Raw genomic sequence first — 226,541 nt, 5'->3', positions numbered from 1 at the left:
GCCGGACTGGGCCAGCAGATCCGGCCCGATTTCAACATCATACGAGCGTTCGCCCAGCTCTACATGTACGGTTTGGTGCATCTATTTCTGTTCCAATACGTCGGGACGCGTCAGCAAGGCTGCAACAACCCGGTCCACCATATTCTCGATCGAGGTTTCGCCATCGGACTGCGCCGTCAGGTCCGCTTGGGCGTAAACCGGGACGCGGTCCTCGTACAGGGCGCGCAAGGTCGCATAGGGATCAGCCGTACGCAGCAGCGGCCGCGTATCTTTGTGCTTAACCCTGTTCCACAGAACATTCAGGTCCGCGCGCAACCAGACCGAAGCGCCGCGGTCCGAGATCATCTGGCGGTTCTGTTCGGCTAGAAAGGCACCTCCGCCCGTGGACAAGATGCCTTTTTCCTCGTCCAGAAGACGCCCGATGACCTGGCTTTCCTTGCTGCGGAAGAACGGCTCGCCATCCCGCTCGAAAATCTCGGGGATGGTCATGTTTGCGGCCGATTCGATCTCTGCGTCGCTGTCCAGAAAAGGAACCCCTAGCCGCGCGGCCAAAGCTCGGCCCACAGCGGTCTTTCCGGCCCCCATCATCCCCACCAAAACAACCGTTTTGTGCAGTTCAAAGACCGCATCCGTACCTTCGGTGTGGGTGTTATGCTTAATTTCGCTCATTTCACTGTGAATGACGTGATCTTAAGAAAAATGCCAGCTATAACTATGGCAAAAGACAAAATTGGGGCAGCGTTGAGCAATGGGCCGTCTGATCAAGTTCCTGGTATATCTTGTTTGCCTGTGTTTTCTGGGGCTGGTGGGCTATGCCTATCTGGGTCCGATATTCGGGGTGGATTTTTCCGCCCCGAAAGGCGAAATTCGAGAGCCGGTAATCCTGAATGTGGAATAAAGCCGCCCTGGCTGCACTGTTGCTGGCCGGTTCGGCACATGCGCAACAGTCCCCCTTGTCCGTGATCGACTGGTTGGCGGACCCGCCCGAGAACCTACCGGGTACTGTGCTGCTGGAACCCCCGGTGACGCAGACGGGTATTCAGCCGGATATCGAGGTCACGCCGCTTGAAGCCCTGTCGCAACCGCTGGGGCTGGTGTCCTCGTCGGTGACCGGGCTACCGGTAAATCTTTGGCAGAACAGCGACGCAGATCGTTTGGCGGAACTGATCGCCCGTGTACCCGTGCGCTACAATCCCGCGATGCAGCGTCTCCTGTTCACTCTGATCCTGTCCGAGGCCCGCGCGCCCGCAGGGTCGGATGCTGAAGAGACACTGTTACTCGCCCGACTGGACCGCTTGATGCAACTCGGAGCTGCCGACCCGGCGCAATCCCTGGTTCAACTGGCTGGCCCGACCAACTCGCGCGATCGGTTCAAGCGCTGGTTTGATGCCACGCTGTTGACCGGGGATGAGGATCGCAGTTGCACCTCTCTGATTGCAAAGCCACACCTGTCGCAGGACTACGCCGCGCAGATTTTCTGCAAGGCGCGGCGCGGCGACTGGGCCTCGGCCGCACTGACGCTCGAGGCTGCGCATGCGTTGCAGATTCTGCCGCCAGATGAGTTGGACGTGCTGGACCGTTTCCTAAGCCCCGAGTTGTTCGAAGATGCGGAGTACCTACCGCAACCTGACGATCCCAGCCCGTTGACTTTCCGACTTTTCGAAGCGATTGGTGAGCGTCTGCCGTCGGCCCCACTGCCCCGCGCCTTTGCCAATGCCGACCTGCGGGACGTGGCTGGCTGGAAAGCGCAGATTGAAGCTGCAGAGAGATTGACCCGGATTGGTGCGCTGACACCGAACCAGTTGCTGGGTCTGTATACCGAGCGCTCTCCGGCCGCGTCCGGCGCGGTGTGGGACAGGGTTTCGGCCGTGCAACGGTTCGAGGCCGCGCTGAACTCAGGCGATCCCCAAAAAATCGCAAAGACGTTGACGTCGGTCTGGTCGCAAATGCGTTCGGTCGGTTTGGAAGTGCCGTTTGCCGAACTGTTTGCAGGACGTCTGTCTCAGGTGGAACTACCGGACCCGGCTGCCGAAAAACTGCGCTGGCGCGTTCTTTTGTTGTCCGAGCTTTATGAAACCGCAGCTCTCTCGGTTCCGGATGAATCGGACGAAAGCCAGTTCCTTGCCGCCCTTGCGCAGGGCGATCCGGGGCGCGCACGCTCGCCCTCGCCTCTGGCGGATGCGGTGGCGCAAGGGTTTGCCTGGGCAGCGCCTGTCCCGTCGAATATTGAGGCAATGCTGAACAATGACCAACTGGGCGAAGCGATATTGGAAACGATGGAGCGGTTTGCCCACGGATCACGAGGAAACCTTGTCGATCTGACAGCCGCAATCGCGACACTGCGCCGCGTTGGCCTTGAAGACACGGCTCGCCGCGCGGCGCTGAATGTTCTGATCCTACAGGACACATAGCCATGGCAGCCCCCGCAACCCAAGAGCTGTGGATCTCCACCTTTTTGCAGGCGCAGGCTGCCGAGTTGGGCGCGGCGACCAACACGCAGCTGGCCTATGGGCGCGATCTGAAAGAGTTTTCGGCCTGGCTGGACCGTCGCAAAACAAGATTTTCCGACACGCAACGGGACCAGATTGAAGAGTACCTGATCGACTGCGACGCACAGGGATTGTCCCGCTCGACCCGCGCGCGCCGATTGTCCGCGATCAAGCAACTGTACCGGTTCGCGTTCGAGGAAGGCTGGCGGGAAACCAACCCCGCCATTCAGATCAAGGGACCAGGCCGGCAAAAACGCCTTCCCAAAACACTGGATGTTGTCGAAGTGGACCGCCTGCTGGACGCCGCGCGCCGCACCGGCCGCAAAGAGGCGGACCGGGTGCGCAATACCTGCCTGATGGAGGTTCTCTACGCCACCGGGATGCGTGTGACCGAACTGGTGTCGTTGCCGGTATCCTCGGCCCGTGGTGACCCTCGGATGCTGATGGTGCTTGGAAAAGGCGGCAAAGAACGAATGGTGCCCCTATCGCCGCCCGCGCGCGATGCGTTGGCAGCGTGGCTGATGATCCGGGATGAGGCCGAAGACAAACAGGTCGCCGATGGTGGGCAACGCTCAAAATTTCTGTTCCCGTCGCGTGGAAAATCTGGGCACCTGACCCGCCACAGGTTTTTTCTGCTGGTTAAGGAACTGGCGGTTGAGGGCGGCGTATCGCCCGAAAAAGTGACCCCGCACACCCTGCGACATGCTTTTGCAACGCATCTGCTGGCCAATGGCGCTGATTTACGGTCTATCCAAACTCTATTGGGCCATGCAGATGTCGCAACCACGGAAATCTACACGCATGTTCTGGACGAACGCCTGTCAGAGCTTGTCTTGCAGCATCATCCGCTAGCGAAAGAAGGCGATGACGTGGGCTAACCCCTTGATCCGCTGCGGTCGCGACCCCATAACGGTTGCAGTTACACGAACAACTAAGGACCGATGGAACCCTCTTCTGCTTCTTTGATCGACGGCGCATTCTGGTTTACCTCAGGCGCCATTCTGCTTTTGCTTGTCCTGTCGGGCTTTTTCTCGGGTTCTGAAACGGCTTTGACCGCCTCATCACGCGGAAAACTGCGGGCGCAGGCCGACAAAGGCTCGCGCGGGGCGCAGATCGCGCTGGACATCACCGATGACAACGAACGGCTGATCGGCTCGGTCCTGTTGGGCAACAACCTCGTCAACATCCTTGCAGCGTCGCTGGCAACCGCCCTTTTCACGCGGCTGTTCGGGGAAAGCGGTGTTGCATTGGCGACGCTTGTGATGACCCTGCTGGTTCTGATCTTCGCAGAGGTTCTGCCCAAGACCTACGCAATCACCAATTCTGAAAAGGCGGCCTCGGCCGTTGCGCCGATCATCCGCGTTGTAGTGACGGTGTTCTCGCCCATCGTGGCGGCGGTGCGCGTGCTTGTACGAGGCGTTCTACGTCTGTTTGGCGTTCGGATCGACCCGGACAGCAATATTCTGGCCGTACGCGAGGAAATTGCCGGTGCGCTGCAACTGGGCCATTCCGAAGGCGTGGTCGAAAAGGAAGACCGCGACCGTATTTTGGGCGCGCTGGATCTGGGTGATCGCGCTGTTGAAGAGATCATGCTGCACCGCTCGAACATTGAGATGATCGATGCGGATGCCCCGCCCGAGGCCATCCTTCAGCAGTGTCTGAAAAGCAGCCATACCCGACTGCCAGTTTTCCGCGACGAACAGGAGAACATCGTTGGCGTCGTTCATGCCAAGGACCTTTTCCGCGCGATGTACGCCCATGCTGGCGGTAGCGAAGGCACTGAAAACCGTCTGAAAGAGTTCGACATCCTCAAGGTCGCCAACGACCCGTACTTCGTGCCCGAGACGACCACGCTGGACGATCAGATGCGGGAATTCCTGCGTATGCACAGCCACTTTGCGCTGGTCGTGGATGAATACGGATCGCTGCGCGGGTTGATCACGCTCGAAGATATCCTCGAGGAAATCGTCGGTGAGATCGCGGATGAGTTCGACATTGACGAAGAGGTCGCGGTGACCCGCACCGAAGACGGGCAGTTCCTGGTCGAAGGCGCCACAACGATCCGCGACGCGAACCGCGCGATGGACTGGTCCCTGCCCGACGAAGAGGCCAACACCGTTGCCGGTCTGGTCATTCACGAGGCGCAGATGATCCCGATTGTCGGTCAGGTCTTTTCGTTCCATGGCTTCCGCTTTGAGGTGACGAAACGCGAAGGCAACCGGATTACCGAACTCAAGATCCGCCCGCTTTAACTAGGCTTAAAACAGTCGATAAACCGGTGCTTTAGCGAAAGCGCCGGTTTCTTGCGTCTTTCGATTTGCTCTTCGCTCGGATCGCCCCGTGCGACACTTTCTGTCGCTGCTGGTATTGCAATGACCGACCCGCTGTTGAGACTGGCGTCAAAACTATCAGGAGTCGTTCATGAAACTCACCACCCAAGTTGCAGTCATTGGCGGCGGAGTCGTTGGATGTTCGGTTCTCTATCATCTGACCAAACTGGGGTGGTCGGATGTGATGCTGCTTGAGCGGTCGGAACTGACCAGCGGCTCGACCTGGCATGCGGCGGGCGGGTTTCACACACTGAACGGCGACACCAACATGGCGGCGCTGCAGGGCTATACGATCCGCCTGTACAAAGAGCTGGAAGAGATCACCGGCATGTCCTGTGGTCTGCACCACGTGGGCGGCGTGACTCTGGCCGACAATCAGGACCGCTTCGATATGCTGCTGGCCGAACGCGCCAAACATAGGTTCATGGGGCTTGAGACCGAGATCGTCGGGCCGGAAGAGATCAAGAAGATCGCGCCCATCACCAACACAGACGGCATCATTGGTGCGCTGTATGATCCGCTGGACGGGCATCTTGACCCGTCTGGCACCACCCACGCCTATGCCAAGGCGGCCCGGATGGGCGGCGCCACCATTGAAACGCATTGTATGGTGCGCGAAACAATCCAGCGCCCCGATGGCACCTGGGATGTGGTGACTGACAAGGGCACCGTTCATGCCGAACATGTGGTCAACGCGGGCGGCTTGTGGGCGCGCGAGGTGGGCGCGATGGCCGGTGTCTACTTCCCTCTCCACCCGATGGAGCACCAGTATCTGGTGACGGACTCGATCCCTCAGATCGAGGCGATCATCGACGCGGGCGGCGAGCATCCGCATGTGATGGACCCTGCCGGCGAAAGCTATTTACGACAGGAAGGACGCGGACTGTGCATCGGGTTCTACGAACAGCCCTGCAAACCTTGGGCGGTCGATGGCACCCCGTGGGAGTTCGGGCATGAATTGCTGCCCGACGATTACGATAAGATCACCGACAGTATCGAGTTCGCCTACAGACGCTTCCCCGTTCTGGCTGAGGCTGGCGTTAAATCGGTGATCCACGGGCCGTTCACTTTTGCGCCCGACGGAAACCCTCTGGTCGGCCCAGTGCCGGGCATGCGCAACTATTGGTCTGCCTGCGGTGTGATGGCCGGGTTCAGTCAGGGTGGCGGCGTTGGCCTAACGCTGGCGCAGTGGATGATCGAAGGTGAGCCCGAACGGGACGTGTTCGCCATGGACGTCGCCCGTTTCGGCGACTGGATCAGCCCCGGATACACGCGCCCGAAGGTGATTGAGAACTACCAAAAACGGTTCAGCGTCGCCTACCCCAACGAAGAACTGCCCGCCGCGCGTCCCAACCGTACCACCCCGATGTACGACATCTTCAGCGATCTCGGCGCGGTCTGGGGGCAGCAATACGGGCTTGAGGTGCCGAACTATTTTGCCCAAGGGGATGAGCCGGGTTATGAGACGCCCTCGTTCCGCCGCTCGGACGCTTTTGACGCAACCGGTCGTGAGGTCCGCGCCGTCCGCAACGGCGTTGGCATCAACGAAGTCCACAATTTCGGCAAGTACCGCATCACCGGCCCCGGCGCGCGCGACTGGCTGGATCGGATCATGGCCGGGCGCATCCCAAAACCGGGACGGCTGTCTTTGACACCCATGTTGTCACCCAAGGGCAAGTTGATCGGGGATTTCACCGTATCTTGCCTGAGCGAGACCGAGTTCCAGCTGACCGCCTCCTACGGCAGTCAAGCGTTCCACATGCGTTGGTTTCTGCAAAATCAGGACGAAGGCGTTGGGATCGAAAACATCAGTGACCGCTTGAACGGCTTTCAGATCGCTGGCCCCAAGGCTGCTCAGGTGCTGGCAGCCTGCACACGTGCCGATATCTCGGACCTCAAATTCCTGGACGTGCGGCGCATGACCATCGGGATGACCGACTGCATCGTTCAGCGGGTCAGCTATACCGGCGATTTGGGGTACGAGATCTACTGTGACCCGATGGCCCAGCGACAGTTGTGGTGGACCCTGTGGCAGGCCGGGCAGCCCCACGGCATGGTGCCGTTTGGCATGCGCACCATGATGAGCCTGCGTCTGGACAAGTTCTTTGGCTCGTGGATGCGGGAGTTTTCGCCCGACTATACCGCCGCCGAAACCGGGCTGGACCGCTTCATCGCCTACTCCAAGAACGTGGACTTCATCGGGCGGGCTGCCGCCGAATTGGAGCGATCCGAGGGCACGACACGCACTCTGGTTTCCTTCGAAGTGGACGCAGAGGACGCCGACGTGAACGCCTATGAACCGATCTGGCTGGATGGTCAGGTCGTCGGGTTCTGCACTTCGGGCGGCTATTCTCATTTCGCCGAAAAATCCGTCGCCATGGGGTTCTTACCGTCAGATCGCGCGACAGACGGGCTAGAGGTTGAGATCGAGATACTGGGCCAGATGCGCCCGGCGCGCGTGATCTCGACGCCACTGTTCGATGCGGACGGTGCGCGCATGCGGGGATGACAAAAGACGGTCGCGGTGGCTATGTGACGGTATGAGCGATATACCGATTATCCTTCTGGCTGCAGGGCAATCGCGCCGTATGGCCGGGTCCGACAAGCTGATGCAGAGTGTTGATGGCATGCCTCTGCTGCGTCGCTCGGCGCAGACGGCGTTGCAAGCCGGGCCCGTCATCGTTGCGTTGCCGCCTGCGCCGCATCCGCGTGATGCGGCCTTGAAGGGATTGGACGTGGTGACCGCGCGTATCGCGAATGCAGAGGAAGGGATGAACGCCAGCCTTCGAGGCGCTTTGAGGCATCTGCCCTCCAACGCGCGGGCCGTTATGGTCTTGCTGGCAGATTTGCCCGAGATCACTGCGGATGATTTGAACCGCGTCCTTGCGGCAGTCGATGATCACCCCGACAACCTGATCTGGCGCGGTGCGACTGAAACCGGCAAGCCCGGCCATCCCGTTGTTTTCGCGCGACAGCTGTTTGGCGACCTCAACCGCCTTACCGGTGATGCCGGGGCGCAATCAGTGGTGCGGTCGCATCAGGACAAGGTGTTTCTTCAGCCTCTGCCCGGCCGGAATGCACTGCTGGATTTGGATACTCCCGATGACTGGGCCCGGTGGCGCGCAGGCAAGACCGTCTGATTTCCATCCCCCAAACAAGAAGCGACCCGATCGTTTCCGACCAGGTCGCTTGCCCAAAACAGGACTACCACTTTTCACCAATCCTGAAAACGCGGCCAAAAATACCTTAAGGCACTCTGGCTATTCCGCCGCCGAACCTAAACAAGACCCCCTCGTTAACATGCCGCTCAGCGTTTCCAGTGACTGTGACAAGCCGTCAGCACCCCCTAGTGCCTCTGGCTCCCCCTCGCTTGGGCAAGATCATCGTCACCCATCCAGTGAGTCCAAACAACGTAAAATTGGAGATAACGGTTAATTTTTGACGTATCACGATGGTATTTGCGCAACATCTCGCCTAAGGCAACTCTACCTATAGGCGACTACGAAAAACTCCAGCAAGGTCCAATCAAGGATTATGCATAAACTTTATGGAGCATAGAATATTTCTATTACTGATATATGTTTAAACTATGTGCAGGGTGAAAATCACACCTCACAACCAAAGGACGAGCATCGATTTAGCCGGTCATTCCGGAGACCCTTTGTTACCAAAACTGATTCAATCTCGGCAATTTCAGGGTTTGACTTTCGAATCGTCAACAATTGGCCGAATCGGTCAACGTGATTCGAGGTTCCGGAACGCATGGGATAGAACGACCTGTTTGTGGCGAAATTAAGATTTCTTAATCCTTGGCTCAGGAAACGCTCAGACTGATGCCTCATCTCCTCTTTCAACGCGCGGCCGCAACTGCGCGATATAAACAGGAGACAAAAATGAGCATCCGTAAATCCTCTCTGCTTTTGCCACGTGCCACTGGCCTGGTTGGCGCATCCGCGCTCAGCGCAGCACTGCTGGCCACCACCGCCCTGCCCTCGATGGCGGATGAGGCCCTGGCCGATCTGGTTGAGAGTGTGTCCCCCTCGGTCGTGACCATCATCGCCGAACAGGACGTCGTGCCCGCGCAGGCACAGGGACAGAACTTTGATTTTGAAGACCACCCCTTCGGTGAGTTATTCAAGCGCTTTGGCGCGCCCGAAGGCTTTCAGGCACCTCAGCGTGGGCCAGCCCAAGGGCTGGGCTCCGGCTTCGTTCTGGACGAAGCGGGCTATATCATCACCAACCACCATGTGGTGGACAACGCCACAACGATCACCGTTCGCCTGAGTGACGACCGTAGCTATGAAGCCGAAATCGTTGGCACCGACCCGCTGACCGATATCGCCGTTCTGAAAATCGACGCGGACGAAGCACTGCAAGCCGTTGAGCTGGGCGACAGCGACGTGATCCGCGTTGGCGAAGACGTTGTGGCCATTGGTAACCCGTTTGGTCTGCATTCGACCGTGACCACCGGTATCGTATCGGCCAAAGGTCGCAACATTTCGGCCGGACCCTACGCTGAGTTCATTCAGACTGACGCCGCCATCAACAAGGGCAACTCGGGCGGTCCGCTGTTCAACATGGAAGGTGAAGTGATCGGCGTGAACTCGGCCATCTATTCGCCGACCGGTGGTTCAGTTGGCTTGGGCTTTGCTGTGACCTCGAACATTGTCGAGCATATCGCCGCAGACCTGCGTGATGACGGCCAGGTCAGCCGTGGCTGGCTGGGTGTTTCGATCCAGAATGTCAGCCCTGAAATCGCGGCGGCCATGGGAATCGACGCGTCCACAGGTGCGCTGGTCTCGGACATCGTCGCAGGCAGCCCGGCTGAGGGCGTTCTGGAACAGGGTGATGTGATCCTGACGTTCAATGACGAGGCCGTCGACTCTAGCAGCGATCTGCCGATCCTTGTGGGCACGACCAAAGTGGGTACCGAAAGCACCCTCACGGTTCTGCGCAACGGCAAGGAAGAAACCGTTGAACTGACAATCGGTCAGCATCAAAGCGCCTCAGCCGAGATCGACAAGTCCGTGGACGAAGGCATTTCGGGCACAACGCTTGGCGTGACCGTAGCGCCGCTGACCGACAGCAACCGCGCTCAGATGGGTGTGGGTGAAAATGTCGACGGGGTTGTCGTCACCGATCTGCAGCCTGACAGCCCTGCCGCCAGGGCTGGTCTGCAACGCGGCGACGTGATCGTCAAACTGGGCAGCCAGGAAACCGTCACCCCGGACGCGCTGAAGGCTGCACTGGACAGCGAAAAGACGGACCCCGCGCTGGTTTTGATCAATCGCGGTGGAAACCAAATCTTCGTGGCGGTCGAAATCGCCTGATCCGAAGTCCGCGCGCGCCATTTGATGGGGAATTCTGGCGTGCGCCTCCCCGGCGGATTGAATTGTCCGCTCTCCGCCGGGACTGCCGGGTGCGCTGCAACGCACCCGGCACGTAGTTTCAGCAAATCATGTGATTTACCCGAGTTTTATGTTTAACTCCCCAAAGAAAGGAATGCAGACTATGAGCCGTCGCCTGCTGATCGTCGAAGATGACGAAGACACCCGTGAATTCATCGCCAAGGGCTTTGGCGAGGAAGGCTATGTGGTCGAGCAGGCTGCAGACGGGCGCGAAGGTCTGTACCACGCGACGGATGGCGGGTTTGACGCGATTGTTCTGGACCGGATGCTGCCGGGCCTTGATGGTCTTTCGATGATCCGTTCCCTGCGGGCCGCGGGGGTCAAAACCCCTACCCTGATGCTGACCGCGATGAGCGCGGTTGACGAGCGGGTTAAAGGTCTGCGCTCGGGTGCGGATGACTATTTGGTCAAACCGTTTTCCTTCCAGGAATTGCATGCCCGGATCGAGGCCCTATTGCGGCGTCCTCAGGAGTCCGAAGAAAGCGTGACACTGACCTGTCGCGATCTCGAGATGGATCTGCTGACCCGCAAAGTCACGCGCGACGGGCACGAGATTTCCCTGACCCCGCGCGAGTTTCAGATCCTGGAGTTCTTCCTGCGTCGCAAGAACCGCGTGGTGTCGCGGACCATGTTGCTGGAAGGCGTGTGGGATTACCATTTCGATCCCAATACCAATGTCGTGGACGTCCATATCTCGAAACTGCGGCGCCAGTTGGATGAAGGTGGCAGACCACCATTGATTGAAACGGTTCGGGGTGCGGGTTACATGATATCCGATGGATAACCTGCGACTTTCGTTCAACAATTCTCGCACCCGCCTCGTTCTGGCCAGCATGGTTCTCAGCACTTTGCTGACGGCAATTGTGCTGGGTCTTGTCTATTTCACCGCCAATCGCAGTATTGAGGGCGAGACACGCTCGGTCGTGTCCGCCGAACTCACTGGCCTTGCCGATGAATACGAACGACGCGGCCTGTTTGGCCTGCTGCAGGCGATCGAGAGGCGTCTTCCATCTGCATCAGAACGCGACGCCCTGTATCTGTTGACTGACCGGTTTGGGGTTAAGCTGGCAGGCAACCTGAAACAGTGGCCGTCAGACGTGACCGCCGGCAGCGGTTGGGTCGATCTGGAACTACGGCGGGCGGACAACGATCAGTTGGTGCCAATCTCAGCCGCTTCGATCCGTCTACCCGGTGGAGAGCGGCTGCTGGTCGGGCGCGATGCACTGGCCCGGCAGCAGTTTGACCGTGCGTTGCTGCGCGCCGTCGGGTTGGCCCTTGCGATAGCACTGGCGCTCAGCTTTTTGACCGGCTGGATGTTCACGCGGCTGGTGTTTTCTCGGCTTTCGGACATCGCCAGCACGGCGGAGAACATTGTGTCGGGCGACCTGTCACGCCGGATGCAGTTGCGCGGCACCGGGGATGAGTTCGACCAGGTCGCGGGCACGCTGAACACCATGTTGGACCGCATCGAGGAATTGATCAGCAACCTGCGCACGACCTCGAATTCCATTGCCCACGACTTGCGCTCCCCCTTGTCCCGCCTGCGCCAGAGGGTCGAGACGCTGTCTGACCCAACCAAAAGCGATCTGGACCGTGAGGTCGACGTGGCCCGAGCAACGGCCGAGATCGACCACGTTCTACGCGTTCTGGGGCAACTGACCGAAATCTCGCGCGCCGAGGCCGGTGTCGGGCGCGAACAATTCGAGCCGGTGGACCTGCAGCAACTGGTCGGCGATGTTGTCGAGCTTTATGAGCCTGTTGCGGCCGATCAGGGCGTCTCACTTGAGGTTCACGGCAGCGCGCAAGCCGTACAGGGGCACCGTCCGTTGCTGTCGCAGGCGCTGTCGAACCTGTTGGAAAACGCCATGCGCTATGCACCAGAGGGAACTGCCATCACCATCACCTTGTCGGAAGATGGCCCTTTTACCAGCCTGAGTGTGCGCGACCGCGGCCCCGGCGTGCCCGAGGAAGAACTGCCACGCCTGCAGGTGCCCTTTGTCACGCTTGATCCCGCACGGACCGAGCGCAATGCCGGGTTGGGCCTCGCGCTGGTGGCGGCGATTTCGCATATGCATCAGGGCGCTTTCGAGGCGCACAATCGCGATCCGGGCCTCGAAGCGACGATCAAGTTGGCGCGCAAGCTTTAATCTGGCACGCCATTGATCGCCATCATCTTGTTTTTGTACCGTTTATCAGTCGTTACATCCGGACCGAACCATGCTGGTGGCGTGTAAGCCTGCGCCTCGGCCTCGGACGTAAACTCAACCTCGACCAAACGCAGCGGCGCCAAATCCCCCGAAAAAACATCCAACTCGAACAAGCGCCCGTCGGGAAGTTCGCCGGTAAAGCGTTCTTTTTCGACCCGCCGACCTTCGGTTTCCGGCCAGAAGGTTTCGAACTGCTCCGCCGTAATTTCGGCCTCCCGCTCGACACGAACCAGGGCACCAGCCCCCTTGAGCGTCAGATAGTAGGTTTCGTTCTTTTGCCGCAGTCGCAGCTCGGTCGAGTCGTCCGGCGCGGTCAGGTATCCCTGACGCACTACTGCCCGTTTTGCGCTGCTTAGATCAGGCAGATCTGCCACCAGAAACTTGCGTTCAATTTCGGTGCTCATGTGTTTGAAACCACTCCGCTTTCGATCTCATCATACAAGTCTTGATAGGCTGAACTGGCCGCGCTGCGGGGCGCATACACGCTGACCGGCGCGCGGTTCTGCCCCATTCGTTCAATGTCCGCCGCAAACGGGATTGAGCTGTTAAGGAACCGTTTGCGGTAGAGCTTTTTCATCACGTCCATTGTGTCCTGATGCAATGTCTTGCGGCGTTGCACCATCGAAAAGAATGCCTTCAGTTTCTTCTTGGGCAGTTTCTTGGCGTCGAAAAAGCTGACCAGCTGGTCGAAAGTGCGTTCCGACAGGGTCGTCGGAATCACCGGGACCACGATCTGATCGGCCGCTTTAAAGATATTCTCGGACAGGGTCGAAAAGTTGGGCGGGCAATCCAGGATGATCACGTCGTAGTCACTGCCGGCTGCGACCAGCGCCTTTTTCAAACGAGACCGTTTGTTCCGCATCCGTGACAGAAACACATCGAAATCCCGAAAGGTCATGTTCGCGGGCAGAACGTCCAGCCCCTCAAAATCGCTGGCGCGGATGGACTTTGTAAATCGTTCCACATCCTCGAAAAACCGCGCATCCGTCAGCTTTTTGGACGGCTTGACCCTAAGGTAGAACCCCGAGGCACCCTGCGGATCCAAATCACACAGCAGCACCGTGAAACCGGCATTTGCGTAGAGATAGGCCAGGTTGACCGAGGTCGCGGTTTTTCCCACACCGCCCTTGTTGCTGTAGCAGGCAATGATTTTCAATCCTCAGTCTCCTTTATGGTGAAACAGGCTGCGGAACAGGTGCCGGATATCCGGGCTGTCAAAAAGCTGAAAGTTTGCAATCACGCGATCGCGCTCGGCGTTTTGGCGCTGATCCAGCACAGCAATCAGCCCGCCGACGGACAAGGCCAGTTGCGCATCTGCACGTCCCTGCGTGTTACTGTGCTGCTGAACAAAACCAAGCAGCGCCTCTTGCTGAACCGAAAAGTCGTTGAACAAACCAAGATTATCTTGGAGCTTTTTCAAAGGCTTGATGATCGTTTTGAAAGCTTTTGCATCAAACAGAGGTGCAAAGAACTCCATCAGGTAACGCAGTTTTTTGCAGTCGATCCGCAATTCGTGGACGTCCTCATCTGGTGTGTCCGGCGTGATGCTGCGCGCCAGTTTGCAAGTCTTGCGGTAGCGTTTCCAGATCAGGGCACAGGCGTATTCATAAGCCGTGCGGTCCGCATTCGGTCCGGGTTGCAGGTTGGCGGGGTCAGCGAACACCTCGGCCAGTCTGGTCATCTGTTGGTCATAGGCCTGCGAGCGAAAGCGGCGAGACAGACGGCCAAGGGCCTGAGAGCGTTCCTTTTCAAACTGCTTGAACATGGCCCGCGCCCCGTCATGTAGCTGTGGCGGGATCAGGCGAAAGTAGTCATCTTTTTCCAGCAGATACACATCCAGGTCCCGCACACGCCCGGTTGGCGCCATCAAGTCGGAGAACTCGCGCTTTAAATCTGCGGTTTGTTCTGGTGAGAAAACCCCTTTGAACAGACTGATGACTGACCGCACACGACGCAGCGACACGCGGTAATCGTGCAAGAATTCGGTATCGATGTCCGCAATCACACCCGCCTCGTTCTGTCGGGCGACCGAGATGTAGGTGCGAACGATGTCCGTGGCGACTTCAATCGAAGGCTCTTGGGTGCCAATGCGGATCTCGGGCTTGGCCTTGTAGACGGTCAGGTCCGGGAACAAGCCTTTGAACAAAGGTTCGACCCCAGTTGCGCCCGGCGCTGTTGTTTTGAGGTACTCACACACGGTGTTGAACGCCCGGTCATACCCGCGCAGCGGTTGGACTGCTACAAGCGACACCTGTCCGCGATCCGAAGACAGTGTCATCACCGTCCCGCGCACCTGGGTTTTCTGAAGATCATCCAGAATGGCAAACGCACGATTTACGATCCGCCCTGCCCCAACGCTCATCAGTGCGCGCAGTTCGGGAAAATCGGCAAGGGCGTCCCGGACGGGTCCAGCGGGCAGGTTTTGTACGAACTTTCCTTTTCCCTTGCACCTTTGCGAAGTCGTTTGCCCATCTTTCAGCAAGTGCAGCGATCCGCCCGTTTCGATCAGGACTTTGCCCGACGCCCTCAGCGATTGGTCATGGCAATCCAAAAGCTCGAAACTTTGCGCCGGTTTGGCGTCATCCAACTTAGCGACCAAACCCCTCAGAGATTTGGAGAATCTCGCCTCATCCAATGCCCCTGGAATAACGAAGAAGCTGCTGTCTCCGGCCATCAGGATTGTCCCTTTCGAGACGCATCCAAATAGTCGTTTACAAGGGTCTCCACGATTTTCTGAACGCTGGTCCCCTCTTCAATCGCCCTGATCTTGAGCGCTTTCAGGGTTTTTCCGTCCAACCGCAAAGACGTGTTCGTCTTGCCCTTGTCGGGCTTTTCCGTGGCGTCCTTGTTCTTCGGCATCGACGACCTCATGACAGCATGACGTCATGAGGTCACATTCCAGAAAGCATATCAATGACTATTTTGCCTGTGCTGGCGCAGGGTCGAATTTCAACCGACCAGCGAAACAACCCGATGACTCTTTTTGGTCACCCGGCTAAGACGAAGCATGTCTGATCCTGTCTCGTCGATCCGCAATCTGGGCCCGGCCTTTGAACAATCCTGTGCCCGCGCAGGCATCCACTCGGCACAAGAGCTACGCACCTTGGGGGCCGACGCCGCCTATGCCCGGTTGCTGCAGGCAGGCACCAGGCCGCATTTCATTGGTTACTATGTGCTGGTGATGGGGCTGCAGGGACGTCCATGGAACGATTGCAAGGGCGAGGAAAAGAAAGCGCTGCGACAAAAGTTTGATGCGATCAAATCCAGCGTCAGCACTGCGCCGGAAAGCCGGATGATCGCTGATCTGGACGCAATCGGCGTCCGCGTGGCACCGAAAGACCTAAAACAGGTCTGAAAACAAAAAAAGGCCGCACCCAATTGAATGCGGCCCTTAGACGTGTCTGGCGACAGATTAGCCGACCAGCTCGATGCCCGAGAAGAAGTAGGCGATCTCAACTGCTGCGGTTTCCGGAGCGTCCGAACCGTGGACCGAGTTTTCACCAACCGATTCAGCGAACTCGGCACGGATGGTGCCGGCTGCTGCGTCTGCGGGGTTGGTTGCGCCCATGACTTCACGGTTCTTTGCAATGGCGCCTTCGCCTTCCAGAACCTGAACAACGACCGGAGCCGACGACATGAATTCGCACAGTTCGTCATAGAACGGACGCTCGGCATGCACTTCGTAGAACTTGCCAGCTTGTTCTTTGGTCATGTGGATGCGCTTTTGCGCAACGATGCGCAGGCCCGCTTCTTCGAACTTGGCGTTGATTTTGCCAGTCAGGTTGCGGCGGGTTGCATCGGGTTTGATGATCGAGAATGTGCGTTCCAGTGCCATGTCGGCCTCTCCTTACAATGTGGCGCGAGACTATGCGCCGAAATCCATCGCGCGCCGCGTAACACGGTATCCGCCTCATGAAAAGTGGAATGATTGCGCCTTTGACGTTTGCGGGTCAGATTGTGTCCGGCAAGGGCTGCGTTGCGTCGACCCAGCGGACGTAGAGAACAGAGAGCAGGCCGATAAAGCTGCTGACAAACATCATGCCAAGAACCAGAAACGGCCCGTTCTCAGGGCTGACAAATGCGCCTGTAAGCGTGGTTAGAATTGCGCCCAAGGCAACGATCATTGCACCGGAAAGCCCCGCCGCACTGCCTGCCAGTTTCGGACGCACCGACATGACCCCGGCGGATGCATTGGCGTTGGTCAGGCCGTTGCCGAGTCCGACGCAGATCGCGGATCCAAAAAACACCCATACCGACCCCAATCCTGCGCTGAACAACACCAGCCCGCCCAGCGGCCCGACCGACGCGATAATCCGTCCGATCAGGATCATCGTGGTCAGTTTTGTGCGCGCGGCGAAACGGCCAGTGATGAAGTTGCCCACCATGAAACCGCCAGTGATGATCCCGATGCCGAGCCCCAGCATCGCCGGGCTCAGATCAAACCACGCGGCTGCAACCAGCGGCGCGCCGGTGATGAAGCTAAAAAACGCCCCTATGGAAAATGCAGCACATAGCGCATAGCCCCAGAACCGGCGCGCTCGGAATAGGTGCGGGTACTCTTTAAGTTGGGCCGAGAAGGTTGCGGATCGGTTCGTATTCGTCTCACCCATATCAGCCCACAACAGCACCAGCATCCCTGCCCCCAAAGCCGAGTACAGGATGAACCCCGCCCGCCAGCCGAACATCATATCAAGTGCTCCGCCCAACATCGGGCCAAGCATCGGAGCCAGGGCCATCGCCATCGCAACATAGCCCAGCTTGCTGGCCGCTTCGTTTGGCTCGTACAGGTCCCTGATCGACGCGCTGGACAGCACGGGTCCGGCCACGACTGCGGCTTGTAACAGGCGGAAGCCTAGAAACACCCAGATCGACTCAGCCAAAACGCAACCGACCGAAGCCACCGCGAAAATCGCCATCGAGATCAATAGGATCGGCCTGCGACCATATCGGTCGGACAACGGACCCAGGATCAGTTGCAGCACGCCAGAAACGGCCAGATAGCCCGCCACTGACAGGTTGATCAGACCATAGTCGACCTGAAAATCACCGGCCATTCGCGCCAGCGAAGGCAGGAACATATTCAGCGACAGCACCGACAGCGCCGTGGCAAAGATCAATGTGACCAGTGAAGGGGGCGTCTGAGCCGCGCGCATGATGCAGACCGTTTCACAAAAGCAAACGACACAGCGCTAACACATCGACCGCGGTTTGAACATGCCAAGCCGCTGGCGGCTGCATAAAGGCTCTGCTAAGAGCGCGTCATGCTACGGATCGAAGACATAACCTATGCGGTTGAAGGCCGCCCCCTGTTCGATGGGGCCAGCGCAACTATCCCGGATGGACACAAGGTGGGCCTTGTGGGGCGCAACGGGACCGGCAAGACCACTCTGTTCCGGCTGATCCGCGGGGAACTGGCGCTGGAGTCGGGCAACATCGTCCTGCCGAAACGGGCCCGTATTGGTGGGGTGGCGCAAGAGGTGCCCTCGTCCGATGTTTCGCTGATCAACACTGTGCTTGCCGCTGACACCGAACGCAGCGCCCTAATGGCCGAGGCTGAAAGCGCCGAAGACCCCGCCCGCATTGCCGAGATCCAGACCCGCCTTGCCGACATCGACGCCTGGTCAGCCGAGGCGCGCGCTGCCTCGATCCTCAAAGGTTTGGGCTTTGACGACGAAGACCAGCTGCGCCCTTGCTCGGATTTCTCGGGTGGCTGGCGGATGCGTGTGGCGCTGGCGGCGGTGCTGTTCTCTCAGCCCGATCTGTTGTTGCTGGACGAACCGACCAACTATTTGGACCTTGAGGGCGCCTTGTGGCTGGAAAGCTATCTGGCCAAGTACCCGCACACAGTCATTATCATCAGCCACGACCGCGGGTTGCTGAATCGCGCTGTTGGTTCGATCCTGCATCTGGAAGACCGCAAGCTGACCTACTACGCGGTGCCTTACGACAAGTTCGCCGAACGCCGCGCCGAGCGTCTTGCACAGGCGGAATCCGAAAACGCCAAGGCCAAGGCCCGCATCGCCCACCTACAGAGTTTTGTGGACCGGTTTCGCGCGAAAGCGTCCAAAGCCGTCCAAGCGCAATCGCGCCTAAAGATGATCGAGCGCATCCAACTGGTCTCGACCCCGCAAGAAGCCGCTTTGAGGGCTTTCAGCTTCCCCGAGCCTGAGGAACTATCGCCGCCTATCATCAATCTTGAGGGCGGTGTCACGGGTTATGGTGACGTCGAGGTCCTGCGCCGCCTGAACCTGCGCATCGATCAGGACGACCGCATCGCGTTGCTGGGTAAAAACGGTCAGGGTAAATCGACCCTGTCCAAGCTGCTGTCCAACCGCCTACCCCTGATGGCCGGCAAAATGACCCGCAGCAACAAGTTGCGCATAGGTTACTTCGCACAGCATCAGGTGGATGAGCTGTATGTGGACGAAACGCCTTTGGGCCATATGCGCCGCCTTCGCCCGGATGAGGCTCCGGGCAAATGGCGCTCGCGGCTGGCCGGGTTCGGGTTGAACGCGGATCAGGCTGAAACCAAGGTCGGGCGCTTGTCCGGCGGGCAAAAAGCGCGCCTGTCGCTGCTCATCGCCACCATCGACGCGCCCCATATGCTGATCCTTGACGAACCGACCAACCACCTGGATATCGAAAGCCGTGAGGCGCTTGTTGAAGCGCTGACCGCCTATTCCGGCGCGGTCGTGCTGGTCAGTCACGACATGCACCTGCTGTCGCTGGTCGCAGACCGGTTATGGCTGGTCTCGGATGGCACCGTCAAACCGTATGACGGCGACCTTGAATCCTATCGCACCATGCTGTTGGCGCGCGACAAGCCGGTGAAAGAGAAACCGCAAACAGCAAAGGCAAAACGCCCCTCGCGCGAGGCGATGCTGGCCCTGCGTGCAGACTTGCGCAAATGCGAGGATCGGATCGAAAAGCTGACGGACATGCATGACAAGCTGTCGGCCAAGCTGGCTGATCCGGCTCTGTATGAGGATGAAAAGATCAACGATCTGGAAACCTGGAACCGCAAGTTTGCCGAGGTGGTCGAAGCGATGCAAAAAGCCGAGGCGCTATGGGTCGCCGCCGCTGAACGTTTGGAACAAGCAGAGAGTGCGGCATGATCGAACTGGCTTTCTTCATAACGGCCTTCACCACCATGTTCGTGGTGATCGATCCGTTCGGCACCACGCCGATCTTCGTCGCTCTGACCCAAGATATGGATCCGGCGACCCGGCGGAAAACCGCGATCCGCAGTTGCCTGACCGCTGTCTGCATTCTGGTCGCTTTTGCCGCTTTTGGTGAAGCCGTTCTGGGATTTGTCGGCATTTCCATGGAGGCCTTCCGCGTGGCCGGTGGCGCGCTGCTGTTTCTGACAGCTTTGGACATGCTGTTCGACCGTCGCACCAAACGCCGCGAGGACCGGGCCGAGGAAGAGGAACACCCTGACCCGTCAGTCTTTCCATTGGCGATCCCTCTGATCGCAGGACCCGGATCAATTGCCACAATCATCCTACTGGCGGGCCAAAACCCCGGCATTCAAGGCATCGCCGCCGCCTGCGCTGTCATGCTGGCGGTCATGGCCGTAGTCTTCATCTTCTTTCTGGCTGGCGGGATAATCGCTCGGATTCTGGGCAAAACCGGGCTGAACGTATTGACGCGACTGCTGGGCATGTTGCTGGCGGCCCTGTCGGTGCAATTCATCTTGGACGGCCTCAAGGCCTTTGGATTCGCGTCGTAAATCCCCATATACAGTTCAGGAAATCTGTTTGGGGGTACGTCATGGACGGCGACAACATTGCACGGATTGCGTATCTGGGACTGCTGGGTGCGGCGGTGGTGGCTTGGTTCATCTCGCAAAACCGGCAGTCGCTGGGCAAAACGATGCAACAGGCCATGGCTTGGGTCTTTATTTTTATCGGCGTGATTGCCGTAGTTGGACTGTGGGAAGACATTCGCACAACCGTTTCCCCTGCCCCGCAAATGACGGTTACCGGTCAAAGCATCGAAGTGCCGCGCGCGCCCGACGGGCATTACTATCTGCCGGTTGAGGTGAACGGCCAGCCGATCACCTTTCTGGTCGACACCGGCGCAAGCCAGATTGTCCTCAGCTCGCAAGATGCCGAGCGCATCGGCATCGACCCCGATCAGCTGAACTATTTCGGCCGGGCCAACACGGCCAATGGTCAGGTTCGGACAGCGCCGGTAAGCCTGGATACGCTGACCCTTGGGCCAATCACGGACCGCAATATCTCGGCCTGGGTGAACGAGGGTGAGTTGAACAAGTCCCTGCTGGGCATGGATTACCTGCACCGTTTTTCGAATATCCAGTTCGCAAATGGCCGCCTGCTGCTGTCGCGTTAAGGCGCCATCACTGTTTTTCACAATTGAGAACAAAATATGAACATGTTACCCTGACAGCATGTCTACACATCTTCTTGGCCGCAAACCCGCGCGCGAAGTGCCGGGGATTGACCTTCATCCGCAGATCAGGCTGCAACTGGCCCGTGTGCACGAGGCTTGCGGCCCCGCCCGGCGCAGTTTTGCCATGTGGCTGGCAGGTCAGGCGCAGGGACCGGTGCTGTGGATTTCGCCCGCGTGGGAACCTGGCCAGTTGAACCCCGACGGGATGATGGCCTTTGCCGATCCGGCCCGCTTTATCTTTGTCCGCCCAACCCGATCCGAGGACCTGCTGTGGTGCATGGAAGAAGCGTTACGCAGCGGAGCGATCCCGCTTATCATCGGTGACCTGCCGGGTGCGCCGGGGCTGACGCCGATACGGCGGATGCATCTGGCCGCTGAACAGGGCGGCGCGTTGGGGCGGGCTCCGCTTGGGTTGCTGCTGACACCCGGCGACGGCGGCGCGCAAGGGGTTGAGACACGCTGGCATATGGCTGGCGATCATCGGGAAGAAGCCCGGCGCTGGACCCTGACCCGCCGCCGCGCCCGTGCCCTGCCCCCGGTCAGTTGGCACGCCACCCAGACCAAACCGCGCGCCGGCTTGCACCTGCAGCAGATCGCCACGGAAGACACACCCTTGTGAACATACGCACTTCACGCCAGTTGTGACTGGCCAAGGCACAGGGCCCGCCCTAGCGTTTCGGTATGCGCAATCTGACAAGACGCTCATTGATCGCCGGGCTTGCCGCCCTGCCACTGGCCGGCAAAGCCCGGGCTGCGCTGGTGCCGTACACACTGTCACGGTCAGGAACCTCCGTCGGTTTTTCCTTCGTACTGTCAGGGATCGCGCAATCCGGGACGATGCCGATCCAGTCCGCAAACATCCAGATCGACACCGAGCAGTTACAAAACAGCAAGGTCACCGTCGTGATGAACGTGGCCGCCGCACGTACTCGATTGCCCTTTGCCCGCGGCCCGATGCTAAGCGAGAGCGTCCTGAACGCGCAGCAGTTCCCCGCCATCACCTTTCAATCCACCCGAATACAGCTGGGCCCGACCGGTCGCATCTCGGAAGGTGCGACCATCACCGGAGACCTGACCTTGCGCGGGGTCACACGCCCGGTGACGCTGCAGGCCAACCTGTACCGCAAACCCGGCACAGAGGCTGACGACCTGAGCACCCTCTCGATTCTTCTGTCCGGCGCACTGGACAGGCACGCGTTTGGCGCATCCGGCTATCCCGATCTGGTCGCAGATACGGTCTCGTTGAACATCCGCGCGGAACTGATGCGCAACACCTGACCGCCCGAGGGCAAAAAACGACGCGCGGAGGTCGAATAAACACGCGCAGCGCTGGCGGATACGGTAATGCTGGGCCCACTATGCGCACGATCATTTCCTTTGCCGCCCTATTTCTTTCCGTCATTCTGCTGCAGCTCTCAACGGGCGGCGTAGGTCCATTGGATGCAATCTCGGGCATCACGCTCAATTTTACCACCGAACAGATCGGTTTGCTGGGTTCGGCGCATTTCGTGGGCTTTTTCGTAGGATGCTGGTGGGCGCCCCGGCTGATGGGCAGCGTCGGCCATTCGCGCGCCTTTGCGGTCTGTACCGCGCTGGGTGCGATGGGCTTGATCGGGCACACCCTGACCGAAAACCCATACATCTGGGCCGCACTTCGCGTTGCATCCGGGACGTGCGTTGCAGGTGCTTACACAGTGATCGAGGCGTGGCTGAACGCCAAAGTCACGAATGAAACGCGCGGACGCGCAATGGGCACCTACCGCATCGCGGATATGGGCGCGTCGCTTTGCGCGCAGTTGATTATCGCGGTCCTGCCGCCTGCATCCTATGTCTCGTACAATCTGTTGGCGATCCTATGTTGCGCTTCGCTGCTGCCGCTGACGCTAACCAAGGCGAGCCAACCCAAAACGCCTGACGCGCCCCGCCTCAGACCCAAGCTGGCGTGGCGCAGCTCACCACTGGCTGTTGCCGGCGTGATCGTCGCCGCGCTGAGCTCTGCGTCGTTTCGCATGGTTGGTCCGGTTTACGGTCAGGAAGTTGGTCTGGACATCGATCAGATCGCGTTCTTTCTGGCTTCATTCGTTTTGGGTGGCGCTTTGGCGCAGTATCCGGTCGGATGGCTCGCCGACAAATATGACCGGCGATGGGTTTTGATCTGGCTTTCGGCGGCTGCGGTGTTCAGTTGTGGCGTCACCATGGCGGCCAGCGGCACGGGCACGTTAGGAGTTATGTCTGCCGCTGTTTTCTTTGGCCTGACAACCTTCCCGATCTTCTCGGTCTCGTCGGCTCATGCAAACGACTTTGCAACGACCGAAGAACGGGTCGAGCTTTCGGCGGCGCTGATGTTCTGGTTCGCTCTGGGGGCAATCGCCTCGCCCTATATCTCATCCACACTGATTCAACAGTTCGGCCCCGGTGCCCTGTTTGCCTTTGTCGCTTTGGGCCATGTGTTCCTGATCATCTTCGGTCTGGCGCGCATGCGTTCCCGCCCGACGCCCGAGGAACGCACCAACTACGTCTACGCGCCGCGCACATCGTTCACGATTGGCCGCCTGCTCAAACGGTCGCGTGAAGGGCGTTAGAACGACGTCGTTGCACGGGCGAAGACGCGTGGCTGGAAATACGAAAATTAGCCGCCCCTACTCTGCAGGCGGTGGGGATGGGATCAGCTCATCCAGAAGAGAACCCGCTTCGTAGCCAAGCAAGTCGACCTCCATGCGACCCGGATCCCCAAAGGCCCAAGCGCCCACAAGACGCTGCATTTTCTCATAGCCCACAAAGTCGGCCATTGCCTTGTTGCCATGCGCATGTTCGGCGAACATGACCTGACCCGCCTCAACTTTCTGAGGCATCACGCGTTCCAGATACAGCTCAACGACATTGATCCCCGTCACGTTCGAACCGCCGTGATGGACGACATATATTTCGTCCCAGACGTCGTCGCTGACCGAGGCGCGCGCGTCGGACACAGCCTTATGTAACGAGTTCAGCTCGGCCCTTGCCGCTTTGCGCATATTGGCCGCCCAGACCGGGCGCATTTCATTGATCGCGTTGGAAACGTCCTGCCGCGTGAGCGTCCCGCGTTCGACTGACCCCTTCACAAAGCTTCGAGCAGCCTCAAGCATCTGCCGCTGCTGGGCAATCTCTTCCTTTGGCAGGTCAAGGCCGCCAATCGTGGCCAGCAGCGTATCGATTTCTTGTGAGATGGAAGCAAAATCCTGCTGCCAGCGCGGGTTTTCATCGTCTTCGTCTGGCCAAGGCGTGACCGCGCCGATAATTCCAAGAAGAACGTGGGACGTGGATTTGAAGATGAGGTAGTTTGGCGCGTCTCTCGGAAACGACGTCTCGCCTGTGTCGGTCATGACGGTCACGTCCTTGGCGATAACCATGACCGGACGGCTTTCCGCCGTCAGAGCATCCTGCCCACGGTGAAAGATTGACAGCATTGCTTTGTCAAAGGTTCCTATTGCGTCCATGGCCTTGCTCTGATCGGCCTGAACACCTGCCGGGGCCAGAAATACTCCTAAACAGGTCAAAACGAACAATTGGATCAAACGATCAACTAAAAACGGCTTCATTTTACCCCCCGTAAATTACGCAATCACTATTATACACGCGCCGTGGAAATTTCGCGAAATCCACGCCGCGCGCTCGGTTACCTTCGATTTCGGGCACCTATCAGTGAAAGCGGGGTTTTGCTGGTCGATTACATAAGGTAGACGGGCGCGCAGACAGTTACGCGGATACGGAACATGGCTCGGATTCTCATCACCTCGGCGATCCCCTACATCAACGGGATCAAACACCTCGGCAACCTGATCGGCTCGCAATTGCCTGCCGATCTGTACGCACGTTACCAGCGTGGCCGGGGGAATGAGGTCATGTTCCTGTGCGCCACAGATGAACACGGCACACCTGCCGAGTTGGCCGCTGCAAAAGCTGGCAAGCCAGTGGCCGAGTATTGTGCCGAGATGCATGAGGTTCAGTCCGACATCGCAAACCGCTTTGGGCTGAGCTTTGATCACTTTGGCCGCTCGTCCAGCGAACAGAACAAGCGTCTGACCCAGCATTTCGCTGGCAAGCTGGATGAAGCTGGCTTGATCCGAGAAGTGAGCGAGAAACAGGTCTATTCCAACGCCGATGGCCGTTTTCTGCCCGACCGTTATATCGAGGGTACCTGCCCCAACTGTGGATACGAACGCGCGCGCGGTGACCAGTGTGAAAACTGCACCAAGCAGCTGGACCCAACCGACCTGATCAACCCACGTTCGGCCATTTCGGGATCGACCGACCTGGAAGTGCGTGAGACCAAGCACCTCTATCTGCGTCAGTCGGCCATGAAAGATCAGCTGGACGCTTGGATCGACAGCAAGACCGACTGGCCCATCCTGACGACCTCGATTGCCAAGAAATGGCTGCATGACGGTGACGGTTTGCAGGATCGCGGCATCACCCGCGATCTGGACTGGGGTGTTCCCGTCAAGAAAGGCGAACAGGACTGGCCGGGTATGGAGGGCAAGGTCTTCTATGTCTGGTTCGACGCGCCGATCGAATACATCGCCTGCGCCAAGGAATGGGCAGATGCCAATGGCAAGACCGATGCGGATTGGGAGCGGTGGTGGCGCACCGATAAGGGTGCCGATGACGTGCGCTATGTTCAGTTCATGGGCAAGGACAATGTGCCGTTCCATACGCTCAGCTTCCCGGCCACCATTCTGGGATCGGGCGAGCCGTGGAAGATGGTCGACCACCTGAAATCCTTCAATTACCTGAACTATGACGGCGGCCAGTTCTCGACCAGCCAAGGTCGCGGCGTGTTCATGGATCAGGCGCTGGAGATTCTACCCGCCGATTACTGGCGCTGGTGGCTTCTGAGCCATGCGCCCGAAAGCAGCGACAGTGAGTTTACCTGGGAGAACTTCCAGCAATCGGTGAACAAAGACCTCGCCGACGTTCTGGGCAACTTTGTCAGCCGGATCACCAAGTTCTGCCGCTCGAAATTCTCGGAAGCCGTGCCAGAAGGCGGTTCCTATGGAGAGCGTGAGCAAGCGCTGATCGAAGAACTGACCAAACGCGTCCGCGCCTATGAAGGGCACATGGAGGCGATGGACGTTCGCAAATCCGCACAGGAATTGCGGGCAATCTGGGTCGCCGGCAACGAATATCTGCAGGCCGCCGCGCCCTGGTCGACCTTCAAGGAAGACCCCGAGCAAGCCGCTGCGCAAGTGCGATTGGGCCTGAACCTGATCCGTCTTTACGCCGTGCTCAGCGCGCCGTTCATCCCCGAGACGACAGCCAAGATGCTGAGCGCGATGAACACGCTGGACACAAGCTGGCCCGAGGATGTGGCAGCCGCGCTGGACGCCCTGCCCGCGGGTCACGAGTTCTCGGTGCCGGATGTGCTGTTCGCCAAGATCACCGACGATCAGCGCGAAGACTGGCAGACCCGCTTTGCCGGAACCCGCGACTGAGCAACCGTTCCGATCAGGATCAAGGACGGAGGCCACACGGCCTCCGTTTTTTTGTGCCGCGAGGAAATATCCGGCTTTGTTCCCAAACGCCGCCCAGATTTGACGTAAGCCTCACTGCAAGATGGAAAATTCCCGCCTGCTGCGACCGCGACACGCATTCAAGAAGCTTGAGCTATAACGTCAAAACGGCCATCCTGCCTGAGAATTAAAACGACTCGTCGGGCCATTCCGGTGGCCTAGACGCAAAATCCTTGAGTTTAATGAGGCGCGTGCCATGTCCCTTGCAATCACTAACTCCTTTTTCCGACACAGAGGTCCGGCGCTGGCAATTGCAGCGTTTGCCAGCCTAAGTGTCAGCTATGCAGCGCTTGCGCAGGACCAAAGCGATGCGCCACCGCCGAAAGTGTCGATTGCAGCCGCCTATACTCAAGAGATCACCGATGAGGCCGTGTTCATCGGGCGCGCCGAAGCGATCGACAAAGTCGACATCGTTGCGCGCGTAAACGGATTTCTGGAAACTCAGGACGTAGAAGACGGCGCGCTGGTCAACAAAGACGATCTTCTGTTTACGATTGAGCCTGATCTTTACGAGGCGACGCTTGAAGCCCGCAAGGCGGATCTGGATCGGGCCGAAGCCAATCTGGAGCTGGCCAAAGTCGACCTTGCCCGTAAGGAAGAACTGTACAGACGTGACGCCACCCCTGAATCCGAACGCGACATTGCTCGGGCGAACGAACTGGTCGCCGAAGCCGAGGTAAAAGCCGCGCACGCAGCGATTCAGCAAGCCGAATTGGACCTCAGCTACACCAAGATTCACGCGCCCTTCGCCGGTCGAATTGGCCGGGTTGAAACAAGTGTCGGCGATGTGGTTGGGCCAACAAATCCTCCGCTGGTCAATCTGGTCAGCGAAGCCCCGATCTATGTGAATTTTTCGTTGAACGAAAAGCAGTTCACGTCGGTTCTTGAACAATACGGCGAAAGTGCCGCTTCGCTGGCCGAAAGCAACAAGAGCCCGAACGTTCATCTGACCCTGCCCAATGGTACCGCATTGGATGAAACCGGTGAGATCGTCTTTGTGGACAACCGTATTGACCCTCTAACAGGCGCGATCACGGTACGGGCGGAGTTTCCAAACGCCGAACGGTTGATCATCGACGGTCAGTTCCTGAGCGTTCAGATCGAAGCTTTGGAGCCCACCCTTCAGGTCTTGGTCCCGCAAGCTGCGTTGCAACGGGATCAGCGCGGTGAATTCGTTCTGGTGGTCAACGACAAGCAGATGGTCGAACAGCGCTATATCACGACAGGTGACGTCGTCGGCACGGCAATCATCGTGACAGACGGTCTGCGCGAAGGTGAAAGCGTGATCGTCGAAGGCCTGCAGCGGGTTCGTCCCGGTGTCGCGGTGGATGCTGTCGTAGCATCTGAACAGCCGGGAGAATAACGGATGTTCTCAGCCCTGTTCATCAGCCGGCCAAAGCTGGCGCTTGTCATTTCGCTTGTCCTAACGATCATGGGCGGCATCGGCTATTTGGTTCTGCCGGTCGCCCAGTTCCCTGACATCACCCCACCCGTAGTCAGTGTGACGACCACCTATACCGGCGCAAATGCCGAAACCGTGGAAAACACCGTCGCCGCCCCGATCGAGGCGCAGGTCAACGGTGTGGACGACATGATCTATATGACGTCCACCTCATCGGATAACGGCTCGTATTCGCTGAACATCACGTTCGAGGTCGGCACTGACCCAGATATCGCGTCGGTCAACGTGCAGAACCGGGTGGCGCAGGCGATGTCATCGCTGCCGTCCGAGGTGACTTCGTCCGGTGTGGTCACGCAAAAAGCGTCGACCAACATGCTGTTGCTGGTCACTTTGACTTCACCGAACGAGACATATGACAGTGTGTTTCTGTCAAACTATGCCTCAATCAACCTGAAAGACGCGCTGGCCCGTGTTCAGGGCGTGGGTAAGGCCGACGTTCTGACCAACCTGGAATACGCAATGCGTATCTGGATGGACCCGGACCAGATGGCGGCTCTGTCCATCACTCCGGGTGACGTGATTAGTGCCATCCGTGAACAAAACGTGGAAGTTTCGGCCGGTTCTATCGGTGCGCCTCCGGTGCCCGAGGGGCAGACCTTTCAATACACGATCAAAACCAAAGGCCGCCTGACATCCGCTGCCGAATTTGGAGACATCGTCATTCGTACCGGCGATGCGGGTTCGATCGTGCGGGTCAAGGACATTGCGCGGGTCGAACTGGGCGCGCAATACTACGCGGCGTCGGGATATTTCGACAGTGTTCCCGCGACTGTCATCGGTATCTATCAGGCCCCCGGCGCGAATGCGCTGGCGGTGTCCGAGCGTGTCGAGGCCGAGCTTGAGCGTTTGTCGCGCACTTTCCCGACGGATGTAGAGTACTCTGTCCCCTTCAACACCACGGACTTTGTGGAACAGTCCCTGAATGACGTGGTCTCGACCTTGATCCTGACGTTCATTCTGGTGATCTCGGTCGTGTTCGTCTTCCTTGGAAGCTGGCGCGCCACGATCATTCCAGCGGTTGCGATCCCGGTCTCACTGATCGGGACATTCGCCTTCCTGCTGCTGTTCGGCATGTCTCTGAACACGATCTCGCTGTTCGCCTTGGTTCTGGCGATCGGGATCGTGGTGGACGACGCCATCGTTGTGGTGGAAAACGTCGAACGGATTATCGCAGACGAAGGGCTTCCCCCTGCGGAGGCCACGCGCAAAGCCATGGGGCAGATCACCGGTCCGGTGATTGCAACCACGCTGGTTCTGCTGGCGGTGTTCGTGCCTGTGACCTTCATGCCCGGCATCTCGGGGCGGTTGTACTCACAGTTCGCTGTGACGATCTCGACCGCGGTTGTGATCTCGTCCATCAACGCGTTGACCCTGTCGCCTGCGTTGTGTGGATTGGTTCTGAAGGCACGTTCCGGCCCGCCCAAAGGGCTGCTGGCCGTGTTCGAGAACTTTATCGGCACCATCCGCAGCGGTTACGTCGCCATCGTACGCAAACTTCTGATCCTGCCGATTGTCGGGCTGGGTATGATCGCAGCCTTCGCCGTGGGCACCGGTACGATCATGTCCAACACCTCTAGCGGTTTCCTTCCGCTTGAGGACAACGGCTATCTGTTTGTGGACATCCAGCTGCCCGATGCGGCGACCCTGGAACGGACCGAGGCTGTGTCGGCCCGCGTCGACGAACAGATTCAACAGATCCCGGGCGTGTCCAGTACCGTTCTGATCAACGGCTTCTCGTTGCTGAACGGCACAATCACCAACGGCGCTGCGATCTTCGTCAACCTCGACAACTGGGATCTGCGGCAGGAAGACGACCTGAGTGCAAACGCCATCCTCGCCAAGGTTCTGGCCATCGCCAACGGTGAATCCGCGGCCTCGATCGTGGCCTTCAACCCGCCGCCCATTCAGGGTCTGGGTATGTCGGCCGGTGTTGAGATGGAGGTTCAGCAGACGGGTGGTGGCTCGCCCCAGGACCTCGCCTCGGCGGTCGGTTCCTTTGTGTATTCGGCCAATCAGCGGGCAGAAATTGGCCAAGCGTACACGACCTTCCGGGCCAACGTTCCGCAGCTTTTCGTGGATCTGGACCGGGAAAAAGCCAAGACGCTACAAGTCTCGGTCGCCGAGGTGTTCCAGACCATGCAGGCACAGCTGGGTTCATATTACGTGAACGACTTCAACCTGTTCGGTCGGGTCTATCGCGTGATGATCCAGGCGGATGGTTCGTATCGCGACAATGTCGAGGATATCTCGAACCTTTATGTCCGTTCGACCAAGGGTGAGATGGTGCCTCTGGGTACTCTGATCGACGTCGAGAACGTGCTTGGGCCGGTTTTGCTGAAACGACACAACCTGTTCCGTTCGGCAACTGTAACGGCAGTTCCGGCCCCCGGGTTGTCCACCGGTGACGCGATCACGGTGATGACCGAGGAGTCTTCGACCGCCCTGCCACCCGGCTACGCCTTCGAGTGGACCGGGACAGCGCAGCAGCAATTGGCATCCGGCGGGCTGGTGATCGTGATCCTCGGGCTTGCGATCCTCTTCGGTTATCTGTTCCTCGTGGGCCAATACGAAAGCTGGACCTTGCCGGTGTCGATCCTGCTTTCGGTGATCGTCGCATTGTTCGGAGCGGTAGCCGCAGTGGCGATCGTGGGCAGTGATATCAACCTTTATACGCAGATCGGGATGATCATGCTTGTGGGCCTGGCGTCCAAGAACGGTATTCTGATCGTGGAATTCGCGATGGAGCAAAGAGCCAAGGGGCTGTCTGTCAAGGATGCCGCGGCCGAGGCTGCTTATCAGCGTTTCCGTGCGGTGATGATGACCGCCCTGTCCTTCCTTTTGGGTGTTGTTCCACTGTTGGCCGCAAGTGGCGCTGGTGCTGCCAGCCAAAAGGCCATCGGTGTTGCCGTGTTTGGCGGGATGCTGGCGGCCACCTTGGTCGGCGTTATCCTGGTGCCCGTTCTTTACGCCCTGCTGCAAGGGCTGCGGGAATGGATCAAAGGCACCAAGGACGATCCAGGACCAACCGAGGAAGCAGCGTAATCAGATAAAAGCCCCGCCAAATCGGCGGGGCTTTTTTATTGGAAAGGTTCAGGTTCTAATCGCGCCCTGTCGCAAGGACCGCTTTCAAAGCGTCAGTCAGCATCGGTCGAATGATTTCACTTTCGTCACCCGCCAAGGCGTCGGCCCCAATGGAAACGCGACCGACGAACATGCCTGAGATAATGCTTAGAACTACTCCGGCCTTTTGCTTCGCATCGTCGCCGCCAATCAACGATGCAAGTTCTTCGACCATTGGATTTCCCAATTTGTCGCGAACCACATCTTGCGCGGCGGCGGACCCGGATGACTTGATGGCAACAACCACCGGATCAAAATCGCCCTGCGACCCGGCTTTGCCCAATGCGATGTCGACTAAGGCTGCGACCATCTGATCCTGTGACAGGCCGACAAGCGGGCTCAGATCAATGCAGGCTTCCATCACTGTTTCGAACAGACCGATTTTTGATCCGAAATAGCGGTTGATCAGGGCGACATTGCACCCCGCATCCGAGGCGATCTTTCGCGTACTGGCGCTTTCGTACCCGGCTCTTTGGAACTCGACGCGGGCGGCAGCCACAATTGCATCCTTTGTCGCATCCGAATTGCGCTTTCTGGCACTGCTCTCGATCTGTTGTTTTGCTTCGGCACTCAAGTAATCACCTGTTGACTTACGGTCTCACCCCGATGTAATCACATGCTTACACAATGGGTCACCAAAACGCAAAGAGCCAGAAACATGACCGACGAAATCAAAATTACTGATCATAGTGACTGGGTCGAACGTCTGTTTGAGCCCTATCGCGAGGCACTGGGCGATGACTATCTGGCCTATCGCGGCCACGTTTATCGGGTGATCACCTTTGCGATGCATTTTCTGGACGGCGATGAAGAGGCGCGCCCGATGGTCGAAACCGCGCTTGTCTACCACGATATCGGGCTGTGGACGGAACACGACCTTGCATATCTTGAGCCATCAGAAGCGCACGCACTGGCTGACAACGAAAAGTACGATTGGGGTCTTGATCCCCAATTGCTCAAGGATGCCATCCATTGGCACCACAAGGTGTTTCCTTATCGCGGGCCGAACCAGCGCATCGTCGAAGCTATCCGCAAAGCGGATTGGATCGACGCCACCGAAGGAAAAATACGCAAGGGGTTGACCAAGGCTCAGGTCAAAGCAGTTCAGGATGCAATCCCCAGCTATGGCTTTGCGGATGTCCTGCAAAGGCTTGCCGGCGACCTTGGCGGTAACAAGTTCAGCGGCAACCTTCGCGTATTGCGCCGCGTGTTCAAGTGGTAGCCCCGGTCCTTTAGCCAAGACTTAAATCCAACCTTTAACTCAGGTCTTCAGAAGGTATCATGCCCTCGCCGCGACGGGCGCGCTGTAGGTATCCATCCAGGCCTGAATGCGCGCGATCTGCTCGTCGCTGAGCCGCAGGCCCATTTTGTTCCGGCGCCAGACCACATCCTCAGCCGTACGGGCGAATTCCTTGTCGATCAACCATGCAAGCTCCCGCGCGGTCAACGTCGCACCGAAATCTTCACCCAGATCTGCCGCTGCCTGTGCGTCCCCAAGCATCGCCTTTGCTTCGGTCCCATAAGCACGGACCAACCGTTCTGCCCAAGAGCGGTCGAGGAACGGATAGGCTGACAAAAGGTCCTCAACCAAGCCCTGCACCCCATCAACCGGGAAGTCCCCACCGGGCAACGCGACGCCCGCAGTCCAGGGACCGGGCAGATTGGGGAAGTGCTCCGCCACCTTGTCCAATGCGCTTTCAGCCAGCCGCCGGTAGGTAGTGATCTTGCCGCCAAAGACGTTCAATACCGGAGCCCCACCCTGTGCATCGACTTTAAGCGTGTAGTCCCGTGTCGCAGCTGTCGCGCTGCTGGCACCGTCATCGTACAGAGGGCGCACGCCGGAGTAGGTCCAGACGATATCATCGCGCGTGATCGGGTTTTCGAAATACTTCGAGGCGAAGGCGCACAAGTAATCTTGCTCGGCCTCGGTACAAACTGGCGGCTCCTCCGGGTTCGGATGGTCCTGATCTGTCGTGCCGATCAGGGTGAAATCACGTTCGTAGGGAATGGCGAAAATGATGCGCCCGTCCTCACCTTGGAAGAAATAGCATTTGTCGTGGTCATAAAGTTTGCGGGTCACGATATGGCTGCCGCGCACCAGGCGAACGCCCTCGCGGGAGTTGATCCGGATTTTCGTTTGGATGATGTCTCCAACCCATGGACCACCTGCGTTTATCAGCATCCTCGCCTGCACAACGCGCGACTCGCCGCTTTGGCGATCCCGGATCGTGATCTGCCACAGATCATCGACGCGCTCGGCGGAAAGAACCTCGGTCTGTACCAGGATTTCGGCGCCCCGCGCCTCGGCATCACGGGCATTCAGCACGACCAACCGCGAGTCTTCGATCCAGCAATCGGAATACTCATAGGCCGTTTGAAACTTGTCCTGCAGTGGCCCACCCTCGCGTGCGCTGCGCAGGTTCAGCGCGCTTGTTCCCGGCAGGATCTTTCGCCCGCCCAGATGGTCATACATGAACAGTCCCAAACGGATCAGCCACGCTGGACGCCGACCGCGCATCCAAGGCATCATAGTGCTGAGCAACCGCGACGTCGGCGTTTCGGAATCGAACCGCATATCCTTGTGATACGGCAGCACAAAGCGCATCGGCCAACTGATATGAGGCATCGCGCGCAGCAGCGTTTCGCGTTCGATCAACGCCTCGCGCACAAGGCGGAACTCGAAATACTCAAGATACCTCAGTCCGCCATGAAACAGCTTGGTCGAGGCCGATGACGTCGCCGAGGCCAGATCGTTCATCTCGGCCAGTGTCACCGACAACCCGCGCCCGACAGCATCGCGCGCGATGCCACAACCGTTGATCCCACCGCCAATGATGAACAGGTCCGTGACCGTATCGCTGTGCCGTTCCATATCCGGATGATTCTCTGTGCTGAAAATATCGTGGGCATTAACCCGGCATTGGTGCGTTTCGTCAATGTTTGCTTTCGCTTTTTTTCGCATTTTACCCCAAGTTTGCCCGAAGATCGCCTCTTTAGCCGTGCAGGCCCTTGCCAAAATCGCAAAATAGAACAAAAACGAACACAACCAACGCTCGGAGCCCTCAATGTCCCTCTCCTTTCGCCAGTCAGATATCCTGAACATCGCCCAGCAGGACGGTCGCGTTATGGTCGAGGATTTGGCCGCCCAGTTCGGAGTGACTGTGCAAACCATTCGCCGCGATCTGTCTGAACTGGCGGATATGGGAAAGCTTGACCGCGTGCATGGCGGAGCCGTCATAAGGTCGGGCGTCTCGAACATCGGGTACGAGGATCGACGTGCCCTGAACGAGGACGCCAAAGCACGGATCGCCGCGGCCTGCGCCCGCGACATCCCGGACGGGGCTTCAGTTTTCATGAATATCGGCACTTCGACCGAAGCCGTCGCACGTCAGTTGTTAGGTCATAAAGACCTGATGGTGGTCACCAACAACATGAACGTCGCCAATATTCTGGTGGACAACACCGATTGCGAAATCGTTGTTGCAGGCGGTGTGCTGCGCCGCTCGGACGGTGGGCTTGTGGGCAATCTGACGGTCTCAACCATACGGCAGTTCAAGTTTGACTATGCAGTCATCGGATGCTCTGCGCTCGACACGGATGGCGACCTTTTGGATTTCGATTTTCAAGAGGTCCTGGTCAGCCAAACCATACTTGCGCAAACCCGGCGCACCTTTTTGGTTGCCGATCATTCGAAATTCCAACGCGCGGCCCCTGCCCGCATCACCTCGTTGGCTGAGATCGACACGTTTTACACCGACACCCCCGTTGCCGCAGACCTGAACGACCGCTGCCGCGATTGGAACACGGCCTTGCGTATCTGCGGCTGATCAACCCCCGGAATCACCGCTTTCGTCACGGCACAACCAACAGTTGGCCACAAATAGATTGACGAACCGCCCACCGGCATTTGAGGATAAGGTAACCTTCCCAATCGGAGGCAGGAAGATGGGGTTACTTGGGCAGCCGCTGGGCTATTACGACTATCTGACTTTTGTTGCATTGATTTTGCTGCTGGCCGCCGTCATGGCGCTGTTTTTGTTTGTCATGGGATTGCCGGGCCGCATCGCGATCAAGCGCAACCACCCGCACGCCGAAGCGATCAAAATCATGGGATGGATGGGATTCCTGGCAATCGTGCCCTGGGTCCATGCATTCATCTGGGCGTTCCATGACGGCACGGTCGTCGATATTCGCCGCATGCCTGATGATGAACGAGAAGCCGTTCGCAAAGAAATCAAACGGTTGGGCGGCGAGTTGACGGAGGAATACCGCGACCCGCTTGACCCGGACGAGACGCAGAAAAGCTAAGGCCAAAGGAACCACAGACTATGTTCGTCGCCCTCGGCATTACGCTGTTCTACATCATTTTCGTCTGGTTCATCTTCTTCAAGATGCAATGGCTGAAGTTCAACATCATGTGGGGCATTGTGTCCTTCTGGGTTGGCGCGCATCTACTGCTGATCTTTCTGGTCGCCCTGCGGTTCTTTCAGCCTTTTTCCATCGACAGTCATGTGGTTCGGTCCACGATCCAGATCGTCCCCCGCCTGACCGAACCGACTATCCTGTCCGAGGTTCTGGTCGAACCCAACACCGAAGTCAAAAAAGGCGACCCGCTTTACCGGTTCGATGACACCGTCTTCAAGCTTGAGGTCGCAGAAGCCACAGCGCAGCTGGTCGCGGCCGAACAGAACGCTAAGATTCTGGAACAGGACGTCATCGCTGCATCCGAGGCGATTGAACGCGCCAACGCTCAGCTGGCCTATGCCCTGACCCAACAGGCGCGGTATGAAAACCTGGTGCCTGCAGGCGGCGCGCGTCAGGACGAACTGGATCGTTGGAACGAACAGGTCACCGAAGATCAGGCGCAGGTCAAAGAGGCTGGGGCCAATCTGGAAAAGGCGCAACTGGCGCTGGATTCCCAGATTGACGGTGTGAATACCGGCATACTTCAAGCGCAGGCGCAGTTGGACAAGGCCCAATATTTCTTAGACAACACCACCATTTACGCCCCCGAAGACGGCATGATTGTCTCTCAGCAGGCCCGCCCGGGTCTGGTTGTGGGCGATATCCGCTTGGGCGCGATTGCCAGTTTCGTGACAAAAGACAACCCCTATATTCTCGCTACTTACCGGCAGCAGAACCTAAAATTTGTCGAGGTCGGCCAGCCTGTCGAAGTGGCGCTTGATTTGTATCCCGGCGAGATTCTGACCGGCAAGGTCGAGGCGATCTGGTGGGCCACCCGTCAGGGCCAATACCTGCCCTCGGGCCGCCTGCCCGGGTTCGAACTGCCCAAGCTGCCGGGGCGTATTGCCGTGCAAATCTCGGTAGATATTCCCGACGGGCACACGTTCCCCGCCGGTGGCCACGCGGCTGTGGCGATCTATACCGGGCAAGGCAAAAGCTTTGAGTTCCTGCGGCGCATCAACATCCGGCTTTATTCTTTCGCCAACTTCATTCGACCATTGGATATTTGAGGACGCAAATCATGATCCGGGCCAGACTTCATCGCCAACTGCTGGGCACGGCCCTAAGCGCCGCCTTGCTGGTGGGCTGTACGCCCGTTGGCCCGGATTTTGTGCGCCCGAACTCTCCGGTCGTAAAACAGTGGATCGAGGTGAACAGCCCCAGCGCGGGTCAAAGCGGGCTGACATCCCGCAGCGCGCCGGTGGTCAAGTGGTGGGAGACCTTCAACGATCCAACCCTCAACAAGCTGATCGCCGAAGCCTATGCTCAGAACCTTGACCTTCAAGTCGCAGGCGCACGCGTCTTGCAGGCGCGCGCGCAGTTGGGCATCGCGTTCGGCGAGCTTTATCCGCAGTCGCAGGCCATTGGTGCCTCGATCGAGCGGCGCCAGATCAGTGACAATCTTGGCCCAATTTCCGATGTACGTCGGATTATCCCGCTGGATACAGAATTCTCGACCTCGCAGGTCGGGTTCGACGCACAGTGGGAGCTGGACGTCTGGGGCCAACAGCGCCGTGGGGTTCAGGCCGCACGGTCCAACCTGGCGCTGCAGGTGGCGAACTATGACGACGCTCTGGTCACTCTGACGGGCGATGTCGCAGCGCTCTATGTCAACATCCGCGCCTTGCAGGAGTCGCTGGCCGTTGCGCGCGAGAACATCCAGTTGCAGCAGGAATCCGCTGATCTGACCCAGCTGCGTTTCGACAATGGGGTCACAACCGAGCTGGACGTGCAGGAATCCACTGCACTGCTGAACAACACCAAAGCATTGGTACCCGAGATCGAAAGTGACCTGCAGCAGGCCAAGAACGCGCTGGCGGTGTTGCTGGGCACCACCCCGTCGCGCATGACCGGCCTGCTGGGCAATTCCGGGCGCATTCCGTCGGCGCGCAGCAATGTCTCGGTCGGTGTCCCGGCCGAGCTTCTGCGTCGTCGTCCCGATGTGCGCGCGGCCGAGCTGGCTGCTGCCACGCAATCGGCACAGGTCGGGATCGCTCTGGCCGATCTGTATCCGCAATTCATCCTGTCTGGCGCGATTGGCCTGCAGGCCTCGGGCGGGCGGGATCTATTCTCGTCGTCCAGTACGACCGGGCTGGCCAATGCCGGAGTGGTCTGGAATGTGCTGAACTATGGCCGGATCAAGAACAACGTCCGTGCTCAGGATGCGGCTTATCAGGCGCTGATTGCCAACTACCAAAACACTGTTCTGACGGCCTATTCCGAAGTGGAAAGCGCAATGGTGGCCTATGCCCAATCGCGCAAGCAGGTCGGGTTCTACGAAAACAGCGTGGCTGCATCGCGCAAAGCCGCCGAGATCGCCATCGACCAATACCGGGACGGCATCGCCAGCTATTCGCGCATCCTGAATACGCAAACCGCCTTGCTGCGATCACAGGCCAATCTGATTCAGGCGCGCCAGCAGGTCTCCAGCAATCTGGTCGCAGTATACAAGGGCTTGGGCGGCGGCTGGCAGATCCGGCAGAACCAGGAATTCCTGCCCGAAACCGTTCTGGCCGAGATGGCCTATCGCACCGATTGGGGTGATCTGCTGGAAAAAGACCCGACCCGCGCCAGCCTGAACTAACGCTTATTTGGTCAGCCCTCGCAGACCGCCGGAAATCAGGATGTTTACTTCGTACAGGATACGTGGGGCCGCCAAACCACCCGGGCTTGCGAGGTAGTTCGGGCTCCATTCCGGGTCGAACTTTTGCTTGAACGACCGCAGCCCTTCGAAGTGATAGAACTGCTCGCCATGCTCATAGACAAACCCACCAACACGGTTCCAGAATGACGCCAGTTGCCGGTTCTCGATCCCTGAAAACGGTGCGGCCCCCAAAGAGAACCAGTGGAACCCCTGCTCTGCCCCCCAGCTCATCATTTCGGCGAACAGAGCGTCCATGACAAAGCTGGGACTGTCGGGCTCATAGCGCATCAAGTCCAATGACAGCTCGGATTTGTGACCGCCCTGAAACAGGTTGGCGAAGGCCACAATCTGACCACCTTCCTCTTTGCGCAGTACTGCATGGTCAAAGTAGGACAGGTATTCGTCATCGAACCCACCCAGAGCAAATCCCTTTTCCGCCCCTGCTTTGTGCTGCAACCAGTCGTCCGAGATCTTACGCAGCTGCGGCAGTACCGGGGCCAGGTTTTCCTTGGGAATGATCTCAAACACATAGCCTTCGCGCTCGGCTCTGTTCTTGGCCTGACGGAACCTTTTGCGGGATTTTCCGTCCAACGAGAAATCCTTGAGAGGCACCCGCGCAACCTCACCAATCTTGAGGATGGACAGGCCCAGATCCAGGAAGGTCGGCAAGTATTTGGTCGAGACACTGTAGAAGGCGCATAGTTTGCCTTCGCGATCCGCCATCTCGCGCAGCTGCCAGATAAGCTGTTGCCCGGCCGTTTCGTCGCCCACCGGTTCGCCCTTGCTGATCAGCGCGTTGCCGGTATCGGCATAGGCCAGAAAGGCGTCCTCGCCCGGTGAAATCAGGAATTGCTTGTCCCCGGTCAGGGATATCTGCGCCTCGGTATCCTCACTTTCCAACGCCAACCGTTCGACGACCTCTGGAATCTCAGTCCGAACCTGCTCAGGCACATCGCGCCCAAACAATGAGTTCACGGCGACTACACCAAGGATGACCGCAACAACCAAGCTCGATCGTAAAAAGCGCGAGGCATCACCATTCCAAGCGAACTCCCACCAAAGGGCGTTCTGGTATTCGACATGGGAATAGGCAAAAAGTCCGATCCAGAAGATGACCAAAAGCAAGGCGATGACGCTGACCAGCCATGGGATGTTCAGGCGGAAAATCGACGCGCCGCTAACCCGGTAGAACGCCCCTCGGAACATCGCCAATAAAGCGATGGTGCACAGCATGCCGATGGCCTCGTGCGTGTGCAGCCCTTTGGTGATCGAGGCCACGAACCCCGCGACCATCAAAAGCATCGCAACAACCCACGCGCGATAGAGCTTGCGGAACAATCCACGCGATACCAACAACAGCAGAACACCCACTGCACTGCCCGCCAGATGCGAAGCCTCGACAAAGGACAAGGGCAGGAAATCGCGCAGCACGCCAAGGCTTTGACTGCTGGCGGGCAAAGCTCCAGAAACCAGCAGGATCACTCCAGCCACCGCGGCCACACCCGCCGCAACCATTGGGACAATTGGACGGATCACGCGATAGACCCAAGTGGCGGCTCCGCTGATATGGTGGCGGTGCGTCAAAGCGGATGCGACGGCGATTGACAACGAAGCGATTGCGAACGGCAAAAAGGTATAGACCACCCGATACAGCAACAAGGCGGCGATAACGTCGGAACGACCCGAAGCCCCCAAACCTGCAATCAGCGTCGCCTCAAACGCGCCGATCCCACCCGGCGCATGGCTCAGGATACCGACCGCAATCGCACCGATGTAGATTGTAAAAAAGAACGGAAATCCGACGCCCAGATCATCGGGCATCAGAATATAAAGGGTCATGGACGCGCCAAAGAGGTCTCCGATCGCGGCCAGCGTCAGCAACCCTGCCAGCTTGCCTCCAGGCAAGTTGAACCCCATACCACCCGCCGCCAATCTGCGCCCGCCCCGGGATAGCCAAATGAACACCGCAACCAGCGCCGCCAACAGGCACAATCCGATCACGGTTTCGGCGGTATCGCTGATCGGCAGAACTTTGGACACGCCGTCGGGGTGCAACGTCAGCAATCCCCCCAGCAGCAGCACAAAACCTGACCAAAACGCAATCCAAGAGGTCGCGATTACCCCCGCCACGCGGCCCAGATCCAAACCCAACGAGGCATAAATCCTGTACCGGATTGCTGTGCCTGTGATGTAGGAAAAGCCCAGACAATTGGACACCGCATACCCACACGCCCCGGCCATGCCTGCCACGGGCAAAGGAACCTCGCCTTTCGCCACGCTTTGCACGGCGAACACGTCATAAAGAGACAGGGACAGGAAGCTGAGCGCGGTAAAGCAAAGGGCGAAGAACATCAGTTTCCACGACGTGCCTGCGACGTCCGTTTTCACGTCGGCCCATTTCACATGCGCAGATAATTCGCGCAGGACAATCAGCGCGACCAGTGTGACCAGGATCGGAATCGCGATCCTGATCGCGGGTTTTTCAAGAAACCCCGAGACCCGTTCTGCCAATCGAACGGCCCAAAGGTCTTCCACGTTCTCGCCAGATGCCATGCTGTGTCCCTGCTCTCAGGCGCACTTGGAATACGCACTGCGACTGTGACACAATTTCGTTCAAGCTCAAAGCACTACGGGGTCAGAGCCGCCCTTTGCGTGTCGATAGAAGTAGGTTGGTTTCGGATCGGGTAATCCCCTCCATCCGTCGGATCTGAAACAGAACCTCGTCCAGCTCAGCCAGTGTTTCGGTCCAAATTTCAGCGATCAGATCCCAACCGCCGTTCGTGGAGTGGACAGCGCGCACCTGCCGCATCGCTGCGATCCGGGCCATCGTACGCTCGGTCCCGCGGCCCTCGATCTCCAACATCATCAAACCGCGCACCGGGCTTTGCGCTACGTCCTGACGGGTGAGGACGGTGAAGCCCACAATCTCGCCCGATTGCTTAAGCCGCTGAAGGCGGCTGCGTACAGTGGTGCGGGTGACACCGAGCGTTTCAGCCAGTTCAGACAGCGACGCCCGCGCGTCCCGATGCAATGCGCTAAGCAACCTACTATCCAAATCGTCCATGAATACTTCTCATTTCGTTTGTCTGAATGACAATTTGAACATTTTGCTGTCTTTTCGCAAGCCACCGCGCATGTCTAGATACTCATATGGATAAAAAAGACATCATATTGGTCGGAGCACCGATGGACGCTGGCAAACGGCGTCAGGGCTGCCGCATGGGCCCAGACGCCTATAGGGTGGCAGGTCTGCAAGAGGCCTTGGCCGATCTCGGTCACCACGTGACGGATATCGGCAATGTTAGTGCCGATCCGTCGGATGTCCCCGAGCACCCGCATCTGGTCACGCTACCCGAATGTGTCGGTTGGACTAGTGCTCTTGCCCGAGCTGCACAGGACACTGCGCCCAACGGCCTGCCGATCTTCATGGGGGGCGACCACGCGCTTTCGATGGGAACGGTTGCGGGCATGGCCGCTCACGCGGACCGAATTGGACGACCGCTATTTGTGCTTTGGCTGGACGCCCACAGCGATTTCCACACGCCCGACAGCACCGGCAGCGGCAATCTGCACGGCACCCCGGTCGCATACTTCACCGGACAGCCCGGATTTGACGCATTTCCCCCTTTACCTGTTCGCGTGCCCACAGACCGCGTTGGCATGATCGGTCTGCGCTCTGTCGACCCGGCCGAGCGCGCCCGGCTGGAACAGGATCAGGCCATGTTGGCCGACATGCGCAGCATTGACGAACACGGCATCAAGGCCCCCCTGATCGCGTTTCTTGACCGCGTGCGCGCAGCGAATGGTATTCTGCACGTCTCGCTGGATGTCGATTTCCTTGACCCCTCCATCGCCCCGGCTGTTGGCACGACCGTACCCGGCGGCGCGACCGAGCGTGAAGCGCATCTTGTGATGGAGCTGCTGCATGAAAGCGGACTGGTCTGCTCGCTGGACCTGGTCGAACTGAACCCGTTCCTCGATGAGCGCGGACGTACTGCAAAATTGATGGTCGATCTGGCCGCGTCCCTGCTGGGTCGCCGCATCTTCGACCGCCCGACCCGGAGTTTCTGATGACCCAACCTTCCGACAAGGCGCTTGTGCCCTTTGTATCCGTCGACAACATGATGCGACTGGTGCATCACATCGGGCTCGAGCGGATGATCACCCAGATCGCCGCCCAGATTGAGGCGGATTTCAAACGCTGGGAAAGCTTCGACAAAACGCCCCGCATCCCTGCCCACTCACCCCATGGCGTGATCGAGCTAATGCCCACCTCGGATGGCGAAGCCTATGGGTTCAAATACGTCAACGGTCACCCCAAGAACACGTCCGAAGGCCTGCAAACCGTGACCGCATTCGGCCTGCTGGCCGATGTCTACACCGGCTATCCGACCCTTTTGACAGAGATGACAATGCTGACCGCACTGCGTACCGCGGCGACGTCAGCTTTGGTAGGCAGCTATCTGGCCCCAAAGTCTTCGCGCGTGATGGCGATGATCGGCAATGGCGCGCAATCGGAGTTCCAGTGCCTCGCGTTCAAGGCCATGTGTGGGATTGATACCGTCCGTCTGTATGACACCGATCCCGCCGCAACCGAGAAATGCGCGGGCAATCTAAAGAATTCGGGCCTGACTGTGGTGCTGTGCAAAACGCCAGAAGACGCCATCGAGGGTGCGCAGATCATCACCACCTGCACGGCGGACAAAAAATACGCCACGATCCTGACTGACAACATGGTCGGACCGGGCGTGCACATCAACGCCATCGGCGGCGATTGTCCCGGCAAAACCGAGTTGCACCGTGATATCCTTCTGCGTTCGGACATCTTCGTCGAATATCCCGAACAAACCCGCATCGAAGGCGAGATTCAGGCGCTGGACGACGATCATCCCGTGACCGAGATGTGGAAGGTCATGACAGGCCAGGCCGAAGGTCGCCGCGACGATCGCCAGATCACTCTGTTCGACAGTGTTGGATTCGCGATCGAGGATTTCTCGGCCCTGCGCTACATCCAAACCGCCATCGAAGACACTGATTTCTTTGAACCTCTCGACATGCTGGCCGACCCAGATGATCCACGGGATCTGTACGGGATGCTGATGCGGGCGGGTTGAACGGGGGCTCTGCCCCCGCCGCCCTTCGGGCGACTCCCCCGAGGTATTTTCGGCCAGATGAAGTTTCGGATCCCCTGCTTCATCTGGCTACAAATACCTCGGAGCGCGAGGCAGAGCCTCGTAAATGGCCTAACCTGCCAGTGAAGGCAGGTAGAGAACAATTGCCGGGAAGGCCACAAGCAGCGCGATTGTGACCGCATCGGCGATAAAGAATGGTGTCACGCCTTTGAACACGTCCTGGACACTCAGGTCCGGGCGGACTCCTGCGACTACGAAACAGTTCAAACCGATGGGGGGCGTGATCAGACAGAACTCGGCCATCTTCACCACCAAAATGCCAAACCAAATGGCGCACATCGGACCGGACATGCCAAAGGCACTGTCGGCGGCGCTGACGGTCTCACCGCCATTTAGCGCCATCACGGCTGGGTAGACAACCGGCAAGGTCAGCAGCAACATCCCGATCGCATCCATGAACATACCAAGCACCGCATAGGCCAGAAGGATGCAGATCAGAATCAGCATCGGCGACATTTCCAGCGAGGTAATCCAGTCGGAAAATGCACCCGGCAAGTCGGCAAATCCAAGGAACCGCACGTAGATCAGAACGCCCCAGATGATCGAGAAGATCATGGCGGTCAGTTTGGCGGTTTCCAGCAACGCCGATTTGAACTCGGGCCAGCGCATGCCGTGGAACAAGGCAAAGCAAAAGACGATGAACGCCCCAATAGCCCCGCCCTCGGTCGGGGTGCCCCAGGCCTTGTCACCAAACGGGTTATAGACAAAGCAGATGATGATCAGGATCACCGCCACAATCGGGATCGCGCCCGGCAACGCAGAGAACCGTTCTTTCCAGGTAAAACCGGTCACCGGCGGACCGACGTTTTTGAAAATCACCGCGATGCCCACGATCAACAGACCGTAGACAACAGCGGAAAACGCTCCGGGGATGAAACCGGCCAACAGCAGCTTGCCAACATCCTGCTCGACGATGATGGCATAGATCACAAGGATGGCAGAGGGCGGGATCAGCGAGGCCAGCGTACCGCCAGCGGCCACCACTCCGGCGGCGAATTGCTTGTTGTAGCCGACCTTCAGCATTTCAGGGATCGCAATCCGGGCGAAAACGGCCGAAGTCGCCACCGATGCGCCGGACACGGCGGCGAAACCTGCTGTGGCAAAGACGGTTGAGACTGCCAGCCCGCCAGGCACCCAGGCGACCCAGCGCTTTGCGGCCTCGAATAGGGCTCGGGTAAGGCCCGCGTAGTACGCCAGATAACCGATCAGGATAAAGGTGGGAATCAGGCTGAGTGTATGCGCCGCCACCTTGGAATGGGGCACCTGCCCCGCGGTTTTAACGGCAACCGTCAGCGCCTTGCCAAAGCGGTCGGGGTCATACCCAAATTTCGCCCAGAAAATCCAGACCAACCCGACCAGCCCCGCAAGGCCAGCCGCAAAGGCCACGCGCATTCCGGTTACGACCAGAACCAGCAGGCCACCTGTGACCCACAGGCCAATGTCAATCGTGTCCATGCGCTAGTCCTGCCCTTCGAATTGCTCGGCCTCGGCAGCGGCCTGGGCTGCTGCGTCCTGTATCAAGGGCACCGCCACCGGGTGTTCAGCCCCGACAATCAGCGCACGACCGTATCCCCAAATCTGTAAAACCAGCCGTAGGCACAGCACCGAAAAGGCGACCGGCGCCAACAGCTTTGCGGGCCAGAGTGGGATGCCGACATCGATGGAACTGTCGCGGCTCCAGAGCGGCGCGCCAAAGTCGAATGACCGATCAAAATGTGACCAGCTGCCCCAGACCAACGCCAACATCAGGACGAGGATCAGAAGGACCGAAATCAGTTCGAACAACCACAGAGCGCGCCCGTGCAGGCGCGAGATGACGATGTCCATTCGGATGTGACCACCATCACGCTGGACGTAAGAAATGCCCAGAAAGGCGATCAGCGGCATCGCTTGTTCAATCCAATCGACATATCCCGGCAGAGGCGCGTTGATCGCGTTGCGTCCGCTCACCGAGATTACCGCCAAAACCATAAGGCCAAACACCGCTATACCGCTGATCAGAGCCAGAAATCGCTCCAGTTTCAGCAACTTACGATCCAATGAACTTAGAAGGCTGTCGTCCTCAAGCACCGTGGCCTGTCCTGCCATTGCGGTGTTCCCCTGTTCTTATAAGTGTCCGGGCGCCCGTATGGGCACCCGGATTTTGCTATCAGTTACCGCTGCGCTGTTGTTCCAGCGTCGACATAACCAGATCATAGAGGTCCTGCGCGGGCAGGCCCTGAGCAGACATATCTGCGATCCACTGCTCGCGGATCGGATCAGCGGCCTTGGTGCGGAATTCGGCGATCACTGCGTCGTCGATCTCGACCTTCTGGACGCCTTTTTCTTCCAGGACGCTGTCCCACTGTTCCAGCAGCGTTCCGTAGTTGGCCAGATAGTGATCAATCGCCTCATCGATTGAGCTGTCCAGCGCTTCGCGATGCTCGGCCGGAAGTGCGTCGTAGGCGTCGATATTCACAACGACCGGGCAGTTCACCGTGCCGGGGTTCAGGTTGGCTGTCCACCAATCGGCCTCGTTGATGGTGCCAAACGAAAGATGTGCGTGCTGAGCAAACGCAACCGTGTCAACGACGCCGGATTCCATCGCGTTGAAGGCTTCGGTTGCAGGGACCGACGTCGGGACGCCGCCAACGGCCTCGAATGCTTGCCCCAGACCGCCTGTGGCGCGCACGCGCATGCCTTCGAATTCAGCCAGTTCGTCGCGCGGATCACCGGTGCCGACCAGATTATACTGCGGCATGGGCGAGGTCATAAGCAGGCGTGCGTTCCACTGCGCCATCTCTTCCTGAACCGCGGGGTGATCGTAGACTGCGTGGCTGACAGCCACTTCTTCGTCCAGATTGCTCACCCCAAGAAACGGAAGCTCAAGCACCGTAATTGCGCGGTTCTTATCGCGATGATACCCGGCGCAGAACTGCGCCATTTCAAAGGCACCGATCTCGATCCCATCCAGGTTTTCGCGGGGTTTGGACAGGCCGCCATAGCTGACGTTGATGGTAAAATCGCCGTTGGTCTTTTCGCTGACCAGTTCCGCCAGTTTCTCGACATGCTCAGTGAACGCGCGACGCTTGCCCCACACGGATGCATTCCACTCGGTCGCGGCAGCCTCAGACACGAATGCAACGCACAAAGCGGCAACGGCAGAGCCGCCCAACATCTTTTTCATAATGATCTCTCCCTTTTCCGCACCGCCTTGGCTGGGTGCTTGGCGTAAAAGCTAGCGCCAACATCGGCACGTGCCAACCCCTGGCCTGTCATCGCGCCTGACCGAAAATCGAACCGTCATACGCTAACAACCAAAAGGTGAATCGAAGATGCGTTAAAATTGATTGCGCCTAGGTGCAAAACGCAAAACCGGACATAACATTTATATATTTGTTATTTATTGTTTTTTTTGATCTTTACACAAAATATTTACAAACGCGGCGCCAAGTGATTAAGAAATTTACAAACTAACCGTGAAAAATCGGTAATTTATTTCTTTGTTTTCAGCCCTCCGTATTATTGCGTACAGGGAGGAAACGGATCGACAACGCCCGTTCAGCAGGCAAAATCGGTCCGATTCAATATGGTCCAGAGGGAGGAGCCTCAGAATGACAACCGCTGCCCAGGCAGAAGCCAATACCTTTCCGCCGTCCGCCGAAACCGTTTCCCGCGCGCATGTGAATGCTGAAAAATACGGTCAGATGTACGCAGCCTCAATCAACGATCCCGAAGCGTTCTGGGATGAGCAAGGCATGCGGGTCGACTGGATCAAGCCCTATACGCAGGTCAAAGACGTCAACTATGATTTTGGTTCGGTTGGGATCAAATGGTACGCCGACGGCACGCTGAACGTCTCGGCCAACTGCCTGGACCGTCACCTTAAGACCCGTGGCGACCAGACCGCAATCATCTGGGAGCCGGATGATCCAGCTGATCCCGCACAGCACATCACGTATGCGGAACTGCACCGCCGCACTTGCCGGATGGCGAACATTCTGGAATCGCTTGGCGTGCGCAAGGGCGACCGCGTTGTGATCTACCTGCCGATGATCCCCGAAGCTGCGTATGCCATGCTCGCTTGCGCTCGCATCGGTGCTATCCACTCGATCGTTTTCGCGGGCTTCTCGCCTGACGCACTGGCCGCACGGGTCAATGGTTGCGATGCCAAAGTCATCATCACCGCTGACGAAGCACCCCGGGGTGGCCGCAAAACGCCTCTGAAATCCAACGCGGACGCCGCCCTGCTGCACTGCAAGGACACAGTGAAGTGTCTGGTGGTCAAGCGCACCGGTGGTCAGACCACATGGATCGCCGACCGCGACTATGATTACAACGAAATGGCGCTTGAAGCGGACGACTACTGCGCGCCCGCGGAAATGAATGCCGAAGACCCGCTGTTCATTCTTTATACCTCTGGCTCGACCGGTCAGCCCAAAGGCGTTGTGCATACCACTGGCGGTTACTTGGTCTATGCCGCGATGACCCATGAGATCACGTTCGATTATCACGATGGTGACATTTACTGGTGTACCGCAGACGTGGGCTGGGTCACGGGTCACAGCTATATCGTCTATGGCCCGTTGGCCAATGGTGCGACCACGGTGATGTTCGAGGGCGTACCCACCTACCCCGATGCAGGACGTTTCTGGGAAGTCTGCGCCAAGCACAAGGTGAACCAATTCTACACCGCTCCGACCGCGATCCGCGCCCTGATGGGCCAAGGCAATGAGTGGGTCGAAAAGCATGACCTGAGCGACCTGAAAACTCTGGGCACCGTGGGTGAACCGATCAACCCCGAAGCATGGAACTGGTACAACGACGTCATTGGCAAAGGGAATTGCCCCATCGTTGACACTTGGTGGCAGACCGAGACCGGCGGCCACCTGATGACCCCCCTGCCCGGTGCCCACGCGATGAAACCCGGTGCCGCGATGAAGCCATTCTTTGGTATCCAACCTGTCGTTCTTGACCCGCAGTCCGGTGTTGAGATCAACGGCAATGGTGTCGAAGGTGTTCTGTGCATAAAGGACAGCTGGCCTGGACAGATGCGCACCGTCTGGGGCGATCATGAACGGTTCGAAAAGACCTATTTCTCGGACTACAAAGGTTACTATTTCACCGGCGACGGTTGCCGCCGCGACGAGGATGGCGATTACTGGATCACCGGACGTGTCGACGACGTGATCAACGTCTCGGGTCACCGAATGGGTACTGCCGAGGTCGAAAGCGCCTTGGTCGCACATGCCGCTGTGGCCGAGGCTGCTGTGGTTGGCTATCCGCATGAAATTAAAGGGCAAGGCATCTATTGCTATGTCACTTTGATGAATGATCGCGAGCCTTCGGATGAACTGCTGAAAGAGCTACGCACCTGGGTCCGGACCGAGATCGGCCCGATTGCCAGCCCTGATGTGATCCAGTGGGCTCCGGGCCTGCCCAAGACCCGTTCGGGCAAGATCATGCGCCGTATCCTGCGCAAGATCGCCGAGAATGACTTTGGCAGCCTGGGTGACACCTCGACATTGGCCGATCCGTCGGTGGTCGAGGACCTTATCGAAAACCGCGCAAACAAGTGAGGATGTGATGGACGCTGCCACGATCACCACACCCACAGTTCTGATCCTTCTCGGCCCTCCGGGCGCCGGGAAGGGAACACAGGCCCGTATGCTTGAGGAAAAGTTCGGGCTGGTTCAACTCAGCACCGGCGACCTGCTGCGCGCCGCAGTTGCCGCCGGGACCGAGGCCGGCAAAGCCGCAAAAGCGGTGATGGAGGCCGGTGATCTGGTCAGCGACGAGATCGTAATTGCCATTCTGCGCGACCGGATGGCCGAGCCAGACTGTGCCAAGGGCGTCATTCTGGACGGTTTCCCGCGCACAACGGTTCAGGCCGAGGCGCTGGACGAGCTGCTTGCGGAAAACAACCAAAAGATCAGCGCGGCGATCAGCCTTGAGGTTGAAGACGCGGAAATGGTCATCCGTATCTCGGGCCGCTACACCTGCGCGATGTGCGGCGAAGGCTACCACGACCGGTTCAAAACACCCGCAGTTGAGGGCAAATGCGACAATTGCGGCAGCACCGAGTTCAAACGGCGTGCTGACGATAACGCGGAAACGGTGGCCTCGCGCCTGACCGCCTATCACGCACAGACTGCGCCGCTGATCACATACTACGACGGCCATGGCGTGCTGAAACGCACCAATGCCATGGGCAAGATCGAAGACATCGCCCGCGATCTGGAGGAGATCGCCGGCGACGCGATGAGTTAAGGGGAGGAGATAAGCCGCAAGGCTTTGATCCCAAAACAGAATACTTCAATGAACCGCCTAGGCGGAACAGGGGAGTTATGCCGAACGTCACGGGGCGTTTGGTACAACCAAGAAGCGGCCGAGGCACTGGAGGACTTGGGCACGAGCCGCCAATGGAGGAAGCGAAGGAGGAACCCGCAATGGCGGATCAATCAACAAACTCCGCGCAGGCTGCCGAAGCCGATAAGGGCTATTGGCAGGCCAACCTGCGCCTCATCTACATCAGCCTCGCAATATGGGCGCTGGTGTCTTTTGGATTCGGCATCCTGCTGCGTCCGCTGCTGTCTGGTATCGAAGTCGGCGGCACCGATCTGGGCTTTTGGTTTGCCCAGCAGGGCTCAATCCTGGTCTTTCTGGTGCTGATCTTCAACTACGCCTGGCGCATGAACAAGCTGGACGCCGAATTCGGCGTGGATGAGGAGTAAGCGGAATGGACCAGTTTACCATCAACCTGCTGTTTGTTGGCGCGTCCTTTGCGCTTTACATCGGCATCGCGATCTGGGCCCGTGCGGGTTCCACATCCGAATTCTACGCCGCCGGTCGCGGCGTTCACCCGGTCACCAACGGTATGGCGACAGCGGCGGACTGGATGTCCGCGGCCTCGTTCATCTCGATGGCGGGCCTGATTGCCTTTACCGGATATGACAACTCGACCTTCCTGATGGGTTGGACCGGTGGCTACGTGCTGCTGGCTCTGCTGCTTGCGCCCTACCTGCGCAAGTTCGGCAAGTACACCGTCTCGGAATTCATCGGCGACCGTTTCTACAGCCAGACCGCACGTGTTGTTGCGGTAATCTGTCTGATCGTTGCATCGGTGACCTACGTGATTGGTCAGATGACCGGCGTCGGCGTGGCCTTTGGCCGCTTCCTTGAGGTGTCGAACACATCCGGTCTGCTGATCGGTGCCTGTGTGGTGTTTGCCTACGCGGTGTTCGGTGGGATGAAGGGCGTGACCTACACTCAGGTCGCTCAGTACTGCGTGCTGATCACCGCCTACACTATCCCGGCGATCTTCATCTCGCTGCAGCTGACCGGTACGCCGGTTCCGGCACTGGGTCTGTTCAGCGACACTGCAAGCGGTGAGCCGCTGCTGACCAAGCTGGACGCGATCGTGACCGAGCTGGGCTTTGCCGAGTACACGGCACACCACTCGAACACGCTGAACATGGTGCTGTTCACACTGTCGCTGATGATCGGTACTGCCGGTCTGCCGCACGTGATCATGCGCTTCTTCACCGTGCCTAAAGTGTCGGACGCCCGCTGGTCCGCTGGCTGGACGCTGGTCTTCATCGCTCTGCTGTATCTGACCGCCCCCGCGGTTGGCGCAATGGCGCGTCTGAACATCACCGACATGATGTGGCCCAATGGTGGCATCGAGGGCGGCGCTGTTTCGGTCGAAGCGATCGACACCGATCCGCGTTATGACTGGATGCAGACGTGGCAGAAAACCGGTCTGTTGGACTGGGAAGACAAGAACGGCGACGGCAAAATCCAGTACTACAATGACAAGAATGCCGACATGCAGGCAATCGCGGAAGAAAAAGGCTGGGTCGGTAACGAGCTGACCAAGTTCAACCGCGACATCCTGGTTCTGGCCAACCCCGAGATCGCCAACCTGCCCGGTTGGGTGATCGGTCTGGTCGCTGCCGGTGGTCTTGCGGCCGCCCTGTCGACCGCTGCGGGTCTGTTGCTGGCGATCTCGTCGGCGGTGTCCCACGACCTTGTCAAAGGCGCAATCAATCCGCAAATCTCTGAAAAGGGAGAGCTTCTGGCGGCGCGGATCGCAATGGCCGTGGCCATTCTGGTTGCAACCTATCTGGGTCTGAACCCACCGGGCTTTGCGGCGCAAACCGTGGCCTTGGCCTTCGGTCTGGCGGCTGCCTCGATCTTCCCGGCGCTAATGATGGGGATCTTCTCGACCCGCATCAACAACACCGGCGCGGTCGCGGGTATGCTGGCTGGTCTGGTCGTAACCCTGGTCTACATCTTCCTGCACAAGGGCTGGCTGTTCATTCCGGGCACCAACTCGTTCACCGATGCTGACCCGCTTCTGGGTCCGATCAAGTCGACCTCGTTCGGCGCAATCGGTGCGATGATCAACTTTGCTGTCGCATATGTTGTAGCCGGTATGACCAAAGAGACTCCGCAGGAGATCAAAGATCTGGTCGAAAGCGTTCGTATTCCCCGTGGCGCGGGCGCAGCTCAGAATAAATGAGCATGATGCGGCATATGGTTAGTTTCCATGTGCCGCGTTTTTCGATCTACTGTTCCCGCCCGGCACTCCACCGGGCGGGATTTTTCAACCGGAAGCCCAGGATGTTATGATGCCCCTGTCCCATGACGAAATCACCCGGTTTCTGAAATCCGTGCACCCCTATGACGCCCTGCCCCCAGACGCGCTGGAGCAGGTGGCAAACCAGATAGAAGTCTGGGAGGTTGAAGAGGACGGCTCGGTTTACGAACTTGGGCACACCCTGCCCGGCGTTTTCGTAATTTATGAGGGGCAAGTTGAGATCACCGATGAGAACGACGCCGTCGTATCTCATCTTGGTTTGCGCAATTCCTTTGGCGAGCGCGGGCTTCTGAAAGACGGCAAGGCCGCCACCAAGGCCCGGGCGCATACGCCATCGGTGCTGCTGGTCCTGCCGCCTGATCTGGTGCGCCAACTGATTGACGGGCACGATGTGGTGTCCAAATTCTTCAACAGAACGCGATCCACCCGGTCGGGCCCTCAGAGCCTGGCCACAAGTGCAATTGACGTTCTGATGGCCCATAACCCTGCGACCTGCCCGCCAGAAACACCGGTTCAGGACGCAGCCAGAATGATGCGTGACAAGCACATCTCATCCCTGTGTGTCACACAGGCAGACGACCTGCTTGGCATCGCCACGCTGCGGGATATCTCGGGCAAATTCGTAGCAGACGGCATGCCAGCAGAGACGCCCGTCTCTGCGATCATGACGACGAACCCAGTTACACTTTCGCCATCCGATATCGGCTCGGACGTTTTGCACGTGATGATGGAGCGTGGAATCGGCCACATCCCGATCTGTCAGGGCGGACGTCTGGTCGGGATCGTGACCCAGACGGACCTGACGCATTATCAGGCGGTGAACTCGGCCGAACTTGTTCGCCGGATCGCGCAGGCGGACTCGGCGGAGCAAATGGCGGCGGTAACCGCTGAAATCCCTCAGCTGTTGGTGCAACTGGTGGCATCCGGAAACCGGCATGAGATCGTCACGCGCCTGATCACCGATATCGCGGACACCGCGACCCGCCGGCTTTTGGCTTTGGCCGAGGAAAAGCTGGGGCCGCCGCCTGTTCCCTACTTATGGCTGGCCTGCGGTTCGCAAGGGCGGCAGGAACAGACTGGTGTCTCCGATCAGGACAACTGCCTGATGCTGGATGACGGCGTGACCGACGCGGACATGAAGTACTTTGCTGAGCTGGCAAAATATGTCTCGGACGGGCTGGATGTCTGCGGCTACTTCTACTGCCCCGGCGACATGATGGCGACCAATCCGCGTTGGTGTCAGCCTGTTCGCGTGTGGCGTGATTACTTCAAGGGCTGGATCGCAAAACCCAACCCCGAGGCGCAGATGCTGGCCTCGGTCATGTTCGACTTACGACCCATCGGCGGCGCTTTTCACCTTTTTGACGATCTGCAGGCCGAAACTCTGGCCGCAGCCAATGCGAACTCGATCTTTGTGGCGCATATGATCTCGAACTCGTTGAAGCACACCCCGCCGCTGGGTCTGTTGCGAGGCTTCGCTACCATTAGGTCAGGAGAGCACCGTAACACCTTGGACCTCAAGCATAATGGCGTTGTGCCCGTTGTCGATCTGGCGCGTATCTACAGCCTTCAGGGCCAACTGACCGAGGCCAACACCCGCGCGCGGCTAAAAGCGGCCGCATCCGGTGGCGTCCTCAGCCCATCGGGCGCACGGGATCTGCTGGATGCCTATGACCTGATCGCAGAAACACGGCTGGAACATCAGGTCCGGCTGGTGAAAGGCGACCAAAAGCCGGACAATTTCCTGCCGCCATCGGCCCTGTCCGACTTTGAGCGAAGTCATCTACGGGATGCCTTCGTTGTGGTAAAAACGATGCAATCGGCTGTGGGCCACGGCAAGGGAATGCTGGGCTAAAGCCGCAAGACAAATAGCAGGCGACCACGTCTGAACTACGGAGAGATAGATGTTTCTGGAACTGATCGGCACGATTTTTGCAGGCTTTGCCTTTGCCGGTATCGTGATGGTGCTGAACAAGCTAACCGGTGGCCGCCTGCCCCGTTGGATGACCCCGGTTGCTGCTGGTCTGGGCATGATCGGCGTCACGATAGCCAGCGAGTATTCGTGGTACGATCGCACGCGCGATACCCTGCCCGAAGGAATGGCCGTGATCCAAGAGGTCGAAAGCCGCGCCTTCTATCGCCCGTGGACCTATGCCGTTCCCTTCGTCGACCGCTTTGCCGCTATTGATGCAAGCTCGGTGCGCAAGAACGATCAGGTTCCTGAACAAAGGCTGGTGGACCTGTACCTCTTTGGCCGCTGGGCCCCGGTTTCGAAACTGCCGGTTGCGGTCAACTGCGAAAGTTTCAGCCGCGCCAATCTTATTGACGGGGCCGAGTTTGCCGATGACGGTCGCCTACTGAACGCCGATTGGATCGACGTGACCGCCAACGACCCCATCGTCGAGGCAACTTGCGGAGTGTAACATGCTGACCCGGTTAAGCCTGCGTCTGCGAATTTTCCTGTTCTTTTGCCTGCTGGCCGTGGGCGCATTGGCCGTCAGCTCTCTGGCGCTATGGATCAGTTACCGCCGAGTTGCGGACCCTGATTTGGTTGACGCCTTCATATTTGCCGAAATCGTCATGGCCTTTGGTTTTTTGGCTTTGACCGCAGCCGTTTGGCTGTTGTTCGACGACAACGTTGCCAAGCCGATCGAACGGATTTCTGCGCAGCTGCGCGCGCGGGCTCATGCAGGGGTCAACACCGAGGTCGATACCCAGGCCGCTCGCTATCTGGGCGATCTGGCCCCAGCTGCAGCCGGGCTGGCGGACCAGTTGTCGGATAAAACCATGGATGTTGCGCAGGCCGTTGCAGAAGAAACGGCACATCTGGCGGCGGAAAAACAGCGGCTGACCGCACTTCTGACCGACATCCCCGTCGCCATGTTGTTGGCCAGCCCCACGCACAAAATCGTTCTGTATGACGGTCAGGCAGCCGAAGTTCTGGCCCAGATTGCGCATCCTCGGCTGAACGCTTCTTTGTTCGAATACCTCGCCCCTGAAATGCTGGAACAGGCCCACGCGAAGCTGATGAAAACCGGGCTCGAAGTCGCCTGCACGCTGTCCAGCATCGATGGCGCGCAAAGCTATCGCGCGCGCATGAAGCCATTGGGAAGCGCACCGGGTTACATGCTGATTTTTGACGAGAGCGCCGCAAACATCGCACCCGATGCCGCGCGCCCTTTGGTCTACGACTTCAACCTGCTGAACGCGCGCACCGATGATGCATTCGAAAATCTGGCCCTTCCGGATCTGTGCTTTGTCGTCTTTGACACCGAGACAACCGGGCTGCTGCCGCACAAGGACGAGATCGTTCAGATCGGTGCCGTGCGGGTTGTCAACGGTAGGATCGTAGACGGAGAGCGACTGGATATGCTGGTTGATCCCGGGATCCCGATCCCTCCGGCTTCAACCAAAGTCCACAAGATCAGCGACCGCATGGTTCAGGGGGCCCCCGATATTGCTCAGGCCGGTCGCGTGCTGCACCAGTTTGCGCGCAACGCTGTCATTGTGGCCCACAATGCGCCTTTCGACATGGCGTTTTTGCGGCGACACGCCAAACGCATGGATGTCGAGTGGGACCACCCCATTCTGGATACAGTCCTGTTGTCCGCAGTGCTGTTCGGAGCCAGTGATAAACATACACTGGACGCGCTGTGCGACCGGCTGGACATCACCATCCCGCCCGAGCTGCGCCACACCGCCTTGGGCGACGCTGTTGCCACCGCCGAAGCTTTGGTGCGAATGCTGCCGATGTTGCAGGCGCGCGGCATGACGACATTTGGCCTGGTGATTGAGGCGACGCGTCAACATGGCCGACTGCTGGAAGACCTGAACTAGTCCGGAAAACTCACAAGCTAAACGCAGCTTTTCATGGACAAACCCGGCGCGCCGTGGCACCTGAGGCGCGGCTACGGGATGAACGCGACATGACGGAAAAACACTTTACCCCTACCCCCGATCAAAGCACTGCTTTTCGCGAGGCGTTAGGGTGTTTTGGAACCGGCGTGACGGTTATCACCACCGATTCCGCGCAAGGGCCGCGGGCGATCACGGTCAACTCGTTCACATCCGTCTCGCTGGACCCACCGCTTGTCCTGTGGTGCTTGGCCAAAGACTCGAACCGGTTCGACGATTTCAGCGCCAGCCAGCACTATTCGATCCACGTCATGGCCGAAGATCAACAGGATCAGGCCCTGCGCTTTGCACGCGACGGCAAGGATTTTTCCCATGCTGAATGGTCGCAGGATGACACAGGCCGACCACAACTATCCGGGTGTTTGGCCCGGTTCGACTGTCAATTGCACGCGCGTCACGACGCAGGCGACCATCTGATCCTCGTGGGCCACGTTCAGCACGCGATGTACCGCACTGGCAAGGGCCTGATCTTCAAGCGCGGCCAGTTTGGTGGTTTTGCAGATCTGATCTGACGGTTACTCGTCCAGCGACCCGTGAACGGCCAGAGCCTCTAGCTGGGTTTCTTGCGGAGTAATAACGCGAAACGCCTCGCGCACACCGGCATCTGACAATTCGCGCGATACGGTCAGCAAAGTGTTCGGGCCATGCTCGTCACACAGTTCGGACATATGAGCGATTTCGGCGCGGGCGACATCCATTGCGGCCTCAACCGATGGCGCGCCGTAAAGCTGCACAAAATGTTCGGCCAGGTTTTGAGCGATCTGATCCACCTCGGCCGGCTCCACCTGAGTGACCGCAACAAAGGTAACGCGCCCAAAGGTTTCGACGCCCAGCCAACCGTTGGCAAAGGCTTGTCGCGCCTTGCCCTCAAGATCGCCTTCGCCCCAGTTCGAAAACTCAAAACCGCCGGAAATGCACCACTCACCGGTTCGGGCCGGTGAGTGGAAGACGTTCATGTCGCTTTCGTCGAAATGGATTGCCCGGGCCAGTTTCATTTTCCGTTCTCCAACAATTCCGTCAGCGGGCGCAGTTGCGTGTCCGAACCTTGACGGATCAGCATCCCGAAACGTTCATCCGTGCCCAGAAACACGCCCGTTTCGCCATAAGGTTCTCCGACCCCGCGCAACAGACCCATCCATTCGCCATGCACGGGGGCGTTACCCTCTTCCTGCCAGCGATTGAGCCACGTCAGCATATGCCGAGACCAGCTTTCCACAAGCTGGGTCGCCGAAACATCGGCGCAGCCTTCGTCATACAGCGCAGTGACATCCGGATTTTCTCCCGGCGCATCGCTGGTCTGCAACAGCGCCAGTTCCCACCCGACAATCAGCCAGTCCGGCTCTGCCTGTGGGTCGGTACCCGAAGCAGCGACGCGGAAAACCCCGCATTTCGCTCCGTTTACACAGATCAAACCGTCCCAACCCAGATGAACCGCAACCTCGGGCGGAGCTAACGCACCCAGTGCGTTCTGGAACCCGACCGCGCAAAGTGGCAGCATGGCCATCGCATCCTGCAACGCAACTTCCGGAGCAAAGACAATCGCCGCGCGCACCCGGTCGGCCTGAATGCTGTAGGCCACAGTCCCCGCATCACAGCCTAGCGCGGCCATGGCCTGAGCGCGGTCGAACGGGTCTTCCCCACCCTGCACCGGATGGCCCGTCAGCAAAGGGGGAAAGACTGGCTCGCTCATGCGTTGCCCTGTGCGATCAGGTCGCGCGCGATCTTGCGGAACGACTCGGCCTGCGCACTGTCAGGCTTGCTGACCACGATCGGTGCGCCACCGTCCGCGGCAACCCGGATATCCAGGTGCAGCGGGATTTCACCCAACAGCGGAACACCCAGCGCCTGCGCCTCAGAAGCAACGCCACCATGGCCGAAGACATGTTCTTCGTGGCCACAGTTCGAACAGATATGCGTCGACATGTTTTCGATCATCCCAAGAATTGGCGTCTTGAGCTGGTTGAACATGTCGATCCCTTTGCGGGCATCGATCAAGGCCACGTCTTGCGGCGTGGATACGACAATTGCGCCGTCCACCTGGAACTTCTGGCTCAGCGTCAGCTGTACGTCACCGGTGCCGGGCGGCAGGTCAACGATCAGCACGTCCAGCGCGCCCCATTGTACCTGCCCCATCATCTGTTGCAGCGCACCCATCAGCATCGGTCCACGCCAGACAACGGCCTGCCCTTCATTGGTCATCAACCCCATCGACATCATCGTGACGCCGTGATTGCGCAAAGGCAGAATGGTCTTGCCATCGGGGCTGGCAGGGCGACCCGAGACGCCCAACATCCGAGGCTGTGAGGGGCCATAGACGTCAGCATCCAGCAGACCAACCCGGCGGCCTTCAGCGGCCAGAGCGCAGGCCAGGTTTGCAGACACGGTCGACTTACCAACGCCGCCCTTGCCCGAGGCAACGGCAATGATCCGGTCCACACCCGGCACTGCCTGCGGGCCGGTTTGCGACGGCTTGGGTTTGGGTTTCAAATCTGGCGGAGCCTTGTCGGAATGCGCGGTCAGCATGGCCGACACGTTCGATACACCATCCACCAGTTGCGCGGCCTTCTCGGCAGCGGCACGGACGGGTTCCATCCGCTCAGCCTGTTTCGGGTCGATCTCCAGCACAAAGCGTACGGTATCGCCTTCAACATTTAGCGCACGGACAACACCGGCGCTGACAATGTCTTGTCCGGAAACCGGATCAGTGATCTTTCTCAGGTTCGCAAGAACCGCGTCACGAACACTCATGCGTCATTCTCCTGTTGGAACCCGGCTGTCAGGGTTCTGCGTATCGACAAACTGTGGTTGCCGTTCATTGCATGTGTCTCCGTCTCTTTTCGTTCATTTGACGCATTTGGTGCCGTGCCGTTAGGTTGGGCTATGCGCTTTGTCCTTTTGTGCCTGAGCCTGACGCTCACTGCCACCCCCTCTTGGTCACAAGAGGCAATTGGTCTGGCCGCGCCTGAAGAAGTTGCCGACTCCGGTCTGTTGCAACATATTCTTCCACGCTTTTCTCTCAAGACCGGGATACGGGTTATTGCAGAAGATGGCGGCGTTTTGGTTCTGGAAACTGCTCCTCCGGGTGATCCGGTTTTTGCGCGGGATGGTGTGATCTATCACCTACGGATCGGCGAGGACGCCAAACATGAACGGTTCCGCGACTGGCTGTTGTCCGATATCGGCAAACGGACAATTGAGAGTTTCGCGCCAGACCAGGGCACACCCTTCTCGGCCAGTTTCGAAGTCGCCGCCGTAGAAACCGAAACGGTGATCGACGGGGATGCCAAGCGCGGCGAAGAATTGTCGATGACTCATTGCGGTCGGTGCCATGTGATCGGACCCAAGAACCGGTTGAACGGTCTGGGCTCGACCCCCTCTTTCGCGGTCCTGCGCGCGATGCCGGACTGGTCGGAACGGTTCGAGGCTTTCTTTGCACTCAACCCCCACCCCTCTTTTACGCAGATTGACGGATTGACCCCACCGTTCGATCCCCAGCGCCCATCGCCGATTGTGCCGGTTGAGATGACGTTGGACGACCTTGAGGCCATTTTGGCTTTCGTCTCGGTCATCAGCGCCGCAGATCTTGGGGACCCGCTCCAGCTTCAGTGATCCTTTCGTTTTGAGAAATAGTCGTCGGTGGTCACGACGCGCGGTTTCGGGTTGGATTGGAACGGATTGTCCTGTTGCTGGAACTGCGCGTTCACACGGCAATTGTCGCACATCTGGATCATCCGCGCCTTGTCCGAGGTCGCAAACATCGGATGCGTACCCGCAAGTTTCTCCATGATCCGTTCCACGGTGGATTTCACACCAAACAGAGCGCCGCATTCGATGCAGGCAAAGGGTTCTTCCTCGTTCAACACCTGCTGCGACAGGGCCGCATCGCTTAGGTCAAGCTGCGGCACCAATTTGATCGCATCTTCGGGACAGATGCCCTTACACAATCCGCATTGCAGGCAGGCATCCTGCTGGAAGTTCAATTGCGGTTTGTCCGGGTTATCGATCAACGCGCCCGAGGGACACAGCGACACGCAGCTGTGGCACAAAGTACAGGCATCCGTATCCACGGCGACCGCCCCGTAGGGTGCATTCTCTGGCAGGGGTAGAGGCGCGTCGGCCTGTGGGTTCAACGCTTGCGCAGCAAGCCGCGCGATCTGGCGGCGGTTGCCCAAGGGCAGAACCGGATCGGTCAAGGGCGGCGGAACCTGTTGGCCGTAAAGGATATCGGACAGAGCGTCAGGGTCTGCCTCATCCAAGACGCACAACGCATCCGACCCTGCAATTGCTTGGGCCAAGGCCAGCTCGCGATCCAGCGCGTCCCGTTCGGTGGTCGGGGCCAACAGGACGTCCACCCGCGCAAAACCATGCGCCAAACCGGCCAACATCTCGGCATGGCCAAAGCCGGAAATCACGCTCAACTCCAACGGGATCACATCCGCGGGCAAGCCCCGGCCAAACCGAGCGGCCAGACGGATCATCTCGGCCCCGTGTGCGTCATGAACCAACAACCGCGGCGCGGTACCACCGGCACGCCTAAAGGTGCGTGCCAGGATATGCATGCGCGACAGCAAGGCAGAAACAGGCGGATCCTCGTAGGTGATCGCGGTTGACGGACAAACGGCAGCGCATGACCCGCACCCCGCGCAGATCATCGGATCAATCTCGACATGTTCTCCAACCGAAGTGATCGCACCGGTGGGGCAAATGTCCAGGCAATTCGTACATGCGACCTGCTCGGCCCGCGAATGGGCGCAGAGCGTTTCCTCCATCCGGACGTAAAGCGGTTTTTCGAAGGTACCGATCAGTTGGGCCGCCTCAAAAGCCAACCGCTCAACGGACACCGCATCTTTTGGATCGGCGCGCAGATAGCCTTCGCGCTTGGCCGGGGCCTGTACCAATGGCGTATCGCCTGTGAGGTCCAGAACTATGTCGCAAACCGATTGCGCCTTGTCCCGCGCTTCGGTCCAGGTAAATGACCCACGCCCGCCCGGTTCAAGCTGTTGAAACGCGTCCAGACGCAGGGTGAATCCTCCCAACGCGCCGGACAGCGCGGCGACACGGCCACGCACCACATCATAAGCGCGCGACATCGGCTCTGACTGATCGGTAACCAGAACCGTAACGGCGAGCGTATCTGACAGTCGATCTGCCAAGACAAAGGCTACGTCACCGGGGCCGATAATCAGGCAAGTGCCCTCGCTAAAGACATCCACGCTGGGCGTCACCGGTTGCGGCAGCAGCGCTTCGGCGGCCAGCGCGGCCATCTTGGGCGCGGCATCTGCGCCCTGATCCGACCAGCCCGCCCTGTCGCGCAGGTCGACAAAACCGGGTGCGTCTGCATTCACCTCTTCCGCGAGGGCCTGAAACACCTCTTGCTCTTGCCCGCAGGCGATGATGGTTCTCCCGTCCTGCAAGGCCACCGCTGCAGCCTCAAGCTCGCGCGTGCAAAGCGCGGTGTGAACCTTTGAACACACCACATCGCAGGCCGTTGCGATCGTGTCAGCGTCGATCGCCTGAGACCCCGCGCAGTCGCATAGCAGTAGTTTTGTGCTCATGATTTCCCTCCGCCTCTTAGCGAAGTAGGCTGTATCCCCTCTCCCGCAATGTAAAGGGTTTGACCGAAACGGGCACAAACCCCGCTAAAACACTGCTCTGACCAGTAAAAAAAGGCATGCGCACGCGGAGATCACCGTTTTGCTATCGCCCCTTACGACTAAGGTCGTAACACGTAGGCTTGGCACTCAAGCGCTTTGTGTACCATAGTGGACGCAAGGGAAGGCAGGGGAGAGCTTTCCGGGGAGGAGCCCGTGGCCAAGGCCGCAAGTCAGATTGAAATGCCAATCGGCGTCGTCGTGCGCAAAACACCCGGTGTAACCCGCTGGGCGAAATGGAACTGGCGTGCCGTTGCCGTGCTGCCCGGAGCAGCTCCGGCTGATTGGCTTGAAATGCGCCGAGAAGGCGAAGCCGTAGAGTATCACGCAGCGACCCTGCCCCTGACCTTGTGGGCCGATGAAACTGAGGCCTATCTGGTCAACCTCTCGGACACTCAGCCGTCAATTTACCTTGTGCTGCGGGACGAGTTGAAGGGCGACCAGCCCTTGAACGCAGTGTTGGTCACCGCATCCCCCTTCGAAGGTCAGGATTACGCGGATACCGGCGAAGAGATTGTCGAAAAGATTCCCATGACCGAGGGGCTGATCGCCTGGGTCCGGGACTTTACGCTCAAGCATCATCGCGACGAGGTGTTCATCAAACGCCGCCGCGACAAGAAGCGAACCGATCTGGTTGAGGACGGTAAAGGGGACGCACGTATCCGTCAGGTCTCGGACGTCTACCGCGCGCCGCGGAGGATCGTGCAATGACCGAAGCCCGCGATTTCTGGTCCCGCCGCAAGGCCGCCGTTCAGGCCGAAGCTGAGGCCGAGGTTGTCGCGGTTGAAGAAAAGGCCATTGCCGCCCGGCAGGCCGAGCTGGAAGAAAAAACAGACGCAGAGATATTGGCAGAGTTGAATCTGCCCGACCCGGACCAGCTGCAGGCCGGAGATGACGTCTCGGGTTTCATGGCCAAGGCCGTCCCAGACCGTTTGCGCCGACGGGCTTTGCGACGCCTTTGGCGGTTGAACCCTGTGTTGGCGAATGTCGACGGTCTGGTGGACTATGGCGAAGACTATACCGACGCCGCCTGCGTGATCGAAAACCTGCAAACCGCATATCAGGTCGGCAAGGGCATGCTGGCCCATGTCGAAGCGTTAGCTGCCGAAGCCGACGAAACCGCAGACGAAACACCTGAAGCGGACGAGCCTTCGGAAGAACCAATCGCAGACGAAACACCAGAGCCCGAGCTGGCCGTGGCGGCAGTCGCCGAGGAACCCGAGACCACCACTAAAGCGCTGGAAGAGGCCGAGGCCGCCCCTGCCCCGCGCCGCATGAAATTTGAATTCGAAGGATAACTCTATGACCGCAAGCGAAGCGCAACAGATCGAAGTCTCGGCCGAGGATCGCCTGCGCGCGGATTTCTACAACTTCCTCGGGCTGCTTCTGTCTGCCCCGCCGGATCAGTTGCTGTTGGATCAGGTGTCCGGCCTGTCCGGCGATGACACCGATCTGGGACAGGCCATTCAGGCCATGGCCCGCGTCGCCAAGGTGACAAAACCTGCAGCTGCGGAACGCGAATTCAACGCCCTGTTCATTGGACTGGGTCGGGGGGAGTTGCTGCCTTATGCCAGTTTCTACCTAACGGGTTTCCTGAACGAGAAGCCTCTGGCGCAGTTGCGCAACGACATGGCCGCGCGCGGGATCACCCGCGCCCAGAACGTGTTCGAGCCGGAAGACAATATCGCTTCGCTGATGGAGATGATGGCCGGAATGATCGTCGGACGCTTTGGCTCTGCGGCCTCGCTGGAAGACCAGAAGGTGTTCTGGAGCAAACATATCGGCCCTTGGGCCACACATTTCTATTCGGATTTGGAAGGCGCTGAGAACTCGGTTCTCTATGCCTCGATCGGTACTGCCGGTCGGGTGTTCATGGAGATTGAGCGCGAAGCCTTCCGGATGACGGCAGCGTGAACCGCTGTTATTCGCCGATGCCCGCACGGGTGTCATACTGCAAATGGGAAAGGAGAAACCCATGAGCAAGACCAAGGAAGAAGGCGCAACCCGCCGCGACTTCCTCAAACTGGCCGGAACCGCAGCGCCCGCTGCTGTCGCCGCAGCCAGCCTGACCGGACAGGCCGAAGCAGCCGAGCTGCCAACGGACGAAACCCGGATGCAGGACACCGCGCATACCCGCGCATATCTCGACAGCGCCCGGTTCTAACCCGGACGAGGTCACACCCGACTGACGGTTGCGATTGGCCCCGACGTCGGCATCAGCAGTACCAAGCCAGCCATGGCGAACATGGCCAGCAAGGGAGGAAAGAAATGCTTAGGAAAAAGACCAACGGGGTTGCGAGACGCCCCCAGCGGACAAGTATCCTGTCCCAAATCGGCGAGAAAACCGTCGATCGCCGCGCGTTCCTGCGTGGCTCGGGCCTGACGATCGGCGGCCTTGCCGCGATCAGCGCTACGGGTGGAACCGTGACGCCAGCCAGTGCCCAGACAGCGGCAAACGCCGCTGTTGAAAACATCAAATCCGTATGCACCCACTGCTCGGTCGGCTGTACGGTCGTAGCCGAAGTGCAGAACGGCGTCTGGATCGGGCAGGAACCCGGTTGGGACAGCCCGTTCAACCTGGGTGCACACTGCGCCAAAGGTGCCGCGGTTCGCGAGCACGCGCATGGCGAGCGCCGCCTCAAGTATCCGATGAAAAAGGAAGGCGGCGAGTGGAAGCGCATCAGCTGGGAAGAGGCGATCAACGAGATCGGCGACGGCATGATGAGCATCCGCGAGGAATCCGGGCCGGACAGCGTGTACTGGCTGGGATCTGCGAAACATAACAACGAACAGGCCTATCTGTTCCGCAAGTTCGCCGCCTATTGGGGCACGAACAACGTGGACCATCAGGCTCGTATCTGCCACTCAACCACTGTTGCAGGTGTTGCGAACACATGGGGCTACGGCGCCATGACCAACTCGTACAACGACATGCACAACAGCCGGGCCATCTTTATCATCGGTGGTAACCCGGCCGAGGCGCACCCTGTCTCGCTGCTGCATATCCTGCGTGCGAAAGAGCAAAACAACGCACCTCTGATCGTCTGCGACCCGCGCTTTACGCGCACCGCGGCCCATGCGGATGAATATGTCCGCTTCCGCCCCGGTACAGACGTCGCATTGGTCTGGGGTATCCTGTGGCACATCTTCGACAACGGCTGGGAAGACAAAGAGTTCATCCGCACCCGTGTCTGGGGCATGGACCAGATCCGCGAAGAGGTTGCCAAGTGGAACCCCGAAGAGGTCGAGCGCGTCACCGGTACGCCCGGCTCGCAGCTGCGCCGCGTCGCGCGGACCATGGTGAACAACCGTCCCGGCACCGTCGTATGGTGCATGGGTGGTACGCAGCACACCAATGGTAACAACAACACCCGCGCCTATTGCGTGCTTCAGCTTGCGCTTGGCAACATGGGCACCTCGGGTGGTGGCACCAACATCTTCCGCGGCCATGACAACGTGCAGGGCGCGACGGACCTTGGTGTTCTGTCCCACACCCTGCCCGGCTACTATGGCCTGTCGAAGGGTGCATGGGGTCACTGGGCCCGTGTCTGGGGTGAAGATCCAGAATGGCTGGCGGGTCAGTTCGCCACGATCAAAGACAAGGAAGGCAAGGATAAACCGCTGCAGAATGAGCGCGGCATCCCGGTCTCCCGCTGGATCGACGGTGTTCTGGAAGACCCGGCCAACATGGATCAGGACAACAACGTCCGCGCCATGGTTCTGTGGGGCCACGCGCCCAACTCGCAGACCCGGATGACGGAAATGAAGACGGCGATGGAGAAGCTGGACATGCTGGTCGTGATCGACCCGTATCCCACCGTCTCGGCCGTTCTGCAGGACCGTACCGATGGCGTCTACCTGTTGCCCGCCTGTACGCAGTTCGAAACTCGTGGCTCGGTCACGGCATCGAACCGCTCGCTGCAGTGGCGTGACAAGGTGGTTGATCCGCTGTTCGAAAGCCTGCCGGACGAGGTCATCATGGCCAAGTTCGCAAACAAGTTCGGCTGGGCGGACCGTCTGTTCCGCAATATCGAAATGGACGACCCGGAAACCCCCAATGTTGAAAGCATCACGCGTGAGTTCAACTCGGGCCTCTGGACCATCGGCTATACAGGACAGTCGCCGGAACGTCTGAAAAGCCATATGGCCAACCAGCACACGTTCGACAGAACCACGCTGCAAGCCATTGGTGGACCCAACGACGGCGAGTATTACGGCCTGCCCTGGCCGTGCTGGGGAACACCGGAAATGGGTCATACGGGGACACCAAACCTCTATGACATGTCCAAACCGGTGGCCGAAGGTGGCCTGACCTTCCGCGCGCGCTTTGGCGTGGAACGCGATGGCGACAACCTGCTGGCTGAAGGGGTCTATAGCGTTGGATCGGAAATTCAGGATGGTTATCCGGAATTCACGATGCAGATGCTGATGGACCTTGGCTGGGACGGTGACCTCACCGCTGAGGAACGCGCGGCGATCGACGCCGTTGCGGGACCAGAGACCAACTGGAAGACTGACCTGTCCGGCGGTATCCAGCGGGTCGCGATCGCCCATGGCTGTGCGCCCTTCGGGAACGCCAAAGCCCGTGCGGTCGTCTGGACCTTCCCGGATCCGATCCCGCTGCATCGCGAGCCGCTCTATACCAACCGGCGCGATCTGGTGGAGGACTATCCGACCTACGAGGACCGGCATGCCTATCGTCTGCCCACCCTCTATGCTTCGATCCAGAAGAACGACTTTTCAAAGGATTACCCGATAATCCTGACGTCTGGTCGTCTGGTCGAGTATGAAGGCGGCGGTGATGAGACACGGTCGAACCCGTGGCTGGCCGAGCTTCAGCAGGACATGTTCGTCGAGATCAATCCGCGCGATGCCAACAACCTTGGTATTCGTGACGGATCACAGGTCTGGGTCGAAGGTCCTGAGGGTGGCAAGGTCAAGGTGATGGCGATGCTGACCAACAGGGTCGGTGCCGGTGTGGCCTTCATGCCATTCCACTTCGGTGGCCATTTCCAGGGCGAGGACCTACGGGCGAAATACCCCGCAGGAGCTGACCCCTATGTGCTGGGTGAAAGTACCAACACCGCCCAGACCTATGGCTATGATTCAGTGACCCAGATGCAAGAGACCAAAGCGACTCTTTGCAAGATCTGGTCAGCGTAAGGAGGAGAAGAGAAAATGGCAGCAAGAGCAAAGTTTCTCTGCGACGCCGAACGCTGCATCGAGTGCAACGCCTGCGTGACCGCGTGTAAGAACGAACACGAGGTACCGTGGGGCATCAACCGCCGCAGGGTGGTGACGATCAATGACGGTAACCCGGGCGAACGCTCGATCTCGGTTGCCTGTATGCATTGCTCGGATGCGCCTTGCATGGCGGTGTGCCCCGTCGACTGCTTCTATCAAAACGAAGAAGGGGTCGTCCTGCACTCCAAAGACCTGTGCATTGGCTGTGGCTATTGCTTCTACGCGTGCCCCTTCGGCGCGCCGCAATATCCGCAGGCGGGCAACTTCGGATCACGCGGCAAGATGGACAAGTGTACCTTCTGCGCCGGTGGCCCCGAAGAAAACAACTCGACTGCAGAGTTCGCAAAGTACGGTCGCAACCGGATCGCCGAGGGCAAACTGCCCATCTGCGCCGAGATGTGTTCCACCAAGGCCCTGCTCGCCGGTGACGGCGATGTCGTCTCAGCCATTTACCGTGAACGCGTCGTGGCGCGCGGATTTGGCTCGGGCGCGTGGGGTTGGGGCACGGCCTACGACCAGAAAGACGGCTGACACCAAGTCATTGCAAAGAACGGATGACCCGCAACACGCGGGTCATCCCTTTAGGAATTTTGACCGAGGTTCAGATGTTCCGTCTACTCATCGCATTACTGCTGACCGTCACAATGGCCCAAACCGCCATTGCCCAATCTAGCGAAACCGAGGCCCCGCCTGCCACTGACAGGACGTCAACCGGCGGTGCAACCACGCTGGAAGACATCATGGCACGTCAGCGCGGCGAAAAGGTGGATAACACCTATCGGTCTGAAAACACGGGGCAAGGCAACGTCGAAGGCCTGCTGGGTCAATTCGGCCCAAGCGGAGTGGCGTCGGACAGCGATGTGTACCGTGCTTTGCGGTTTGGATCTGCCGACGTAACAGTATCGTCGCGCGGGCCAGCTGACAGTGTTCTGATCCAGGACGGCGGCATGTGGTGGTGGGCGTTTCGCACCGGGCCGCTGCGCGAATACGGCACCTATATCGTGGGTGGTATGCTGGCAATCATAGTGCTGTTCTTCCTTATCCGCGGGAAAATACGGATTGATGGCGAGAAAACCGGCCGCACCGTCACCCGCTTCAACGGTTTTGAGCGGTTCGGACACTGGCTGTTCGCCGGGTCCTTCCTGATCCTTGGAATTACCGGCCTGCTCACCCTTTATGGTCGCGACTTCCTGATCCCAGTCTTTGGCCGCGAGGGCTTTGCCGTCATTGCGCAAGGCTGCAAGTGGCTGCACAACAACCTGGCCTGGGCCTTCATGCTGGGGCTAATCATAGTCACCGTGAACTGGATTGCCCACAACATCCCCAACCGGGTGGACCTGAAATGGCTTGCCGCTGGCGGCGGCTTGTTTACCAAAGGCAGCCACCCGCCCGCTAAGAAATTCAACGCAGGCCAAAAGATCATCTTCTGGGCCTGCATTCTACTGGGCGTCTCAATCAGCCTGTCCGGCCTGTCCCTGCTGTTCCCGTTCGAGCTGCCGATGTTCGCCAAGACCTTCTCGATCGCCAATTCCACCGGTATTCCGCAAATGCTGGGCCTGAACCTTCCGGTGCAGATGTCGCCGCAGGAAGAGATGCAGTACGCGCAGGTCTGGCACGTCATGGTGGCCTACGTGTTCATCGCCATCATCATCGCCCATATCTATCTGGGCTCGGTCGGCATGGAAGGCGCGTTTGACGCCATGGGGACTGGCGAAGTCGAAGAGCAATGGGCGCGCGAGCACCACTCGCTGTGGCTGGAAGAAGTACAGGAAAAAGAGGCCGGGAAAGCAACCGCCTCACCCGCTGAATAGATGCGCGGGCTGGTTCTGGCGCTGGCCCTTGTGCCCCTGCCCGCCTGGTCTGAGTTCTTTACGCTCAAAGGTCATGGCGGGCCGATTATGGGCATTGCTACCGCACCCGATGGCAGGATCGCGACGGCCAGTTTCGACAACTCGGTTGGCCTTTGGACCGACCAATCCCCGGAATGGTTGGAAGGGCACGAGGCCGCGGTCAATTCCGTGGTGTTCAACGGAACTGCGATCTATTCGGCGGGGGATGACTTCACACTCCGCCAATGGCCCGGTGGGCAAGTTGTAGGCCAGCATAAGGGTAAGATCGTTGCTGTTGCAGCCTCAAAAACCCATGTAGCCACGGCCAGTTGGGACGGCACGATAGGTTTGTGGCCTGTCGATGGCTCGCCCCCTACAATGCTGGGTCCAATCGGCAGCGGCGTAAACGACGTTGCATTTACCGCGGACGGTTCCCGGCTTTACTCCGCTGGCGTCGACGGGGCCTTGCGTGTTTGGGATATCAACAGCGGACAGGAGACCGACCGGCTGGTTGAGCATGGGTTTGGCATTAACGAATTGGTCCTGAACCAACAGGACGGCTGGATCGCCTATGGCGCCGTCGATGGCGTGACGCGAATCCTTGATCTGGAAATCAGAGAAGAACGGGATTTCACGCTGGAACGCCGACCCATCCTGGCCCTGGCCCTCAGCCCCGATCGCAGCTTGTTGGCGGTCGGTGATGGCGAGGGCTACATCATGGTGATCGATACCGTCGACTGGCGCATTGCGCAAGATTTCCGGGCCACACTGCGCGGACCCGTGTGGGCGCTGGCGTTTTCCCCGGATGGTCTGAACCTACACGCGGGCGGTATTGATGAGGCGATGTACAGCTGGCCGGTTGAAACGCTTAGCAATCAGGAACAAATGGCTGCGGCTGAGCCCAGCTTTCTCAAGAACCCCGAGGAAATGGAAAACGGAGAACGCCAGTTCGCGCGCAAATGCTCAATCTGCCACAGCCTGACGCCCGACGGGCAGCGACGTGCGGGGCCAACTCTGTTCGGCGTGTTCGGCCGCACGGCGGGCACGCTACCGGAATATTTTTACTCGGACACGCTGCAAGACTCTGATATCATTTGGAATGAAGAAACGATAAACGCTCTGTTTGATGAGGGGCCGGACCACTATATCCCGGGATCGAAGATGCCGATGCAGCGGATCACCGAACACAAGGACCGGGACGACCTGATCGCCTTTTTGCGCCGGGCCACGGCACCGGAAAACTGAGCCGGAGGAGACTATGAAAGCCTTTCTTGCTGCTGTCGCCGCCATGGTGGTCATCACCGTCGCCGCGCCATTTGCACTGCAACAGATCGGGTTCAGCGCCGCAGATGCAGGGTCCGGATCGGCCGTGCGTCTCGACTGAATGTCCGAATATCTCACCACCAAGGAACTGGCCGATCTGCTGCGCATTGGCGAGCGGAAGGCCTATGACCTCGCCTCATCGGGTGAGGTTCCCTGTGTGCGCGCCATGGGCAAGCTGTTGTTTCCAAGGGCTGAGGTAATTGCGTGGCTGAACGCCTCGCGGTCCGGTCCTCAGGTCGCCGAACCACCCCTGCCCCCGATTGTTGCGGGCAGTCACGATCCTCTGCTGGATTGGGCGCTGCGCGAGAGCGGCTCGGGGTTGGCTACATATTATGATGGTTCATTCGACGGTCTGACGCGGTTGAAAGACAGAACCGCGCAAGCAGCCGCGTTGCACATCCATGAGGATGGCGGGTTCAACACCCGGGCTTTGCGCGACGCCTTGGGTGAGGCCCCAGTGGTTCTGTTCGAAGTCGCCCAACGCCAGCGCGGATTGCTTCTGGCTTCGGGCGCGACCGACATCGAGGGGTTTGCGCAGTTGAAGGGACGTCGTGTCATCCTGCGCCAGGACAGCGCCGCCAGCCAACGTTTGTTTGACGCGCAACTGGATGCCCACGGTATGACTCGCGCCGATCTGGACACCCTGCCCACCTGCGCCCGCACTGAAGAAGAACTGGCCATCGCGATCCACGACAGCAAAGCCGAGGCCGGGTTTGGCTTGGGCGCTTTGGCGGGTCTGTACGATCTGGGCTTTGTGCCCACGCATTCGGAACGCTTGGATCTGGCGATCTGGCGCCGGGCCTATTTCGACGACCCGATGCTCAAACTTCTGAGTTTCCTGCACTCCGAGCGGTTCGCGACACGGGCCGCCGAGTTTGGCAGCTACGACCTGTCTGGTCTGGGTACGATCCACCACAATGGAGCCAGCGGTTAACCCTCGGCTTTTGCGTTCGGAAAGAACAACTGCTGGCCGTTCGGCTGGAAAGCCTCGATAGCCGCCTGACCGTCCGGGCCGATTAGCCAATCAATAAAACGCTGGCCCGCCGACGCGCGCACGCGCGGGTGCTTTTCAGGATTCACCAGAATGACGCCGTATTGATTGAACAAGCGCGGATCGCCTTCGACCAGCACTTCAAGGTTTCCGCGATTGCCAAAGGATTCCCAGGTCGCGCGATCTGTTAGGGCATAGGCGTCCATGCCGCTGGCCACGTTCAACGTTGCCCCCATGCCTGATCCTGTTTCGCGATACCACGTGCCCGATGCATCGGCCGGGTCAACGCCGGCGACATCCCAGTGGCGCAGCTCAGCCTTATGAGTGCCGCTGTCATCCCCGCGCGAGGCAAAGGGCGCTTTGGCCTGAGATACTGCGGCCAAAGCCGCCACGATATCCGAACCGCCTTTGACCTTGGCCGGATCCGATTTGGGCCCAACCAGAACAAAATCATTATACATCACGTCAAAACGTTCAACGCCCCAGCCATCTGCGACGAACTGTTCTTCGTCCGCTTTGGAATGGACCAACAGAACATCCCCGTCCCCATTGATCGCATTGCGGATTGCCTGACCGGTGCCAACGGCGACCACGCGCACGTCGATGCCCGTTTCGGCCTCGAACCAGGGAAGGATATGATCCAGTAAGCCTGAATTCTGTGTCGAGGTTGTGGATTGAACCACGATGAAGGGCTCTTCTGCCAATGTGGGGCCTGCAAAAAGGCCAAGGGAAAGCACTACTGCCCGAAAGACATTTCGGATCATTCCGAACTCCAACTTGTTTTTATGTAACCAGCCCGCCTGACAAATACCTGCGCGAGGCTTCGCTATTTGGGGCATCCAAAACCTGACGGGCGTCGCCGTGTTCAACCACATGGCCGCCCTGCATCATTACGATATCCGCTGCCAGCCGCCGAGCCTGTCCGATGTCATGCGTGACCATGACGATCCGCACCCCCCGGCCTGAGGCGCGCAGGATCATCCGTTCGATCATCTGCGTCGCGCCCGGATCCAGCGCGCTGGTGGGCTCATCCAGAAACAATGTGTCAGGCTCCAACGCCAGCGCGCGCAAGATGGCCAGCCGTTGTGCCTCGCCTCCAGATAGCGACCGTGCAGACTGCCGCGCCTTGCTTTCTAACCCGCCTTCGGTCAGCAATTCGGCGATGCGCAGCTTACGGGCGGAACGATGCAGACCCTGGCGTTTAAGAACAAAGTCCAGATTGGCCGCCACCGACCGACGCAGAAGAACCGGCTGCTGAAACACCATCGCTTGCCGCGCCTTATGATCGGCGTTCAGTGGCACCCCGTCCTGTTCGACAATTCCTCTGTCCGGGACGATCAATCCATGCAGGCACCGCAGCAACAGGCTTTTGCCCGCGCCATTCGGTCCAAGGATCAGCGTCGGTCCGGGTCCATCCAATGCCAGATGCGGAACATCCAGCAAGGCTGTGCCGTTGCGCTCGATCTGCACACCGTTCACGACGATATGGCCTGCCATTTCCGAGATAAGATCACGCATGGCGAAGACCCTCCCGCTCGGCTTGCAGGGTAAGCGCACTGACCATCGCGTTTACCGCTATGGCAATGCCAATCAGGATCGCGCCAAGCGCAAGGGCCAGCGCCAGATTGCCCTTTGATGTCTCAAGCGCGATGGTTGTCGTCATGACCCGCGTCACATGGTTGATGTTGCCACCCACGATGATCACAGCCCCGACCTCGGCGATAGCGCGGCCAAATCCAGCCAGCAAAGCCGTGACCAGCGCCAACCGCGCGTCCCATAGCAGCACCGGAACCGACGCCAGCCGGGACACGCCCAGCGATCGGAGCTGTTCCGAATACTCCTCGGCCAGCATCTCGACCACTTGCCGGGTCAACGCGGCCACGATCGGTGTCACCAGCACCACCTGAGCGATGATCATCGCGGTCGGGGTATACAGCAGCTCCAACACGCCCAACGGCCCAGAGCGCGACAGCATCAGATAAACAAGCAGACCGACAACAACCGGCGGAAAGCCCATCAACGCATTCATCAGGATGATCAGAACCCGCCGCCCCGGGAACCGGGCAACGGCCAGCGCGGCACCAACGGGCATCCCGATCAGAGCGGAAATCAAAACGGCAAAGACAGAAACTTTGAGGGACAGCAGCACAATCGCCCATAGCTCTGCATCCCCATTGAGGATCAGGGCAATGGCTGTACTGAATTCTGATGCAAATCCCTGCATTTTCTTCCGTTTCCGTGAGTATTCGAACGAAATGCGTTGTTATTCAAAAGAATTCTACGGCTTTTTGACCTTAAGTACAGACACATTTCCGACAAAAAAAACGGGAAACGCGGCCCCGGTTGGGACCGCGCTGTTTGCATCAATTTGCAGGCAATCAGTTCAGCGCCGCATCCGTGATCTGGTGGGTCCAAGCACCATCCGGTTGCTTGGTAATCACGGGATCGGATCCCCCAGCCAGCAGCGTTGCCACTGTACGCTCAAAGTCTGCCGGATCGAGAGCCCCGTTTGAGCCCGCGGTCAGCTTGGCAATCTCGCCCATCATGCGCTTTTGATGCTCTTCGGTCTGGGCACCAGTCGCGTCATTCTCAAGAACGATCTCTGCCGCTTCGTCGGGGTTTTCCTCAGCGTACTTCCACCCTTTCATAGAGGCACGGACAAAGCGTTCCATCTTGTCCGTGAAGGCCGCATCGCTCAGGTTTTCTTCCAGAACATACAGACCGTCTTCCAGCGTTGCGACGCCCTGGTCCTCGTATTTGAAGGTCACCAGTTCGTCGGGGTTAACGCCTGCGTCAATGACCTGCCAGTATTCGTTGTAGGTCATGGTGCTGATGCAATCCGCCTGACGCTGCAGTAGCGGATCGACGTTGAAACCCTGTTTCAGAACCTCAACACCGCTTTCGCCTTTTCCGCCTGTGTCGATACCCAGCTGGCTCATCCAGCTCATGAAGGGGAATTCGTTTCCAAAGAACCAGACGCCCAGAGTACGGTTCTTTAGGTCCTCGGGCGAAGAAATCCCGGCGTCCTTCCAGCAGGTTAGCATCATACCCGAGCTTTTGAATGGCTGCGCGATGTTCACCAGCGGCAGGCCCTTTTCGCGCGCGGCTAGCGCGGCTGGCATCCATTCGACCGTCACGTCAGCCCCGCCGCCTGCAATTACTTGCGTCGGCGCAATATCAGGACCACCCGGGAGGATCGTGACATCGAGCCCCTCTTCCTCGTAGAACCCTTTGTCTTTGGCGACGTAATAGCCCGCGAACTGTGCCTGCGTGACCCACTTGAGTTGCAATGTCACCTCATCCGCCGCCAAGGCCGAACTGGCGGCCAGGCTAAAGGCGGCTATCGCCCCGCTGAGTAGCTTATTCATCTTCATATCTCCTAGTTGCTGTTGTTGCCCCTTTTCGGGGTCTGTTGAATTCCTTTTGTTATCCACGTTGTGACGGGTGCCAGAAGGTCACCGCTTTTTCGAGCATAGCTACCAAAGCATAGAACAACGTGCCCGCCATGGCAGCCACCGCGATTTCGGCCCAGACCAAGTCGATGGACAGGCTGCCGACGCCGGTCGAAATCCGAAAGCCCATTCCGCGTGTGGGCGATCCAAAGTATTCCGCGACGATTGCCCCGATCAATGCCAGCGTTGTGGCAATCTTCAACCCATTGAAAATGAAGGGCATCGCCGCCGGCAAGCGCAGCTTGATCAGAGTCTGCATATAACTGGCTGCATAGGTCCGCATCAGGTCCCGCTGCATCGCATCCGCCTCGCGCAGACCCTGTACGGTGTTCACCAGGATCGGAAAGAACACCATCACAACGACCACGGCAGCTTTGGACTGCCAGTCAAACCCGAACCAGCTGACCAAAATTGGGGCGATCCCAACGATTGGCAGAGCCGCCACAAAGTTCCCGATGGGTAGCAGGCCACGGGTCAGGAACACCGACCGATCGATCAGGATGGCCGTCACAAAGGCAGCTGAACTGCCGATAGCAAACCCCGTCAGGGCGCCTTTGAAGACAGTTTGTTTAAAGTCCTGCCATAGAATGTCCGTCGAATTCATAAAGGTCTGCGCGACCATCGACGGCGGCGGCAGGATGACTGGCGACACGTTGAAGCCGCGCACCAACCCTTCCCAAAGGATCAGGAGTGTGACACCGAACAGGACCGGCACAAAGACGCGTATGCCTTTCGAATCGTGGTAGATTGATCGAGCCAACCAAACGTTCAACGACCACGCGCCTGCCCAAAAGATCAATGCAAAGATCAGCCAGCTCATGCGCCCATCCCCATTCTTCTAAGGGTTACACGCTGAACGATATCCAGCAGTGTCACCAGAACGCCCGCGAGGATGGCAGCAGCAAACAAAGCAGCCCAGATCGCCAAAGGTGTTCCGAACTGATCCCCGATCAGAATCCGCGCCCCGAGACCCGAGATCGCGCCTGTCGGAAGCTCACCCACAATGGTCCCGACCAAGGCCGCCGCGATACCGACCTTCAGCGAGGTAAACAGATACGGCACCGAGGAAGGCAGGCGGAGTTTCAGAAACGCTTGCAGCCCGGTCGCGTTGTAGGTCTTGAGCAGATCCAACTGCGACACCGCAGGTGATCGCAGACCTTTAACCATCCCAACCAGAACCGGGAAGTAGCACAAATAAGCCGAAATGATCGCCTTGGGCACCCCGCGCCCCTCTATCCCCAATTGAGAACTCAGAACGATAATCATCGGGGCTAGCGCAACAATCGGCACCGTCTGGCTGATGATGGCCCATGGCATCAGGCTCATATCGACCACGCGGGAATAAACAATCGCGACCGCCCCCAGAATGCCGACCGCCGTCCCAAGGACAAATCCCCACAGGGTGGATTGCAGCGTGATCCACCCATGATAGATCAACGACCGTTTGGACATTGGACGGCCTTTTATCACCATTTCCCCGGTGGTTTTCCAAAGCTCCTCACCCACTTGCACAGGCGTCGGCAGGCGTGGGCGGTCCAGATCATAGCCCCGGATGATATGGTCCGAGTTCTGCACCATCAGTATCCAAACTGAAACCTGCTGGCGGTCACGCGACGCTTCGGGGGTGACGGCCTCTCCGGCACGTTCGGCCTGATCCAAAGAAGTACGGATATTCATCGGAGCAACGGCCAGATACCACAGAACGACGATGGCGAGCAGTACAGTCAACACGGCAAAAAACTGCTTCATGCGGGCCGCTCCGTCCGAAAATCACAGCCCGAAACCGAGGCCGGCTTCAGCATTCGACCAGATCGATCGCATTTGCAGGGGTTCATCTGGACGCAACCCTTGGGCGCTGTGCGCCCGCTCCGGTAACTGGGCATCTCAATCATCATAAGAATGCCCCGCCCGCAAGCCGTCACGCACGCGATGCGCAATCTCGATGAATTCCGGAGTGTCGCGTATGTCCAGTGGCCTCTCTTTCGGCAGAGGGCTGTCGATCACATCCGTAATTCTTCCCGGTCGCGGGCTCATAACAACGATCTTGGTGCTGAGATACACGGCCTCGGGAATCGAGTGCGTTACGAACCCGATGGTCTTCTCTGTCCGCGCCCAAAGGGCCAGAAGCTGTTCGTTCAGATGGTCGCGCACGATCTCATCCAATGCGCCAAATGGCTCGTCCATCAGCAGAATGTCTGCATCAAATGCCAGGGCCCGCGCGATACTGGCCCGCTGTTGCATACCACCCGACAGTTGCCAGGGATACTTGCCACCAAACCCATCAAGATCAACAAGTTCCAAGACCTTTCTCACACGCTCTTCCTGTTCGGCGGCCGAGTATCCCATAATTTCCAGCGGCAGTTTAATATTCTTGGCGATCGTCCGCCACGGGTACAGCCCTGCGGCCTGGAAGACATAACCATAAGCCCGGTTACGACGCGCCTCATCCGGGGTCATGCCGTTTACAGTCAGGGACCCTCCGGTTGGTGTTTCCAATGCTGCGATGCACCGCAGGAAAGTGGTCTTGCCGCAGCCCGAGGGTCCGATAAAGCTGACAAAGTCTCCCTTGTCGATGGTCAGGTTCACGTCCTTCAACGCGTGGACCGGGCCGTCATTGGTTTGGAAGGTCAGATCCAGCTGCCTTGCCTCGATAACGGGCTGGGTAGTGCTTTCAGTATTCATTCCATAGCCTTGAAAAGATTTGGCTTTGGGCCGCAGAATGTGCGGCCCGCATTGATCATACGCCCGTCGCCGGAATGCCCGACCGTTCAACCGGCCGCGGCGCGGTCAGCTCTTTCCAAGTGCTCAACGCCTTGTTCACGTGTCCATTGGGTTCACGCGCCACAAAGTCACCATGACCCTCTTGGGTGCGGATCTCGCCATCATGCACGGCCACCTGTCCGCGGGTCAGTGTAAAGCGTGGCAAGCCTTTGACTTCTTTGCCCTCAAAGACGTTGTAATCGATGGCCGATTGCTGCGTGTCGGCGCTGATGGTCTTGGTCTTTTCTGGGTCCCAAACGACGATATCCGCATCTGCACCGACGAGAATGGCGCCCTTTTTCGGATAGCAATTCATGATCTTGGCAATGTTTGTTGAAGTCACCGCAACAAACTCGTTCATCGTCAGACGACCTGTGTTCACACCATAGGTCCACAACATGGGCATCCGGTCTTCCAGACCACCGGTGCCGTTCGGGATCTTGGTGAAATCACCGACGCCATACCGCTTCTGTTCCGTTGTAAACGCACAATGGTCCGTCGCAACAACGCTCAGTGTCCCTGAGTGCAACCCATTCCACAGGCTATCCTGATGCTGCTTATTCCGGAACGGAGGGCTCATAACCCGCCGCGCAGCGTGGTCCCAGTCCTGATGGAAATACTCGCTTTCATCCAGTGTCAGATGCTGGATCAAGGGCTCACCCCAGACCCGTTTGCCCTGCATCTTGGCCCGGCGGATCGCTTCATGCGCATCCTCGCAGGACGTATGCACCACATACAACGGAACCCCTGCCATATCTGCGATCATAATGGCCCGGTTCGTCGCCTCACCCTCGACCTGCGGCGGGCGGGAATAGGCGTGCGCTTCGGGTCCGGTATTGCCTTCGGCCAACAGTTTGGCGCTCAGTTCGGCCACGACATCACCATTCTCAGCGTGCACCATGGCAATCCCGCCCAGTTCAGCGAGACGCTTGAACGAGGCAAACAATTCGTCATCGTTCACCATCAACGCGCCCTTATAGGCCATGAAGTGTTTAAACGTATTGATTCCACGGGTTTCGATAACTGTTTTGATGTCATCAAACACCTGCTCGCCCCACCAGGTCACGGCCATGTGGAAGGAATAATCACAGTTCGCGCGGGTCGACTTGTTATCCCAACGCTTCAGCGCGTCCAGCAGGCTTTCACCGGGATTGGGCAGCGCAAAGTCGACCACCATCGTGGTGCCACCGGCAAGTGCCGCCCGTGTACCGCTTTCGAAATCATCGCTGGAGTATGTCCCCATAAAAGGCATCTCCAGATGGGTGTGCGGATCAATTCCGCCCGGCATGACATAGCAACCGGTCGCGTCCAGCTCTTTGTCACCTTTCAGGTCCAGCCCAATCTCGGTGATCACCCCATCTTCGACCATGACATCCGCCTTGTAAGACAAATCGGCGGTCACAACGGTTCCGTTCTTGATGACAGTGCTCATTTTAATCTCCCTGACGCGGTCTGCGCCGCTTGCTTCATCTGGCTAAAAATACCTCGGGGGAGTCGCCCAGCGGGCGACGGGGGCAGAGCCCCCTATTCCACGATCTCGGCCGTCTCGACGACCGCATGAAACAGAACATCCGCACCGGCGGCAGCCCACTCCTTGCTGATCTCTTCCGCCTCGTTGTGGCTAAGGCCATCTACACACGGACACATCACCATCGCGGTTGGTGCCACGCGGTTAATCCAACACGCGTCATGACCCGCGCCCGAGATGATGTCGGTGTGCGAATACCCCAGCCGTTCGGCCGCATCTCGCACCGCCGCGACACAATCTGCGTCGAAGGTGACCGGATCAAAACCACCTACCGTCTCGAATTCGATCTGCAGTCCCATCTCATCCACGATGTCCTGCGCGGCCACCCGCATTCGGTTCTCCATATCCTGAATCACTTCAAGGTCCGGAGACCGGAAATCGACCGTGAACACAGCTTTGCCGGGGATCACGTTTCGGGAATTGGGAAAAACTTCGATATGGCCCGCTGCGCCAACCGCATGTGGTGCATGAGACCACGCGATTTCGTCTACTTTTTCAAGGATGCGCGCCATCGCCAGCCCGGCATTCTTGCGCATCGGCATCGGGGTTGAGCCGGTATGCGCGTCCTTGCCTGTCACGGTGATCTCGGTCCATCGCAGGCCCTGACCGTGGGTGACAACACCGATATCCTTACCTTCTGCCTCAAGGATCGGCCCCTGTTCGATATGCAGCTCGAAAAACGCGCGCATTTTGCGACCGCCAACCTCTTCCTCGCCACGCCAACCGATCCGCTGCAATTCGTCGCCGAACTTTTTGCCCTCGGCATCCTCGCGATCATAGGCCCAGTCCTGCGTATGCACTCCGGCGAATACCCCCGAGGCGAGCATCGCTGGCGCATAGCGCGTGCCCTCTTCGTTGGTCCAGTTGGTCGCCACAATCGGATGCTTGGTCTTGATTCCCAGATCATTGAGCGTTCGGATGATCTCCAGCCCGCCCAACACGCCCAATACGCCATCATACTTTCCGCCCGTCGGCTGCGTATCCAGGTGAGAACCAACATAAACAGGCAGCGCGTCAGGGTCCGTACCTTCACGGCGCGCAAACATATTGCCCATCTGGTCCAGCCCCATGCTGCACCCGGCATCTTCGCACCACTTTTGAAACAAGGCCCGTCCTTCGGCGTCTTCGTCCGTAAGCGTCTGACGGTTATTGCCCCCTGCAACGCCCGGGCCGATCTTGGCCATTTCCATCAGGCTGTCCCAAAGTCTGTCGCCATTAATCCTGAGGTTTTGCGCCGGAGCTGCCATCTTGTTTTCCCTGTTGCTTGCGATTTGGCTCGCTTTTTGGTGTCTTGATTTGACCATCTGGTCAAACTCACGCTATCACGGGTTCGACATCAGTCAAGAAATTGCATGGTGCCGCCGCAAAATTCGGCATAGTTGGCACCCGCTTGGCCGAAAAAGAGACAACCGGAAAACATGCCAAAAGACCGTGCACCGACCAGAATTCAGAAAAAGAACCGCGCAGCGATTCTCGAAGCAGCCCTGAACGTGTTCTCGGCCCACGGGTTTCGGGGCGCGACTGTCGACCAAATCGCTGCCGAAGCCGGCCTGAGCAAACCGAACCTGCTGTACTACTTCCCGTCGAAAGAGGCGATTCACACCGCGCTATTGTCCGGCCTTCTGGAAACTTGGCTGGCCCCGCTGCATGATCTGGATGCCGACGGCGATCCAATGGAAGAGATCCTGTCTTACACCAGGCGCAAATTGCAGATGAGCCGGGAACTGCCGCGTGAAAGCCGCTTGTTTGCCAATGAACTGGTACAAGGCGCGCCGCGTATCCATGATGCGCTGTCTCAAGATCTCAGACAGCTTGTCGATGAAAAAGCCCAGGTTCTGACCGGTTGGATGGATCAGGGCAAGATCGCCCGGCTACACCCCTACCACTTGATCTTTTCGATCTGGGCGCTGACGCAGCACTACGCGGACTTTGACGTTCAGGTCCGCGCGATTCTGGGCGACGAAGACCCGTTCGAAGGGGCCGAGCCGTTTATCGACACGCTCTATCGGAAGCTTTTGGGGCCATAACACCGGCCTATAACATAGCTGAACAAAACAGATTTTTGTGACTGGCGGATGGTGATCTGCGCCTACCTCAGTGACTTTGATTGCCTGCTTGGTTTGCGCTAGCCGACGCACGCAGCCAGCCTGTTGTTGCATTTTTGTACCAAGCTTGCAGTTGCATGCTATTATCCTCGGAAAAATCCAATCTGTTTTTAGTGGGATCACGCGTCGGGCAAGCGTGGTCCGTGGTTAGTGTGAGGGCGTGATATGCGCCAGTTTTCTCTGGCTCTATTTCTGGTTTTGGCCGGATGCGGAGTCACATCCCGAAGCTCAACAGAACTGGAATATCTGCAAGAAATAGATCGCCTTTTGCAGGCGAATGACAGTTGCGGACTATGGCAATACGTGGTGTCGCGGCCCTTTGCCCTCGCCGGTGATGACGAACTGTCAAAAGAGTTGCGCAGTTTCGTGTGGCAGTCTCGCGATCAATGTGCGTCCCGCGAACGAAGCGCTTTAGACGACACGAGATCCGACCAGATAGATCGCGCGAGCATCAACACCAGAAACTCGGTCAGTAGAACAAACAACAATCGGCTTGAAGCCTTAGTCGCGAGCACGGCGGCAACAGCTAACAGAGATAGGCGCAACGACAGGGACCAAGAAACGGAACGAGGCGAAGTCGAGCGCGAATCTGGCGCCCGCGGCGCAAGAGGTAAGGGCGAAAGCAAAAGCGCAAAGGGAAAAGGCGGTAAAGGCAGAGGAGAAAGAGGCAATAGTGGGAAAGGGAAAGGTAAGGGCAAAAAAGAAAAAGACGATGACGATGACGATGATTAGGGCCGCAGATCACGAGTTTTAAGATAGTGGCGTGGCAGCGGAGTTCTTAATTCCAAAAGCACTCCAATCGATTTCTGAACTCAATTTAGGAAGCAAACCCAAGGCGCAACCAGCAAAAAAGGGCCGCTTCCCGGCCCTTTCATTGTTTCTATTAGATCGTTTACTCAGCGGCTTTTGCCATTGGGTTATTTGGATGCGTTGTCCAGTTCGCGTATTCTGGCTGAACCTCTCGTCCAGTACGCGGATCGACTTCGCCCGCAGCCATTGGCACCATCGAGATGCAGCCGTCCACCGGGCAAACATCGACGCACAGATTGCAGGCGACGCATTCGTCATCCATCACCTCAAACATCCGGTCATCGGACATCGAAATTGCCTGGTGGCTGGTGTCCTCACAGGCGGCATAGCAGCGGCCGCATTTGATACACTGATCCTGATCGATCTTTGCCTTGGCCACGTAGTTCAGGTTCAGGTACTGCCAGTCGGTCACGTTGGGAACGGCCAGACCGACGATTTCCGAGACGTTTTTGTAGCCCTTTTCGTCCATCCATTTGGACAGGCCCGCCGTCAGTTCGTCGATGATCTTGAACCCATAGGTCATCGCGGCGGTGCAGACCTGAACGTTGCCGCATCCCAGCGCCATGAACTCTGCCGCATCGCGCCACGTGGTCACGCCGCCAATACCGGAGATCGGCAGGCCATGCGTCGCCTGAGCGCGTGAGATCTCAGAGACCATCGACAAGGCGATCGGCTTCACCGCCGGACCGCAATAGCCGCCGTGGCTGCCTTTGCCGTCGATAGACGGTTCAGGGCTGAAGGTGTCGAGGTTGACGCTGGTGATCGAGTTGATCGTGTTGATCAGCGACACCGCATCTGCACCGCCATTCTTCGCAGCCTCAGCGGGCTTACGGATATCGGTGATGTTTGGCGTCAGCTTCACAATGACCGGGCGGTCGTAGTACTGCTTGCACCAACGGGTCACCATCTCGATGTATTCCGGCACCTGCCCCACGGCGGATCCCATGCCGCGTTCGCTCATCCCATGCGGGCAGCCAAAGTTTAGCTCGATCCCATCAGCACCGGTTTCAGCCACGCGCGGCAGGATGGCTTTCCATGCCGCTTCTTCGCACGGTACCATGATCGAGGCGATCAGAGCGCGATCCGGGTAGTCGGCTTTGACTCGCGCCATCTCTTCCAGGTTCACCTCAAGTGGTCGATCGGTGATCAGTTCAATGTTGTTCAGACCCAACAGGCGGCGATCTGCGCCGTAAATCGCACCATAGCGCGGGCCGTTCACGTTCACGACCGGAGGCCCCTCGGACCCCAGTGTTTTCCAGACAACTCCGCCCCATCCGGCCTCGAACGCGCGGCGGACGTTGTATTCCTTGTCAGTGGGCGGAGCGGACGCCAGCCAGTACGGGTTGGGGCTTTCGATGCCCAGAAAGTTTGTCTTCAGATCGGCCATGGCTTCTCCCTTCCCGGCTCAGCCGGTTTTCTTGAATATCATTTCGGTCGGACGAATGCGCCCGGCCTTCAGGTTTTTGACGTAGTTCTGAAATTTCTCCGGCGCAGTCTCACCCATCATCAGGTGAATACCCAGCGGCGCAGGTCCGGTTTCAGCAATGCGCGCGAAGACTTCCTCGAAGAACTCCAGCGCGAATTGCGTACGGTCAGTTTCGGCAACCAACTCCAGACCAGCGGCATCTGCGGCATCTTTGTAGACCTGCGGCGCATGCACGAACGAGGTCTCAGCCACGGTGGACCAGGGCAACGGAAAGGACAGCGGTTCATCCGCGTCCCCGCCCATCACATCGAACAGGGCGAAGGTTCCACCCGTGGCCAACGCGCGAGAGACTTCGGCGAACAGACCAGCCTTATCTTCGATGTTCATGCCCACATGCATCATGACCGCAAGGTCAAACCCCGCATCCGGAACGGGCATGTCCAACGCGCTGCCGACATGAAAGCTGGCCTTGTCGGAATGCCCAACCAGATCGCTCAGCGCTGTGGCCGTTTCGACGAATTCCGGCGTAAGGTCGACCCCGGTCACTGTCGAGTCATAGCGATCCACGATGTACCGGGACGTGCCGCCTATGCCACATCCCACGTCCAGAACGCGCGTTGCATGGGTCGGCGACAGCTGCGCGAACAGGTTGTCCGTCGCCAGAACGCCGCCGGTGTGGAACTCATCCCCCGCCTTCAGATCGGCCACAGTGGCCGCGTCAGGGTCGATCCCACTGGCCTCAAGCGCCGCGCGAACGCGGTCGGTTAGCGCTCCGGTTGTACAGTGTTGGGCAACGGCTTGTTCGATCTGGGACATGGGAATACCTCAGCAGCGAAAGGAATGGGGTGAATACCCCACCCTATCACGAAACCAGCGTTGCGTGGATGTCCATCGCGGCATCGCGGCCCTCGGCCACTGCGGTCACGGTCAGGTCTTCGCCCCCCGCAGCACAGTCACCACCGGCCCAGACACCCGTCATCGAGGTTCGCCCGGCCCCGGTCACAGCGATCTTATTGCCGTCCAGTTGCAAACCGTCTGGCGCGCCGTCCAGATTTTGACCAATAGCCTTGAGCACCTGATCTGCAGGCAGGCGGATCATTTCCCCGGTGCCGGTCAGTTGCCCGTTCTGGCTGGTGGTATATTCCAACTCGATCTCGACTGCGGCCCCGTTTCCATGGATGGCCACAGGTTGCACATTGGTCATGATCTTAACGCCGTGCGACGATGCGAGGTCCTGTTCGTACCGGCTGGCCCCCATCGCATCGCGTCCTCGGCGATAGGCGATGGTGACATGTTCGGCACCCAGCAGTTTCGATTTCACCGCCGCGTCCACCGCGGTCATGCCACCGCCGATAACGACCACGTTGCGACCTACGGGCAGATCAACCAGATCAGAGGCCTGACGCACGTCCGAGATGAAATCCACTGCGAAGCGAACGCCATCTTTATCCGCGCCGTCGGCGCGCAGCGCGTTCACCCCGGCAAGACCGATGGACAGAAACACCGCGTCATAGTTTTCGACCAGCCCCTCCAGCGAGATCCCCTCGCCCAGAACCGAACCGGTCTCGATCGAGATGCCGCCGATTTCCAGCAGCCAATTTACTTCGGCCTGAGCGAAGTTGTTGGTCGATTTATAAGCGGCGATCCCATATTCGTTCAGACCGCCTGGCTTGGGCTTGCTCTCGTGGATCACCACGTCATGACCAAACATGGCCAACCGGTGCGCGCAGGCCAGACCTGCGGGACCTGCCCCGATCACGGCAACCGTTTTGCCCGTGGGCGTGGCGCGTTGAAACGGGTGAGACCCCGTAGCCATCACGCTGTCGGTCGCGTAACGCTGTAGGCGCCCGATCTCGACCGGCGCGCCCTCGGCGGTTTCGCGGACGCAAACTTCTTCGCACAGTGTCTCGGTGGGACAAACGCGGGCGCACATACCGCCCAGAATGTTCTGTGCCAGAATAGTCTCGCCTGCGGCCTCAGGTTGGCCGGCCTGGATCTGCCGCATGAACAGCGGAATATCGATGTCCGTGGGACAGGCCGTCACGCACGGCGCATCATAGCAAAAATAGCACCGATCAGCAGCCACGGCGGCCTCGTGCGGGGCCAGTGGCGGATGCAGATCCGTGAAATTCGAGGTCAGCTCATCGCTGGACAGCCGCCCGGAGACAATGCCGGAGGCAATCTGGCCCTGTGCCATCACTCTACTCCCTGTAGATATGTTTGTTATGACCTCAGCTTGCCACAAACAAATTTTTTATCAATTGGTAAAATTTGCCAAATGGTCAAAAAATGAAAAAACCGAGCCAATCGACCCGGTTTTCCTTTGAATCTGCCTGTTTTTGATGCAGCAGGTGGATCAGACCATCTGTGAAAGATGCCCGGTTTTCGTCCAAACCCGCGCGCCGGATGCACCTGCGGTGGCCGAAGACCGCGTGCCAGGCGGCAATCTGAGCCAATCCCAATTGGTGAATTCTTCGCCGGATTCTTGCAGCGATCCTTCGATCACAAACAGCTCCAACCCTTCTGTTGCGTCCAGCTCCAACACCTCGCCCGCTGTCAGGTTGAACACCCTAACCTCTTCGTGCGCGTCCTTGAACAGCTGGGCATTTCCCTTGCCATTGATCGACCGCCGCAGCTCGGTCCGGTCTGCGGGATCGAATTGATGCAGCTTCACCAAGATTGTCGCGCCCTCTTTCGCCGAAGGAGTGTGCGAGGAAGTGGGCGGATTACGCACGTAGCTGCCGACAGGGAAGTCCCCGGTCTCGTCCTGAAACACGCCGTCCAGCACCAGGTACTCTTCGCCCCCATCATGGGTATGCGGCGCAAAAGCACTGCCCGGAGCAAAACGCACGATGGTCGTTGCGCGCGCGACCTCGTTCCCGATGCGATCCAGCATCTTGCGCTCGACGCCGGCAGCGGGCGACGCAACCCAGTCGGTCTGGTCAAAATGAACCGCGACGCGTTTTGTGAAATCTGCGTTGATCTTCATTACCTCACTCCTGATCGGGGCCGTCTGCCTAACATGGGATTGCACAGACACATTTCAAATGGGCCTCTTACTTCGGGTTTTGACGGGCGGCTTTGAGTGCTGTACGTCAAGCACATCACCCGAGCAGCGCCGGACGACGGCATTCACAATAACTGAAAGTCACCGGATGCAGGCCAGCGCCCCGAAATTCAACATCGTCATCATCGGGCAAAACAACCGGCTGCAATACGAGGCTCTGCTGTTCGCGGCATCCTTGCGTCACAGCAGCCCGGATTTCGCAGGTCGCTTGTTCGTTGCGGTCCCTCAAGCCGGGCCGCGCTGGCCTCAGGATCCAAGCCTTCACGATGAGGATGCGCTAAAGGCCCTGCGCCAGTTGGATGCTGAAATCCTGCCTTTCGAGAACAATGTCTTTGGCCACAGCTATCCTTACGGCAACAAGATCGAGGCGCTGCAGGCCCTGCCCGAGGGTGAGCCTTTTGTGTTTTTCGACAGCGACACTCTGATCACCGGGGATTTGAATAGCGTGCCCTTCGACTTCGACCGACCCAGCGCGTCCCTGCGGGTCGAAGGCACTTGGCCCAAGCCGACCCTGTATGGTCCCGGACTGCACGGAATCTGGGAAGCGCTGTATCGCAAATTCGGGCTGGATTTCGAAAGCTCTCAGGACACAAGCCAGCCGGTCGATTACTGGCGGCGCTATTTGTACTTCAACGCCGGATTTTTCTTTTACTCTTGCCCGCGCAAGTTCGGAGAGCGTTTTCTGAACTACGCCCGCACTATTCGGGATGACGATATCCCTGAGCTTGCTGGCCAGAACCTTGATCCCTGGCTGGATCAGGCGGCATTGCCGCTGGTGATCCATTCGTTTGGCGGCGGACGGGATGCCTTGCCTTCGGGCCTGCTGGACGGTTCGGTCAGCTGTCACTATCGCCTTTTCCCCCTGCTCTATGCGCGCGAAAGCGACCATGTCGTCGAGGTGCTGGAAACCGTGGCCGCTCCGAACCGGGTCAAGAAAGTGCTTAAGGCATACGACCCGATCAAGAAGCTGGTGCTGCAGCGCAAGGGCCACAAGATCCGAGAGATGTTCGATCGCGACAACTTGCCAAAACGCGAGCAGGTCATTCGCAATCAGATCCGTAACAAGGGCCTGTGGATGCGCTGACAGGATTGTTGTGCACGCGTCCTCAATCGCCTAGAGATTCTGCAACACACATTCCAACAGGAGATTTCCACGATGTCTGACGGCCCAACTTACGGTTTTGACACGCTTCAAATTCATGCGGGCGCGCGCCCCGATCCCGCGACTGGCGCCCGTCAGACACCAATCTATCAGACCACGGCTTATGTGTTCCGCGATGCTGATCACGCGGCAGCGTTGTTCAACCTGCAAGAGGTCGGCTTTATCTATTCCCGCCTGACAAACCCTACCGTGGCCGTTCTGCAAGAACGCGTTGCCACGCTGGAAGGTGGTGTTGGGGCGGTCTGCTGCTCGTCCGGTCACGCGGCGCAAATCATGGCGCTGTTCCCGCTGATGGGTCCGGGCTGCAATGTCGTCGCATCGACCCGCCTGTACGGCGGCACGGTCACGCAGTTCAGCCAGACCATTAAGCGGTTCGGCTGGTCGGCCAAATTCGTCGACACCGACGATCTGGACGCGGTGAAAGACGCCATCGACGAAAACACCCGCGCGGTGTTCTGTGAATCGATTGCCAACCCGGGCGGCTATGTCACAGATATCCGCGCGCTGGCGGATGTCGCGGACGCGGCAGGTATTCCGCTGATCGTCGACAACACCTCGGCCACGCCCTACCTGTGCCGCCCTATCGAACACGGCGCAACGCTGGTCGTGCATTCGACCACCAAATACCTGACCGGCAACGGCACCGTTACCGGCGGATGCATCGTGGATTCGGGCAAGTTCGACTGGTCGGCGAATGACAAGTTCCCATCTCTCAGCGAACCGGAGCAAGCCTATCACGGCCTGAAGTTCCATGAGACGTTTGGCCCGCTGGCCTTCACCTTCCACGGCATCGCCATAGGTCTGCGCGATCTGGGTATGACGATGAACCCGCAAGCTGCGCACTATACGCTGATGGGGATTGAGACCCTGTCCTTGCGGATGGAACGCCACGTTGAAAACGCGCAGAAGATCGCATCATGGCTCGAAGCGGATGATCGCGTGGAGTACGTCACCTATGCTGGCCTGCCCTCCTCGCCCTATCACGACCGGGTCAAGGCGCATTACAAGAAAGGTGCCGGAGCCTTGTTCACCTTTGCGGTCAAGGGCGGGTATGACGCCTGCGTCAAGCTGGTGAATGCGCTTGAGATTTTCAGCCACGTGGCAAACCTGGGTGATGCGCGGTCGCTGATTATCCACTCGGCATCGACCACGCACCGCCAACTGACGCCGGAACAGCAAGAAGCGGCAGGTGCCGGTCCGGGTGTGGTGCGGGTTTCGATCGGGATCGAAGACGCCGACGACCTGATCGCCGATCTGGATCAAGCTCTGGCAAAAGCCACGGCCTAAATCATGAGCAGCCACGACACCAACGACCTTGGTCAACCCATCGGATTACCGGTCACGGACGAGTTTCCTCGTCCGACTCCACCTTACACACCGATGGAAGGCCGTTATTGCTCTGTCGTGCCGCTGGACGTCAACCGGCATGCGCCCGGATTGTTCCGGGCGTTTGCCAACGATACGGATGGCCACAACTGGACCTACCTACCTTATGGACCCTTCGACAATGAACGTGGGTTCGAGGATTGGGCGCGCGCGACCTGCATGGATGCAGACCCAATGTTTCACACGGTTTTGGACAGCTCGGACACACCCGTCGGCATGGCCTCGTATCTACGGATCAAACCTGCGGCAGGCGCGATCGAGGTCGGGCACATCCATTTCTCGCCACTGTTGCAGCGGAAACCGCAATCGACCGAAACGATGTACCTGATGATGCGACGCGTTTTTGACGAACTGGGTTACCGCCGGTACGAATGGAAATGCGACGCGTTGAACGGACCGTCCCGTCAAGCGGCCGAGCGACTTGGCTTTACCTTCGAAGGCGTGTTCAGGCAGGCCACCCACTACAAAGGCCGGAATCGCGATACGGCGTGGTACTCGATTATCGACAGCGAATGGCCACGCATCCGTAGTGCTTTTGAAACATGGCTCGCGTCCGAGAACTTTGATGAGACGGGCCAGCAGAGGCAGCCTCTGATGGCCCGCGCTAAAGTCTGATCTCACTCAGAAATTTCGAACTCCATCGTCACCGTAACCGAGACCGAGATTTCGCCGCCCGCGACAGGCACACCACCCGCATCGGCCATGTTAAACTCGCGCATCATCGCGACCGGGCGGGCACCACCGACCTGTTCACTGATCTCTTGCACCGGGCCAAGCGTCACATTTGCGGCCTGCGCAAGCTGTTCCGCCTTGGCGGTCGCTTCGGCCACGGCATTGGCGCGCGCTTGGGCTTCAAGAGGTTTGGGATCCTGAACCCCAAAGCTCAGACCGCCGAAGTCGTTGGCGCCGTCCTGAATCACGGCGTCCATAATTGTGCCCAACTGCGACAGGTCGCGGACACGAACAAACACCCGGTTCGACGCGACAAAGCCTGAGATTTCAGGCCGCTCCCCGCTGCTGCTGTTGCGATTATTCCAGACCGGCGACAATGACACATCGCGGGTCTGCACGTCCCGCGCATCGATACCAAGCTCTTGCAGGCGGCTGAGCGCCTGCGCCACCGCATCCGAGGTCGCCTGCATGGCGTTCGATGCCTGTGCGTCCTCATTGGTGACGCCAAGCGTTATGGTGGCCATGTCGGGTACAGATTGCACGGTTCCCGCAGCGTCAACAGTGATGCGACGTTCTTCCGCATGGGCCAGGCCCGCCGCTGAAATCGACAGAGCTGCGGCTAGAAAAGCGATTTTATTCAAGGTCTTCCCTCCGATATGCTTTCCCACAACATGGGGTGGCAAGGGTCTGCCGAACAAGGGGAAAGCCCGGCTTTTTCTTTCCCTCGGCGGGATCCTGCTTTAATGTCACTCTGCGGGCGATCCGTCGTTTGCACCGATGATGATAACTATGGTTTTTCCGGATTATGAAACCTGCCTTTGCGCTGTCTTTTTCTTCGACCGGAATATCCCTGCACCACCACGCGGATGGCGACTGGTTCTGCATTGGCGAGGTCGCGCTGGATGCGCCTGACCTGAACGCACAGATTATTGCCCTGCGTGAAAAAGGCTTTGCGCTGGAAAACGACCTGAATTGCAAGCTGGTTATCCCAGCCGATCAGGTGCGGTTCCTGTCCGTTCCCACCGAAGGACTAAACACTGAGGATAGCGCGGATAAGGCGCGGGCCGAATTGGCCGACGCCACGCCCTATGAACTGGAAGAGCTGGCTTTTGTCACCGAAACCGACGGCACGACGACCTACGTCGCCGCTGTTGCCCGGCAGACTCTCGAGGAAGCACGCGTGTTTGCGGCAGAGCATGGATTTGTTCCTGTCCAATTCACCACCAAAACCGAGGATCAGGCTTACCCGTCCGAACCTGTTTTCGAACTAGACGCCCCATCCGAACCGCCATCAACCGAAGGCCTCGACGAACAGGATACCGGCCCTGCCGTTCATGCGATCGCAGATACGGAGACCCCGACAGAATTCCGATCGGCCCCGGCAACCGGTGCGGCTGACACCGCAACCGGTGCCACGGCCCTAAAGCGCTATGCAATTCCAGCGGCCGCTGCCGCCATAGCCTGCATCGGCCTGATCACATGGTCGATGTCGGGCTCTGACACACCCGCCACCCCAGAGGCGGTGGCAGTTGTGGACCCTGAGCCTGAACCAGCCTCCGAAACTCAAGTCGTCGCAGCACCTGAGATTGAGGAAACCCCGGAACCCGAAGTCGTAGCAGTGCCGGGGCCCGAAGAGCCCTCGCAAACCCAAGTGGTTGAAGAGCCCGAGACCAGCGAGGCGCCCGAGATCGCTGCGCTCTCACCTGCCGAGACTGAACAGCCCCTACCCGAAGAAAGCCCGGACATCAGTGCCACCGATGCCGCGATCCTTGAGGCTTTGAACATTGCCCCAACAGCAGTTGAACCGGTAGAGGGCGCGCCCGAGGCCACGGATGTTCCCGCGCAAGCAAGCGTAGAAATCACCGTCCCAGGACCCCTGCCCGATCCCATCCTGCCCCCAGAGGATGAGTTGTACCTGGCGTCCTTGGATCGCACTGATTTGTCGCAGGATGCTGTCGCACTGCCTCCGGTCGCCAGCTTTGAAACAGACCTGCCGTTTGAGCAGATCGCGCAACCCGCTGAGGCCGGAGTTCAGTTCGAACTGGATGAGCGCGGTCTGGTCACCCCCACGGCGGAAGGGACATTGAATCCGGAAGGCGTGGTCGTTTACTTAGGCCGCCCGTCCAAGGTGCCCCCGGCGGTTCCTGTACGGTTCGAACAGGAACCGATCGAAGAGGATCCTGTGGACCGTTTGGCGCAATACCGGCCCAAGCCTCGTCCCGCGAACTTGTTGGAAAGCTTCGAACGCAGCCAACTTGGCGGACGTACACGTGCCGAACTGGCGGTCGTTCGGCCCAAGCTGCGACCTGAGTCGTTGCAAAGCAGCCCCGAGGTGGATGAAACACCAACCGCATTGGCCGTTGTCCGTGTCCCGCGCCCGAAACCTCGGCCTGCGGGGCTAAGGCAGCCCGCACCAACCACTACCGCCAATCTCGGGTCGACGGCGGCCGTAAACCAAAGCTCGGACGAAGCGGGCTCATTCCAGGCAAAAGCGGTTTCGCCCAAGATTCCTTCGACCGCGTCTGTCGCTCGACAGGCGACCATCGACAGGGCGCTCAACCTGCGCAAGCTGAACCTGATCGGGGTTTACGGCACCCCTGCCAACCGACGGGCCTTGGTCCGGTTGCCCAGCGGCCGGTACAAAAAGCTGAAAGTGGGCGACAGGCTGGACGGTGGCAGCGTGATCGCCATTGGTGACAGCGAGTTGCGGTACCAAAAGCGCGGCAAGAACGTGATCTTGAAGATGCCCAGAGGCTAAGAAAAAAGGCGGCCACGGGGATACCCGCGACCGTCTTTGGGTTTAATGCAAAGCCTTAAGCCGCTGAAATTTCGCCGCTTTCGATCTGCTCGCGCTCGATGGATTCGAACAAGGCCTGAAAGTTCCCTTCGCCGAATCCGTCATCGCCCTTGCGTTGGATGAACTCGAAAAAGATCGGGCCGATCACAGTTTTCGAGAAGATCTGCAGCAGGATCCGGGTCTCGCCGCCGTCCAGAACACCTTCGCCGTCGATCAGGATGCCGTGTTTCATCATCCGGTCCAAAGGCTCTTCATGGTCCGCAACGCGATCTCGGGACATTTCATAATAGGACTGGTTCGGACCCGGCATGAACTTAAGGCCCTTATCGGCAATCGCGTCGGTCGAGGCGTAGATGTCTTCGCTGCCTACCGCGATGTGCTGGATGCCTTCACCCTTGTACTTTTTAAGATACGAGACGATCTGCCCGGTCTCACCGCGATCTTCGTTGATCGGAATGCGGATACGACCGCAAGGCGAAGTCAGCGCGCGGCTATAAAGGCCGGTGAACTTGCCCTGAATGTCAAAGAAGCGGATTTCGCGGAAGTTGAACAGGTCGCCATAGAATTTGAACCACTTGTCCATGTTGCCCTTGTAGACATTGTGGGTCAGGTGATCGAGATAATAGAACCCGTCACCACGCGGCTTGGACTGTTCGGTCCAGGTGAACTCCTGATTGTAAGGCGATGTATCATAATACTGATCGATGAAGTAGATCAGCGAACCGCCAATACCCTTGATTGCCGGGACATCCATAGTCTTGTCCGCCGCATCATAGGGTTCGGCCCCTTTGGACACCGCATGCTCATAGGCTTTCTGAGCGTCCACAACACGCCACCCCATAGCAGGCGCACACGGACCATGCTCGGCCACGAACTTGGCAGCATAGCTCTCGGGGTCCGCGTTCAGGATGTAGGTCACATCGCCCTGTTGCCACAACTCGACCAAGGGTTTGTCCTTGTGATGGCCGACGAGTTCGAAACCCATTTTGGCAAACAGATCGCGTAGCTCCTGGGGTTCCGGGTGGGCGAACTCGACAAATTCGAACCCATCGGTACCGGCTGGATTTTCGGGGCTGATGACAGATTTCGGGGCGTTGTGCGGGAATGGACCCATGGCGCGTCTCCGTAAAAACAGGAATTTCTTTGCTGATTCCAAAATACGCCTTAACCAGTGCTGTTTCTGCGCATTGTTTTCGTGTAAACTATGCTCACACGCGCAAATCACGCATGCTTTAGGGATTTTTCAAGGAAACTCCGCATATGCTGGATTCCACTGACACGCGGCTGTTGTCGGCCTTGCAAAAAGACGCACACCTGACCGCGCACCAATTGGGCGAGATGTTGAACCTGTCCCCAAGTCAGGCCGGGCGGCGGCGTCAGCGGCTTGAGGCCGAAGGGTTTATCACCGGCTATGCCGCGCGACTGGATCCGCTAAAGCTGGGCCTGCAGGTACAAGGCTTCATTCAGGTTCACCTGGGCACTCACGGGCCCGAACAGTCCGAAAGCTTTGCGCGCATGGTCGACACCCGCCCCGAGATCACCAGCGCCTGGACGATGACCGGAGAGGCAGATTACCTGCTGCATGTCTATTGCGACGATCTTTCCGCCCTCAATCGCTTGCTTCACCAGGTGATACTGCCGCATCCTGCAGTGGCCCGGGTCCAAAGCCAGATTGTGATGGACCAACTCAAACGCGACGCGCCCCTCCCCACCTGAGCGCACCGAAAGGACAAACATGGACGATTTCCTTTACCAGGCTTCGATCTATCTGGCTGCCGCCGTGATCGCTGTGCCCTTATCGGCGCGTCTGGGCTTGGGGTCGGTACTGGGCTATTTGGCCGCCGGTATCATCATTGGCCCTGTGTTTGGTTTGGTCGGGGCAGAAACCGAAAGCCTGCAGCATGTAGCCGAGTTTGGCGTGGTCATGATGCTGTTCCTGATCGGGCTTGAGCTTGAGCCGCGCGCCCTTTGGGATATGCGGGACCGGCTTTTGGGATTGGGCGGCTTGCAGGTGCTTCTATCCACTGCGGTCATCGCCGCGGTCGCCATATACGCAAATCACCCCTGGTCGGTCGCCTTGGCGGTCGGATTGACCCTGTCACTGTCTTCGACCGCGATTGTGTTGCAGACCCTTTCGGAAAAGGGGCTGATGCAGACAAATGGCGGCAGGGCCACGTTCTCGGTTCTGTTAACGCAGGACATCGCTGTCATTCCCATTCTGGCACTGCTGCCCTTGCTGGCGCTGCCCGCCATCCCTCATATCGAAAGCGATGGCTCTATCGATCGCGGCACCGATGCGGCCCATCACGACGCCGCACATCACAGTCTGTCACTGGTCGAGGGTCTGCCCGGCTGGGCCGTAACACTGGTTACCATTGGCGCAATAGCCTTTGTCATTCTGGCCGGCATCTATCTGACGCGCCCGCTGTTCCGGTTCATCCACGCCACCCGTCTGCGCGAGATGTATACCGCGCTGGCGCTGATGATCGTTGTAGGTATTTCCTTCCTGATGACCCTTGTGGGCCTGTCCCCGGCCTTGGGCGCGTTTCTTGCGGGTGTTGTTCTGGCCAGCTCGGAATTCCGGCACGAGATGGAAAGCGATCTTGAGCCATTCAAGGGCCTGTTTCTTGGCCTGTTCTTCATCACGGTCGGTGCCGGGATAGATGTTGGATACTTCTTCAACGACCCGCTTGATCTGATTGGCCTGGCGCTTTTGGTGATCCTGGCCAAAGGGATCATCCTGTTTCTGGTCGGTCGCGCCTTCAAGCTGCGCGGGCGCGACCACTGGCTGTTCACGTTGGGGCTGGCACAAGCCGGTGAGTTCGGTTTTGTCCTGCTAGCCTTTTCCACGCAGCAGAACGTCATCCCGCCCGATCTTTCACAGAAACTGTTGATGATCATCGCGCTGACCATGCTAATCACGCCGCTTCTGTTCATCATCTATGATCTGCTCTCGCGTCGCATGGGCGACGGCGCCCCGCAGGCCGAACCAGATGAGATCGACGAAAAAGGCCCTGTCATCATCGCCGGCATCGGGCGCTTCGGTCAGATCGTGAACCGTCTGGTGCGCGCCAGCGGGTTCAAGACCGTGGTGCTGGATCACGATATCGACACGATCCAACTGATGCGCCGTTTCGGGGTCAAAGGCTTTTTAGGGGATCCAACGCGCCCGGAACTGCTGCGGGCAGCCGGGATCGAAAAAGCGTCTGTCCTGGTTGCGGCAATGGATGACCCCAAACAGGTCACGCGTCTGGTCGGCTATGCCCGCCGCCAGCGCCCGGATTTGCATATCGTGGCCCGCGCACGTGACCGGACCCACGTGTACGAGCTCTACCAAGCCGGAGCTGATGACATCGTCCGGGAGATGTTTGACGGGTCACTTCGTGCGGGTCGGTATGTGCTGGAGAACATTGGCCTCAGCGAATACGAAGCCGCGCAGGCCGAGCAAACCTTCTACCACCATGACCGAACAGCTGTCCGCGATCTGGCCGAGCTGTGGATTCCCGGAATGCCGACCGCTGAAAACAAGAAATACATCGAACGGGCGCAGGCGCTTGAAAAAGACCTCGAGACCGAGTTGTTGGAGCTGGCAGAGAAACACGCCAAGAAATCGGCCTGACCTTAAACGGTCAGGCCTTGACCGTTTAGCCGTCTGACACGCCAGCTTCGGCAAAGGTTGCCATGCCGGAATGGCAGGCCACCGCGCTTTTTAGGATATTGATCGCCAGCGCGCCGCCCGAACCTTCGCCCAGACGCAACCCAAGGCTCAGCAGCGGCTCTTTGCCAAGCTTGGCCAACACTGCCCCATGCGCGCCTTCGGCGCTTTGGTGACCGGCCACGGCATGGTCCAAGGCACCTTTTGACACATCCGCCAAACAGGCCGCAGCTGCCGAGCAGATAAAGCCGTCCAGAATGACCGGAATGCGCAGGGTACGCGCTGCAGCAATGGCCCCGGCCATGGCCGCGATCTCGCGCCCTCCCAGACGGCGCAGGATTTCCAAGCCATCGCCTGATCCGACATGCTGCGCCACCCCTTCGGCTACGACGCGCGTCTTGTTGACCAACCCGGCATCATCTACGCCGGTGCCCCGCCCTGTCCATTCGGCCGCCTCGCCGCCGAACAAGGCACAGGCGATCGCCGCTGCCGGGGTTGTGTTTCCAATCCCCATTTCACCCACGACCAGCAGGTCAGCCTTGGGATCAACGGCGTTCCAGCCAACGCGCAGCGCCGAAAGCAGCTCATCCTCGGTCATGGCGGGACCCGCAGTGAAATCCGCTGTCGGCCGGTCCAATTCCAGCGCATGCACATCCATGGTCGCGCCTGCGGCCTTGGCCAATTGGTTGATGGCCGCGCCGCCGTGCTCAAAGTTCATGACCATCTGAACAGTCACTTCGGGCGGAAAGGCCGAAACGCCCTGCGCTGTAACTCCATGGTTTCCGGCAAATACGATAACCTGGGGGGCCGCGATCTGCGGCCGTGCGTCCCCACGCCAACCCGCATACCAAATCGCGAGGTCTTCAAGCCGACCCAAAGCGCCGGGGGGTTTGGTCAGTTGGCCGTTGCGATCGGCGGCACCTTGCAGTGCGTCACCATCCGGCGCCGGAGCATTCGTCAGGGCCTCGCGAAGGGTGTTCAGGTCATTTAGTTCGGGCAGCATCCAAAGCCTCGTTGCATCAGAGTGGTCCTGTGTGTTTAACCGAAGCGTCCGATCCAACAAGACCCGGAAAGGCGCGGGAGTGAACAAAAACGACAACAAACCCTTTTCTCGGTGGGATTTGCCGCTGTCGCTGGTGCTGTTGACGCGATTGCCGATACCGCGCCTGCCCGATCACGTCTTCGAAAGACAGGCAAATGCGGCCTGGGCCTTCCCTCTGGTCGGGCTAGCCGTTGGTCTGCTGGCCTGTGGGTTTGGCTGGGTCGCCACCGCTTCTGCATTGCCATCGCTGGCCAGTGCGGTGATAGTGGTTGCAGTCCTGATCATGACGACGGGCGCAATGCACGAAGACGGGCTGGCGGACACGGTCGATGGGTTTTGGGGTGGCTTTACCCGGGAACGACGGCTGGAAATCATGAAAGACAGCCATATCGGTGCCTATGGCGTTCTAACGCTGATCCTGACCCAGTTGCTACGCGTCACCTTGATCGCGGCGCTTCTATCGGCAGACCAATTCCTTGGCATTCTGGCCGCTTGTGTCGTGTCACGCGCATTCATGCCCGTTCTCATGAGCGCTTTGCCCAATGCCAGAAACAGTGGACTCAGCCATTCTGTTGGCGACCCTAAGACAGCCACAGCGGCGATTGGTTTGGGCCTTGCGGTCGCTTTGTCCCTGCTTTTGATCGGATCCGCCGCACTGACCCCTACTGTGGTCGCCGCGCTGAGTGTCACTGGGCTGGCCCTGATCGCCAAAGCCAAGATCAATGGTCAAACGGGCGACGTACTGGGGGCATCACAGCAATTGGCAGAACTGGCGTTTCTGATGACGCTCGCAGCGGCGGTTTAACTCGTTCCGCCGGTTTCGATCCTCAGTGTATCTCCGCAGTGTTTGCAGTGAACGGCATCCGGGTCATGCCTATAGAGCCCACAGTTCGAGCACTTGTGGCGTACTTTCTGAGGCATGAAGATCGCCTGCGCCAGCCGCACGAACAGCGCCACCCCAACGATCATGATGAACACCGAGAACAACTTGCCCCCCGGCGTGGCCAGCGTGATATCCCCGAACCCCGTTGTGGTTAGCGTCGCCATGGTGAAATAGAGGGCATCGATATACGCGTGTGGGCTGTTTTCAGGAATGAAAAACACCAATACGGCGGTCGATGTGGCGAAGACAAAAACCAACAGATTGATTGCTGCGATTACCGCGTCTTCATGCGTCCGAAAAAAGTGACTGTCGCGCCGCAAGTCTCTGAGCAAATGGTAAGAATGGATCAAGCGCAATGCGCGCAAAATTCGCAGGAACGCCAGGTTCCAGGGCAGGAACAGATCGACCACCAGAGAGACGATGACGATTATATCCGCAAGCGTGTAAATCTGACGCAAAAGTTTCCAACGGTCTTTCGCAATCCACAGCCGGGCTGAAAAATCCAGCACGATGAAGAAGCCGATGATCAGGCTGGCGACGGTAAACGCCGGGCCGTGTGCTCCGTTTGCGGTCGAGACAAAGAAGATGATCGTGATCGCGTCAAACAGGATCAGCAGATAGCGGAACCAAACCGAAATCGGGTCGTGTCCGATATACAGATACTTTACGGTTTGCTTTATGTTCGCCATCTACATGCCTCTTGCTATTGGGAAATTAGCCGCAAAGAGGTCATTCACCAAGCCCATGCAAATGAAAAAGCCGCCCCCTTGCGGGAGCGGCTCCTAAACTGGACTGTGTTCAGATCAGGCTGCGGCTGCGCGCGAGGTCAGAACCTCATCAACCTGCTTGGCGGCGGACACCTCGCCCGCTCCAGACACGGCAGCAACCTCGCGGGTCAGGCGTTCCAGCGCAGCTTCGTACAGCTGACGCTCGGAGTAGCTTTGCTCGCGCTGATCATCGGTGCGGTGCAGGTCGCGCACAACTTCGGCGATCGAGATCAGGTCACCCGAGTTGATCTTTTGCTCATATTCCTGAGCACGACGCGACCACATGGCACGTTTCACCTTGGCTTTACCCTTCAGCGTCTTCATTGCCTGACTGATAACGTCGGGCGAGCTGAGCGACCGCAGACCGGATTCGGTGACTTTGTTGGTCGGCACACGCAGGGTCATCTTGTCTTTTTCAAAGGAAATGACGAACAGCTCGAGCGAGTATCCCGCGACTTCCTGCTCTTCGATCGAGATGATCTGGCCCACACCATGGGCGGGATAGACAACGTAATCGTTCGGGCGGAATTCAAGCTTTTTCGACTTAGACATACAGGTTCATCCTTGGTTATCGAGCGAGGCACAGACAACAAAACGACCCACCCCGCGCCACGCTACGGCCCGGTCAGGCGATACGATTGTCAAAAATTCAGAACTCCAAAGCGTGCATACTTACGGAGTCATCCCCATCTCATTCATCATTCAGCTATCAAGTATATCACAAAATTGCGACGCCCGAAAGGCTTGCACCCCGCCGAACCGGGAAACCTGTATTTTTTCAGACAGATACAGCATATGCGAGCGATTAAACCGACAGGTTCAATACGCGAATCGCTTAGCCACCTTCACCGGGGGCTTCTGAGAAATACTTCTCCATCTTGCCCTCTTCGCCATCGCGTTCTTCGGCCTCGGGCAGTGGGTCTTTCTTGGTCACGATCACCGGCCAGAGTTCCGAGTATTTGCGGTTGAACTCAACCCATGGCTCCATTCCAGGCTCGGTGTCGGGACGGATGGCGTCCGCTGGGCATTCAGGTTCACATACGCCGCAATCGATGCATTCGTCGGGGTGAATGACCAGAGTGTTTTCACCTTCGTAAAAACAGTCCACCGGGCACACTTCGACGCAGTCGGTAAATTTGCAGCCAATGCAGTTCTCGGTGACGACATAGGTCATTGTTGGATTCCCATTCTCGGTTTGGGCGTTTAGCTAATTCAGTCTGGCCTTCTCTTCAAGATAGGATCAACCATCCTGAGAGCGAGAAAGATCAAGTGCGCGCCGATCTTTCTTAGTTGGACGACCTTTTCCCTCGAATCCCGGATTCTTGGGAGGCTTGTCCTTCTTTTCCGTCCAATCCGCGAATAGCGTTTGAGCTTCGGTCGCCGGACCGCGCCGTTCCCCCAGTGCTTCGACCCGCACAACGCGTACAAGCCGCCCCTGAGGGAAGGTCAGAACGTCACCGGGCCCCACGGCCTGAGCCGGTTTCAGAACCCGGTTTCCGTTCAAACGCACATTGCCGCCGCTGACCTGCTTGGCGGCGAGGCTACGGGTCTTGAAGAACCGCGCCTGCCACAACCACTTGTCGATCCGCAGCTTGGCGTCAGCCATGCGCGATCAGTTGCCGTCTTTCAAACCCATCAGCGCTGCTGCAAACGGGTTATCGGGATCGATCGCCTTTTCTTTGCGGGGCGGGCGCGAAGAGAAGCTCTTGGCGCCTTGCGGTTTACCGCCCTTCTTGCCCTGCGGCTTGCCGCGGCCGTCCTGCGGCTTGCCACGCGGTTTGCCCTTGCCCGGACCTTGTTCGCGTCGTGGGCCACGGTTTTGTTGGCGTTGGCGGCCCCAAGTAAAGGTATAGAAAACCTCGATCTCGGGTTCTTCCGGTGCCGCATCTGCCGCAGGGGCCTCTGCTGCCGCATCGGTGCTGTCGGTGGCCTCGGCTGACGCCTCGGCGGGTGCTGAGACCTCTTGCGCGGCGTCATCCGATGCCGGTGCGCCTTCGGCGGCAGGTTGTTCCACCGCTTCTGCCTCTGCAACTGGCTGTTCAACTGGAGCCGGTTTGACTTTTTCCCGCTCGCCGCGCTCGGCCTTGTAGCCCAGGCCCTGCATCAGGTCTGCGAACTGGTCCAGCGTCATACCGGTGATAGACAGCATGTCCGGTTTGGCTTCGAAACCACCCCGGCTGTCCTCGGCGCGCAGCATGTCGGCTAGACGCTCCAACATATCGATACGGATCGAACGCTCGCCCGCATCGCGGTAGCCGCACATGGTGTCATAGCCTTGCGGTGCGTCCTTGGCGACGGGCACGGTGACCAGACCCGGAGGCGGTGCTTCGGGGAATTCCTGCAGACCTTGCGCCAGAGCCCAAAGAACCAAACGCAGACGCGTTGGGGCGGGTTTCAGCAGCAGCGGCATGAATATGGTGAATTGGCCGAACCGGATGCCGTGCTTGCGCAATGCGCCACGGGCGTCCTGATCCAGATCTTTAACCTCTTGCGCAACGCCCGCGCGAGGCAAAACCCCCAGCGCTTCGACCATGCGGAAGGCAAAGCCCTTGGCCAGCCCCGACAGCTCTTCGTCTCGGGACAGGTTCAGCAGCGGTTCGAACAGCGCGGCGACCTTGCGGTCGATAAAGTGCTGCAGACGGCGCTGAACTTTCTGTTCGACATCCGGTCCTGCGGCCTCATCCACAAAAACCTCGACCATGGGTTTGAGAGGCTCTGCCCCGGCAACTAACTTGCCGACGGCATACTCGCCCCACATCAAACCACCCTGATCCGTGAAATCAATTTCGGTATCGGGCGCATTGTAGAAGCGGTCTGCACGCAGATGGAATTGCGGTGCGAGTGCTTGCAGGGACGCCGATTTGAGCGCTTTCGCCTCGGTGCCTTGCGCGGCTTTGTCCGGGATAAACCGGAACCCTTCCAGACGACCGACGAATTCGCCTTCGACGGTCACTTCACCCTTGTCATTTACTTCGGCCAAAAGGGCCTCCTTCTGTTTGAGCCGGCGCAACAACACTGACGTGCGCCGGTCCACAAATCTCTGAGTCAAACGTTCGTGAAGAGCGTCTGACAGTCTGTCTTCTACAGTGCGCGTTTCCGCGCGCCAATGCGATTCGTCACGGACCCAGCCGTTTCGTTGCGCAACATATGTCCACGTGCGAATATATGCCAACCTTTTGGACAGTGCATCAATATCCCCGTCGACCTTGTCGATTCGACGGATCTGCCGCGCCATGAAGTCATCGGGGATCGAGCCCCGCTCATGCAGGTGTCCATAGATCACCTCAAGCAGGCTTGCGTGTTCAGCGTGGCTGATGCCGCGAAAGTCCGGGATTCGGCACACATCCCACAGCAAACGGACGGATTGGCCGTCGCTGGCTCGGGCCATGACCTCGGTCACTTGCGACAGCGATTTCAACGCGTTCAGGTCATCCGCAGGGCGCGCCTTGATCAGATGTTCGCTGCTTGGGCTGACTTCCAGAGAGTCGATCAGCGCCTCAATCGAACCGAGGCGAAGGGCGGCATTCCGCCAGTTCAGCTTTTTCATCGGCGTGAACCGGCTGTCCATGATCGCCTGCGCGACGCCTTCGTCCAAAGGCGGGGCCTCTCCGGTCACACCAAAAGTGCCATCCGACATACCGCGCCCTGCCCGACCGGCAATCTGGGCCAGTTCATTCGGGGCAAGCGCGCGCATCCGACGACCATCGAACTTGGTCAGCGACGAAAACGCGACATGGTTCACGTCCAGATTCAGACCCATCCCGATAGCATCTGTGGCGACCAAATAGTCGACCTCACCATTCTGATAGAGGTCCACCTGAGCGTTCCGCGTACGCGGGCTGAGCGCGCCCATAACAACCGCTGCTCCACCTTTCTGGCGGCGCAGCAATTCCGCAATGGCATAGACATTGTCCACCGAGAACCCGACGATGGCACTGCGCGCTGGCATGCGGCTGATCTTTTTTGAGCCCGCATAGACCAGTTGGGACATGCGTTCACGCCGGACAAACTGCGCTTCGGGGACAAGCGCCACGATTGGGCTGCGCATCGTGTCAGAACCCAGGAACAACGTCTCGTTGGTTCCCCGCGCCCGCAGTAGACGATCGGTGAACACGTGGCCCCGTTCGGGATCCGCGCAAAGCTGAATTTCGTCGATGGCCACGAAATCCGCGCCCATACCTTCGGGCATCGCTTCGACAGTGCAGACCCAATACTGGGCGCGTGGCGGCACGATCCGTTCTTCGCCCGTTACCAGCGCTACAACCGACGGCCCTCGGATCGCGACGATCTTGTCATAAACCTCGCGCGCCAGCAGACGCAGTGGCAGACCGATCACACCCGTTCGGTGACCTAGCATCCGCTCAATCGCGTAATGAGTTTTACCTGTGTTGGTCGGGCCAAGTACGGCCACGATTCGGGATGACCCGCTCACCTTTGCCCCCTGCCCCGGTTTTTCAGAGGGCCGAGCCCTCGACCCGAGGCTTCAGTCGATTCACGGCATTGGTTACTTCTTCGTGGTGGGGATGTATAGCCAAAGCGCGTTCATAAGCTTGCAGTGCCTTGTCGGGCTGATCGATGATCTCAAAAATCAGCCCCAATCCGTAGATCGCCTCGTAATTGTTCGGGTTCAGCGTCAGCGCATGCTCAAGATCAGCGGCGGCCATACCAAAGCGATCCATCCCGAAAAAGGCCGAGGCGCGCACGTGCCAGCCTTCGGCAAACTGCGGTGCATGGTCTGTCAGCGCCGTCAGGTGTTCGATTGCAGCCCGCGTGTCGCCATCATCCAGCGCCTCGCGCCCGCGTTCCAACAACAGATCAGCCGAAGCCGAACCCGACTGCGCCCACAAGGCCTTGAGCTGGCGGTCTATGTTGACCGCCTGTTCGGGGGTTGCCTGCGACAATTGCTGCAATAGCTCTGTTTCATCCCTTGAATCCGCTGTCTGAGCAGACAAAGGCAGGGAAAACGTGACTAGAAGCGCTGTTGCCGCAACGATACCTTTGAGATTGGTGCTTGCAATGCTCATAACAACGTTCAGTGTAGCGCAGCGCCCGTGGATGTCCATTCCCGGCGCACAAAACATAGTGAGGAGAATCATGAGCGACACTCTGGAAAAAGCCGCAGCCGCATTGAACGAAAAACTGTCGGGTGGCGATTTTAGCGCGTCGGCAAAATTTGCCATTGCCGATCTGGGCTCGATCGTTCTGGACGCCAGCGGTGCCCGCGTCAGCGACGAAGACGCGGACGTCACCATGAGCGCGGATGCAGACACGTTCGAACAAATCCTCAGCGGTGAGTTGAACCCCACCGGTGCGTTCATGTCGGGCAAACTGACCGTGGACGGCGACATGGGCGTCGCCATGCAACTGGCATCGGCGTTGGCTTGATGGATCTGTCGCCGGCCCCTTTCTTTGCAGACATGGCCGGCGTGCCCGCCGGTGGTAAGGCCCATTGGCTGAACACGGCGGACAACACACGCATTCGGGTCGGCCACTGGCTGCCCGAAGGCGACGCCTGCGGTACGGTGATGATGTTCCCCGGCCGCACGGAATACATCGAAAAATACGGCGATTGCGCCGCCGAATTCACCGGCCGCGGCTTTGCCTTTCTGGCGGTTGACTGGCGCGGTCAGGGCTTGGCCGACCGGTTGCTGGACGACGTGCGCGTCGGGCATGTGGATCAGTTCACTGACTATCAGCATGACGTTCAGGCCACGCTGGATTTGGCGGCGGAACTGGACCTCCCCAAACCCTGGTTCGTAATTGGCCATTCCATGGGCGGCGCGATTGGTTTGCGAGCGACGCTGGAAAAAGACTGTTTCTCTGCCTGCGCGTTTACCGGACCAATGTGGGGTATTTTCTTTACGCCACTTATGAAACCGCTCAGCCGCTTGACCGCCTATTGGGGGCCACGGATTGGATTGGGGGAAAAAACCCCACCTACCACTTCTCTGGAAAGCTATGTGGCGTCGCAGCCTTTCGAAGGGAACGTTCTGACCCGCGATCCTGCCATGTTCCAGATGATGAAGGACCAACTGGCCGCGCATCCCGAACTGGCCCTCGGCGCGCCCTCGACGATCTGGCTGCGCGAAGCACTGGATGAATGCGCCTGGTTGATGGATCAAACCGCACCCGACACACCTTGCCTGACCTTCCTCGGCAGTCACGAACAGATTGTTGACCGCAAGGCCATCCGCGCCCGCATGGCCAACTGGCCAAATGGCACTCTGGTCGAAATCCCAGATGGTGAACATGAAGTGCTGATGGAGGCGCCCGATGTGCGCGGACCGGTCTTTGACCAGTTGGCCGCGCATTTCAAAGCCGCGCAGCCGGACACCGCACCGGAACCAGCGCTGTCAACTTAAGCCAAGCACTGCTTGTGATCCCCGCGCCGCGCGCCTAGATGTTGGCGAAAGCTGTTATTCGAGGTGATCCATGCGCGACCTTCCCTTTCCCGTCCGTGACGCAAACGCTGTCGGGGGTGCCGACAATCTGGGCAATCTGCCGGAGTGGGATCTGACCGATCTCTATACCTCAGAGGACGCACCGGAACTGTCCCGCGATCTGGACTGGCTGGAAGGCGAATGCGCCGCTTTTGCCGCCGACTATGAAGGCAAACTGGCCGAACTGGATGCCGACGGTCTGCTGACCTGCGTCCAGCGCAACGAGAAGATCAACGCTATTGCCGGGCGGATTATGTCCTTCGCCGGCCTCCGTTATTACCAACTGACCACCGATGCCGAGCGCGCCAAGTTCCTGTCGGACATGCAGGAAAAGATCACCATCTTTACCACGCCGCTGGTCTTCTTCACGCTGGAAATCAACCGCATCGACGATGACGTGCTAAAAGCGCATTTCGAGGCGAATGCTGATCTGGCCAGGTACGAGCCGGTGTTCCGCCGTATCCGCGCAATGAAGCCCTACCAGCTGTCGGATGAGCTTGAGAAATTCCTCCACGACCTCGGCGTCGTCGGCGATGCCTGGGAACGTCTGTTCGACGAAACTATCGCCGGTCTGACCTTCACCGTCGACGGCGAAGAGCTGAACATCGAAGGTACCCTGAACCTGCTGACCGAGCAGGATCGCGCAAAACGCGAGGCAGCGTCGCGCGAGTTGGCCATTGTGTTTCAGGACAACATCAAAACCTTTGCCCGTGTCCACAACACGCAGGCCAAGGAAAAAGAAGTCATCGACCGCTGGCGCAACATGCCCACCGCACAGACCGGCCGCCATCTGTCAAACGATGTCGAACCCGAGGTGGTCGAAGCCCTGCGCGAAGCGGTCGTCGCCGCCTACCCCAAGCTGAGCCACCGGTATTACGAGCTCAAACGTAAATGGCTGGGTCTGGACGTGATGCAGGTCTGGGATCGCAACGCGCCGCTTCCGATGGAAGACACCCGCATCGTTGGCTGGGACGAGGCCGAGAAAACCGTGATGGATGCCTATAACGCATTCGACCCGCGCATGGGTGAAATCGCAGCGCCGTTTTTCAACAAAGGCTGGATCGACGCGGCCGTGAAGCCGGGCAAGGCCCCAGGCGCTTTCGCCCATCCGACCGTGACCGAGGTGCACCCCTACGTCATGCTCAACTATCTGGGCAAGCCGCGCGACGTGATGACTCTGGCGCATGAACTGGGCCATGGCGTCCACCAGGTCTTGGCCGCCGATCAGGGAGAGATGCTGTCTTCAACTCCGCTGACACTGGCCGAGACCGCCTCGGTCTTTGGCGAAATGCTGACCTTCCGCAAAATGCTGGACAAGGCCGAAACGAAGGAGCAGCGCAAGGTACTTCTGGCCGGCAAGGTCGAGGATATGATCAACACGGTCGTCCGCCAGATCGCCTTCTACGACTTTGAATGTAAGCTACACGCGGCACGCCGCGAGGGCGAGCTGACCCCTGATGACATCAACGCCCTGTGGATGAGCGTCCAGGCCGAAAGCCTTGGCCCGGCATTCGAATTCATGGATGGGTATGAGACCTTCTGGGCCTATATCCCGCACTTCGTCCACTCGCCCTTCTACGTCTACGCCTATGCGTTTGGCGACGGCCTGGTGAACGCGCTGTACTCGGCCTACGCAAGCGGCTCGGAAGGGTTCGAAGACAAGTATTTCGAAATGCTGCGCGCCGGTGGCTCGAAACATCATAAGGAACTTCTGGCCCCGTTCGGACTGGACGCCAGCGATCCGAAATTCTGGGACAAAGGCCTGTCGATGATCTCGGGCTTCATTGATGAGCTGGAAGCGATGGAAGACTAGTCACTTTTGGCTTTGGTCGTCAGGAACACGGCGGCCACGATAAGCATTGCCCCAAGGGCCGCGATAGGTGTGATTGCGGCCCCTTGGAACAAGGCCGAATTGATGAACGTGAACACCACGGATGCGGCAAACATCAACGTGGCCGTCAGTGTCGAGACCCGCGCCGCAGCCTCGTACCACAGGTAGTAGGCCAAAGCGGTCGGCAGCACCCCCAGCAGGATCAGGAACACGACATCATTGGTCGTTGGCACCTGCAGCGAAAAAGCGGCCAAAGGTAACAACAGCACGCCAGAGCACAGGAATATCCCGAACAGGAAATTCAGGCGCTCTCCGGTTGATTCCGAATTCCGCATCGCCCGGCTGCTGGAGATCAGAAAAACGGCCCAGCTAAGACCCGCACCAATCTCAAGCAGATCACCAAACAGGGGCTCTCCACCGCCTTGAAAATCCTGATAAACCGTTAGGAAAACGCCCAAAATCGCGAGCCCAGTGGCAAGTACATCCGTACGCGTGACAGGCGTGTCTGCAAAGAAGTAGAGGAACACCAAAACAAAGAACGGAGCAGTATTCTCGAGCACCATGGCGTTGGCTGCACCAGTATGTTCAAGCCCGATATGGAACAGAATGTAGTTTACCACCGTCGACAGGACGGCCAGCCGAAAGTTCCAGTCTCTCAGCCGGATCGACACCGACACCCGCATGATCCGCAGCATGCAATAGATGGCCAAGGCGGCGATGAACAAACGAGTCACCGCGATCTGCAATCCGCCCAGATCGCTTGTCAGGTATCGGACAATGACGCTGTGAGTGCCCCACAAGAACGCGGCCAGAAACCCAAGGACCAACCCGTTTTGTAGAAGTGGTTGTTTTGACGAGGGCTCTGACATTTCGCGGCCCTGTTTACTTCAGTTGGCTGTCTTTTGACCCACGCCGATTGATCCCAGAGCGCGCCTTGTAACTGCCATCCCTCTCTTGCTGGCAGTCCAGACACAATTTGACGCCGGGCAGAGCCAATCGCCTCTTTTCCGGGATCGGCTCTTCGCATTCAGCGCAATGGGTCAGGCTTTCGCCAACGGGGCGCTTTTGCGCCTGCATTCTGGCGAGTTCGTCCGAGATAGACGCTTCGATCTGTTCACTCACCGCGCCATCGCGCGCCCAACCGCCTGCCATGGTCTCCTCCTGATCAGGTGGCGACCAGAATATCCGAGCCGGGCGCGACGTGACAAGTCAGAGCGAGACAGCCCCTTCAAACACCTGGTCAATCATCACCTGCGTTCCGCGCGAGAACTCCAGCGGACAGGGATAGTCCACGCCATCCCGGACCGACCTGCTGAATGCCTCGACCTGCAGCTTATAGTGATCATCGCCGGGAAAACGGGTGACCTGAACCTCAAGTCCCGGCCGGTGGAGTTCGACTCGCGCTTCACCAAACACGCGCGCGTTGAATGGCGCGGTCAGGCGGATCACACCGCCTTCGCCATGGAACACCATCTCCTGATGCGGATGCATACGGATCGAGACATAGCTGGAATAGGTGAAATCCGGGAACTGTGCGCGGATTTCGGTGAAAGCGTCAATTCCGTCTTCCCACCGAATTGCGGATTGTACTGAAACGGGTTCCTGCCCTGTCGCAAACCGCGCGCTGCCGATGACGTAAACGCCGATGTCTCGCAGCCCGCCGCCCCCGGTCTCGGCACGGTTGCGGATGTTCCCGGTATCTGCGCGGTTATCAAAGCTAAACGCGCCCGTCACATGCACCAGCTTACCGATTGCTCCGTCCGCGATCAGCTGCCGCACGAACTGCCACTGAGGATGGTGCACGATCATGTAAGCCTCGGCCGCCAGCAAGCCGGTCTGATCCCTCTTTTCGATCAGAGTATCGAACTCGGACGCCTGCATGGTCATCGGCTTTTCGCACAGCACGTGTTTCCCGGCATCCAACGCCTTCAGGCTCCAGTCGACATGCAGGTGATTGGGCAGCGGGATGTAGACCGCTTCGATCTTTGGGTCCGCCAGTAACGCCTCGTAGCTGCCATAGAGCGTCAGGTCCGGGCAATACTGCTGGAAAGGCTCCGCCTTGGCGGGATCGGACGTCGCCAGACCCGCCAGCCGGGCCCCTTCTGCGGCGTGAATGGCCGGAGCCATATGTTGACGTGCGAATTTTGCGGCGCCTAAAACGCCCCATTGAACCGGTTGCTGCATGTGGCCCCTCGTCGTTTGTTTGTTCTTACTCTATCTACCGTCAATCGGATACGGGATCAGCGAAAGTATGAATCCAGCCGAGAAGACGAGCGATGCAGATGAAGTTTGTCTTTGTCGCAATGTCCATTGCAACAGAATTCGGCTCAAATCTTGGAGATTTCCTCGGTCTGCTGGGCGTGAACACTATGCAGATTGGGAGAATTAATTATGATGTTGCAGTTGGAAACAGCCCGCCATTAAGGCGGGCTGAGTTTTTGGGGTTATACTGTACCCAGCATGCCCTTTTCACGCGCCAGTTCGCGCATCTTCTTTTGCAGCTTCTCAAAGGCTCGAACCTCGATCTGCCGGATACGCTCGCGGCTGACGTTGTACTGCGTACTCAGCTCTTCCAGCGTGACGGGTTGATCCATCAATCGACGCTGAGTCAGGATGTCTTTTTCCCGATCATTCAGAACGTCCAGTGCAGCCGCCAGAAGCTCGCGCCTTGCGTCCAGCTCGTCACGCGCTTCGTAATCGCCAGCCTGGTCGGCATCTTCATCCTCAAGCCAGTCCTGCCACTGCATGGTGCCTTCGCCCTCGGACCCGACGGTCGCGTTCAGCGAGGCATCGCCACCGGACATCCGGCGGTTCATGCTGATGACTTCCTCTTCCGTCACGCCCAGATCATTGGCGATCTGCTTGACGTTCTCGGGGCGCAGGTCGCCCTCTTCCAAGGCACCTATACGAGCCTTGGCCTTGCGCAGGTTAAAGAACAGCTTTTTCTGCGCCGAGGTTGTACCCAGTTTCACCAGCGACCAGGACCGCAGGATATACTCCTGGATCGAGGCGCGGATCCACCACATGGCATAGGTCGCCAGACGGAAACCTTTTTCCGGGTCAAACCGCTTGACGGCTTGCATTAGGCCCACATTGGCCTCGGAAATCACTTCGGCCTGCGGCAGTCCATAGCCGCGATAGCCCATCGCAATCTTGGCTGCCAGACGCAGGTGCGACGTAACCATTTTATGTGCGGCCTCAGTGTCTTGCTCTTCGACCCAGCGCTTGGCCAGCATGTACTCTTCTTCCGGCTCAAGCAGAGGAAATTTGCGAATTTCCTGCATATAGCGGTTCAGGCCGCCCTCGGGCGTCGGCGCGGGGAGATTTGCGTAATTTGCCATAATTCATGTCCCTCCGACAAATGTTTACATTGTTAACATGGGATATGGGAACAGCTCCCATCTCGTTCAAGAGGTACCGTTAACAGTTTGAAATTAACGATTGATAAAGGAAAGCTAAGAACGCGTTACTCACATAGGTTTGTGTATTATGTCAGCGGTGCGCGCAGCTGTTCAATCAGATTTTCCATATCTGCGGGCAAATCGGCCTCAAACCGCAGGGTTTCGCCCGTTATAGGGTGCTCAAAGCCCAAAACGGCTGCGTGCAGCGCCTGACGTGGAAAGTTGCGTACGGCTTCTGCGGCAACTGGACTGAACGCTTTTGCGGCGAGTTTTCGCTTGCCCCCGTAGACAGGATCACCGACCAAACCGTGCCCTGCATGGGCCATATGCACGCGGATTTGGTGTGTGCGTCCGGTTTCGAGCCAGCATTCGATCAACGCAATGCCTGCCGGATTGCCGAAGGTTTCCACAAGCCGCGCGCGTGTCACCGCATGACGACCGCCGTGGAACAGAACCGCTTGTTTTTGTCTGTCCGTCTTGTGCCGCGCCAGTTGCGTAGTCAGGCGCATGATGTTGCCGGGCTCAAAACTGACGCCCTTTATCCCGCGCAGACGCGGGTCATTGGCATCCGGAACGCCATAGCAAATCGCACGGTAATAGCGCTCGACGCTGTGCGCCTCGAACTGAGCGGCCAGACCGTGATGGGCCGCGTCCGACTTTGCGACGACCAGCAATCCGCTGGTTTCCTTGTCGATGCGGTGCACGATGCCGGGGCGTTTGACGCCCCCTACCCCTGACAGATCCTCACCGCAGTGATGAAGCAACGCGTTCACCAAGGTGCCGTTCGGCGATCCGGGCGCAGGGTGTACGACCATGCCTGCAGGTTTGTTGATGACGATCAGGTCTTCGTCCTCAAACACGACATCCAGCGGGATATCCTCGGGGCCGATATGGCTTTCCTCGGCCTCGGCGACGGTGATCGCGACCGAGGCACCCTCGGTCACCTTCGTCTTGGGGTCGCGGATAACTGCGCCGCTGATGACAACGGCACCATCTTCGATCAATCGGGTCAACCGGGTACGTGACAGGTTTTCATCCGCTGGCACATCCCGCGAAAGCGCCTTATCAAGGCGGGGCGGCGGATCGGCCGCGATCTGAAATTCAATCTGACGGGTGCCCATGACTGTCCCTTCCGAACCCCAAGAACCGCAGGAAACGCCGCAACTTCGCCTGTTGCGACGCATGGTCATGCTGCTGACCGCGGTGATGATTGGCGGGGTTCTAGTGACATTCGCACTGATTGTCATCCGGCTATCGGACAGAACGCCCACCCTGCCCGATCAAATTGAACTGCCCAACGGTGCAAAAGCGCAGGCTGTGACGATCGGAAACAACTGGTACGCCGTGGTCACTGATGACAACCGCATTCTGATCTTTGACAAAACGACCGGGAAACAGCGACAGGAAATCACAGTACAGCAATAGCGCCTATTGGCTTAACGCCATCCGAAACACAATCTCGGAGGCCTTACGCAGAGCCTCATACTCTTCGGCGGTATCCCTGCGGAACAGCTTGTCTTCTTCGCTTAGCTCTTTCGGAGTGAACAGTTCAGCCCGGTCGGGAAAGAACTCTTGCTGGAATGCCACGTCACGCTTGGCCAGGCATTCATCCATCCAGGCGCGCTCGTCCGGTTCCAGTACATCATTGCGACGCAACATTGCCGGATCGTCCACGACCATGCGGCGCAATTGGCGGGATTTTTGCCGCCCAAGCGCACGTGCGACGATTCCAAAGGCTTCGCTGGCTGCGCGGGATTGAGAAGGGTTTGACGTAGCGTCCGGGGACTGCCCGTCCGCTAAGGGCGTGCCGATCCGAGCCAGAACATCATCGATCACATTGCCCCGCACCATATCCGAGCGTTCATACAATAGCGGCACAACCGTGACCCCGGGAAAAGCTGTTCGTATTTGCGCCAGTTTTGCGGAAAAGCTCAGCTTTTCGGGGTGTTCTCGGATCTGGTCAAGCTGGAAGCGAATAAATTCGCTGGCACCGCCCGGCACACGCCCATTCTTGGCGCGCTGCTTGTAATCCGCTTCAAAAAAGTCCGAATAGCGACGGCAGTAAAACGTGATCCTGAGCGCCCGCGACGGGATGTCGGCAAACATTTCGGCCAAACGGGCCAGATCGCAGGAATAGAACATTTCGGACGAGACCAGACAGGTTCGATCCGAAAACTCATCAAACTCGCTGGTCATTGCCGCCCGAAACGGGTCCATGGGCCCGGCGTTTCGGTTAATGTGAAAGGCCACGATATTATGGCTCAGGGCCAGACGTTGGCTGCCTTCCAACCGGCGTCGGCCCGCTTCCATATAGCGCAACCCAATTTCGTCCAGAACCGCGCCGTTGCTGCGCAGAAACCCCTGCAGGGCCGTTGTGCCGGTTTTTGGCATTCCGATATGCAGCCAAAGCATCTGATTGCTCCTAAAGCTGAATAGCGCCGCGCTATGCCCGTTGGCCAGCTGTGAAACCAGCAGTCATCTGTTGCATCAAATCCTGCATCTCGGGCAGTTCGCGCAACTGTTCGATCTGTTGACGGTGCAGATCGCAAGAGGCGTGGTGCAGACGGGCGACCTCGGAATCGCGCAGCATGTCGTAGAAATGCTCTCGCTTACGCTCCAGAACCGCATCGATAGAGGTGTTCGTCTCGGAGTTGTGGTTCATCATGTTCCAGTATTCCAAGCCAAGGCTTTCACCCAAATGGTGGGCGCGACCGCGCATCTTTTTGACCAGATAGCTTTCGCAGGACTTCAGCGCATAGTGGTTGACCTGCACGAGATCATACCCGACCGAGTCACGTGCTGAACGCCAGCTTTTTTCGAAATAGCGCTCGGGCATAAGCTGGCCTGATCCGTTGTACCAGTGACAGTCCTCCATGGTTTCAACGGTGGGGCGTTTGGGACGGTGAACGCCCAATGCATCCCAAATTCCCCGTTGGAACATGGTTTTGAAGCCCCATGCTTGCGGAGGACGAAACACCTGTTCCGGTGCAGCTTGCCGGAATTGTTCGGACAGGAATCGGTCTTCGTACCGAACGACGCCCGCATTTCCGAACAATCGCCATGTCATGGAAATCGTTTTGGCATCCGGAATGGCATCGGTCAGAGCCCGCATCGTGTGATCGCCGGTTTTGACGTTGATGTGCTCATCCGCGTCGATCACGATGACCCAATCCTCCGGGCGTGCAATGTCCATTTTCAGAAACGATCTGTAGGCGCGTTTCTGCGGGCTGGTCTTGCGCCGCGAGTTGTTGTCGACATGGGTGACGATGCCCAGCTCATCCAACCGCTGCAGCAAAGCATCCGTGCCATCAGTGCAGTCGTTCGTCATAACGACCATCTGATCAATGCCAATCGCGCGGTTGTGCGCCACCCATTCCAACACAAACGGGCCTTCATTCTTCATCGGCGTGATACTGATGTATCGGGGATCCTGATCGGCCAAATTTACTGCCCTGACATTTTTCTTGCCCGACAAAGATCGGGAGCGTTCGGAATTTGCGCGTAAATTACGTTGATTTAGTGGAACTACCAAGGGGAAATCCGGGCCATCAACCTCCTGCCCGTTTCAGCTGGTTTGCGAAGCGTTTGTATGGTGGGAAAAGGTCATGCGCCTTCTTGAGGTACTGCCTGGCTTTTCCTTTCTCGCCGCGTCGCAAATGGATTTGGCCGGCCATCCCCTGAATCGAGGCCGTCGCATCATCGATATCTGCGGCATTCAATATCTGAGTCTCGCCTTGCTCGACCGCGCCAGCCCTTTCCAAAACCCGTCCCATAGCGAACATCAGGAAAGGGTTTTCAGGATCACAGGCCAATGCCTCGGCCATTGACGACCGCGCTTTATCGGAGTCACCGGAAAGCTCGAACAGGTCCGCCAAACGCTTATGATACAATGGGTTATCGGGGCAAGCTGACCGGATATTTCGGGCTTGGTCTATAGCTACCGAAACCGAAAGATCCCCCAGATGCATCCGCAACATGGTTTCCAGGCTTTTGCGCCTCGGGTCATCGTCAGAGATGTCTTTGGCCTGTGCCACCCCATCCAACAACGCGTGCATTCTGGAAGGGTCTTCAAACAAGCGTTTCGCCTTTTGATCCAGCGCCAATTCAGACCAGTCGACAAGAACCATGTCAAAGTTACAGGGCACCCGAACCACGACTTTCAGCTGAACCAGATAGAGGCTGTTGAATGGCGGGAAACGCCGACGACGAACAACTCTCTGCAACCCCCAATCCACAGGTGGAAACAAGCGGAACGGCAGTTGATCGCGATACACCATTCGTGACCCAAGCACGACTACATCCGGGCGCAATGGCTTTGCCCAGAATGATCTGGCAAAATGCCGGCCAGCCGACCAACGCTTTTTTTGTGCGCCCAAGGCTGCGGCCATCACGGCACACAAAACCGCATAGTCTTCGGGCCACAGGTTTTCATTCTCTAGTCCGGCTTTGGCCAGTTCGGCGCTTTCTTTCCATTTTGAGAGGTATAGACAATTGATCGCTTGCAGCAGCGGCAGGAATGCATTGTCTGCATCCGTCGCGAGAATGGGCTTTGCCAAATCATAGGCCTGATCGCACCTGTCCTGGGCACCAAGATACTGATTGGCTTTTGCATACAAATGGGCCGCTTCAGACGCGTTCAGAAACGCTTCTGGCCCGTTGGCCACACGGTCAATCACACGCTCGGTCGCCGTGGTAATCTCCTGCTCGTTCAATACATCCCGGAAAACCAGCCGCTGCCTGCCGGAGATGCGCGCGGCAGCCATCGAAAAGGCCGAGATATAAGGTGCAATCACCTGATCGGCCCGGGACATTGTGTATAGCTCCAAAAAATCTCGTTTTGCGCGTGTCATGCCAAAGACGTCGGCTATGTCTGACATCTTCAACAGCTTCGGGAACCGTTTCTGAAACCGCGCGATCAACTCAGGCTGGTCCGAGAACATGATTGCTGTCTTATCGGCGTTTTTCGCAAGGTGCGCCTCATACAGTTCTTCAGGTTCGATTTTGGCCGGCCACGTCGTGTGCTTCCACGGTAAGCCGTTCAGGATGTCGCCACGCCGGATGTGATAGGCCGAAACGCCCTGCCCAGACAGCTTGGCATCCGCACGCTCCATGATAGCGCGGATCTCGTCCGTGAACCCGATCCGATGGATAAAGTCCCGATATCGCGGACGAATGGCTTCGATGTCTTCCCACGCGAAAGCCAGAACCTCGAACCCCTCTTCCACCACCACTGACCTGCCTGCGTTCAAATGGGCAATCAGGCGGTCCGGCGAGGTGTCGTTTTGAAAGGACCAGATCGGCAGGGCATTCTGCGTCAGTTTGCCGAACTCTTTCTGGCTCAGAAAGTGATCGTCCATCCAGCTTTTGGTGAACAATTCCTTCGGTTGATCCAGTTCAGGCGCATCAGCGCCCTGAGGGAACCAATTCACCCGGTAAGTCGTCCCGAAATCTTCGGCAAGGCGGATACAGGTCAGCATCATCAGCAACCGCGCGCCCATGCGGTCCTTGCGCTGACCAATGAATACGCCCTTTTTGGGTGTCATTGGCTGTCCTTCGCGGCCTCAGCCGCGGCTTGACGCCTTAACATGCGAAACCTCTGTCGTGCCCTTTGAACCAATGCCGGGTGCCGTTCACTGCCCATGGCCTCGATCCCGCGAATTAAAAGCGGGAGGCGTCGACGGGCGCGCATCAAACGGTAGAACTCGACCGCATCCAGCGTTCCGTCCATCGCGCCCAGCATCACGGGCTTGAGAATATCAAGCTTGCGCAGCATTGGTGCCGCAAAGTGGTTCGAAAACCAGGTCTTGAGCAAAACGACGTTGTCGCCTTGCAGGCGCTGGACCTGTTGCCTGTCCAAATCAAAGAACGGGTCATAGAACACATAGGCCTTCCCCGCGACCTGAACGGTCTGTGCCGCGTCGCTTGCGGGCAGATCCCAATTCTGAACGCGGCCAAAGCGATAACGCGTTTCCCATGGGACCAGCCGTTCATCCAGCGTTGTCTGTGGGTTAAATGCGATCACATTCGCTCCGGGAACATGGGCCGAAAAGGTCAGCGCACCAAAGCCGCCCATCGACGCACCGGCGAAAACGACCTGATCGAACCGGTCAAAGAACCCCTCGGCCACTTTGCCATCGAAGTAGGACAGAATTTCGGGATCGCGGTACCACGCCTTGGTGCGGGCAAAGACCCCCATATGAGACCACCCTTCGTCCCGAAAAAACTTCCACCCCCACGGCTCGCGCGCGAAAGATAGGTCATTCGCGTTTGCGATGTTGTCGAAGCTGACCACCATCCGCTTGGCACTGCGTTGATGAAACAGGATCGAGTGGCGGTCCAGTTTTTGCAGAAAACCTGTGCCATCCCCACCCGGATAAAGCTCGACAAACCAGGGAGGCGCAGGATCCGTCAAAATCCGCTCGTAACCCGTCTTGCGATCGGGATGTTCGGGCTTCAACTGTTCTTTCGAAAGATCGTCAGCCATGGCAATCAGATCAGGTTGTCAGCCAGCCAGGCGCGAAACTCGACCCATTCGGGGCGCATTTTGATTTCGGACACCTTGTCACGATGCCACGCGCAGGCCTGGCCGTGCAGTTCGCGCAGCTGGGGGTCGGCCTTCAACTCTTCCAACAAGGGCCCTGCACGGCGGGACGCATGTAAAATCGTTTGATCCGTTTCCTTGTTGGCATTCATATCCTGCCAATAGGACTGCCCCTGATCCACCCGGATATGGTTTGTCCGTCCGCGATCCCGCTTGACCAGAAATCCGTCCATGGACCGGACCGAGTAATGGTGGATCCGCCCCAGAGAGTGATCGAAGTTGCGCCAAGCCCGCCAACCGACTTTGTCCGCTGGAAACAGGTTGCCCCCGGCATCCGACCACGCGATGTCTGCCGCTTGCTCATCGTCAAACCCTTTTGGGCGATGCGGTCCAAAGCGGGTGAATTTACCGTTGTTCCGGAACAATGTCTTCAGTCCGTAGGCGCGTCCTGAATGATATGGGAATTCCTGATCCCCCATCAAAAAGGCCTCGGTCACCGGTTTGTCTTCAAAACTGATATTGCCGGAGCTGCCGAACAGTTTCCACGCGAAGGAAATCGCATCAACGGGCTGCCCTGCCCGGCTTTCCACCTCGGCGATCAGGTCATGGAAACTGTTGTCGCCGCAGCGGATGTTCCAGAACTCGTCAACATCCAGACACAGCAGCCAGTCGGCTTCTTTCACCTTGGGCTGACGTCGCGCGCGGCGTAGCATCTGGTGCTGGGGGTTGCCGCCCTCTTTCACTTCGTTACTGACGTGAGTGGCAAGGCCAAGCTCTTGTAATCTGGCGGCGATCTGATCGGTTCCGTCGTCACAATCGTTGGTGAAAATCACAAAGTGACCTACGCCAAGCGTCTTATGGAACGCGACCCATTCCAGCATGTATGGGCCTTCGTTCTTCATCGTCGTGAACACGGTAATGGTCTGAGACATTAACACTCTTCCCGATTGGTATTGCCCTACTCATACACATCCCCGTCAACGTGGGCGAGACTGGAAATCGCGGACTGGAGACTCGGGACGGGATTGGTGTTGGCTGGCCACTTCTTCACCAACGTTCATGGGAACATCAAAAGCGGAAACGCTTCCGCCAAAGCGCTGACAGCAGCATCACTGACAGTTCAATTTTTGACCACAAGCAGCATTGTGCGCAAAAATGAAACAGTAGGACCTAATTTCGCATCGTTATTCTCAATTTGAGTGAACTTTTTGCTCCAACATGTACTCTGATGATGAGGGGATCGAGCACCAAAAATGTTCTAACAAACACCAGTCAATGGGTGATCAGTTTGAGTTGGTACGAGTTAAAGTTGGTGCAATATGAACTTGGGGATGGGCCAAGGTGCAGCGTGGATTCCAAACGCGCGACACACTAAGGCATTGATAAATTTCATACAGTGGAGCCAGGGCGCGGTCGTCTTGGACGCGGCACTGGACACAATCGTTGATGCGTTTGGCGCCGATTGCGGTGTTGTCAGCCGTGTCTGGTTGAACAAGGGGTCTGACAGGGTCGCGGCCCGCGCAGACAGTAACGGTCAAAATAGCAAGCGGCCACTTTTCCTTTCTTTCACAAACGAGGTGTTGGGACCCTTTCGCCACAAACCAAAACGCGCATCGGTCTTCAGCTATCTCGAAGAAGGAAAAGACCCGGCAGAAATGTCTTCGCTGGTTCTGGACTGGGTGTCCCATAGAAAACTACACGACATCCTTTTCGTTTGCCTGGACAACAAGGGACATGAATTGGACTTCCTCGAGCTGCACTTCTGTCGCAGCAGTGAACGGGACTACCGCGTCGGAGTTGAGGCCATTGCCGAGGAGCTTTCGGAAATCTACCAAAATCGCCGCCCCGGCCTGATTACAGAGGCATTGTCGCGGCAATCGCTGGTGAAGCTCAAAAAAAAGACAAATGAAAACGCGCTTATCATGAGCACAGATAACCCTGCCGGGCTGACCCGTGCTGAATGGCGCGTTTGCGTGCTGATCTCGCGCGGGCTGTCTTCACAGTCCATCGGCGAGGAACTTGGGATCGGACCGGCGACCGTCAGGACGCATCTGAAACACATTTACTCCAAAACGGCGCATGACAGCTTTCATAACTTGGCGCGGCGCCTTGTCAGCCTTGAGGAACGCGAAGCTCTGCACGGGATACAACGCCAGGCACGGGCCTAATGTTGCAGAGCTCCTGGCAGGACTGGATCACGTTGTGGATCTTCAGCCCCTTGCTTGTCGCGATCGCATGGACTGATCTGACCCGGTTCAAGATACCTAACACTTACTGCCTTATCGGGGCCGGTCTGTTTTTGGTCACAACGCCATTTCTTGAGTTCAACGACATACTCCTCCGCATTGCCGTAGCTGCATTTTGTTTCGCAATTTGCCTTGGGCTTTTTGTGCTGGGCTGGGTCGGCGGTGGCGACGCCAAAATCTTGCCAATAGTCTTTTTGGCGGTCCCTCTTCCTGCCGTGTCGACCTATTTGCTGCTCTTGTCGTTTTCCATGGCGTTTGGCCTAACAACGTTGGCTGTGTGCCGAAGGCTGGTCAAACAGCCTTCCCCGACATTCGAAGCGACAATTCGGGTCACCAAGTTTCCGATGGGAATTGCGATAGGATCGGCTGGCCTTTTGCTCGCCGGTCTGTCCGCTTATCTGGTCCAATTCTGAACATAGGCGGACAAACCTGAAGCCTGGGGCCTCAGAACGTTTCCATCCAGCGAATGACGATCGGTGCCAGGATCAGACCTGCAATTGATGGCAACATCAGGCTTGCCATAACCGCAGACATCTGCACCGGCAGTTTGTTCGCCTTTTCCTGAGCGCGCAGTTCACGTAGTTCTCGCATTTCCTCGGCATAGGTTGTCAGTGCGGCAGAGAGCGGTACGCCAAAACGCGTCGATTGCAGGACAACACTGACGAAAGAGCTCATCTCATCGATCCCTGTACGCCGCGCCATACGCATAAGCGCAATTTCGCGATCCCGTCCGGCCTGAATTTCGCTCAGGGCGATCAAGATCTCTTCCGACATTTCGGGGGAAACGCTCTGCATATCAACTGCGACCTTCAGCAAAGCCTGATCAAAACCCATTCCAGCTTCGATCCCAATTTGCAGCAGATCCAGCATATTCGGAAATGCGTTCTCCATCCGGCGCTTGCGCTCTTTGATGCGGGAGCTCATCCAAAACTGGGGAACGAAGAAACCGATGCCGCACAAAAGACCCAGATTCCTCAGAATCTCATAGGCGCTCAGTCCGGTCATATATTCAGCAATACTGGCACCGGTGCTGTTAGGCGGCTGCCAATAAAGCAAAACCAGAAACACCAGCGGCAGAAAGAATGCCAACCCCAAACGCGCCAAATAGAAGTTCGCGATTGCGTTTTTGCCACGAAACCCGGCCCGCGCCAGCACCTGGCCGACTTCCAGTCGCAGGCTGGCGTCGCTTGGGATCAGAGCCGCGCTCAAACCGGTTGGCGCGTCGCCTTCAATGCTATCGGGTACAAGCCGGGACAGGCTTTGGCGCTGTCGTTTCGGGAGCATGCGATCGGCAGCGGTTGAACGCTCGCTCAATGACGAGGAGATACCGAAGAATGCGATGACTGCACCGACCGCAACAAGCGCGAAGATCAACACCTGGGAGGTAAAGCCGTTCGCAAGGATTGTGTTCAAATATTCCATCTCCACCCCCTCCTCAAATCCGGAAATTCACTAGTTTAAACAGAATGATGGCATTCAAGACGATGGCCACACCGATCACTGTCATCACCGGCCAGAACACGGGGTAATGCATTACACTGCCGTAGTATTCCGGGGTCATGATCGTCATGACCAAGGCGATGCCAACCGGGATTGAAGAGAGGATGTAAGCCGTCATCCGGCCTTCGGCCGAGATCGCTTTGATCTTTCTGCGCAGCGACATCCGCGCGCGGATCACCGCGGCCAATGTTCTTAGGATTCCTGCCAGATCGCCACCGGTGCCATGTTGCATTGTCAACGCGACCGCGAGGTATTGGATGTCTTCCTCTTCAACGCGTTCCCCCATGTTTCTGATGGCAGTCGTCAACTCTTCGCCATAGGCCACCTGATCGACAACAAGACCGAACTCTGTCCCGATTGGGTCCGGCATCTCGTTGGCGACGCTTTGCAGAGTTGTGTTCAGGGGATGTCCAACTTTCAAACCGCGAGACATCAGATCGAGAGCATCAGGAAGCTGCTTGATCAGCGCGGCTTTCCGCTTTTTCAGGTTTTCCCCCAAAAGGACCAACGGCACGATGATAAAACACAGCGCGCAAATCGGAATGACCTTCATCGGATCAGCAACCATCGAACCACCGATGGCAGAGATCAGAAAGGCCGCACCGCATCCCAGCAGGAACATTTCGGGCACCATGGTTAACCCAGCGGCAGCCAGCGCACCCGGCAAGTCGCCAACAAAGGGGAAGGACTTCATGAACGGTTTGGCTTCCTGCGGTTTCAGCAGATCCAGAACATCCTCACCCGATTTGCCTTGGTTGAGCATCTGAATGCGGCGGTTGATTGCTTCTTCCCGGTTTTCACCGCGTTTCAGGAATTGGCGAATACCCTCATACGCGATCAGCGCGCCGACAAAGATGAGCAATGAGATGATAAACCGCCCGTCAAACCCTGCGATCTCCATCTCGGGACCGATAAGGACGTCCAGGTTCACGGTTGGCAGATAGGACCGAATTTCTTCCAACATGTTCCGCCCTCCTCAGTTGAACTTGACGTTGGACAGGTCGACGCCGGCCGCGGCCAACGCATCGCTTGACTTCGGGCGGATGCCGGTTGGCATGAACTTGCCCAGAATGTTGCCAGCCTCATCCTTGCCTTCGCGCTTGAAGACGAAAATGTCCTGCATCGTGACGATATTGCCCTCCATCCCCGTGATTTCGGCGATGGACGTGACACGGCGGCTACCGTCCGACAGACGGTTTAGCTGAAGAACAAAGTGGATAGCCGACGCAATGGTCGCTCGAATGGCTGCATGAGGCAGTTCGATACCGCCCATCTGCACCATCTGTTCGACTCGCGACAGCGCGTCCCTGGGGCTGTTGGCGTGAACGGTTGTCATGGACCCGTCGTGGCCCGTGTTCATGGCCTGTAGCATGTCGAATGCTTCTGACCCGCGAACCTCGCCAACGATGATGCGATCCGGACGCATCCGCAGCGCATTTCGGACCAGATCTCGTTGCGCCACAGCGCCGGTACCATCCAACCCCGCTGGCCGGGTTTCCATGCGCAGAACATGCTCCTGCTGCAACTGAAGTTCGGCGGCGTCTTCGATCGTGACGATCCGTTCACGGGGACTGATGTAGGACGACAGCGCGTTCAGCATTGTCGTCTTGCCCGAACCCGTACCGCCTGAAATCAGGACATTCATCTTGGCTTCGACAAGACCACGCAGCAGTTTCGCAGCACTGTCATTCAGCGCTTCGTTTTTGATCAGGCGCTCCATGGTCAGAGGCACACGGGCGAACTTTCGGATCGAAAGTGCCGGCCCATCCAATGCGCAAGGGCGAATGATGGCATTCACGCGGCTGCCGTCTTCCAAACGCGCATCCACCCAAGGCTGACGCTCATCGATACGGCGTCCGACGCGACTTACGATCTTGTCGATGATCCGCAGCAAGTGGCGCTCATCCCTAAATCGTGCCGTGGTGTTCTCGAGTATCCCGGAACGTTCAACAAAGATCTGTTTATGACCGTTCACTAGGATATCGTTGATGGTCGGGTCAGCCAGAAGAGGCTCCAATGGCCCTAAACCCAAAACCTCATGCATAAGTTCTTCGACCAACAGCTTCACTTCTTCGCTGCGCATCGCGCGCCCCTCGGCCCGCAACAACTCGGTCACGTGTTTGCCGATCTCGCCTCTCAGCGTTTCTTCTTCGACCTTTTCGATAACGGCGAGGTTGAGCTTGTCCAACAGCGAGTTGTGCATCCGTGCCTTCAGGTCGATCCGGTCCATCTCGATGTTACGTTGGGCGGCAAGTTTCTCGGCTTCAAACGCTGTGACCTCGGCGGTCTCCTCCTCCTCAGCCATTTGCTTCGTGTCCAATTGCACGATTGTTGCTGACTTTGGTGCCTGACGCCCTGTTCTGTCGAATTCACGAAACATTTCTTTTTACCTTCTTACTTCTGTAACCGTCACAAACTTGACTGCAGGCTCAGTGATGCCCGACACGCGGAGGCAATGAGACAGTCGTCTGTTGGGCCAGTTTCCTGATTGCCCGGGTCAAAGGCGCCCGGTTCGACACATCCTGCAACGGAACACCGCGATCGACGGCCTCACGTACGGTCCGTTCATCCTTGGGGACCCAGAACGCAAAATCCCTTTCCAACAACTTCGCAGCCGCACGATGATGTGCCGCCGGAATGATCGGCTTTTTCTCAAGGTTCGCGACAAGCTGAATTTCCAGTGCCGGGTTCTCTGCCTGGTAAAAGTCCATCAGCTTACGCGCGGAACGAACCGACGGCACGGCCACATCCGTCACAAGGTACAACAGGTCTGCTTGCCCAAGGACCGGCGTGATCCATTCGACCAGTGCGCGGGGCAGATCGACGATCACGTAATCATGGCTGCGCTTGAGGCAATCCAAAATCGCCGCGATTTGCTCTTCCTTCACGGCGCTGAGCGGGCCGTAGCGGGACGGCGCTGAAAGGACGTCCACACCGCAAGGTGACTTCACCATGGCTTGTTCCAGGAACGCGGTGTCCGGGATGCTTTCTTCCATCGCCATGCGCCACATTGCGTCGCTTTCTTCCACATCCATCAAGGCTGCAAGCGAGCCGAACTGGAAGTCGAGATCGACCAGAGCAACCTCGTTCGTGGCCTTTTTCTTGAAGAACCCCTCTTTGGACTGCAGCTCGTTCGCCATGTTCGCCGCCACGATGGACGAGCCGACACCACCGCGAGATTTTGCGACGGCGATGACTTTACCTTGTGTTGCCTGCCCTCCCCAAAGGGCAGGCAACTGCGCTTGACGACGGGCGCGAATTTCATCGAGCTGAGGAACGATTTCCTCGTTGATCGCTGTTCGCGGCAGCACGTCGTCCACACCAAGCTTTCTAAGCTGGCGCGCTTTTTCTAATGGAAGATCTTCGGATGCCAGCGCAATGATGATGGCGTTCGGCATTCTGGCGTCACAAATCGTGCGCGCTGTTTGCATCAGGTCGTCTGACTGGTCATCGACATCAAACAGAACGACATCGTGACGGGCCGTAAGCGCAACCGCAGCACCGTTAACCCCGGTTACGGTATCCTGACGACCGGTAAAGCGGCAGTTGGCCTGTCCGGCAAGGGATCCCTCGATTGCCGAATAGATTTGCTCGTCCGGCGAAATCAACAAAACTGAAATCTGTTTGGCACTCATGATCTTACTCCTTACTCAACGGCCCCGACGGCCAAATCTTCGGCCGGTACCGATGTACTCATTGCAGGGATTGAAATGGTGTTCAGCTTACTTGAGGTGATCGCCGGGTCGCTTGCAGCCAGCGCAGCCAAGGGACCCAACGGCAATGCAAAATCGAAATCAAGATTGACGATTTCCGCGGTAACCACCGGGGTATAAGGACCTCCAAGAAAGCCCAAACGCGTATCGTGTGAATAGGTGAACTGGACATTTGCCGGGGTTGAACCGGGCGGCAGCAGCATTTCGATTTCGTCCCAGATGCGGCCGCCATAAGCCGTCGACGTATCAAGCTGGCACGGGGCCGGCAGGTTTGGAACCGCGCAGATGCCCCCGTTGCGGCACAAGGCACCAAATCGGGTGGTGGTGGGCGCCGACCCGGCCAAAGTATGCGTGCTGGGCAATGCGCCACACATCGGTGGCCCAACGGTCGCCAGGCGCGACGCAACCTGCATGGCCTTCTGTGCCATGGTCGTCGACCAATACAGGCGGCCATAATCCAGAATTCCGAAAATAAGCACTAGGAACAGCGGGATCACCATCCCCAGCTCGACAAGAGCGCCCCCCTCCTCGCGATGCCGGAAGGAACGGATGATATGGGAAAGACGTCTCATACCCCGAAAATCCTGCTTTGGTCAGAGATTTCCGTTGTCAACGGCCCAAGGGCTGCTCCGAACAGGCCGAACATGTTGCCGAACAGATAGTCGATCTGGATTTCAGCCGTAACTTCGACAACCGAGGTCGGATTGACCCGATACGCGCCAGATCGTGAGACGCAAGTCGGTGTTACATCAACCACGGTGGTTCCGTGCGGCAGAATGGATGACCCGCCCAACTGGTTTTCGACAATTGTCGTTGCCATCCCGTCATATCCACCGACGCCGCCTGATGTGCAGGCGTCAATTGGTGCAATCCGGGCAATCATGCGTGAGGCATCACGTACCCCAGCCGCAGTGGCCTGATGGATCCAAGTAATGCGCCCACCTTCAATGATTACGGCAAAGAACAGCAGGATCAGGGGCAGGACAATCCCAAACTCGACCATGGGCGCGCCCGACTCGCAGCGTTTGATACGGGTTATGAGAGCAGTCAGCTTTTTCATCGGTACAGCCTCACTACATCGCGGAAGATGCCATCGTCGCTGCTGCTGCCGACACCGCCGCCAACTTGCTCAACCACTTCTACGTAAATGTCGAAATCCGTGCCGCTGGTCTGTTCCAAGGGTTGGATCAGAAAAACCTTCACGAATTCCTTGACCGGTATGTCCGTGGCGCGGCCAGAAACAGGGTTGGCGTTGCAATCGATCGCGGCTGCGACGAACGTCCGGCGATCTGGATCGTCCAATGTTTCTTTTGCACATTGAGGACGACCGGATTCACTGCGCCCGGCCAGTACGTCGCCACCCGCAGCTCTGGCGATCTCGTTCAGGTACATCTTGTACCGCGTGGTTCCACTTGGGTTGCCCAATGGATGCGGCGTCAGGTTGTTAGCGGGGCCGTCGCCATAGTTCATATCCAGATAGGCGGTCCGGCCAGTTGACCAGTCCCCGTTGCCGAACCGGTTGCCATGCGCGCATGATCCGGTCGCAAAACAATCATCCGGCGGAAACGGCATCGAGTCGCTGGAAATGGTCGGGTTATTTTTCAGGCAGGCACCGCCTGTGTTTTCCCACCCTGCAATGACCTGAGGGCCAGGATAGTACGCAGGATCATTCTTCAGATTACTCATGGTCGCCTGGAACAGGTCGAACCGCGAGTTGTAAATCGCGCTGCCGATCCCGTTGCGCTGCCCTGGTTCAGTATCAACACCGCGCTGAGAAACACATTGCGTCAGGTTCCCATGTGCGGCGATCAGGCAAATATAGAGCTTGGAACCGGTTTCCCCGGCACAGGGTCCATTCGGGTTGATGCCGATATCCGTCGGATCAAGAAACCCAAAGTTTCCCGGCCCCCACGCCGCGTTGTTTCCGCCAGTACGAAGTTTGATCGCCGCACCTTTGTTCGCATCTGCTGTCCAGTTGGGCGGGATACAGAACATCAGCGGTGTCACATCGCAGGCGTATTGAGTGAAGCCGGCGATTGCGACCGCATTTACGTCCTCGTTCGGCCGGGTGACGCCCAGCAAATCCGCCAAGGCACGACCGAAGGGCAGAAAGACGGTTCTGGGCGTTGCGGTGACCTCGACCATAACTGCCGCAGTCGAGTCGGTTGTTACAAACCCAGCAACCGGATCATTGTCATCGGGGTCATCTCCGGGCGTTGGAAGGCCGGTCAAAAACCGCAGCGAGAAATCGGCGGCAGACCCCAGGTCCCGGCTACCCTCCGCAAAGAACTGGTTGTCTTCGATCATTCCCTCCGCTGCAGCGTTTGCCCGGGTGATTGCGTCAGCGTTTCCATCCAGTTCCCCTGCGGCTGCCAATGCCACGTGGTCCGTGTAGGCCTGCAAGTCGGTTTGGGTCGAGGCCAGCCGCCCCAGATCGAACGTCAGAGCTGCCATCCCCATGATGACCACCATGCAAATCCCGACAAAGACAAGAATTGTTCCCTCTTCGTCTTTTGCGAATTTGCGTGGTAAAAACATGGACCTGACCTTTCTGCTAACAGTCTTTGGAAAATCAGTTTGTGCGGGTTGCGTTTCCGGCGACCGGTACTTCCTGAATGTCGGATGTTCCGCGACGGACCTTAACGACAGGCTTTGGCGCCCCGTCAGCAACCGGCGACTTCTCAAGCAGGATGTCACTCAGGCGAATGGCTTCCAGGGGCTCATCGTCGGCTGTTTGAAGCGAGCGCAGCGACAGGCTGAGCTGACCAGCCTTCTGCGCCAGGGCCAGTCGCTGCCCCTGTTCCGGCGTCACTTCTACCGTCACGGTACGCGCCACGCCCGGCTGATCCAGTTCTTCATCGGCAGTCTGGTCGACACCAACAATCCGAATGTTCTGCAGGATTGTCACCGCCCGCAACTCGTCGTTTCGGCCTCGGGTCAGAACGATATCGACGAAATCGCCCGGCGTCACAAATCCGCCAACACCAGTCTGGGCGTCAACACTGATCGCCATGGCGCGATTGTTTTCGCCAAGCGTTTGAACAATGGTAACTTTCTCGCCAAAATCCGAGACTTTCGATTCCAGCAATAGCTCACCTTGCGCCAATGCTCGTTTGGCGCGACGCGGTTCTCCCCCATTTGCAGGAAGAACGTCATCGAAATTTGTAAATACGCCCGCGGGAACCGAATCCGCAGGCCAGTCGATAGTTGTCAACTTGTAACCCTCAATCGGCGTTCCAAAAGGGATTGCCTCTGCGACGGCCACCACACTTACGATCGTGGGGTCCGCGGCCGCCTGGCTTTGCCGAAGCTGTTCTTGGGCCATCATCACAGCACCACCGGCCAGACCTACGCCCAAGATTGTCATCATCAGTGATTTCACGCGCATTGCATTCTCCAATACTCAGGGACATGGACCGATTTGCTGAACGCTCGATTTCGCATCGAGCAACAAAAAATCTGGTACTTTTGTTTGCCTTGCCCCCCACAGAAACGGGGGCAAGGGCTTGTTTCGATCAAATGATCAATCCGCAGCTGCAGGACGTGTCGCGGCCTCATCGGCTGCTTCGAAGTTATTGAAAGTTTCCGCGCCGAGGTCGGTCAGCACGAAGCCGCCAACCGCAATTGCGACAAACAGCGCGATGCCGTATTCAACCAGCGTTGCACCGCTTTCGTCGCGGCGAAGACGCACGAAGATCTTACGAATTCCATTCAACATAATATTTCTCCAGTCTGTTTTTTGACTATGCGCGAACCGCGCACAGACTCGAGGTTTTCCCCCTAGCCTTCTGGATTCGTAGCAAGGCCAGGCCGTAGCGCCGTCCCCTCAAACAGAAAAAATTTCCCGTTAAAAGTGTTTTCTTTTTCAGAATCTGCGGTTTCCAAGAGGGCATTCTTCAGTGCAGGAGTACAGGTTTGTATCCAACTTCATGCAATTTGAACCCAGGGCTTTATACTTCCAAAAAATTCCGTATTCGGACAGATACGGTTAAATCCACGCAGGAATTTTCGCACAAAATTTAATAAGAATTCGAATAACCCTCAACATGCGGAGCGGCAATCAGAAAAGAGTGTAAGTGCATTTATACCGTCAAAAAAAATCAAAAAACAGAGCTACGGTTACCGAAAGGCAATCCCACAATACAGACCGAAAGAGCCACCACGGTTTCTTATATGATGTGACGAGCAGAACACTCGACCTCACTAGGTTCGGAATACCCAACATTCGCAAGATGTTCGGCACTCAGTGAGCCAATGGATGCGCCATCAGGAAGCTAACTTCACATAAAAACAAGTCCGGCCGAAATGAGGTTAAACTTAAGTTTAATGCTAGATTAACAGATTGTTTTTGTTAAGTTAACCCATAGTCCTTCATACTGCTTGCAGACGAGTGTTGTTAAGTTGTTTTTCCTAACTTTCCAGGAGGGGGATACATGAACAAGACGATCGCAAAGCATGTCGCTAAAAATAAGCAGACTTCTCGATTGCACCCACCTCTGAAGTTGCTGGAGGAACAAAGACTCACGTGCCAACCTAAGTGTGCCAACTTTCCTCCGGTAGACGAAGCCTTTTTTGAGATAGCGCATCATAAGTGGCTCCTAGCGGCAAATAAAAAGCTCTCAGAAACCTAAATTTCCACCCCTGAATGCTCGAGTGGAAACTGTGCTTTTCGTAAAAATCATAAGGGTGCGAAAATTGCTCAATTTCGCCCCGCCCTCACTTCAATTTTCGGGGCTATTTACTGAGCACCACATGCATTCTCAGCAAATAGCACCGCCTTTTGAATCGAATAAATGCGGTAGCGTATTATTCTACCTATGATTGATCTCATTAAAGACCCAACAAGGCCTTTACGGCAGCCTCCACTTCATCCGTGACCGGTTTGTTGGCGGCCGCTTCAAGCGTTTCCCGTTCAAGAAGTTCCTGATCCTCGACCTGCTCTGACAGGTCCGCAACTTCTTCTACCGTCTCTTCATACTCGACGGCGGATCTTCGTTCTTCTCTCAGATCTCTCGCCACTTCGACCGAGTCCGCCAAGTCCTCCTTAGCCTGATCAAGCTCATCTTTCAGCGATGGATCAGTTTCGAACGCCTCTTCCAGCTCCTCGACGCGCTCTCTGTCTTCGCGAACGTCCGCCAATGCGTCCCTCAGGTCATCTTCGATCTCTGACAGAGGTCTTTCAGGCTCGTCCAGCCCGGCGAGAAACTCTTCCTTATCCGCCAGGTCGTCTCGCAGTTCGTCACCTTCAAGGACCGTATCCCGGTAAGTGGCAATTCGGCCAACGCGTGAGTTTGGCGAGGCATTCTGCAATGCGGTTTCACTGGCATGGGCGGCATTCAAAGCACCCAGCTCTGACGGATGGGCACCGAGGATGTATGCCATCTCATGGCGCGTGGTCCGGGCTGCAGGCCTGGTCGAGGTCGTGACCAGCGTCTGCCTCTCAACTGCGCGGCGTACTTTGGTTGTGTTGGTTGTTTGAGTTTGTACTCTGGCGACCTTTTGTCTGGCCTTCTTTCCTCCAAAAGCCTGCCTTAAAGACAGTTCAACGCGTTCAAGCACATTGTTTCCTGAACGGGTCGATTTTGAACGCTCACGATTGGAGTTGCTGGCAAAGGACTTCCGACTTTTCTGCTGCGCACCGCTATTCCCGGCTACGGACTTCGACTTACCGTTGCCTTGTCCAAAGCCCTTGCCCCCAGCATTGCCCTTTGCTTCACGGCTGTCATTTCCATTACCGCCGGAGTTTCCGTTACCACCAGAATTTCCGTTGCCGTTGCCGTTACCGCCAGAGTTTCCGTTCCCATTCCCGCCGCCATTTCCGTTTCCTTTGCCTTCCTTGGCAAAAACGACGTCAGGGGCCGCAACAGTTGAGACAACTGCCACGCCCCCCAAAAGGGCGATCACGATGGTAGTTGCTTTAAAAAAGCAGGACGACTTAACTTCCATCACTCCTCCCAATGCCTAAATAGGACCTTTTTTCTCTTCTATTCTCTCACCCCAACAAGCGTTCGAAGCGAATCATCAAACAACCTCGCTAGTTGACCGCAACCAAGATGAACGACCGAGAAATTGGCCGTTCATCTGGGGTTCACGTTGAAACAGGTAGAATTTGATCGGATTTTTTTGTGCAAACAGAGTCGATGAAAACGTTCTTAATCCTTGCCTGCCTGTTGTCCCTGCTCGTCGCGGGTGATGCGCATGCCGACGCTCAAGAGTTGCGGCAGTCGGAGCTGCGCAAGGCAACTACGTCCGGACAGGCCATCCGCCTGAACCGGGTCATCAAAGGCGTTGAGAGGGTTTTCGGCGGCACTCCGGTTGATGCGCGGGCCTTCAAGACCGATGAGATTTATTATCGCATTCTGGTCAAAAAACCTGATGGAGTGATCCAGAGCGTCATTGTGAACGCGAAGACGGGCGTAGTCGTTTCAAACCGTTCAAGTGTCGGGCGCCAAATCTCAAGGGCCGCGCAGAACTCGGCTGGCAGCGTCAAAAGCACGACTTCGTTTTTTCAAAACAGCAACAGGAACTCCAACGCCTTTGGGAGCAGGAGCAACTCGGGCAACAGAGGAAACTCTGGCGAGGGTGGCAATGGCAACTCCGGTGGCAACGGGAATGGCAACTCCGGTGGAAACGGGAACGGCAACTCTGGTGGCAACGGGAACGGCAACTCGGGCGGCAACGGGAACGGGAATTCCGGTGGCAACGGGAACGGAAACTCTGGCGGCAACGGGAACGGGAATTCCGGTGGCAACGGGAACGGAAACTCTGGCGGCAACGGGAACGGCAACGCCGGCGGCAACGGGAACGGCAACGCTGGTGGCAACGGAAATGGCAACGCCGGCGGCAACGGGAACGGAAATGGCCAAGAGAACAGATAAGAAAACAAGAAAAAATGGTTCTTTCACCCCGGCACAACTGATTATAGTTTCTTGATATGAGAATATTGCTGGCAGAAGACGAGCCTCACCTTTGCAACCAGATAAAGTGGTTGCTTATTGCCGAAGGCAGAGTGGTGGATGTTGTCCACAACGGAACTGAGGCGTTGCATCTAGGGTCAACAGAACCTTACGACGTCATTATCCTGGATATTGGATTACCAGAGCGGGACGGCATTTCCGTTCTACGAGAATGGCGCACTGCCGGTATTTCAACACCTGTGCTCATCCTTACTGCGCGGGACGGTTGGAGCGAACGGGTCGACGGGCTGGATGCTGGCGCGGACGACTACATGGTCAAGCCCTTTCACCTACCGGAACTTGCAGCCCGTGTACGCGCCATACTTCGACGCCAAAGTGGCCAGCTGAACCCAGTCATCGAGATTGGCAACGTTTCTCTTGATTCCAGGACAGGACGCGTTTCACTGGATGGCTTGCCCGTCAACCTGACCGCTCAAGAGATCGCAGTCCTAACCTACCTTGCCCACAACGCCGGCCGCCTGGTTTCGCGGACAGAGCTTTCCGAGCATATCTATGAATATGACGGCGATCGGGACTCGAATACGATTGCGGTGTTCATCAATCGACTGCGTAAGAAGCTGGGACCTGACGTGATAACCACGGTCAGGGGGCGCGGTTACAGGATCGACGCGATCTGATGTTATCTTTGCGGCAACGGGCCCTGCTAGGTGGCATCGCTTCCGGGGCTGTTTCTGTAGCGATCGGAACGATTGCCGTCTTTTCGATCATCGACACCAGGATTTCGGCGCAATTCGACAAAACTCTCGAGGATCGCCATACGCAAGTCGTTGTAGCTCTGAACACGACCACTCAGAATCCAGCGGCACTTGGCAATTTCCTATATGACCCGGCATATGGGGTTCCGTTTTCGGGGCGTTATTGGCAGGTCACAAGTAGCGAGGGAGAGATTTTCGCCTCGGCTTCGCTGTTTGACGAAGTCATAGCCGAGCCAGGCAATTCCGCAGAAGGTGGCGTGATCTGGAATACGCCGGGACCAGACGAAGAATTGGTGCGCAGCGCGTATCAGAAGATCACATACGAAGACGGTACGGTCTGGGGCGTCAGCGTTGCTGAGAGTCAACTCCAACTCATCGCCGAAAGGCGTTCCGCCCAAAGAAGCCTGTTGCCGGTGTTCGCGCTGGTCGGCGTTATCGGAATCGCCGGCTCCCTACTTTTGCTATCGGCCATCAGAAGACCGCTGCAAAAACTGCAGGCGGATGTCGCGCAACGCTGGGACAGCGAGGAAGATCTGAAGCCAACGGACTACCCCGACGAAGTTGCCCCTCTGGTCGAGGATTTGAACCAACTCTTGCAGCGCAATCGGGACATCGTATCCGGGTCTCGCAGGCAGGCTGCGGATTTGGCTCATGCGTTAAAAACACCCGCGTCGATATTGCGAAACGAATTGATGACCTTGTCGCAAGAAGGTGCGTCGACATCCGTGGCGCAAGAAGCCGTCGACCGGATAGAAGCCCAGCTCGCTCGCTCGCTCGCGCGGATGCGAGCGGCAAACACCGCCGAACTGACCCATTCACGCACCAACCTGACCCATTCCATCCAAAGGCTGGCTAAGCTCTTTTCAATTGTGGCCGAGCGTGAAGGCAAAGAGCTCGAGGTCGACTGTGCCGCGACACTGTGGGTTCGAATGGACGCCCAGGACATTGAGGAAGTCATTGGCAATCTTTTGGACAACGCGTTCAAGTGGAGCAGACAGAAGGTAATCCTGACAGCTCAGTATAAAGACGGGGACATAGAATTGCGTGTCGAAGATGATGGCCCCGGAATTTCGGAAAAAGAAATGAGAGAAGCGCTGCGCTCGGGCGGCCGGTTGGACACGTCCGTTGCCGGAACAGGATTGGGTCTTCCAATTGCGGTGGATCTACTAAGCGCGTACGGAGCGAAACTCACCCTGGGCAGCTCGGAAAAACTCGGCGGTTTGGAAAGCCTGGTCGTTCTACCAGCACGCCAAGTTATCCGCCCCTAAGCCGAGCCTCTTCCATTCGCGCCCCAGCCATTCCAGGCCGGGACGCGCTGAGAGCTTGTTGAGCGTGACGAGGTCTCGCCGCGGAATTAGTCCACTGCAAGGATCAGTTTTCCTGTTGTTTCACCTGCTTCGAGGCTGCGATGCGCCTCGGCGGCCCGGGACAAGGGCAGTGTTTTGATCTGCGGCTTCAGGATGCCTTGGCTCAGCAGGTCGAAGGCTTTGTTCAAATCAGCGTGGTATTCGACGGGATAGTTGCCGGAATAGGTGTAGATGTCGCTGACGCGGATGGCGACGGATTTGCCAAAATGCCGCGACAGATCTTCCTGGAATGTCCCCATCGGCGGGCCTGCCAGGAACCCGAAAACGACCACAGTGCCAAGCGGGGCCAGCACCTCGAGATCGTTGTTCACTGTTTCACCCGATATCGGGTTCAGAGACAGGTCCACACCACGTCCGTCGGTGAATTCTTTGACGCGCGTGGCCACATCTTCGTTGCGGTAGTCGATCACGTGGTCTGCACCCTGCGCTTTTGCAAACTCCAGTTTGTTGCTGCTGGCGGATGCGATCACTGTCATGCCCAAATGCTTGGCGATCTGGATTGCCATGGACCCGACACCGCCAGCGGCCGCGTGGATCAGAACTGTTTTGCCCGCCGCAGCGCCGCCAAGATTGACCAGCATGTGCCAGGCCGTCACGGCGTTAACCGGGATCGATGCTGCCAAAGCAAAGTCGATGTCTTTGCCAATTTTGGTCACGTAACGCTTTTCCAGAACCGAATGCGTTCCGTAGCCATTGCTGCCGACAGGACCCGTCCAGGCGACATGATCACCTGCTGCGATGTCTTCGATACCTTCGCCCACCGCTTCAACGACACCGGCACCTTCAACACCGGGAATATGCGGAAGATCAGGCATCATACCTTCGGGCATCTCACCACGACGAATAATCGTGTCGATAAAGTTCACCGCGGCGGCATGGTTGCGGATCAGGATTTCTCCGGCCTTGGGGGACCGTGGCGTTTGTTCCTGAGTTTGCAGGACACTCGGATTGCCGATTTCCGGGATAACAATGGAATGGGACATGTGATTTCTCCGATTTTCTGTTGGCAACAGAGTAGTCCTTGCCTCTGGGTATGATAATATCGAAAAAAGGAAATTACATTTCTACAGGCAGGATAATGATCTATAACGACATCGTACTGTTCACGACTGTGGCCCGGCATCTGAACTTTTCCAAAGCCGCCGAGCAGCTGGACATTCCGCTGTCTCGTGTCAGCAGACGGGTGGCAGAGCTGGAAGAACAGTTAGGGGTAAAGCTGTTTGAGCGCACCACACGTCAAGTCCGTTTAACCGAAGAGGGCCGCCATTTGCTGGACAGGGTTCAGGATCCTGTTGAAGCGCTTCAGAACGTTGCGGGTTTTGCAGCGGACGCCCCCGGGCAGATCATCCGGCTAACTGCGCCTCCGATGGCTGTGCAAGATCGGATCGGATCCCGTCTGTTGGATTTTGTTGAACTAAACCCAGACATTCGCTTGGACGTTACCGCGACAAACTATTTTCTGGATTTTTTCCGCGACAATATCGACTTGGCCTTTCGTGTCGGTCCACTAAAGGATTCCAACCTCGTCGCGCGAAAGCTGTGGAAGCTAAAATACAATTTCTGTGCCGGAGAGGCCTTTGTGGAGCGACACAAGATATCCGGCCCATTGACACTGGACCGCCTCCTGGACCTCCCCTCCCTCGTTTCCCGACAAAGCTGGCTGCTTGAAAGTGGCACCGTGAAGTCAAGGAATGTCGTTCACGAGTTCGACACACTGGACCTGCTGGCGGATGCCGCAAATAGAAACATGGGAATTACCCTGTTGCCTCAGGAAATGATTGGCGACGGGCTATGCAAAATATCACTGGTTGATGCGGCTCCGGCGAACCGGGATATGTGCGCCGTGTACCCAAGCAAACGTTTGTTACCGGCGCGCATTCGAAAACTCATTGAGTTCATGGCTGCAGAATGATCCACGAGCAGGGCAAATTTGGATCTCCGGTTAAAGATAGAAATTCCTGTAATCTGCGCGCGCAAAATATTCATGCAGTTCGTGATCTATCAAAAATCTCGGATTGCTTTCTTCTTGCTTAGCTCGCTGACCCTGTTGTTCAAAGCTGACATTGGTGCGCACTGCAGCGCCAAGCAGTATGGGGTCTCTCTCGCCATTCTCAGCGGTCGAATCTAGCGGGCCGAATAAGCCCATTTCCGACCTTACCTATCCATTTGAGCACCGCGAACGCGTTCGGCAGATCCCGGCCGAACGCGGTTTTTTGAAAACGCTGCTCGAGTGTTGTTTAGCCAATAACCTATGTATCGCGTTCTCGGCGCACGTCCCGGCTGCGCTGCAATGTTGAGAATGAACAATTGACCGTCAGAGGCATTTTCTGATCAACCACTATACGTCTCCCCTCCCCGCTGCCTTCTCGTTTCGAAGACCGCAGCAATTTGTTTGGAAAAAACGTAACCTTTCAAAGTGGCGAGACGATACGCACCATTTCGATTTGATCCGATGATATCTCGGGTAACTCTCACAACGCTTCATTAGTCTTGTTCGTTTCCCCGGATAGCGATTTAGTCACAGGCTGCCGTTACAATCATTTCTACCTTCAAAACACTGCGGGCAAGCTTGGACTCTCCGCAGGCACGGGCCGGGGCGTGGCCTTCGGGCACCCAGGCGTCCCAAACGGCGTTCATCTCGGCAAAGTCTGTCATGTCAGCCAGCCAGATTTCGCATTTCAGGATGCGAGTCTTGTCGCTCCCGGCTTTGGCCAACAGATCTTCAACCTTTGCCAGGATATCGCGTGTTTGTTCGGTAACAGTAGGCGCGTCGGATGTTTGGCCACACAGGTAGGCAACGCCGTTGTGCTTGACGATACGGCTCATACGCTGGCCGGTTTCGATCCGGGTGATGGTCATGTTTTTGTCATCCCATTTAGTGAATTGAAGGGTGGGTTTACGTCAGGTCGTCGACCAACTCGTTTTGGTAGCCAAAGAGTGCAGGCAACCCACCCGTGTGAAGCATCACAACTTTCTGACCGGGTTGAATTTCTCCTGTACTCACCAGATGCAACAACCCCGCGAAGGTTTTCGCGGTGTATACGGGATCAAGGAATATTCCTTCGGTGCGCGCCATCTTTTCCAAGGCCGCTCGGGTCATTCCACTTACCTTGCCGTAACCGGGGGCGAGCGCGTCATCCAGAACATTGATCCTGTCTCGCAAAGGCGCTGCGTCGATGCCCAGCAAATCCGCTACTTTCTGCAGGACAGTATCCATTCGGGCCTTTTGCTTTTCGCTATCCCGACGCACGCAGACGCCGTACACAGAAGAGCTGTTCTCTGCCAGCGCTAGCCCGGTCAACAAGCCTCCATGCGTTGCGCCGCTGCCTGAGGGAACGACGACCGCATCGAAATCCGGCATCTGCTGGCACAACTCCTGACCGGCGAAAACATAGCCCAAGGCCCCCAGGGGTGGATGGTTCAATCCCAGATGAATGACATAAGGTGTGCGCCCTTCAGCCTTTAGCTCGTCGGCGCGTGCGTGCAACGCGGCGTCAGCCCCGGCTTCGTCCTCGCCTTCGGGATAACTCATGTGTTCGGCGCCCAAAATCTTTGCCAGCATCACGTTCCCTGAGCTGTAATACTCCTGGCCCATTTCTGGCACACGTTCCTCCAGTTGCAGCACCGATTGCATACCCAACTTGGCAGAAGCGGCTGCAGCAGATCGAACAAAGTTGGACTGAACTGCGCCGGTGATCAGTATGGTATCAGCACCTTGTTGAAGAGCATCGCCAAAGTAGAACTCAAGCTGCCGCGTTTTGTTACCACCGAACCCAAGCCCGGTCAGGTCATCGCGTTTCAGCCAGAGGTCGATGCCCAATTCCGAAGACAATCTGTCCAACCGCTCTAGTGGGGTTGGACCTGACATGAATTGGGCTCGAGGAAATCCGTCCAGTTTATTGTCTTGTGTCATCCTCTGCCCTTCGAGTTTATGCAGTCGCAAATGCGCGATGAAAGAGAACGCCGCAGGCTATCAGAGAAACCACGCGGATGGCAGTTGTGACCAAGGTCTGCGGTAAATGGGGACCAACTGCACGACCCAACAGGCTGCCGATCAGTGTGAGCGCTACAAAGCCCCATACCTGCGGGCTATAGGCAAAAGCCTGTGTGTCGGACAGGCTGTGCAACAGGAATGCGACGCCGTACGCCACAAGCGCAATGGGTTGAACCAACTTGGCAACCTCTTTGGCTGGGCGACCTTTTGCAATCAAGCCAAAAACCATTAGCGGGCCGGGCGTCGCGGCCCAAACAGTCGCCAGCCCGGATAAGCCGGAAACGGTCGAAAACCCTGCTGTTCCAATTGAGCGGCGCAAGGGTAGCAAGGTTGTCACTAGCCCGATCAGCAACAGACTGGCCGTCAAGGCAAGGACAAACGCCTCGCTCAGCCAGGGGTAAACGGCAAGGCCCGCGACCACTCCGGTGAGGCATCCTATAATTGCCGTGCGAATGGTCTGTCGGTCGGTCTTCAGCACCTGCCGGTCTGTCGCGACCGCTGAAACGATGGTATTCAACAGCAGCAGAATTGGAACAGCCGTTGAAGTCCCAAGCAGTATCATCATCGGCGGACCCGCAAGGATGCTAAACCCGATGCCGACGCCGACTTGCAGCATAGCACCAAGGCCTATGGCGACCATCAGGATAGCAAGGTCAACGGACACTAAGCTCCCCCATGCCCCATGTGAAACTGCCGAAACCTTATGTCCAAGGCATGATCCCGGCATAGGTTTCGCGCGTCGCTACGGTATGCGCCATTTGCGCCAGCGTCGTCAAATCGAAGACTGGAAGTTGCAGTTCTTGCTGAAGTCGCGCGGCATATGGCGGCAAGTCGGTGCACTCCAATACCAACGACCGTATCTCCGGTGATTTTTCTCTCAGTCGCCGAGCAGCCTCGAGCACTTCAGCCTCGATCAAATCTGTGTCCATGCGGGTTCGCGTATTCCGTAAGATCACTTCGGCGAATTCGCTGGTGTACTCCAACCCTTGAACAGCGACGGGAATACCACCTGCTCCGACACCTTCGAAATGCTTCAGTGTCAGGGCAGATGCATCTGCGGTCAGCACGCCCACAGGCGCATTTGCCCCTGTCATGTGAAAAGCCAGAGGAACCTGTATCAAGCTGGAAGCAAAGACGGGTACGGAAACAGCCGCCGCCAGTTCCTTTTGAAACAAAGCCAGAAATCCGCAGCTTCCCGTGATGGCCCGAACGCCCTCGGCCTCTAGCCGTTGCGCGCCTTTGACAAAGGGGGCCAGCAGCTCGGGCGTTGGGTTGTTTAGCAGGGTCGGAACAGTGATGCCGTCGATCATTTCGTAAAGAACGGGAAACGGAAGGCTGGACGGATTCTTGATGTGCCCCGGCGGTTTGGGGAAATAGCTTTCAAGACATAGAACCCCGATTGAAGCCCCGCAGATGTTCTGACCGCCTTCGTATATTGGCATGGTGCTAAGGTCCTTTTGAACTGGAGATCTAGAATCTGGCCGGCGAGAATGGGGCCAGATTGATATTTGGGCTGCGGTCCGTCACGAGATCCGCCACAAGCTCACCAGTCTTTGGCGCCATCATGAGCCCGTAGTGAGAATGCCCGAAGGCGGCGAAAAGCCCGTCTTTGCCATTGAGTGCCCCAATCGCAGGCAGGCTGTCGGGAAACGAGGGTCGTCGACCCATCCAGAATTGTGCCTCATTCGTATTCAGGTCTGGCACCAAAGACTTGGCCTGATCGGTCAGAATCTTTTCTTTTCGCGGGTCGGCTGGGGCATCAACGCTTCCGAATTCGGCCGTTCCGGCAACCCTCAGACCACCCTGCATCGAACTTGCGACGACTTTTGCATCCACATCCATGACAGAGTTGTTCAAGACAGCGGAAGGGTTTGGGAACTCAACATGATAGCCCCGCTCGGCCACCAGCGGCACGGGCAGTCCAAGGGGTTTGAGAAGATCGGCGGACCACACTCCGGCCGCGAGGACAATATTACTCGCGTGCAACGTGTCTTGCGGTGTCGCAAGCTGCCAATTGTCACCCCCGGCGTAGCTCAGTTTGGTGACTTCGGCCCGCACAAACTCGGCACCTTGCGCGCGTGCTTTTTCGGCCAGAACAGCGCCCAAACGCCCAGGAGAAGTTGCGCGCGCCTGACCTTTGATAACGATCGCCGCCTTGAACTCCTCGGACAATGCAGGTTCCATGTGCCGTAGTTCAGCGCCATCGACACGCTCCAGATCACCGCCTTTTTCCCGGCGGATCAGGTAACCCAGCCCATCCAGATTGGCGTCGTCCGGGTTGCGGAACGCGTGAATATAGTAACTGTCAATGATCAGGCTCTCGTGCCCAGTGCCTTGCAGATGCCGACGGTACAAATCGATAGATGGGCGACACAAGATCTCCATCGCATCCGAAACTTCGCGAACCGTCTTTTCGCCCGACATTCCCAGAAAGCGCAGCCCCCAAGGGATCATCTTCGGCCAGAAGGACGCCCGAACCGACAGCGCGCTTTTGGGGTCCAGCAGCATCTGGGGCAGCTTTTTCCAAATGCCCGGAACGGCCTGCGGAATGATCGACCAGGGCGACACAACCCCTGCATTGCCGAACGAGGTTTCCTGTCCCGGGTCGCTCCGGTCGATTAGACGGACAGGTATGCCCCGTTCTTGAAGCGACAGCGCGCAACAGATACCGACGATCCCTGCGCCGATGATGGTTACTTGCTCTGTCATCGCATCAGGCCGGGGAATGGCTGCGATTGCGCGCGATCAGTTGGGTGACAATGACCGGCGATGCGACAGCAAGCGCTATCAGGTCAGCCGTCAGGCTGGGCGCAACAAAGATTACCCCAGCGATAACCATCAGGATACGCGACACCAAGTTTAGCGGCTTTAGCCAGTATCCGACCACGGCTGCAGACAGAGCGATGACCCCGGCGATACAGCTGGTCGCCGTGTAGGTGAACTCCCACAGGTTGAACCCGGTTGAGGACACGAACAGAAGGACCGGAGCGTACACGAAGGCCATTGGCGCGATCACCTTGCCTAAGCCAAGGGTAAAGGCGGACAACCCTGTTCGGAATGGGTTGGAGTTCGCAATGGCCGCTGCCGCATAGGCCGAAGTACAGACCGGCGGTGTGATCTCGGACACCACTCCGTAGTACAGCACGAACAGGTGGCTGGCGATCGGCGGGACACCCAGCTGCGCCAGCGCTGGCTGCGCGACAGAGACCAGCATGATATAAAGCGCGGTGGTCGGGATGCCTGCGCCCATCAGGATGCAAACGATGGCAATGAAGACCAGCGAGATGAACAGTTGCAGATCTTCCATCGCGAACAACTGCCAGCTGCCGAAAGAGATCATGTTATACAAGTCCGCCGCCAGATTGCCCGCGCCTTGCGTCACCATAAAACCGATGCGGAAACCGATACCGGTTGTGTTGATAACACCGACGACGATGCCCACAGCCGCCGCTGCTGCACCTACGGCCAGCGAGTATTTCACACCCAGCTCGACCGCTTGCAGCATCTCGGGCACTTCGATCCGCTTCTGCGGGTTCAGCGTCGCGATCACCGACAACCCGCACAGGATCGCCGTCATGGTCAGGTCGAAGCCGCCATCTGAGAATTTCCATAGCACGAAGGCCAAGAACGCCGCGGCATAGATCAGCGTGGGTGGCTGTTTGATCCGCGACATGCCCGCGATCACCGCAAGGGAGATGCCACAGAAGGCAGACATGAACGGCGTATATCCTGTAAACAGCACGACCAGCAGGCCGATCAGAGGCACGATGTTGGCCCAACCTTCGGCCCAGACGGCCTTGAGCTGCGGCAGTTGCTCTTTCGCCAAGCCTTGCAGGTTCAGCTTACGAGCCATCAGGTGCACAACGGCAAAGACGCCGACATAGTGCAGGATGGCCGGGAAGATCGCAGCAATCACGATGGTCGTGTAAGGCACCTCGAGGAATTCGGCCATGATGAAGGCGGCTGCACCCATGATCGGCGGCGTGATCTGCCCTCCGGCCGAGGATGCGGCCTCGACCCCGCCCGCAAAATGGCCGGGGTATCCAAGGCGCTTCATGTTGGGAATTGTCAGCGCGCCTGTCGAAACGGTGTTAGCCACTGAAGAGCCCGAGATCGTGCCGAAGAACGCCGAGGATACCACCGACACTTTTGCCGGCCCGCCGGTATAGCGGCCCGCCAAAATCGTGGCGTTATCGATAAAAAGCTGTCCCAACCCCGTGCGCTGCGCGATCACGCCGAACAGGACGAAATGGAACACAATGGTAGAAACAACCCAAAGGGTGACGCCATAGATGCCTTCCTGCGGGAAATACATCGACGACACGAAGGTCTTGAAGTTCACGCCGGGATGCTGCAGCAAGCCGGGGAAATACGGGCCCAACAGGGCGTATGAGATAAACACACAGATGATCAGCGGCAGCACCCAACCCAACGTGCGGCGGGCAATGTCCAGCACCAGCAGGATGATGACGACGCCCAAAACCACGTCATAGGTGTTCGGGTTGCCCATTCGGAACGTCTGTTCCTCGATCCCCAGAAACGGAATGCCGCGCCACGCAACACCGACATACAGCGCTGCAACGATACCCAGCGCCATAAAGACCAAGTCGTATAGAGGGATGTTGCCGATACGGAACCGGCTGACCTTGAGCGCATAAAGATTTTTGGAACCGATAATCGGAATTGTCGCATAGACCAAAATGAACAACAGCGCCAGATAGATGCCCATATGCCAATGGTCGGCGGGCAGGCCAAAACCGGCCGTGAAGAATTCGTAGAACGCAAAGATCAGGGCAACAACGCGCAGCACCTTGCCTGCGGTGGGCGTGACCTGCCGGACGGCGGCACCTTCGTCGAACTGTTCTTCGATAGCGGCCAACTCCTCGGCCGTCAGTTCGTGGTCATCAAGTTTCTGGGTCTCGGACATGATGGCCCCCCGATTTCGCATAATTCCAGAGTGCGGTGCCCCGCGGAGGGGCACCGACGACAAGTGTCAGCAAGCTAAGATTACTGAAGCAAGCCGGCTTCTTTATAGAACTTCTCGGCACCCGGGTGCAGCGGCACACCCAAAGCTTCGACACCGTCCAAAGCGGTTTCAGCCGTGATCTGCTTGCCCTTGGCGTGGCCATTGTCCAGCAGCTTGCGGGTGTTGTCGTTCCACAGCGCCTTGGTCAGGCCGTAGACCAGCTCGTCAGACAGTTCCGACGACACAACCAGCATCGCGCTGACTGCAGGGGTCTTGGTTTCACCATCGATGCCTTCATAAACACCGCCGGGAATGGTCGAGGGGATATAGGCCGGGATGATCTCGTTGATCTTGGCCATATCCTCGTCGGTGAAGGAATGCAGGTTCATGCCCTTGGTTGACGACAGCTGCACCATCGCCGCAACTGGCCAGCCTGCGGCGTAGAAATAGGCGTCAAGCTGACCGTCGGCCAAACGCTCGGCGCTCTGGCTGTTGTTCAGCTCGGCTTCGTCCATGTTGTCGCGATTGACGCCCCAGGCGTCCAGCATCTGCAAAACGGCGACCTGTGTGCCGGAACCAGCCTGCGCGATACCGACGCGCTTGCCTTCCAGATCGCTCAGGTCGTTAATCGTCTGACCGGCTGGCAGCACCAGATGCAGGTCTTCGGGGAACAGGTTTGCCACGATGCGAAGGTTGGGATGAGGCTTCCCTTCGAACTTACCCTCACCCAGATACATCGAGCGGGTCACGTCAGCGGCGGCCAGACCGGCCTCAAGCTCGCCATTTTGAACGGCGGCGTTGTTGAACACGGACGCGGTGGTGGATTGCGCGATGGCGATCAGACCCGGAACGCCACACTGGCCACCCTCTTCGCAGGGGCGCGATCCCGGAGGGGCCGAGATTCCGTTTGCGATGGTACCGCCTATGGGGAAGTAGGTTCCACCAGCACCACCGGTGCCGATGCGGAAAAAAGTTGGATCTTGCGCCAACGCCGGAGCGGCAAGCGCGCCTGCCAAGGCAAGTCCGGTCAAACATTTCACAAATTTCATCATCATCTCCCTTGTTGGATGGTCGGATTCGGTTTGGCCGAATTTCGATCCTGCAAGCGTAATGGCAATTTTCATAAATACAAATTTGTTATATTTCACTAAACGAAGTTTTTCCTTATGTATTGACCATGAACCTTACGCAGCTGACCGTTTTTCGCGAGGTGATGGAGACAGGCTCTATCTCTCAGACCGCCAAGAAACTGAACCGCACACAGCCTGCGATCAGCCTGGCATTGAAGAACCTTGAAAAGACCCTTGGCCTGACCCTGTTCGAGCGTAAGGGACGGCGATTGGTCCCAGTGCCCGAAGCGCATTACCTGTTGGCCGAAACCACAGGTATTCTGGACCGCCTTGCGACGATTTCCAGCACAATGGAAGGGTTGATCAAAGGGCATACCGGCAGTCTGAATATCGCGACAATGCCGGGGCCGTCGGCCTTCTTGTTCCCGCGCTTCATCAGCCAATCGGTTGGCGAGAACCCCGAGATACACATCACTTTGTCAACGCGCAGCTCACCTCAGATTATGGAACTTGCCGGGACGCAGAATATTGATTTCGGCTTTGCTGATTTTGAACAATCAGCCGGAAAAGAGCCTCAATACTCGGCGGAACTGATACAGGCAGATTGTTTTTGCGCCGTTGATCGTGACAGCCCGCTTGCTTCGAGCAAGACCGTATCCATTTCCGATCTCGACGGGGTGCCCATCGGGGGATTGCATGCCACACACCCGTTCCAGCGTAAAATTCGGCAGGAGTTTCAGGATGTTGCCGCCAACCATAACCCAACGGTGACCTGCCAGTACTTTCTGCCCTTGATACCTTTTGTGAGTTCAGGTCAGTGCTATTCGATCGTGGATCCACTGACCGTTGCCACCGAACGCGCCCTGAACCTGTCCAATGGAAAGGTTGCGTTCCTACCATTCAAAAAGCCGCTCAGGTACGAATATGCAATCCTTGAGCCGAACCACCGACCACCGTCTCAATTGGCTTTGAAGATCAAAGCGGGCTGGAAAGCCGAAGTTTTGAAAATGTTGGAAGAGGTGAAATCCAATCCTAGCGTAGTGGGGATAGACGAAGCGAGTAACTAACAGGTCCAGGTCGCTTGGGCGTTACAAAACGATCCCGTTAAGAAGGGATTTCCGGTTTGGTTGGATCACAGTAGGTCAACGAATGTCGCCAGTGGGTCGACCGACACCCCGTGCAACGTCCGCTTCCGGCACCTTGCAGCATTGGCCAAAGTGGGCTCGCAGTCGACGTTTGCTACCCCTCATACGAGTGGCTTGAGGCAACCCCGCTGACCTTCGCGAGTGAAATTTGCAAATCCCTAGAAGCGCAACATTTCGCGTCAGGAATTGCTTAGCCGCGCCAGAACAGCCGGCAAGAGAACCAGTCGAACACGGCGTATTTGTCCTTTTGCACTGCTATCCTGACGCTCAACTTTGCCACTCTAGACGACACAGTACGTGGTGTCCGTGGAGACCTTTGAGCCGCCTTGGCTCTATGACCAAAAATGAAAAATCGGGGATTCCTTGAACCATAGTGCGAGTCACATCTGAAACGAGTATCTCACCTGCCCCTCCAATCATCGTAATGCGTGAAGCTTTGTTAACCACGGTACCGAAAAAATCTCCGCGAGATTGCACAACGTCGCCGGTATGAATTCCAATCCGAACACCGAAAACCGGCTCTTCGGGTGTTGACGCAACTGCCTTCTGAATTTTAACGGCGGCTGTAAGTGCTTCTTTGGCCGACGGAAAGACTGAAAGCGTTCCATCTCCTAAGGATTTCACAAACTGCCCATGATGTCGTTCAATTATAGACGTCAATAATTGGAAGTGGTTTTCAATCAATACCGACCAACGTTGATCTCCCAAAGTTTCGGCCAACGTTGTACTGCCCTCTACGTCGGTGAAAAGAACCGAAGCTAAACCTTCGGCTTGGATCAACTCTGGTCCCTCTTCACGTGCGGCATCGACCAGTTTTTGGATGGCCAGCTGTTCTTTACCCACAAGTTCAATATTCGGAGTGGGCACGGAAGCATGGCGATTGATGATCTTCCACGCCGCGCCCTCCAAAACAAAAATCAGGACTGTACGATAAAAGACTGGCTCGTCGAAGCCGACAAACTGGATCTTATGAACAAAGGATGACCATCCCGTTTCACCGTTTTCAAACGCCTCCGCCTCAATTTCTTCGAAAACGATAGGAGCCGGAATCTCCGCGAAAAAGCCGCTGACCCCATCGCGAACGGCTTGACCACGCCAAAACTCACCTTCGCCCGTGCCGATGAAACGCAATTCATCAGCTATCGACAGAAAGTCCCGCAATTCTTCGGTGTTTTTTTTGGTTCTGAGCACTTCATACCAACGCCTCGAAACTGCCAGCAGTTCAGGTGAGGAGCGTGTCATCGCAGACGTTTCGAGACGCTGCGCGGAAAGAAACTGAAGGGGTCCTGCATCCGTTGTCTCCATTCTTAGAAACATGCAGGTCAATGCTGCCGCTGGGATTTGGTCTGATCAAGGCTTTTGTATTTCTCCGGAACAGAGTGCACCAAGACGCGGAACAAAAGCACGAGTTCGTTCAAACCGAACTGGCCCACCGAACTTTGCACAGTCCGCTTTCCACCCATTGCAATCATTTGGAAAGCTAGCAGCTGCTATCGGTTTTTTTCGTTCCGTCTCAACCGGATAAACAAAGGCAGTCGACAGGCGGCCTGAATTCGGTGCAAAAAAGCTGAAATTGTCTGGGAGTTTTGCCAACTTCAGAAAGATGGTGCGGTCGAGAAGACTCGAACTTCCACGGGAGTTACCCCACAGCGACCTCAACGCTGCGCGTCTACCAATTCCGCCACGACCGCACTGCCAATGACTTGGTAAAGGGGCGTATAGACGGTGGCGTTCAGGATGTGAAGAGGCAAAAAACACGTCCGTTTGAATTCCCTTTCGCCGTTTATATCTGTACCACAGACCGAACCCGTCGCCACTTCCCGGAGCCCGATCATGTGCGCGCAAGATCCCCGTCCCGTCATTCAGATCGACATCGTCTCGGACGTTGTCTGCCCGTGGTGCATCGTGGGTTTTCGCCAGCTTGATCAGGCGTTGCGCGAAGAGAGTGTGCTTGCCCAACTCAGGTGGCATCCGTTCGAGCTGAACCCTGAAATGCCGCCCGAAAGGCAGAACCTGCGCGAGCACATCATGGAGAAGTATGGCTCGACCGCCGAGCAGAGCCAACAGGCGCGCGACCGCCTCACTCAGATCGGAGATGAGCTGGGATTTGTCTTCAACTTTGATGATGACAGTCGCATCGTGAATACCTTTGCTGCACATCAACTTTTGGATTGGGCAGAAACTCAGGGCCGCCAGCATCCTTTGAAGATGGCGTTGTTCGAGGCGTATTTTACGAACCAGCTCGATGTGTCGCAGACCGACGTTCTGCTGGATGCTGCCCAAGCGGCCGGGCTCGATCCAGACGCCGCCCGCACCGCATTGGCCTCGGGCGATCACGTGGCACCGGTACGTGAACGGCAGCGGTTTTGGTCCGGACACGGCATCTCTGGCGTTCCGTCGATGGTGTTCGGTGGCAAGTACCTGGTCACCGGTGCGCAAGGGTCAGAGACTTATGCCGAGATTATCCGTCGGTGCCTGGCCGAGGCCGCGTGACCTCTTTTCATCGCCCTGCCCTGACGGTAAGGAACCACCATGGAATGGAAGATCACTGACGGGCTGACAGACTATACCGACGCCGTGGCCTTTATGGAGGCACGCGTGGCCGCAATTGCGGCTGGCGAAGCCGATGAATGCGTCTGGTTGCTGGAGCATCCTCCGCTTTATACTGCCGGCACGTCCGCTCGGATCGAGGATTTGACCGATCCCGATCGCTTTCCGGTCTACGAGGCCAAGCGCGGGGGTGAGTACACATATCACGGCCCCGGTCAACGCGTTGCCTATGTGATGCTGGACCTCAACAAGCGCGGCAAGGACGTGCGCCGGTTTGTCAAACAGCTTGAGGAATGGGTGATCGCCGCCCTGGCCGAGTTCAATGTGCATGGCGAAATCCGCGAAGGTCGTGTGGGCGTCTGGGTCAAACGTAACGACAAGCCACTGACCGCGTCCGGCCAAACAGCCGAAGACAAAGTGGCCGCTATCGGCTTGCGCTTGCGCAAGTGGGTCAGCTTTCACGGCATCTCGATTAACGTGGAACCGGACCTCGAGCATTTTTCGGGCATCGTTCCCTGCGGCATCACCGAACATGGGGTGACCTCGCTGGTCGATCTGGGTTTGCCGGTGACTTTGGCCGATGTGGATGCCGCCTTACAAAAGACATTTTCCGAAGTTTTTGACCCTGTGGGCGCCTAAAACCCTACGGACGAATCGTTCCATGATTAACAGTACGTTAACAATCCCGACGCGACTCGCCGTTCTGTTTCCATAGCGCGCCAAAATTTCCCAACGGCTACGGCAGAACTGGGCAAAATTAAGGAAAAACTCACTCAAATAGATACATGGCGCTCGTTTGCGGTTAATATGATTTCACCGTTCTTAGAGTGAGTGGTGTGTTAACCGGTGATCTTGGGGGAACCCATGTAGTCGGAAAAAGTTTTTGTTAACGAGTCTGCCGTTCCGACCCCAAATCGGAGCGGCAATTCGTATCCAAAATCACTCTTAGCTTTCTCCATGCCCAAATCGAGATGACCCGACACAGGCGTGATCCTCCTGTTCAATCTCTAATGTGGCGTGCCCAATTCCAAACTGGTCACTCAGAGCCTGTCTGACGCAGGATCTGACCCCTTCCGCTTCGGACCATGCCGACGCTTCGATAACCAGATGCGCGGTCAGGGCAGTTTCGCGCTCCTGCATACTCCAAAGGTGGACATGATGAACTTGGGCAACGCCCGGGATGTCCTCAATGGCAGACGCGACTTCTTCGGGGTCAAGATCGGGCGGCGCGGCCAGCATCAAAACACGGATCGTTTCGCCGATCTCGCTTTTGACATGCCACAGGATGTAGACAGAAATCAGGATCGTGACGGCCGGGTCTACCCATGTCCAGTTGAACAGGATCACCGCGCTGCCAGCTACGATGACGGCAACGGATCCCAGGGCATCGGCCACGTTGTGTAGAAAGGCCGCCCGAATGTTCATGCTTTCCTTGGCCATGGTATAGGTCAGCGCAGCAGTGATGAGGTCCACGATCAAGGCCAGGGCTGCGATCCAGACGACAATCCAGCCGTTGATCGGCTCTGGCTCGAAAAACCGCATAACGCCTTCGTAGAACAGGTACACCGAAAGCACGATCAATGTTGTGTAGTTGACCAACGCGGCGACGACCTCGGCACGACCATAGCCAAAGCTCATTCGGGGATCTGCCGGCCGCCGGGCAATCTTGCGCGCAAAAAAGGCGATGACCAGCGCAATGGCGTCCGAGAAATTGTGCAGGGCATCCGCGATCAGCGCCAGCGACCCTGAGAAGATGCCCCCGATTACCTGCGCCAGTGTCAGGAACATATTGACGGCAATTGCCCAAACCACTCGAGCATCCCCAGTCTCGGGATCAATGTGAGTGTGCGCGTGGCTGTGCCCCTTGTGAGAATGATCATGTGCCATCGGTCGGCGTGTCCCTTGTTATGCCTGCACACCGCATGTAATTCCTCTAGTAACTAGAGGTTCAAGAGCTCCGTGGAAAAAACTGTTGTCACTAAAGCGATCCCTTCTGAACGGAATAGTGCCCAAGCTGATCTTCTCCGTCCCGTTGGTATTTTTTTCGCTCAGAAGCGAGAGATTTTGGGAAAGCCCGTGGATGCAGTTTTTTGTTATTGGTGTGCTGTTACTGACTTTTTTGGGTGAAGCATTAATTTGGTTCATCAAGAACAGAAAGCACTAGAGCAATGTATTCGATTGGAGATCTGTCGCGCCGAACACAGGTAAAGGTCCCGACCATCCGTTTTTACGAAGACAAATGCCTATTGCCCAAGCCTGAGCGTACGGCGGGCAATCAACGCCGGTACGACGAAGCTGCATTAAAGCGGCTGCTCTTTATTCGTCATTGCCGTGATTTGGGATTGCCACTGATCGATGTCGTGGGCTTGCTGTCCCTTGAGGGTGCGGCGGGCAGCGACCTAAACCGTGCGCACGAGATTGCTGAGAAGCAACTGGCCGACGTCCGGGACCGTATTGCGCGCCTGCAAAACCTTGAGGCTGAACTGACGCGAATTTCAGTGGCTTGCGACGGAAAGCACGATCATGTCTGCGCCGTGCTTCACGCGTTTGGAGATCATAGCGAGTGCATGGGCACGCACTCGCATAAGAAATAGACCCCGGTTGACTAGTTCAACGCGGCTTTGATCTTTTCTGCGTGTTCGGCGATCAGATCAAAATCACCCATCGTTCCCGGCGCTCGGACTGCAACACCGTCGTGGCGCGGCAGCACGTGGAAATGCAGGTGGAACACTTCTTGTCCGCCTGCGGCTTCGTTGAACTGCTGGATCGTGACACCATCTGCGTTGAATGCCGCGACAACGGTCTTGGCCATTTTCTGAACTGTCGCCATAACCGCCGCCAGCTCCTCGGGCGACGCATCCAGAATGTTGCGACATGGCGTTTTGGGGATCACCAGCAGATGGCCGTCCGCGCGTGGCATGATGTCCATGAACGCCAGCGTATCGTCATCTTCGTACACGCGGGTCGAGGGGATTTCGCCGCGAAGAATTTTGGCAAAGATGTTTTCGGAATCGTAGGCGGTCATATCAGTTCTCCGATTGGAATGTTGCCGACAGTTCTGCGGCGCGACCGGGCGTGGGTCAAGCAAGGAAGGCATCCTATTGCCCGCCCTCTTGAAATCCGAGCACTGATACCCAGATGAATGCCGGATTTGATCTGTTTTTTGCGCGTCACCCTCCTGCCCGCGACAATTATTCTTGATCCAGATCAAACTCGATCATTGCAGGCGTCTCTTTCGCATTCTAAAACCAGCAGGAATCCCGCGCGCTGGAGAGGTCTGGCTGCGCGGTGCAGTTGCAACAGGAGGCACCTATAATGGCAGACGCAGCCATTCATGGTCACGACCATGAAGACCAGCGCAGTTTTTTCCAGCGCTGGTTCATGTCGACCAACCACAAGGATATCGGGATTCTGTACCTGATCTTCTCGGCACTTGCCGGTCTGATCTCGGTTCTGATGACTGTCTACATGCGGCTTGAACTGATGCACCCCGGTGTTCAGTACATGTGCCTTGAAGGCTTCATGGCCGATCCTTGTACCCCTAACGGACATCTTTGGAACGTTATGATCACCTATCACGGTGTTCTAATGATGTTCTTCGTGGTCATCCCTGCCCTCTTCGGCGGATTTGGCAACTATTTCATGCCGTTGCAGATCGGCGCGCCGGATATGGCGTTCCCGCGGATGAACAACCTGTCCTTCTGGCTGTACGTCGCTGGTACGTCGCTGGGTGTGGCCTCGCTGCTGAGCCCCGGTGGTAACGACCAGCTTGGTTCAGGTGTTGGCTGGGTTCTGTATCCGCCGCTGTCGACGACCGAAGGCGGCATGTCGATGGACCTTGCGATCTTTGCCGTGCACGTATCGGGCGCCTCCTCGATCCTCGGCGCGATCAACATGATCACCACCTTCCTGAACATGCGTGCCCCGGGCATGACCCTGTTCAAGGTGCCGCTGTTCAGCTGGTCGATCTTCGTCACTTCGTGGCTGATTCTGCTGTCCCTGCCGGTTCTGGCGGGCGCAATCACCATGCTGCTGATGGACCGCAACTTTGGTTTCACTTTCTTTGATCCGGCCGGTGGCGGTGACCCGATCCTGTATCAGCACATCCTGTGGTTCTTCGGCCACCCGGAAGTGTACATCGTGATCCTGCCCGGCTTTGGTATCATCAGCCACGTCATCGCGACCTTCTCGCGCAAGCCTGTCTTTGGCTACCTGCCGATGGTTTGGGCGATCATCGCAATTGGTGTTCTGGGCTTTGTCGTGTGGGCGCACCACATGTACACCGTTGGCATGTCGCTGCGTCAGCAGGCCTACTTCATGCTGGCCACGATGGTTATTGCGGTTCCGACCGGTGTTAAGGTCTTCTCGTGGATCGCGACCATGTGGGGCGGTTCCATCGAGTTCAAAACTCCGATGCTGTTCGCCTTCGGCTTCCTGTTCCTGTTCACCGTTGGCGGTGTGACCGGCGTTGTGCTGTCGCAGGCAGGTGTGGACCGTGCTTACCACGACACCTACTACGTGGTTGCGCACTTCCACTACGTGATGAGCTTGGGGGCGGTCTTTGCGATCTTCGCGGGCGTGTACTTCTACTTCTCGAAAATGACGGGTCGTCAGTACTCGGAATTCTGGGGCAAAGTTCACTTCTGGCTGTTCTTCATCGGCGCCAACCTGACCTTCTTCCCGCAGCACTTCCTGGGCCGTCAGGGCATGCCGCGCCGTTACATCGACTATCCCGAAGCGTTCTCTCAGTGGAACTTCGTCTCGTCGATCGGTGCGTTCATCTCGTTCGCCTCGTTCCTGCTGTTCTTCGGAATCGTGATCTACGCCCTGCTCCGCGGTGCGAAAGAGACGCGTCCGAACCCGTGGAACGAATACGCGGACACGCTGGAATGGACCCTGCCCACCCCGCCGCCAGAGCACACGTTCGAGCAGCTGCCAAAGCAGGAAGACTGGGACAAAGGCCACGCGCACTGATCCCGTCGCACGCAAAACAAATCAAAGCCCCGCCAAGTGCGGGGCTTTTTTCTTGGAACGCAATGATCACGAAAGTTCGGCGCTTACCAAACAGCAAGCTCATTCGGCAATTTGGCCATTTTAGGGTATCATGCTCATGGAAACTCTGAGATCGGAGTGAACAGATGCCCGAAATTGATTTTTGGTATTCCATCGGCAGCACGTACAGCTTCCTGACCATCATGCGGCTGGATGACTGGTGCAAGGAACATGACGCTACGGTCCACTGGCGACCGTTCAACGTGCGCACCGTAATGTCCGAACAACAGAACATTCCCTTTGCGGGCAAGCCAGTTAAATCCGCATACATGTGGCGCGACATCGAACGGCGTGCGGCCAAGTATCACCTGCATGCCAAGCTGCCCGCGCCCTACCCGATCTCGGATCTCGCGCTTGCCAATCAGGTGGCCGTGCTGGGCATGATGGATGGCTGGGGAAAGTCGTTTACCCAGAACCTGTACCGCATCTGGTTCGAAGAAGGCATCGAAGCCGGCAGCGAAAACGCCGTATCCGAAGCTTTGCACCGATGCCAGCAAGATCCGCGCCTGACGCTTGCCCGCGCGCGTAGCCCTGACACGATCGCCTTGCTTGAGGCCGAAACCGAACAGGCGACTCGGCTGGGCGTATTCGGTGCCCCCAGCATGGTTGTGCGTGGCGAAGTCTTCTGGGGTGATGATCGTCTGGACGATGCGTTGTCCTGGGCCAGGGTTGGCCACGTCACCTGATTTTTCCTGTTAGACACGTGCGCCCGTTGCGCTAATTTCGCCCCATGCCATACCGATGGAATCACACCTCAAGTTCCGAGCAAGAGTTGCGCCTTTGGCCCCATAACTCTCTGCCCCCACGCTGGGCCATGCGTGTGGTGTTTTCGGTGTTCCTTTTTGGCCTGATCCCTCTGATGGCGGTGCTTGGCTCGGTTCTGCTGTGGGGGCTGCTGCCATTCATGCTTCTGACCGTTTTGGGCCTCTGGCTGGCGATCCAGTCGAACTACAAGGCACGGAGTGTGTTCGAAGTGCTGACCCTGACCGGCACACAGGCCCATCTTGTTCAGCACCACCCGCGGCGCGGACCGCAGGAATGGTCCTGCAACCGCCACTGGGCGCGCCCTGAAATGCACGAGCACGGTGGTCCCGTCCCTCACTACGTCACGCTGAACGGTGGCGGTCGGGAGGTCGAGATCGGCGCTTTCCTGTCCGAAGAGGAGCGGATCGCGCTTTACGATGAGCTCACAAAAAAACTGCGCGAACCCGTCGCGCAGCTTTAAGCTTCAATCAGTGAAACGGATTAGCATCCGCCGTTTGTAGCAGCGCAGAGCTGATCTTTGACCATCGGCCCGACTTTGCCAAAATCCATCTGGCCAGTGTAACGGGTTTTCAACTCGCCCATTACTTTGCCCATATCGCGGATCGACCCGGCGCCGGTGGCCGTGATCGCGGTCTGAATGGCCTTGGACACCTCGTCCTCGTCTAGTTGTTTGGGCAGGAATTCCTCGATGACCTCAACCTCGCGCAGCTCCCGCTCGGCGAGATCCAGGCGTCCGCCCTCTTCATAGGCGCGAGCGCTCTCTTTACGCTGCTTGGTCATTTTCCCAAGAATTTCAAGCACCTCGGCATCGCCGCAGCCCTTGGCCTCTTCGTTGTTCGACGCGCGCGAAGCGATGTCACGGTCCTTGATTGCAGCATTGATCAGGCGCAGCGTCGACAAACGCTCGGCATCCTTGTCTTTCATTGCTTGCTTAAGGGCTGTGTTCACCCTTGATCGCATATCCATATGTTCTGTCCATCCCCATGGCAAAGGAACCCTGAACATATCGAAACAAAAAGCGCGATACAACAGGGGCCGCATGTGGCTAAGCTATTGAAATATAACAATAGCCCAAAAATTGAACACACTTGACCCAGCGCGATAACCCCCTTAGGTATGCGCCGATTTACCCTGCAGGAGAGTCGCGCAATGGCCCAGAACGCCCCGTCCAAGCCCACCGCATGTCTGGCATTGGCCGACGGTACATTGTTCTACGGAATGGGCTTCGGCGCTACCGGTCAGACCGTCGCCGAGCTGTGCTTCAACACCGCGATGACAGGTTATCAGGAGATCATGACTGACCCCTCTTACGCGGGCCAGATCGTAACCTTCACCTTCCCTCATATCGGCAATGTCGGTGTGAACCCCGAGGATGACGAAACTGGCGATCCAGTTGCGGCAGGTATGGTGGTCAAATGGGACCCGACCGAGCCCTCGAACTGGCGCTCGGCCGAGGAATTAAAGACGTGGCTTGAACGCCGCGGACGGATCGCCATCGGCGGCATCGACACCCGCCGCCTGACCCGCGCGATCCGTCAGCAAGGCGCGCCACATGTGGCACTTGCGCATGACCCCGATGGCAACTTCGATATCGAGGCGCTGGTTGCAGCCGCCCGAGGTTTTGCCGGTCTGGAAGGTATGGATCTGGCCAAGGATGTTACCTGCGCCCAAAGTTACCGCTGGGACGAGATGCGTTGGGCATGGCCCGATGGCTACCAGCGCCAGGAAGCTCCGGTGCACAAGGTTGTCGCCGTCGATTTCGGTGCCAAGCGCAACATCCTGCGTTGCCTCGCCTCGGCAGGCTGCGATGTTACGGTCTTGCCCGCGACGGCCACCGCTGCCGAAGTGTTGGCCCACAATCCCGATGGAGTGTTCCTGTCCAACGGCCCCGGCGACCCGGCTGCCACAGGCGAGTATGCCGTCCCGATGATCAAAGAGGTTCTGGACACCACCGACCTGCCGGTCTTTGGTATCTGTCTGGGTCACCAGATGCTGGCGCTGGCTTTGGGCGGTCAGACCGTCAAGATGAACCACGGCCACCACGGCGCCAACCACCCGGTCAAAGACCTTGAGACCGGCAAGGTCGAGATCACCTCGATGAACCATGGTTTCGCCGTGGACGCTCAATCGCTGCCCGAAGGTGTGAAGGAAACACATCGCTCGTTGTTTGACGGCTCGAACTGCGGCATCCGCATGACCGATCGCCCTGTGTACTCGGTTCAGTACCACCCCGAAGCCTCGCCCGGCCCGCAGGACAGCTTTTACCTGTTCGAACGTTTTGCCGAGGCCATGGCAGGCAAAAAGGCACAGGCTTAATCGCTTCATCGTTCAGAGTTAACCTGCTGTTAACCCTAATTGAGCAACCCTGACGCCCGGGTTTCCGCGTCAGGGTTTTTTTTATGGTTGAACATAACCTGCAGCGTTTCGCGCGTGCCGCGCCGATTTCTGATCGGACGCGAAAACCCCTTGGCACCTGCCTGGTCGAACAGGGGTGCATCACCCCGGACCAGCTGGAAAAGGCCTTGCGCCTTCAGGCCAGGCAAAAGGCACCGCTGGGTGAAATCCTTGTTGGCGAGGGGTGGATCGGCCGCTCCGAGGTGATGGAGGCTCTGGCAGAGCGGACCAGCCTCCAACGCGCCGACCTGATCAATATAGCACCTGAGCACGCCCTAAGTGATCTTAAGCCGGTTGAGTTTTGGCTGGAACACAATGTCATCCCTTGGCAGCGTATCGGCCCTATCCTACTGGTCGCAACGGCTCACCCAGACCGTTTCGCGGCAGTACGCGCAGCCCTGTCCGAGACCGAGTTTACTGTTACACCGGTGCTGACCGATCCTAGCCAGATTGATCAAGCGCTGTCGCAGATGTTCTCGGACACCCTGGTCAGGGCGGCAGAAGCGCGGGTCGAGCCGGATCAGAGCTGCCGGTCCTGGACCCCTACCGCGCGCGTTGGACCGGTCGTCGCCCTGTCGGGTCTGGTTTCCTTTTTCGTCGCTTTTCCCATCAGCGGGTTGACCGTTCTTCTATTTGCAGCGGTTTTGTCGCTGCTCTTGTTCATGGCCCTGCGTTTGGCTGGTCTGGTGTCCTACGTCATAGGCAGGCAACGAATGCCACATGCCGCTGCTCCTGTTCCCCTCCGCCTGCCCCGCGTGTCGATCCTGGTGCCCTTGTACAAGGAACGGGAAATCGCGGGGGCGCTGATAAAACGCCTGCAACGTCTGACGTATCCCAAGGCTTTGTTGGACATCATTCTGGTGCTGGAGGAGGCGGACGAGGTCACACGTGCCACTTTGGAGCAGGTCGCGCTGCCCAGTTGGATGCGAACAATTGAGGTGCCCGAGTTGAGCGGGCTGACCACTAAACCTCGCGCGATGAACTACGCGCTGGATTTTTGCCGAGGTGACATTCTGGGTGTCTGGGATGCAGAAGACGCGCCACAGCCTGATCAAATCGAACGTGTGGTCCGACATTTCGCACGGGTCGGTGACGATGTTGTCTGCCTTCAAGGCGTACTCGACTATTACAATCCGCGCACCAACTGGAGGTCGCGTTGTTTCACCATTGAATACAACAGTTGGTTTCGGGTCGTCCTACAGGGCATTGCGCGCATGGGCCTGGTTGTTCCATTGGGCGGAACGACTTTCTTTTTTCGCAGGGACAAGTTGCTGGAACTGGGCGGCTGGGATGCCCACAACGTCACCGAAGATGCGGATCTGGGCGTGCGCCTCAGCCGCGCCGGATATCGGACCGAGATGGTCGATACCACGACCTACGAAGAGGCGAACTTTCGCGCCTGGCCATGGGTCAAACAACGCTCACGCTGGCTCAAAGGGTTCATGGTGACCTATCTGGTTCACATGCGCGCACCACTGCGCCTGCTGCAGGACCTTGGACCAAAGCGGTTTCTGGGTGTTCAGGCGTTCTTTCTGGGTACCATTGGACAGTTCCTTTTGGCTCCGGTTCTATGGTTGTTCTGGTTGGCGACGCTGGGCTTACCCGGCCCCTTTGACCCAATCTTACCCAATTGGGCTTTCCATGCGCTGATCGGTCTTTTTCTGGCGGCCGAGATCACTAATCTGGTTGTCGGGATGCTGGCGGTGTCAGCCCGCGAAAGACGGTTTCTAATGCCGTGGGTGCCCACAATGCCACTGTATTTTCCGCTGGGTGTGTTGGCCGCGTACAAAGCCCTGTGGGAGCTGGCAAGCAACCCGTTTTATTGGGACAAAACCCAGCATGGTCAGGCCAGTGAAGAGATGCATATGCACTGACGCTCAATTCTCGCGTAGCACAGCGTCCTGTTTCAAGCGGGTCATGAACGCGACCGAGATATGATCCTTCAGCGCACGTTCAGCAGCAGCTTCATCCCGCGCAGCAATCGCCTCAACGATGCCCTTGTGTTCGCTCTGCGCGATCTCACCGCGCCCCTGCACCGCAAGGGAGGTTGTGGCCATCAAGGCCATCGTGCGGTGTACAAGATCCAACTGCTGCACCAAGTACCGGTTATGCGAGGCCAGATGGATCTGCTCGTGAAAGCGCCGGTTGGCTCGTGACAACGCAGTCGGGTCATCAACCAGCGCATCATCAGCGGCGACCATATCCTGCAGAACCTTGATCTCTTCTTCCGTGGCGTGTTTCGCCGCAAGCTTAGCCGCCAAGCCCTCAAGCTCGCGCCGAACCACATACAGCTCGGCCATCTGGTTATGGTCCAACGAGGCCACGATCAGTGACCGACCATCCCGTTCCAGAAGGGACTGCGTCTCCAACCGCTGCAGGGCTTCACGGATCGGCGTACGCGAGACGCCAAAGCGCTCGGCCAGCTCGCTTTCGACCAGTCGATCGCCGGGCTTGTAAACACCTACGTCAATTGCTTCGAGAATAAGGCTGTAAGCGTCTTTGTTGGTCTGTCGGGACTGCGGCATGGGGTGTTTGTTCTCCTCGTTCGGATATGTCTATCCGCCTCAGCGCCCCGCAATCAAGTGCAGCATTGAAAACCGGTGCTCAGCGCCCTAAACCCACATCATGGTCAAACCTTCCTTTTCGCACGTCACCCAATGGGTGTTCGACCTCGACAACACGCTCTATCCACCTCAAATGCGCCTGTTCGATCAGATCGAGGTTCTGATGACGGATTACGTGGTGCAGGCCATCGGCGTAGACCGGGCCGAAGCGGATCGCTTGCGCACGCACTACTGGCGGGAATACGGCACCACCCTGGCCGGGTTGATGGCCGAACATGACCTGGACCCCGATCCCTATCTGCACGCCGTGCATCAGGTGGACATGAGCCACATGGACCCTGACGCTGCCCTTGCTGATCACATACGGTCCCTGCCCGGTCGTCGCATCGTCTATACTAACGGAAGCGCGCCCTATGCCGAACGGGTGCTTGCGGCGCGCGGGTTAACAGGCCTGTTCGATGCCATCTACGGTGTGGAACACGCAGGATACCGCCCCAAACCTGAGAAAGCCGCGTTCGAGGCCATTTTTGCACAGGATGGAATCGACACTGCCCAAGCCGCAATGTTCGAGGACGAGCCGCGAAATCTGGCCGCCCCTCATGAGATGGGAATGCGCACGGTTCACGTCGCGCCCGAGCCGCATGAGGCCGATCACATCCACCATCACACCGACGATCTGACTGCGTTTCTGGCCCGCCTGCGATAGGCTGTCACACTGCGACGATCTGCACATTCTGCGGGTGCAGCATCGTCCCTATATGCGCCTTGCGACGAACAGAATCGGAGAGACCCATGAGCGCGATCGAGATGCCCGGACGCCTGCCCATCTGGCAGCGTCTTTTGTTTGCAATCCCTCTGTTTGGATGGATGGCCCGTGATGCCGCCGAAGCTAAGGGCGAAGACTGGGGTTACACTGCGGCGGCAATTTTCAGCATGTGGGGCTGTTCGGCCCTTCTGTTCGGCTTGCCGGGTCTGTACATCCCTGCCGTGATGATGGTGCCGGTGATGTTCCTGATCCTCATCCTGATTTCGCGCGGCTAAAGCACGGGACAGGATGTCACTTGGCACCGGCGGCGGAACCGCACTAGGTTCTGCCCAACACGCGGAGGCCAAGGTCATGAAAGACAGCTGTGACATCCTTATTTCCGGCGGCGGAATCGCCGGACTGACTGCTGCGGCGGCCTTTGGAACGGCCGGATTCGACGTCGTCTGCGTCGATCCGACCCCACCAATTACAGAGCGTGACGTTGACGGGTCCGACTTGCGGACCACGGCCTTTTTGCAACCTGCACACAGCCTCTTGGAGCAGTGTGGCTTGTGGCAACGGCTGGACGAACACGCGGCCCCGCTGCAGATCATGCGCATTGTGGATGCAGGCGGCGATGTACCTGAGCCCCGTGTCGTGCGGGATTTCAACGCAGCCGATATCTCGGATCAGCCGTTTGGCTGGAACCTGCCCAACTGGTTGCTGCGGCGCGAGATGGTGGCGCGGCTGGCCGAGTTGCCCAACGTCGATTTCCGCCCCGGCACCGCAACCGTCAGCCTGTTCACCCGAACCGCCGAGGCTCGTGTAGGCCTGAGTGACGGCAGCCGCATTCGCTGCAAACTGGTGGTGGCCGCGGACGGGCGCAACTCGCCCATGCGCGAGGCGGCGGGGATAAATGTTCATACCACCCGATACGGCCAAAAGGCGCTGGCCTTTGCGGTTACGCATCCAATCCCGCATGACAACGTCTCGACCGAGATCCACCGTTCGGGCGGGCCATTCACTTTGGTTCCCCTGCCTGACTGGCAAGGGCAGCCGTCTTCGGCGATCGTCTGGATGGAACGCGGCCCCCGTGCGGTGGAACTGCTGAACACCGAACCAGAGGCGTTCGAGGCATTGATGACTGAACGGTCCTGTGGGTTGTTCGGGCCATTGAAACTGGCCTCGCGCCGGACCATCTGGCCGATCATCAGCCAGTCGGCGGACCACCTGTCGGGTGAGCGGGTCGCCCTTATGGCCGAGGCCGCGCATGTTGTGCCCCCCATCGGCGCGCAAGGCCTGAATATGTCGCTGGGTGATCTGCGCACTCTGCTGGATCTGGCGCAGGCGCGGCCCGAAGATCTGGGCGATGCGCAAATGCTGGATGCTTATCACAAGGCCCGCCACACCGAGATCGAGATGCGTGTCAAAGGCATCGACCTGCTAAACCGCGCCTCGATGATCGAGGCACGGCCTTTGCGGGACGTGAGGGCAATGGGACTGAACGCCCTTTATTCCTTGCCGCCCGTGCGCAAGACGCTGATGCAGATGGGCCTCGGCGTTCGCTGAGGCCCTAGGATTACAGAACCTGATCCAATACGCGCTTCAGCCGCGCGATCGTGCCTTCCACGTCATACAGCTTGTCCAGTCCGAACAGGCCAAGACGGAAGGTGCTGAAACCCTCGGGCTCATCACATTGCAAAGGCACACCAGCGGCGATCTGCATGCCCAGGGCCGAGAATTTTTTGCCGTTCTGGATTTCGGGGTCCGCTGTATAGCTGACCACCACGCCAGGTGCGCCGAACCCGTCTGCGGCGACCGAGATAATTCCCTTGTCTTTTAGCATGGACCGAACGCCATCCCCCAGTGCCCACTGGGCCGCGCGCAGCTTCTCGAACCCATAATCGCGCGTCTCAATCATCGTATCCCGGAAGGCCTTCAACGCATCTGTTGGCATGGTCGCGTGATACGCATGCCCGCCGTTTTCGTAAGCCTGCATAATCTGACGCCATTTCTTCAGGTCGACCGCAAAGCTGTCCGACTCGGTTTCCTGCAGCCGAGCCTCAGCCCTTTCGGACAGCATGACCAGACCCGCGCAAGGCGACGCGCTCCACCCCTTTTGCGGGGCCGAGATCAGGACATCCACGCCGGTGACCTTCATATCTACCCAGGCACATCCGGATGCGATGCAATCCAGAACCATCAATGCGCCGACCTCATGGGCTGCGTCAGCCATCGCGGTGATGTAGTCGTCAGGCAAAATAACCCCAGCCGAGGTTTCCACATGAGGGGCAAACACAACATCCGGGCGCTGTTCTCGAATTGTGGCCACGACCTCTTGGATCGGAGCTGGTGCAAAAGGTGACGGGCTGGAATTGCCGGTTTGGCGGGCCTTGAGAACCGTGGCAGAGGCCGTAAGGCCGCCGGTTTCGATGATTTGGCTCCACCGATAGGAAAACCACCCGTTCCGCACGACCAAAACATTCGCGTTGCGCGCGAACTGTCGGGCGACAGCTTCCATCCCGTAAGTGCCGCCGCCCGGGATGACCGCCACGCCGTCGGCATTGTACACGTCCTTCAGCAACTCTGAGATGTCGCGCATCACTTGCTGAAATTGCACCGACATATGGTTCAGAGAACGATCCGTGAAAACGACTGAGAACTCTTCGAGCCCTGAGGGATCAACTGTATCCAAAAGCGCTGGCATTCTTGTGTCCTTTCAAATTTTCACAAAGGGCTAAACGACCGGGATCACTGTGTCGAGGTTCGTACTGAACGTCAAAAATTGACCTAAAGGAACCCTGAAAAATCCAACTTAAGAGTCAATTTTATGCTCGCTTTTGACAACAAATGACGCCAATTAGTGTCAGCACCCTTTACACTTTGACGTGTTTCTGACCAGATGAGTTCACTTTGCGGAAGAAAAGGTATTTCAGCACGTGAATGCGCATAAGCGGATCAGCTTTCAAGTTGTAAGAGACGAAGTCAAACGCCGAATCGAAAGTCGAGTTTGGCCCCAAGGGTCTTTGCTGCCGACGGAAACGCAGCTCGCGGAAGAGTTCAATTGCGCCCGTGCGACGGTAAATCGGGCGCTGCGCGAGTTGGCCGAACAAGGGTTTGTCGAGCGAAAGCGAAAAAGCGGGACGCGGGTCAAGAAAGAACCCAGCAAGCATGCAAAACTTGAATTTTCGCTTGCGCGTCAAACCGTTGAGAACCAAAACGCAACCTACCGATATGCGCTGGTCGAGCGCAGCGTGGTTGCAAGCCCCGGCTGGTTGGCCTCGCAGATCGGAGTGGACCCCGATATTCGTGTCCTGCATGTGATCTGCATGCACTATGCGAATAACCGGCCTTTCCAATTGGAAGAACGCTGGATCAATATTGACGCCGTTCCCGAGGTCGAACACGCCGACCTTAGCAACCACGGGCCGCATGAGTGGTTATTGAACGCCGCCCCGTTTACCGAAGCCGAAGTCGCCTTTTGCGCGATCTCTGCCGATGGGCGCCTTGCGGAATTCATGGGAACGACCGCTGGTACCTCGATGATTCAGTTGGAGCGGACCACCTGGAAAGACAGCAAACCGCTGACCTTCGCACGAATGACGCACCACCCCGGCTACTGCATCCGTACGCGGTACTAAATCCGCCTATCCGATTGGGCCGGGCAGTCGTTCTTCGCTCAGCAGTACGTTGGCTTCGACATCCCCTGCTCCGGGCAGCGTCATGATCCTTCGGCGCAAAACGCGCTCGAAGTCGGACAGGTCACGCGCCACAACCCGCAGGCGATAGTCGTACAAGCCCAATACGTGCTCAACCGTTTGAACTTCGGGAATGGCGCTGACGGCGCGCTCAAAGTCTTCCAGACTGACTTGCCCTTTGCGCGCCAGTTTTACGCCCAGAAACACAGTGACCCCGAAACCCAAAGCCTCGGCATTCAGGCGCAGCCGACGTCCCTTGATGATGCCCGAGGTCTCTAGGCGCCGAATGCGCCGCCATGTCGCCGGTTGCGACAATCCCAGTTTGCGACCCAGTGCCCCCGCACTTTGCGACGCATCCTGCGCCAAGGCACACAGAATTTTGCGATCCAGATCATCCAATTCGGTCATACTGGTAAGACCTCCTCACTTTTGACCCGGGCGATGTGCATCAGGGCCTCGATATCAGCGATATGCGGCAAGGTCAGGATACGGTCGCGATACAGCTGCTGGTAATGGGACATATCCCGCGCCAGAACCGACAAGCGCACATCAACACGGCCCAGAAAAGTCTGCAATTCGATCACCTCGGGCACTTGCCGGGCGGCGGCAGTGAATTCGTCAAAGGCGCGCGATTGTGTCTTGTCCAGCGTCACGCGTAACGAGACTTCGACCGCATATCCCAAGGCGGCCCAATCGATCACGACCTCCTGCCCCTGGATGATCCCTGCGGCCTGCATCTTTTCAACCCGGCGCCAGCAAACGCCCTGACTGATCCGGCACCGTTCGGCCAGTTCAGCCGCCGACAGGCTGGGATCGGCCTGGAAGTGGCGCAGGATTCGGCGGTCGATATCATCAAGCATGATTTTTCCGTCTTTTGGTCACTAGGCGAATTATTCTTCACCTTTTTTGCAAATACGCAAGCAGGGCGCTATCGCCAATACCACGAAAGGCGGGTAGAACCCTCGGCAATCTAACCAAAAAGGACCGGCGACATGCGCGTTTATTACGATCGCGATTGCGACATCAACCTGATCAAAGACAAGAAAGTAGCGATCCTGGGCTATGGTAGCCAAGGCCACGCTCACGCACTGAACCTGCGCGACTCGGGCGCGAAGAACCTTGTCGTCGCTCTGCGCGAAGGCTCCGCATCGGCCAAGAAAGCCGAAGCCGAAGGTCTGCAAGTCATGGGCATCGCCGAAGCAGCGGCCTGGTGCGACGTCATCATGTTCACCATGCCCGACGAACTGCAGGCCGAAACCTACAAGAAATACGTACATGACAACATCAAGCCGGGCTCGGCCATTGCCTTCGCCCACGGCCTGAACGTCCACTTTGGCCTGATCGAGCCGAAAGAAGGCGTCGACGTCATCATGATGGCCCCCAAAGGTCCGGGCCACACCGTGCGTGGCGAATATGTCAAAGGCGGCGGCGTTCCTTGCCTGGTCGCGGTAGACAGCGACGCAACCGGCAAAGCGCTGGAAATCGGTCTGTCCTACTGCTCAGCCATCGGTGGCGGTCGCTCGGGCATCATCGAAACCAACTTCCGCGAGGAATGCGAAACCGACCTGTTCGGTGAGCAGGCGGTTCTGTGCGGCGGCATCGTCGAACTGATCCGTTGCGGTTTTGAGACGCTGGTCGAAGCAGGCTACGCGCCGGAAATGGCTTACTTCGAGTGTCTGCACGAAACCAAACTGATCGTCGACCTGATCTATGAAGGCGGCATCGCGAACATGGACTACTCGATCTCGAACACAGCCGAATATGGCCAGTATGTCACCGGCCCGCGGATCCTGCCGTATGAGCAGACCAAGAAGGCGATGAAAGAGACGCTGGCCGACATCCAGACCGGCAAGTTCGTGCGTGACTTCATGCTGGAAAACGCTGTTGGTCAGCCGACCATCAAAGCAGCACGCCGTCACAACGACGAGCATCAGATCGAGCAAGTTGGTAAGAAACTGCGCGACATGATGCCGTGGATTTCCGCCGGCAAGCTGGTCGATCAGGAAAAGAACTGATCCCACCAAGCGAATGCGAAAGGGCGGCCCCAAGGCCGCCCTTTTTTGTCACTACACAAAGTCGAGACGAATATGGTCCAGCAACCCACATCCCGTGACTGGAGCGGCGTTATTGCCCTGGGCCTGATCTGGGGCGGCACCTTCATGGTCGTCGCCATGGCGCTAGAGGGGTACGGGCCGATCACCGTTGCGACTGCGCGCACAACGCTGGGCGCGGTGATGTTGCTGGGGCTGATGGCGGTCACAAACCGGAAAATGCCGACCGGGTCTGCTGCGCTTTGGACCTCGGTCATCGTGATCGGCATCTTATCGTCAGCCCTGCCCTTTGTACTGCTGAGCTGGGGCCAGCAATATGTGCCCTCGGCCTTTGCTGGTCTGTCCATGGCAGCAATTCCGCTCATGGTATTGCCGTTGGCGCATTTCTTCTCGGACGAGCCGTTGAACCTGCGGCGATTTGTGGGCGTGTCTCTTGGGTTCTGCGGCGCATTGGTTTTGATTGGCCCCGGTCTTGCAAACCTTGGTCAAGGGGCCGAGCCGCTGGCGCAGTTGGCCTGCATCGGGGCTGCCTTGTGCTATTCCTTTGCCTCGATTTTCACCCGCCAATGCCCACCCATTGATCCAGTCGTGTTGGCGGCCCTGACACTCGTCGTCGGCGCGGTGATCCTGGTCCCGATCATGCTGGCCACAGAAGGGCTGCCCACTTGGCAAGGCACACGTCCCAGCATCGCAATCATCGTGCTTGGACTGGTGCCCACAGCGCTGGCAACGCTGCTACGCGTGTCCGTCATCCGCAGCGCGGGATCTGTGTTCATGACCCTCGTCAACTATCAGGTGCCGATTTGGTCGATGGTGTTCGGGGCCTGGGTTCTGTCTGAATCCCTGCCCCTTCGGTTTTATGCAGCACTGACCCTGATCCTTACGGGACTTGCCATCAGCCAGTGGTTCAGCCTGCGAAAAATGCTGCTGGGACGTTAACCCGCGACGGCCTCGACCTCGGCGACGATCCCATCGACGACCTGGGTCAACAACGCATCATCCTCACATTCCGCCATGACGCGGATCAGAGGTTCCGTTCCCGATTTGCGGATCAGCAAGCGCCCCTGTCCGTTCAGCCGCGTTTCAGCATCCGCAATCGCAGCCTGTACGCTGGCCACCTCAAGCGGGGTTTGTCCCTCGCCGTAACGCACGTTCTTCAACAATTGCGGCACCGTTTCAAACTGTACAGACAGCTCCGAGGCCTTGCGGCCCGAAAGAACCATCTCAGCAAGGAAATGGAGACCCGCCATAAGACCATCGCCGGTGGTTGCAAAATCGCTCATGACGATATGGCCTGATTGTTCGCCACCAAGGTTAAACCCACCTTCGCGCATCCGCTCGACGACATAACGATCACCCACTCCGGTGCGTTCCAGACGCAGTCCCCGGCTTTCCAGATGACGCTCCAGACCGAGGTTGGACATCACCGTTGCGACCAGAGCACCGCCCTTCAGACGCTCTGCCTTGGCCCAGCTGGTTGCCAGCAAGGCCATCAACTGATCGCCATCTGCGACCTGGCCCTGCTCATCGACGATAACGACGCGGTCGGCGTCCCCGTCCAAACAGATCCCAACGTCCGCACCATGCGCGACAACGGTTTCTGCGGCCAGTTGCGGTTTGGTCGATCCGCAATTGAGGTTGATATTCTTGCCGTTCGGCGCGATGCCCACGGGGATCACATCGGCACCCAGTTCCCACAGAACCTCTGGCGCTGTGCGGTGCGCGGCGCCATTGGCGCAATCGACGACCACTTTCAGCCCGTCAAGGCGCAGGTCGCGCGGCAGCGAGGACTTCACCCGCTCACCATATCGAAAACGCGCATCGTCGACCCGGCGAGCGCGACCGATGTTCTTTGCCTGCGCTGGGTTTACACCCTCGTCTATTAAGCGCTCGATCTCGATCTCGGCCTGGTCCGACAGCTTATAACCGTCGGGGCCAAAGAACTTGATGCCGTTATCTTCGGCCGGATTGTGACTGGCCGAGATCATGATCCCCACATCCGCACGCATCGATCGGGTCATCAGCCCAACTGCAGGCGTCGGCACCGGCCCCAGCAACAGCACATTCATCCCGGTCGAGGTCAGTCCGGCTGTCAGAGCGTTTTCCAGCATGTAACCAGACAGACGGGTGTCTTTGCCGATTACAACCCGGTGCACATCAGATTGATCGCGACGGAAGTAGCGGCCAGCCGCAGCACCTATACGCAGTGCCATCTCGGCCGTGATCGGATGGGTGTTCGCGGTGCCCCGCACCCCGTCGGTCCCGAACAGCTTGCGCATGGTATTACTCCGTCATTTCTTGCCTGCGTTGGGATTACCGGACGGCAGCCCAAAGACGCAAGGCCTGAGCCGTCTCGGCCACGTCATGCACCCGCAGAATTTGCACGCCTTGTGACAATCCAGCCAGCCCAACAGCAATTGATCCCGGGGCGCGGGCGTCTTTGCGCGGCTCTTTGCCAATCTGGCCGATAATGCCTTTGCGGGACACGCCCAGCAGAATCGGGCAGCCCAGCCCGTGGAACAAGCTGAGGCCCTGCAGTAGGGCCAGATTATGAGCTTCGGTCTTGCCGAACCCGATGCCCGGATCAACAATGATCTGATCGCGTTTTAACCCGAGCTTTTCCAGATAGGCCACCTGCCCGTCTAAGAAATCGTAGACGTCCAGCAAAACATCATCATAGCTGGGGTCGTCCTGCATCGTTGCCGGATCACCCTGCATATGCATCACGCAGACCGGAGCGCCGACTTCGGCACAAAATTGGGCTAGCTGCGGATCGAAGGTAAAGCCCGAGACATCGTTGATCAGGCCCGCTCCGGCCTCCCAAGCCGCCTTCGCGACAGCAGATTTGCGCGTATCAATGGAGATCAGTGCATCTGTTCGTGCACGGATCGCCTCGATCAAAGGCTGCGTGCGCGCGATTTCCTCGTCTTCCAGTACCAAAGAGGCTCCGGGCCGGGTCGATTCGCCGCCAATATCCAGAATGGTTGCATCCTCAGCCGCCATCTTTTCGGCCGCCGCCTGCGCAGTGTGAACCGAGTTATGTACCCCACCGTCCGAAAAACTGTCCGGTGTAGCGTTCAGAATGCCCATGATATGGGGGCGATCCATTGCAAGACCCGAGATTTCTGCGCGCGGACGTGTCAGTCGGTCCAATGCGTCATCAGGCACCTCTGATGCCGTAATCACGCTGGCCTGTTCTTCACGACTTAGCCGTTCGACATGCGTGAACCACAAGGACTGCCCCGCAAGCGGAACTGCACCAGCTGGACGGTTAGGCCCATGCTGAACAAGTGGACGAAAATAGGTGGTCACAGTTGCGCCTGATCCACCGGGATCGCGCGCAGCGGCGTTTTAGGGGCGTCGGGCAGCGCGCCACCGATCACCATCATTTCGCTCGCCTCGAAGGTTGCGGCAAACCACGCTGCCAATGCGACGGCATCGGAAGGTGCCGCCGATGGCCCGTCAACGGCATCCAGAACGATTTTCGACGGGGCCCAGACGCAGATCTGGCCGTTCTTCATGGCCCAATCCAGCTCTGTCCGCGTCGATACGACCACACAGCGGTGATCGCGGGCGGCCAGCACCCACGCATTTTGTTCGATCGCGAGCAGGTCAATCCGGCGTTGCGTCATCGCGTGACCAGTTTGCGAGACAGGCATATCAGCCGCACCAACACACAGGATCAGCGGGCGTTGGCGGTTTTCTAACTGGTCGATCCAACCGGTCAGGTTGGACGACGTGATAGCTTCGTTTGACAGGAAAACCAGCCGCGGATGCGGGCGTTCTTCCTCGACCACATCGTGTTGAATGGCGTCCTTGCCACGCACGATCTCAACTCCAAGAGCACCAGGGCCGCGATCCAGTTTTTCTATTCTTACAAAAGCTCTTACGGCCTGAGGCTCAAGCAGAATACGCTCGGCCACGCGATCTGCCAGAGTCTCCAGCAAGTTCAAGCGTTCGGCAGCGAGTTCGTAGGCAATCGCCTCGGTCACCCGGTCATAGGACAGAATCCGATCCACGTCGTCGTCGATTGGATCGGCCAGCGGGCGCACTTCCACCACGATGTTGAAGCAGATGCGCTGAGTCGTCCCCCGTTCCGCCTGAAACGCGCCAATCTCAACCTCGACGATATGGTCGCGCAGCGAGATACGGTCCAGCGGCCCCCTTGCGGCAGTCGCCTCGGACCGCTCGGACGGGTGCGCAAAGGCAAGGCGGATTTCAGAGCTCATACGGGCGGACCTTTTCGGACTGTCTTGGACGTGTTTGCCCAAATTAAACGATGCCGGGGCGTATAACACCGCGACATGCGTCTTTCCAGCCACAGAAAACGGCGTCAGCTGACGCGAAACCAGCTCATCATGCCCGATGCCGCGTGCCCAAGCATATGGCAATGCAACAGCCAATCGCCCGGATTATCCGCCACAAGAGCGATTTGTCGGGTCTGGCCGCGTTCGACCAGCACCGTATCGCGCCACGGACCAAGGCTGCCATCCGGAAGGACAATTCGGAAATGATGTCCATGCAGATGCATCGCATGTGGAAAGGCCGTTTCGTTCACAAACTCGATCCGATGCGTCTGCCCCAGACGCGCATCCAGAAATGGGTCTTTCGGGCGTTCGGCATATCCGTTCAGCGCCCAGAATCTGCCAAGCTGCGCCAGTTCGCGCCCGGTCAGTTCGGTATCGCCAATCTTCGCTGCCTCAAGCCACCGCATGGCGCCGCCTTGCAAAACCATCCGGTGCAGCGGCGCATCATCATACTGAACTTCGGGCATGCTATTGGGTGGCAACGGATCAATTCCCTGCCGGGGCGTCGCTGCTGCTCCCTCAGAAACCGGGAACCGCGCAAGACCGAACCCACCGTCCCTTTCGACGCTCACAAGGCTTGCGATCCCTTGCGCCCTAGCGGTCACTTCAACGATCAGATCAACCCGCTGCGCCGGAGCAAGCGGGAATGTTTCCTCAACGGTCAAAGGCTGCTCCAGCGGCATACCGTCCAGCGCTACGATCCAGCCAGACAGCCCGTCCAAACTCAGGTCATAGATCCGCGCGTTGGAAGCATTGATCAGCCGAAGCCGCAGACGCTCTGCCGTTCCGACAGGATAGTCCGGGTCAAACCGACCATTGACGGTCACAAGGTTACCAAGCCTTCCTGCATGGCTCAGGTCGTGGCCATTGTCGAAATCGTTGACGATATGCGCAGTGTCGGGGTCAAGCCGCCAGTCGTCCAGCATCAACGTCAGATCGCGATCGACATCGGGTGGACTGGCCTCCTCAACAATCAACGGGCCGTACAATCCGCGGGCGACTTGCTCCATCGAGCGATTGTGCGAATGGTACCAGTACGTTCCGGCATCTGGCGCCACGAAATCGTAGTCAAAACTGACGCCCGCCTCGACCGCATCCTGGGTCAGTCCCGGCACGCCATCCATGGCATTGGCAATCCGAATTCCATGCCAATGAACAGCTGTTGGCTGAGGCAGGTTGTTGACCAGCTTACGTTGGACGCGCTCGCCCTGCCGGACACGAATATCAAATCCGGGAACGCTGCCGCCATAGGTCCAAACAGGGGTTGTCGGATAACCATCGGGCGCAATCTGCTGCATGGCTTCTTGTGCAACCAGATCAGAACTTGCTGCGCGCACCCCGACCGGAACAAGCAGCATTGCAGTCGACGTTTGCAGAAACCGTCTGCGGGATAGCATCATGGCGGACCTCCTGGTCCGCTACATAGGACAGAAAACGACCCGCGCCATCAAGGTTCCAGCGCGGGTGCGTCAATCAGTTGCTCGCGGTCCGATAGTTGTGGCGATAGAAAATGTGAACGCCGATCCGGGCCGTTTCTTTGTAGACGCGCGACCACGAAGGGCGCACAGCCTTGGTGTGATAGTGGGTTGCCCCTTCGGTCAGGCCCACGCCGATTCCGTCGATTGCCGCACGGGCAACCTTGGACACACGCTCATAGGCCTTTTTCTCGCGGATCACTTCCTTCTGACCGTCACAGGTGTAAGTGAACTGGCACTGGTACTTCTTACCGGTTCCCTGCTTGATCACCCCGCAGAGCGAATTCGGGAAACGGCTGCTTTCGACCCGGTTCAGGATCACTTCGGCAACAGCGAATTGACCGCGAACACTTTCGCCGCGCGCTTCAAAGTACAGCGCTTCGGCCAGGCATTTGAAATGCTCGTCCCCTTTTGCGGTCGGCAGTTTGTCCAACCAAGCCTTGGAATAGGATACCTTTTCCAAAACGGGCGATTTACGCGGCTTGAAAAGACCCAGATAGTCGCGGAACTTTTGCCCGGGCAGTTCGCTTCGGGTGACAAGTTCGCGTTTGGCAGATTCGGTGGCTTCCCTCTCAGCGACGGAAACACTCGGCAGCATGGTTGCTGCCAACGTGGCAACAGCCAGTATGTATCGTAGCATCAGATAACCTCGCACAGGCACATTCTGCGCCATACCCTCCCCCGGCGGGCGCGACGAGGCTCATACCGAATTCAAACGGCGACGTCCAGTTCTGACGAAAAAGCAAGTGGAAAATCGCCGTTTCGTCAACAATATCTGACGACGGCGCTTTCTGTTACCTACTAATTCTTGAGTGGCCGCCTTCTGTCAACCCCCAAGTCTGGACGAAATCGCCAGTTGAGCGGCAGCCAGCCGAGCGACCGGCACCCGGAAGGGTGAGCAGGACACGTAGTCGAACCCCAGATCGCGACAAATGGCGATTGATTCGGGGTTACCGCCGTGTTCACCGCAGACGGACAGGGTCACATCCGGTTGGGCCTGGCGTCCCCGTTCAGCCCCGAGTTTAAGCAATTCGCCAACGCCATCGGGGTCCAGCACGTGGAATGGGTCCTCGACAAAGACGCCTTGCCGTACATAAGCCGACATGAACCTGCCTGCATCGTCACGAGACAGGCCATAGGTCATCTGCGTCAGGTCGTTGGTACCAAAACTCAGAAACGCGGTCTGCGGTGCGATCTCGTCGGCACGCAGACAGGCACGCGGTGTCTCAACCATGACGCCAAGCCGGTATTCGAACTCTTGCCCGCGCTCGGCTGCGACCGACGCGGCGACCGAGTCGATGCGGGCCTTGACCAGCTCGACCTCTCGCTTGGCCGAGACCAAGGGGATCATCACCTCAGGCACGACCGGCGCGCCGTCTTTGCTGGCCTCAAGCGTGGCTTCGAAAATCGCGCGGGCCTGCATGTCATAGATCTCGGGGACCGTCACACCCAAACGCACGCCGCGCAGACCCAGCATCGGGTTATACTCGGTCATCGCAGCGACGCGACGCTCAACATCGGACACCGGCAGGTCCAGCGCCTCGGCCAATTCACGCTGACCGCTGCGGGTTGTTGGCAGGAACTCGTGCAGCGGTGGGTCGAACAGACGGATGCAAACCGGCTGCCCTTCCATGATCCGGAACAGCTGAACGAAGTCATCGCGCTGCATCGGCAGAAGACGTTCCAACACAGCCGCACGGCCCGAGGAGGTCTGCGCAAAGATCATCTCGCGCATCACGATCAAGCGGCCGGGATCAAAGAACATATGTTCGGTCCGGCACAGCCCAATTCCCTGGGCCATGAAGTTCCGCGCCGTTTGCGCGTCAGCCGGCGTATCGGCGTTTGCTCGAATCGCGATGTCACGCTCTTGGTCGGCCCAACCCATCAGCGTTTGGAAACAGTCGTCTAACGCAGCTTCCAGCATGGTGGGTTGCCCGGCCAGCACCTGTCCCGACGTGCCATCAATTGTCAGCGTGTCGCCCGTTTTGAACACACGTCCGTCCGGAGCGGTCAGCTGCTTTTTCTTGGTCTGGAATCGCATCTCGGATGCGCCGACAATACAAGGGAGGCCCAACCCGCGACCAATCACGGCGGCGTGGCTTGTCATACCGCCCTTTTCGGTCAGAACCGCAACCGCGGCATGCATGCCCCGCACATCTTCTGGCGAGGTTTCGCGGCGCACCAGAATGCAAGGTTCCCCACGAGCGGCGCTTGCCTGCGCTTCTGCCGATGTAAACACGATCTTGCCGGTCGCAGCGCCGGGACTGGCTGCTATACCGGTGGTCAGAGTGTCCCTGCGCGCATCGGGATGAACCTGTCGGTGCAGCAATTCGTTCAATGAGTGCGGATCGACGCGCATCACGGCTTCCTGCGGAGGGATGATACCGTCCTCGGCCAGCCGCACGGCAATCCGCATCGCGGCCCGGGCGCTGCGTTGCACGCGCACACCGTCCAGAATGTGGACATGGCCATTTTCGATCACGAACTCGACCTGCATTTCTTCGCGCAACTTTATGCGCATCAGTGCCGCGTGAGCTTTGAGCGCTGCAAAGGCCTCGGGCGCGACATCTTCCAACGAAGGCCCGCGCGGGTCTTTTTCCAGATAAAGCGCGGCAACGCCCTCGCCCAACGCATCACGCCCCTGGCTTTGGCTCAGATACCGGCCGGTGATTTGGGGCAGACCGGTCGCCGGATCGATGAGCTGCAGAACCCCCGATCCACATTCCCCCTGCCCGACGCCCGGAATCATCTCTTGGATCACCAGCCCCAGACCAGCATCCGCCGGGGCCCCTTTCGCCTGACGCAACAGCCGCGCCGAGGTGCCATCCCACGCCCGCGCCATCGAGCGCAGAACGGCGACCAGTTGTTCACCCCGATCCTGAGGGAACACCTCGTCGGTTTCGTCCTCATATGCCCGCAGTGACTCCTGCAGACCTTCACGGCCATCCGCTTCGATCTCGTCAAAAACGTCCGGGTCCAGACGCGCCACATGGACGGCATAGCTTTGCACAAAGCGCAGATACAGCGCGGCGGCGGCCTCGGCCCCCATGGAATCCGAAAGATCCACATAGCGCGAGTCGTTCATGCCGATGTTCAGAATGGCTCCGGGTCCACCCCAATCCGGGTCTTCCGAACTGGGCCGCACACACAGCAGAGCGGCTGGATCGAACTGTTCCAGAATGGCGCCGATATCCGGCACCTGTCCATTGGAAATCTGTTGAACAGCATCGAACGACAACGCAACCGTTCGCGGCACCGGCAGGTCCAGCCGGACCAGACGTTGCAAGCACTTCGCCCGGCCGCCATGCGTATTCGCGGCAACCGGGGCTTCGGACGTGATCAGCGTGGTATTTGGATTATTCTGCACTGCGGCACCTTTTGGTTTGCACGCAGCATAAGCCCCTGCACCAATGGCGCAAGGGCGTTCTGGATCAGCCTTCGATACGGCTCAGATCAGCAACACTGGAGCAGACCTGACGGATCTGGCTGAGCAGGTTCAGACGGTTACGGCGCAGGATGTCATTGTCGGTATTGACCTGAACATCCTCGAAAAACGCATCCACCGGCCCACGCAGATCGGCCATGGCGGACATGGCGGCGGGGAAATCCTCGGCCTTCAGCGCTGGGTCGATCTTGGCCTGTGCGGCCTCCAGCGCCCCAAACAGCGCCTTTTCACTGTCGGTCTCAGCGAACTTGATATCCGCGCCATAGGAGTACTCGACCCCGTCCTTTTCCTCGGCTTGGGTGAGAATATTGTTGGCGCGTTTGAAGCCCTGCACGAGGTTCTCGCCATCTTCAGTCGCGATCACCGCGTTCAGCGCGCGGGCACGTTTGACCAGCAAATTGAGGTCGTCATTGCCGTCCATCGCGATACAGGCGTCGATGATGTCATGGCGGATGCCCTCATCGCGGAGGAAAACTTTGAGGCGGTCGTGGAAGAAGGACAGCAGATCATCGGACGCGTCCGGAACCTTGTTTTCCAGTTTCAAAAAGTCAGCGGTCGGGCCATCACCCAGCTTTTCTTTTACTGTCTGAAAGGCCGCACCGAACACACCGTGATCAGCGATCTCTTTCAACAAATCCTCAACGCTTGATTTCGGCAATGAGTCATTGATCGCACTTTCTGCCCGTACAAGCTGACTGTCAAAGAACCGATCCAGAGACAGTCGCAAGTCGTTTTCAAGGATCAAACGCGTAACACCCAATGCCGCGCGACGCAGGGCAAACGGGTCTTTCGAGCCTGTGGGCTTCTCATCTATCGCCCAGAACCCGGTCAGCGTGTCCAGCTTGTCGGCCAGCGCCACAGTCACCGACAAAGGCGCGGTCGGCACGTCATCCGAGGGGCCAAGCGGCGAGTAATGCTCCTCTGCCACGGCAGCCACAGCTGCGTCCTCGCCTGCGGCCTCAACGTAGTAGCGGCCCATAAGTCCCTGAAGTTCTGGGAATTCATAGACCATCTCGGAACTCAGATCGGCCTTGGCCAGACGCGCGGCTTTCTCGGCCTGATCGGCATCCGCGTCGGTTACCGAGGCCAGTTCGCGGGCCAGTGCTGCAATACGGTCAATCCGTTCGGCCTGCGTGCCTAGCTTGTTGTGGAAGGTCACATTCTCCAGCGCGCGGGTCCATTGCGCGATGTCCGATTTAGCGACGCGCAGGTCGTTCTCCCAAAAGAATTTCGCATCGGCCAGACGGGCTGACAGCACCTTCTGGTTCCCCGCCAGAATAGTCGCGCCGTTGTCGGTGGTTTCGCGATTGGCCACGGTGATGAACCGTTCGATCCGGCCCGTTTTGGGGTTCTTCACGGAGAAGAACTTTTGATGTTCTTTCATCGAGGTCTGCAACACCTCGGGCGGCAGGCCGAGGAATTCGTCGTCGATCTGCCCCATCAGCGCGACGGGCCATTCAACCAGACCTGCGACCTCGGCCAGCAGTCCCTTGTCATCGACCACTTCCAGCCCGGCCGCAAAGGCAAGATTCTGGGCATCGTTCCAGATATGTTCGGCACGCTCGTCGGGCGACAGCACTACAAAGGCGCGTTTCAGCTTGGCTGCGTAATCCTCGAACGACGACACGGCAAAACGACCCGGTGCCATAACGCGGTGACCTTCGGTGGTGTCAGTGGTTTTGATGCCGTCGACCTCCATCGGCACGATCTGCGCGCCAGTCTCATCGGTCAGGATGCACAGGATCGAGTGCAGCGGGCGCACCCAGCGCAGCCCCCCACTGCCCCAGCGCATGGATTTCGGCCAGGGGAAATTGCGGATCGTCGCCTCAAGCACTTCGGCAATAATCTCGGCGGCGGGGCGACCAACCTTTTCAATGGTGGCGAAATAGACGGCACCTTTCGGCGTGTCGCGCTCTTCCAACTGATCTCGTGTCAGGCCCGCACCGCGCAGGAACCCTTCGATTGCCTTGTCAGGCGCGCCGACTTTGGGACCTTTACGTTCCTCGCGAGTTGTCGGGCTTTCGGCCAACAGCCCTTCGATGGCCAGCGTCAGGCGGCGCGGCGTCGTCAGCGCCGCGGCAGAGGCATAGGTCAGACCACCCTCGACCAAACCATCGGTAATCCGCTTTTTCAGGTCTTCGCCGGCACGGGTTTGCATGCGCGCGGGGATTTCCTCGGAAAACAATTCGATCAGCAGGTCGGGCATATTCGGTCCTTAGAAATTGACGATCGTCTGAATGACGATGGCATTAGCGATATCCACAAAGAATGCGGATACAAGGGGCAACACGATAAAGGCAATAGGTGATGGGCCATATCTCTTGGTGACGGCTGTCATATTTGCAATTGCGGTCGGAGTCGCACCCAAAGCGAACCCTCCGAAACCCGCAGCCAGAACGGCGGCGCGGTAATTCGAGCCCATCATGGGGAACAAAACCCAGATCACAAAGGCCACCGTGAACAGCGTTTGGGCCGACATGATAACCGCAATGGCCATACCAAGCTCGGCAATGGTCCACAGTTGAAGGCTCATCAGGGACATCGCAAGAAACGCTCCCAGCGCAAATTCTGAGATCAACGCAAGCGATGGCGTTCGGGCCACCGGCGGAGCCGACGGGGCCACAAGGGAACGGATGTTGGAAATCACGATGCCCATGATGAGACAGGGCACGAAAAGCGGCAGTTTCAGGCCCGCCGCCGTGATCGCCTCACCCAGAGCGTAACCCAATATGATTGCGAGGTTCAGATGCAGCAGGACGCGCATGATCGTCATGTGGTCAATCGCTGTCACGGCGGATTCTTCTTCGGGCAATCCCACCGTGTGCTCTTCGTCCGGGCGGTCCGGTGTAAGGCCGCGGGATTCGACAAGCAACCGCGCTATGGGACCGCCGACCAACGCAGCCAGAACCAATCCCAAGGTTGCGACCGCGACGCCCAATTCCGTTGCGCCGTCCAACCCCGTCGCATTTGCGACCTCGGGCGCCCAGGCGATTGCTGTTCCATGCCCGCCGATCAGAGCCGCCGAGCCGAACAACACGCCAGCCTGCGCCGGATAGCCAAAAATTGACGCCCCTGCCGCACCAATCACGTTCTGCGCTATTATTGTAACCAGCGTCAAAACCAGAAGGATCAACAACGGCTTACCGCCAGCTATTAAATCCGAGAATCTGGCATTCAAACCGATCCCGGCAAAGAACAACACCAGCAATGCGTCCCGGGTTTCCAACTCGAACGAAAGCTCGATATCGAAGGCAAGGTACAGGAACAGAACAAAGAGCGAGGCCAAAAGCCCGCCCGTCACCGGTTCAGGAATATTGAACTGCCGCAAGAGCGGAACTTTGGCTTTTATTAGTGCGCCGAACAGATAGACCGCAAATCCCAGAGTTGCCGTAATGAAATCCGGGATGAGCAGGCTCTCAGTCATGGCGGGTCACTCAGTTCTGGGGTCGCGGCGGGCATTCTTCGCCCACCACCGTACCGTCATAGGCCTTTTCACCGCAATTGTTCAGTGCATGCCAGACATAGCCCTTGCCATCCTGTGTGATCGCCACAATCCGATCCACGCCGTAGTGGACATTCTTGACCCCCATAAAGGCGCGGGCCTGACCGGATTTCAAAGCGTCGGCCAGGGCTACTGCGTCATAGCAGTCGAACCAGCCCGGCGCGGTGAGCGGCTCAGCCTGATCGACCGCGACATGGGTTTGCGCAATCTCGTCCGGCGTCAGATTTGTTTCGAAACAAGCGCGATACCGGATGGGAGAACTGTCGGCATCGATCGCCTGAAAGCTGGTATACTCGATAGGCGTTGGCTGCTGTGCACCTTCAACAAGCAAGACGATGTCTTGCCCGGGCGTGGGCTCGACATCGTAGTAGAAGCCGTAGATCTGCAAGTAATACATGCCCGCACCGGCCACGACGGCGGAGACCAGCAAGATGATCGCAAGCAACTTTCCTGTCATCGTAATTCCCTTCTGCTCACGATGCCTCTTTCACGAACGGTAAAAATAGGACAAGTTCCAATTGTTTACAGGCCGAAATGAGACGTTTTAGATGGACAGCACCCTTGCCGTAGGATTCTTCGGAGCGCTTTTTGCGATTATGAATCCGATTACCAACCTGCCGGTTTTTCTGAGCGTTACCGACGGCCTGCCCCCGGCGGAACAGCGCAAGGTTGCAACCAAAACGGCGCTGTACTGCCTGATCCTCGGCGCAGCTTTTGCGGCCGTCGGCAACCAAACGCTTGGCCTGTTTGGCATCAGCGTCGACGATCTGCGCGTTGCGGGCGGTCTGGTCGTCCTGATGATCGGCCTGAACATGCTGAACGGCAAGCCGAGCAGCTCGCACCATGGCACCGAAGGAGAGCGTGAGTCTTACCCCGAGCCCGACACCGTCGCGTTCTATCCGCTGGCTTTCCCGATTCTGGTCGGCCCCGGTACGATCACGACGCTGATCCTGTACGCCAGCCACATCAAAAGCGCCTTCGATGCTACTGTTTATGCAGCTGTTTTTCTGGCCGTTCTGCTGTTGCTGTTCGTCACGTTCTGGAATGCATCCGCGATTGCCAAACGCCTGTCCGACAATGCGCGCGTGATCATGAGCCGGTTCATGGGCATGATCCTGTCGGCCATCGCAATCGGCATGATCGCGGCTGGCCTCAAGGTTTTGTTGCCCGGACTGGCCTGAGTAGGCCATCAGGCCTCGAACCCGGCGGCCTCGGTCAGAAGGAACGCATCCGCGCATTGTTTGGCCAGTGCCCGTACACGGCCGATATAGGCCTGTCGTTCAGTAACCGAGATCACGCCACGCGCATCCAGCAGGTTGAACACATGGCTGGCCTTGATGCACTGATCATACGCCGGGTGCGCCATAACAATGCGCTTGCCTGTTTTCGGGTCATCGTGTTCCTCGGCCAGAATCGCGGCGCACTCTGCCTCAGCCTCTTCGAAATGGCGCAGCAAAACCTCGGTGTTGGCCACATCAAAGTTCCAACGGGCATATTCCTCTTCGGTCTGCTTGAAGATGTCACCATAGGTCAGCGGGCTGGGGGATTGAGGATCGTTAAACGGCATGTCCATCACATGGTCGATACCCAGTACGTACATGGCCAGACGTTCCAGACCATAGGTCAGCTCGCCCGAAACCGGCGCGCAGTCATGGCCGCCAACCTGTTGGAAATAGGTGAACTGGCTGACTTCCATCCCGTCACACCAGACCTCCCAACCCAGACCCCAGGCGCCCAGCGTTGGGCTTTCCCAGTCGTCCTCGACAAACCGGATGTCATGCAGGTTCATGTCGATGCCGATGGCTTCGAGCGACCCCAGATACAACTCCTGCAGATCCGGCGGGCTGGGTTTGATCAGCACCTGATACTGATAGTAGTGCTGCAATCGGTTCGGGTTTTCACCATAGCGGCCATCGGTCGGACGGCGCGACGGTTGCACATAAGCGGCGGCCCAAGCCTTTGATCCCAGCGCGCGCAGAGTTGTCGCCGGGTGGAACGTCCCCGCACCGACCTCCATGTCATAGGGCTGCAGAATGGCGCAGCCCTTCGACGCCCAATAGGTCTGAAGTCGCAGGATAATCTCCTGAAATGAACGTGGTGCGCTGGACTGTTCGGTCATGACATTCCCTTTGGACGCCTCTGCGCCCGGTTCCGTTGGGTTTCGTCCTTCCTATGCAAGGGGCCAACGGGCGTCAACGGGCCGTTGGCCTTACGCTGTCACTGCGCAGCCACACTGGAAATTCCCCGTATTCCGGGCATAGCTTTCGACACATGAATTCGCATACTGTCCGGCAAAGATAAAACACTGCAGACACGGGCAGACAATGACTCGCATATTTACGGCAATTTTGTTTCTTTTTCTCATCGGCGCGCGCGCTGTTTTCGCACAGCAGGACGCAGGCGTCTGGGTGCAGGTCGAGGCGCAGCCATCGCTGCGCGAGGCGCAGGAGCGCGCGCAGGACTATGCCAACAACCTACCTGACGTGAACGGTTTCCGCCTGAACTCTGGCTGGTATGCCATTGTTATCGGGCCCTATTTGCGCGGCGATGCCGAGCAGGTCTTGCGCGTCTACCGGGCCGAGGGACAAATTCCTGCCGACAGTTACATCACGTTCACCAGCGCGCTGGGGCAGCAATTCTGGCCAGTTGGTGCGAACATTCTGGACCGCGGCGTTGTCACACCGCCGGTTGAGCCTCAGCCCGAGCAGCCGGTTGTCGGACTGACACCGCAAGCATCGGACGAAACCCGGTCCCAAGCCCTGCAAAGCGAACGCTTGTTGAGTACGCAGGACCGTTTGAATCTGCAGACCGCCCTACAGGCCGCGGGTTTCTACAATTCCACAATCGACGGCGCGTTTGGTCAAGGTACACGCCGGTCTATGGGCGACTGGCAGCGGTTCAACGGCTTTGAGGCGACCGGCGTTCTGACGACTGCGCAACGAAAGGCATTGATGGACGACTTCAACGCCCCGCTGCTGAGCGTCGGGATGGAGCGTTACGCGGACCCGCAAGCGGGTATCAACATGGACCTGCCACTGGGTGTCATGACCTTCGACCGGTACGAAGCCCCATTTGTTCACTTCAACAGCACAACAGATCTGGATGCCAAGGCACTGTTGATCAGCCAGAAAGGCGATCAGGCCACGCTGCGCGCGCTGTACGAAGTTCTGCAGTCTCTTGAAATCGTTCCGTTGGATGGTCCCCGTCAACTGCGTGGTGATCGCTTTACTCTTGAAGGGCGCGGCAAAGGAATTGTGACCTATGGCGAAGCGCGTCTGGAAAACGGTCAGATCAAAGGCTTCATGCTGGTCTGGCCCGAAGGTGACGACGCCCGTCGCGCCCGCGTGTTGGCCGCGATGCAGGCCAGCTATAATGCGACTGGTGCGGTGCTGGATGCAGCTGCCGGTGCAAACGCCGACCAGCGAATTGATCTGGTTTCGGGGCTGCAGATCCGCGCGCCTCGCCTGTCGCGCTCGGGTTTTTTTGCCGATGCCAGCGGTACGGTCCTGACCGTCTCTGAGGCCGCTGACAGCTGCACACGCATCACGCTTGACGGCGATCAAGAGCTTCAGGTGGCCGCATCCGATGCGGATCTGGGTGTCGCGGTTCTGCGCCCAAACCAAAATCTGGTTCCGGTCAGCGTGGCCGAGTTCAGCGCGAACACACCACGCCTTCAATCCGAGGTCGCTGTTTCCGGGTTCTCCTATCAGGGCGCTCTGGGTGCTCCGACGCTGACTTACGGTCAGATCGCTGATCTGCGCGGCCTGAACGGAGAGGACGGCGTGAAACGTCTTGCACTGGCGGCGCAGCCGGGTGACGCGGGTGGCCCAATCTTTGACGACAATGGTCAGGTCGTGGGGATGCTGTTGCCGACCCCGACCGAAGGGCGCACCCTGCCCGCTTCTGTCAGCCTTGCAGCGACTGCGAACAGTCTGAACGAGGTTCTGGCCAAGGCGGGTATCTCGGGGCAGTCGGGCACGCCTACGGCGCAAATCTCACCCAATGAATTGAACCGTCGCGCAACCGGGATGACCGTTCTGGTGCATTGCTGGGATTGAGCACACCATATTGATGAGAACGCCGCCCAAACCGGGCGGCGTTTTTCTTTGCCTAGAGGATGTCTGGGGTGACTCGGATCAGCGTCGGGACCGGGGCAGAGAACGCCGATCGAACGGCTTCTTGCATCTCGGCCAGAGTAGACGGCGCAGCTGACAAGGCACCAAAGGCCTCGGCCAATTTGCAGAAATCCGGGTTGCGTGCGACGACAGCGTTCGGGGCGATCTGCCCGCGGACCATGCTGTCTTCGATCTCTTTCAGTTTGCCGTTATCCCAAAGGATGATCGGCAGCGACAGGCCCAATTCGACTGCAACGCCAAGCTCTTGCAATGTGTAGTGAAACCCGTAGTCCCCGGCGATCACCGCCGTTGGCTTACCCCGGCGCGCCACGGCCCCGCCAATCCCGGCGGGTAAGGCATAGCCCAAGGTGCCGAACCCGGTCGGGTGGTGCCAGTGATAGGGATAGGCCATTTCCCAGACCTCCTTCGCAACATAGGCGAACTGGGTCATGTCCGAATAGATCATCGTGTCACCGGGCATCGACTCGCGCAGAGCGTCGATCACCGGAACAATCCCGGGGCGTTCCGCATCCACCTCAGCGCGCCAACGGGTGCGCGCATCGGCGACTTCATCTGCCGACCATCCCGTTGCCGGTTTGACCTGCTCGACCGCCGCCCACAGGGCGTGCGCAAAGCTCTCGCCATCGGCCTGCAGCTTGATCGCCGCCCGGTGATGATCGGATAGAACCTTCGGGTCCAGATCGACTCGCACCAGATTTGCGGAATGACCCAGAGTTTCGCGCCACAGATCCACCTCGCCCAGCTCCGCGCCAACGACGACCACAAGGTCCGCCGAAGCGATCACGTCGGCACTGCCCGGTCGCGGCAACATAGCACCGAAATCCAAAGCATAGCCCAGCCCGGCCATGCCGCGCCCTGCATAGGTGGTGAAACAAGCCGCTCCCAATTGGGTCAAAATCTGACGCCACAGGTTCGACCGCGCGCCCCCGCCCAGAATGAACAAAGGCCGTTTCGCTATGTTCAGCATGGACATAACTGGCGCTACGTCCGGCGGCAGCACTTTTGTGCGCAAGCCCGGCTGGTTCGGAAACGGTGCGGGGTCTGCATCAGCCTCAAGCTGGGCAATGGGCACCTGAATGTGTTTTGGACGCGGGCGGCTAAGCTCGAATTCTTCAAACGCGCGTTCCACCAGATTGTATGCTGCCTGTGCCGTGTTCGCCTGATGCGACCAGTCTGTCACTGTTTCCGCAGCGGCCCGCTGATCCTTCATCTGATGCAATTGGCCATGCACAGCCTGTGTTTCATCTAGGCATGAGGACATCACCAACATCGGAACAGAATCCGTATAAGCCTGCCCCATCGGCGTCATGATGTTGCACAGCCCGGGCCCGGTGATGACATAGGCAACGCCCGGCTTGCCGGTTGCACGGGCATAGCCGTCAGCCATAAAACCGGCCCCCTGCTCGTGCCGAGCCAGTACATGGGTGATCCCCGCCTCTTCGATCCCACGGTACATTTCCTGATTGTGCACGCCGGGAATACCAAAGATCACATCGACTCCGCGATCCCGGAGCATGTGCGAGATCTGCGCACCAAGGGGTCTTTTCATTAGTTTCTCCAGAATTGGACAGTGAACAGAGCGTAAACGGCCAGCAACTCAAGCCTGCCAACCAACATGCCAATCGACAGCAGCCATTTCGCAGTATCGCTGAGCCCGGCAAAGTTTCCGGCCGGTCCGATCTGATCCCCCAGACCCGGCCCCACGTTGGCCAAAGCTGTTGCGGCCCCCGAGACTGCCGTGATGAAGTCCAACCCGGTCAGAGCCAAGGCCCAAGCCAGCACGCCCAACGAAACAACGAAGAACATGAAAAAGCTCATGACCGACGTCAGAACGTCCGGACCGATCGAGCGACCATCATATTGCGGCGTAAAGACCCCGTGGGGTGCGCGGATACGGCGGATCTGCGTTTTGATCGACGCAAACAGAAGTTGGTACCGGAAAATCTTGATCGAGCAGGCTGTCGAGCCCGCGCAGCCTCCGATCAGGCCGATCAGGAAGAACATCATGATCGGGAAACTGCCCCACCCCATGTAATCGACGCTGGCATAGCCGGTGCCCGAAATGATCGACGTGATGTTGAAAAGGGACTCCCGGACTGCCTGTTCCCAGTGGTGCGGGAAAACCGACGTCAGGAACACCGCCATGATAACCACCAACACAGCTATCGTCCCCAGAAATGCCTGGATCTGGCTGTCCTTCCAGATCGAACTGGTGTTGCCATTCGCGAATTGCACGTAGCGTACAAAGGGCAAAGCCGCGAGGATCATGAAGACCGCGGCTGCATATTCTGCCGGTCCAGAAAACGTGCCAAACGAGGCGTCGTAATTGGAAAACCCTCCGGTTGAGATGGTTGTGAGCGCGTGTACCACAGCATCGAAAAAGCCCATCCCCAGAGCGGCATAGACCAGCGCACAGACAACTGTCAGGAAGACGTAGATCAGGGAAATCTGGCCCGCGATTTCCTGCGCACGGGGCAGGATTTTACCCATGGTTTCAAAACCTTCCGAACGGAAGATTTGCATCCCTCCAACCCGCAGTTCGGGCAGGAACACCATGGCGACAACGATGATGCCGATGCCGCCCAACCATTGCAGCAGGCCGCGCCAAAGCAACAGGCCCTGCGGCAGATCATCAAGACCCGAGATCACTGTTGAACCGGTCGTTGTCAGACCCGACATCGCCTCGAAATACGCATCAACAAAGCGCAGTTCGGTCTCACCAAACAGAAATGGGATCGCGCCGAAAAACGGCAAAGCTACCCAAACTCCGGTGGTCAGCAAAAAGGTCTGACGGATCGTCAGACCTTCGCCGACCCCGTTCGAGCAGCTCATCGCAAGAATGACACCGGTCAGGATCGTGATAATGCCGCTTTCAAGGAAAACGTGCCACTCTCCCCGGCCTTCGATGAAGTCCGCAGCCATTGGCAGCATCATGGTCGCCCCAAGAATGGCGACCAACAGGCCAATCACATATCCAACCGGGCGCATATCCGTCATGAGGCGCAGCGTTGGCGCGCCTGCATGACCGTGTCAAGCCGGTGTCGTGCTTTACCCTTCGGTTTTGACCCCGGGCGTTGGCATCGCGGGCGGCTTGGACGGAGCACGCGTCCGTCGCGCCGGGGCTGGTTGTGCCGCCGGTTTCGCGGCTGCAGCCTTTACCGGGGCGGGTTTCTCAGCCGCTGGCTTGGCCGGGGCGGGTTTCTCAGCCGCGGGCTTGGCCGGGGCAGGTTTCGCTGCAACGGGCTTGGGTGCCGCTGTCTTTGCCGCGACAGGCTTAGACGCGGCAGGTTTGACGGCAGGTTTTGCAGCGGGCTTCGGAGCCGTGGTCTTGGTCGCAGCCTGCGGTTTTGGCGTTTGCGCAACTGCCGCCTTAGGTGCTGCAGGTGTTACAGTCACTGGTTTAGGCTTGGCCACTGCCGCTGGCTTTGGTGTCGAAGCTTTTCTGGCAGCGGGTTTCGGTTTTGCCGCCGTTGCGGGCTTTGCCACGGGTTGTTTCTTGGCCACAGCGGGCTTTGCGGCGGGTTTCTCGGCAACCACCGCTGTTTTGGCTGCTACTGGCGCGGATTTCGGTGCCACAGGTTTAGGTGATTCGACCTTTGGCTTTGCCGCCGTTTTCCGCCGGGCAGCGGGCTTGGGCTTGGCGACGACTGCGGGCTTCGCCTTTGCGACCGGCTTGGCTTTGGATGCCGGTTTTGCCGATGGTGCAACCGGGGCCGGAGCTGACGCAGACGCGTGCAGGGCACTGACGGACACAAACGGCAGCTCCATCGCCGATCGAGTCAAAATCTGCATAATTTTCATTTGGTTGCTAACCGCATAGCCGGCCATTCGAATGGCCGCAGCCTGAAATTCCAGCGGTTGGGAAATCGGATTCATTCGTTAGTTCTCCTCTGAAAGCGATGCAGCCTGCAAAAGAGTGAGGGGCCCTGCCCGTCCCGAAATCTCGGGCGGTTCAAGCAGTCACGCAGTCCTGAGCGTTGCACGTCTCAGCTTCCTTTAAGGGCGACAGGCGCACGAACAGAAGTCCGCCTGCCACGGCTGCATTCAGTTGCAGTGTAGCGCGAACGAGTATGCTGGCGCAGCATTTTCTGCTGCGCTGCGGCGGAAAACCGCCTTTTGTCTAATTTTGAGACTTGTCTGCCCCTGATTTAAACAATCAGCCGACGTGGAACAGAGTGGTAAACAGTCGGGGGTCCAGGCTGGACGACACAAAGGTTGGGCCTTCGGTCAGAACGGAGACCGCATCGTGACTGTGAAGGCTTTCCTGATGGCTTGCGATAACACGGAAGTCGCCTACGTGATGATCGGCCAAAAGCTCAGCGCAGAACGACCGCGCCGCGTCTTCGACGAAAATCGGGTTCGCGGCATTCAGCTCGGCAAAGGCCTGCTCGTCTTCGCGCTTGACCATAACCTGCGTCTCGGTCGGAACCGCGCGGCGGCAGATGGCGATCAAATCCTCGAACCACAGGCAATCGGCGTCGCAATCGACCACGACCGAAATTCGCGCCACCGAGCGCTGCGAATGCGGCGTCGCCAGTTGCCCACGGGTCGCGCGAGCGTGTTCGCTCAGCTCCAGCGAACAGGGGCATGTCGACGAATACACGTAGTCCAGGTGCATAATCTTCTGACGTACGCCGTTCTGCTCTACCAGTTCCAGCGCGATGTCGTAATATTGGTACCCTTCCAGGCCAGAGCGCAGACTTTGGACCTTGTCCGGGTAGGCAAAGCGCATCTGTATCCGCGCATCAAAGCTGTCGAGGTCGGACATATAATCATCCAGCGCGGCTTCCATCACCTCAAAGCTGAAGGTGCGTTCGGCGTGCTTGTAGAAGGACCGCATGATCCGGGACATGTTAATGCCCTTTTTCTCGGCTTCGAGGCTGACCGTTCCGGTGACCGACGTTTCCAGCATCACGTCTTCACCGTGTTTCCGGTGGAAACGGATCGGCAGGCGGAAATTTGAGATCCCGACATGCTGGATTTGCTGCTTGGCTCCCCGGATCAGGCTGGACGGACCATTCTGCAAATCCGGCAGCGAGGCTTTGTACGCCTCATCAACTTTGAAGTCCTCTGGGAATGTACGCGACAGCGACGGATAGTTCACCGGCACTATGCCCGGGATCAGACGTGCAACCGCCGGGTCAAGCTGGCTGATCTCTGCCTCGGTCGCGGATGACGCCCATCGCCGCAGGACGTTCAGCGCTGCCTCGGCTTCATCACGGTCAGGACTGTTGTCAAGGTCACGGGGATATACGTTCATACGCAAGGGTTCCTTTTGTCGACGCAGAGATATAGCAGGTTCAGGTTCTTTTCCAGTCCTCCCGGATACGCACAAGATACCGGATCGGATTGAATAAATCTGCGTGAAACCGTCATTTTCCAGCGGAACGCGGCCTGGGGTCAGGCCCGGGCCCGCGCTGTCGCAAACAGAATAGCTTTCGCAGCTGCGGGATCACAGGATGCTAGTGAAATTCCCTGAAGCTATCAGCAAGGTGAACCTGACATGCGCGACATACTTGATCTTGAGCGGTTTCCTCTGGACCAACCCGGTAGCGAGGCATGGAAAGACCTCGTAGAAACCTGCCGTCGCGACCTTGCGCAGGAAGGGATGTTCAACCTCGAAGGTTTGCTGCACCGGGATGTCGCCCGCCAGGCCGTTGCGGATATGAGGCCACGATTTGATACCGAAGCGTTCCTGCATCAACGCCGCCACAATATCTACTTCAAGAAGATTGCAGACCTGCCAGACGATCACCCAGCCCTGCAGGAATTCGACACATCCAACCGTACGCTATGCGCGGATCAGATCGCGGGTTCTGCCCTTCTGCGTTTGTATGAATGGCCTGAATTCGCTCAGTTTCTTGCCGCAACTATGGACAAACCGGCCCTGCACGTGATGGACGATCCAATGGCGTCCGTGAACGTCATGTCCTATCAAGAGGGGCAAGCCCTCAATTGGCATTTCGACCGCTCGGAATTCACGACGACACTGCTGTTGCAGGCCCCGGCACAAGGCGGGCAGTTTGAGTATCGCACCAATCTGCGCAGCGATACCGACCCGAACTATGACGGCGTCGCGCGGTTGCTGAACAGTGAAGATGACCAGAGCAAGACGATCACGCTCAGCCCCGGAACGCTGAATGTTTTCAAGGGCAAGAACACCGCCCACCGCGTCACACCGATTGTCGGAGAAGAGGCGCGGGTGATTGCCGTGTTTTCATATTACGAACAGCCGGGCGTCTCTTTCACCAGCGAAGAGAGATTAGGGTTCTACGGCCGGGCTTGAAATCAGAGCCCCGCAGACCTGAGCTGCGGGGCGCTTTTGATTACTTCTGAGAGATCGTCAGCGCGTTCTCGATGTCTTTCAGCAGATCGCCTGCATCTTCCAACCCGACGGAAAACCGGATCAGGCCGGGCGTGATACCCAGTTCGTCTTTCTGGTCGTCGCTCAGACGCTGATGCGTGGTTGTGGCCGGATGCGTCGCGATGGACTTGGCATCTCCCAGGTTGTTCGAGATCACCGGGATCGTCAGCGCGTTCAGGAACGCGAACGCCCCGTCCTTGCCACCCTTGATGTCCAGCGACAGAACCGTTCCACCTTTGCCGCCCAGCTGGGTTTGTACCAATGCGTTCTGGGCGTGGGTTTTCAGACCCGGGTACAATGTCCGCTCCAGCGCCGGATGTCCCTCAAGCGCCTCGGCAATGGACTGTGCTGTCTCGGCCTGCGCATTGACCCGCAGCGACATCGTCTCCAAGCCCTTGAGCATCACCCATGCGTTGAACGGGCTCAGCGCGCCACCGGTGTGCTTGAGATACGGCTCAACAGTCCCGCGGATGAAATCCTTGGTTCCGATGATCACGCCGCCCAGGGCACGCCCCTGCCCGTCGATATGTTTGGTGGCCGAGTAAACGACCACGTCCGCACCCTGCTCGATCGCGCGAGAGAAGACAGGGGTCGAGAACACATTGTCCACGATCACCAGCGCTCCGACCGCGTGGGCCAGTTGAGCGACTGCTGAGATGTCGATGACCTCAAGCGTTGGGTTCGACATGGATTCGAAGAACACAGCCTTGGTGTCAGGCCGGATCGCCGCCTGCCATGCGTCCAGATCCGTTCCATCGACAAACGTCACCTCGACACCAAAGCGCGTCAGGATGTTTTCGAGGATATAGAGGCACGATCCGAACAACGCCTTGGCCGACACCACATGGTCGCCCGCTTTCAGCATTGAGGTCAGCGCGGCGTTGACCGCCGCCATTCCAGAGGCGGTTGCAAACGCATCTTCGCCACCTTCCAGCGCCGCGATACGCTGTTCAAACATCGACACGGTTGGGTTGCCATAACGGGCATAGATGAATTCGTCCGGGCCGGTTTCAATGAACCGCGCCTCGGCCTGTTCGGCGTTTTCGTAGACAAAGCCCTGGGTCAGAAAGATCGCTTCGCTGACCTCATTATACTGGCTGCGACGGGTGCCGCCATGGACGGCTTGGGTGCGTTTGTTCCAGCTCTCGCTCATCTCATTCCTCTCGACCCTTGCCTGGCAAGGGCATCAAAAAAACCCCAGACGCGGTCAAGCGAAAGGGGCCTTTCATCCTGACCTTTTAGCGGTTGTGTTTAGCGTGGCCCGCAATCCGGTAACAAATCGCCACGTAGTGATGTGGCGTTTACGCCGCAGTTGCGAACTCGTCAACCCTGACAGAGGCAACGTCACGGATCTGTAACCGCCCCTTCACCAAAGCGTCATAGCGTTGTGCCAAATCGACACCACAACATCTTGTGTGAGGCGCCGCCATGCCAGTCGTCAGGATCAACGCCATAGGTGACACCGTCGCCCTGCACCGCAGCCCGCGGTCGCCACGCAGCGTTTTGCGACAAACCCGCGACACGCAAGGGCCTGTCATCATAATGACCCACGGCTACAAATACCGCCCCGAAGACGACAAGGCCTGCCCGCATCGGCATATCCTGTCGCTGCACCCGACGGCCATGCCTTGGCACTGTCCCAGCTGGCCACAGCAGTTGGGCTTTGGCTCTGGCTTCAAGGATGAAGGTCTGGGCATTGCCTTTGGCTGGGATGCGCAGGGGCCGTTATGGGCCGCGCGCCGCCGGGCAATTGAAGCTGGCCGTGCGCTTGCGGACCTTGTCCGCTATTTGCGTCGCCTTAACCCTGCCCGACCTGTCCATTTCATCGGCCATTCGATGGGCACGGAATTGGCACTGGAAGCGCTGCACCACGTTCAGCCAGGATCGTTGAACCGCATCATCTCGATGACCGGGGCCGCCTATCAGAGCCGCACACTCAGCGCGTTGGAAACCCCGGCCGGACGTCAGGCCGAGCTCATTAACGTGACGAGCCGCGAGAACGACCTGTTCGATTTCATGTACGAATGGCTGATCCAACCACCCACACCCGGGGATCGCAGCATCGGTCTTGGTCTCATCGCGCCAAACGCGGTCACCCTGCAGCTTGATTGCAACGACACGCTGGAACATCTGTCCCGCGTTGTGTTCCCGATCGGCGATCCGCAACGCCGGATTTGCCATTGGTCCAGCTATACCCGACCGGGTGTTCTGCGCGTCTATAACGCCCTGCTGCGCCAACATGACCGGCTAAGTCTGCCGATCCTGCGTAGTGGCGTCCCGGACCAGCCTTCCCGCCGCTGGTCACGGCTTTTTGCGCTGCCCCGTCCGAACGACCTCTTGCCGTTTGCGCAGAAAGCCTCATGATCTCCTCAACCTGAGGAGACGCCATGATCGACCTGTATTTCTGGCCCACGCCAAACGGCTGGAAGGTATCCATCGCTTTGGAAGAGATGGACCTGCCTTACAGCACTCACCTGATCAATATCGGCAAAGGTGATCAGTTCGACCCCGAGTTTCTGAAGATCGCCCCCAACAACCGCATGCCCGCCATCGTCGACCCCGACGGCCCGGACGGAGAACCGATCTCGGTGTTCGAAAGCGGCGCGATCCTGATGTATCTGGCTCGCAAGACAGGGCGGTTCTACGGTCAGACCGAGCGCGACCGGATCGCCGTCGAAGAATGGCTGATGTGGCAGATGGGCGGCGTCGGCCCGATGGCCGGTCAGGCGCATCACTTCCTGAAATACGCCCCCAACCTAGAACCACCGCAGGACCTATCCTACGCCAAGGATCGCTACCGCGCCGAGGTCGGGCGCCTGTACAGCGTTCTGGATCGACGACTGGCCGAGAATGAGTACGTCGCCGGCGATTTCTATTCCATCGCCGATATGTCGATCTGGGGCTGGGCGAGCCTGTGGGAAGGTCAGCAGCAGGTGTTGGAGGACAAACCGCATTTCACACGGTGGCTCGAAACGGTGAGCGCCCGGCCGGGGGTTCAAGCCGGACGGGCGTTGCATGCTGATTTGCGTGGGGATCATAGGGACAAGCAGGTGCAAGGGATTCTGTTCAAGCGTTAGTGCACCTCGTACGAGTGTGCTCTTATTGCTCATTTGACACATGCTGTACCTGTCTCAGATGTCTGTTATGGATTTCGTACAGGTGGAAACTGAAATGACGAGGCATTTGACCAATGACGAGTGCGAATGCAGGTTGGTTGTGTTTTGCAGCGCTTTCACTTTCGCAATTTGGCGAAGCGAACGCATTCATCTGCGAACAACCTGAGGAAACGATTTTCGAACGCTTTCTGCCCCAAGATAAGGCGTTGCGATTGCATTCGCTGTCGTTGGCCAAACGCCTCGATAATCGCCTTGACGGGGAAGTTACAGTTCTTGGCCGGTTTAGTAAGAAGACCGAACTGCCGTTCCTCCACGAGGAGCAGCTAAAGGCCATTCGCGCGCAATATTGGCCGCCATCTGAAAGTGTTCAAATGCCAAACAGTATTGAATACACCTACTTCAACGCCTATCGCTTTGAAGGCCATCAGTACATCGATGGGAAGTTATTCCCGTTCGTGGCAGAGGACGTTGATGCACGCTTTTTTATTTCTGATACTTATGAGGGTGCCGTTGATCTGTTGCCACCTACAGAGATCGACGTAGTTGGCGCTCTGCAATTGGCAAACGGCAAAAATACTTACGAAGTGATAACTTCAATTTGCCCGACCTACGAACAAATTGAACCAGATCAGGCGGCTGACTTGCTTCAGTGTTTTGTTGATGGTGAATGCCAGTAGGTCTGTTTTTTAAGTGCACCTTTAAGGGCAGAAACAGTGTCCGAAGTATCGACTTTAGTCGGCGCTTGCAAAGGAAGCAGGCTTAACCTAGTTGCTCGAGGGCAACTTCGTCAGCTTACGTGACTACCCCTCCCCCCCGCACCAGCACGTCCAACATCCCCGAGATATCCTCGACCTCTTCCGCGATCACATGGGTCACCGAATGCGCCCGTTGCATACGCCCGGTCACCCGCAGCAACCGGCCTGAAATCACCGCCCGGCGAAATTGTTCGTAGATCTTGCGCCAGACCACCACATTCACAATGCCGGTCTCATCCTCAAGCGTGATAAAGATCACGCCCTTGGCCGTGCCCGGCCTCTGCCGCAGGATCACCAGCCCCGCAACCGCCACCCTGTGCCCCTCAAGCGGCTCGTTCAACCGGTTGGCAGGTAGACAGGCAGGCGGGCGCGGCCAGTCTCGGCTTGAGGCCACAGTGCGAGCAGGCAACACAATCATGAGAACAAAGATAGAACATACGTAAGGAAAGTCCAGAGGCGGCGCGACGAGTCGCAAATGATACTGGAAAGACTTAAATGCCTTCACTAAGGAAGAAATCGACAAGCGAAAGAGGAAGACGCACGCAATGGCAAAGATCACCTATGTCGAGCACGGCGGTACCGAACATACAGTCGAGGTCGCCAACGGACTGACCGTCATGGAAGGGGCCCGTGACAACAACATTCCCGGCATCGAGGCCGATTGCGGCGGGGCCTGCGCCTGTTCGACCTGCCATGTCTATATCCACCCCGACTGGGTCGAAAAAATCCCGACCAAGGACGACATGGAAGAGGACATGCTGGACTTTGCCTTCGAGCCCGATCCGGCCCGCTCGCGCCTGACCTGCCAGATCAAGGTCACGGATGAGTTGGACGGTCTGGTCGTTCAGATGCCGGAAAAACAGATCTGATGCCAACCAAAGCGCCGCGCCTGCCCGCCCGCCTGTGGCACCACCGGGCACGCGGCGCGCTGTTGGCGGTGTGCACGTGGCTGGCCGGAGTGACTCCGGCGATTGCAGATACTGCCGTAAGCGCACGTTTTACCGAACCAACAACTCGGTACGCTCATGGCGTTTTGGGCGACGCCATCGAATATGGTGCGCTGGAAATAAAAACGACGAACGCCACAACTGGAACATTATCGGTCCAGCCAACGAACAAGTATTCAACAGTAACGATCAAACTGCCACCGAACCGCGTTTTCGAAGACCTTGAACCACGCATTGTCGATGTCGATTTGGACGGCACAAACGAAGTCATCGTCGTCGAATCCAGCGTCCACGAAGGCGCGCAACTGGCAATTTACGACTCACGCGGCGAAAAAATCGCCGCAACGCCCCATATCGGCACCCGTTTCCGCTGGCTTGCTCCGGTCGGTGCCGCCGACCTGGATGGCGATGGGAATGTCGAAATCGCCTATGTCGACCGCCCACATCTGGCCAAAACCTTGCGCATCTGGCGCTTCGAAAACGGCAAACTGACTGAAATCGCCTCGCTGCCGAACCTCACAAATCATCGCATAGGTGAGGATTTCATATCAGGCGGCCTGCGCAAGTGTGGCAACACTCCGGAATTGATCATCGTCAACGGCAACTGGACACGCATCATCAGCGTTTCATTCCAAACCGATTGGACCACCACTGATCTCGGCCCGTTCAAAGGCTCCAAAAGCCTGACCCGCGCCCTGCAATGCTGATCCGTTTCTTCTTCTGGCTAAAAATACCTTGGGGGTGAGGCCAAAGGCCGAGGGGGCAAAGCCCCCTGCCCCCTATCCGTTCAAAGAGCCCGCCAGCCAATGTCGCGTCGATAAAAACCCGCCGGCCAGTCAACACCGTTGACCATCGCATAAGCCCGATCACGCGCCTCTTGCAAACTCTTCCCGCGCGCAGTCACATTTAGCACACGCCCACCTGCAGCCTGCACCTGCCCGTCGACAGCTTTGGTGCCAGCGTGAAAGACCATGTTGCTGCTATCTTCAGGAAGCGCATCCAGTCCCTTGATCACAGTCCCTTTTTCATAGGACCCAGGATAACCCTGGGCGGCCATCACAACGGTCATTGCATGGTCGTCCGCCCAATTCACCTGTGTCTCGCTCAACCGGCCCTGCGCGGCCGCGTGCAAAAGGTCCAGCACCTGAGCGCCTAGACGCATCATCAGAACCTGGCATTCCGGATCGCCAAAGCGGACGTTGTATTCCACCAACCTTGGCTGGCCGTCCTTGATCATCAAACCCGCATACAGCACGCCCTGAAACGGCATCCCACGACGTTTCATTTCGGCCATGGTCGGTCGCACGATCTCTTCCATAGCACGCGCTTCGATTTCGGCGCTCAAAACCGGCGCAGGGGAATAGGCTCCCATTCCGCCGGTGTTCAAACCCGTATCGCCTTCTCCGACGCGCTTGTGATCCTGCGCGGTGCCGATGGACAGGATGTCCTCGCCGTCGCACAGCACGAACAATGAGGCCTCTTCGCCTTCCATAAACTCTTCGATGACAACCTCGGCCCCTGCCCCGCCGAACGCGCCGCCAAACATGTCGTCAATGGCGTCCAGCGCAGTCTGATCGTCCATAGCGACGATCACGCCTTTGCCGGCGGCCAGACCATCGGCCTTAACGACGATCGGTGCGCCCTGCTCGCGGATATAGGCCTTGGCGGCCTCGGCCTCGGTGAACCGGGCATAAGCCGCTGTGGGCGCGTTCGAGGCGTCACAAATCTCTTTGGTAAAGCTTTTCGAGGCTTCCAATTGCGCCGCATCTGCGGAGGGTCCAAAGACCAGCACGCCCGCCTCACGCAGACGATCCGCGACCCCGGCGGCCAGAGGGGCCTCGGGACCGACGATCACGAAATCAATTGCGTTCTCTTCGGCAAAGCTGACAACCGCGCCACCGTTCTCGATATCCAGCGTTGCGCAGTCCGCGATCTGCGCAATCCCGGCATTTCCCGGTGCCACGATCAGGCGGTCACATTTGGGGTTCTGCATCACCGCCCAGGCGAGGCTGTGTTCGCGCCCGCCGCTGCCGAGAATGAGGATGTTCATGAAGGTCTCCGATCTGCTTGGCCTCGCCTTCCGGGCGTTCTAAGCTGGGCGGGCATTTGACACAAGGCGCTGAAATGTCCGACCTGCTAGACGACCCCATTCCCGGTCAAAATACCCCTGAGTACACCGTTTCGGACATCTCGGGCGAGGTGAAACGCACACTTGAAGGCGCGTTCGGGCGAATCCGTGTCCGCGGTGAAGTTGGCCGCGTATTCAAAGCGCGGTCCGGCCATCTGTATTACGACATCAAAGATGATCGGAACGTACTGGCCTGCACCACGTGGAAAGGCCAGATCTCGGGTCTTTCCGTGGTGCCCGAAGAAGGGCTGGAGGTTGTCGTCACCGGTCGTCTGACCGCTTTTGGCGCGCAGTCCAAATACAACCTGAACGTCGATGAGGTCGCCGTTGCGGGCCAAGGCGCGCTGATGGCGCTGTTGGAAAAGCGCAAGAAGCAGCTGGAGGCCGAAGGCCTGTTTGCGCCCGAGCGCAAAAAGTCCCTCCCCTATCTGCCGCAGATTATTGGCGTTGTAACCTCGCCCTCTGGTGCGGTGATCCGTGACATCCTGCACCGCTTGCGCGACCGATTCCCGCGAAAAGTTCTGATCTGGCCCGTCGCCGTCCAAGGTGCGAACTGCGCCCCCGAGGTTGCGCGGGCCATCGAGGGCTTCAACAAGCTGACCCCGGGCGGAGCGCTGCCCCGTCCCGATCTGATAATCGTCGCGCGCGGAGGCGGCTCGATCGAAGACCTCTGGGGGTTCAACGAAGAAATCGTGGCGCGGGCCACCGCCGCGTCGGACATCCCGCTGATCTCCGCCGTAGGGCACGAAACCGATACGACCCTAATCGACTTTGTCTCGGACCGCCGCGCGCCAACACCGACCGCTGCCGCCGAACTGGCGGTTCCGGTTCGGATGGAGTTGCTGGCCTGGAGCGGTGAGCAAGGCGCGCGTCTGTCCCGTGCTGCGACAGACGCGGTTCAACGGCGTGCACAACGGTTGCGCGACCTGTCCCGCGCGCTACCGCGCCCGGACAGCTTGTTGAACACACCCCGACAACGGCTTGATTTGATTGCAGATCGACTTGCCCCCGCCCTCAGTCGCGGTGTGCAGAACAGGCGTATTCAGGTGGTCGAGTTGTCGGCCCATCTGCGCCCGTCTACTTTGCGCAACCTCGTATCGTCCAGAAATGAGGCGTTGCGAAATATGTCGTCCCGCCTTTCGCTGCGTCCGATCCAGCGCGAGATCGAGCAACAGCGGCAGAATATCAACAGGTTGGCCGATCGCATGAACGCGGCGCAAACGACGCGCCTAGATCGCATGCGGCAACAGCTGGACGCGGCTGACCGGCTTAGGGAAACGCTGAGTTACAAAGCCACGCTGCAGCGCGGATACGCCGTGGTACGGGCCGAGGGCCAGGTTCTGACTACCAAAGAACAGGCCTCAAAACACAATGCGTTCGAGATCGAGTTCGCAGATGGTCAGATCACCACGGGCCAATCCTCGCCCGCTCGACCTGCCGCGAAGAAACAGGCCAAGCCTGACGCGCCTGATCAGGGGTCTTTGTTCTAGCCAATTCCGGATTCAGACGCCGACCTCAGGGCCAAGGCAGACCATTTCTTCGTTGATATCTTCGGCCTCGTACAACTCTGTCGTGTCCGGGTTGCCCTCAAACTGGGCAATCAGGCCCCGATCAGACTGGGTGAAAACCCAACACTGCGGATCAAGCCGATCTTCGTAGATGAAACAGATTTGTTCGCCCTGCTCATACCAGAGGCCTTCTTTGCAATTGCCATCCATAAACGACCAGATAACACGCCGATTGGGCAGATACCGCTCGACCCCATAGACCTGCCCCTGAAATCCATAGAACAGCGTCTTTCCTTGCGTGTAGCTGTCGAATTCTGGCCCGGACAGCACCGGTTGAGCCGCGGCCATGTTCGCAGCCAGTGTAAATGGAATCGCAAGTCGCATCAGCATGGCTTCATTCTGTCAGATGCGCCTGAGCCGCGCCACCATCACGGGGATGCCTTAACGTCACCGGTTGAGTTATTCCGGCGATCCCGGTGAAGTTGTTGGAAAAAGCACGGGAGACATTGGATGACAACCGCCTTGTTCTGGATCGCTGCCGCAAGTGCCGTGGCCTATCTGCCGATGTCACCGCGCTCTGCAAGCGCTGTAAGGTCCGTGTTCAAAACGGCCTCGGTCGCGCTGCTGGCATTCGTCGCGTTACTGAGCGGAGGGCCCCTTCTCCTGACCTTGGCACTCGCCCTGTGCGCCGTGGGTGACGCCCTGCTCTCTCGTGAGACGGAGTCGACCTTTATGGCCGGGATAGGAGCATTCGCAGCGGGCCATCTGGCCTACATCGCATTATTCCTGACCCATCAGACCAGCGACTCTGCCTTGATCCTCGACAAACCCGGCTATTTCTGGTCGCTGATTATTCTGGGCATCGTGGCCGCGACCTTGCTCGCCCCTCGCGCCGGTGATCTGAAAGGACCCGTGCTGGCCTATATCCCGATCATTCTTGGGATGGGTGTCACAGTGCTCGCCCTGCCCGAGACTGGCGCTTTGCGATGGGCGCTGCCCGCCGCCTTGGCCTTCATCGCCTCAGACCTGATCCTGGCCACGGAAAAGTTCCTGCTGCCCCAAGACCATCCTGCGCTGCGTATCACGCCTTACATGATCTGGATCCTGTATTGGGGGGCGCAAGCCGGGTTGGTGATTGCGTTCCTCTGACCCTTTGCAACTGCCGCAAATCCGCATTAGGTGAGGAGAACACCTGCGGAGACCAAAAATGGCGTTTTTCTCAAAGCTCAAGGACAAGTTGTTCAAATCCTCGTCCCGCCTCGAACAGGGGCTCGACGCCATTGTCGAAGACGGGGGCGAAGAAGCTTCGGCTCCAGATCCCATCATCCCCGAGCCGGACCCGCAGCCTGAACCGGTCCCCGAAGTTCCCCAGCCCGCGCCGGAAACACCGGACCCGGCACCGGCACCTCAGCCGATTGAGACCCCCGAGCCCATGCCGGTTGATCCAACGCCCGCCCCGCCCCCGCCCGAGGCCGCACCGCAAAAGGGCATGCTGGGCCGCCTGTTTGGTCGTAGCGAAGCCAAGGCCGTCGTGCGCCGCACACTCGACGACGACATGCTCGAACAGTTGGAAGAGCTGCTGATCGCCTCTGATATGGGCGTCGACACCGCTCTGCGCGTCACTTCCAACATGGCCGAAGGTCGACTGGGCCGAAAACTCTCAACCCAAGAGATCAAGCAATTGCTGGCGCAAGAAGTTGCCCGCGTCATGGAGCCCGTCGCCAAACCGCTGCCAATCTACGCCAAGCGCCCGCAGGTGGTTCTGGTCGTCGGCGTGAATGGGTCCGGTAAGACAACGACCATCGGCAAACTGGCCAGCCAGTTCAAAGCCGCTGGCAAAAAGGTGGTGATCGCCGCCGGTGATACATTCCGCGCCGCCGCCGTCGAACAGTTGCAGGTCTGGGGCGATCGCGCCGGTGTACCCGTGCTGACCGCACCCGAAGGGTCCGACCCGGCCTCGCTGGCTTTTGACGCCCTGACACGCGCGCAGCAAGACGGTGCAGACCTGTTGATGATCGACACCGCAGGCCGCTTGCAGAACCGGGCCGACCTGATGGAGGAGCTGGCCAAAATTGTCCGAGTCATCCGCAAGGTCGACGACACCGCCCCGCACAACACCTTGCTTGTGCTGGATGCCACCACCGGACAGAACGCGCTGAGCCAGGTCGAAACCTTCCGCAAACTGGCCGACGTCTCGGGCCTTGTCATGACCAAGCTGGACGGCACCGCAAAAGGCGGCGTTCTGGTTGCGCTGGCCGACAAGTTCGGCCTGCCCATTCACGCCATCGGCGTAGGGGAACAGATCGACGACCTGGCCCCCTTCGACCCAGAAGAGTTCGCCGCTGCCCTCACCGGTCTTGAACAAGGCTGATCCGCCCCTTCATCTGGCCAAAAATACCTTCCGGGGGTCTGGGGGGTGGAAAACCCCAGCCTCTCAACCCAACAAAAAGACTGACATTTGAGCGACTGGCTGATCTCACTCGAAGGCACCGAAGCTGGACACCAACTGGCCCTTGGGCTGGCCTTGATGGCCGCCTTTTTGCACGCGGTCTTCGGCGCCCTGCAAAAAGGCCGCCACGATCCGTGGCTGTCACGTGGGGCAATCGACGCCAGCTATTGCCTGATGGCCGCCCCTTTCGCCTTTTTCGTCGTACCCTGGCCCGAGCCTTACATGTGGCCGATCTTTGCTGTCGTTTGGCTGATCCACATCGCCTACAAGACCCTGCAGGCTATGGCCTATACCAAAGGCTCCTACACGGTCGTCTACCCGGTCGTACGCGGCACCGGGCCGCTGTTCACAGTCATCGGAGCGTACCTTTTGTTCGGTGAAACCTTTACCGGCATGCAGTGGTTCGGAGTCCTCGTCCTGCTGGCAGGTATCTTCGGGCTGGCGGCCTACAACTTCCGGTTTCTCGAAACCAACCGCGAAACGCTGGGCATTGCCCTGGTATTGGCGGTTGCCACAGGCCTCTTCGTTGCGCTCTACACCACCTATGACGCCTACGGCATCCGCGCCACCGCGGACCCTTTCACCTTTCTGGCCTGGTTCTTCATGATCGACGGGGCCGCCATGCCCTTCTATGCCTTCCTCAGATGGCGTGCGATGATCGACCGCCCCGCAGTCGGCCCCCTCATGGTTCGGGGGTTGGTCGGAGGCATCATCGCCCCTATGTCTTTCGGAGCTATCATGCTCGCCACACGGTTGGACAAGGTCGGCGAAGCAGCGGTCCTGCGCGAGACGTCTACGGTGTTTGCCGCGCTGATCGGATGGCTGGTGCTGAAAGAAACCGTGGGGCCACGGCGGATCGCGTTAATGGCATTGATTGCATTGGGCGCAGTAATAGTTGAAATGGGCGGGTAAGCAGCAGGTCGGAATCATGGCAGAGAAAAAAGACATCAACCCCTTTCTCAAACAGGCGCTCGAGCTTGGCCCCCCGCTGGCCTTCTTCTTCATCTACCTGCGCCTGCGCGATGACAGCTTCCTGATCGGCGGCATTGAGTATTCAGGATTCATCATCGCCACGATCATCTTCGTACCCCTGATGCTGGCCGCGATGGGCATCCTTTGGTACCTGACCGGCAAGCTGAGCCGAATGCAGATTTTCACAGCATTCATGGTGATCTTCTTTGGTGGCCTGACCGCCTGGTTCAATGACGAGCGGTTCTTCAAGATGAAAACCACGCTTGTGTACGGCTTTTTCTCGGTGGTCCTGGGGATTGGCCTGTTACAGGGCAAATCCTATCTCGCCTATGTCCTCGAAGAGATGCTGCCCATGCGCCACGAAGGCTGGATGATCCTGACACGCCGTTTGTGCGGCTGCTTTGCGGTTCTGGCAATTGCCAATGAATTCGTATGGCGCACCATGTCCACGGATCTTTGGGTCAAGATCGAAACATTCGCGTTCCCGATCGCACTGATGGCCTTTCTGATGATTCAGTTCAGCATGCTGCAACGCTATATGGACGACCCCGATCAAAACTAGGCGAACCCCGCCAAACGTACTCATCTCATACGATTGCTATGAAATTGGTCGTTATTTGGTGCCCGGATCAGGCAAGTTGATAAAAAACTTGGCATAATCGCCCGGCTATGGAACATTGAGTCACCACTCAACACCTGACGCCGGAGTACCACCACTCTCATGACGGCTCTACCCAACAGCGGATTTCTGTCCGAGGCATCGGATCGTCTTAGGGCGATGCTGTCTGCCTTGGCGACCGAAATTTCACTGGACCAGGGTCAAGTTCTGTTTGAACAAGGGGATGAGGGCGACGCGCTTTATGCAATCACCGAGGGCACGCTTGAGGTGTCGTTCCTCGCGATGAGCGGGCGCAAGCTGTCGTTGACCCTGATGAAGCCGGGCGAAGTGTTTGGCGAGATCGCATTGTTCGACAGCGGCCCCCGCACAGCCACGATTGCGGCTGCCGAGCCATCGCGAGTCCTGCGTGTAAGGCGCAGCGACGTGATGGACCAGATTCGCCAGCATCCCGACCTCGCCGTCGACATGATCCGGCTGGCAGGCTTGCGCATGCGTTGGATGGGCTCGCAATTGAACGAGCAGGTGTTCTTGCCGATGCCCATACGTCTGGCGCGGAAACTCTTGCATCTGTCCGCCCTTCAGGACGACCCTGCGACGCGCATTACGCTATCTCAGAGCGAATTGGCCGAGTTCGTCGGTGCCACGCGCGAGGCGGTCTCCAAGACGATTTCCACGTGGAAACGCGACAAGGTCGTCGAAGCCTCTCGGGGCGGATTGATGATCCAGGACTTCAACGCGCTGAAAGAGCTGGCCGAGTCAGATCTGATCTGACCTTGTGACCTCCTTCACATACGTGCCGCGCTGAAAAAGCTATCTTCCTAAGTGTTACCGTAAGAGGCCAGAGAATCATCCCCGATATCTGTCCACTGGCCTCTCCCTGTACCAGAGCCATGCGCCTCCCCGGCGTGTGGCTCACCTACTTTTTAGGGGCAGAAAACAGAAAAAGGCCGGAGCATATGCCCCGGCCTTTACCGTTGATTTGATATGGTTTGTTACTCGCCCAGGCTCAGCGCCACGAACCGTGGATCGCCACCCCGGCGCACAAGCAGCAGCAGGGATTTGCGTCCCGCCTCACGGGCCTCTTCCATGCGCGCCTCAAGGTCGGCAATCGAGGTCACCTTCTGCTGACCTGCCTCGGTGATCAGATCACCCGCACGCAGCCCTTTCGAAAATGCCTCGGACGCTTCATCAACCTCGGTCACGACCAGACCCTCGGCGTCCTCTTCCAGACCAAGGTCTGTGCGCAGAGTGTCCGTTAGCGGAGAGATCGACAGACCCAGAATATCTGCATTCTCTTCCGTTGGCGCTTCCGAGGTTTCCTCACCCCCTTCATCGGTGCGCTCGGCATCCTCACGGCGTCCCAACGTCACCAGTACAGTCTGAGTGCCACCGTCGCGATGCACAACGACACGGACGGATTTACCAACGGTGGTTTCGCCCACCTGACGGACGAGACCACGTGTATCTTCGACTTCGACACCATCAAAGCTGAGGATCACGTCCCCGGCCAGCAGACCGGCGTCCTTGGCCGGTCCGTCCGGCACGTCGCTGATCAACGCACCACCCGGTTTGTCCAGACCCATCGCCTCTGCCATGTCTTCAGTCACGTCTTGAATGCGCACGCCCAGCCAGCCACGGCGGGTTTCACCAAATTCACGCAGCTGGTCGACCACTTTGACCACAACGTTCGACGCCATCGAGAAGCCAATCCCGATCGAGCCGCCGTTTGGGGACAGGATCGCGGTGTTCACACCGATCACTTCGCCATCCATGTTGAACAGCGGCCCACCAGAGTTGCCTCGGTTAATCGCCGCGTCGGTCTGAATGTAGTCGTCATATGATCCGCTCAGCGCGCGGTTACGGGCGGATACAATCCCGGCAGAAACAGAGAACCCCTGCCCCAGCGGGTTGCCCATCGCGATCACCCAGTCACCAACACGCGCGACGTCGCTGTCGCCGAAGGTGACATATTGCAACGGGCCCGAGGCCTCGACCTTGAGCAACGCAATGTCCGTCTTGTCGTCAGTACCGATCACCTTTGCGGGCAGCTCTTTCACGGGCTGTCCGTCACCCGGGAAGAATTCGACCAGAATTTCATCAGCTTCGGCGATGACGTGGTTGTTGGTAACGATATAGCCGTCCTCAGAGATCACAAAGCCCGACCCCAGGGCGTTGCTGCGACGCGGACGGTTGCCGTCATCGCCGTTGTTGCGATCCTGAAATTCGCGAAAGAAGTCTTCGAACGGCGATCCTTCGGGGACAATGCCCTGCGGACCGGTCTGACCTTCGATTAAGGTAGAAGTGGTGATGTTGACCACCGCCGGGCTGATCTTTTCGGCCAGCGGTGCTAGGCTCTCGCCCCTTGCATGCGCCGCAACGGTTTGTGCCAGAACCAGCATCATCCCCGCGAACACCAGCCACATCAGCCGCATAAAACCAACCCCCTCGTCCTGCCGGACCGAAATACTGCGTGCTTGTGCCTGCACTTGGGAACTCCTTGTCAACAAGTCTTGTCTTACCACCTGCGGGTGGCCGTTCTCACGAACCAATGTAGTCGGTTTGTCCAAGCCCGCAACTCGGGATCGCGGGGAATTCACCGGCAATTGAGGTCACAATCCTAAAATCCGACCTGATATGCGCCCCAAAGCAGCACTAGACCGCTGACGACGCACAGCAATCCTGCCAACCGCCGCGCCTGTTCGGGAATGGATCGCAGCGCCTCGAGCATACGTTCAATAAGCGAAGGGGCCAGCGCGTAGGCCAGCCCCTCGACAATCAGTACCAGCCCGAAGGCCAGAAGGATCATACCCATTACTGGGCCGATTGCCCGGTGGGCGACTTCAGATAGTTGAAGAAATCAGAATCCGGGCTGAGCACCATCGAGCTGTTACCACCTTGCAGCGCGCGCTCGTAAGCCGAGAGCGAACGGTAGAACTCGAAGAACTCGGGGTCCTTGCCAAAAGCCTCGGCGAAGATCGCGTTACGCTCGGCGTCGGCTTCACCGCGGATGATCTCAGCCTCGCGGTTGGCGTCCGACACCAACTCGACCACAGTACGGTCGGCCTGCGCGCGGACACGCTGCGCGGCTTCGTTACCACGGGCGCGTTCGTCGGTCGCTTCACGTTCCCGCTCGGCTTTCATCCGGTCAAATGTCGCCTCAAGGTTTGCTTGCGGGAGGTCAGTTGCCTTCAGACGCACGTCGATCACGTTCACGCCCAGCGCTTGTGCTTCGGCAATCGCGCTGTTCCGGATACGCAGCATCAAAGCCGCACGGTCCGAGCTGAGGATATCGCGGGACGAAACCGAACCCAGAACCTCACGCGTTTCAGCGCGCAGGATACGGTCAAGACGATCCTCGGCAACGGGGATACCGCCGACACCAACAGCCTGACGGAACTGATTCAGATCGGAGATCCGGTAGCGTGCAAAGGCGTCGACAACCAGACGACGGTCATCCAAAGGCGTAACCTCCAGCGGCTGCACGTCAATGGACAGGATACGGTCGTCGTAGCGCACGACTTCCTGAATCAAAGGAATCTTGAACGCCAGACCTGGCTCTTCCTTGACCGCGACGACACGACCGAACTGCAGCACCAGCGCGCGTTCACGCTCGTCCACGATAAAGATCGAAGACAGGCCAACAACACCAAGGATCACGACCAGAATGAGAATAATCGGTGATTTACGCATCAGTTGCTCTCCTCGGCCTGATTGCGGCGCAATTCGTTCAGCGGCAGATACGGCACGACGCCTTGCCCCGAACCGGTCGAGTTTTCGTCCAGAATGATCTTGTCGACATCACCCAGAACCTGTTCCATCCGTTCCAGATAGAGGCGTTTGCGGGTCACGTCAGGCGCTTTGGAGTATTCTTCCAGAACCGCGCTAAAACGGCTGGCCTCACCTTGAGCGCCATTGATCTGCTGGGCGCGATAGGCTTCGGCTTCTTCCAGAACCTGAGCCGCTTCACCGCGGGCTTCCGCCAACACACGGTTGGCATAGGCGTCAGCAACGTTCTGCAAACGGTCACGTTCCTGAGCGGCAGCCTGAACATCGCGGAACGCCGCAATCACGTCCTGCGGCGGGTCGGCCTTGTCAAAGTTCACGCGGACAATGTTCACACCTGAGTCGTAGCTGTCCATTGTCGCCTGAATAAGTTCCTGAAGACGGTCCGCGATGATGCCACGATCCCGGTTCAGAATTGGTGCAAGCTCGCTTTGCGCAATGATTTCGCGCATCGCTGATTCCGACACTGCTCGGATCGTCTGGCGCGGATCGCGCAGGTTAAACAGGTACTTGGCCGGGTCGTTGATGTTCCAAACAACTTGATAGTCGATATCGACGACGTTTTCATCGCCGGTCAGCATCAGTCCATCGTCGCTGCCACGCGCGCCGCCCATGTCTTCGTTCTGTTCGCGGGTTACCGGGATAACCTCAGCGGTCACGAAAGGCCACGGCGCAAAGTTCAGACCCGGATTTCCGACGGCCGAGAACTCACCCAAAAACAGCTCAACCGACTGTTCTTCGGGCTTGACCGTGTAGAAGCTGGCCGCGCCCCACAGTACCGCCGCTACGACGACACCAATCAGGACCGTACCTTTGGTGAACAGAGGGCCACCGCCACCCTGACCGCCGCCACTGCCACCGCGACCCGAGCCGCCACGACCGCCCATCAGGACGCGCAGTTGCTCTTGACCTTTCTTCATCAGCTCATCGATCTCGGGGATCTGCGGGCCATCGCCTTCGGGCGGGCGTTGCCCGTTACCGTTATTGCCCCTATTTCCTCCGCCACCGGATGAGCCTCCGCCCCCCCAGGGGCCACCGCTGTTGCCCGCCATATGTATCTATTCCCTTGTGTTGGACCGTGTGATCACGGGTTCCCTTGTAACTTGTGTGCGCCTGCTTGCAAATCAAGCAGTGCGCACAGGTTGCCGCATTGTCACCAGTTCTTCGGCCATAACCGGGTGAACAGCAACCGTACGGTCAAAATCTTCCTTGGTTGCGCCCATCTTTACGGCAATACCGGCCAGCTGGATCATCTCACCCGCGCCCGGCGCGACAATGTGGCAGCCCAGCACCTTACGGGTGGCCTGGCTGACGATCAGTTTCATCAGAACGCGCTGCGTTCCTCCGGCAAACGCCTTTTGCATGGGCTTAAACGAGGTTGCATAGACCTCGATCGGTTCCTGCGCCGCTGCCTCTTCTTCGCTGAGGCCCACCGTGCCGAATTCGGGCTGGGTGAAAATGGCGGTCGGGATCAATTCGTGATCCACGGGTGTCGGGTTGCCTTTGAATACGGTTTCGACAAAGGCCATGCCTTCGCGGATCGCGACAGGTGTCAGGTTCACACGGTCGGTCACGTCGCCGATGGCATAGATCGAAGGAACGGCTGTCTGGCTGTATTCATCGACAACGATCTCGCCTTTGCGACCACGTTCCACGCCCAGCGCCTCAAGGCCCAGATTGTCCGCATTGGGCACCCGGCCCGTTGCAAACATGACCACGTCGAACTGATCCTCGGTGCCATCGGTGGCTTTAACGCGGATCTTGTCGCCCTCTTTTGTCATCTCAAGCACGTTCGTACCCAAACGAACATCAATGCCATTTTGGCGCATTTCTTCGCAGATCAGACCGCGCGCCTCTTCGTCGAAACCACGGAGAATCTGCGCTCCGCGGTAGAATTGAGTGGTCTTCACACCCATGCCGTTCATGATCCCGGCAAACTCGCTGGCGATGTAACCGCCGCCGACGATCAGAATGCTTTCCGGCAGTTGGTCCAGATGGAAAATCTCATTGGAAGTGATCGCCAGCTCAGACCCCGGGAATTGGGGCACGACCGGACGACCCCCGGTGGCCACGAGGATGTGCTTGGCCGTCTTGCGCGTCCCGTCGGCCAGTTCGACCGTATGGGGATCGACCACGGTAGCGCGTTGGTCAAAGCTTTCGACACCGTTGTTCTTCAGGATATTGCGGTAGATGCCTTCCAGCCGGTCCAGTTCGGTCACCAGCTTGCCATGGAAGGTCTTCCAGTTCAGCGCGCCGGGCTGAATGTCCCAGCCGTAGGCTTGCGCATCGCCGACCATTCCTGAGAACTCACTGGCAAAAACCATCAGCTTTTTAGGCACACAGCCCCGGATAACGCAGGTTCCGCCATAGCGATCCTCTTCCGCCAGTGCCACCTTGGCGCCGTTCTCGCCAGCGGCTACACGCGCGGCACGAACCCCGCCCGAGCCTCCACCGATAACGAACAGATCATAGTCAAAGCTCATTTGTCCTGCCTTTTCCAAACTTCCGCACTCGCCATACCGGCGTTGCTAGGGGTGTACCCGATCTCGCGCCGCTGTCCAGAGTGATCACAAAGTCCCAAACATCTTGGATCTCGCGAACTTGCACCGGAAATTGCAGCAGCGCTCAATTCAAACGCCCAGATATGGTAGGTTCCAGCAAATTCAACGGCAGCGGGGCGATCTTTGACCTACCTTATCGGTTTGGAAACAAAGCAGATGGGAATCGCCAGTTGCTCAAACTTCCCCGTCAGCGCCGCTCAATCCGCCAAGTCCGAAAACAGGTTTTCGCCACCTTCGACCAAGTGGTCCAGTTCGATTGTTCCGTCGTTAATATCCCGCAGTTCCACCCGACCGTCGCCGTGGCCGATCACAACTTTGTCACAGATGTCGATGAACAATCCGTTTTCGACAACACCCGGCACTTGGTTCAGTACCAGCGCGAGTTGCCGTGCATTCCCGATACGCTGAAGGTGCAGGTCCAGAATATGGTTCCCCTCATCCGTCACAAACGGTGCCTCGCCGTTCATGCGCAGCGCCGCAGAGTTGCCTAATACGTCCATCGTATCCAGCGCCTCCTGGATCAGCGTGCGCGTAGTTTGCCAGCCAAAAGGGATCACCTCGACCGGCAGAGGGAAAGCGCCCAGCGTTTCTACCTCTTTCCCGGCGTCGGCTATAACGATCATCTGGTCACTGGCGGTGGCAACGATCTTTTCCTGCAGATGCGCACCGCCGCCGCCTTTGATTAGGTTCAGCTCGCCGTCAAACTCATCCGCGCCGTCAATGGTCATATCCAGCCACCCGGCCTGATCCAGCGAAACGACCTCGATCCCCAGTTCCCGGGACAGCTGCGCAGTACGGGTCGAGGTCGGCACCCCCTTAATCCGCAATCCTTCTTGCTTCACCCGCTCGCCCAATCGACGGACCATCCACGCGGCGGTCGACCCGGTGCCAAGCCCCACGCGCATCCCGTTTTCGACCATATCCGCAGCCCGGCACGCAGCTGCGAACTTCGCCTTGTCGATAGGCGACATATCTCCGGTCATTGCAGCATTCCCCCTTGGTATTACGGAATTTATACGGAATGTCCGGACAGACTGCGAGCGCCAATTCGCCCACCCCGACGGCAGGCCTGTCGCAAAACTACGCGTTTCCTATTGGAAACGTCGCAATCGAAGCTTACGAAACTGCCGCTGGTGTATACATACAGCGCATGAACGCGCCCTATACACTCCACTATGCCCCCGACAACGCCTCGCTGGTGATCAGACTGGTGTTGGAAGAGATGGGCCTGCCGTATGAAACGCGCCTAGTGGACCGTCGCCGGAGCGAGCAGGACGGTGAAGCTTATCGGGCACTGAACCCCAACGGTTTGATCCCTGTTCTGGAAACGCCAAATGGGCCGATTTTTGAGACCGCGGCCATCCTGTTGTGGCTGACCGACACACATGGGCAGCTTGCCCCAGCCCCAGACAGCCCGGACCGGGCGGCATTTCTGAAATGGCTGTTCTTTGCGTCGAACACCCTTCACGCGGACATGCGCATTCTTTTCTATGCCGAAAAGTACATCGACAAAGCGCAAGCCGACACGTTACGGCAAGGCATCCGCCCGCGCCTGCGTCAGCACCTTAGGAATCTGGATGATCTGGCGGCCACTGCGCCCGACTGGCTGAGCGGCGATCACCCCTCGGTCCTGAGCTACTACCTGGCATGTCAGATGCGATGGATGGCCCTTTACCCCGCCCGGGCTGATCGCAGTTGGTTCAAGTTGACGGATACGCCCCGTCTGCAATCAATTCTGACGCACCTCGAAAACCGTCCCGCAACACTGGCTGCCATGACAGCCGAGGGTTTGGGGACCACTCCCTTCACCAGCCCGACTTACGCTAATCCCTCAGAAGGCTCTGCTACCTGATATGTTTCTGTCTGTCTTCGATATGTTCAAAGTGGGCATCGGCCCCTCTTCGTCACACACAATGGGGCCGATGGTGGCCGCTGCGCGATTCCTGGAACTGATGCGTGCCTCGCCATTCGAATTTGCAGGCCTGCGCGCGTCGCTGCACGGCTCGTTGGCGTTTACCGGTGTAGGCCATGCGACCGACCGCGCCACGATCCTTGGGTTGGCCGGTTTCGTGCCGGATACTTATGACAATGACAAGGCCGAGGCTGCGCTGGCCGCCATTGCTGAAACGCATTCGGTCTCGCCCGAGGGTCTGCCACCGCTGCACTTCGACCCCAAGGCCGATATGATCTTTGACTACGATCACAATCTGCCCGGCCACGCCAACGGGATGATCCTGATGGCCACCGACGCACAAGGCGACGTGATCCTGCGGCAGGTCTACTATTCCGTCGGCGGCGGCTTTGTGTTGACTGAAGAAGAACTGGCCGAGGGCAAAGCCACCAATGACGGACCGCCGGTGCCCTTCCCGTTCCATTCGGCAGCCGAGATGCTGGAGATGTCAAAGGCCAGCGGTAAAAGCATCGCCCAGATGAAGCGCGAGAACGAGATCGCGCGCGGCTGTGCTGACAGTTTCGCCAAGGGCTCCGCCCGCCTCTGGGAGGTGATGAACAACTGCATCGAACGCGGACTAAAAACGGACGGAATACTTCCGGGTGGTTTGAATGTCCGCCGCCGTGCCAAGGGTATCTACGACGCGTTGCTGGCTGAGCGCGGCATGAACCTGAACGCGCCGCACACCATCAACGATTGGATGAGCGTTTACGCCATGGCCGTGAACGAGGAAAACGCGGCGGGCGGTCAGGTTGTCACCGCACCAACCAATGGGGCTGCAGGCACGCTGCCAGCGGTTCTGCGCTATTACCTCGACCACGTGCCGGGCGCATCGGAAAGCCATATCGAGGATTTCCTGCTGACCGCTGCCGCCATCGGCGGGCTGGTCAAGTACAACGCCTCGATCTCGGGGGCTGAAGCGGGCTGTCAGGCTGAGGTCGGAAGCGCTTCTGCCATGGCGGCGGCTGGACTGTGCGCGGTGATGGGCGGCACGCCCGAGCAGGTGGAAAATGCCGCCGAGATCGCGCTTGAGCATCATCTGGGCATGACCTGCGATCCGGTCAAAGGGTTGGTGCAGGTACCTTGTATCGAACGTAACGGGCTGGCGGCAATCAAAGCGGTCTCGGCAGCGTCGCTGGCGCTGCGCGGTGACGGGCAGCATTTTGTGCCTCTTGACGCCGTTATCGAGACCATGCGCCAGACCGGCCACGATATGCACGAGAAGTATAAGGAAACTTCGCTGGGCGGATTGGCTGTGAACGTGCCAAACTGCTGACAGAAAGCAAAACGGAGGACAGCGATGCAAGGACACTGCCTGTGCGGTACCATCAGGTACGAAGTTGATCCTCCGGTCCTGTCCTGCGTGAGCTGTCACTGCGACAGTTGCCGCAGGCAATGCGCCGCGCCGATGACCACCTATTTCGGCGTGCGCGACGGACAATGGCGCTGGACTGGCGAAGCCCCAGAGGTCTTCAACTCTTCCCCCGGTGTTGAACGCAGCTTTTGCCCGCATTGCGGCACGCCGATTTCCTTCCGGTCGCAATCCATGTCTGATGTACTGCACCTGTATGTCGCCACCCTGGACGATCCCAACCAGTTGCAGCCCACACTGCACGTCGCACACGAAGAAAGGCTGGATTGGCTGAAACTGGACGATGACCTGCCCGTGTGCATCGGCCCAGATTACACAAAGGTACAGCCGCTGCCTTAGGTGCTTTCAACCGGGCGTCAAAAGGCCTAGCGTCGCGGTATGACTCAGGATCGTCCCGTCTTTGGCATCTTCTTGATGCTTGGTTTCTGTGTGCTTGCTCCGCTGGGCGACTCCATCGCCAAGCTGCTGGGCGAGACGATGCCGGTGGGCGTTCTGGTTTTCATCCGCTTTGCCGTTCAGGCGCTGATCCTGATCCCGCTGGTGACCTTGACCGGGCGGCCGTGGCGCATGCGCGGGCGTATCCTGCGGTTGGCGTTCATCCGAACCGTCCTCCACATCATTGGCATTGCTGCAATGTTCAGCGCACTGCAATTCCTGCCACTGGCCGACGCAGTCGCGATCGCCTTTGTGATGCCCTTCATCATGCTGTTGCTTGGCCGGTACGTACTGGGCGAAGAGGTCGGACTGCGCCGCCTGACAGCCTGCCTTGTTGGTTTCATCGGAACCCTGCTGGTCATCCAACCGAGCTTTGTTCAAGTCGGCGCAGCGGCGCTATTGCCACTGGTTGTGGCCGTGGTCTTTTCTCTGTTCATGCTGGTGACCCGGCAAATCGCCAAGGAGACCGACCCGATCGCACTGCAGGCAGTGTCCGGAGTTATGGCCACCGTCCTGCTGTTACCTGTTTTGGCACTGGGAACTCTGGGTGAGGTCTGGGCGCTGTCCTTCATTGTCCCGCCAAGCGAAAGCCACCTGTTGCTGATCGGGATCGGAGTTCTGGGGACCGTCGCGCATCTGTTCATGACCTGGTCCCTGCGCTATGCGCCGTCGGCCACATTGGCGCCCATGCAGTATCTTGAAATTCCGGTGGCGACCTTGTTCGGCTGGCTAATCTTCCACGACCTGCCAAACGGCATGGCGGCAGCGGGCATCGCCATCACCGTCGCAGCGGGCCTTTATGTCATTCTACGCGAGCGGGCCAGCGACCGGTCTGCTCCGACAGAAACGCCTGCATGACCTGGTCCAGAGCATAACGGGGCACCATCACCAGCAGGCCCGGCCCGTCCACCGAAAGCTCTAGATCCGCCAGCGCGCGGTTTGACGTACCCACTTGCCCGCCAGGTTCCAGAACAAGGTCATCGATGGGCCATTCCAACCCCTTGCTGGTGCCCGTGACGCGCTGAAAGGGAAACAATGAAACCACATCGCCAGCAGTCAGGCTGAACGATATCCGGGGGGGCGCATGAAAGACGACCTCCGTTTCTCCGATCAGAATACAGGGGCGATCCTGTCGCTGAACCAAAGCGTTAAGTACTGCAAGTTGATGGTCCAACCGCCCACCCAAGAACCCGGCACCCAGAACCAACGGTGCATCGATACTACGCAGCGCTTTGTCAAAATCCGTGCTATTTTGTTCTCGTATGGGATACAAACGATCTTCAGGGATCATGTCTTTGTACCGGCTGTGCAACGAATCAAAATCGCCGATCACCGCGTCCGGGATACGACCTGATTCCACCAAAGGCGCAGCGCCACCGTCGGCCGCCACAACCGTTTTGGCGCGAATCAACATCAGATTCAGGTCGTCCGGGCCAATTTGCCCCCCTCCGACCAACGCAATTGGCTCAAATGACCGTACAATTGGGCGGTTTTTTCGAAGATTGATCATTTTTCCCGGATTTGGACACATTGAGACCACAAAATGATAGGTTCATGCAGAGAGTTCCGAGCCAATGGGTGTGCCTGCACATTTCTGGTTGGCTCTCGTAGTTTGTAGAGGACGTGCGTCTGATGGTACAGAACAACAAGGTATTGACCGTTTCTTATGGAACCTTCTCCTGCACTTTGGAAGGGTTTGACGATTCATTCGAAACGATGAAAGCAATCGCAGAATACTTCCGCGATCTTGCTGCCGATGATCGGTACTTCGGTTCTGAACCACCACAACCTGACGCAGAGATGCTGGCACGGATCGCCAAACGCGACGCTTCCAGACATGTAGAGGCCAGCCAGAACGAATCCGGCCTGCTGCTACGCGCAACCCAGCAAGCCGAAGCACCGGCACCTGCTGCCGTCGCTGCATCGACACAGGCCGCGGCTGAACCTGCGCAAGCGCCGCTGAATACCACGCCTCCTGCCCAAAGCTCTGAAGCGTTCTTTGCTGATGCCGAACCGGTCGACGAGACCCCCGCCCCGGCGGCAGACAGCATCGCGGCCAAGCTGCAGCGCATTCGCGCCGTTGTTTCTCATTCCGAAGAGAACTCGGTTGTGTATGCCGAGGATGAAGACACCAGCCTGATGAACCAGTCAGCAGGCCCGATGGACGCGGTAGCGGCTGCGTTCGAAGCGGGTTCGTTGAACGAAACGGATTTGGCCGAGAAGGTCGAACCGGAAACCGCAGAAGAAGCCGCGCCTGTTGAAACCGACGCAGACAAGGTCGAGGAGACCCCTGCAGAGTTCACCGAGGATAGCTCGGAAGAAACCGTAGTCGCAGAGACAGACGCAGAGGAAGCCGCAGAACAGGCCCAGCCCCTCTCGCTGGATCAAGAGTACGAAGACGAGGAAGAAGCGCCTGCGCCATCGGCCCTGTTTACCGATCTTGAGGACACTGCCGAAGCGGACGAACCGGTCAATATCCTGGGTGAAGAGGCCGAAGAAGATCAGGCCGATGAAGACAAAGAAGGCTATCTGACCGCAGCAGACGAAGCGAACGTGCTGAGCGAGATCTCGAAAGTCGAAGCAATTTTGTCCGGCGACGCGCCGGATGAGACTGCGCTGGATCAGGACATGTCGCGCCTGATGGACAAGGCGGACAGCCAGATGGACGATCCCGCAACCAGCACGCAGCGCGAGACCTATTCGCATCTGCGCACAGCCGTTGCGGCAACCGAAGCGGAACGCGCGAGTCAGACCAAGGACGACGAATCCGAAGAAAGCGGTTACCGCGGCGACCTGACTTCGGTCGTTAGCCCACGCCGCCCCGAGATTCAGGTCACCAGCATGCGCCCGCAGTCGGACACTTCGGCACCGCTTAAGCTGGTCGCGGAACAGCGTATCGACACGCTGGATCAGGAAGCCGGACCGGTTACCCCTCGCCGCGTGACCGCGCAATCTGAGGACGAGACCAACGAAGAAGGCGGCTTTGCCCTGTTCGCGCAAGAGCAAGGCGCGCAGTCGCTGCCCGACTTGCTGGAAGCCGCCGCAGCCTACCTCTCGTTCATCGAAGGCCAGGAGCAGTTCTCGCGTCCGCAGTTGATGAACAAGATCCGCTCGCTCAAGCAGGATGAATTCAACCGCGAAGAAAGCCTGCGGTCGTTCGGTCAGTTGCTGCGCGACGGAAAAATCGAAAAAGCAGGCGGCGGACGTTTCGCTGCGTCCAACCAAATCGGGTTCCGCCCCGATGACGAGCGCGCCGCAGGGTAAGCAAACACCTCACTCTAAGTTAAAGGGGCCGAAGGTAGTCTTCGGCCCCTTTTTTGTGCACGGCGCACGAATAACAGACGCGGCATTGGATCGGTTCATACCGCAGCTATGCTGCAGCGCAGAAAGATGCTAGGATCACAAGGGGACGATCTTGCCCCTCACCTGTTCAAACAGAGGCTGTGCCATGTATGAACTACCGATCCGACGCCTACGAATTTACGACAAAGCCAAGGTTGTCAGTCATTTCAACAGCCTGGACAACGACACTCTCAGATCGCGGTTCGGTGCCCCGGTCAGCGCAGAATTCATCGAGCGCTATCTGGCCGAACTTTTTGATACCGCTGCCCTGGTCTTTGGTGCCTTTCCGGACTCTCAGTTACGCGGCGTTGCAGAGCTGCACATCGTCCCGGAAAGCCAGAACTATGTGGCGGAAGCTGCCTTTACAGTTGAACCAGCCTGGCAGGACTTGGGTGTAGGGGACGCTCTGTTGTCCCGGATCATCACCGCCGCCCGCAACCGTGGCATTCGCGAGGTTCACATGCTGTGTCTCGCGACGAACCAAAAAATGCGCCGTCTGGCGATGAAACACAAAGCGGAATTGAACCTGATCACCGGACAGGTCGAGGCCACCTTGGCCGCCCCCTGGCCAACCCCGTTCAGCCTGGCCGAGGAGATATCGGGCGAGTATCACGCGATCGCGCGCGCGATACTCAGTTGGCCACGAGATCAGGAAAGGGACGCCGGCTAAACTGGGTCAGTCCTGCGACTGGTCCGGGTCGGCTTGCCCAACGCCCTTGAACACGAACTTAAAGGGCAAGGCCCAAATTATACCGAGGCCGATATAGACCAGTAGCTCAAGCCAGATTGGCGGCCGGTCCAGCCAATTCACAACCGTCACGACCGCCACGATGTAAAGCGGCAGCCCAACCAGCAACAGTATCAGAGACCAGCGGCGGCGCGCCTTATAGCTCAGGCCCTTTTTCTGCTCTTCTGCCATCAGTCAGCAAACGGGTCGGTCACCAGAATGGTGTCGTCCCGCTCCGGGCTGGTGGACAAAAGGGCGACGGGGCATTCGATCAGCTCTTCCACGCGGCGCACATATTTGATCGCGTTGGCAGGCAGATCGGCCCAGCTGCGCGCGCCCTCGGTGGATTCGCTCCAACCCGGCATTTCTTCATAGATCGGCGTGCAACGTGCCTGTTGATCCGCAGCTGTGGGCAGATAGTCCAGACGTTCGCCATCAAGTTCGTAACCCACGCAAATCTTCAGCGTCTCGAACCCGTCAAGAACGTCCAGCTTGGTCAAAGAAATGCCGTTCACACCGCTGGTCGCGCAGGTCTGGCGCACCAGGCAGGCGTCAAACCAACCACAGCGGCGCTTGCGGCCCGTGGTCGTACCAAACTCATGACCGCGCTCACCCAGACGCTGACCGTCGTCATCGTCCAGTTCAGTCGGGAACGGCCCCTCACCCACGCGGGTTGTGTAAGCCTTCACAATACCCAGAACGAAGTCGATCGACCCCGGACCGATACCAACCCCCGTGGCCGCTTGACCGGCGATCACGTTCGATGACGTCACAAAGGGATAGGTGCCAAAATCGATGTCCAGAAGCGCGCCCTGAGCACCCTCGAAAAGGATGCGCTTACCGGCCTTGCGCTTTTCGTTCAGGACCTTCCATACAGGGGCGGCAAACGGCAGGATTTCCCCGGCGATTTCTTTCAGCTGAGCGATCAGCGCATCCCGGTCGACTGGCTCGATCCCCAGACCCTTTCGCAGCGGGTCGTGGTGCTGCAGCGCCCGATCGACGCGCGCCTCCAGCGTCGCTTCGTCCGCCAGATCGGCAACGCGTACTGAACGACGACCAACTTTGTCTTCATAAGCCGGGCCGATGCCACGACCAGTGGTGCCGATCTTGGTGCCCTTGCTTGCGGCTTCTTCACGCGCACGGTCAAGCTCGCCATGAATCGGCAGGATCAGGGGCGTGTTTTCCGCAATCATCAGCGTCTCAGGCGAGATATCGACGCCCTGCGCCCGGATCGTTGCGATCTCTTTGATCAGGTGCCAAGGGTCCAGAACTACACCGTTGCCAATAACGCTCAGCTTGCCGCCGCGCACCACGCCCGAAGGCAGCGCGTGCAGCTTGTAGACCTCGCCATCGATGACCAGTGTATGGCCGGCGTTATGTCCGCCCTGAAAACGTGCAATCACGTCTGCCCGCTCGCTGAGCCAGTCGACGATCTTGCCTTTTCCTTCGTCACCCCATTGGGCGCCGACAACAACCACGTTGGCCATATCCGGTCCTTTTGCGCTGAGTTATCAAACTCGGCTCATATAGCGGCGCGCAAGCTGTAGGGAAACCGGTAATTCGACGCATGCAGCAATCGTGCTCTGCACGATGCCTCCGGCGGAGGTATTTTTAGCCAGATGAAGCCTCGGATCCCTTGTTCATCTGGCTGAAAATACCTCGGGGGAGTCGCCCGAAGGGCGGCGGGGGCAGAGCCCCCTACTCGCCTGCCAACCGCACCGGCTGCCCGTGGGGCGTGGTCAGGTAAGCCTCTTCCCACTTGTCGCGCAATTGGCTTACGTCACCAAGGGCTGCGGATCCCTGCTCGACCAAAAGCGCCTCGAGCGTTTCGAGCCATGCGCCAAAGTAGTCATCGCCGCCATTCAATTCACGGTGCAGTCCGTTGCGTTTCAGAGTGGCGGAGAAGCGCGCGGCCCAATCTGACCAGGCAAATCGCCCAGCTTCGTTCAAAGCGACTGTCACAGCAAATACCTGAGCGTGCCAGGGCTCGGCAAAGACTGGTTCCGGGGCATCGTATGAAAGGCATTCGCTCATAGGGGCTCCAGATAACTTTGCCAGAGGTCCAGGACCACCTCGTCCTGCGGATGCTCGGGGTTCGCCCAAAGCTCGGACGCAGGAAAGACGACGGCATATAGCGGTTCCGGGGCTTCACCCAATTGATGTGCGCTTGAATCGGGCAGCACGTGTGTACCATGCACCATGAGGATGCGCCCCTTGGCCCCTGCAGCGTAGATTGGCAACCGTGTGTGCCCGCCGTCGACCAGGCGGTTTGCAGCGGGGCGAGCGGTCACCACCTCTTGCCCGATCTCGAATTTGACAGGGACGTTCGACGGACGATCCGCCGGCCCGCCATTGGCCAAAACGCCTGCAACGGCCTCGGCCTTCAGCGCTCGGCTTGCCAATGGGTGCGCTTCGTCACTCGTTTGGCCGCGCAAGTCCTCTTCGGAGAGCACTCCGGTTTCGACCAACAGGTCAGCCAAAGCCGAAATCCATTTCTCATAATAGGAAAACCGAGAGTAATCCTTGGGTGACAGGCGTTCGCGTGCATGGCGGGATATGTCGATGTTCCACTGACCAAGCGATCCTGCGGCCAGAGTCACCGCCAGCGCCCGACCATGCCACTCTTCGGCGAACACCGGGGCGTCGTCGGGTTCAGGGTGCACAGGCCCATCACCGAACCGCCCCCCCATGTCGTGTACGCGGGTCATGATGGCACCTTTGGCAGTCCGGTGCCAATCATGCTGTCCCGGGTCACCAACGCCGCCAGTTCATCTTCGGACCGACCATCTGTTCCGTCCGGACGCATTGGCAGAACGAGGTACCGAACCTCGGCCGTCGAATCCCACACACGAACAGAGCTCGTCGCAGGCAAACTGACCCCAAACTCGGCCAGAACCTTGCGCGGTTCCCGAACGGCTCGGGCACGATAGGCGTCAGACTTGTACCAACCGGGCGGGATGCCCAGCAGGGGCCACGGGTAACAGCTGCACAGTGTGCAGACGACCATGTTGTGTTGCTCGGGTGTATTCTCGACAACAACCATATGCTCGCCCTGCCGACCGTAATAACCCAGATCGGCTACAACCGATGTCGCGTCTTTGAGCAGCGCAGATTTGAAATCAGGGTCGCGCCAGGCCTTGGCAACGACCCGCGCGCCGTTCTGCGGACCGATCTTGTTCTGATAGGTATCAATGATCTCATCCAAGGCGGCCGGATCAATCAGCCCTTTTCGGGTCAGAATCGTCTCAAGCGCTTTGACGCGCAGTGCAGGTTCAGGCGGCAAAAGGGCGTGCGGGTGGTCGTGATCGTCATGTGGCATGGCCGCAGCCTGCGCGAGGCGCGGCCTTTCTGTCCAGTCCCTTTGACGTGATCTGACGCATCACCGATCTTGATGCCAACTCCTCCCTTGCCCCCGGAACCAAACTTGCATAAGTACCACGCGATACACGTCACGCCGCACAGGAAGACCATGGAAAACGTCGTTCTCATCATCCACCTCCTCTTGGCCCTTGGCCTGATTGCCGTTGTTCTGATGCAGCGGTCCGAAGGCGGTGGCCTTGGCATGGGCGGCGGTGGTGGCGGTGCCATGACCGGACGCGCTGCAGCGACTGCTTTGGGCAAGGTGACGTGGATTCTGGCCGCTTGTTTTATTGTGACTTCGATCACGCTGACCATTCTGGCCGCTCAGAAATCCTCGGGTAGTTCGGTAATTGACCGTTTGGGCGTTCCGGCCCCGGCTCCGACCGAGGAAAGCACACCGGCGGTTCCGTCGGCGGATGATCTGTTGCCACCGGCAGAGGGCGACAACGCGCCGCTGATCCCGCAGGCCAACTGATCCACAAAACCTAGAAACCTGAAAGAGGACTGCAACAGCATCTTGCGGTTCTCTTGCGCTATTGGCGCGAATCCTTTATACGTGAAGTCCCGTGATGCAGCGGTTTTTCGGAACCGTCGGGCAGCTGATTTTGACGTCTCACGGGAGCAGCCGAAAACATGGCGCGTTTTATTTTCATCACTGGTGGTGTGGTTTCGTCCTTGGGCAAAGGACTGGCTTCGGCGGCTCTGGGCGCGCTGTTGCAAGCTCGGGGATATTCGGTGCGTCTGCGCAAGCTGGACCCCTATCTGAACGTCGATCCGGGTACGATGTCGCCGTTTGAACATGGCGAAGTGTTCGTGACCGATGACGGGGCTGAGACTGACCTGGACCTCGGCCACTACGAACGTTTCACTGGCGTTGCTGCGCGCAAGACCGACTCGGTCAGCTCGGGCCGGATTTATTCCAACGTGCTCGAAAAGGAACGCCGCGGGGATTACCTCGGCAAGACCATTCAGGTGATCCCGCACGTCACCAACGAAATCAAGGATTTCATCTCCATCGGCGAGGATGAGGTCGACTTCATGCTGTGTGAGATCGGCGGCACCGTAGGCGATATCGAAGGCCTGCCCTTCTTTGAGGCTATTCGCCAATTCAGCCAGGACAAGCCGCGCGGTCAGTGTATCTTCATGCACCTGACGCTGCTGCCCTACATCAAGGCTTCGGGCGAGCTGAAAACCAAGCCGACCCAGCACTCTGTGAAAGAGCTACGCTCGATTGGTCTGGCCCCCGACATTCTAGTCTGTCGGTCCGAAGGTCCGATCCCGGCCAAAGAACGTGAAAAGTTGGCTTTGTTCTGTAACGTGCGCCCTGACAGCGTGATCGCGGCTCAGGACCTGAGCACCATCTACGACGCCCCGCTGGCCTATCACCGCGAAGGTCTGGATCAGGCGGTTCTGGATGCGTTCCAGATCAGCCCTGCTCCCAAACCCGATCTGGCCAAGTGGGAAGACGTCAGCGACCGAATCCACAACGCCGAGGGCGAAGTGAAAGTTGCCATCGTCGGCAAATACACTCAGTTGGAAGACGCCTATAAGTCAATTGCCGAGGCCCTGACCCACGGCGGAATGGCCAACCGGGTCAAGGTCAAAGTCGAATGGGTCGATGCCGAAGTATTCGACACCGAAGATGCCGCCCCGCATCTGGAAGGGTTCCATGCAATCCTCGTGCCCGGAGGGTTCGGCGAACGTGGCACCGAAGGCAAGATCAAGGCCGCACAATATGCGCGCGAGCATAAGGTGCCGTATCTGGGTATTTGTCTCGGCATGCAGATGGCTGTCATCGAAGCCGCACGAAATGCGGCTGGCATCAAAGAGGCCGGGTCCGAAGAGTTCGACCACGAAGCAGGCAAAAAACGTTTTGAACCTGTTGTTTACCACCTGAAGGAATGGGTACAGGGCAACCACAAAGTCGAACGCAAAGTCGGCGACGACAAAGGCGGCACCATGCGTCTGGGTGCTTATGATGCCGTGCTGGCCGAAGGTTCGAAAGTGGCCGAAGTCTATGGTGGCACCAATATCGAAGAACGTCACCGTCACCGCTATGAGGTGGATATCAAATACCGCGAGCAGCTTGAAAAAGCCGGTCTCAACTTCTCGGGCATGTCGCCCGATGGCCGCTTGCCGGAAATCGTTGAATGGTCGGATCATCCCTGGTTCATCGGCGTTCAGTATCACCCGGAATTGAAATCCAAACCGTTTGATCCGCACCCCCTGTTCCGCGACTTCGTACGCGCGGCGAAAGACACCTCGCGCCTCGTCTAAGGTTCTTTGCGTCGGACTGTCACCCCGCATTGTGTTGCGGGGTGTAACCTCCTAACTATTTGAACAGGCAGGCCACCTGCCATGCAAATTGAATGCAGTTCAAAGATTCAGGAGTTTTTCCGATGAGCAACGCGACAACGATCACGAACCTTCAACAAGCGCTTCATATGGAAATGACAGCGGCGCATCAGTACCAGTTGCACGCGCACGTGCTGAACGACTGGGGTTTGGATATTCTGGCCGAAAAGATGCGCGGCGAGATGCAGGAAGAGCTGGGCCATTCGGATGCCTTTATCGAACGCATCTTATTTCTAAGCGGTACGCCCGAGCTTGAGCTACAGAAAAGTCCCAAAGCTGCGGACAATCTGGAAGAGATGTTTTCCGCTGACCTGAAAGACGAGATGGAGGCGATCGACTTCTACACCAAGGCCGCAGCGCAAGCGGCCGAGGTCGGTGACGTTGGCTCCCGTACTCTGTTCGAGCGTATCCTGCTTGAGGAAGAAGGCCACAAGGCGTGGTTGGAAACCGAACTGTCTCTGCTCAAGCGGTTGGGCGAGTCGGCATTCAGTGCCCGGTATGTTTCTGGCACGGCCAACGAGGGCTGAACTTTCAGTCGACATGGAAAAGTCGCGATAGCTGGGCCAGCAACCGCTGGCCCTTTTTCGTTCGTCACCTCAAAGTGACGTTGCCAGGTCAAAAAACGCTACGCGGGTTTGCCCCGTCGTGGTTAGTGTTGGGCAGAACACGACAGGAGCCTCCCAAATGACCGATCAAATTCAGCGCGCGGAAACTTTTGCCAGCCTTCACAAGAAGGGCGATCCGGTCATCCTCTACAATATATGGGACGCAGGCAGCGCCGGGGCCGTGCGGGACGCAGGCGCCAAGGCCTTGGCAACCGGCAGTGCGCCTGTTGCAATGGCGCAGGGCTTTGCAGACGGTCAGAACATCCCGATGGAGGTCGCCCTGGACAATGCCCGCAGGATCGTTGCTGCCGTGGACCTGCCCGTTTCGCTGGATTTCGAAGGGGGCTATGCCGAAAGCCCCGTGGGCATAATCGCCAACGCCCAAGCCGCGCTGCAGACCGGCGTAGTCGGCTTTAACTTCGAAGATCAGATTGTTGGCAGCAAAGACTTGTATGACATCGAGACGCAGGCCGCGCGCGTTGCTGCCCTGCGCGAAGGGTGCGATGTGGCGGGCATCCCGGCATTCATCAATGCGCGCACCGACATTTTCCTGAAGGCTGCCCCCGAAACGCATGATACGGCAATGCTGGATGACGCCATGGCCCGCGCCGAGGCCTACGCAGATGCAGGTGCCAGCGGGTTCTTTGCGCCGGGGCTAAAGGATGAAGGCATGATCGCAAAGCTATGCGATTCGACCGATTTGCCCGTGAATATCATCGCCCTGCCCGGCACACCGGATACCGCAACCCTTGCGTCATTGGGCGTAGCCCGGATCAGCTACGGGCCTGTTCCCTATCGCCATATGCTGGCATGGCTGCAAGAACAGGCCAAACTGGCCCTGCAACAGGGCTCGTGATCTGCGCGGTTAACGGCAAGGATGCGACCATTCAAGGCTATGACGGGTAGTCAGCGCTTGGCGGACTACAAAATATGGAATAACCTCGTGCCATGTTAAAAAAATTTCTTCAGGCTTTCCGCCCGCCCCAACACGACCAATTGCCTGACCCGGATGCCGAATTGGCATTGGGTGCCCTGATGGTGCGCGTCGCGCAGGCAGATCGGGACTATAAGCTAGAGGAAATCAGCCTGATCGACCGCATTCTTGCGCGGCTTTATCAGCACAACGCGATTGAGGCCGCAAAGGTTCGCGCAACCTGCGAAAAACTGCATGCCGCCGCGCCCGAGACCGACACCTTCGGCAAACTGATCCGCGAGACCACCGACCTGCAAGAGCGTCTGGCCGCGCTTGATGCGCTGTGGGAGGTCGTTCTGGCGGATGGCAACTCGGACGAGGGTGAGATGAAGATCGTAGAGGAAGCCCGCATCGCGATGGGGCTGAGCTTTAACGACAGCCGGCAAGCGCGCGAGCGGGTGCAATCGCGCTTGGAACAGACCTAATCGGCTTCTATATCTAGCTCATGTTCAGCGATTTTCTGTCCCGGCTCACGCAGCCTCAGCCCGACCCACTTGCCGATGATGACGCTCGCTTGGCCCTGACGGCCCTTCTTGTGCGCATCGCCCGGTCCGACAATGACTATGCCGACAGCGAAATGGCACGAATCGACCGGATTTCTGGCGAACGTTATGGTCTATCCCCTTTCGAAGCAGCAGGGCTGCGCGCCCGCGCCGAAGACCTTGAGGCCGAGGCCCCTGATACCGTTCGCTTTACCCGCGCGATCAAAGAGGCCGTCCCCTATGACGATCGTCTGGCGGTCGTTCAGGCGATGTGGTCAGTCGCCCTCGCCGATGGACACCGCACGGGCGAGGAAGATTCGCTGCTGCGTCTGGTGGTTAGCCTTCTGGGGGTCAGCGACGTGGATTCAGCACTGGCACGTCAAAAGGCGGCCAAATCGTGATTGCTACGCTGGGCATGTATGACATGCCCGCGCTGCAGCCCGCCAATGACCGTTTTTGGTCATTGATTCGGGCTCATCTGGGGTTTGGCCCTACGCACCTCACCCGCGGGGCGGATGTCTGGGACGTTTGGAAAAGCCCCGATCTTGTCTTTTCGCAAACCTGCGGCATGCCCTATCGCACCCGTTTGCACGGCAAAGTTCATCTTGTGGGTACACCGGATTACGGCTTGGCCGGGTGCCCGCCAGGGTTTTATCGATCCGTCTTCGTGGCCAGAAAGGACGATGCCCGCGACCTGGGTCAGTTGGCCGAGGGCACCTTTGCTTACAATGAGCGACTGTCTCAGTCCGGTTGGGCTGCTCCGATGGTTCATTTGTCACGCCACTGCCGCCTGCCAAAGGATGTGTTGGAAACCGGCGGCCATGCGGCTTCGGCTGCTGCCGTCGCGGACGGACAGGCAGATTATGCGGCGCTGGATGCGCTGACCTGGGACTTATTGAAAGACCATTCGAAGCTTGGCGAGACGCTGAGAGAGGTCGCGGCCACCGAACCGACCCCGACCCTGCCCTATATCACCGCCAAGGGCCAGGACGCGGCGGAAATCGCGAATGCGGTCCGGGCCGCCATCCACGATCTGTCCCCCGCAGATCAAAGCCTGTTGCGTGTGCGTGACCTGATCGAAATTCCAGCTGAACGCTACCTTGCGGTTCCCAATCCTGCACCCGACGCAGACAGATTGCTTGATCCCTAGCCAATTTGATCAGAACGTCTGGTCAATTTGACAGTTAATAGCCCGTTCTCTGTCATTTGCGCATTGCATTGCGCTGATTTTTAAGCCCTAGTACCGCACCAACACCAACAACAGCTGGACCACCCGTGACAGATTCCACTCCGGTCATCGAGATCAAGAACCTACACAAGAGCTTTGGCAATCTTGAGGTGCTCAAAGGTGTGGATATCACCGCCAGACGCGGCGATGTCGTATCGTTGATCGGCTCGTCGGGGTCGGGTAAATCGACGTTGCTGCGATGCTGCAACCTGCTGGAAGACAGCCAACAGGGCGAGATCCTGTTTAAGGGCGAACCGGTCCGCTGGACCGGAAACGCGCACAACCGTCGCCCAGCCGATCCGAAACAGGTTCTGCGCATCCGCACCAACCTGTCGATGGTGTTCCAGCAGTTCAACCTGTGGGCCCACATGACCATCCTTCAGAACGTGATGGAGGCCCCGGTGACCGTCATGGGCCGCGACAAGGCCGAGGTTGAGGACAGCGCGCGCAGGTATCTGGAAAAGGTCGGCATCGGTGACAAATGCGACGTCTACCCGGCGCAACTTTCTGGCGGTCAGCAGCAGCGAGCCGCGATTGCGCGCGGCCTGTGCATGGAGCCTGAGGCGCTTTTGTTCGACGAACCGACCTCGGCGCTGGACCCTGAGCTGGAACAGGAAGTTATCAAGGTGATCAAGGATCTGGCTGCCGAAGGCCGCACCATGATCATCGTGACGCATGACATGAAAATGGCCGCCGATATTTCAAGCCACGTGGTGTTCCTGCACCAGGGCCTGATCGAAGAGGAAGGCCTGCCGGAAGACATCTTCACGACCCCTGAATCTGCGCGACTTCAGGGCTTCCTATCCGCCACCAAGGCGGCATAAAATCAGGACAGAATTAACTAGGGGAGTATCCAATGAAAAAACTAGTTCTGACCACAGCTGCACTGGCGCTGAGCGCTGGTATGGCGATGGCCGATACCGTCCGCATGGGCACCGAGGGCGCCTACCCTCCGTGGAACTTCATCAATGACGCCGGCGAGATCGACGGTTTCGAGCGTGAGCTGGGTGATGAGCTGTGCAAGCGCGCCAACCTGGAATGCGAATGGGTCAAGAACGACTGGGATTCGATCATTCCGAACCTGGTCTCGGGCAACTATGACGTCATCATTGCGGGCATGTCGATCACCGACGAGCGCGACGAGGTGATCGACTTCACCCAAAACTACACGCCGCCGGATCCGTCCGCTTACGTTGCCGTTTCGGACGATGTTGACGTCGCCAACGGCGTTGTCGCTGCGCAGACCGGCACCATTCAGGCCGCATACATCGCGGAATCGGGTGCAACTCTGGTCGAGTTCGCAAGCCCCGAGGAAACCATCGCGGCTGTTCGCAATGGCGAAGCCGACGCTGTACTGGCCGACAAGTCGTTCCTGGCTCCGATTGCCGATGAAGACGCAGACCTGCGCTTTGTTGCCGAAGACGTTCCGCTGGGCGGTGGTGTCGGCATTGGTGTCCGCGAGTCGGATGGCGAGCTGAAAGAAAAGTTCAACACGGCTATCCAGTCCATGAAGGACGACGGCAGCCTGAACGAGCTGATCACCAAGTGGGAAGTGTCCTCGACCTTCTGATTTGAACCAGGTTGCGCGCCCCCAATATCGGGGCGCGCCGCCCCTGAGCCTTAGCACCTCAAGAGGCCCGCCATTTTCTCGTTCTGCACTGATCCCGATACGCTCGGAACGTTCCGTTGGTTTTCCTGCTATCTGACCAACGGCGTCCATTGGTCGTTTTACCTTTCGTTCCTGAAGGTCTTGCTGTTGCTGGCCGTCACGGCGCCTGTTGCGCTGGGGTTCGGGTTTGTGGGTGCGATGGCCGCCCGATCACATATCCCGCCTGTTAGCTGGCTGGGTAAAGGTTACATCGCCATCGTGCGCGGCGTGCCGGACATCGCCTTCTTCATGTTCTTCGTGATTGCCCTGGATCAGGCCTTTGAATGGATGCGTCATAAGGTTCTTTGCCCCGACTGGACGGACCCGATCCGTCAGGGCAACGACTTCATCGTCTGCCAATCGGCAAAACTGCCGCTGAGCACAGCACCGGAATGGGTGCATGAAACCTATGGGTTTTTCCTGGCGGTGATCACCTTCTCGATCGTGTTCGGAGCCTTTGCGGCCAATGTGCTTTTTGGCGGTATGCGGGCAGTACCACACGCACAGCTGGAAACGGCCGCCGCCTATGGCTTGTCCCCGCGCCAGACTTTCTGGCGCATTCTTGTGCCGCAGATGTGGGTCTATGCCCTGCCCGGCCTGTCGAACCTGTGGATGGTGCTGATCAAAGCCACGCCGCTGTTGTTCCTGCTGGGTATCGAAGACATCGTCTATTGGGCCCGGGAATTGGGCGGCACAAAGACATCGAAATTCACGCAATACCCCCATGGCGACTGGCGCATGTGGTACTTCCTAGCCCTGTTGATCTTCTATCTTGGTATGACCCGTGTCTCGGAAATCGGACTTGAAAAGCTGATGCGTCGCTTGTCTCACGGTCAGGCCACATCAGGTGGAGAGCTTCTGCGTAAGGAGACAACCGCATGAGCTGCATCCAAACCATCCAGGACTATGGGCTGCGCTCCATCGGCCTCGGCGAACGTCTGCTACCGCGCAATGATTTCACTCTGTGTGAGCAGTTCACCCTGATCGGGTCAGGCATGATCTGGAATATCTATTTCGGCATCATGGCGCTGGCGACAGGGTTCTTTCTGGCCACCGCTGTGGCCTTGGGCAAAGCATCCACCAACAAATGGCTGCGCAAGCCGTCCGAGTGGTTCATCTTTATCTTCCGCGGCTCGCCGCTGTTCATCCAGTTCTTCTTTGCCTACTTCTTCTTCCTGTCGCTGAAGAAGTCCTATCCCATGTTTGACGCGCTGACGTCGGCGTGGCTGGGGGCGCTGATCGTTCTTTTCCTGAACACTGCGGCCTATTCGGGCGAGATCTTCTATGGCGCGCTGCGCTCGATCCCCAAAGGCGATATTGAGGCCGCCGATGCCTATGGCATGTCGGGCTGGTCGCGGTTCCGCCGCATCATCTGGCCCACGATGCTGCGCCTTGCGTGGCCTGCCTACACGAACGAGGCAATCTTCCTGTTCCACGCCACCACGCTGGTGTTCTTCTCGGCGTTCCCGGCTTGGCAACAGCGTGGTGACGCGCTGTATTATGCCAGCTATTTCGCGGACAAGACCTTCAATCCGTTCATCCCCTACCCGATTCTCGCCTTCTACTTCATCCTGCTGACGCTGGTGATCGTTGGTGTGTTTGGGCTGATCAACAAACGGCTGAACCGGCACCTACCCACAGCCAGAAAAGCCAAGATGCGGTTCCGTCTGAACCTGGCACGTTAAGAACGGCACTCACGTCTTTTCTAAACCGGGCCTTTGGGTCCGGTTTTTTTGCGCAAAAATCGGCTTGGTCAAAGTCCGAAATACGCTGACGATATGGGGAGATGGTACCGCCTCCCTGGCTTGAACAGGGGACCTCTGGATCCACAATCAAGTGCACTACCTTTTCCCCTATTACCCACACATTGCGATTGTCTGACGTCAGCACCAATGGGACAGTTTAAGTAGATTTGATAAGAGAGGGTTTCTGGCTCATCGTAACCGCCAAGGAGTGGAGATGAGA

At 58.2% G+C, this 226,541-nt stretch carries 218 protein-coding genes, 1 tRNA gene and 1 riboswitch (1 of these 220 running past the window's edge); of the genes, 111 read left to right on the top strand and 108 right to left on the bottom strand.

All coding sequences use genetic code 11. The features are described from left to right. Both aroB and ACR0MV_RS01090 read right to left on the bottom strand, forming a co-directional pair. A protein-coding gene (gene aroB, locus ACR0MV_RS01095; protein WP_480700723.1) for a 3-dehydroquinate synthase crosses the window boundary here: on the bottom strand, positions 1-81 show its 5' end (the start). It extends 1,032 nt beyond the left edge of the window; only the first 81 of its 1,113 coding nucleotides appear in the window; it begins with the start codon at positions 79-81; its stop codon lies beyond the left edge, outside the window. Continuing rightward, positions 82-669, bottom strand: a complete 588-nt coding sequence (locus ACR0MV_RS01090; RefSeq protein ID WP_170421421.1) for a shikimate kinase — start codon at positions 667-669, stop codon at positions 82-84. It lies immediately after the preceding gene. Positions 670-748: 79 nt separating this feature from the next. Between ACR0MV_RS01090 and ACR0MV_RS01085 the strand changes: the two genes are divergently transcribed. From ACR0MV_RS01085 to ACR0MV_RS01045, 9 genes are all read left to right on the top strand, one after another. Next, on the top strand, positions 749-898 hold the full coding sequence (locus ACR0MV_RS01085) for a hypothetical protein (protein ID WP_170421426.1): 150 nt from the start codon (positions 749-751) through the stop codon (positions 896-898). Next, positions 888-2,411 carry a hypothetical protein gene (locus tag ACR0MV_RS01080; protein ID WP_480700722.1) on the top strand — a complete coding sequence of 508 codons (1,524 nt, stop codon included), beginning with the start codon at positions 888-890 and terminating at the stop codon, positions 2,409-2,411. Before ACR0MV_RS01085 ends, ACR0MV_RS01080 begins: the two co-directional genes overlap by 11 nt. 2 nt (positions 2,412-2,413) lie before the next feature. Then, positions 2,414-3,367 carry a tyrosine recombinase gene (locus ACR0MV_RS01075; protein WP_480700721.1) on the top strand — a complete coding sequence of 318 codons (954 nt, stop codon included), beginning with the start codon at positions 2,414-2,416 and terminating at the stop codon, positions 3,365-3,367. 63 nt (positions 3,368-3,430) lie between these two features. After that, entirely contained in the window at positions 3,431-4,741 is a 1,311-nt protein-coding gene (locus ACR0MV_RS01070; protein ID WP_170421434.1) for an HlyC/CorC family transporter, read from the top strand. A gap of 169 nt (positions 4,742-4,910) precedes the next feature. Beyond that, a complete protein-coding gene (locus tag ACR0MV_RS01065) occupies positions 4,911-7,328 on the top strand; it encodes a GcvT family protein (protein WP_480700720.1) in 2,418 nt (805 codons plus the stop codon). A 31-nt stretch (positions 7,329-7,359) separates the two neighbouring features. After that, positions 7,360-7,959: a nucleotidyltransferase family protein gene (locus ACR0MV_RS01060; RefSeq protein ID WP_480700719.1), complete on the top strand. Its 600-nt coding sequence runs from the start codon at positions 7,360-7,362 to the stop codon at positions 7,957-7,959. Positions 7,960-8,712: 753 nt separating this feature from the next. Then, entirely contained in the window at positions 8,713-10,149 is a 1,437-nt protein-coding gene (locus tag ACR0MV_RS01055; protein ID WP_480700718.1) for a Do family serine endopeptidase, read from the top strand. Positions 10,150-10,330: 181 nt separating this feature from the next. After that, positions 10,331-11,011, top strand: coding sequence for a response regulator transcription factor (locus ACR0MV_RS01050; RefSeq protein WP_170421447.1), 681 nt, complete (start codon positions 10,331-10,333; stop codon positions 11,009-11,011). Further along, positions 11,004-12,374 (top strand): sensor histidine kinase, encoded by a 1,371-nt coding sequence (locus tag ACR0MV_RS01045; RefSeq protein ID WP_480700717.1) that lies wholly within the window; start codon positions 11,004-11,006, stop codon positions 12,372-12,374. Before ACR0MV_RS01050 ends, ACR0MV_RS01045 begins: the two co-directional genes overlap by 8 nt. Here the strand turns inward: ACR0MV_RS01045 and ACR0MV_RS01040 are convergent. The 4 genes from ACR0MV_RS01040 to ACR0MV_RS01025 are packed head-to-tail and all read right to left on the bottom strand — an operon-like array spanning position 12,371 to position 15,293. Beyond that, positions 12,371-12,838 carry a CYTH domain-containing protein gene (locus ACR0MV_RS01040; protein ID WP_480700716.1) on the bottom strand — a complete coding sequence of 156 codons (468 nt, stop codon included), beginning with the start codon at positions 12,836-12,838 and terminating at the stop codon, positions 12,371-12,373. The genes ACR0MV_RS01045 and ACR0MV_RS01040 overlap by 4 nt on opposite strands. Then, positions 12,835-13,590 carry a ParA family protein gene (locus ACR0MV_RS01035; protein WP_480700715.1) on the bottom strand — a complete coding sequence of 252 codons (756 nt, stop codon included), beginning with the start codon at positions 13,588-13,590 and terminating at the stop codon, positions 12,835-12,837. Before ACR0MV_RS01035 ends, ACR0MV_RS01040 begins: the two co-directional genes overlap by 4 nt. Before the next feature lie 3 nt (positions 13,591-13,593). Further along, positions 13,594-15,108 carry a CHAD domain-containing protein gene (locus ACR0MV_RS01030; protein ID WP_480700714.1) on the bottom strand — a complete coding sequence of 505 codons (1,515 nt, stop codon included), beginning with the start codon at positions 15,106-15,108 and terminating at the stop codon, positions 13,594-13,596. Beyond that, positions 15,108-15,293: a hypothetical protein gene (locus ACR0MV_RS01025; RefSeq protein WP_170464104.1), complete on the bottom strand. Its 186-nt coding sequence runs from the start codon at positions 15,291-15,293 to the stop codon at positions 15,108-15,110. Before ACR0MV_RS01025 ends, ACR0MV_RS01030 begins: the two co-directional genes overlap by 1 nt. Before the next feature lie 148 nt (positions 15,294-15,441). Between ACR0MV_RS01025 and ACR0MV_RS01020 the strand changes: the two genes are divergently transcribed. Continuing rightward, entirely contained in the window at positions 15,442-15,789 is a 348-nt protein-coding gene (locus ACR0MV_RS01020; RefSeq protein ID WP_480700713.1) for a TfoX/Sxy family protein, read from the top strand. A 57-nt stretch (positions 15,790-15,846) separates the two neighbouring features. Here the strand turns inward: ACR0MV_RS01020 and ndk are convergent, their stop codons facing one another. Beyond that, positions 15,847-16,269: a nucleoside-diphosphate kinase gene (gene ndk, locus ACR0MV_RS01015; protein ID WP_155143779.1), complete on the bottom strand. Its 423-nt coding sequence runs from the start codon at positions 16,267-16,269 to the stop codon at positions 15,847-15,849. A gap of 115 nt (positions 16,270-16,384) precedes the next feature. Further along, positions 16,385-17,587, bottom strand: coding sequence for a multidrug effflux MFS transporter (locus ACR0MV_RS01010; protein ID WP_480700712.1), 1,203 nt, complete (start codon positions 17,585-17,587; stop codon positions 16,385-16,387). Positions 17,588-17,695: 108 nt separating this feature from the next. On the opposite strand from ACR0MV_RS01010, the gene ACR0MV_RS01005 reads away from it, so the two are divergent. The 6 genes from ACR0MV_RS01005 to ACR0MV_RS00980 all read left to right on the top strand — a co-directional run bounded on the left by ACR0MV_RS01005 (position 17,696) and on the right by ACR0MV_RS00980 (position 23,431). After that, on the top strand, positions 17,696-19,549 hold the full coding sequence (locus ACR0MV_RS01005) for an ABC-F family ATP-binding cassette domain-containing protein (RefSeq protein WP_170421471.1): 1,854 nt from the start codon (positions 17,696-17,698) through the stop codon (positions 19,547-19,549). Next, positions 19,546-20,166 (top strand): MarC family protein, encoded by a 621-nt coding sequence (locus ACR0MV_RS01000; RefSeq protein WP_170421474.1) that lies wholly within the window; start codon positions 19,546-19,548, stop codon positions 20,164-20,166. The genes ACR0MV_RS01005 and ACR0MV_RS01000 overlap by 4 nt, the downstream gene beginning before the upstream one ends. A gap of 41 nt (positions 20,167-20,207) precedes the next feature. Beyond that, the gene (locus ACR0MV_RS00995; RefSeq protein WP_480700711.1) at positions 20,208-20,789 is read left to right on the top strand and encodes a retropepsin-like aspartic protease family protein; all 582 of its coding nucleotides are present in this window, start codon (positions 20,208-20,210) and stop codon (positions 20,787-20,789) included. 58 nt (positions 20,790-20,847) lie between these two features. After that, entirely contained in the window at positions 20,848-21,468 is a 621-nt protein-coding gene (locus tag ACR0MV_RS00990) for an ImuA family protein (protein WP_170421480.1), read from the top strand. A gap of 62 nt (positions 21,469-21,530) precedes the next feature. After that, positions 21,531-22,127 carry a YceI family protein gene (locus ACR0MV_RS00985; RefSeq protein WP_170421483.1) on the top strand — a complete coding sequence of 199 codons (597 nt, stop codon included), beginning with the start codon at positions 21,531-21,533 and terminating at the stop codon, positions 22,125-22,127. A gap of 80 nt (positions 22,128-22,207) precedes the next feature. After that, positions 22,208-23,431, top strand: a complete 1,224-nt coding sequence (locus ACR0MV_RS00980; protein ID WP_170421486.1) for an MFS transporter — start codon at positions 22,208-22,210, stop codon at positions 23,429-23,431. Between the two features lie 57 nt (positions 23,432-23,488). On the opposite strand, the gene ACR0MV_RS00975 is transcribed toward ACR0MV_RS00980, so the two are convergent. After that, positions 23,489-24,427: a hypothetical protein gene (locus tag ACR0MV_RS00975; RefSeq protein WP_480700710.1), complete on the bottom strand. Its 939-nt coding sequence runs from the start codon at positions 24,425-24,427 to the stop codon at positions 23,489-23,491. Positions 24,428-24,601: 174 nt separating this feature from the next. Between ACR0MV_RS00975 and metG the strand changes: the two genes are divergently transcribed. The 3 genes from metG (at position 24,602) to ACR0MV_RS00960 (ending at position 30,902) form a co-directional block, all read left to right on the top strand. Beyond that, complete coding sequence (gene metG / locus ACR0MV_RS00970; RefSeq protein ID WP_480700709.1) at positions 24,602-26,320, top strand: methionine--tRNA ligase; 1,719 nt, start codon at positions 24,602-24,604, stop codon at positions 26,318-26,320. Positions 26,321-26,594: 274 nt separating this feature from the next. After that, positions 26,595-27,761, top strand: a complete 1,167-nt coding sequence (locus ACR0MV_RS00965; RefSeq protein WP_170421495.1) for an efflux RND transporter periplasmic adaptor subunit — start codon at positions 26,595-26,597, stop codon at positions 27,759-27,761. 3 nt (positions 27,762-27,764) lie between these two features. Then, complete coding sequence (locus tag ACR0MV_RS00960) at positions 27,765-30,902, top strand: efflux RND transporter permease subunit (RefSeq protein ID WP_480700708.1); 3,138 nt, start codon at positions 27,765-27,767, stop codon at positions 30,900-30,902. Between the two features lie 55 nt (positions 30,903-30,957). Here ACR0MV_RS00960 and ACR0MV_RS00955 read toward each other — a convergent pair whose 3' ends face one another. Further along, positions 30,958-31,479, bottom strand: a complete 522-nt coding sequence (locus ACR0MV_RS00955; protein ID WP_480700707.1) for a TetR/AcrR family transcriptional regulator — start codon at positions 31,477-31,479, stop codon at positions 30,958-30,960. A gap of 159 nt (positions 31,480-31,638) precedes the next feature. On the opposite strand from ACR0MV_RS00955, the gene ACR0MV_RS00950 reads away from it, so the two are divergent. Then, entirely contained in the window at positions 31,639-32,202 is a 564-nt protein-coding gene (locus ACR0MV_RS00950) for a hypothetical protein (RefSeq protein WP_480700706.1), read from the top strand. Positions 32,203-32,259: 57 nt separating this feature from the next. Here ACR0MV_RS00950 and glpD read toward each other — a convergent pair whose 3' ends face one another. Next, entirely contained in the window at positions 32,260-33,852 is a 1,593-nt protein-coding gene (glpD, locus tag ACR0MV_RS00945) for a glycerol-3-phosphate dehydrogenase (protein WP_480700705.1), read from the bottom strand. A gap of 193 nt (positions 33,853-34,045) precedes the next feature. On the opposite strand from glpD, the gene ACR0MV_RS00940 reads away from it, so the two are divergent. From ACR0MV_RS00940 to ACR0MV_RS00925, 4 genes are all read left to right on the top strand, one after another. Next, positions 34,046-34,807 carry a DeoR/GlpR family DNA-binding transcription regulator gene (locus ACR0MV_RS00940; RefSeq protein ID WP_480700704.1) on the top strand — a complete coding sequence of 254 codons (762 nt, stop codon included), beginning with the start codon at positions 34,046-34,048 and terminating at the stop codon, positions 34,805-34,807. 118 nt (positions 34,808-34,925) lie between these two features. After that, positions 34,926-35,288 carry a DUF3302 domain-containing protein gene (locus ACR0MV_RS00935; protein ID WP_170421513.1) on the top strand — a complete coding sequence of 121 codons (363 nt, stop codon included), beginning with the start codon at positions 34,926-34,928 and terminating at the stop codon, positions 35,286-35,288. 20 nt (positions 35,289-35,308) lie between these two features. Beyond that, a complete protein-coding gene (locus tag ACR0MV_RS00930) occupies positions 35,309-36,454 on the top strand; it encodes an HlyD family secretion protein (protein WP_170421516.1) in 1,146 nt (381 codons plus the stop codon). 11 nt (positions 36,455-36,465) lie between these two features. Beyond that, on the top strand, positions 36,466-38,028 hold the full coding sequence (locus ACR0MV_RS00925; RefSeq protein WP_480700703.1) for an efflux transporter outer membrane subunit: 1,563 nt from the start codon (positions 36,466-36,468) through the stop codon (positions 38,026-38,028). A 3-nt stretch (positions 38,029-38,031) separates the two neighbouring features. On the opposite strand, the gene mprF is transcribed toward ACR0MV_RS00925, so the two are convergent. Together mprF and ACR0MV_RS00915 are read right to left on the bottom strand one after the other, a co-directional pair. After that, complete coding sequence (gene mprF, locus ACR0MV_RS00920; protein ID WP_480700702.1) at positions 38,032-40,641, bottom strand: bifunctional lysylphosphatidylglycerol flippase/synthetase MprF; 2,610 nt, start codon at positions 40,639-40,641, stop codon at positions 38,032-38,034. Positions 40,642-40,723: 82 nt separating this feature from the next. Continuing rightward, positions 40,724-41,152, bottom strand: coding sequence for an Lrp/AsnC family transcriptional regulator (locus ACR0MV_RS00915; protein ID WP_480700701.1), 429 nt, complete (start codon positions 41,150-41,152; stop codon positions 40,724-40,726). Between the two features lie 86 nt (positions 41,153-41,238). Between ACR0MV_RS00915 and rocF the strand changes: the two genes are divergently transcribed. Further along, on the top strand, positions 41,239-42,159 hold the full coding sequence (gene rocF / locus ACR0MV_RS00910) for an arginase (RefSeq protein WP_480700700.1): 921 nt from the start codon (positions 41,239-41,241) through the stop codon (positions 42,157-42,159). Continuing rightward, on the top strand, positions 42,159-43,202 hold the full coding sequence (locus ACR0MV_RS00905) for an ornithine cyclodeaminase (protein ID WP_480700699.1): 1,044 nt from the start codon (positions 42,159-42,161) through the stop codon (positions 43,200-43,202). Before rocF ends, ACR0MV_RS00905 begins: the two co-directional genes overlap by 1 nt. A gap of 129 nt (positions 43,203-43,331) precedes the next feature. Here the strand turns inward: ACR0MV_RS00905 and ACR0MV_RS00900 are convergent, their stop codons facing one another. The 3 genes from ACR0MV_RS00900 to ACR0MV_RS00890 form a co-directional block, all read right to left on the bottom strand. Next, the gene (locus tag ACR0MV_RS00900) at positions 43,332-44,735 is read right to left on the bottom strand and encodes a TRAP transporter large permease (protein ID WP_170464141.1); all 1,404 of its coding nucleotides are present in this window, start codon (positions 44,733-44,735) and stop codon (positions 43,332-43,334) included. Positions 44,736-44,738: 3 nt separating this feature from the next. Then, a complete protein-coding gene (locus tag ACR0MV_RS00895; RefSeq protein ID WP_480700697.1) occupies positions 44,739-45,368 on the bottom strand; it encodes a TRAP transporter small permease in 630 nt (209 codons plus the stop codon). Between the two features lie 61 nt (positions 45,369-45,429). After that, positions 45,430-46,446, bottom strand: coding sequence for a C4-dicarboxylate TRAP transporter substrate-binding protein (locus tag ACR0MV_RS00890; RefSeq protein ID WP_480700695.1), 1,017 nt, complete (start codon positions 46,444-46,446; stop codon positions 45,430-45,432). Between the two features lie 427 nt (positions 46,447-46,873). Between ACR0MV_RS00890 and acs the strand changes: the two genes are divergently transcribed. From acs to ACR0MV_RS00850, 8 genes are all read left to right on the top strand, one after another. Then, positions 46,874-48,838 (top strand): acetate--CoA ligase, encoded by a 1,965-nt coding sequence (gene acs, locus ACR0MV_RS00885; RefSeq protein ID WP_480700693.1) that lies wholly within the window; start codon positions 46,874-46,876, stop codon positions 48,836-48,838. Positions 48,839-48,845: 7 nt separating this feature from the next. Continuing rightward, positions 48,846-49,529, top strand: coding sequence for an adenylate kinase (locus ACR0MV_RS00880; protein WP_480700691.1), 684 nt, complete (start codon positions 48,846-48,848; stop codon positions 49,527-49,529). A 179-nt stretch (positions 49,530-49,708) separates the two neighbouring features. After that, positions 49,709-49,993 (top strand): DUF4212 domain-containing protein, encoded by a 285-nt coding sequence (locus ACR0MV_RS00875; RefSeq protein ID WP_170421550.1) that lies wholly within the window; start codon positions 49,709-49,711, stop codon positions 49,991-49,993. Positions 49,994-49,998: 5 nt separating this feature from the next. Continuing rightward, entirely contained in the window at positions 49,999-51,783 is a 1,785-nt protein-coding gene (locus ACR0MV_RS00870; protein ID WP_170421553.1) for a sodium:solute symporter family protein, read from the top strand. Between the two features lie 109 nt (positions 51,784-51,892). Continuing rightward, positions 51,893-53,716 carry a DUF294 nucleotidyltransferase-like domain-containing protein gene (locus tag ACR0MV_RS00865; protein ID WP_480700689.1) on the top strand — a complete coding sequence of 608 codons (1,824 nt, stop codon included), beginning with the start codon at positions 51,893-51,895 and terminating at the stop codon, positions 53,714-53,716. 49 nt (positions 53,717-53,765) lie between these two features. Further along, a complete protein-coding gene (locus ACR0MV_RS00860) occupies positions 53,766-54,284 on the top strand; it encodes a hypothetical protein (protein ID WP_170421560.1) in 519 nt (172 codons plus the stop codon). A 1-nt stretch (position 54,285) separates the two neighbouring features. Next, a complete protein-coding gene (locus tag ACR0MV_RS00855) occupies positions 54,286-55,698 on the top strand; it encodes a 3'-5' exonuclease (protein WP_480700687.1) in 1,413 nt (470 codons plus the stop codon). 89 nt (positions 55,699-55,787) lie between these two features. After that, positions 55,788-56,288, top strand: a complete 501-nt coding sequence (locus tag ACR0MV_RS00850; protein ID WP_480700685.1) for a flavin reductase family protein — start codon at positions 55,788-55,790, stop codon at positions 56,286-56,288. Positions 56,289-56,291: 3 nt separating this feature from the next. On the opposite strand, the gene ACR0MV_RS00845 is transcribed toward ACR0MV_RS00850, so the two are convergent. The 3 genes from ACR0MV_RS00845 to ACR0MV_RS00835 are packed head-to-tail and all read right to left on the bottom strand — an operon-like array spanning position 56,292 to position 58,524. After that, positions 56,292-56,771, bottom strand: coding sequence for a DUF6505 family protein (locus ACR0MV_RS00845; RefSeq protein ID WP_170464161.1), 480 nt, complete (start codon positions 56,769-56,771; stop codon positions 56,292-56,294). Continuing rightward, positions 56,768-57,466 carry a biotin/lipoate--protein ligase family protein gene (locus ACR0MV_RS00840; protein WP_480700683.1) on the bottom strand — a complete coding sequence of 233 codons (699 nt, stop codon included), beginning with the start codon at positions 57,464-57,466 and terminating at the stop codon, positions 56,768-56,770. Before ACR0MV_RS00840 ends, ACR0MV_RS00845 begins: the two co-directional genes overlap by 4 nt. Then, a complete protein-coding gene (locus ACR0MV_RS00835; RefSeq protein ID WP_170421576.1) occupies positions 57,463-58,524 on the bottom strand; it encodes an Mrp/NBP35 family ATP-binding protein in 1,062 nt (353 codons plus the stop codon). Before ACR0MV_RS00835 ends, ACR0MV_RS00840 begins: the two co-directional genes overlap by 4 nt. A gap of 132 nt (positions 58,525-58,656) precedes the next feature. On the opposite strand from ACR0MV_RS00835, the gene ACR0MV_RS00830 reads away from it, so the two are divergent. After that, positions 58,657-59,385: a c-type cytochrome gene (locus ACR0MV_RS00830; protein ID WP_480700681.1), complete on the top strand. Its 729-nt coding sequence runs from the start codon at positions 58,657-58,659 to the stop codon at positions 59,383-59,385. Here ACR0MV_RS00830 and ACR0MV_RS00825 read toward each other — a convergent pair. Further along, positions 59,379-61,331 (bottom strand): 4Fe-4S binding protein, encoded by a 1,953-nt coding sequence (locus ACR0MV_RS00825; protein ID WP_480700679.1) that lies wholly within the window; start codon positions 61,329-61,331, stop codon positions 59,379-59,381. The genes ACR0MV_RS00830 and ACR0MV_RS00825 overlap by 7 nt on opposite strands. Before the next feature lie 252 nt (positions 61,332-61,583). Between ACR0MV_RS00825 and ACR0MV_RS00820 the strand changes: the two genes are divergently transcribed. The 10 genes from ACR0MV_RS00820 (at position 61,584) to ACR0MV_RS00775 (ending at position 70,757) form a co-directional block, all read left to right on the top strand. Beyond that, positions 61,584-62,138: a DUF3305 domain-containing protein gene (locus tag ACR0MV_RS00820; protein ID WP_475203832.1), complete on the top strand. Its 555-nt coding sequence runs from the start codon at positions 61,584-61,586 to the stop codon at positions 62,136-62,138. Continuing rightward, a complete protein-coding gene (locus tag ACR0MV_RS00815; protein WP_480700677.1) occupies positions 62,135-62,725 on the top strand; it encodes a DUF3306 domain-containing protein in 591 nt (196 codons plus the stop codon). Before ACR0MV_RS00820 ends, ACR0MV_RS00815 begins: the two co-directional genes overlap by 4 nt. Positions 62,726-62,729: 4 nt before the next feature. Then, entirely contained in the window at positions 62,730-63,341 is a 612-nt protein-coding gene (locus tag ACR0MV_RS00810; protein WP_475203835.1) for a TorD/DmsD family molecular chaperone, read from the top strand. Positions 63,342-63,402: 61 nt separating this feature from the next. Further along, complete coding sequence (locus ACR0MV_RS00805; RefSeq protein WP_068334771.1) at positions 63,403-63,591, top strand: ubiquinol-cytochrome c reductase iron-sulfur subunit N-terminal domain-containing protein; 189 nt, start codon at positions 63,403-63,405, stop codon at positions 63,589-63,591. A 104-nt stretch (positions 63,592-63,695) separates the two neighbouring features. Beyond that, the gene (locus tag ACR0MV_RS00800; protein WP_170421594.1) at positions 63,696-66,590 is read left to right on the top strand and encodes a formate dehydrogenase subunit alpha; all 2,895 of its coding nucleotides are present in this window, start codon (positions 63,696-63,698) and stop codon (positions 66,588-66,590) included. A 15-nt stretch (positions 66,591-66,605) separates the two neighbouring features. Next, complete coding sequence (gene fdh3B, locus ACR0MV_RS00795) at positions 66,606-67,202, top strand: formate dehydrogenase FDH3 subunit beta (protein ID WP_170421597.1); 597 nt, start codon at positions 66,606-66,608, stop codon at positions 67,200-67,202. 74 nt (positions 67,203-67,276) lie between these two features. Next, on the top strand, positions 67,277-68,482 hold the full coding sequence (locus ACR0MV_RS00790) for a formate dehydrogenase subunit gamma (RefSeq protein WP_480700674.1): 1,206 nt from the start codon (positions 67,277-67,279) through the stop codon (positions 68,480-68,482). Continuing rightward, positions 68,483-69,745 carry a c-type cytochrome gene (locus ACR0MV_RS00785; RefSeq protein ID WP_480700672.1) on the top strand — a complete coding sequence of 421 codons (1,263 nt, stop codon included), beginning with the start codon at positions 68,483-68,485 and terminating at the stop codon, positions 69,743-69,745. A gap of 13 nt (positions 69,746-69,758) precedes the next feature. Then, positions 69,759-69,884 carry a hypothetical protein gene (locus tag ACR0MV_RS00780; RefSeq protein ID WP_280636837.1) on the top strand — a complete coding sequence of 42 codons (126 nt, stop codon included), beginning with the start codon at positions 69,759-69,761 and terminating at the stop codon, positions 69,882-69,884. Further along, positions 69,885-70,757, top strand: a complete 873-nt coding sequence (locus tag ACR0MV_RS00775; protein ID WP_170421605.1) for a helix-turn-helix transcriptional regulator — start codon at positions 69,885-69,887, stop codon at positions 70,755-70,757. It abuts the gene before it with no gap. Here ACR0MV_RS00775 and ACR0MV_RS00770 read toward each other — a convergent pair. From ACR0MV_RS00770 to ACR0MV_RS00730, 9 genes are all read right to left on the bottom strand, one after another. After that, the gene (locus ACR0MV_RS00770; RefSeq protein ID WP_480700670.1) at positions 70,754-71,578 is read right to left on the bottom strand and encodes an ABC transporter substrate-binding protein; all 825 of its coding nucleotides are present in this window, start codon (positions 71,576-71,578) and stop codon (positions 70,754-70,756) included. The two genes, ACR0MV_RS00775 and ACR0MV_RS00770, sit on opposite strands and share 4 nt — an antisense overlap. 19 nt (positions 71,579-71,597) lie before the next feature. Further along, positions 71,598-72,332: an ATP-binding cassette domain-containing protein gene (locus tag ACR0MV_RS00765; protein WP_170421611.1), complete on the bottom strand. Its 735-nt coding sequence runs from the start codon at positions 72,330-72,332 to the stop codon at positions 71,598-71,600. After that, entirely contained in the window at positions 72,325-73,038 is a 714-nt protein-coding gene (locus ACR0MV_RS00760; protein WP_170421614.1) for an ABC transporter permease, read from the bottom strand. The genes ACR0MV_RS00765 and ACR0MV_RS00760 overlap by 8 nt, the downstream gene beginning before the upstream one ends. A gap of 154 nt (positions 73,039-73,192) precedes the next feature. Further along, positions 73,193-74,182 carry an ABC transporter substrate-binding protein gene (locus ACR0MV_RS00755; protein ID WP_170421617.1) on the bottom strand — a complete coding sequence of 330 codons (990 nt, stop codon included), beginning with the start codon at positions 74,180-74,182 and terminating at the stop codon, positions 73,193-73,195. A 58-nt stretch (positions 74,183-74,240) separates the two neighbouring features. Next, positions 74,241-75,086, bottom strand: a complete 846-nt coding sequence (locus ACR0MV_RS00750; RefSeq protein WP_170421620.1) for an ABC transporter permease — start codon at positions 75,084-75,086, stop codon at positions 74,241-74,243. Then, complete coding sequence (locus ACR0MV_RS00745; RefSeq protein ID WP_480700667.1) at positions 75,083-76,015, bottom strand: ABC transporter permease; 933 nt, start codon at positions 76,013-76,015, stop codon at positions 75,083-75,085. Before ACR0MV_RS00745 ends, ACR0MV_RS00750 begins: the two co-directional genes overlap by 4 nt. A gap of 135 nt (positions 76,016-76,150) precedes the next feature. Next, positions 76,151-76,948: an ABC transporter ATP-binding protein gene (locus ACR0MV_RS00740; RefSeq protein WP_480700665.1), complete on the bottom strand. Its 798-nt coding sequence runs from the start codon at positions 76,946-76,948 to the stop codon at positions 76,151-76,153. Positions 76,949-77,003: 55 nt separating this feature from the next. Further along, complete coding sequence (gene hydA, locus ACR0MV_RS00735; protein WP_170421630.1) at positions 77,004-78,458, bottom strand: dihydropyrimidinase; 1,455 nt, start codon at positions 78,456-78,458, stop codon at positions 77,004-77,006. Between the two features lie 92 nt (positions 78,459-78,550). Then, a complete protein-coding gene (locus ACR0MV_RS00730; protein WP_480700663.1) occupies positions 78,551-79,801 on the bottom strand; it encodes a Zn-dependent hydrolase in 1,251 nt (416 codons plus the stop codon). Between the two features lie 171 nt (positions 79,802-79,972). Here ACR0MV_RS00730 and ACR0MV_RS00725 point away from each other — a divergent pair, with 171 nt between their 5' ends. Beyond that, entirely contained in the window at positions 79,973-80,581 is a 609-nt protein-coding gene (locus ACR0MV_RS00725; protein ID WP_480700661.1) for a TetR family transcriptional regulator C-terminal domain-containing protein, read from the top strand. A gap of 243 nt (positions 80,582-80,824) precedes the next feature. After that, a complete protein-coding gene (locus tag ACR0MV_RS00720) occupies positions 80,825-81,391 on the top strand; it encodes a hypothetical protein (protein ID WP_480700659.1) in 567 nt (188 codons plus the stop codon). A gap of 160 nt (positions 81,392-81,551) precedes the next feature. Here ACR0MV_RS00720 and preA read toward each other — a convergent pair whose 3' ends face one another. The 4 genes from preA to ACR0MV_RS00700 form a co-directional block, all read right to left on the bottom strand. Beyond that, positions 81,552-82,856 (bottom strand): NAD-dependent dihydropyrimidine dehydrogenase subunit PreA, encoded by a 1,305-nt coding sequence (gene preA, locus ACR0MV_RS00715; RefSeq protein ID WP_480700657.1) that lies wholly within the window; start codon positions 82,854-82,856, stop codon positions 81,552-81,554. Between the two features lie 18 nt (positions 82,857-82,874). Further along, positions 82,875-83,711 carry a methyltransferase domain-containing protein gene (locus ACR0MV_RS00710; RefSeq protein ID WP_480700655.1) on the bottom strand — a complete coding sequence of 279 codons (837 nt, stop codon included), beginning with the start codon at positions 83,709-83,711 and terminating at the stop codon, positions 82,875-82,877. A gap of 46 nt (positions 83,712-83,757) precedes the next feature. Further along, positions 83,758-85,092 (bottom strand): NAD(P)-dependent oxidoreductase, encoded by a 1,335-nt coding sequence (locus ACR0MV_RS00705; protein ID WP_480700653.1) that lies wholly within the window; start codon positions 85,090-85,092, stop codon positions 83,758-83,760. A 159-nt stretch (positions 85,093-85,251) separates the two neighbouring features. Next, positions 85,252-85,884 carry a cupin domain-containing protein gene (locus tag ACR0MV_RS00700; RefSeq protein WP_480700651.1) on the bottom strand — a complete coding sequence of 211 codons (633 nt, stop codon included), beginning with the start codon at positions 85,882-85,884 and terminating at the stop codon, positions 85,252-85,254. Positions 85,885-86,050: 166 nt separating this feature from the next. Between ACR0MV_RS00700 and ACR0MV_RS00695 the strand changes: the two genes are divergently transcribed. The 3 genes from ACR0MV_RS00695 (at position 86,051) to ACR0MV_RS00685 (ending at position 89,125) form a co-directional block, all read left to right on the top strand. Then, complete coding sequence (locus ACR0MV_RS00695; RefSeq protein WP_480700649.1) at positions 86,051-87,046, top strand: hypothetical protein; 996 nt, start codon at positions 86,051-86,053, stop codon at positions 87,044-87,046. A 72-nt stretch (positions 87,047-87,118) separates the two neighbouring features. After that, positions 87,119-88,411 carry an O-acetylhomoserine aminocarboxypropyltransferase/cysteine synthase family protein gene (locus tag ACR0MV_RS00690; RefSeq protein WP_480700647.1) on the top strand — a complete coding sequence of 431 codons (1,293 nt, stop codon included), beginning with the start codon at positions 87,119-87,121 and terminating at the stop codon, positions 88,409-88,411. Positions 88,412-88,414: 3 nt separating this feature from the next. Then, positions 88,415-89,125 carry a GNAT family N-acetyltransferase gene (locus tag ACR0MV_RS00685; protein WP_480700645.1) on the top strand — a complete coding sequence of 237 codons (711 nt, stop codon included), beginning with the start codon at positions 88,415-88,417 and terminating at the stop codon, positions 89,123-89,125. 2 nt (positions 89,126-89,127) lie between these two features. Here ACR0MV_RS00685 and ACR0MV_RS00680 read toward each other — a convergent pair whose 3' ends face one another. Beyond that, positions 89,128-89,823, bottom strand: a complete 696-nt coding sequence (locus ACR0MV_RS00680; RefSeq protein ID WP_480700643.1) for an SIMPL domain-containing protein — start codon at positions 89,821-89,823, stop codon at positions 89,128-89,130. A 164-nt stretch (positions 89,824-89,987) separates the two neighbouring features. On the opposite strand from ACR0MV_RS00680, the gene ACR0MV_RS00675 reads away from it, so the two are divergent. Next, positions 89,988-91,940, top strand: a complete 1,953-nt coding sequence (locus ACR0MV_RS00675; RefSeq protein ID WP_480700641.1) for a hypothetical protein — start codon at positions 89,988-89,990, stop codon at positions 91,938-91,940. Positions 91,941-91,995: 55 nt separating this feature from the next. On the opposite strand, the gene hppD is transcribed toward ACR0MV_RS00675, so the two are convergent. Then, on the bottom strand, positions 91,996-93,093 hold the full coding sequence (hppD, locus tag ACR0MV_RS00670) for a 4-hydroxyphenylpyruvate dioxygenase (protein WP_480700639.1): 1,098 nt from the start codon (positions 93,091-93,093) through the stop codon (positions 91,996-91,998). 146 nt (positions 93,094-93,239) lie between these two features. Here hppD and ACR0MV_RS00665 point away from each other — a divergent pair, with 146 nt between their 5' ends. Both ACR0MV_RS00665 and ACR0MV_RS00660 read left to right on the top strand, forming a co-directional pair. Beyond that, positions 93,240-93,695 carry an Lrp/AsnC family transcriptional regulator gene (locus ACR0MV_RS00665; RefSeq protein WP_170421670.1) on the top strand — a complete coding sequence of 152 codons (456 nt, stop codon included), beginning with the start codon at positions 93,240-93,242 and terminating at the stop codon, positions 93,693-93,695. 19 nt (positions 93,696-93,714) lie between these two features. After that, the gene (locus tag ACR0MV_RS00660; RefSeq protein WP_170421673.1) at positions 93,715-95,598 is read left to right on the top strand and encodes a monovalent cation:proton antiporter-2 (CPA2) family protein; all 1,884 of its coding nucleotides are present in this window, start codon (positions 93,715-93,717) and stop codon (positions 95,596-95,598) included. 25 nt (positions 95,599-95,623) lie between these two features. Here the strand turns inward: ACR0MV_RS00660 and cobT are convergent, their stop codons facing one another. Then, a complete protein-coding gene (cobT, locus tag ACR0MV_RS00655) occupies positions 95,624-96,637 on the bottom strand; it encodes a nicotinate-nucleotide--dimethylbenzimidazole phosphoribosyltransferase (protein WP_170464229.1) in 1,014 nt (337 codons plus the stop codon). 79 nt (positions 96,638-96,716) lie between these two features. Here cobT and cobS point away from each other — a divergent pair, with 79 nt between their 5' ends. After that, positions 96,717-97,481, top strand: coding sequence for an adenosylcobinamide-GDP ribazoletransferase (cobS, locus tag ACR0MV_RS00650; RefSeq protein WP_480700637.1), 765 nt, complete (start codon positions 96,717-96,719; stop codon positions 97,479-97,481). Here the strand turns inward: cobS and ACR0MV_RS00645 are convergent. The 6 genes from ACR0MV_RS00645 to ACR0MV_RS00620 form a co-directional block, all read right to left on the bottom strand. After that, positions 97,478-98,248, bottom strand: a complete 771-nt coding sequence (locus ACR0MV_RS00645) for a potassium channel family protein (RefSeq protein WP_170421682.1) — start codon at positions 98,246-98,248, stop codon at positions 97,478-97,480. The two genes, cobS and ACR0MV_RS00645, sit on opposite strands and share 4 nt — an antisense overlap. 114 nt (positions 98,249-98,362) lie before the next feature. Continuing rightward, the gene (locus ACR0MV_RS00640; RefSeq protein WP_170348382.1) at positions 98,363-98,878 is read right to left on the bottom strand and encodes a CarD family transcriptional regulator; all 516 of its coding nucleotides are present in this window, start codon (positions 98,876-98,878) and stop codon (positions 98,363-98,365) included. A 283-nt stretch (positions 98,879-99,161) separates the two neighbouring features. Next, positions 99,162-99,500, bottom strand: a complete 339-nt coding sequence (gene fdxA / locus ACR0MV_RS00635; protein ID WP_170464235.1) for a ferredoxin FdxA — start codon at positions 99,498-99,500, stop codon at positions 99,162-99,164. Between the two features lie 66 nt (positions 99,501-99,566). Then, positions 99,567-99,932 (bottom strand): RNA-binding S4 domain-containing protein, encoded by a 366-nt coding sequence (locus ACR0MV_RS00630; RefSeq protein WP_480700634.1) that lies wholly within the window; start codon positions 99,930-99,932, stop codon positions 99,567-99,569. Positions 99,933-99,938: 6 nt separating this feature from the next. Next, complete coding sequence (locus tag ACR0MV_RS00625) at positions 99,939-102,758, bottom strand: helicase-related protein (RefSeq protein ID WP_480700632.1); 2,820 nt, start codon at positions 102,756-102,758, stop codon at positions 99,939-99,941. A gap of 22 nt (positions 102,759-102,780) precedes the next feature. Then, positions 102,781-103,350, bottom strand: a complete 570-nt coding sequence (locus tag ACR0MV_RS00620; RefSeq protein WP_254439147.1) for a tetratricopeptide repeat protein — start codon at positions 103,348-103,350, stop codon at positions 102,781-102,783. A gap of 70 nt (positions 103,351-103,420) precedes the next feature. Between ACR0MV_RS00620 and ACR0MV_RS00615 the strand changes: the two genes are divergently transcribed. The 3 genes from ACR0MV_RS00615 to ACR0MV_RS00605 all read left to right on the top strand — a co-directional run bounded on the left by ACR0MV_RS00615 (position 103,421) and on the right by ACR0MV_RS00605 (position 106,579). Beyond that, positions 103,421-103,711, top strand: coding sequence for an SCP2 sterol-binding domain-containing protein (locus ACR0MV_RS00615; RefSeq protein ID WP_170421691.1), 291 nt, complete (start codon positions 103,421-103,423; stop codon positions 103,709-103,711). Beyond that, entirely contained in the window at positions 103,711-104,688 is a 978-nt protein-coding gene (locus ACR0MV_RS00610; protein ID WP_170421694.1) for an alpha/beta fold hydrolase, read from the top strand. Before ACR0MV_RS00615 ends, ACR0MV_RS00610 begins: the two co-directional genes overlap by 1 nt. 70 nt (positions 104,689-104,758) lie before the next feature. Continuing rightward, entirely contained in the window at positions 104,759-106,579 is a 1,821-nt protein-coding gene (locus ACR0MV_RS00605) for a M3 family oligoendopeptidase (RefSeq protein WP_480700629.1), read from the top strand. Here ACR0MV_RS00605 and ACR0MV_RS00600 read toward each other — a convergent pair. The 5 genes from ACR0MV_RS00600 to ACR0MV_RS00580 form a co-directional block, all read right to left on the bottom strand. After that, entirely contained in the window at positions 106,576-107,466 is an 891-nt protein-coding gene (locus ACR0MV_RS00600) for a DMT family transporter (protein WP_480700627.1), read from the bottom strand. The two genes, ACR0MV_RS00605 and ACR0MV_RS00600, sit on opposite strands and share 4 nt — an antisense overlap. 13 nt (positions 107,467-107,479) lie before the next feature. Continuing rightward, positions 107,480-107,749: a DksA/TraR family C4-type zinc finger protein gene (locus ACR0MV_RS00595; protein ID WP_170421703.1), complete on the bottom strand. Its 270-nt coding sequence runs from the start codon at positions 107,747-107,749 to the stop codon at positions 107,480-107,482. Between the two features lie 57 nt (positions 107,750-107,806). Then, entirely contained in the window at positions 107,807-108,781 is a 975-nt protein-coding gene (locus ACR0MV_RS00590) for a Gfo/Idh/MocA family protein (RefSeq protein ID WP_480700625.1), read from the bottom strand. Positions 108,782-109,041: 260 nt separating this feature from the next. After that, positions 109,042-109,938 (bottom strand): RNA polymerase sigma factor RpoH, encoded by an 897-nt coding sequence (gene rpoH, locus ACR0MV_RS00585; protein WP_170421709.1) that lies wholly within the window; start codon positions 109,936-109,938, stop codon positions 109,042-109,044. Between the two features lie 146 nt (positions 109,939-110,084). Further along, on the bottom strand, positions 110,085-111,119 hold the full coding sequence (locus ACR0MV_RS00580; RefSeq protein WP_480700623.1) for an RluA family pseudouridine synthase: 1,035 nt from the start codon (positions 111,117-111,119) through the stop codon (positions 110,085-110,087). On the opposite strand from ACR0MV_RS00580, the gene ACR0MV_RS00575 reads away from it, so the two are divergent. Further along, positions 111,118-111,423: a DUF6476 family protein gene (locus ACR0MV_RS00575; protein ID WP_480700621.1), complete on the top strand. Its 306-nt coding sequence runs from the start codon at positions 111,118-111,120 to the stop codon at positions 111,421-111,423. The two genes, ACR0MV_RS00580 and ACR0MV_RS00575, sit on opposite strands and share 2 nt — an antisense overlap. A gap of 3 nt (positions 111,424-111,426) precedes the next feature. Here the strand turns inward: ACR0MV_RS00575 and ACR0MV_RS00570 are convergent, their stop codons facing one another. The 5 genes from ACR0MV_RS00570 to ACR0MV_RS00550 all read right to left on the bottom strand — a co-directional run bounded on the left by ACR0MV_RS00570 (position 111,427) and on the right by ACR0MV_RS00550 (position 117,471). Continuing rightward, on the bottom strand, positions 111,427-112,410 hold the full coding sequence (locus ACR0MV_RS00570; RefSeq protein WP_480700619.1) for a hypothetical protein: 984 nt from the start codon (positions 112,408-112,410) through the stop codon (positions 111,427-111,429). Between the two features lie 31 nt (positions 112,411-112,441). Beyond that, positions 112,442-113,440: a glycosyltransferase family 2 protein gene (locus tag ACR0MV_RS00565; RefSeq protein ID WP_480700617.1), complete on the bottom strand. Its 999-nt coding sequence runs from the start codon at positions 113,438-113,440 to the stop codon at positions 112,442-112,444. 106 nt (positions 113,441-113,546) lie between these two features. Further along, positions 113,547-115,541: a hypothetical protein gene (locus tag ACR0MV_RS00560; RefSeq protein ID WP_480700615.1), complete on the bottom strand. Its 1,995-nt coding sequence runs from the start codon at positions 115,539-115,541 to the stop codon at positions 113,547-113,549. Continuing rightward, positions 115,538-116,482: a hypothetical protein gene (locus ACR0MV_RS00555; RefSeq protein WP_480700613.1), complete on the bottom strand. Its 945-nt coding sequence runs from the start codon at positions 116,480-116,482 to the stop codon at positions 115,538-115,540. Before ACR0MV_RS00555 ends, ACR0MV_RS00560 begins: the two co-directional genes overlap by 4 nt. Before the next feature lie 5 nt (positions 116,483-116,487). Continuing rightward, positions 116,488-117,471 (bottom strand): glycosyltransferase family 2 protein, encoded by a 984-nt coding sequence (locus ACR0MV_RS00550; protein WP_480700611.1) that lies wholly within the window; start codon positions 117,469-117,471, stop codon positions 116,488-116,490. Positions 117,472-117,870: 399 nt separating this feature from the next. Here ACR0MV_RS00550 and ACR0MV_RS00545 point away from each other — a divergent pair, with 399 nt between their 5' ends. Beyond that, positions 117,871-118,707: a helix-turn-helix transcriptional regulator gene (locus ACR0MV_RS00545; RefSeq protein ID WP_480700609.1), complete on the top strand. Its 837-nt coding sequence runs from the start codon at positions 117,871-117,873 to the stop codon at positions 118,705-118,707. After that, positions 118,707-119,198 (top strand): A24 family peptidase, encoded by a 492-nt coding sequence (locus ACR0MV_RS00540; protein ID WP_480700607.1) that lies wholly within the window; start codon positions 118,707-118,709, stop codon positions 119,196-119,198. Before ACR0MV_RS00545 ends, ACR0MV_RS00540 begins: the two co-directional genes overlap by 1 nt. A 31-nt stretch (positions 119,199-119,229) precedes the next feature. Here the strand turns inward: ACR0MV_RS00540 and ACR0MV_RS00535 are convergent, their stop codons facing one another. The 10 genes from ACR0MV_RS00535 to ACR0MV_RS00490 all read right to left on the bottom strand — a co-directional run bounded on the left by ACR0MV_RS00535 (position 119,230) and on the right by ACR0MV_RS00490 (position 129,944). After that, positions 119,230-120,207: a type II secretion system F family protein gene (locus ACR0MV_RS00535; RefSeq protein ID WP_475203946.1), complete on the bottom strand. Its 978-nt coding sequence runs from the start codon at positions 120,205-120,207 to the stop codon at positions 119,230-119,232. Positions 120,208-120,220: 13 nt separating this feature from the next. Then, positions 120,221-121,249 carry a type II secretion system F family protein gene (locus ACR0MV_RS00530; RefSeq protein WP_170421739.1) on the bottom strand — a complete coding sequence of 343 codons (1,029 nt, stop codon included), beginning with the start codon at positions 121,247-121,249 and terminating at the stop codon, positions 120,221-120,223. Positions 121,250-121,261: 12 nt separating this feature from the next. Next, positions 121,262-122,590 carry a TadA family conjugal transfer-associated ATPase gene (locus ACR0MV_RS00525; RefSeq protein WP_480700605.1) on the bottom strand — a complete coding sequence of 443 codons (1,329 nt, stop codon included), beginning with the start codon at positions 122,588-122,590 and terminating at the stop codon, positions 121,262-121,264. A gap of 124 nt (positions 122,591-122,714) precedes the next feature. Continuing rightward, entirely contained in the window at positions 122,715-123,920 is a 1,206-nt protein-coding gene (locus tag ACR0MV_RS00520; RefSeq protein WP_480700603.1) for a CpaE/TadZ family protein, read from the bottom strand. A gap of 11 nt (positions 123,921-123,931) precedes the next feature. Further along, on the bottom strand, positions 123,932-124,570 hold the full coding sequence (locus ACR0MV_RS00515; protein WP_480700601.1) for a TadE/TadG family type IV pilus assembly protein: 639 nt from the start codon (positions 124,568-124,570) through the stop codon (positions 123,932-123,934). After that, a complete protein-coding gene (locus ACR0MV_RS00510) occupies positions 124,567-125,058 on the bottom strand; it encodes a TadE/TadG family type IV pilus assembly protein (RefSeq protein WP_480700599.1) in 492 nt (163 codons plus the stop codon). Before ACR0MV_RS00510 ends, ACR0MV_RS00515 begins: the two co-directional genes overlap by 4 nt. Beyond that, positions 125,055-126,536 (bottom strand): pilus assembly protein TadG-related protein, encoded by a 1,482-nt coding sequence (locus tag ACR0MV_RS00505; protein ID WP_480700597.1) that lies wholly within the window; start codon positions 126,534-126,536, stop codon positions 125,055-125,057. The genes ACR0MV_RS00510 and ACR0MV_RS00505 overlap by 4 nt, the downstream gene beginning before the upstream one ends. A gap of 34 nt (positions 126,537-126,570) precedes the next feature. Further along, positions 126,571-127,386 (bottom strand): Flp pilus assembly protein CpaB, encoded by an 816-nt coding sequence (gene cpaB, locus ACR0MV_RS00500; protein ID WP_170465345.1) that lies wholly within the window; start codon positions 127,384-127,386, stop codon positions 126,571-126,573. A 135-nt stretch (positions 127,387-127,521) separates the two neighbouring features. Then, positions 127,522-127,716 (bottom strand): Flp family type IVb pilin, encoded by a 195-nt coding sequence (locus tag ACR0MV_RS00495; RefSeq protein WP_170421760.1) that lies wholly within the window; start codon positions 127,714-127,716, stop codon positions 127,522-127,524. 1,112 nt (positions 127,717-128,828) lie between these two features. Further along, positions 128,829-129,944: a hypothetical protein gene (locus ACR0MV_RS00490; RefSeq protein WP_480700595.1), complete on the bottom strand. Its 1,116-nt coding sequence runs from the start codon at positions 129,942-129,944 to the stop codon at positions 128,829-128,831. Positions 129,945-130,138: 194 nt separating this feature from the next. On the opposite strand from ACR0MV_RS00490, the gene ACR0MV_RS00485 reads away from it, so the two are divergent. Genes ACR0MV_RS00485 through ACR0MV_RS00475 form a run of 3 tightly spaced genes read left to right on the top strand, consistent with a single transcriptional unit; the run spans position 130,139 to position 132,938 of the window. Next, positions 130,139-130,876: a PepSY domain-containing protein gene (locus ACR0MV_RS00485; protein WP_480700593.1), complete on the top strand. Its 738-nt coding sequence runs from the start codon at positions 130,139-130,141 to the stop codon at positions 130,874-130,876. 56 nt (positions 130,877-130,932) lie between these two features. Then, positions 130,933-131,592 (top strand): response regulator, encoded by a 660-nt coding sequence (locus ACR0MV_RS00480; RefSeq protein ID WP_480700591.1) that lies wholly within the window; start codon positions 130,933-130,935, stop codon positions 131,590-131,592. Then, entirely contained in the window at positions 131,592-132,938 is a 1,347-nt protein-coding gene (locus tag ACR0MV_RS00475; protein WP_480700589.1) for a sensor histidine kinase, read from the top strand. The genes ACR0MV_RS00480 and ACR0MV_RS00475 overlap by 1 nt, the downstream gene beginning before the upstream one ends. 86 nt (positions 132,939-133,024) lie before the next feature. Here ACR0MV_RS00475 and ACR0MV_RS00470 read toward each other — a convergent pair whose 3' ends face one another. Beyond that, the gene (locus ACR0MV_RS00470) at positions 133,025-134,020 is read right to left on the bottom strand and encodes a quinone oxidoreductase family protein (RefSeq protein ID WP_480700587.1); all 996 of its coding nucleotides are present in this window, start codon (positions 134,018-134,020) and stop codon (positions 133,025-133,027) included. A 95-nt stretch (positions 134,021-134,115) separates the two neighbouring features. Between ACR0MV_RS00470 and ACR0MV_RS00465 the strand changes: the two genes are divergently transcribed. Next, complete coding sequence (locus ACR0MV_RS00465) at positions 134,116-134,949, top strand: LysR family transcriptional regulator (protein ID WP_170421773.1); 834 nt, start codon at positions 134,116-134,118, stop codon at positions 134,947-134,949. 602 nt (positions 134,950-135,551) lie between these two features. Here ACR0MV_RS00465 and ACR0MV_RS00460 read toward each other — a convergent pair. From ACR0MV_RS00460 to ACR0MV_RS00430, 7 genes are all read right to left on the bottom strand, one after another. Further along, the gene (locus ACR0MV_RS00460) at positions 135,552-135,896 is read right to left on the bottom strand and encodes a RidA family protein (RefSeq protein WP_170421776.1); all 345 of its coding nucleotides are present in this window, start codon (positions 135,894-135,896) and stop codon (positions 135,552-135,554) included. A 37-nt stretch (positions 135,897-135,933) separates the two neighbouring features. Then, on the bottom strand, positions 135,934-136,905 hold the full coding sequence (locus ACR0MV_RS00455; protein WP_480700585.1) for a D-cysteine desulfhydrase family protein: 972 nt from the start codon (positions 136,903-136,905) through the stop codon (positions 135,934-135,936). Positions 136,906-136,966: 61 nt separating this feature from the next. Beyond that, entirely contained in the window at positions 136,967-137,695 is a 729-nt protein-coding gene (locus tag ACR0MV_RS00450) for a TSUP family transporter (RefSeq protein ID WP_480700583.1), read from the bottom strand. Between the two features lie 37 nt (positions 137,696-137,732). Next, a complete protein-coding gene (locus ACR0MV_RS00445; protein WP_480700581.1) occupies positions 137,733-138,473 on the bottom strand; it encodes an aspartate/glutamate racemase family protein in 741 nt (246 codons plus the stop codon). A gap of 28 nt (positions 138,474-138,501) precedes the next feature. Continuing rightward, complete coding sequence (locus ACR0MV_RS00440; RefSeq protein WP_480700579.1) at positions 138,502-139,740, bottom strand: NAD(P)/FAD-dependent oxidoreductase; 1,239 nt, start codon at positions 139,738-139,740, stop codon at positions 138,502-138,504. A 4-nt stretch (positions 139,741-139,744) separates the two neighbouring features. After that, the gene (locus ACR0MV_RS00435) at positions 139,745-141,958 is read right to left on the bottom strand and encodes a TRAP transporter permease (protein WP_480700577.1); all 2,214 of its coding nucleotides are present in this window, start codon (positions 141,956-141,958) and stop codon (positions 139,745-139,747) included. A gap of 80 nt (positions 141,959-142,038) precedes the next feature. Further along, entirely contained in the window at positions 142,039-143,046 is a 1,008-nt protein-coding gene (locus tag ACR0MV_RS00430) for a TAXI family TRAP transporter solute-binding subunit (protein ID WP_170421795.1), read from the bottom strand. A 128-nt stretch (positions 143,047-143,174) separates the two neighbouring features. Between ACR0MV_RS00430 and ACR0MV_RS00425 the strand changes: the two genes are divergently transcribed. Continuing rightward, positions 143,175-144,134 (top strand): LysR family transcriptional regulator, encoded by a 960-nt coding sequence (locus ACR0MV_RS00425; protein ID WP_170421798.1) that lies wholly within the window; start codon positions 143,175-143,177, stop codon positions 144,132-144,134. Between the two features lie 345 nt (positions 144,135-144,479). Here ACR0MV_RS00425 and ACR0MV_RS00420 read toward each other — a convergent pair whose 3' ends face one another. Both ACR0MV_RS00420 and ACR0MV_RS00415 read right to left on the bottom strand, forming a co-directional pair. After that, positions 144,480-145,517, bottom strand: a complete 1,038-nt coding sequence (locus tag ACR0MV_RS00420; protein ID WP_480700575.1) for an adenylate/guanylate cyclase domain-containing protein — start codon at positions 145,515-145,517, stop codon at positions 144,480-144,482. A gap of 299 nt (positions 145,518-145,816) precedes the next feature. Further along, a tRNA-Leu gene (locus ACR0MV_RS00415) sits at positions 145,817-145,903 on the bottom strand. Between the two features lie 142 nt (positions 145,904-146,045). Between ACR0MV_RS00415 and ACR0MV_RS00410 the strand changes: the two genes are divergently transcribed. Beyond that, positions 146,046-146,705 (top strand): DsbA family oxidoreductase, encoded by a 660-nt coding sequence (locus tag ACR0MV_RS00410; RefSeq protein ID WP_480700573.1) that lies wholly within the window; start codon positions 146,046-146,048, stop codon positions 146,703-146,705. Between the two features lie 39 nt (positions 146,706-146,744). After that, complete coding sequence (gene lipB / locus ACR0MV_RS00405) at positions 146,745-147,401, top strand: lipoyl(octanoyl) transferase LipB (RefSeq protein ID WP_170421807.1); 657 nt, start codon at positions 146,745-146,747, stop codon at positions 147,399-147,401. 306 nt (positions 147,402-147,707) lie between these two features. Here lipB and ACR0MV_RS00400 read toward each other — a convergent pair whose 3' ends face one another. Further along, positions 147,708-148,649 (bottom strand): cation diffusion facilitator family transporter, encoded by a 942-nt coding sequence (locus tag ACR0MV_RS00400; RefSeq protein WP_480700571.1) that lies wholly within the window; start codon positions 148,647-148,649, stop codon positions 147,708-147,710. 281 nt (positions 148,650-148,930) lie between these two features. On the opposite strand from ACR0MV_RS00400, the gene ACR0MV_RS00395 reads away from it, so the two are divergent. Then, positions 148,931-149,356, top strand: coding sequence for a MerR family transcriptional regulator (locus ACR0MV_RS00395; RefSeq protein ID WP_480700569.1), 426 nt, complete (start codon positions 148,931-148,933; stop codon positions 149,354-149,356). Between the two features lie 11 nt (positions 149,357-149,367). Here the strand turns inward: ACR0MV_RS00395 and ACR0MV_RS00390 are convergent, their stop codons facing one another. Then, positions 149,368-149,787: an HIT family protein gene (locus ACR0MV_RS00390; RefSeq protein ID WP_480700567.1), complete on the bottom strand. Its 420-nt coding sequence runs from the start codon at positions 149,785-149,787 to the stop codon at positions 149,368-149,370. A gap of 290 nt (positions 149,788-150,077) precedes the next feature. Between ACR0MV_RS00390 and ctaD the strand changes: the two genes are divergently transcribed. The 3 genes from ctaD (at position 150,078) to ACR0MV_RS00375 (ending at position 153,039) form a co-directional block, all read left to right on the top strand. Then, on the top strand, positions 150,078-151,736 hold the full coding sequence (gene ctaD / locus ACR0MV_RS00385) for a cytochrome c oxidase subunit I (protein WP_480700565.1): 1,659 nt from the start codon (positions 150,078-150,080) through the stop codon (positions 151,734-151,736). A 164-nt stretch (positions 151,737-151,900) separates the two neighbouring features. Next, positions 151,901-152,500 carry a 2-hydroxychromene-2-carboxylate isomerase gene (locus tag ACR0MV_RS00380; RefSeq protein WP_170421823.1) on the top strand — a complete coding sequence of 200 codons (600 nt, stop codon included), beginning with the start codon at positions 151,901-151,903 and terminating at the stop codon, positions 152,498-152,500. Positions 152,501-152,544: 44 nt separating this feature from the next. Continuing rightward, positions 152,545-153,039, top strand: a complete 495-nt coding sequence (locus ACR0MV_RS00375) for a DUF2244 domain-containing protein (protein ID WP_170421826.1) — start codon at positions 152,545-152,547, stop codon at positions 153,037-153,039. Positions 153,040-153,059: 20 nt separating this feature from the next. Here the strand turns inward: ACR0MV_RS00375 and ACR0MV_RS00370 are convergent, their stop codons facing one another. Next, a complete protein-coding gene (locus tag ACR0MV_RS00370) occupies positions 153,060-153,545 on the bottom strand; it encodes a GatB/YqeY domain-containing protein (protein WP_170421829.1) in 486 nt (161 codons plus the stop codon). Positions 153,546-153,728: 183 nt separating this feature from the next. On the opposite strand from ACR0MV_RS00370, the gene carA reads away from it, so the two are divergent. Then, positions 153,729-154,895 (top strand): glutamine-hydrolyzing carbamoyl-phosphate synthase small subunit, encoded by a 1,167-nt coding sequence (gene carA / locus ACR0MV_RS00365; protein ID WP_480700563.1) that lies wholly within the window; start codon positions 153,729-153,731, stop codon positions 154,893-154,895. 83 nt (positions 154,896-154,978) lie between these two features. Beyond that, complete coding sequence (locus tag ACR0MV_RS00360) at positions 154,979-156,847, top strand: glycosyltransferase (RefSeq protein ID WP_480700561.1); 1,869 nt, start codon at positions 154,979-154,981, stop codon at positions 156,845-156,847. A 3-nt stretch (positions 156,848-156,850) separates the two neighbouring features. Here ACR0MV_RS00360 and ACR0MV_RS00355 read toward each other — a convergent pair whose 3' ends face one another. After that, on the bottom strand, positions 156,851-157,498 hold the full coding sequence (locus ACR0MV_RS00355; protein WP_170421837.1) for a GntR family transcriptional regulator: 648 nt from the start codon (positions 157,496-157,498) through the stop codon (positions 156,851-156,853). Positions 157,499-157,598: 100 nt separating this feature from the next. Between ACR0MV_RS00355 and ACR0MV_RS00350 the strand changes: the two genes are divergently transcribed. The 3 genes from ACR0MV_RS00350 (at position 157,599) to ACR0MV_RS00340 (ending at position 159,851) form a co-directional block, all read left to right on the top strand. Then, positions 157,599-158,243 carry a pyrimidine 5'-nucleotidase gene (locus ACR0MV_RS00350; RefSeq protein WP_480700559.1) on the top strand — a complete coding sequence of 215 codons (645 nt, stop codon included), beginning with the start codon at positions 157,599-157,601 and terminating at the stop codon, positions 158,241-158,243. An 86-nt stretch (positions 158,244-158,329) separates the two neighbouring features. Then, positions 158,330-158,578, top strand: a complete 249-nt coding sequence (locus ACR0MV_RS00345) for a hypothetical protein (RefSeq protein ID WP_170421843.1) — start codon at positions 158,330-158,332, stop codon at positions 158,576-158,578. Positions 158,579-158,654: 76 nt separating this feature from the next. Continuing rightward, positions 158,655-159,851, top strand: a complete 1,197-nt coding sequence (locus ACR0MV_RS00340) for a UbiH/UbiF family hydroxylase (RefSeq protein WP_480700557.1) — start codon at positions 158,655-158,657, stop codon at positions 159,849-159,851. A 10-nt stretch (positions 159,852-159,861) separates the two neighbouring features. On the opposite strand, the gene ACR0MV_RS00335 is transcribed toward ACR0MV_RS00340, so the two are convergent. After that, positions 159,862-160,989, bottom strand: coding sequence for an aminotransferase class V-fold PLP-dependent enzyme (locus ACR0MV_RS00335; RefSeq protein ID WP_480700555.1), 1,128 nt, complete (start codon positions 160,987-160,989; stop codon positions 159,862-159,864). Positions 160,990-161,221: 232 nt separating this feature from the next. On the opposite strand from ACR0MV_RS00335, the gene ACR0MV_RS00330 reads away from it, so the two are divergent. Then, entirely contained in the window at positions 161,222-161,923 is a 702-nt protein-coding gene (locus ACR0MV_RS00330) for a GntR family transcriptional regulator (protein ID WP_170421854.1), read from the top strand. 6 nt (positions 161,924-161,929) lie between these two features. Here the strand turns inward: ACR0MV_RS00330 and ACR0MV_RS00325 are convergent, their stop codons facing one another. Then, positions 161,930-162,388: an Lrp/AsnC family transcriptional regulator gene (locus ACR0MV_RS00325; RefSeq protein WP_480700553.1), complete on the bottom strand. Its 459-nt coding sequence runs from the start codon at positions 162,386-162,388 to the stop codon at positions 161,930-161,932. Continuing rightward, the gene (locus ACR0MV_RS00320; protein ID WP_480700551.1) at positions 162,385-162,840 is read right to left on the bottom strand and encodes an Lrp/AsnC family transcriptional regulator; all 456 of its coding nucleotides are present in this window, start codon (positions 162,838-162,840) and stop codon (positions 162,385-162,387) included. Before ACR0MV_RS00320 ends, ACR0MV_RS00325 begins: the two co-directional genes overlap by 4 nt. Before the next feature lie 132 nt (positions 162,841-162,972). Here ACR0MV_RS00320 and ilvC point away from each other — a divergent pair, with 132 nt between their 5' ends. Together ilvC and ACR0MV_RS00310 are read left to right on the top strand one after the other, a co-directional pair. Next, positions 162,973-163,995, top strand: coding sequence for a ketol-acid reductoisomerase (gene ilvC, locus ACR0MV_RS00315; RefSeq protein ID WP_170421863.1), 1,023 nt, complete (start codon positions 162,973-162,975; stop codon positions 163,993-163,995). Between the two features lie 72 nt (positions 163,996-164,067). Further along, positions 164,068-164,970, top strand: coding sequence for a DMT family transporter (locus ACR0MV_RS00310; RefSeq protein WP_480700549.1), 903 nt, complete (start codon positions 164,068-164,070; stop codon positions 164,968-164,970). Here ACR0MV_RS00310 and glmM read toward each other — a convergent pair. The 9 genes from glmM to ACR0MV_RS00265 all read right to left on the bottom strand — a co-directional run bounded on the left by glmM (position 164,967) and on the right by ACR0MV_RS00265 (position 177,217). Next, a complete protein-coding gene (gene glmM / locus ACR0MV_RS00305) occupies positions 164,967-166,310 on the bottom strand; it encodes a phosphoglucosamine mutase (RefSeq protein WP_170421869.1) in 1,344 nt (447 codons plus the stop codon). The two genes, ACR0MV_RS00310 and glmM, sit on opposite strands and share 4 nt — an antisense overlap. A 34-nt stretch (positions 166,311-166,344) precedes the next feature. Beyond that, positions 166,345-167,343, bottom strand: a complete 999-nt coding sequence (gene folP, locus ACR0MV_RS00300) for a dihydropteroate synthase (RefSeq protein WP_480700547.1) — start codon at positions 167,341-167,343, stop codon at positions 166,345-166,347. Further along, positions 167,340-168,260, bottom strand: a complete 921-nt coding sequence (locus ACR0MV_RS00295) for a dihydroneopterin aldolase (RefSeq protein WP_480700545.1) — start codon at positions 168,258-168,260, stop codon at positions 167,340-167,342. The genes folP and ACR0MV_RS00295 overlap by 4 nt, the downstream gene beginning before the upstream one ends. 104 nt (positions 168,261-168,364) lie before the next feature. Next, entirely contained in the window at positions 168,365-169,738 is a 1,374-nt protein-coding gene (locus ACR0MV_RS00290) for a multicopper oxidase family protein (protein WP_480700543.1), read from the bottom strand. Positions 169,739-169,811: 73 nt separating this feature from the next. Next, positions 169,812-170,453, bottom strand: coding sequence for a cell wall hydrolase (locus ACR0MV_RS00285; RefSeq protein ID WP_170464273.1), 642 nt, complete (start codon positions 170,451-170,453; stop codon positions 169,812-169,814). A 186-nt stretch (positions 170,454-170,639) separates the two neighbouring features. After that, positions 170,640-173,180 carry a putative PEP-binding protein gene (locus ACR0MV_RS00280; RefSeq protein ID WP_480700541.1) on the bottom strand — a complete coding sequence of 847 codons (2,541 nt, stop codon included), beginning with the start codon at positions 173,178-173,180 and terminating at the stop codon, positions 170,640-170,642. Positions 173,181-173,244: 64 nt separating this feature from the next. Continuing rightward, positions 173,245-175,464 carry a glycine--tRNA ligase subunit beta gene (gene glyS / locus ACR0MV_RS00275; protein WP_480700539.1) on the bottom strand — a complete coding sequence of 740 codons (2,220 nt, stop codon included), beginning with the start codon at positions 175,462-175,464 and terminating at the stop codon, positions 173,245-173,247. Between the two features lie 9 nt (positions 175,465-175,473). Next, on the bottom strand, positions 175,474-176,682 hold the full coding sequence (gene gltS / locus ACR0MV_RS00270; protein WP_480700537.1) for a sodium/glutamate symporter: 1,209 nt from the start codon (positions 176,680-176,682) through the stop codon (positions 175,474-175,476). A 10-nt stretch (positions 176,683-176,692) separates the two neighbouring features. Continuing rightward, positions 176,693-177,217, bottom strand: a complete 525-nt coding sequence (locus tag ACR0MV_RS00265) for a DUF6446 family protein (protein ID WP_170421893.1) — start codon at positions 177,215-177,217, stop codon at positions 176,693-176,695. A gap of 91 nt (positions 177,218-177,308) precedes the next feature. Here ACR0MV_RS00265 and ACR0MV_RS00260 point away from each other — a divergent pair, with 91 nt between their 5' ends. Beyond that, positions 177,309-177,941: a MarC family protein gene (locus ACR0MV_RS00260; RefSeq protein WP_170421896.1), complete on the top strand. Its 633-nt coding sequence runs from the start codon at positions 177,309-177,311 to the stop codon at positions 177,939-177,941. An 8-nt stretch (positions 177,942-177,949) separates the two neighbouring features. On the opposite strand, the gene ACR0MV_RS00255 is transcribed toward ACR0MV_RS00260, so the two are convergent. Further along, positions 177,950-178,879 (bottom strand): glycine--tRNA ligase subunit alpha, encoded by a 930-nt coding sequence (locus ACR0MV_RS00255; protein WP_480700535.1) that lies wholly within the window; start codon positions 178,877-178,879, stop codon positions 177,950-177,952. 205 nt (positions 178,880-179,084) lie between these two features. On the opposite strand from ACR0MV_RS00255, the gene ACR0MV_RS00250 reads away from it, so the two are divergent. After that, a complete protein-coding gene (locus tag ACR0MV_RS00250) occupies positions 179,085-180,818 on the top strand; it encodes a serine protease (RefSeq protein WP_480700533.1) in 1,734 nt (577 codons plus the stop codon). A gap of 52 nt (positions 180,819-180,870) precedes the next feature. On the opposite strand, the gene ACR0MV_RS00245 is transcribed toward ACR0MV_RS00250, so the two are convergent. After that, a complete protein-coding gene (locus ACR0MV_RS00245) occupies positions 180,871-182,445 on the bottom strand; it encodes a thiamine pyrophosphate-binding protein (RefSeq protein ID WP_480700531.1) in 1,575 nt (524 codons plus the stop codon). Beyond that, entirely contained in the window at positions 182,445-183,893 is a 1,449-nt protein-coding gene (locus ACR0MV_RS00240) for a TrkH family potassium uptake protein (RefSeq protein ID WP_480700529.1), read from the bottom strand. Before ACR0MV_RS00240 ends, ACR0MV_RS00245 begins: the two co-directional genes overlap by 1 nt. A gap of 46 nt (positions 183,894-183,939) precedes the next feature. Here ACR0MV_RS00240 and ACR0MV_RS00235 point away from each other — a divergent pair, with 46 nt between their 5' ends. After that, a complete protein-coding gene (locus tag ACR0MV_RS00235; protein ID WP_480700526.1) occupies positions 183,940-184,716 on the top strand; it encodes a hypothetical protein in 777 nt (258 codons plus the stop codon). Positions 184,717-185,052: 336 nt separating this feature from the next. Here the strand turns inward: ACR0MV_RS00235 and folE2 are convergent, their stop codons facing one another. Then, positions 185,053-186,156 carry a GTP cyclohydrolase FolE2 gene (gene folE2 / locus ACR0MV_RS00230; protein WP_480700524.1) on the bottom strand — a complete coding sequence of 368 codons (1,104 nt, stop codon included), beginning with the start codon at positions 186,154-186,156 and terminating at the stop codon, positions 185,053-185,055. 243 nt (positions 186,157-186,399) lie between these two features. Between folE2 and ACR0MV_RS00225 the strand changes: the two genes are divergently transcribed. Next, a complete protein-coding gene (locus ACR0MV_RS00225; protein WP_480700522.1) occupies positions 186,400-187,182 on the top strand; it encodes a HalD/BesD family halogenase in 783 nt (260 codons plus the stop codon). Positions 187,183-187,222: 40 nt separating this feature from the next. Here ACR0MV_RS00225 and metZ read toward each other — a convergent pair whose 3' ends face one another. Continuing rightward, positions 187,223-188,413: an O-succinylhomoserine sulfhydrylase gene (gene metZ, locus ACR0MV_RS00220; protein WP_170464284.1), complete on the bottom strand. Its 1,191-nt coding sequence runs from the start codon at positions 188,411-188,413 to the stop codon at positions 187,223-187,225. Between the two features lie 65 nt (positions 188,414-188,478). Continuing rightward, positions 188,479-188,556: riboswitch (SAM riboswitch) on the bottom strand. A gap of 132 nt (positions 188,557-188,688) precedes the next feature. Between metZ and ACR0MV_RS00215 the strand changes: the two genes are divergently transcribed. The 3 genes from ACR0MV_RS00215 (at position 188,689) to ACR0MV_RS00205 (ending at position 191,053) form a co-directional block, all read left to right on the top strand. After that, positions 188,689-189,624, top strand: a complete 936-nt coding sequence (locus ACR0MV_RS00215) for an alpha/beta fold hydrolase (RefSeq protein WP_480700520.1) — start codon at positions 188,689-188,691, stop codon at positions 189,622-189,624. 23 nt (positions 189,625-189,647) lie between these two features. Beyond that, a complete protein-coding gene (locus ACR0MV_RS00210; RefSeq protein ID WP_480700518.1) occupies positions 189,648-190,337 on the top strand; it encodes a glutathione S-transferase N-terminal domain-containing protein in 690 nt (229 codons plus the stop codon). 113 nt (positions 190,338-190,450) lie between these two features. Further along, the gene (locus ACR0MV_RS00205) at positions 190,451-191,053 is read left to right on the top strand and encodes a hypothetical protein (RefSeq protein ID WP_480700516.1); all 603 of its coding nucleotides are present in this window, start codon (positions 190,451-190,453) and stop codon (positions 191,051-191,053) included. Positions 191,054-191,168: 115 nt separating this feature from the next. Here ACR0MV_RS00205 and ACR0MV_RS00200 read toward each other — a convergent pair whose 3' ends face one another. Next, positions 191,169-191,549: an OB-fold nucleic acid binding domain-containing protein gene (locus ACR0MV_RS00200; protein WP_480700514.1), complete on the bottom strand. Its 381-nt coding sequence runs from the start codon at positions 191,547-191,549 to the stop codon at positions 191,169-191,171. Between the two features lie 127 nt (positions 191,550-191,676). On the opposite strand from ACR0MV_RS00200, the gene ACR0MV_RS00195 reads away from it, so the two are divergent. Next, complete coding sequence (locus ACR0MV_RS00195; RefSeq protein WP_480700512.1) at positions 191,677-192,000, top strand: 2Fe-2S iron-sulfur cluster-binding protein; 324 nt, start codon at positions 191,677-191,679, stop codon at positions 191,998-192,000. Next, entirely contained in the window at positions 192,000-192,785 is a 786-nt protein-coding gene (locus ACR0MV_RS00190; RefSeq protein ID WP_170421933.1) for an FG-GAP repeat domain-containing protein, read from the top strand. The genes ACR0MV_RS00195 and ACR0MV_RS00190 overlap by 1 nt, the downstream gene beginning before the upstream one ends. Positions 192,786-192,865: 80 nt before the next feature. Here the strand turns inward: ACR0MV_RS00190 and purD are convergent, their stop codons facing one another. Then, on the bottom strand, positions 192,866-194,128 hold the full coding sequence (gene purD, locus ACR0MV_RS00185; RefSeq protein WP_170421936.1) for a phosphoribosylamine--glycine ligase: 1,263 nt from the start codon (positions 194,126-194,128) through the stop codon (positions 192,866-192,868). Positions 194,129-194,202: 74 nt separating this feature from the next. On the opposite strand from purD, the gene xseA reads away from it, so the two are divergent. After that, complete coding sequence (xseA, locus tag ACR0MV_RS00180) at positions 194,203-195,696, top strand: exodeoxyribonuclease VII large subunit (protein WP_480700510.1); 1,494 nt, start codon at positions 194,203-194,205, stop codon at positions 195,694-195,696. Between the two features lie 12 nt (positions 195,697-195,708). Here xseA and ACR0MV_RS00175 read toward each other — a convergent pair whose 3' ends face one another. After that, on the bottom strand, positions 195,709-196,104 hold the full coding sequence (locus tag ACR0MV_RS00175) for a hypothetical protein (RefSeq protein ID WP_480700508.1): 396 nt from the start codon (positions 196,102-196,104) through the stop codon (positions 195,709-195,711). A gap of 120 nt (positions 196,105-196,224) precedes the next feature. Here ACR0MV_RS00175 and ACR0MV_RS00170 point away from each other — a divergent pair, with 120 nt between their 5' ends. The 5 genes from ACR0MV_RS00170 to ACR0MV_RS00150 all read left to right on the top strand — a co-directional run bounded on the left by ACR0MV_RS00170 (position 196,225) and on the right by ACR0MV_RS00150 (position 200,525). Then, positions 196,225-196,863, top strand: a complete 639-nt coding sequence (locus ACR0MV_RS00170; RefSeq protein ID WP_480700506.1) for a lysoplasmalogenase family protein — start codon at positions 196,225-196,227, stop codon at positions 196,861-196,863. Positions 196,864-196,921: 58 nt separating this feature from the next. After that, on the top strand, positions 196,922-198,085 hold the full coding sequence (gene ftsY, locus ACR0MV_RS00165; protein ID WP_170421944.1) for a signal recognition particle-docking protein FtsY: 1,164 nt from the start codon (positions 196,922-196,924) through the stop codon (positions 198,083-198,085). A gap of 87 nt (positions 198,086-198,172) precedes the next feature. Beyond that, positions 198,173-199,075 carry an EamA family transporter gene (locus tag ACR0MV_RS00160; RefSeq protein ID WP_170421948.1) on the top strand — a complete coding sequence of 301 codons (903 nt, stop codon included), beginning with the start codon at positions 198,173-198,175 and terminating at the stop codon, positions 199,073-199,075. 16 nt (positions 199,076-199,091) lie between these two features. Next, a complete protein-coding gene (locus ACR0MV_RS00155) occupies positions 199,092-199,697 on the top strand; it encodes an inner membrane-spanning protein YciB (RefSeq protein WP_170421951.1) in 606 nt (201 codons plus the stop codon). A 159-nt stretch (positions 199,698-199,856) separates the two neighbouring features. After that, entirely contained in the window at positions 199,857-200,525 is a 669-nt protein-coding gene (locus ACR0MV_RS00150) for a Crp/Fnr family transcriptional regulator (protein WP_170421954.1), read from the top strand. A 221-nt stretch (positions 200,526-200,746) separates the two neighbouring features. On the opposite strand, the gene ACR0MV_RS00145 is transcribed toward ACR0MV_RS00150, so the two are convergent. From ACR0MV_RS00145 to rpiA, 6 genes are all read right to left on the bottom strand, one after another. Beyond that, on the bottom strand, positions 200,747-202,186 hold the full coding sequence (locus ACR0MV_RS00145) for a Do family serine endopeptidase (protein ID WP_480701225.1): 1,440 nt from the start codon (positions 202,184-202,186) through the stop codon (positions 200,747-200,749). Positions 202,187-202,371: 185 nt separating this feature from the next. Further along, the gene (locus ACR0MV_RS00140; protein WP_170464297.1) at positions 202,372-202,566 is read right to left on the bottom strand and encodes a DUF2065 domain-containing protein; all 195 of its coding nucleotides are present in this window, start codon (positions 202,564-202,566) and stop codon (positions 202,372-202,374) included. Continuing rightward, positions 202,566-203,444 (bottom strand): protease modulator HflC, encoded by an 879-nt coding sequence (gene hflC, locus ACR0MV_RS00135; protein ID WP_170421963.1) that lies wholly within the window; start codon positions 203,442-203,444, stop codon positions 202,566-202,568. The genes ACR0MV_RS00140 and hflC overlap by 1 nt, the downstream gene beginning before the upstream one ends. Then, positions 203,444-204,589, bottom strand: coding sequence for an FtsH protease activity modulator HflK (hflK, locus tag ACR0MV_RS00130; protein WP_170421965.1), 1,146 nt, complete (start codon positions 204,587-204,589; stop codon positions 203,444-203,446). The genes hflC and hflK overlap by 1 nt, the downstream gene beginning before the upstream one ends. Before the next feature lie 72 nt (positions 204,590-204,661). Next, complete coding sequence (gene gor, locus ACR0MV_RS00125; RefSeq protein ID WP_170421969.1) at positions 204,662-206,020, bottom strand: glutathione-disulfide reductase; 1,359 nt, start codon at positions 206,018-206,020, stop codon at positions 204,662-204,664. Between the two features lie 275 nt (positions 206,021-206,295). Next, complete coding sequence (gene rpiA, locus ACR0MV_RS00120; RefSeq protein WP_480700503.1) at positions 206,296-207,081, bottom strand: ribose-5-phosphate isomerase RpiA; 786 nt, start codon at positions 207,079-207,081, stop codon at positions 206,296-206,298. 167 nt (positions 207,082-207,248) lie between these two features. Here rpiA and ACR0MV_RS00115 point away from each other — a divergent pair, with 167 nt between their 5' ends. From ACR0MV_RS00115 to ACR0MV_RS00100, 4 genes are read left to right on the top strand one after another with little or no spacing between them, the layout of a single operon-like run. Beyond that, a complete protein-coding gene (locus ACR0MV_RS00115; RefSeq protein WP_480701223.1) occupies positions 207,249-207,950 on the top strand; it encodes a glutathione S-transferase family protein in 702 nt (233 codons plus the stop codon). 1 nt (position 207,951) lies between these two features. After that, positions 207,952-209,325 carry an L-serine ammonia-lyase gene (locus ACR0MV_RS00110; RefSeq protein ID WP_480700501.1) on the top strand — a complete coding sequence of 458 codons (1,374 nt, stop codon included), beginning with the start codon at positions 207,952-207,954 and terminating at the stop codon, positions 209,323-209,325. A gap of 24 nt (positions 209,326-209,349) precedes the next feature. Next, the gene (locus tag ACR0MV_RS00105; protein ID WP_480700499.1) at positions 209,350-209,760 is read left to right on the top strand and encodes a GFA family protein; all 411 of its coding nucleotides are present in this window, start codon (positions 209,350-209,352) and stop codon (positions 209,758-209,760) included. 39 nt (positions 209,761-209,799) lie between these two features. Further along, entirely contained in the window at positions 209,800-210,714 is a 915-nt protein-coding gene (locus ACR0MV_RS00100; protein ID WP_480700497.1) for a DMT family transporter, read from the top strand. Here ACR0MV_RS00100 and ACR0MV_RS00095 read toward each other — a convergent pair. After that, positions 210,659-211,366, bottom strand: a complete 708-nt coding sequence (locus ACR0MV_RS00095; RefSeq protein WP_480700495.1) for a thiamine diphosphokinase — start codon at positions 211,364-211,366, stop codon at positions 210,659-210,661. The two genes, ACR0MV_RS00100 and ACR0MV_RS00095, sit on opposite strands and share 56 nt — an antisense overlap. Before the next feature lie 122 nt (positions 211,367-211,488). On the opposite strand from ACR0MV_RS00095, the gene ACR0MV_RS00090 reads away from it, so the two are divergent. Both ACR0MV_RS00090 and ACR0MV_RS00085 read left to right on the top strand, forming a co-directional pair. Next, entirely contained in the window at positions 211,489-213,120 is a 1,632-nt protein-coding gene (locus ACR0MV_RS00090) for a hypothetical protein (RefSeq protein ID WP_480700493.1), read from the top strand. Between the two features lie 184 nt (positions 213,121-213,304). Then, a complete protein-coding gene (locus ACR0MV_RS00085) occupies positions 213,305-213,868 on the top strand; it encodes an N-acetyltransferase family protein (RefSeq protein ID WP_480700491.1) in 564 nt (187 codons plus the stop codon). A gap of 6 nt (positions 213,869-213,874) precedes the next feature. Here the strand turns inward: ACR0MV_RS00085 and ACR0MV_RS00080 are convergent, their stop codons facing one another. From ACR0MV_RS00080 to nthA, 5 genes are all read right to left on the bottom strand, one after another. After that, positions 213,875-214,117: a DUF2842 domain-containing protein gene (locus tag ACR0MV_RS00080; protein WP_480700489.1), complete on the bottom strand. Its 243-nt coding sequence runs from the start codon at positions 214,115-214,117 to the stop codon at positions 213,875-213,877. After that, positions 214,117-215,412, bottom strand: coding sequence for an adenylosuccinate synthase (locus ACR0MV_RS00075; protein ID WP_480700487.1), 1,296 nt, complete (start codon positions 215,410-215,412; stop codon positions 214,117-214,119). The genes ACR0MV_RS00080 and ACR0MV_RS00075 overlap by 1 nt, the downstream gene beginning before the upstream one ends. A gap of 211 nt (positions 215,413-215,623) precedes the next feature. Then, a complete protein-coding gene (locus tag ACR0MV_RS00070; RefSeq protein ID WP_170464305.1) occupies positions 215,624-215,959 on the bottom strand; it encodes a nitrile hydratase accessory protein in 336 nt (111 codons plus the stop codon). Then, the gene (nthB, locus tag ACR0MV_RS00065) at positions 215,956-216,633 is read right to left on the bottom strand and encodes a nitrile hydratase subunit beta (protein ID WP_480700485.1); all 678 of its coding nucleotides are present in this window, start codon (positions 216,631-216,633) and stop codon (positions 215,956-215,958) included. The genes ACR0MV_RS00070 and nthB overlap by 4 nt, the downstream gene beginning before the upstream one ends. Continuing rightward, positions 216,630-217,244 (bottom strand): nitrile hydratase subunit alpha, encoded by a 615-nt coding sequence (gene nthA, locus ACR0MV_RS00060; protein ID WP_480700483.1) that lies wholly within the window; start codon positions 217,242-217,244, stop codon positions 216,630-216,632. Before nthA ends, nthB begins: the two co-directional genes overlap by 4 nt. Before the next feature lie 150 nt (positions 217,245-217,394). Between nthA and secG the strand changes: the two genes are divergently transcribed. The 11 genes from secG (at position 217,395) to ACR0MV_RS00005 (ending at position 226,261) form a co-directional block, all read left to right on the top strand. Then, a complete protein-coding gene (secG, locus tag ACR0MV_RS00055) occupies positions 217,395-217,760 on the top strand; it encodes a preprotein translocase subunit SecG (RefSeq protein ID WP_170412006.1) in 366 nt (121 codons plus the stop codon). 158 nt (positions 217,761-217,918) lie between these two features. Further along, positions 217,919-219,562, top strand: a complete 1,644-nt coding sequence (locus ACR0MV_RS00050) for a CTP synthase (RefSeq protein WP_170422006.1) — start codon at positions 217,919-217,921, stop codon at positions 219,560-219,562. A gap of 122 nt (positions 219,563-219,684) precedes the next feature. After that, positions 219,685-220,167 (top strand): bacterioferritin, encoded by a 483-nt coding sequence (locus tag ACR0MV_RS00045; RefSeq protein WP_475204138.1) that lies wholly within the window; start codon positions 219,685-219,687, stop codon positions 220,165-220,167. A gap of 157 nt (positions 220,168-220,324) precedes the next feature. Further along, positions 220,325-221,101: an isocitrate lyase/PEP mutase family protein gene (locus ACR0MV_RS00040; protein ID WP_480700481.1), complete on the top strand. Its 777-nt coding sequence runs from the start codon at positions 220,325-220,327 to the stop codon at positions 221,099-221,101. Positions 221,102-221,193: 92 nt separating this feature from the next. After that, a complete protein-coding gene (locus ACR0MV_RS00035; RefSeq protein WP_170422015.1) occupies positions 221,194-221,643 on the top strand; it encodes a tellurite resistance TerB family protein in 450 nt (149 codons plus the stop codon). A gap of 20 nt (positions 221,644-221,663) precedes the next feature. Next, a complete protein-coding gene (locus ACR0MV_RS00030) occupies positions 221,664-222,101 on the top strand; it encodes a tellurite resistance TerB family protein (protein WP_170422018.1) in 438 nt (145 codons plus the stop codon). Next, positions 222,098-222,850, top strand: a complete 753-nt coding sequence (locus tag ACR0MV_RS00025) for a phosphate/phosphite/phosphonate ABC transporter substrate-binding protein (RefSeq protein ID WP_170422021.1) — start codon at positions 222,098-222,100, stop codon at positions 222,848-222,850. The genes ACR0MV_RS00030 and ACR0MV_RS00025 overlap by 4 nt, the downstream gene beginning before the upstream one ends. 125 nt (positions 222,851-222,975) lie before the next feature. Next, positions 222,976-223,752, top strand: coding sequence for an ABC transporter ATP-binding protein (locus ACR0MV_RS00020; protein WP_170422024.1), 777 nt, complete (start codon positions 222,976-222,978; stop codon positions 223,750-223,752). A gap of 32 nt (positions 223,753-223,784) precedes the next feature. Further along, positions 223,785-224,498, top strand: coding sequence for a transporter substrate-binding domain-containing protein (locus ACR0MV_RS00015; RefSeq protein ID WP_170422028.1), 714 nt, complete (start codon positions 223,785-223,787; stop codon positions 224,496-224,498). A gap of 72 nt (positions 224,499-224,570) precedes the next feature. Further along, a complete protein-coding gene (locus ACR0MV_RS00010; protein WP_170423250.1) occupies positions 224,571-225,458 on the top strand; it encodes an ABC transporter permease in 888 nt (295 codons plus the stop codon). Next, entirely contained in the window at positions 225,455-226,261 is an 807-nt protein-coding gene (locus ACR0MV_RS00005) for an ABC transporter permease (RefSeq protein WP_170464313.1), read from the top strand. Before ACR0MV_RS00010 ends, ACR0MV_RS00005 begins: the two co-directional genes overlap by 4 nt. Positions 226,262-226,541 lie beyond the last annotated feature (280 nt).

The sequence above is a fragment of the Ruegeria sp. BC3 genome (genome assembly GCF_056539265.1).
Note: the sequence above shows the minus strand (reverse complement) of the source record. Positions and strands in the feature narration are given on the sequence as shown.

What these genes read in the sequence shown, in the direction of transcription:
- ACR0MV_RS01090 (WP_170421421.1), bottom strand. Translation starts at nt 669, where the DNA reads ATGAGCGAAATTAAGCATAACACCCACACCGAAGGTACGGATGCGGTC.
- ACR0MV_RS01085 (WP_170421426.1), top strand. Translation starts at nt 749, where the DNA reads ATGGGCCGTCTGATCAAGTTCCTGGTATATCTTGTTTGCCTGTGTTTT.
- ACR0MV_RS01080 (WP_480700722.1), top strand. Translation starts at nt 888, where the DNA reads ATGTGGAATAAAGCCGCCCTGGCTGCACTGTTGCTGGCCGGTTCGGCA.
- ACR0MV_RS01075 (WP_480700721.1), top strand. Translation starts at nt 2,414, where the DNA reads ATGGCAGCCCCCGCAACCCAAGAGCTGTGGATCTCCACCTTTTTGCAG.
- ACR0MV_RS01070 (WP_170421434.1), top strand. Translation starts at nt 3,431, where the DNA reads ATGGAACCCTCTTCTGCTTCTTTGATCGACGGCGCATTCTGGTTTACC.
- ACR0MV_RS01065 (WP_480700720.1), top strand. Translation starts at nt 4,911, where the DNA reads ATGAAACTCACCACCCAAGTTGCAGTCATTGGCGGCGGAGTCGTTGGA.
- ACR0MV_RS01060 (WP_480700719.1), top strand. Translation starts at nt 7,360, where the DNA reads ATGAGCGATATACCGATTATCCTTCTGGCTGCAGGGCAATCGCGCCGT.
- ACR0MV_RS01055 (WP_480700718.1), top strand. Translation starts at nt 8,713, where the DNA reads ATGAGCATCCGTAAATCCTCTCTGCTTTTGCCACGTGCCACTGGCCTG.
- ACR0MV_RS01050 (WP_170421447.1), top strand. Translation starts at nt 10,331, where the DNA reads ATGAGCCGTCGCCTGCTGATCGTCGAAGATGACGAAGACACCCGTGAA.
- ACR0MV_RS01045 (WP_480700717.1), top strand. Translation starts at nt 11,004, where the DNA reads ATGGATAACCTGCGACTTTCGTTCAACAATTCTCGCACCCGCCTCGTT.
- ACR0MV_RS01040 (WP_480700716.1), bottom strand. Translation starts at nt 12,838, where the DNA reads ATGAGCACCGAAATTGAACGCAAGTTTCTGGTGGCAGATCTGCCTGAT.
- ACR0MV_RS01030 (WP_480700714.1), bottom strand. Translation starts at nt 15,108, where the DNA reads ATGGCCGGAGACAGCAGCTTCTTCGTTATTCCAGGGGCATTGGATGAG.
- ACR0MV_RS01025 (WP_170464104.1), bottom strand. Translation starts at nt 15,293, where the DNA reads ATGCCGAAGAACAAGGACGCCACGGAAAAGCCCGACAAGGGCAAGACG.
- ACR0MV_RS01020 (WP_480700713.1), top strand. Translation starts at nt 15,442, where the DNA reads ATGTCTGATCCTGTCTCGTCGATCCGCAATCTGGGCCCGGCCTTTGAA.
- ndk (WP_155143779.1), bottom strand. Translation starts at nt 16,269, where the DNA reads ATGGCACTGGAACGCACATTCTCGATCATCAAACCCGATGCAACCCGC.
- ACR0MV_RS01010 (WP_480700712.1), bottom strand. Translation starts at nt 17,587, where the DNA reads ATGCGCGCGGCTCAGACGCCCCCTTCACTGGTCACATTGATCTTTGCC.
- ACR0MV_RS01005 (WP_170421471.1), top strand. Translation starts at nt 17,696, where the DNA reads ATGCTACGGATCGAAGACATAACCTATGCGGTTGAAGGCCGCCCCCTG.
- ACR0MV_RS01000 (WP_170421474.1), top strand. Translation starts at nt 19,546, where the DNA reads ATGATCGAACTGGCTTTCTTCATAACGGCCTTCACCACCATGTTCGTG.
- ACR0MV_RS00995 (WP_480700711.1), top strand. Translation starts at nt 20,208, where the DNA reads ATGGACGGCGACAACATTGCACGGATTGCGTATCTGGGACTGCTGGGT.
- ACR0MV_RS00990 (WP_170421480.1), top strand. Translation starts at nt 20,848, where the DNA reads ATGTCTACACATCTTCTTGGCCGCAAACCCGCGCGCGAAGTGCCGGGG.
- ACR0MV_RS00985 (WP_170421483.1), top strand. Translation starts at nt 21,531, where the DNA reads ATGCGCAATCTGACAAGACGCTCATTGATCGCCGGGCTTGCCGCCCTG.
- ACR0MV_RS00980 (WP_170421486.1), top strand. Translation starts at nt 22,208, where the DNA reads ATGCGCACGATCATTTCCTTTGCCGCCCTATTTCTTTCCGTCATTCTG.
- ACR0MV_RS00975 (WP_480700710.1), bottom strand. Translation starts at nt 24,427, where the DNA reads ATGAAGCCGTTTTTAGTTGATCGTTTGATCCAATTGTTCGTTTTGACC.
- metG (WP_480700709.1), top strand. Translation starts at nt 24,602, where the DNA reads ATGGCTCGGATTCTCATCACCTCGGCGATCCCCTACATCAACGGGATC.
- ACR0MV_RS00965 (WP_170421495.1), top strand. Translation starts at nt 26,595, where the DNA reads ATGTCCCTTGCAATCACTAACTCCTTTTTCCGACACAGAGGTCCGGCG.
- ACR0MV_RS00960 (WP_480700708.1), top strand. Translation starts at nt 27,765, where the DNA reads ATGTTCTCAGCCCTGTTCATCAGCCGGCCAAAGCTGGCGCTTGTCATT.
- ACR0MV_RS00950 (WP_480700706.1), top strand. Translation starts at nt 31,639, where the DNA reads ATGACCGACGAAATCAAAATTACTGATCATAGTGACTGGGTCGAACGT.
- glpD (WP_480700705.1), bottom strand. Translation starts at nt 33,852, where the DNA reads ATGGAACGGCACAGCGATACGGTCACGGACCTGTTCATCATTGGCGGT.
- ACR0MV_RS00940 (WP_480700704.1), top strand. Translation starts at nt 34,046, where the DNA reads ATGTCCCTCTCCTTTCGCCAGTCAGATATCCTGAACATCGCCCAGCAG.
- ACR0MV_RS00935 (WP_170421513.1), top strand. Translation starts at nt 34,926, where the DNA reads ATGGGGTTACTTGGGCAGCCGCTGGGCTATTACGACTATCTGACTTTT.
- ACR0MV_RS00930 (WP_170421516.1), top strand. Translation starts at nt 35,309, where the DNA reads ATGTTCGTCGCCCTCGGCATTACGCTGTTCTACATCATTTTCGTCTGG.
- ACR0MV_RS00925 (WP_480700703.1), top strand. Translation starts at nt 36,466, where the DNA reads ATGATCCGGGCCAGACTTCATCGCCAACTGCTGGGCACGGCCCTAAGC.
- mprF (WP_480700702.1), bottom strand. Translation starts at nt 40,641, where the DNA reads ATGGCATCTGGCGAGAACGTGGAAGACCTTTGGGCCGTTCGATTGGCA.
- ACR0MV_RS00915 (WP_480700701.1), bottom strand. Translation starts at nt 41,152, where the DNA reads ATGGACGATTTGGATAGTAGGTTGCTTAGCGCATTGCATCGGGACGCG.
- rocF (WP_480700700.1), top strand. Translation starts at nt 41,239, where the DNA reads ATGGATAAAAAAGACATCATATTGGTCGGAGCACCGATGGACGCTGGC.
- ACR0MV_RS00905 (WP_480700699.1), top strand. Translation starts at nt 42,159, where the DNA reads ATGACCCAACCTTCCGACAAGGCGCTTGTGCCCTTTGTATCCGTCGAC.
- ACR0MV_RS00900 (WP_170464141.1), bottom strand. Translation starts at nt 44,735, where the DNA reads ATGGACACGATTGACATTGGCCTGTGGGTCACAGGTGGCCTGCTGGTT.
- ACR0MV_RS00895 (WP_480700697.1), bottom strand. Translation starts at nt 45,368, where the DNA reads ATGGCAGGACAGGCCACGGTGCTTGAGGACGACAGCCTTCTAAGTTCA.
- ACR0MV_RS00890 (WP_480700695.1), bottom strand. Translation starts at nt 46,446, where the DNA reads ATGAAAAAGATGTTGGGCGGCTCTGCCGTTGCCGCTTTGTGCGTTGCA.
- acs (WP_480700693.1), top strand. Translation starts at nt 46,874, where the DNA reads ATGACAACCGCTGCCCAGGCAGAAGCCAATACCTTTCCGCCGTCCGCC.
- ACR0MV_RS00880 (WP_480700691.1), top strand. Translation starts at nt 48,846, where the DNA reads ATGGACGCTGCCACGATCACCACACCCACAGTTCTGATCCTTCTCGGC.
- ACR0MV_RS00875 (WP_170421550.1), top strand. Translation starts at nt 49,709, where the DNA reads ATGGCGGATCAATCAACAAACTCCGCGCAGGCTGCCGAAGCCGATAAG.
- ACR0MV_RS00870 (WP_170421553.1), top strand. Translation starts at nt 49,999, where the DNA reads ATGGACCAGTTTACCATCAACCTGCTGTTTGTTGGCGCGTCCTTTGCG.
- ACR0MV_RS00865 (WP_480700689.1), top strand. Translation starts at nt 51,893, where the DNA reads ATGCCCCTGTCCCATGACGAAATCACCCGGTTTCTGAAATCCGTGCAC.
- ACR0MV_RS00860 (WP_170421560.1), top strand. Translation starts at nt 53,766, where the DNA reads ATGTTTCTGGAACTGATCGGCACGATTTTTGCAGGCTTTGCCTTTGCC.
- ACR0MV_RS00855 (WP_480700687.1), top strand. Translation starts at nt 54,286, where the DNA reads ATGCTGACCCGGTTAAGCCTGCGTCTGCGAATTTTCCTGTTCTTTTGC.
- ACR0MV_RS00850 (WP_480700685.1), top strand. Translation starts at nt 55,788, where the DNA reads ATGACGGAAAAACACTTTACCCCTACCCCCGATCAAAGCACTGCTTTT.
- ACR0MV_RS00845 (WP_170464161.1), bottom strand. Translation starts at nt 56,771, where the DNA reads ATGAAACTGGCCCGGGCAATCCATTTCGACGAAAGCGACATGAACGTC.
- ACR0MV_RS00840 (WP_480700683.1), bottom strand. Translation starts at nt 57,466, where the DNA reads ATGAGCGAGCCAGTCTTTCCCCCTTTGCTGACGGGCCATCCGGTGCAG.
- ACR0MV_RS00835 (WP_170421576.1), bottom strand. Translation starts at nt 58,524, where the DNA reads ATGAGTGTTCGTGACGCGGTTCTTGCGAACCTGAGAAAGATCACTGAT.
- ACR0MV_RS00830 (WP_480700681.1), top strand. Translation starts at nt 58,657, where the DNA reads ATGCGCTTTGTCCTTTTGTGCCTGAGCCTGACGCTCACTGCCACCCCC.
- ACR0MV_RS00825 (WP_480700679.1), bottom strand. Translation starts at nt 61,331, where the DNA reads ATGAGCACAAAACTACTGCTATGCGACTGCGCGGGGTCTCAGGCGATC.
- ACR0MV_RS00815 (WP_480700677.1), top strand. Translation starts at nt 62,135, where the DNA reads ATGACCGAAGCCCGCGATTTCTGGTCCCGCCGCAAGGCCGCCGTTCAG.
- ACR0MV_RS00810 (WP_475203835.1), top strand. Translation starts at nt 62,730, where the DNA reads ATGACCGCAAGCGAAGCGCAACAGATCGAAGTCTCGGCCGAGGATCGC.
- ACR0MV_RS00805 (WP_068334771.1), top strand. Translation starts at nt 63,403, where the DNA reads ATGAGCAAGACCAAGGAAGAAGGCGCAACCCGCCGCGACTTCCTCAAA.
- ACR0MV_RS00800 (WP_170421594.1), top strand. Translation starts at nt 63,696, where the DNA reads ATGCTTAGGAAAAAGACCAACGGGGTTGCGAGACGCCCCCAGCGGACA.
- fdh3B (WP_170421597.1), top strand. Translation starts at nt 66,606, where the DNA reads ATGGCAGCAAGAGCAAAGTTTCTCTGCGACGCCGAACGCTGCATCGAG.
- ACR0MV_RS00790 (WP_480700674.1), top strand. Translation starts at nt 67,277, where the DNA reads ATGTTCCGTCTACTCATCGCATTACTGCTGACCGTCACAATGGCCCAA.
- ACR0MV_RS00785 (WP_480700672.1), top strand. Translation starts at nt 68,483, where the DNA reads ATGCGCGGGCTGGTTCTGGCGCTGGCCCTTGTGCCCCTGCCCGCCTGG.
- ACR0MV_RS00780 (WP_280636837.1), top strand. Translation starts at nt 69,759, where the DNA reads ATGAAAGCCTTTCTTGCTGCTGTCGCCGCCATGGTGGTCATCACCGTC.
- ACR0MV_RS00775 (WP_170421605.1), top strand. Translation starts at nt 69,885, where the DNA reads ATGTCCGAATATCTCACCACCAAGGAACTGGCCGATCTGCTGCGCATT.
- ACR0MV_RS00770 (WP_480700670.1), bottom strand. Translation starts at nt 71,578, where the DNA reads ATGATCCGAAATGTCTTTCGGGCAGTAGTGCTTTCCCTTGGCCTTTTT.
- ACR0MV_RS00765 (WP_170421611.1), bottom strand. Translation starts at nt 72,332, where the DNA reads ATGCGTGATCTTATCTCGGAAATGGCAGGCCATATCGTCGTGAACGGT.
- ACR0MV_RS00760 (WP_170421614.1), bottom strand. Translation starts at nt 73,038, where the DNA reads ATGCAGGGATTTGCATCAGAATTCAGTACAGCCATTGCCCTGATCCTC.
- ACR0MV_RS00755 (WP_170421617.1), bottom strand. Translation starts at nt 74,182, where the DNA reads ATGAATAAGCTACTCAGCGGGGCGATAGCCGCCTTTAGCCTGGCCGCC.
- ACR0MV_RS00750 (WP_170421620.1), bottom strand. Translation starts at nt 75,086, where the DNA reads ATGAGCTGGCTGATCTTTGCATTGATCTTTTGGGCAGGCGCGTGGTCG.
- ACR0MV_RS00745 (WP_480700667.1), bottom strand. Translation starts at nt 76,015, where the DNA reads ATGAAGCAGTTTTTTGCCGTGTTGACTGTACTGCTCGCCATCGTCGTT.
- ACR0MV_RS00740 (WP_480700665.1), bottom strand. Translation starts at nt 76,948, where the DNA reads ATGAATACTGAAAGCACTACCCAGCCCGTTATCGAGGCAAGGCAGCTG.
- hydA (WP_170421630.1), bottom strand. Translation starts at nt 78,458, where the DNA reads ATGAGCACTGTCATCAAGAACGGAACCGTTGTGACCGCCGATTTGTCT.
- ACR0MV_RS00730 (WP_480700663.1), bottom strand. Translation starts at nt 79,801, where the DNA reads ATGGCAGCTCCGGCGCAAAACCTCAGGATTAATGGCGACAGACTTTGG.
- ACR0MV_RS00725 (WP_480700661.1), top strand. Translation starts at nt 79,973, where the DNA reads ATGCCAAAAGACCGTGCACCGACCAGAATTCAGAAAAAGAACCGCGCA.
- ACR0MV_RS00720 (WP_480700659.1), top strand. Translation starts at nt 80,825, where the DNA reads ATGCGCCAGTTTTCTCTGGCTCTATTTCTGGTTTTGGCCGGATGCGGA.
- preA (WP_480700657.1), bottom strand. Translation starts at nt 82,856, where the DNA reads ATGGCCGATCTGAAGACAAACTTTCTGGGCATCGAAAGCCCCAACCCG.
- ACR0MV_RS00710 (WP_480700655.1), bottom strand. Translation starts at nt 83,711, where the DNA reads ATGTCCCAGATCGAACAAGCCGTTGCCCAACACTGTACAACCGGAGCG.
- ACR0MV_RS00705 (WP_480700653.1), bottom strand. Translation starts at nt 85,092, where the DNA reads ATGGCACAGGGCCAGATTGCCTCCGGCATTGTCTCCGGGCGGCTGTCC.
- ACR0MV_RS00700 (WP_480700651.1), bottom strand. Translation starts at nt 85,884, where the DNA reads ATGAAGATCAACGCAGATTTCACAAAACGCGTCGCGGTTCATTTTGAC.
- ACR0MV_RS00695 (WP_480700649.1), top strand. Translation starts at nt 86,051, where the DNA reads ATGCAGGCCAGCGCCCCGAAATTCAACATCGTCATCATCGGGCAAAAC.
- ACR0MV_RS00690 (WP_480700647.1), top strand. Translation starts at nt 87,119, where the DNA reads ATGTCTGACGGCCCAACTTACGGTTTTGACACGCTTCAAATTCATGCG.
- ACR0MV_RS00685 (WP_480700645.1), top strand. Translation starts at nt 88,415, where the DNA reads ATGAGCAGCCACGACACCAACGACCTTGGTCAACCCATCGGATTACCG.
- ACR0MV_RS00675 (WP_480700641.1), top strand. Translation starts at nt 89,988, where the DNA reads ATGAAACCTGCCTTTGCGCTGTCTTTTTCTTCGACCGGAATATCCCTG.
- hppD (WP_480700639.1), bottom strand. Translation starts at nt 93,093, where the DNA reads ATGGGTCCATTCCCGCACAACGCCCCGAAATCTGTCATCAGCCCCGAA.
- ACR0MV_RS00665 (WP_170421670.1), top strand. Translation starts at nt 93,240, where the DNA reads ATGCTGGATTCCACTGACACGCGGCTGTTGTCGGCCTTGCAAAAAGAC.
- ACR0MV_RS00660 (WP_170421673.1), top strand. Translation starts at nt 93,715, where the DNA reads ATGGACGATTTCCTTTACCAGGCTTCGATCTATCTGGCTGCCGCCGTG.
- cobT (WP_170464229.1), bottom strand. Translation starts at nt 96,637, where the DNA reads ATGCTGCCCGAACTAAATGACCTGAACACCCTTCGCGAGGCCCTGACG.
- ACR0MV_RS00645 (WP_170421682.1), bottom strand. Translation starts at nt 98,248, where the DNA reads ATGGCGAACATAAAGCAAACCGTAAAGTATCTGTATATCGGACACGAC.
- ACR0MV_RS00640 (WP_170348382.1), bottom strand. Translation starts at nt 98,878, where the DNA reads ATGTCTAAGTCGAAAAAGCTTGAATTCCGCCCGAACGATTACGTTGTC.
- fdxA (WP_170464235.1), bottom strand. Translation starts at nt 99,500, where the DNA reads ATGACCTATGTCGTCACCGAGAACTGCATTGGCTGCAAATTTACCGAC.
- ACR0MV_RS00630 (WP_480700634.1), bottom strand. Translation starts at nt 99,932, where the DNA reads ATGGCTGACGCCAAGCTGCGGATCGACAAGTGGTTGTGGCAGGCGCGG.
- ACR0MV_RS00620 (WP_254439147.1), bottom strand. Translation starts at nt 103,350, where the DNA reads ATGAGCATTGCAAGCACCAATCTCAAAGGTATCGTTGCGGCAACAGCG.
- ACR0MV_RS00615 (WP_170421691.1), top strand. Translation starts at nt 103,421, where the DNA reads ATGAGCGACACTCTGGAAAAAGCCGCAGCCGCATTGAACGAAAAACTG.
- ACR0MV_RS00610 (WP_170421694.1), top strand. Translation starts at nt 103,711, where the DNA reads ATGGATCTGTCGCCGGCCCCTTTCTTTGCAGACATGGCCGGCGTGCCC.
- ACR0MV_RS00605 (WP_480700629.1), top strand. Translation starts at nt 104,759, where the DNA reads ATGCGCGACCTTCCCTTTCCCGTCCGTGACGCAAACGCTGTCGGGGGT.
- ACR0MV_RS00600 (WP_480700627.1), bottom strand. Translation starts at nt 107,466, where the DNA reads ATGTCAGAGCCCTCGTCAAAACAACCACTTCTACAAAACGGGTTGGTC.
- ACR0MV_RS00595 (WP_170421703.1), bottom strand. Translation starts at nt 107,749, where the DNA reads ATGGCAGGCGGTTGGGCGCGCGATGGCGCGGTGAGTGAACAGATCGAA.
- ACR0MV_RS00590 (WP_480700625.1), bottom strand. Translation starts at nt 108,781, where the DNA reads ATGCAGCAACCGGTTCAATGGGGCGTTTTAGGCGCCGCAAAATTCGCA.
- rpoH (WP_170421709.1), bottom strand. Translation starts at nt 109,938, where the DNA reads ATGGCAAATTACGCAAATCTCCCCGCGCCGACGCCCGAGGGCGGCCTG.
- ACR0MV_RS00575 (WP_480700621.1), top strand. Translation starts at nt 111,118, where the DNA reads ATGACTGTCCCTTCCGAACCCCAAGAACCGCAGGAAACGCCGCAACTT.
- ACR0MV_RS00580 (WP_480700623.1), bottom strand. Translation starts at nt 111,119, where the DNA reads ATGGGCACCCGTCAGATTGAATTTCAGATCGCGGCCGATCCGCCGCCC.
- ACR0MV_RS00570 (WP_480700619.1), bottom strand. Translation starts at nt 112,410, where the DNA reads ATGCTTTGGCTGCATATCGGAATGCCAAAAACCGGCACAACGGCCCTG.
- ACR0MV_RS00560 (WP_480700615.1), bottom strand. Translation starts at nt 115,541, where the DNA reads ATGACACCCAAAAAGGGCGTATTCATTGGTCAGCGCAAGGACCGCATG.
- ACR0MV_RS00555 (WP_480700613.1), bottom strand. Translation starts at nt 116,482, where the DNA reads ATGGCTGACGATCTTTCGAAAGAACAGTTGAAGCCCGAACATCCCGAT.
- ACR0MV_RS00550 (WP_480700611.1), bottom strand. Translation starts at nt 117,471, where the DNA reads ATGTCTCAGACCATTACCGTGTTCACGACGATGAAGAACGAAGGCCCA.
- ACR0MV_RS00545 (WP_480700609.1), top strand. Translation starts at nt 117,871, where the DNA reads ATGGGCCAAGGTGCAGCGTGGATTCCAAACGCGCGACACACTAAGGCA.
- ACR0MV_RS00540 (WP_480700607.1), top strand. Translation starts at nt 118,707, where the DNA reads ATGTTGCAGAGCTCCTGGCAGGACTGGATCACGTTGTGGATCTTCAGC.
- ACR0MV_RS00535 (WP_475203946.1), bottom strand. Translation starts at nt 120,207, where the DNA reads ATGGAATATTTGAACACAATCCTTGCGAACGGCTTTACCTCCCAGGTG.
- ACR0MV_RS00530 (WP_170421739.1), bottom strand. Translation starts at nt 121,249, where the DNA reads ATGTTGGAAGAAATTCGGTCCTATCTGCCAACCGTGAACCTGGACGTC.
- ACR0MV_RS00525 (WP_480700605.1), bottom strand. Translation starts at nt 122,590, where the DNA reads ATGGCTGAGGAGGAGGAGACCGCCGAGGTCACAGCGTTTGAAGCCGAG.
- ACR0MV_RS00520 (WP_480700603.1), bottom strand. Translation starts at nt 123,920, where the DNA reads ATGAGTGCCAAACAGATTTCAGTTTTGTTGATTTCGCCGGACGAGCAA.
- ACR0MV_RS00515 (WP_480700601.1), bottom strand. Translation starts at nt 124,570, where the DNA reads ATGAGACGTCTTTCCCATATCATCCGTTCCTTCCGGCATCGCGAGGAG.
- ACR0MV_RS00510 (WP_480700599.1), bottom strand. Translation starts at nt 125,058, where the DNA reads ATGAAAAAGCTGACTGCTCTCATAACCCGTATCAAACGCTGCGAGTCG.
- ACR0MV_RS00505 (WP_480700597.1), bottom strand. Translation starts at nt 126,536, where the DNA reads ATGTTTTTACCACGCAAATTCGCAAAAGACGAAGAGGGAACAATTCTT.
- cpaB (WP_170465345.1), bottom strand. Translation starts at nt 127,386, where the DNA reads ATGCGCGTGAAATCACTGATGATGACAATCTTGGGCGTAGGTCTGGCC.
- ACR0MV_RS00495 (WP_170421760.1), bottom strand. Translation starts at nt 127,716, where the DNA reads ATGTTGAATGGAATTCGTAAGATCTTCGTGCGTCTTCGCCGCGACGAA.
- ACR0MV_RS00490 (WP_480700595.1), bottom strand. Translation starts at nt 129,944, where the DNA reads ATGGAAGTTAAGTCGTCCTGCTTTTTTAAAGCAACTACCATCGTGATC.
- ACR0MV_RS00485 (WP_480700593.1), top strand. Translation starts at nt 130,139, where the DNA reads ATGAAAACGTTCTTAATCCTTGCCTGCCTGTTGTCCCTGCTCGTCGCG.
- ACR0MV_RS00480 (WP_480700591.1), top strand. Translation starts at nt 130,933, where the DNA reads ATGAGAATATTGCTGGCAGAAGACGAGCCTCACCTTTGCAACCAGATA.
- ACR0MV_RS00475 (WP_480700589.1), top strand. Translation starts at nt 131,592, where the DNA reads ATGTTATCTTTGCGGCAACGGGCCCTGCTAGGTGGCATCGCTTCCGGG.
- ACR0MV_RS00470 (WP_480700587.1), bottom strand. Translation starts at nt 134,020, where the DNA reads ATGTCCCATTCCATTGTTATCCCGGAAATCGGCAATCCGAGTGTCCTG.
- ACR0MV_RS00465 (WP_170421773.1), top strand. Translation starts at nt 134,116, where the DNA reads ATGATCTATAACGACATCGTACTGTTCACGACTGTGGCCCGGCATCTG.
- ACR0MV_RS00460 (WP_170421776.1), bottom strand. Translation starts at nt 135,896, where the DNA reads ATGACCATCACCCGGATCGAAACCGGCCAGCGTATGAGCCGTATCGTC.
- ACR0MV_RS00455 (WP_480700585.1), bottom strand. Translation starts at nt 136,905, where the DNA reads ATGTCAGGTCCAACCCCACTAGAGCGGTTGGACAGATTGTCTTCGGAA.
- ACR0MV_RS00445 (WP_480700581.1), bottom strand. Translation starts at nt 138,473, where the DNA reads ATGCCAATATACGAAGGCGGTCAGAACATCTGCGGGGCTTCAATCGGG.
- ACR0MV_RS00440 (WP_480700579.1), bottom strand. Translation starts at nt 139,740, where the DNA reads ATGACAGAGCAAGTAACCATCATCGGCGCAGGGATCGTCGGTATCTGT.
- ACR0MV_RS00435 (WP_480700577.1), bottom strand. Translation starts at nt 141,958, where the DNA reads ATGTCCGAGACCCAGAAACTTGATGACCACGAACTGACGGCCGAGGAG.
- ACR0MV_RS00430 (WP_170421795.1), bottom strand. Translation starts at nt 143,046, where the DNA reads ATGAAATTTGTGAAATGTTTGACCGGACTTGCCTTGGCAGGCGCGCTT.
- ACR0MV_RS00425 (WP_170421798.1), top strand. Translation starts at nt 143,175, where the DNA reads ATGAACCTTACGCAGCTGACCGTTTTTCGCGAGGTGATGGAGACAGGC.
- ACR0MV_RS00420 (WP_480700575.1), bottom strand. Translation starts at nt 145,517, where the DNA reads ATGGAGACAACGGATGCAGGACCCCTTCAGTTTCTTTCCGCGCAGCGT.
- ACR0MV_RS00410 (WP_480700573.1), top strand. Translation starts at nt 146,046, where the DNA reads ATGTGCGCGCAAGATCCCCGTCCCGTCATTCAGATCGACATCGTCTCG.
- lipB (WP_170421807.1), top strand. Translation starts at nt 146,745, where the DNA reads ATGGAATGGAAGATCACTGACGGGCTGACAGACTATACCGACGCCGTG.
- ACR0MV_RS00400 (WP_480700571.1), bottom strand. Translation starts at nt 148,649, where the DNA reads ATGGCACATGATCATTCTCACAAGGGGCACAGCCACGCGCACACTCAC.
- ACR0MV_RS00395 (WP_480700569.1), top strand. Translation starts at nt 148,931, where the DNA reads ATGTATTCGATTGGAGATCTGTCGCGCCGAACACAGGTAAAGGTCCCG.
- ACR0MV_RS00390 (WP_480700567.1), bottom strand. Translation starts at nt 149,787, where the DNA reads ATGACCGCCTACGATTCCGAAAACATCTTTGCCAAAATTCTTCGCGGC.
- ctaD (WP_480700565.1), top strand. Translation starts at nt 150,078, where the DNA reads ATGGCAGACGCAGCCATTCATGGTCACGACCATGAAGACCAGCGCAGT.
- ACR0MV_RS00380 (WP_170421823.1), top strand. Translation starts at nt 151,901, where the DNA reads ATGCCCGAAATTGATTTTTGGTATTCCATCGGCAGCACGTACAGCTTC.
- ACR0MV_RS00375 (WP_170421826.1), top strand. Translation starts at nt 152,545, where the DNA reads ATGCCATACCGATGGAATCACACCTCAAGTTCCGAGCAAGAGTTGCGC.
- ACR0MV_RS00370 (WP_170421829.1), bottom strand. Translation starts at nt 153,545, where the DNA reads ATGGATATGCGATCAAGGGTGAACACAGCCCTTAAGCAAGCAATGAAA.
- carA (WP_480700563.1), top strand. Translation starts at nt 153,729, where the DNA reads ATGGCCCAGAACGCCCCGTCCAAGCCCACCGCATGTCTGGCATTGGCC.
- ACR0MV_RS00360 (WP_480700561.1), top strand. Translation starts at nt 154,979, where the DNA reads ATGGTTGAACATAACCTGCAGCGTTTCGCGCGTGCCGCGCCGATTTCT.
- ACR0MV_RS00355 (WP_170421837.1), bottom strand. Translation starts at nt 157,498, where the DNA reads ATGCCGCAGTCCCGACAGACCAACAAAGACGCTTACAGCCTTATTCTC.
- ACR0MV_RS00350 (WP_480700559.1), top strand. Translation starts at nt 157,599, where the DNA reads ATGGTCAAACCTTCCTTTTCGCACGTCACCCAATGGGTGTTCGACCTC.
- ACR0MV_RS00345 (WP_170421843.1), top strand. Translation starts at nt 158,330, where the DNA reads ATGAGCGCGATCGAGATGCCCGGACGCCTGCCCATCTGGCAGCGTCTT.
- ACR0MV_RS00340 (WP_480700557.1), top strand. Translation starts at nt 158,655, where the DNA reads ATGAAAGACAGCTGTGACATCCTTATTTCCGGCGGCGGAATCGCCGGA.
- ACR0MV_RS00335 (WP_480700555.1), bottom strand. Translation starts at nt 160,989, where the DNA reads ATGCCAGCGCTTTTGGATACAGTTGATCCCTCAGGGCTCGAAGAGTTC.
- ACR0MV_RS00325 (WP_480700553.1), bottom strand. Translation starts at nt 162,388, where the DNA reads ATGACCGAATTGGATGATCTGGATCGCAAAATTCTGTGTGCCTTGGCG.
- ACR0MV_RS00320 (WP_480700551.1), bottom strand. Translation starts at nt 162,840, where the DNA reads ATGCTTGATGATATCGACCGCCGAATCCTGCGCCACTTCCAGGCCGAT.
- ilvC (WP_170421863.1), top strand. Translation starts at nt 162,973, where the DNA reads ATGCGCGTTTATTACGATCGCGATTGCGACATCAACCTGATCAAAGAC.
- ACR0MV_RS00310 (WP_480700549.1), top strand. Translation starts at nt 164,068, where the DNA reads ATGGTCCAGCAACCCACATCCCGTGACTGGAGCGGCGTTATTGCCCTG.
- glmM (WP_170421869.1), bottom strand. Translation starts at nt 166,310, where the DNA reads ATGCGCAAGCTGTTCGGGACCGACGGGGTGCGGGGCACCGCGAACACC.
- ACR0MV_RS00295 (WP_480700545.1), bottom strand. Translation starts at nt 168,260, where the DNA reads ATGAGCTCTGAAATCCGCCTTGCCTTTGCGCACCCGTCCGAGCGGTCC.
- ACR0MV_RS00290 (WP_480700543.1), bottom strand. Translation starts at nt 169,738, where the DNA reads ATGATGCTATCCCGCAGACGGTTTCTGCAAACGTCGACTGCAATGCTG.
- ACR0MV_RS00285 (WP_170464273.1), bottom strand. Translation starts at nt 170,453, where the DNA reads ATGCTACGATACATACTGGCTGTTGCCACGTTGGCAGCAACCATGCTG.
- glyS (WP_480700539.1), bottom strand. Translation starts at nt 175,464, where the DNA reads ATGCCCGACCTGCTGATCGAATTGTTTTCCGAGGAAATCCCCGCGCGC.
- gltS (WP_480700537.1), bottom strand. Translation starts at nt 176,682, where the DNA reads ATGACTGAGAGCCTGCTCATCCCGGATTTCATTACGGCAACTCTGGGA.
- ACR0MV_RS00265 (WP_170421893.1), bottom strand. Translation starts at nt 177,217, where the DNA reads ATGACAGGAAAGTTGCTTGCGATCATCTTGCTGGTCTCCGCCGTCGTG.
- ACR0MV_RS00260 (WP_170421896.1), top strand. Translation starts at nt 177,309, where the DNA reads ATGGACAGCACCCTTGCCGTAGGATTCTTCGGAGCGCTTTTTGCGATT.
- ACR0MV_RS00255 (WP_480700535.1), bottom strand. Translation starts at nt 178,879, where the DNA reads ATGACCGAACAGTCCAGCGCACCACGTTCATTTCAGGAGATTATCCTG.
- ACR0MV_RS00250 (WP_480700533.1), top strand. Translation starts at nt 179,085, where the DNA reads ATGACTCGCATATTTACGGCAATTTTGTTTCTTTTTCTCATCGGCGCG.
- ACR0MV_RS00245 (WP_480700531.1), bottom strand. Translation starts at nt 182,445, where the DNA reads ATGAAAAGACCCCTTGGTGCGCAGATCTCGCACATGCTCCGGGATCGC.
- ACR0MV_RS00240 (WP_480700529.1), bottom strand. Translation starts at nt 183,893, where the DNA reads ATGACGGATATGCGCCCGGTTGGATATGTGATTGGCCTGTTGGTCGCC.
- folE2 (WP_480700524.1), bottom strand. Translation starts at nt 186,156, where the DNA reads ATGAACGTATATCCCCGTGACCTTGACAACAGTCCTGACCGTGATGAA.
- ACR0MV_RS00225 (WP_480700522.1), top strand. Translation starts at nt 186,400, where the DNA reads ATGCGCGACATACTTGATCTTGAGCGGTTTCCTCTGGACCAACCCGGT.
- metZ (WP_170464284.1), bottom strand. Translation starts at nt 188,413, where the DNA reads ATGAGCGAGAGCTGGAACAAACGCACCCAAGCCGTCCATGGCGGCACC.
- ACR0MV_RS00215 (WP_480700520.1), top strand. Translation starts at nt 188,689, where the DNA reads ATGCCAGTCGTCAGGATCAACGCCATAGGTGACACCGTCGCCCTGCAC.
- ACR0MV_RS00210 (WP_480700518.1), top strand. Translation starts at nt 189,648, where the DNA reads ATGATCGACCTGTATTTCTGGCCCACGCCAAACGGCTGGAAGGTATCC.
- ACR0MV_RS00205 (WP_480700516.1), top strand. Translation starts at nt 190,451, where the DNA reads ATGACGAGTGCGAATGCAGGTTGGTTGTGTTTTGCAGCGCTTTCACTT.
- ACR0MV_RS00200 (WP_480700514.1), bottom strand. Translation starts at nt 191,549, where the DNA reads ATGATTGTGTTGCCTGCTCGCACTGTGGCCTCAAGCCGAGACTGGCCG.
- ACR0MV_RS00195 (WP_480700512.1), top strand. Translation starts at nt 191,677, where the DNA reads ATGGCAAAGATCACCTATGTCGAGCACGGCGGTACCGAACATACAGTC.
- ACR0MV_RS00190 (WP_170421933.1), top strand. Translation starts at nt 192,000, where the DNA reads ATGCCAACCAAAGCGCCGCGCCTGCCCGCCCGCCTGTGGCACCACCGG.
- purD (WP_170421936.1), bottom strand. Translation starts at nt 194,128, where the DNA reads ATGAACATCCTCATTCTCGGCAGCGGCGGGCGCGAACACAGCCTCGCC.
- xseA (WP_480700510.1), top strand. Translation starts at nt 194,203, where the DNA reads ATGTCCGACCTGCTAGACGACCCCATTCCCGGTCAAAATACCCCTGAG.
- ACR0MV_RS00175 (WP_480700508.1), bottom strand. Translation starts at nt 196,104, where the DNA reads ATGCTGATGCGACTTGCGATTCCATTTACACTGGCTGCGAACATGGCC.
- ACR0MV_RS00170 (WP_480700506.1), top strand. Translation starts at nt 196,225, where the DNA reads ATGACAACCGCCTTGTTCTGGATCGCTGCCGCAAGTGCCGTGGCCTAT.
- ftsY (WP_170421944.1), top strand. Translation starts at nt 196,922, where the DNA reads ATGGCGTTTTTCTCAAAGCTCAAGGACAAGTTGTTCAAATCCTCGTCC.
- ACR0MV_RS00155 (WP_170421951.1), top strand. Translation starts at nt 199,092, where the DNA reads ATGGCAGAGAAAAAAGACATCAACCCCTTTCTCAAACAGGCGCTCGAG.
- ACR0MV_RS00150 (WP_170421954.1), top strand. Translation starts at nt 199,857, where the DNA reads ATGACGGCTCTACCCAACAGCGGATTTCTGTCCGAGGCATCGGATCGT.
- ACR0MV_RS00145 (WP_480701225.1), bottom strand. Translation starts at nt 202,186, where the DNA reads ATGCGGCTGATGTGGCTGGTGTTCGCGGGGATGATGCTGGTTCTGGCA.
- ACR0MV_RS00140 (WP_170464297.1), bottom strand. Translation starts at nt 202,566, where the DNA reads ATGGGTATGATCCTTCTGGCCTTCGGGCTGGTACTGATTGTCGAGGGG.
- hflC (WP_170421963.1), bottom strand. Translation starts at nt 203,444, where the DNA reads ATGCGTAAATCACCGATTATTCTCATTCTGGTCGTGATCCTTGGTGTT.
- hflK (WP_170421965.1), bottom strand. Translation starts at nt 204,589, where the DNA reads ATGGCGGGCAACAGCGGTGGCCCCTGGGGGGGCGGAGGCTCATCCGGT.
- gor (WP_170421969.1), bottom strand. Translation starts at nt 206,020, where the DNA reads ATGAGCTTTGACTATGATCTGTTCGTTATCGGTGGAGGCTCGGGCGGG.
- rpiA (WP_480700503.1), bottom strand. Translation starts at nt 207,081, where the DNA reads ATGACCGGAGATATGTCGCCTATCGACAAGGCGAAGTTCGCAGCTGCG.
- ACR0MV_RS00115 (WP_480701223.1), top strand. Translation starts at nt 207,249, where the DNA reads ATGAACGCGCCCTATACACTCCACTATGCCCCCGACAACGCCTCGCTG.
- ACR0MV_RS00110 (WP_480700501.1), top strand. Translation starts at nt 207,952, where the DNA reads ATGTTTCTGTCTGTCTTCGATATGTTCAAAGTGGGCATCGGCCCCTCT.
- ACR0MV_RS00105 (WP_480700499.1), top strand. Translation starts at nt 209,350, where the DNA reads ATGCAAGGACACTGCCTGTGCGGTACCATCAGGTACGAAGTTGATCCT.
- ACR0MV_RS00100 (WP_480700497.1), top strand. Translation starts at nt 209,800, where the DNA reads ATGACTCAGGATCGTCCCGTCTTTGGCATCTTCTTGATGCTTGGTTTC.
- ACR0MV_RS00095 (WP_480700495.1), bottom strand. Translation starts at nt 211,366, where the DNA reads ATGATCAATCTTCGAAAAAACCGCCCAATTGTACGGTCATTTGAGCCA.
- ACR0MV_RS00090 (WP_480700493.1), top strand. Translation starts at nt 211,489, where the DNA reads ATGGTACAGAACAACAAGGTATTGACCGTTTCTTATGGAACCTTCTCC.
- ACR0MV_RS00085 (WP_480700491.1), top strand. Translation starts at nt 213,305, where the DNA reads ATGTATGAACTACCGATCCGACGCCTACGAATTTACGACAAAGCCAAG.
- ACR0MV_RS00080 (WP_480700489.1), bottom strand. Translation starts at nt 214,117, where the DNA reads ATGGCAGAAGAGCAGAAAAAGGGCCTGAGCTATAAGGCGCGCCGCCGC.
- ACR0MV_RS00075 (WP_480700487.1), bottom strand. Translation starts at nt 215,412, where the DNA reads ATGGCCAACGTGGTTGTTGTCGGCGCCCAATGGGGTGACGAAGGAAAA.
- ACR0MV_RS00070 (WP_170464305.1), bottom strand. Translation starts at nt 215,959, where the DNA reads ATGAGCGAATGCCTTTCATACGATGCCCCGGAACCAGTCTTTGCCGAG.
- nthB (WP_480700485.1), bottom strand. Translation starts at nt 216,633, where the DNA reads ATGACCCGCGTACACGACATGGGGGGGCGGTTCGGTGATGGGCCTGTG.
- nthA (WP_480700483.1), bottom strand. Translation starts at nt 217,244, where the DNA reads ATGCCACATGACGATCACGACCACCCGCACGCCCTTTTGCCGCCTGAA.
- secG (WP_170412006.1), top strand. Translation starts at nt 217,395, where the DNA reads ATGGAAAACGTCGTTCTCATCATCCACCTCCTCTTGGCCCTTGGCCTG.
- ACR0MV_RS00050 (WP_170422006.1), top strand. Translation starts at nt 217,919, where the DNA reads ATGGCGCGTTTTATTTTCATCACTGGTGGTGTGGTTTCGTCCTTGGGC.
- ACR0MV_RS00045 (WP_475204138.1), top strand. Translation starts at nt 219,685, where the DNA reads ATGAGCAACGCGACAACGATCACGAACCTTCAACAAGCGCTTCATATG.
- ACR0MV_RS00040 (WP_480700481.1), top strand. Translation starts at nt 220,325, where the DNA reads ATGACCGATCAAATTCAGCGCGCGGAAACTTTTGCCAGCCTTCACAAG.
- ACR0MV_RS00035 (WP_170422015.1), top strand. Translation starts at nt 221,194, where the DNA reads ATGTTAAAAAAATTTCTTCAGGCTTTCCGCCCGCCCCAACACGACCAA.
- ACR0MV_RS00030 (WP_170422018.1), top strand. Translation starts at nt 221,664, where the DNA reads ATGTTCAGCGATTTTCTGTCCCGGCTCACGCAGCCTCAGCCCGACCCA.
- ACR0MV_RS00015 (WP_170422028.1), top strand. Translation starts at nt 223,785, where the DNA reads ATGAAAAAACTAGTTCTGACCACAGCTGCACTGGCGCTGAGCGCTGGT.
- ACR0MV_RS00005 (WP_170464313.1), top strand. Translation starts at nt 225,455, where the DNA reads ATGAGCTGCATCCAAACCATCCAGGACTATGGGCTGCGCTCCATCGGC.